Below are 223,483 nucleotides of genomic sequence, written 5' to 3'. Positions count from 1 at the left end.
ATCAAGGCAAGAGCCGAGACGAAGTGAGCGCAGCGAACGCAGTCGCACCGGACGCCGCGGGCCTACCGGCAAACCTTTCCGGTCACAGCACTAGAGAGGGATGTTGCCGTGCTTCTTCGGGGGCAGGGACTCCCGCTTGGTGCGCAGCTGGCGCAGCCCCTTGACCACGTGCGCGCGGGTCCCGGACGGCATGATCACCGCGTCGACGTAACCGCGCTCGGCGGCCGTGTACGGGTTGAGCAGGGCGTCCTCGTACTCGGCGATCAGCCGGGCCCGGGTCGCCTCGCCGTCCCCGGTGGACTCCGCCTCGGCGAGCGTCCGGCGGTGCAGGATGTTCACCGCGCCCTGCGCGCCCATGACGGCGATCTGCGCGGTCGGCCAGGCCAGGTTGAGGTCCGCGCCGAGGTGCTTGGAGCCCATCACGTCGTAGGCCCCGCCGAACGCCTTGCGGGTGATGACGGTGATCAGCGGGACGGTGGCCTCCGCGTACGCGTAGATCAGCTTCGCGCCGCGCCGGATGATCCCGTTGTACTCCTGGTCGGTGCCCGGCAGGAAGCCCGGTACGTCCACGAACGTCAGCACCGGGATGTTGAAGGCGTCGCAGGTCCGGACGAACCGGGCCGCCTTCTCGGAGGCGTTGATGTCCAGGCAGCCGGCGAACTGCATCGGCTGGTTGGCGACGACGCCCACCGGGTGGCCCTCGACGCGGCCGAAGCCGGTGAGGATGTTCGGGGCGAAGAGCGACTGGGTCTCCAGGAACTCCGCGTCGTCCAGCACGTGCTCGATCACGGTGTGCATGTCGTACGGCTGGTTGGCGCTGTCCGGGATCAGGACGTCGAGTTCGAGGTCGGCGCCGGACACCCCGGTGTCCGCCTCCTCCGGGAAGGCGGGCGGCTCGGAGAGGTTGTTCGACGGCAGGTACGACAGCAGGGACTTGACGTACTCGACGGCGTCCTTCTCGTCCCCGGCCATGTGGTGGGCCACGCCGGAGGTGGAGTTGTGGGTGCGGGCGCCGCCCAGCTCCTCGAAGCCGACGTCCTCGCCGGTGACCGTCTTGATGACGTCGGGGCCGGTGATGAACATGTGCGAGGTCCGGTCGACCATCACGGTGAAGTCGGTGATGGCGGGCGAGTAGACGGCGCCGCCCGCGCAGGGGCCGACGACCAGGCTGATCTGCGGGATCACCCCGGACGCGTGCACGTTGCGGCGGAAGATCTCCCCGTACATGCCCAGGGCGCTGACGCCCTCCTGGATGCGGGCGCCGCCGGAGTCGTTGATGCCGACGACGGGGCAGCCGGTCTTCAGCGCGAAGTCCATCACCTTGCTGATCTTCTGGCCGTAGACCTCGCCGAGGGCGCCGCCGAAGACGGTGAAGTCCTGGGAGAAGACGGCGACCGGGCGGCCGTCGACCGTGCCGTAGCCGGTGACGACGCCGTCGCCGTACGGGCGGGTGTGCTCCAGCCCGAAGCTGGTCGAGCGGTGCCGGGCGAACTCGTCCAGCTCGACGAAGGACCCCTCGTCCAGCAGCAGGGCCACCCGCTCGCGCGCGGTCAGCTTGCCCTTGGCGTGCTGCTTCTCCACGGCCCGGGCGGAGCCCGCGTGGCCGGCCTCGTCGGTACGGCGCCGCAGATCCGCGATCTTGCCTGCCGTGGTGTGCGTGTCGATCGGCTCTGACGGTGGTGACATCGGGGTCGCGGCTCCCTGCGTGGTGTCAACTGTCTGGTCAATTCACTGACTGCTGCTGGCTACTGGTGCGTAGCGTATCGGCGGGCATGGCGCCCGGCGGTGCGGTGTTTGCCACACCTACTGTGGGTTGCATGACGTCATCAGATCCGTTCGCCGACGGCCCGGCCGCAGCCTCCGCCCGCACCCCGGCCGGAACCTCCTCCGGCCGCTGGTCCCGCCTGGACCGGCCGCCGCTGAACGCCGCCGGGCTGCGGCGGGCCCTGGTCACCGAGGGCGGGCTGTGGAGCTCGCTGGAGGTGGTGGCCGCGACCGGGTCCACCAACACCGATCTCGCCGCCCGGGCCGCCCGGGCCGGGGGGCTCGCCGAGGGGGCCGTGCTCGTCGCCGAGGAGCAGACCGCCGGGCGCGGTCGGCTGGACCGGAGCTGGGTCGCGCCGGCCCGCTCGGGCCTCTTCTTCTCCGTCCTGCTCCGGCCGGGCGACGCGGTGCCGCAGGAGCGGTGGGGGTGGCTGACCCTGCTGGCCGGGGTGGCCACCGCGACCGGGCTCTCCCGGGCGGCGGGCGTGGACACCGCCCTCAAATGGCCCAACGACCTGCTGGTCACCGTGGACGGGGAGGAGCGCAAGGCCGGGGGCATCCTCGCCGAGCGGGTCGCGGGCGACGGCCCCGGCGGCGCCGGGGTGGTGATCGGGATCGGGCTCAACGTGACCCTGACCGAGGACGAGCTGCCGGTGGAGTCCGCCGGGTCGCTGGCGCTGGCCAAGGCCACGGTGACCGACCGGGACCCGCTGCTGCGGGCCGTCCTGCGTTCACTGGAACAGGGGTACGGGAACTGGCGCGCGGCCGGGGGCGACCCTGCGGCCAGCGGTCTCCAGGAGGCGTACGCGGCGGGCTGCGCGAGCCTGGGCCGGCACGTCCGGGCGGAGCTGCCGGGGGGCCGTGTCCTCACCGGAACGGCCGAAGCCGTCGACGCGGACGGCCGCCTGGTGATCCGTACGGCCGCCGGGGAGCGCGAGGCGGTGGGCGCGGGCGACGTGATCCACCTGCGCTCGGTGCACTGAGCCCCCCCGCACCCCCTGTTCTGAGGGTTCCCACCCGGGTCCCCGCCCCGCCTCCGGGCGAGTGAACCGAAGGGGCGCGCCTGGGCGGGGGTCCCCCGGACGGAGTCCGGGGACAGGTGCGAGCGCGCGGAGGAAACCCGAGGTACGAGGGTTTCTGAGCACGTACGGACCGGTGAGTCAGGCTCCGAGCGCCCCGGAGGTGAACCGAGCCCCCGATAAAAAACCCCCAGGCGAGTGAGCTACGGCACACCTGCCGTATGGTTTAGGCGATCCCGTCCCTGCGGTGATCAACCGGTTCGGCAGGCAGTGCGCGTGGAATGGACAGGAGGCGGGCCTTGACCGTCGACGACTCTGCGTCCAGTGCGTCCCACGGGGCCGGTGGCTCCGGGTCCGGGCCGGTCACCCCGATCGGGCGCGATCAGCATTCGCCCCACCACGAGGTCGACCACACGGCGCAGCCGACGGCGGACCCTCTCGCGATCCGGCTGGAGCAGCTGATCCTCGGCGCCGAGCGCCGTTACACCCCGTTCCAGGCCGCCCGTAGCGCCGGGGTCTCGATGGAGCTGGCCTCGCGTTTCTGGCGGGCCATGGGCTTCGCCGACATCGGCCAGGCCAAGGCGCTGACGGAGGCGGACGTGCTGGCGTTGCGCCGGCTCGCGGGTCTGGTGGAGGCGGGGCTGCTGAGCGAGCCGATGGCGGTGCAGGTGGCCCGGTCCACCGGGCAGACCACGGCCCGGCTGGCGGAGTGGCAGATCGACTCGTTCCTGGAGGGGCTGACGGAGCCGCCGGAACCGGGGATGACCCGTACGGAGGTCACGTACCCGCTGGTGGAGCTGTTGCTGCCGGAGCTGGAGGAGTTCCTCGTCTACGTGTGGCGGCGTCAGCTCGCGGCGGCCACCGGGCGGGTGGTGCAGGTGGCGGACGACGAGGAGATGGTCGACCGGCGGCTCGCGGTGGGTTTCGCGGACCTGGTGGGCTTCACCCGGCTGACCCGGCGGCTGGAGGAGGAGGAGCTCGGCGAGCTGGTCGAGGCGTTCGAGACGACGGCGGCGGACCTGGTGGCCGCGCACGGCGGCCGGCTGATCAAGACGCTGGGTGACGAGGTGCTGTACTGCGCGGACGACGCGGCGACGGCGGCCGAGATCGCGTTGCGGCTCATCGAGACGATGGAGGCGGACGCGCAGATGCCGGAGCTGCGGGTCGGGATCGCCTTCGGCACGGTGACGACGCGGATGGGCGATGTCTTCGGGACCACGGTGAACCTCGCGAGCCGGCTGACCTCGATAGCGCCGAAGGACGCGGTGCTGGTGGACGGGGCGATGGCCGAGGAGCTGGGCCGGACCCGGGCGGCGCCGGTCTCCGAGAAGGAGGCCAAGGAGGCGGAGGTCGCGGCCCAGGCGGCCCACGCGGCTTCGGGGAAGGGCCCGGGGACGTCCCGGGTGTCCGCGCCGCCGTACCGGTTCGCCCTCCAGCCGATGTGGCAGCGGCCGGTGCGCGGGCTGGGTGTGGTGGAGCCCTGGCTGCTGACGCGGCGGGCCCCTAAGATCCCCGGGTAACGTTCGTTAACCGGGAGGGTCCTGTGTCGCTGCCTGAGGAGTCGTCGGTGCCGGGGGAAGCCGGGGCCGTGCCGGAGCTCGTCTCGGAGTCCGCTCCGGCCTTCACGTCGGAGTTCGTCACGGTGCGCGGGCCCGGTGCGGACGGGGTCGCGGAGCTGGTCCTGGACCGCCCGAAGGCGATGAACGCGGTCTCGACGGCGATGGCCCGCGCGATCGGGGCGGCCTGCGCGCACCTGACGGCGGACGAATCCGTACGGGTCGTCGTCCTCTCCTCCTCCGCCGGGCGGGCCTTCTGCGTCGGGGCCGACCTCAAGGAGCGCAACGCGCTGTCGGACGCCGACCTGGTGCGGCAGCGGCCGACCTCGCGGGCCGCGTACGGGGGTGTCCTGGAGCTGCCGATGCCGACGGTCGCCGCCGTGCACGGCTTCGCCCTGGGCGGCGGCTTCGAACTGGCCCTGGCCTGCGATGTGATCGTGGCGGACGCGACGGCGGTGGTCGGCCTGCCGGAGGTGTCGGTGGGCGTGATCCCGGGCGGCGGCGGTACGCAACTGCTGCCGCGCCGGGTCGGCGCCGCGCGGGCGGCCGAGCTGATCTTCACGGCGCGCCGGGTGGAGGCGGCCGAGGCGCTGGCGCTGGGCCTGGTCGACGCGCTGGTCCCGGCGGGCGAGGCCCGTACGGAGGCGCTGGCGCTGGCCGGGCGGATGGCGGCGAACTCCCCGGTGGGGCTGCGGGCGGCCAAGCGCGCGCTGCGGCTGGGGCACGGCATGGACCTGACGGCGGGCCTGGAGATCGAGGACGCGGCGTGGCGGACGGTGGCCTTCTCCGGCGACCGGGCGGAGGGCGTGGCGGCGTTCAACGAGAAGCGCCGCCCGCAGTGGCCGGGGCGGTAGCGGCAGCCGCCGGGGCGGCCGGGCGTCCGGGCGGGTGTGAGGGCGGGCGGGTCCGGGCCGGGGCGGTCCGGCGGGACGGCCACGGCCCGGGGTGGCCCGGAGCGGTCCGGCCCGCGCGTGAGCGGGTATCGCGTCGCGGGTGCTCGCCGTTCCCACCCTGCCCACCCTGCCCACCCTGCCCACCGTGCTTGCTGTGCTTGCCGTGCCCACGTGCTCGCTGTGCTCACCATCCCAAATCCGGCGAAACTCCCTAACCTGGGGTGATGGGAGTCGACGGGCGGCTGCGGGCCGTGGTGGGTCTGGCCCAGGCCATGGCGGCGGCGTGCACACCGCGTGACAGTGTGCGGGCGGCCGCGCGGGGCGCGCGGGTGGCCATGGACGGGTCGTTCGCCGCGATCTCCGCGTGGGAGCGGGAGCGGGGTCGTCTGCGGGTCCTCGTCAACGAGGGCGGGCTGCGGCCCGGGGAGGAGGAGTTCCCCGGGGACGAGTCGTACCCCGTGCACGACTTCCCCGAGATCACCGAGTTCCTGCACGAGCGGTGGGCGGGCGGCGGCGGCCCGCACGCCTGGGTCGAGAGCGTCTCGGACGCCCGCCCCGGGCGGCGCGGCGAGGCCCTGCGCGGGCGGGGGCGCGGGAGCTGCGTGGTCGCGCCCGTCGTCCTCAGCGGGCGGGCCTGGGGGGAGCTGTACGTGGCCCGGGACGCGGGGTTGCCCGGCTTCGACGCGGACGACGCCGAGTTCGCGGCCGTCCTCGCCGCCGTGATCGCGGCGGGGCTCGCGCAGAACGAGCGGCTGGAGGAGGCCCGGCGGCTCGCCTTCACCGATCCGCTGACCGGACTGGCCAACCGGCGCGCCGTCGACATGCGGCTGGACGGGGCCCTGGAGGAGCACCGGCGGACCGGGACGGTCGTCAGTCTCGTCGTCTGTGACCTCAACGGCCTCAAGAAGGTCAACGACACCCTCGGGCACGCCATGGGGGACCGGCTGCTGGAACGGTTCGGCTCGGTGCTCAGCCGCTGCGGTGCCAGGCTGCCCGGCGCGCTGGTCGCGCGGCTCGGCGGTGACGAGTTCTGCCTGGTCGGGGTGGGCCCGTCGGCGGACGAGGTCGTCAAGGTCGCCGAGGAGCTGTGCGCGCGGGCCGCCGGGCTGGAGCTGGGGGAGGGGGTCGCCTGCGGGGTCGCCTCGACCGGGGACCCGATCGGGCCGGTCACCTCCTCCCGGCGGCTCTTCCGGCTGGCGGACGCGGCCCAGTACCAGGCCAAGGCCGCGCGCTCCGGGCACCCCGTCGTGGCCGGGCGGGACACGGCCGTGGTGCGGCTCGCCGATGCGGCGCCGCAGGTCGCGGGCGAGCGGCGGCGGTTCCGGGGGCGGGGCGAGGGCGGCCCGGGTGAGGTGCGGGAGCGGCCCGGCTGAGGTGCGGGAGCAGCCTGGATCAGGTACGGGTGAGGTGCGGCTGAGGTGCCGGGTGAGGCGGGTGAGACGTGCGGGAACTGGCTAGTGACATGAAGGGATTCAGTCCGTAGGGTGCTGAATATGGATATGCACACTGTCGTGGTGGGAACGTCCGGGACCACCGCCGAGGACGTCATCGCCGTCGCCCGTGGCAACGCGCGGGTCGAGCTGTCCGACGAGGCGCTGGCCGCCCTCGCCCGCGCCCGCGCGGTCGTCGACGCCCTCGCCGCCAAGCCCGAGCCCGTCTACGGGGTGTCCACCGGGTTCGGCGCCCTCGCCTCCCGGCACATCAGCCCCGAGCTGCGCGCGCAGCTCCAGCGCAACATCGTCCGCTCGCACGCCGCCGGCATGGGCCCGCGCGTGGAGCGCGAGGTGGTGCGCGCCCTGATGTTCCTGCGGCTGAAGACCGTGGCCTCCGGACACACCGGAGTGCGGCCCTCCGTCGCCCGGACGATGGCCGACGTCCTGAACGCCGGGATCACCCCCGTCGTCCACGAGTACGGCTCGCTCGGCTGCTCCGGCGACCTCGCACCGCTCTCCCACTGCGCGCTCACCCTCATGGGCGAGGGCGACGCGGAAGGCCCCGACGGCACCGTCCGGCCCGCCGGGGAACTGCTCGCCGAGGCGGGGATCGAGCCGGTCGAGCTGCGCGAGAAGGAGGGCCTGGCCCTCCTCAACGGCACCGACGGCATGCTCGGCATGCTGGTCATGGCCCTCGCCGACCTGGCCACGCTCTACACCTCGGCCGACATCACCGCCGCGCTGACCCTGGAGGCGCTGCTCGGCACCGAGAAGGTGCTCGCGCCCGAGCTGCACGCCATCCGCCCGCACCCCGGCCAGAGCGCCTCCGCCGCCAACATGGCCGCCGTGCTCCAGGGCTCCGGGCTCACCGGGCACTTCCAGGACGAGTCCGCCCCGCGCGTCCAGGACGCCTACTCGGTGCGCTGCGCCCCGCAGGTCGCGGGCGCGGGCCGCGACACCCTCGCGCACGCCGCCCTCGTCGCCTCCCGCGAGCTGGCCGCCGCCGTCGACAACCCGGTGGTCCTGGCCGACGGACGCGTGGAGTCCAACGGCAACTTCCACGGCGCCCCGGTCGCGTACGTCCTGGACTTCCTGGCCATCGCCGCCGCCGACCTCGGCTCCATCGCCGAGCGCCGCACCGACCGGCTGCTCGACAAGAACCGCAGCCACGGCCTGCCGCCGTTCCTCGCCGACGACGCGGGCGTGGACTCCGGCCTGATGATCGCCCAGTACACGCAGGCCGCCCTGGTCAGCGAGATGAAGCGGCTCGCGGTGCCGGCCTCCGCCGACTCGATCCCCTCCTCCGCCATGCAGGAGGACCACGTCTCCATGGGCTGGTCGGCCGCGCGCAAGCTCCGTACCTCCGTCGACAACCTGACCCGGATCGTCGCCATCGAGCTGTACGCGGCCACCCGCGCCATCGAGCTGCGCCACGGGCTCACCCCGGCCCCGGCCAGCCGGGCGGCCATCGCGGCGGTGCGGGCGGCGGGCGTCCAGGGCCCCGGCCCGGACCGGTTCCTCGCCCCCGACCTGGCCGCCGCCGACGCGTTCGTCCGCAGCGGCGCCCTCGTCGCGGCGGTGGAACCGGTGACGGGCCCGCTCGCCTGACCCCGCGGACCGTGCGCGGTCGCCGCCGTACGGGTGCGCGGACGCGGTGAGGGCCGCCCCCGGGATCGTCTCCCGGGGGCGGCCCTCGCTGGTTCCTGCGATGTCCTGTGATGTCCTGCCGTGTACTGCTCCGTGTGCCGCGATGTCCCGCTGTCGTGCTGTCGTGCGGCGCGGGGTTACGGGTCTACGGGTGGTCTACGGGGTGGGGGAGCGGCGTGCCGAGAAGGTCAGGAACCCGGCGCCGAGGCCCAGGAGGAGCGTGCCGCCCAGGAGGTAGGGGGTGGTGTCCAGACTGCCGGTGTCGGCGAGGGTGGGGGTGAGGGCGGTGCCGGTGGGTCGGGTGGTTCCCGTGGGCTGGGTGGCCTGTTCCGGCTGAGTGGTCTGTGTCGTCGTCTGTTCTGCCTGTTGCGGTTGTTCCGTCTGCTGTGTCTGTTCTATCTGTTCTATCTGTTCTGTCTGCTGTTGTGTCTGTGGTGCTTGCGGTGCCTGTTCTGTCCGAGTGGGCTGTTCCGCCGGCGAGGGTGGTGCGGGCGGTGTGGGCTGTGCGGCCTCGGTGGCCGGCCCGGCGATGGTCCGGGCGACGGTCCGTATGGACGTCCCGTCCATGTCTGCCCCCTCGATGCCCGTGCGGACGGTGTCCCTTCCGGCGGGCGCGGCGATGTGGTCCGCCGCGAGTTCCGGGGCGGTGGCATTGGCCGAGGGGACGAACCAGAGGGCGGTGAGGAGGCCGGTCGCTCCGAGAGCGGTGAGCAGCGGTCGACGTGCGGACACGGTGCGATCCCCCTTGTGGCAGCAGCGAATTGGCCGTGTGCGGTGATGCTACGGAAAGGGGCGGGTCGTGGGAAAGCCGGGGGTTCCGCGGGCTTACTCTCCGTTGTATGACCTCTTCTGACACATCACGTTACGTACGGCTTCGGGTGGATCTGGTACTGGAGGTACCTGATCCACAAGCACTCACCGGAGCCGCCCTCGCCCACATCAAGGCTGACGAGTTCATGCCGGACGAGGAGCGAGGGCACGCCGAGACCGCCGTCCGCGATGACCCCTCGGAGGCCCTGGCCTACCTGGTGGACCCCACGGACCTGGTCATCGAGGTCCCCGGCGTGGAGCTGGCGCAGGCCTCCTGGAGCAGCGAGCCCGTCGAATACGACCCCGAGTCCATGGAGTGGGACCTGGACGAGGAAGATGGGGGTTTCGACGAAGAGACCGGCAGCGCCTGACCCGGGGGCCGTCCGCACTCGAACGGAATGTGGAACCGAACCCGGGCGTTATCGCGTTGTCAGTACGAGGCAGGGGGCGCGTTCCCCTGCCCGGCCCAGTTCCAGTACGGCAGCCCCGGGGTTTCCGGCAACGATGGAGTGGCGTGTGAGGACGGACAGCAAGCGGCGGAAAAGGTCCCTGGTGGCCATATCCGCCGTGCTCGGCGGGGTACTGATGCTCTCGGCGTGCGGCGGTGGGGACGGCGCGGCCGGGGCGCCGCCGAAGGCGGGTGGCGAGGCCACCGGCGCCAAGTCCCAGGCGGACGTGGACGCGGCGGCGGCCAAGGACACGTCCAAGGCCCGAATAGCCATCACGCCGAAGGACGGCGCCACCAACGTCGGACTGAACGACGCGACCACCGTCGCCGTCAGCGACGGAACCCTCACCAAGGTCGAGCTGAAGAACCCCGAGGGCGTGGCCGTGGCCGGCAAGATCGCCGCGGACGGCAAGAGCTGGAAGCCGGACACCGCGCTGAAGCGCTCCACGAAGTACGCCCTGGCGGCGGTCGCGAAGGACGCGGACGGGCGCGAGGCGCACGAGAACGCCTCCTTCACGACCGTCTCCCCGGAGAACAGCTTCATCGGCTCGTTCATCCCGGACGAGGGCCAGACCGTCGGCGTGGGCATGCCGGTCTCGATCACCTTCAACAAGCCGATCAAGGACCGCAAGGCCGTCCAGGCCGCCATCTCGGTCTCCTCCACCAGCGGCCAGGAGATCGTCGGCCACTGGTTCGGCGCGCAGCGGCTGGACTTCCGCCCGGAGCAGTACTGGCAGGCGAACTCCACCGTCACGCTGAAGCTGGCGCTGGAAGGCGTGCAGGGCGGCCCCGGCATCCAGGGCGTCCAGAGCAAGACCGTCACGTTCAAGGTCGGCCGGAGCCAGGTCTCCACGGTCGACGTGAAGACGAAGAAGATGACGGTCACCCGGGACGGCGCGGTCCTCAAGACCATCCCGATCTCGGCGGGCTCCCCGGAGAACCCGACGTACAACGGGCAGATGGTGATCTCCGAGAAGTTCAAGGAGACCCGGATGAACGGCGCCACCGTCGGCTTCACGGACGACGACGGCAAGGGCGAGTACGACATCAAGGACGTCCCGCACGCGATGCGGCTGTCGACCTCCGGCACCTTCATCCACGGCAACTACTGGGGCTCCGACTCGATCTTCGGCAGTGCCAACACCAGCCACGGCTGTGTCGGCCTGAACGACGTCAAGGGCGCGAGCGACGCCAACCAGCCGGGCGCCTGGTTCTACGACAACACCCTCATCGGTGACGTGGTGACCGTGGTCAACTCCCCGGACAAGACCATCAAGCCGGACAACGGCCTCAACGGCTGGAACATGAACTGGGCGGAGTGGAAGGCCGGCGCCGCCGCCTGAGCGGCGCCGCCTCTTGACCGGACCGGCCGACCCCGGCCGGACCTGGTCTGATCCGGTCTGGTCCGGTCTGGTCTGGTCCGGTCTGACGGAACCCGACGGACGGCGGGGAGCCCTGGTGGCTCCCCGCCGTCCGTCTTTCTGTCTCCCGTTCTCCTTCTCCTTCTCCTTCTTCTCGCGCGTGTCACACGTTCTTCATGCCCCGTGCATGGCCCTGGCCCCGGCGCCCCGCGGATGATCGCCTCACCGTCCGCGCGCCGGGCCGCACCCCGGCCCGCGCGCCGGTCACGTGTGCCCGCCGTAGCCCAGGAGGCCGAGATGCCCAGCCGCCGTCACTTCCTCGCCGGTTCCGTGGCCGCGGCGGGGCTCGCCGCCCTCCCGCAGCTCCCGGCGGCGGCCCCGGCGGTCGCCGCCGCCACGGACGGACCCCCGAACCTGGTGGTGATCCTGGCCGACGACCTAGGCCACGGCGACCTGGGCGCGTACGGCCAGCAGCTGATCAGCACCCCGCGCACCGACCGGCTCGCCGCCGAGGGGCTCCGCTTCACCGACGCCTACTCCGCGGCGGCCGTCTGCGCGCCCTCCCGGGCCGCGCTGCTGACCGGCCTGCACACCGGCCACGCCGCCGTCCGCGCCAACCCGGCCGCCGGTGGCCAGGGCGGCCTGGGCCCGGGGGACACCACCTTCGCGGAGGTGCTGCGGGCGCGGGGGTACCGTACGGGCCTGTTCGGCAAGTGGGGCTTCGGACCGGAGGCCGGGGACCAGCCGAGCCATCCGGGCGCGCGGGGCTTCGAGGAGTTCTACGGGTACATCGACCACGGGCACGCCCACCAGTACTACCCGGCCCACCTGTGGCACAACGACGCCAGGGAGAACCTCCCGGCGGGCACCTACGCCCCCGACGCGATCGCCGGGCGCGCCCTCGACTTCATCGACACCCACGCGGCCGGACCGGACCCCTTCCTCCTCCTCCTGACCCCGAACCTCCCGCACGCGCCGAGCGACGTCCCCGACACGGGCGAGTACGCCACCCGCCCCTGGAGCGGGCCGAACAAGGGCCACGCCGCGCAGATCACCCGCTTCGACGCGCAGGTCGGCGCGGTGGTCGACCGGCTGCGGGCCCGGGGCATCGCCGACCGCACCGTCGTCCTGGTCACCTCCGACAACGGGCCGCACGAGGAGGGCGGCGTGGACCCGGACCTCTTCGACGCGGCCGGCCCGCTGCGCGGCTACAAGCGAAACCTCTACGAGGGCGGCGTCCGGGTCCCGCTGATCGCCTGGGCCCCGGGCCGGATCACGCCCGGCACCACCAGCGCCCGCCCCACCCCGCTCCACGACGTGCTGCCCACCCTCGCCGACCTGGCGGGCGCCCCGGCCCCCGCCGACATCGACGGCCTCTCGGCGGCCCCGGTCCTCCTCGGCCGGGCCGGGCAGGCCCCGCTCCACTCGCACCTGTACTGGTACCGGGACGAGCAGGGGGTCACCAGCCGGGCCAACGCCCAGGACGGGGGCCGGGCGCAGCGGGTCGCGGAGGCCATCCGCAAGGACCGGTGGAAGGCCGTACGGTTCGCCCCGGGCCGGGACCGCAACGCCCCGGACGCGCAGTGGCGGTTCGAGCTCTACGACCTGGCGGCCGACCCCGGCGAGCGGTACGACGTGGCGGCGGCCAACCCGTCGGTGGTCGCGTCGCTGACGGCCCTGCTCCGCGGCTCCTGGTCGGACACCTACCCGCGCCGCCCCTGGGGCCTGTCGGTGACGGCGGCCACCGGGGCGGATGCCCCGGCGGTGACGACGCGGCTGTCGAACGGGACCGGCCGCGCCTGGCCCGAGGCCCGGGTCGCCCTGCGGCTCCCGCCGGGCTGGACGGCCACCCCGGCGGGCCCGGCGGCCACACCCTCCCTGGCCCCGGGCGCGACGCTGACCACGACCTGGACACTGACCGCCCCGGAGAACCTGGAGGCCCCGGAGACCCCGGACGCCGTCGTTCCCGTGACTGGCCCGGTGCTCGTCGCGGCGGAGGCCACGACGTCCGCGTTCCGCTTCACGGCCGGTACGCGGCTCACCCCGCTCCCCGAACCGCCCACCCGGGACGGCTACCTGAGCGACCTTCCGTGGGTCTCGGCGGTCAACGGCTGGGGGCCGGTCGAGATCGACCGCTCCAACGGCCGCAAGGAGGCGGGCGACGGCACCCCGATCGCCTTCGGCGGCGTCACCTACGCAAAGGGCCTCGGCGTCCACGCCCCTTCGGAGATCGTCTACCACCTGGGCGGACGCGCGTCCCGCTTCACCGCGCTCGTCGGCATCGACGACTTCTCGAAGAAGCAGTCCCCGTCCGGCGCCACCCGCGCCGTCGTCCGCGCCGACGGCCGCACCCTGCTCACCACCCCCACCCTGACCGGAGCGTCCGGCCCCACCGCGATCGACCTCGACGTCCGCGGCGTCCGCCTCCTGCACCTCGTGGTCGAGGACGCCAACACCAACTCCGCCTTCGACCACACCTCCTGGGCCCGCCCCCACGTGACACTCGCCTGACAACGGGCGGGCGGGCGGGCAGGCGGGCAGGCAGGCGGGGAGGCGGGGAGGCGGGCCGGGCTCACCTCCCCCGGTGGGGCGGGAACTCGTCCCGGACGGCCTCGACCAGGGCTCTCATGGCATCGCCGTGAACCGCCACCGCGGCGAACCGTTCGAAGGTGTCGGCGTAGAGCCGCACGTCCCTCGGATCGCGGGTGGTGACCTCGGAGTGGAACGTTTCCACGATGACGAGCCGGTCGTCGTGCAGGCTGAAGCAGGTCATGGGGAAGTCGGGCATCGGCGGGCCGGCCGGTACGACACCCAGTGAGACGCCGGGCAGACGGGACACCGACACGAGGCGGTCCAGCTGAAGTGCCATGACCACGGGCTCACTGACGCGCCACCGGAGCACGTGCTCGCAGATCAGGAAGCGGAACGACCGGCCCGGCCCGTACAGGACCGATTGCCGTTCGAGGCGGGCGGCCACGGTCCTGGCCCTGGTCTCCTCCGGCAGGGCCGGAGACAGGGAGAGGACGGCGGACGCGTACTCGGGAGTCTGGAGGAGTCCGGGGACGAGCTGGCCCTGGAAGAGCCTGAGCGTGGTGGTGCCGGCCTCGATGGCCCGGATGGTCTTCTGGTGCTTCCCCGCGCCCGTACGGCGCAGCAGGCGCCACGCGGTGGCTTCGGTGGCTTCGGTGGCCTCGGCGCGGGCCGTCGCCAGGAACCCTTCCTTCACCTCCCCGCTCACGCCCATGGCGGTGAGGATCAGGCCCACGTCCTGGACGGTCGGCCGCACCGTGCCGCTCTCGATCTTCGAGAGCTTCCCGGCGGACATGGAAGCCCTGCGGGCCACCGATCCGCCGGTGAGCCCGGACGCGGCGCGCAGCGCCCGCAGGGCTCTGCCGATCGGGTCCGCGGTCAGTGGTGCCGCTCCTGGTACTCCGCGAAGGGCACCGCCGCGGCAAGGGCGTGGTCCCGGTAGCCCCGGTACTCGGCGAGCCGGTGGGCGGGGAGCGGTTCGGCGCCGGTGAACGCGCCCTCGGGCGTGTAGTGCATCCGGTACACGTCCCGGTCGTCGAACAGCCAGAAGTCGTGATCCGGCAGGCCGGTGACGGCCCGCTCCGCCAGGTCGAGCTGTGCCAGCCGCTCGGGGTCGGTGACGACGTGACCCTGCACCACGTAGTTCCTGGCGTCCTCGGTGCCCCACAGCGTCGGGCACGTTCCGTTCCTGCACTCCGGGTCACCGGACAGCTTCTTCAGCATCCCTGCCCCCACATGCCGGCGTAGACGTGTCGCGTCCGATGCTCCCGAGCCGGCCGTGGCGGGGTCAAGCGCCGATCCTTTCCAGAACGGGAAAGCCGCACACCTGACCGAAAGTGCGGCGCCGGACCCGCCCCGGGTGGCGCCGCACTCCGTAACGCGTTCTAACGCCTCGGGCCCGCGACGGCGTAGGCCGTGGTGCCGGCGGCGGCCAGGGCGAGGGCCGTCCAGGTGGCGGCCGTCGTGCCGGGCGGTTGCAGCATCCAGCCCAGCACCTGCGTCGCCACGTCCGCCGTGGGCGGGACGACGAAGGAGAGCGACAGCCACGCGAACGGCGGGAGCCACGCGTACTGCGCCCCGCCCCAGGCCGCCCCGATGGCGACGAGTCCCATCAGCCCCGCGCTGTTGCGCGCGGCGAAGGCGAGGGAGGCCGGCTGCCCGCTCAGCGCCTGCGCCGCGAGGAGCACCCCGCCGACGAGCACCCCGCAGAGCAGCACGTGCGCCGCCCTGCGGGGCAGCCAGCGGATCGCGGCCGTCCGCTCCAACGCCAGGTCCTGCCCGCCGAGTCCGGCCGAGACGGCCGTCACCCCCGTGACGAGGATGAGTGTGGACAGCCGCGGATCTGTCAGCTTCCCGCCGCCGATCCACGCCAGCGTCCACACCACCAGCGCGCTGATCACCACCGCGGCGAGCGAGGCGGGCGCCTGCCGCGAGCGCGCGTACAGCGCCTGCCCTCTCACCGGCCCCCTCACCACCCCTCTCACCGGCCCTCTCACCGGGACGCGCCGTCGGCCAGGATGGTGAGCGGGTCGCCCTCGCAGGAGACCGCGGCGGCGTGCGCGGCGCTCATCCGCTGCCGCTGTTCCGCCTGCGGCAGCGCGGCGAACTTCTCCCACACCGGACCGGCCATCTCGGCCTGGTCCTTCGCGGAGTGCATGGTCCCGTCGATCGGTCGCGGCTCCTCCCCGAAGACCCAGGCGATCGCGATGCCCTGGGCGACGGCATCCTCCTGCGTGCCGCTCTCGGTGGCGCTGCGGGGGCGGCACAGCGGGACCATGCCCTGGGCGACCAGCGCCCGGGTCAGCCGCTTGCCCTCGGCCTCGCCGATCGCCCTGTCGCGGAAGTCCATGAGCACGAACTCGCGCGACCGCTGCGACCTGGCGCTGAGCGCCCGCGGGACGGCGATCTCGTGGAAGGCGACGGGCGCCTGGTCGCCCAGGGCGCCGCGCAGCAGGCTCAGCGCCTCCTTGCCGGGACCCGCCAGGTCGTCGAGGCGCCCCTGCCGGGCCTTCGTCACGCACACCGGGCCGTCGCACACCAGCGCCGCCGCGGCCCGGTCGACGACGTACGTGTCGCGGGGGGCGGCCGGGAGCAGGAGCAGGGCGAGGGCCCCGCCCGCCAGAAGGGGGGTGAGGGCGAGCAGCCGGGCGCGCGGGCCGGCGGCGGCCAGCAGCGCGAGGCCCGTCGCGGCCATGCCGAGCAGCCAGAGCGTCTGCCCGAGGTGCACGGGGACGGAGAGCGTGAGGAGCGTTTCGCGGACCTCCGCCACCCCCGGCATCAACAGCGAGAGACGGTTCGGCACGGCGGAGGTCGGCACCACGTGCTCCGAGCTCTGGTGCTGCCGCAGGAAACTGGTGAGCAGCAGGGCGACGACGGCCAGCGCGGGCGGGGTGAGGACGGAGGGCAGGGCCCGCGCGACCCCCATGCCCAGGACGGCCCCCGCGCCCAGCGCGAGCGCCCCCACCAGCGAGATGGGCAGCCAGCCGAGGTGGGCGTACGAGGAGTCACCGGTGAGCACCAGCACCGCGCCCACCAGGACGAGCACCGCGAAGGCCGAGACCAGCGTGAACGCCGTCGTGCCCGCCAGGACGGCGGCGCGGTGCCGTGCGGGCCGCGGGGTGCTGGCCAGCAGCTCGGAGATCTTCGAGCGGTGGTCGCGCAGCCCCTGGAGCGCCCCGAGTCCCACGGCGAGCGGCCACAGGAAGAACAGCAGGTACCGGGTCCACATGGCCATGGAGGTCCACTGGGCCGTCCACAGCGCGGGGCCCTCCCACCACGGCCCGGAGATCAGGTGCAGGAACGCGAGCGCGGCCACCAGGACGACGGCGCCGGCCCACGGGGCGACGGACCGCTTCAGCTCGATGAGCGGGATGCGGAGGTTCGCGTGACGGAGGTTACGGAGGTTCACCAGGTGCCCTTCGGCTGTACGGGGTCGGCCAGCAGCGCCGAGTAGCCGCGCTCCAGGGGGCTGTCGCCCACGTGCTGGGGGCCGCCCGCCGCGGCCAGTTCGCCCGGGGTGCCCTGGAAGACCAGCCGGCCCTCGGCGAAGAGCACCACGTCGGTGCAGGCGGCGGCCACGTCCTCCACCAGATGGGTCGAGACGACCACGCAGGCGTCCTTCCCCAGTTCCTGGAGCAGCTCGCGAAAGCGCAGCCGCTGCGCCGGGTCCAGGCCGACCGTCGGCTCGTCCAGCAGCAGGACCGACGGATCGTTGACGATGGCCTGGGCGATGCCGGCCCGCCGCACCATCCCGCCCGACAGGGCCTTCATCCGCTCGTCGGCGCGGTCGGCCAGGCCGACCCGCTCCACGGCTCGCTGCACCGCCGCGGGGATGTCCGCCGTGGGCACCTCCTTCAGCCAGGCCATGTACTCGACGAACTCGCGCACGGTGAAGCGCTTGTAGTAGCCGAACTCCTGCGGCAGGTAGCCGATCCGGCGGCGCAGCGCACGGTACTCGCCCAGCCCGCCCACGGACTGCCCGAGCAGCACCAGTTCGCCCCCGGCGGGGCGCAGCACGGTGGCCAGCGCCCGGATGAGGGTGGTCTTGCCGGCCCCGTTGGGGCCGAGGAGGCCGTGCACGCCGGTGTTCAGCGACAGGTCGAGCCCGTCGACGGCCATCCGCTTCCTGCCGGCCCTGACCTTCAGCCCGGTCGCCCGGATCTCCCAGGCGTAGGCCGTGGGGGCGATGTCGGCCCTGCTCACTGCGGGCATCATGCGCTTCCTTCTCTCCCGGGGGCCTCCCGGGGTGCTCAGGGTTCCTGGGGTCATCGGGTTGCTCGTTGTTCTCGTTGTTCTCGTTGTTCTTGGGGTTCTTGTCGTTCTTGGGGTTTCCGGGCTTCCTGGGGTTCCTGGGGTTTCCGGTGCTCCCAGTGCCCCGGTGCTCCCGGGGGATTCACCGGTGGGTTCCCAGCACGCCGTACGCGCCCCTGCGGGCGATCACGACGCCCACGCCGAGCGCGAGGACCAGCCCCCACACCGGCAGGCTGTCCGCCCGCAGGACGACGGCCGTGTACGGGGCGACGGCCGTCCCGTACACGGCCAGGGTGGGCGCCACCACCACCGCGGCCCATACGGCGATCAGGGCGACGGCGGCGCGGGGCACGCCGATGAGCCCGCCGAGCGCCAGGGTCGTCGAGGTGAGGGCCAGGCAGGGCAGCAGCCACTGCGCGGCCGACACCCCCGTCGTCCATCCCCCGGCCAGCAGCGTGGGGATCACCACGGCGAGCACGGAGGCGGTGCGCCGCAGCACCAGTTGCAGCCCCGCCCTCGGCGTGGAGGCCGTCAGCTCGTACGCCGGGTCCAGGCCGCGCGACCACGAGGCCGCCACCGCGCACACGGGCAGGACGGGGGCGAGCAGCAGCACCAGGGACACCTGGCCGGAGCCGGGTCCCACCAGGTCCATCAGCAGGGCGAGCGCCGTCACGGCCAGGACCATGGCCAGCCACGGCGTCATGGCGGGCGTCGTCCACGCGGACAGCCGCGCCCGGCGGCGGCGCGGCGGCGCCGGGCTGGCCGCGGCCAGGTGGGGTCCGAGACCGGACCAGACGGCTTCGGTCAGCGCCACCACGGCGGGCGCCCCGGCCGTGACGGCGGCCGACAGCCGGTCACGGCAGACCCGGCACCCCTCCAGATGGGCCTCCAGGGCCCACACCTCGTCCGCGACGAGGTCCGTGTCGCCGCGTGCGTACCCGTCGATGAGCCGTGCCGACGCGTGTGACACGTGCGCTGTGTGTGACGTGCGTTCTGTGTGCGCTGTGTGCTCTGTGCGTTCAGGGTTCATGCCATCGCCTCCCGCATCACGATCCGGGCCCGGCGGGCGCGGGTCTTGACCGTTCCCTCGGGCAGTCCGAGCAGGACGGCGGTCTCCCGGACGGACAGTCCGTCGAGGACCATGGCCTGCAACACCTCTCTGAGTTCCGGTGCCAGGCGCCGCAGCGCGTCCCCGACGTCCCCGCCGACGGTGGCCATCAGGGCCTCTTCCTCGGCCGCGGGTGCCACGGGGTGCGCAGCGGCGGCGGGCGGCGGTTCCGCGTGGTGGGCCCTGCGCCGGAACGCGTCGACGAGGCGGCGGGCCGCGATCGTCCACAGCCAGCCGACGGCCGTTCCCCCGGTCCGGCTCCCGACGAAGGAACCCGCCGCCCGCCACACCGCCAGGTACGTCTCCTGCATGACCTCGGCGACGATCTGCTGGTCGGCGCAGCGGCGGCGCAACCGCACCGCCAGCCATGGCGACGTGCGCCGGTACAGCTCCTCGAAGGCGGCCCGGTCACCCCGGGCCACCCGTTGGAGGAGGCGCTCCTCGTCCAGTTCCTGCGGCGCTGCCGCCCCGACTCGTTTCACACCTGTCAGACGCTCACCCGGGGCGCGAGGTTTTCCCCGGCGGGTGATCCGGGTCACACCCGGGGCGTAAGGCGGGCCGGGCGGCGCTCGCCCGACGACCGGCGGGCTACAGGCAATCGGGGGGCGGGACGATCCGTACGACGACGATCAGCCGCGCGCGTGGCGCGGAGCGGTGTGGGCGGCGTCGAGGATTCTGCCGATCTCGGAGGCTGCCTGCCGGGCCTCGGAGGCGTCTCCTGCGGCGGCTACGTCCTCCCAGCGCCGCAGCTCCGAGGCGAGGTGCGGTTGCCGCTCGATGTGCACGTACGCCGACCACTGGGCGATGAACCGCTGCAAGGGGGCCAGGTCGCAGCCCTGGCGGGCCTGGTCCGCAGCCTGGTCCAGCTCACGGGTGAACGAGGGCAGGGCCGCGGGGCAGATCCGTGCGACGGCTTGGCGCAGCGCGGTCACGGTGGCCGGCGGCTGAGGGATGAGCGGCTGCCCGGCGGCGGCGGATGTGGTCATGGTTGCTCCCATGGGCAGGATTCTGGACCCTGGCGCCGGCGTACCCAGGCCACCACCGGCAGCCCCGCCCGAAAGGGTGACATCGCGCCGGGCCGTGACGGGCACGGCCCGGATGCGGTCGTCAAGCCGGGGTCATTCCGCCGGGGTCACGCCGATCGGGCAGCTCACGCCCGTGCCGCCGATGCCGCAGTAGCCCGCCGGGTTCTTGTCGAGGTACTGCTGGTGGGGCGGTTCCGCGGGCCAGAAGGGGCGGTCCGCCGCCGGGAGGACGGTGGTGGTGATCTCCCCGTACCCGGAGCCGGTGAGGACCTGCTGGTAGGCGGCGCGGGAGGCCTCGGCCGTCGCCTGCTGGGCCGGGGAGTGGGTGTAGACCGCCGAGCGGTACTGGGTGCCGACGTCGTTGCCCTGGCGGAAGCCCTGGGTGGGGTCGTGGGACTCCCAGAACAGCTTCAGCAGGGTCGCGTAGGAGACGAGCGACGGGTCGAAGACCACGCGGACGACCTCGGTGTGGCCGGTCCGGCCCGAGCACACCTCCTCGTACGTCGGGTTCTCGGTGGAGCCGCCCTGGTAGCCGACGAGGGTGGTCCACACTCCGGGGGTCTGCCAGAACTTCCGCTCCGCGCCCCAGAAACAGCCCAGCCCGAAGTCGGCCACTTCGAGGTGCGCGGGGTAGGGACCCGCCGGCGGGTTGCCCAGCACCGTGTGGCGGTCGGGCAGCGGGAAGAGCGGTTCCGCGCGGCCCTTCAGGGCCTCCTCGCGGGTGGGGAGCTCGGGGGTGCGGCGGTACGAGAACATGGAATTCCCTCCTTGGTAACCCGCATAACGGCCGGGGGCGGGCCGGGATTCCCCGGCCCGCCCCCATTGCCCGCCCCCATCGCCCGCCCCGCGCCGCCCGCACGGCCCCGCGCTGCGGGTCAGTCCTCCAGCAGGGTCACCCGTACCGCCCAGTCACGGGCGTACACGTACCGTGACGACTCCCGGTAGGACCAGGGCATCACGCCGATGTGGCCGTCGACGTGACGGAACTGCTCGACCGCCTGTGCGTCCCGGTCCTGCCAGAACAGCAGGTACGCCAGCGCGTGGCGCAGGTGGAGCGCCCGCGAGTCCCGGGGGTCGGCCGCGCCCAGGTCCTGGAGGGCCGCGTCCACGGCCGCCACGATCTGCGGCTCCTTGAAGAAGGTCTCGGCCGCGAGGTCCTCGTCGTGGAACTCCTGCTCGATGTAGGCCATCAGCGGCAGCAGCGTCAGCAGCTCGCCGGGCTCGGCCGCGTCCGCCGCCCGCTGGGCGAAGTCCAGGGCCAGCTCGTGCGAGCCGCGCCACTTGCGCGCCCAGTACTGGACGGCCCCGGTGTGCGCGCACAGCAGCTTCGGGGCGCGCCCGGTGATCCGCTCCCACAGCTGTTCGTACTGCGCGTGCGGGTAGCCGAGGCCCATGGCGATGGGCTGTTCCACCATGTACGGGACCGGGTCGGCCGGGTCGGCGACCCGCTGGGCCTCCTGGACCCGCTCGCGCGCCGTCAGCAGCAGGTCGTGGAAGAGCCGGAACTGCTCCTGGGTGGTGCGGCTGCCGGACTGGCTGCCGCGCACGTTCCACGCGACGAGGACCGCCGTGTCGGCGTCGACCACCGCGGCCGTCGCGTCCCCGGGCCGGGCCGCCTGCCAGGCCAGCAGCCAGGCGTCGTCCTGCGCGGCGGTCCTGGCGAGCGCCCGCACCCGGTGCCAGCGCTGTTCCCAGTCCGTGCCGGCCGCCTCGATGTAGGCGGCCGCGGCCTGCCAGTCGCCGGAGCGGGCCGCTTCCAGGGCGGCCGTCCGCCCGGGCGGGACCGGTCCCGGGTTCTCCGTGTCGAGCTCCGCCTCCGGGACGAAGCCCAGCGCGACGACCTCGGCCGCCGTCCGGGCCCGCGCCTCGGCCCTCTCCGCTTCGTCCTCGGCCTCCGCTTCGGCGTTCAGGGCCTCGGTGCTCGCGTTCAGGACCTCGATCTCGCTTTCGAGGGCGTCCACGTGGGCGTTCAGGGCCTTCGCCCTGCGGATCACGTAGAAGCCGCGCAGCACCTTCCACGCGACGAGGAGGAGCACGGCGCCCACGGCGCCGAGGAGGATCTGACCGATCACGGGACGAGCACCAGCTTTCGCAGCGGTTCGGTGTCGCCCTGGTCGGCGACGGCGGAGTTCAGGGCGGCGGTCAGGTCGTCCTCGAAGCCCCCGGCCGGGTAGCCCAGGGTGGCCGAGGCGGACCAGGACAGCTGCCAGCGGGCGGTGCCACGGGCCGTCAGCTCGGCGGTGACCAGCTGGTTCAGGACGCGACGGAGGGACCCGCGGCCGTACTCACGGGCCGTGCGGCCGGTGGCGGCGGCGGCCTCCTCGGACTTCGGGAGGCGGTCGGCGAGCCGCCCGCGCACGGCCGGGTCGGCGTCGATCGCGTCCAGCAGGGCGGCCAGGTCCGGGCCCGCGCCCTCGGCGGCGAGGGCCTCGCGCAGCTCGGGCGAGCCCTGGCCGGTGTAACGGGTCATGCTCCGGTGCACCAGCTCCTCCCAGTCGGCACGCTCCAGCGCGAGCGCCTCCGGGGTGAGGACGACCTGCTCCAGCGCGACCAGGGCCGCGTCCGCGTCGGACAGCAGCTCCAGCGCCGGGCGGGCGGCCTGGCCGGAGCGGCCGTCGTCCGGCAGCGCCTCGATGCGGGCCACGCGCTCGGCGAGCGCGGGGTGCGAGTCGTAGGGCGAGGCGGGCTCGGTGGACAGCTCGGCGCGCAACCCGTCCAGCTCGTCGGAGCGGGCGGCGAGGAGGTGACGGAAACCGCCGAAGACCTGCCCGGGGCGCGGCAGCAGCCCGGCGCCGACACCGAGGGTGGCGTACGAGTCCATGTAGAAGCCGTGGGCGGGGCCCAGGGCGTTCAGCTCGCGCATCGCGGAGGCGGCGGAGTCGCGTCCGGCGACGCGCACCGACGCCAGGTCGGCGGCCAGCTCCTGGCGCCGGGAGGCGGAGAGGGTGGCGCGCATGTAGAAGTCGCCGTACAGCGTGTACAGCTTGGCCATGGCGCGGTACATCGCGCCGTCGCCGGAGGTGTCGATCTCCTTGGCCTTCTTGCCCTTGGCGACGCGCTTCTCGGCGGCCTTCTCCTGCTTGGCGCGTTCCTTGGCGACCTTGTTGTCGGCGCGCTCGTGGAAGTGGGTGATGGTGCGGATGAGCTGGGCGCGGCCCCGGGCGATGAGCGGGGTGAGGCGGGTGTCCAGGTTGGCGTAGTGGCCCATCTCGTGGGCGAGCACGGCGCGCAGCTGCATCTCGTCCAGGCCCGCCATCAGGGGCAGGCCGACGTAGAGGCGGCGGGTGCCGGGCAGCAGGCCCAGGAGCCGGGCGTCCTCGCTGACGGCCGCGTTGACCTCGTCGACGAGCAGGATCTCGTCGGGGGCGCGGGTGCCGACCTGGTCGGCGGTCTCCCGTACGGCCCGCCACAGCGCGGGCTCCTGCGCCTCGGTGACGAGGACGCCGGGCATCGGCTCGCCCTTGGGGGTGCGGAGCATGAACATGCCGCGCACGATCGGGACGGCGAGGACGACGGAGACGATGACGACCTTGCCGGAGACGGCGCTGGTCAGCCAGGTGACGGCGGCCCAGTCGGCGGCGCCGAGGAGGGCGAGCAGGATCAGGCCGAGCAGATAGAAGCCGGCGAGCAGAACGAGCGCGCGCAGTGCGCGCAGAGAAGCGCCCATATGGACAGGTCCCCCCACGGGATGGAAACGGTGCTGGTGGTGATGTGAGCGATGCGGCTGCGGTGAGCAGTGCGGGTGAGGCGGGTGGTGTGCGGACGTGGCTCAGGTGTGGTTCGGGTGTGGTGCGGGCCCTGGTACCGCGACCGGCGCCGTGGCCAGGGCCGGGGCCGGTCCCGGCCCCGGTGGGTCAGCCGCGTGTGGCGCGCGCCGCGAGGCCGCGCGCCAGGTCGAAGGCGGCGGCCGGGCCCGCCGCGTCGGTGAGCCAGGGCGCGGCGCCGCAGTAGGGGCCGATCCGGCGGAACTCCTCCAGCGCCGCCGCGTGCAGCCCGGCCTCGCCGAGCCGGTGCGCGAGCAGGTGGCGCAGCCGGGGCAGCTCCTCGTGCCCGGCCGGTACGGTCTCCAGCCGCCGGGCCGCATCGGCCAGTACGGCCCGGTCCCGCGTGTTGCGGACACCGCTGCGGACACCGCGCCGGCCGCGCCGCTCGTTCAGCGCGTGCAGGTAGACCCCGGGCAGCAGGCTGCCCGCAGGGGCGGTGGAGACGGCCCGGTCGGCGAAGTCGTTCATCAGCTCCTCGGAGCCGTGCCACTTGGCGCACCAGTACTGGAGGGCCTGGTGGTGTGCGCCGGTGTGGTGCGGGGCGCGCCGGGTCAGGCCCCGCCACAGGTCGCCGAACTGGCTGTGGGAGTACGACATCGCCCGCGCGGCCGTGATCATCACGACCCAGGGCCCGGGGTTCTCGGGCGCCAGGTCGGCGGCGCGGTGCGCGGCGGCCATCGCGGCCGGGAGCTGTGCCTGGAACTGCCGCATGTCCGCGTCCGGGACGTCCCGCGCGTACGCCGCGCCGCGCACCGCCCAGGCCCGGTGCAGCAGCAGCCGTGCGTGGAGGGTCCCGGCGTCGCCGTCGGCGGGTTCCGCGGAGCGCCAGTCGGTGAGCCAGCGGTCGTCGGCCCCGGCGACCTGGGCGAGGTACTCCAGCCGGGTCCAGCGCTCGTCCCAGTCGCTCCCGGGGGCCCGGACGTAGTCGGCGGCGGGCCGCCACCGGCCCTCGTACGCCGCCTCGGCCACCGCGCGGCGCTCCGCCCGCCGGTCCGGCCCGGCGGCGGGGCCCGCGGCGGTGGCGTCGAGCCGGTCGCGCGGGGCCAGGCCGAAGGCGGCCGGATCGAAGCGGGTGCGGACCCAGCGGGCGGCGAGCAGACGGGAGGGGCGGGTGACGATCACCGCGTGATCATGCGGCCTCATCGTCACGTACGGCAACTTTATTGGCCCAAGCTTTCCGTCGCACGGGCGAGGGCGAGGGCGGGGGCCGGGCGGGTACCCGCCCTGGGCACCCGCCCCGGACATCGGACCCGACTTCCGGGCCCCGGACCCGACTTCCGGGCCCCGGACCCCGTTCAGCGCGGCAGGGTCGCCGGGGAGCCGCCGTTCGCCTCGTAGCCCGCCACCGCCAGCGCGCGGTAGACCGCGTACTGCGCCGCCGGGTCCGGCGCGGCCGACCACGGCAGGGCGCCCACGTACCCGTCCACGTGCCGGACCTGCTCCATCGCCTCCGCCCAGCGCTCCATGTTGACCAGGAACACCAGCAGCATGTGGCGGACGTGCGCCAGCATCGGGTCGTCCGCGCGCGCCGTGTGCACCGCGTACAGCGCGCCCTCCACCGCCCGCGTCACCACCGCGCTCTGGTAGAAGCCCTGCACGAGGATCACGTCGGGCAGGTGCTCGTACACCGCGAACAGCGGCAGCGCCGCCAGCAGCGAGCCGTGCGGGGCGCGGGCCGCCGCCGCGTGCGAGAACGCGTCGGCCTTCTCCCGCGAACCGTGCCACTTCTCGCACCAGTACTGCAGCGCCACCAGATGGGCGCCCATGTGCTGCGGCGCCCGGTCGATGACCTTCGCCCAGAGGGTGTCGAACTCCGTCTCCGAGTAGCCCAGCGCCCGCGCGACCGCCAGCTCCGTGATGTACGGGACCGGGTCGCCCGGCGACAGCGGCGCGGCCTTGCGGCACGCCTCCCGCGCCTCCTCCAGGATGATCCGGTGATCGTCGGCGCCGACCCCGCCCGAGTGCCGCCACGCCTGCTGGACCAGCAGCTCCGCGTGGACCTGGGCGCCGCCCGCGTCCTTCTCCGCCTCCAGCCGCCACGCCTTCAGCCACGGCGCGCCCAGCCCCGGCTGCCGCACCAGTTCCAGCGCCGCGGCCCCGCCGAACGCCTGGACGCGCTGCCACCGCTGCTCGCCCTCCTTGGGCGTCCCGGCCAGCAGCCCCGACGCGGCCTGCCACTGCCCGCTGCGCTGCACGCTGCCGAGGGCGTCCATCAGGTCCTGGTCGGGCCCGGGGACGCGGATGTCGAGCTGTTCCTGCCGGACGAATCCGTAGTTCCCCGGATCGGCGGCGTCGGGGCTGCCCGGCGCGACCTGACGGATGCCGCCGCGTCTGCGCCGTATGTACGGACCGGCGATGGCCACGAGCAGGCCGATCGCGAACAGGAACCACAGAATCTCCATGCTCCCAGCGAACCAGACGCACCCGGCACCTGGCCAATGCGTACCCCCGCCCCCCACCCGCGCCCGCCGCCCCGCCGGACCCGTCCGACCTGCGCGGGGACGTACGGACTCACGCGGTCCCAGTAGGCCCGGCGCCACTAGGCTCTGCCCATGACCCACGACAGCCATGAGCACCAGAGCTTCGAGACCCGCGCGATCCACGCGGGCAACACGGCGGACCCGCTGACCGGCGCGGTCGTGCCCCCGATCTACCAGGTCTCCACGTACAAGCAGGACGGCGTCGGCGGACTGCGCGGCGGCTACGAGTACAGCCGCAGCGGCAACCCGACCCGGACCGCGCTGGAGGAGAACCTCGCGGCGCTGGAGGGCGGCCGGCGCGGCCTCGCCTTCGCCTCCGGGCTCGCCGCCGAGGACTGCCTGCTGCGGACGCTGCTCTCCCCGGGCGACCACGTGGTCATCCCGGACGACGCCTACGGCGGCACCTTCCGGCTCTTCGCGAAGGTCGTCTCCCGCTGGGGCGTCCAGTGGTCGGTGGCCGACACCTCGGACCCGGCGGCCGTACGGGCCGCCGTCACCCCGAAGACCAAGGTCATCTGGGTCGAGACCCCCTCCAACCCGCTGCTCGGCATCACCGACATCGCCGTCGTCGCCGAGATCGCGCGGGAGGCGGGCGCCCGGCTGGTCGTGGACAACACCTTCGCCTCGCCCTACCTCCAGCAGCCCCTCGCGCTGGGCGCGGACGTGGTCGTGCACTCGCTGACCAAGTACATGGGCGGGCACTCGGACGTCGTCGGCGGCGCGCTGGTCAGCGCGGACGCGGCCCTGGGCGAGGAACTGGCCTACCACCAGAACGCGATGGGCGCGGTGGCCGGTCCCTTCGACTCCTGGCTCGTGCTGCGCGGCATCAAGACCCTGGCCGTCCGCATGGACCGGCACTCGGAGAACGCCACGAAGGTCGCCGAGCTGCTGACCCGTCACCCGAAGGTCACCAAGGTCCTCTACCCGGGGCTCCCGGACCACCCGGGCCACGAGGTCGCCGCGAAGCAGATGCGGTCCTTCGGCGGCATGATCTCCTTCCAGGTCGCCGGTGGCGAGGCGGCGGCGGTCGAGGTCTGCAACCGTACGGAACTCTTCACCCTGGGCGAGTCCCTGGGCGGCGTCGAGTCCCTCATCGAGCACCCGGGCCGGATGACGCACGCCTCGGTGGTGGGCTCGGCCCTGGAGGTCCCGGCGGACCTGGTCCGCCTCTCGGTCGGCATCGAGAACGTCGACGACCTGCTGGCGGACCTCACCCGGGCGCTGGGATAGCCTCTTCGGCCGTATCAACCCCCTTGCTGGACGCGCGATTTGTGTCCGGGGCCGGTTCAGCCGGTCCCGGGCGCGAGCGGCTCGCTGTCTACCAGCCCTCCAGCGGCGGGGAGATCCCGCCCGGCGGGGGCGTCCACGGCTGGGTCCGGGCGGCCCAGACCGCGAAGGCCGCGGCCGCCGCCAGGAGCAGCGCCCAGCCCAGCCGGCGCAGCGCCCGGCGGCGGCGCCGCATCCGGTCCCCGCGTACGGCCGCCGCCGCGGCCAGGCCCGCCGGCACCGCCGGGTACGGGCCTTCCAGCAGCCGCCCGACCTGGTGTTCCTTGTGGCTGGGGAGGCTCATGAGGCCCCCGGGAGCCGCCGCGAGGCACCTGACGGACCGGACGGGCCGGGCGCACCTGACGGGCCGTCCGTGGCGGGCGCCGCCGGGGCGGTGGGGCGCAGGACGGCCACGGCCCGGTGGTACCGGGTCCGTACGCGGTCGGGCGAGAGCCCGAGCCGGGCCGCCGTGACCTCCTCCGCGAGCCCCTCGTACGACCGCAGGACCAGGACCAGCCGTTCCGGCGGGCTCAGCGGGGCCAGGACGCCGACGCCGCCGTGGTGGCGGCGGCCGGTCCGGGCGAAGGCGGCGCACAGCTCCTGGCGGGTGGCGTCGTACGGGTCCTCGCCGCGCAGGCGCCGCCAGTCGGCGTACGTACGGGCCAGCGCGCCCGTCAGCAGTCGGCGCGCGGCGGCGTCCCCGGTCTCCGGCCCGGCCGTCAGCAGGGCCGCGACGCGCAGCAGCCGGCCCGCCGCGCTCGCGACGAAGGCTTCGAACTCCCGGTAGTGCCAGGGTGGTTGGTCCACGGCCCCATGGTGCGGCCCGCGGGGTCGCCCCGGTCAAGGGGCGGGAACGGGCCCGGTGCGCGCCCGTACGTCCTGCCGTGACGTTCCGTCCGCGCGCCGACGCGCCGTGATGCCGCGCCGGGCCGGGCCGTTGTGGGCTACGAGGCCGGGCCCGCCTCGGACACGGACGTCATCAGCTCCGACAGCGACAGGTTGAAGCGGGTCAGCAGCCCGGTGAAGGAGTCGCGTTCCTCCTCGCTCCAGCCCGCCGTCACCCGGGCCATCAGCTCGCGCCGCGAGGAGCGGACCTCCTCCAGCCGGGCCAGCCCGCGCGGCGAGAGCGCGAGGACCACGGCCCGGCCGTCCTCGGGGTGCGAGGTCCGCTTGACCAGGCCGCTGTCGACCAGCGGGGCGACCTGCCGGGTGACGGTGGAGGAGTCGATGCCCATCCCGCCGGCCAGCGCCTTGACGCCCATCGGGCCTTCCAGGTCGAGCCGGTTCAGCAGCAGGTACGCGGCGCGGTCCATCGAGTTGCGGGCCTGGCCGACCCCGCCCAGGCGGGTCTGTTCGGCACGGCGGGCGAAGACGGCCACCTGGTGCTGGAGCGCATCGAGGAGACCGGCTCCGGCGGGCGCTTCGGCCGCCAGGTGCAGGTCGGAACTGGCCGGGGTGGAGGGCATGGCCGTGGGCTCTCTTCGCTGGGGCCGACAGGGATTGGGGGACAGAGTACGCGGCCGTGGGGCAGCCCGTACGCCTCGTGCGAGAACTGGTCCCGACCCCGGCCGGGCGCCGTCCCACGGTGCTCCCCGATGGCCGGATTCCACCCCTCATCCCGGTGTAGCCGGGCGGCTGCCCCCTGTCATCACCGGCCCGGTGGCGGGCCTGCGGAGCCCCGCCGCCGGGCCCCTTCACCGGCTTCCTCCGGGCCCCGCCGGGCCTTCGCGGGGCCCCCGCGTGGGCCCCGTCGCGGGGGCCTCGCGTCCCGCGCCGGGCCCCGGGCCGGCTGCGAGACTGGCGCCATGAACTACCGCGTGCCCCAACCCCTTCCGCAGGTCATCCTCGACGACGTCCGGGGGGCCCAGAAGATGCTCTCCGGCGTCTCCCGGGTCACCGCGATGGAAGGGAGCCGGCACCTCTCCTCGCTCACCGGCTCCCCGGTCCACCTCAAGTGCGAGAACCTCCAGCGCACCGGCTCCTTCAAGCTGCGCGGGGCCTACGTCCGCATCGCGGGCCTGCGCCCCGAGCAGCGGGCCGCCGGGGTCGTGGCGGCCAGCGCGGGCAACCACGCGCAGGGCGTGGCGCTGGCCTCCTCCCTCCTCGGGGTCCGCTCGACGGTGTTCATGCCCGTCGGGGCGCCGCTGCCGAAGGTGGCCGCGACCCAGGAGTACGGCGCCGAGGTGCGGATGCACGGGCAGGTCGTCGACGAGACCCTCGCGGCGGCCCAGGAGTACGCGGAGCGCACCGGGGCGGTCTTCATCCACCCCTTCGACCACCGCGACATCATCGCGGGCCAGGGCACGGTGGGCCTGGAGATCCTGGAGCAGTGCCCGGAGGTGCGGACGATCCTCGTCGGCATCGGCGGCGGCGGTCTCGCGGCGGGCGTGGCGGTCGCGGTGAAGGCGCTGCGGCCGGACGTGCGGGTCGTCGGGGTCCAGGCGGCGGGCGCGGCGGCGTACCCGCCCTCGCTCCGGGCCGGGCACCCCGTCTCGATCGACCACCCGGACACGATGGCGGACGGGATCAAGGTCGGCCGCCCCGGCGACCTGCCCTTCAAAATCATTGGCGAACTCCTCGACGATGTCCGTACGGTTTCCGAGGACGCGCTCTCCAGCGCCCTGCTGCTCTGCCTGGAGCGGGCGAAGCTGGTGGTGGAGCCGGCCGGGTGCAGCCCGGTCGCCGCCCTGCTGAGCGAGCCGGAACTGTACGGCGGGGGGCCGGTGGTGGCCGTGTTGTCGGGCGGGAACATCGATCCGCTGCTGCTCCAGCGGATTCTGCGCCACGGCATGGCGGCGGCGGGCCGCTACCTGTCGCTGCGGCTGCGGGTGACCGACCTCCCGGGGGCGCTGGCCGGGCTCCTGGGCGTGCTGTCGGAGGTGGACGCGAACGTGCTGGACGTGAGTCACGTACGGACCGATCCGCGGCTCGGGCTCACCGAGGTCGAGGTGGAACTCCACCTGGAGACGAAGGGCCCGGAGCACTGCGCGCAGGTCGCGCGGTCGCTGCACGGCGCGGGGTACCGGGTCATGCGGTAGCGGGCCGTACAGGAGCGGGCCGTACAGGAGCGGGCCGTACAGGAGCGGGCCGTACGGGAGCCGGTCGCACGGCAACAGGCCGTGGGGCGGGGGGTCTTGGGCCGGTGGACCGTGCGGTGGCGGGTCGCGGGGCAGGGCGTCGAACGCGATATATAACGCGATAGTGTGCGTCCGGGCGGTGAGGGGCAGACTCTCCCGTCCGGCCGGGCAGAACTGCCCGGGTTCCATGGATTTGCACAGGAAACACCCGATTTAACACTGGGAGAATCCCTATGCCAGGCGCCATCTACGCCGAAGGCTTGGTCAAGACCTTCGGCGATGTCAGGGCTCTGGACGGCGTGGACCTCGACGTCCCCGAAGGAACCGTCCTGGGCCTGCTCGGCCCCAACGGTGCGGGCAAGACCACCACCGTCCGCGTCCTGACCACCCTCCTGCGACCCGACAGCGGCAAGGCGTCGGTCGCGGGGATCGACGTCCTCAAGCACCCGAACGAGGTCCGCCGCTCGATAGGCCTGTCCGGCCAGTTCGCCGCCGTGGACGAGTACCTGACCGGCCGCGAGAACCTCCGCATGGTCGCCCGGCTCTACCAGATGAACGGCAGGGCGGCCAAGGCGCGCGCCGCCGAGCTGCTCGAACGCTTCCACCTCGCCGACGCCGCCGACCGCCCCGCCAAGACGTACTCCGGCGGCATGCGCAGGCGCCTCGACCTCGCGGCGGCGCTCGTCGTGCGCCCGCCGGTGATGTTCATGGACGAGCCGACCACCGGCCTCGACCCGCGCAACCGCCAGCAGCTCTGGGACGTGATCCAGGAACTGGTGGCGGGCGGCACCACCCTGCTGCTCACCACCCAGTACCTGGAGGAGGCCGACCACCTCGCGCACCAGATCTGCGTGGTCGACCACGGCAAGGTCATCGCCCGCGGCACCTCCGACCAGCTCAAGGCCCGTACGGGCGGCGAGCGCGTGGAGGTCGTCGTCCGGGAACGGGGCCACATCACCACCGCGCGCGAGGTGCTCACCGGTTTCGGCCGGGGCGAGATCACGGTCGAGGAACACACCCGCAGGCTGACCGTGCCGGTGTCGGGCGGCGCCCGGCTGCTCGCCGAGATCATCCGCGAACTCGACGGCCGGGGCGTCGAGATCGACGACATCGGCCTGCGCCGCCCCACCCTCGACGACGTGTTCATCTCCCTCACCGGCCGCACGGCCGAACTCTCGGCGCGGGACACGGGCGACGGTACGGGCACGAGCGAGGGCGGCACGAGCGCGGGCGGCGCGGCCGAGAACGGCACGACCGTGGACAGCGCGGCGGACGGTACGACCACGGACGGTACGGCGGCGGGCAGGGCCAAGGGCCGTGCGGCACGGAAGGAAGTGGCGAAGTGACCATCCCCTCCCAGGCCCCGGGAACGACGGCCCCCCGGCCGCGCGGCGGCATCGCCCAGGGCGTCAGCGACTCCCTGGTGATCGCCCAGCGGAACCTGATCCGCATGTCCCGAATTCCCGAAATGATCATTTTCGGGATCATCCAGCCCGTCATGTTCGTCGTGCTCTTCAGCTACGTCTTCGGCGGCTCGATCAGCGTCGGCGGCAGCACCTCACCGGCCGCCTACCGCGAGTTCCTGATGGCCGGCATCTTCGCCCAGACCGTCACCTTCGCCACGGCCGGAGCGGGCGCGGGCATCGCCGACGACATGCACAAGGGCCTCATCGACCGCTTCCGCTCCCTGCCGATGGCGCGCGGCGCCGTCCTGACCGGCCGGACCCTGGCCGACCTGGTCCAGACGGCCCTGACCGTCGTCGTGCTGGCGGTCGTGGCCCTGCTCGTCGGCTGGCGCACCCACGAGAACCTCGGCAAGGTCCTCGCGGGCTTCGCCCTGCTGCTCCTGCTCGGGTACGCCTTCTCCTGGATCGGCGCCCTGATCGGCCTCTCGGTCCGCACCCCCGAGGCGGCCACCTCCGGCGGGCTGATCTGGCTCTTCCCGCTCACCTTCATCTCCAACGCCTTCGTCCCCTCCGACAACATGCCGACGTTCCTGCGGCACGTCGCGGAGTGGAACCCCTTCAGCGCGACCGTCCAGGCGGCCCGCGAACTCTTCGGGAACCTGCCGGAGGGCTACCCGGTGTCCGACGCCTGGCCGATGCAGAACCCGGTCCTGGCGTCCGTCCTCTGGTCGGTGCTGATCATCACGGTCTTCCGCACCCTGGCGGTCCGCAAGTACCGCTCCGCGACCGCGTAGCACCACCGGTACCGGTACCGGTACCGGTACCGCGCAGCACCCGCGAAACGCACGACGCCCGGCCGGAGGTCCCGGCCGGGCGTCGTGCGTGCAGAGGCGCAGAGGTGAAGAGATGAAGAAAGGGGTGTGGGCAAAGAAGGGAGGCGGGTGGGGATCAGCCGGTGAAGGGCCTGACGTCCAGGACCTTCACCTTCGCCTTCTTGCCGTTCGGCAGCTCGTACTCGGCGTCCTCGCCGATCGTCTTGCCGCTCACGCCGACGCCCAGCGGGGACTGCGGGGAGTACGTCTCGAAGGCCGAGGAGGCGTACTCGCGGGAGGCCAGCAGGAACTCCAGGGTGTCGTCCGGGTCGCCGTCGAACGCGATCGTCACGAGGGTTCCGGGCGCGACGACGCCGGCGGCGGCGGTCACCTCGCCCACCTTGGCGTTCTCCAGGAGCTGCGTCAGCTGACGGACGCGGAGCTCCTGCTTGCCCTGCTCCTCCTTGGCCGCGTGGTAACCGCCGTTCTCACGGAGGTCGCCCTCCTCGCGGGCCGCGGCGATCTTCGTGGCGATCTCCGTACGGGCGGGACCAGACAGGTACTCCAGCTCCGCCTTCAGCTGGTCGTACGCCTCCTGGGTCAGCCAGGTGACGTTGTCGCTCGTCTGGGTCACGGGTGCTCCTCGTCGGTACAGGGGACTACAAAGCCGCCAGCGGCGGACGAAACCACGAGCCTAACAATTCGGGAAGAAAAGGGGGAGGACCCCACGAGGGTCAGCGCGGCCGGACACCCGGGGCCCGCGGGCCGTCCGCACGGCCCGGCGATCCGGCCGGATGCGGCCGAAGGGCTGGTCAGACGGGTCGCGAGCGCTGCTCGCAGGCTACGGACGGGCTGTGGACGGGTTGCTCGGACGCGGTGGGCGAGGGCCTGCGCGGGCCGGTCCACGGCCTGCGGCCCACCCGGCCGGGGAGACTGGACCACCGCCGGGCCGGCCCGTCGTGCGCACGGCCCGCCGGGCGGGCCGCCCAGCCGTCAGCCGTCCCGCCGTCAGCCGTCCGGTCAGCCCGTCGACGCCGCGGCGGTCCGCGGCTGACAGCCGACCAGTTCGATCATCGTGGCGCGGCCGGTGGTCCTGAGGACGACCAGCTCGTCCACGCGCTCGGCGTCCTGGGGGAAGGTGAAGTCGGCGCGGCCGACCTCGCCGTGCTGCTCGTTCTGCGAGCTGAGGGTGCAGACCCCGGTGACCGCGGCCTCCTTGCGGACCTCCAGGTGGACCTTCACCTCGGAGTCCGAGACCACCTGGAACTTGATCACCTCGGCGCTGACGCTCTGACCGGCGATGTAGTCCCAGCCGATCCAGCCGACCAGGCCCAGCAGGGCGACGCCCAGCACCGAACCGACGACCTTGAGCTTGCGGTCCTGACGCTCGTCCGCCGACCGGCCGTAGCGGCCCTCGGGCAGATCCTCGCGCACCGTGCTCATCGATCGTTCCTTTCGAGAGGGCCGGACCGGACCTGGCCGGACCCACCCCCGGAATTTTCCGCGCCCCGATTCGGTCACTATAGAGCCGCCTACCCTGACGAATCACAGAGGATCTTGTCTTGACCGAGCAGCTTCGACTGATGGCCGTCCACGCCCACCCCGACGACGAGTCGAGCAAGGGCGCGGCCACCATGGCCAAGTACGTGTCCGAGGGCGTCCCGGTGCTGGTCGTGACCTGCACCGGCGGCGAGCGCGGCTCCGTCCTCAACCCCAAGCTCCAGGGCGACACGTACATCGAGGAGCACATCCACGAGGTCCGCGCCAAGGAGATGGACGAGGCGCGCGAGATCCTCGGCGTCGGACAGGAGTGGCTCGGCTACGTCGACTCCGGCCTCCCGGAGGGCGACCCGCTGCCCCCGCTCCCCGAGGGCTGCTTCGCCCTGGCGGACGTGGAGGAGGCGGCCGGGCGCCTGGTGAAGAAGATCCGCGCCTTCCGGCCGCAGGTCATCACCACGTACGACGAGAACGGCGGCTACCCGCACCCCGACCACATCATGACCCACAAGATCACGATGGTGGCCTTCGACAGCGCGGCCGACACCGAGAAGTTCCCGGAGGCCGAGTTCGGCCCGGCCTACCAGCCGCGGAAGCTCTACTACAACCAGGGCTTCAACAAGCCGCGCACCGTCGCCCTGCACGAGGCGCTGCTCGCCCGTGGCATGGAGTCCCCCTACGGGGAGTGGCTGGAGCGGTGGAAGGAGTTCGAGCGCAAGGAGCGGACCCTGACCACGCACGTGCCCTGCGCCGAGTTCTTCGAGATCCGTGACAAGGCGCTCCTCGCGCACGCCACGCAGATCGACCCCGACGGCGGCTGGTTCCGCGTCCCGATGGACCTCCAGAAGGAGGTCTGGCCGACCGAGGAGTACGAGCTGGCGAAGTCGTTCGTCGACACTTCCCTCCCCGAGTCCGACCTCTTCGCGGGCATCCGGGAGAATGCGTAGCTATGAGCGCTACGCAGGCAGCACTGAACGAGCTCCTCCCGCTGGCGGCGGACACCTTCGACAAGGACAAGGTGACCCCCGGAGTCCTGGGCTTCATCGTGTTCGCGGCCCTCGCCCTGGGCGTGTGGGGCCTGATGAAGTCGATGAGCCGCCACATGGACCGCGTGAACTTCAAGGAAGCCCCGGAGCGGACCCCGGCCGCCTCCCCGGCCCCGGCCCCGGACGCGCCCAAGGCCGCCCACTAGTGCTGTGACCGGAAAGGTTTGCCGGTAGGCCCGCGCCGTGCCGCTCCGCCGTCCGCCCGGGTCACCGGGCGGACGGCGGGCCGTGCGTGGTCCGGCCGGAGGGCGGCCGCCTCAGGTCGAGGGGGTTGTCAGGGGCACGCCCATGATTTCCTGGGCGTGCAGACCCGGCACCAGCCCCAGGCGCCACGCCTGCCACTCCCGCGCCTCGTCCACCCCCCGGCCGAGGATCACCTCGTACGCCTCCAGGCACTCCGTCAGCCTTTCGTCCCGCGCCGGATGCGGTGCGCGGGCCAGCCGGGACAGCTCCTCCCGCGCCTCCTGCGGGGCGCCCGCGACCCCCGGGGTGGCGTACGGCAGCATCGTGCACCGCAGGAAACGGGCCCAGTCCTCCCCGCGCCGGTCCCCGTACGAGATGAACAGCCGGACCGCCTCCTCGCACAGGATCAGCGCCTGCGCCACCCGGCCGTTGCCCGCGTCCACCACCGCCAGCTCCAGGCAGGTCCACGCCTCGCCGTGCGCCAGCCCGATCCGCCGGAAGTCCGCCCGCGCGTCCACCAGCAGCTGACGGGCGAAGCCGGAGTTGCGCAGGCTCCCCGTCCGCGCCGCCCCCTGGTCCCGGCTGACCCGGCCCGAGTGGTGGCGGGCGTGGGCCAGCCCGTACACGTCCCGCATCCGCGAGAACATCGTCCGGGCCCGCTCCAGCTCCCGCAGCGCCCGGTCCCGGTCGCCCTCCTCCTCCAGCGCCTGGCCCAGGTAGTACAGCGTCCACGCCTCACCGCGCGCGTCCTCCGCCTGCCGGTGCCGGGCCAGGGCCTCCCGCAGCCGCTCCACCGCCCCGGCGGCGTCCCCCGCCACCACCCGGGCCCGGCCGAGCTGGGTCAGCGCCCACGCCTCGCCCCGGTCGTCGCGCGTGCGCCCGTACAGCTCCAGCGCCTCCCGCAGCGCCGCCTCGGCCGGCTCCACCTGGCCCAGGCGCAGCCGGACCTGGCCGAGCTGGAAGTGGGCCCACGCCTCCCCGTGCACCGACTCGCTCTCCCGGTGCAGCGCCAGCGAGAGGTCCAGCAGCCGCAGCGCCTCCGCCAGATGCGCCAGGTCCCGTTCGACCGCCGCCAGCGCGTGCAGCGCCCACGCCCGGTCGCCCGCCAGCTCCGGCGCCTCCTGGAGCGCCAGCGCCTCACGGATGCGGGCCGCCGCCTCCGGAAGGCTGCCCTGGTGGTGCAGGGTGATGCCGAGCGAGACCAGCGCCATCGCCGTCCCCGACTCCTGCCGGGCCTCCTTGTACTGGTCCACCACCGAGGTCAGCGTGGTCCGGGCCCGGTCCAGTTCACCGATCTGGCGGGCCGCGATCCCGGTCCGCCACCGCACCGACCGCACCAGCCGCCCCTGGTCCACCGCCCGCGCCAGCTCGTCGATCTCGCCGAGCCGGTACAGGTCCCCGCGCAGCAGGCAGAAGTCGCAGAGCGCGCCCAGCAGGTCCAGCACCGCCTGCCGGTCCACGCCCTCCGTCTGCCGCAGCGCCGCCGTGATGAAGCTCGACTCGTCGTCCAGCCAGCGCAGCGCCGCCTCCAGCGAGGCGAAGCCGTGCCCGCCGAACCGGTGGGCCCGCGTCGACGTCTTCCCGTCGACCATCCGGATCACCGAGTCCGCGAGCCGCGCGTACGTCCGGATCAGCCGCTCGTGCGCGGCCGAGGCCGCCGCCGGGTCCTCGTCCGCCACCAGCCGCGCCGCCGCGTACGCGCGCACCGCGTCGTGCATGCGGAACCGCTCCCCGCGCACGTGGTCCAGCAGCCCGGCCCCGGCCAGCTCGCGCAGCAGCAGCCCGGCCCCGGCCTCGTCCGTGTCGATCAGCGCCGCCGCCGCGGCGGCCCCGAGCGAGGCCCGCCCGGCCAGCGTCAGCCGCCGCAAGAGCCGCCGCCGTTCCTCGGGCAGGTGCCCGTAGGCCAGGTCCAGGGCGGGGTCCAGGGGAGGGGGGAGGGGGTGGCCGGTGGGGGCCGGGGTCTCCGTTCCCGGGGTCCCGGCCGCCGCCGCCGCGCCGAGCGGTGCCAGCACGCGCAGGGCCAGCGGCAGCCCGGCCCCGAGGCGGAGCAGCCGCGGCAGGGCCGTTCCGTCGTACGGGGCCACCTCCGCCGGGGTCGCGGTCGCCGGTCCGGGTCCGGGTCCGGCGGAGTCCAGGGGTTCCGAAGCCAGGAACTCCGAGGTCAGGAGTTCGGCGGCGGCCGTGTCCGGCAGCCGCCCCACCGGCAGCTGGTGCACCCGGGCGGCGAGCTCCGCGGGCAGCTCCAGGGGCTCCCGCGCCGTCACCAGCACCAGGCTCTCGGAACGCTCCGGGAGCAGCGCCCGTACCTGCTCCGCGTCCACCGCGTCGTCCAGCACCACCGTCACCGGCAGCCCCTGGAGGTGCTGGTGGTACAGCTCGCCGAGCCTGCGGACCTGCTGCTCCGCCGTGGCCCCCTCGCGGAACAGCAACTGCTCGCGCGGGGCGCCCAGCCGGTTCAGCAGGTGCAGCAACGCCTCCCGGGTCGACAGCGGCGCCTCCCCGGCCACCGGCGCCTCCGGGGACACAAGGGCCCCCTGGGTCTGCGGGGCCGCCTGGGTCGCCCGGGTTTCCGGGGCGGGCGCGCCGCCGCCCCGCAGGTCGACCACGCACGCGCCCCGGAACTGGTCCCGCAGCGTGTGGGCCGCCCGGAGCGCCAGGGCCGTGCGGCCCACCCCGGGCTCGCCGTGCAGGACCACGACCACCGGCCGGGTCCCGGTTCCGGCCCGCGCCTCCCGTACCCACCGGGCGATCCGCTCCAGCTCCTCCCGCCGCCCCACGAACCGCTCTCCCGGGTCGGGGAGCTGGCCGAACGACTGCTCCAGCGCCGTGCGCAGCCGGGCCTGCGCGCTGCGGTCCGTCCCGCGCAGCTGCGGGGCGCCGCGTTCCGGCCGGGCGGGACGCGGCACCCGGGCCGCCGTCGCCACCGCGCGCTGCTGCTCCAGGAACGGCCGGATTCCGCGCACCTCCAGCGCCGACAGCCACTGCAACCGCAACTGTTCCGCCCCGCCGGGCCGGCTCAGGGCCCCGGCCCGACGGCTCGCGGCGGGCAGGTGCGTGGCCGTCACCTTCGCGACCGTCGCCGCCGCCCCCGCGACGCCCACGACCGCCCCGGCCGTCAGCGAGGTGCCCGCCGCGACCCCGAGCGCCAGGTCCGCCCCGACCGCGGCCGCCGCGGCGACGGCCGTCACCAGGAAGGCGGCCGACGCGTTGCCCCGCCGGAACGCGTCGCCCAGCGACCGGTCCCCGGCCGCGGCCTCGTCCAGGGCCCGTACGTACGCCTCGTACTCGGTGGCCGCGCTCGCCGCGAGCGCGTCCAGCGACTCCCGGCCGCGCGCCAGCAGGGCCGCCCCGGCGACCTGCGCCCCCGGCGCCCCCGTCCCGGCCCCCCGCCGGATCTCCTCGTCCACGGCCCGCTTCAGTACCCGCTCGGCCTCGCCGCGATGGTTCTCCCGCATCGGCATCCCCTTCAGAGAGTCCCGGACGGGTCGATTCCCCCGCGCTGTGCGCGGGGAACGCGAACCGGGGTAAATCTGAGCGAGTTCAGAGGTTCGGAGGTTCAGCGCCGGGGCGGGACGAGATCCAGTGCGTAACGGACGCAGAGGTGGCCGTCGTCCACGAAGGTCTCGCCGGTGGGGAGGAAGCCCGTACGGGTCAGGACCGCGTGGGAGCCCGCGTTGTCCCGCGTCGTGACGGCGCGCAGGGTGCGCAGGCCGTACGCGGAGACGGCGAGGTCCAGCACCTGGCGTACGGCGGCGGTGGCCACCCCGCGGCCCGTGGCCTTCTCGGCGACGCGGTAGCCCAGCTCGGCGGCGCCGTCGGCGACGTCCACCAGATTGACCCGCCCGAGCACCTCGCCGTCGGCGCCCACCAGCACGTGGAAGTAGTCCTGCCCGGCCGCCTGCCCGGCGAGGATGCCGGCGTGGCGCGCGTCGAACTCCGCGAAGTACCCGTCCCCCCGGTCCGGCACGCAGGCGGCGAAGTAACCCCGGTTCTCCCGCTCGAAGGCGAGCAGGGCCGGCCCGTGCTCATGGCGCAGCAACTCGATCCCCAACATCCCAAGAGCGTACGCACCCCCCTCCCCGACACCCCGCCCTGCCCGTGTCCGGCCGCCCGGGAGCCCGTTGAGGGGAGGGAGACGGGCTCAGGAGAAGCAGGAAGACGCGGGAAGAAGAAGGAGGAAGACCATGAGCGACTACACCCGCTGGCAGGACATCCGCGCTGAGCACGTCGCCCGTGCCGGTGGCGAGGAGGCTGTGCGGACGGGGAAGGAACAACTCCTCACCGAGGCGACCGGTGCACGGCCCGGCGGAGCCGAGGCGAGCGCGGGGGACGACACAGCAGGAGGTGGCCGACCGCACGGCCGCGGCCGAAGTTGGCGTCCGCAGGGCATGCGCAGCCCGGCCAGAGCACGGAGTCCGGGTGCTGCGCGATCGTTCCGGCGGTCAGGCGAGGCGGTGCTGCCAGCGCAGCGCAGGCTTGTCGCCGATCCAGTGCGACGACGTACGGGTGACGATCTGCCGGCCGCCCACCCAGTAGGTGTGGGCCTTGTCGGTGATGTGGAGCCGTACGGCGGTGATGTCCGGGCTCCCCGCGTCCCGCCACACGGTGAGCGCCTGTTCGATGTCGTCCCACAGGGCCACGGGCCCGCCCTGGCGTACGGTCCAGTCGTCGCCGTCAGTGGTGAACTCGGCGAAGGACTCGCGATCCGGGTCGAAGACGTACAGGAGTCGGCCGCCGTCACTCGTCGCGGCGCGGACGAACTGCGCGCCGGGTGCGGCGAGCTGGGCCAGGAAGGCCGGCATCCATTCCTCCAGCACGAGGGGCGCCATCTTCGTCCCGCGCTCGCTGTCGGCATAGGCGGTACGGGCCGAGAGATCACCGGACACCGGCACAGCGGCCTGGGATCGTGCCTGCATGAAGGACGAGCGGCCGATGATCCGGCCCTCGGCGGTGCCGTCCTGCCCCACGGAGTCCGTCACCGGTCACGGTCCATGTCGAGAAGCCGGCCGTCTCCAGCGCGATGTCCGCTCGGGCCGCCACCTCCGGGTCCACCTCGACCGTTGTCACGTTGTCCTCGCCGAGGCGGTGACACAGCAGGGCGGAGGAGTACCCGGTGCCCGTGCCGATCTCCAGCACGTGATGCCCGTCCGCCACCTCCAAGTGCTCGATCATGGCGACCACGGTGACCGGAGTGGTGGACGACGAGGTGGGCACGCCCGTCACGGGACCACCGGTCCGGTCGGCGGTCAGGTGTCCGTCGAGCTGGGTGGTCAGGGACTCGTGGCTGTAGGCGATCTCCACCCACTCCGCCGGGTCGGCTCCCGCCGCAGTGAGCGGCGGTCGTGCTGCTTCCGCTCGCCCGCTGGTTTTGCGCGCTTGCGCCATGGTCGCTGCCGTCTCCCAGTTCGGCGTCATGAGGAAATGATCTTCCGGCGCTGTCAGACGGCTCCCAGGTCGACAGTGACGGAGAAGGGTGCGGCAGCCTTGATCGCGCCGGTGAACATCTCGCCGTCCCTGTATGCCTTGGTGGCGGGGTCGAGAACGTAGGTGTAGATGATCGGGACACCGGTGGCAGCCTGTTCGACCCGCCAGTAGAAGGGGATGCCGGCCTTGGCGTACTGGTCCACCTTCACGATCCGGTCAGTGGTCTCCGAGCCGGGCGACACGACCTCGACGACCAGGAGGAGGTGTTCGGGGCGGGTGGGCGTGAGGTCGATGGTCTCCGCCCGGTAGACGACGACGTCCGGACGGCGGTTGGTGAGCGGCACGTCCTGCAGGCGGACATCGAAGTCCGTATCGGCGTTCCAGTCCGGGCCTGCGGCGGCGTCCAGGGCATTGGCCAGGATTCGGGCCGGCCGGTTGTGCCGCTTGGACGCGCTCGGGCTCACGACGACCATCCCGTCCACGATCTCGATGCCGGCACACTGCTCCTCTGACCAGGAGTCGTACTGTTCCGCGCTGATCTGCGCATGCATCCACGCGGGCGCCACCATCTCGGCGGTCATCGTGTGCCTCCTCCGAGGAGCCTCGACAGTTCCTGCGCTGCTGCGCTCAGCCTACTGTCCTGTGATGCCGGGGTGCTCGATCAGGAAGAGCGCGATGGCGCCCCTCTCCGTTGCAGTTCGGCCGAGCGAGGCGGAGCCCGTGCGGTCTCCACGACAGGGTTGGGCATTGTGAGAGGCTGAGCCGCATGAACCGGTTGGCTGGTGTGACCTCGCCGTATCTGCTGCAGCATGCCGACAATCCCGTCGACTGGTGGCCCTGGTCCCCGGAGGCCTTCGAGGAGGCGCGGCGGCGCGACGTGCCCGTGTTCCTGAGCGTCGGGTACAGCGCCTGCCACTGGTGCCACGTCATGGCGCACGAGTCCTTCGAGGACGAGCGGGCCGCCGCCTACCTGAACGAGCACTTCGTCAGCGTCAAGGTGGACCGCGAGGAGCGTCCCGACGTGGACGCCGTCTACATGGAGGCCGTACAGGCCGCCACCGGGCAGGGCGGCTGGCCCATGACCGTGTTCCTCACCCCGGATGCCGAGCCCTTCTACTTCGGCACCTACTTCCCGCCCGAGCCCCGCCACGGGACGGCCTCCTTCACCCAGGTGCTCGAAGGGGTGCACACCGCCTGGACGGGGCGGCGCGACGAGGTCGGGGAGATGGCGCGGAAGATCACCCGGGACCTGGCCGGGCGCCGGCCGGACTACGGCAGGACCGCGCGCCCCGGGCCCGGCGAGCTGGCGCAGGCGCTGCTCGGACTGACCCGGGAGTACGACGCCGCGCACGGCGGCTTCGGTGGGGCGCCGAAGTTCCCGCCGTCGATGGTGCTGGAGTTCCTGCTGCGCCACCACGCGCGGACCGGGTCCGAGGGCGCCCTCCAGATGGCCGTGGACACCTGCGAGGCGATGGCGCGCGGCGGGATCTACGACCAGCTGGGCGGCGGCTTCGCCCGGTACTCCGTGGACCGGGAGTGGACCGTCCCCCACTTCGAGAAGATGCTCTACGACAACGCGCTGCTGTGCCGGGTGTACGCGCACGTGTGGCGGGCCACGGGCTCGGACCTCGCGCGGCGGGTCGCCCTGGAGACCGCCGACTTCATGGTCCGGGAGCTGCGTACGGAGCACGGTGGTTTCGCCTCCGCCCTCGACGCCGACAGCGACGACGGCTCCGGGCACCAGGTGGAGGGCGCGTACTACGCCTGGACCCCCGGCCGGCTCCGCGAGGTGCTGGGGGAGGCGGACGGGGCGCTCGCCGCCGCGTACTTCGGGGTGACCGAGGAGGGGACTTTCGAACACGGCGCCTCCGTCCTCCAACTGCCCCAGGACGGGCCCGCCGTGGAGGCCGGCCGGGTCGCGGACATCACGGCGCGGCTGCTGGCGGCGCGCTCGCTGCGCCCCGCGCCCGGCCGGGACGACAAGGTGGTGGCCGCCTGGAACGGGCTGGCCGTCGCCGCCCTCGCCGAGTGCGGGGCGTACTTCGACCGGCCCGACCTGGTGGAGCGGGCCACCGAGGCCGCGGACCTCCTCGTACGGGTCCACTTCGACGTGGCCGCCGGGCGGGCGCGGCTCGCCCGGACCAGCAAGGACGGCCGGGTCGGCGCCAACGCGGGGGTGCTGGAGGACTACGGCGACGTGGCGGAGGGGTTCCTCGCGCTGGCCGCCGTCACCGGGGAGGGGGTCTGGCTGGAGTTCGCCGGGTTCCTCCTCGACCTGGTCCTGGACCTGTTCACCGCCGAGGACGGGTCGCTGTACGACACCGCGCACGACGCCGAGAAGCTGATCAGGCGACCGCAGGACCCCACCGACACCGCCGCGCCCTCCGGCTGGACGGCCGCCGCCGGGGCCCTGCTCTCGTACGCCGCGCACACCGGCTCGGAGGCGCACCGCACGGCGGCCGAGCGGGCGCTCGGGGTGGTGCACGCGCTCGGTCCGCGCGTCCCGCGCTTCATCGGGCACGGGCTGGCGGTCGCGGAGGCGCTGCTCGACGGGCCGCGCGAGGTCGCGGTGGTCGGCCGTCCGCAGGACGAGGCGCGGGCGGTGCTGCACCGGACGGCGCTGCTGGGGACGGCTCCCGGCGCGGTGGTGGCGGTCGGACTCCCGCGCGCGGCGGACGGCAGCGGCGGCGAGTTCCCCCTCCTGGAGGGGCGCACGCTCGTCCACGACCTCCCCACGGCGTACGTCTGCCGCCACTTCGTCTGCGCGCGCCCCACGACGGACCCGGCCGCGCTGGCCGAACAGCTGGGCACGATCCATCCCTGAGCACATCCCCTTGAGTCCCCCCCCCTGAGTCCACCCCCGGGCCCGTCCGGAACGCCACCGGCACGGGCCCCGGCCCCGCCGCGGTGCGGGCCGGTGCGGGACCCAGGCCCAGGCCCAGACCCAGACCGGGAGCTGCGCAGCCACCATGAGCGACGACCTGTCGTCCCCCCGCGCCCTGGGCGATCCCCTGGGCGGTCCGGACCCGGCCGGGGGCGCGGCCCCCGGCAGCGTCACCCTCGTCATCCCGACCCGGGACGAGGCCGGGACCGTCGGCGAGCTGCTGCGCCGCATCGGCGAGGCGCTGCCCGTACTGCCGCCCTGCCGGGTGCTCTTCGTGGACGACTCCACCGACTCCACCCCGGAGGCGATCGCCAAGGCCGCCCCCGCCTGCCCCTTCCCGGTGACGGTCCTGCGCCGGGAGACGGCAGGGGGCGGCTCGGGCGGGGGCGGCTCGGGCGGGGCCGTCGCCGAGGGGATGGCGCGGGCGGTCACCGACTGGATCGTCGTCATGGACGACGCCTCCCGCCGCCACCTGCTCCACCTGGTGCCCGGCCTCGTCGGCACGGGCGAACGTACGGGCGCCGCCCTCGTCGTCGCCTCCCGCCACCCCGGCCCCGGCAGCAGCGGCGGCGGCCGGAGCGGTGGTGTTCCGCGGGGTGCGACCCGGCTCGTCAAAGCGCTCTTCCCGCGCGCCCTGCGCGGCATCGGCGACCCGATGAGCGGGTTCTTCGCCGTACGCCGCTCCGCCGTGGCCGGACGGACGCTGCGCCCGGTCACGGACCGGGTCCTGCTGGAGGTGGCGGTGCGCTGCCGGCCCGCCCCCGTCGCCGAGGTGCCCGTCGGCTGGGTGCCTGTCCCCGAGGCACCCGCTGCCCCAGACCGGAACCGGGACAGTCACCGGAACCGGGACCGGAACAGCCACCGGGGCCGGGGCCGCTACCCCGGTGGGTCAGGGGCTGCCCTCCGCGAAGGGCTGCGCTTCCTGACCCACCTCGCCGCGCTGCGCTCGGCCACCCCGCTGGCCCGGATGATCGGCTTCGGGCTGATCGGGCTCACCGGCTTCGTCCCGAACCTGGCCGCGCTCTGGCTGCTCACCCACGCCGGGATGCACTACCTCCCGGCCGGGGTGGTCGCCAACCAGGCCGGGGTCCTCTGGAACTTCCTGCTGATCGAGACGCTGCTCTTCCGCGACCGCCGCAGGCACCGGCACTGGGCGGACCGGGTGGGCCGTTTCGCACTGCTCGCCAATGCCGACCTGCTGCTGCGCATCCCGCTGATCGCCCTGCTCGTGACCACGTTCGGGATGGCGGTGCTGCCCGCCACCGCCCTCGCGCTGGTCACCACCTTCGTCCTGCGGTTCGCGGCCACCGAAGCCCTCGTCTACCTGCCGCGCCGCACCCGCTGAAACCCGTAGCCCACAGGGCCGCCGGACCGTACCCGTACCCGTACCCGTGTCCGTGTCCGCTCAGTGCGCGTAGGCGGCCAGCGAGATGCCCACGTAGTGGGCGACGAACGCGGCCAGGGTCAGTGAGTGGAAGACCTCGTGGAAACCGAAGAAGCGCGGGGAGGGGTTGGGGCGTTTGATGCCGTAGACGACCCCGCCCACGCTGTAGAGCAGGCCGCCGACGATCACCAGGACCAGGACGGCGATCCCGCCGGTCCGCAGGAAGTCGGGCAGGAAGAAGACGGCGGCCCAGCCCATCGCGATGTAGCACGGGGTGTAGAGCCAGCGCGGGGCGCCGACCCAGAAGACGCGGAAGGCTATGCCCGCCGCCGCCGCGATCCACACCGCCCACAGCAGTGTCCGCCCGGTCGAGGGCGGGAGCAGCAGGACCGTCAGCGGTGTGTACGTCCCCGCGATGATCAGGAAGATGTTGGCGTGGTCGAGCCGCCGCAGGATCGCCTCGCCGCGCGGGCCCCAGTTCCCCCGGTGGTAGATCGCGCTCACCCCGAAGAGCAGGCAGGCCGTGAGGATGTAGATCCCGCAGGCCACCCGTGCGCGCGTCGAGTCGGTGAACGTCATCAACGCCAGGCCCGCGACCAGCACGGCAGGGAACATGCCGGCGTGCAGCCAGCCGCGCATCAGCGGCTTGCCGATCGCCGGGGCTGCGGCTTCGGAAGTCATGGCGGACATGCTACCTACGGTTGCGTAGGTTTCCGTTAGTCCTCTTTACGGAAGATTGACACAAGTGGCGATGCTCACGTGAGGGGCCCCCTGGACATATGGGCGGACGCGCCCGATGATCAGATGAGTGCGGTCGGCACCGGATGAGCGGAGCGCGAAGCATCCGGGTCGCAGCCCCCACGGGGCATTCACCAAACAACCCTCAACAAGGAGCGATCGTGGCGCGCGACAACGCGGCTCCCACCCTTCTTCCCGTCCCGGCGACCCGCCCCACCGAGCACAAGGCGCTGCTCACCTGGGTCGACGAGATCGCGGCCCTCACCCAGCCCGACCGCGTCGTCTGGTGCGACGGTTCCCAGGCCGAGTACGAGCTCCTGTGCGGGGAACTCGTCGCCAAGGGGACCTTCAAGAAGCTCGACGAGGCCAAGCGCCCCCACTCGTACTACGCCGCCTCCGACCCCTCCGACGTCGCGCGTGTCGAGGACCGGACCTTCATCTGTTCCGAGAAGGAGGAGGACGCGGGCCCGACCAACCACTGGAAGGCCCCGGCCGAGATGAAGGCCCTCTTCACGGGCCAGGGCGGCGGCGAGGGCACGGGCCAGGGCGGCATCTTCCGCGGCTCGATGAAGGGCCGGACGATGTACGTCGTCCCCTTCTGCATGGGCCCGCTCGGCTCCGCGCTCTCCGCGATCGGCGTCGAGATCACCGACTCCGCCTACGTCGCGGTCGCCATGCGCACCATGACCCGCATGGGACAGGCCGTCCTGGACGAGCTCGGCACCGACGGCTTCTTCGTCAAGGCGGTCCACACCCTCGGCGCCCCGCTCGCCGAGGGCGAGGCCGACGTGCCGTGGCCCTGCAACACCACCAAGTACATCTCGCACTTCCCCGAGACCCGTGAGATCTGGTCCTACGGGTCCGGCTACGGCGGCAACGCCCTGCTCGGCAAGAAGTGTTACGCCCTGCGCATCGCCTCCGTCATGGCCCGCGACGAGGGCTGGCTGGCCGAGCACATGCTGATCCTCAAGCTCACCCCGCCGCAGGGCGAGGCGGCCGGCCCGACGTACGTCGCCGCCGCCTTCCCGTCCGCGTGCGGCAAGACCAACCTGGCCATGCTGGAGCCCACCATCCCCGGCTGGACCGTCGAGACCATCGGCGACGACATCGCCTGGATGCGCTTCGGCGAGGACGGCCGCCTCTACGCGATCAACCCCGAGGCGGGCTTCTTCGGCGTCGCGCCCGGCACCGGCGAGCACACCAACGCCAACGCCATGAAGACGATGCACGCCAACACCGTCTTCACCAACGTCGCGCTCACCGACGACGGAGACGTGTGGTGGGAGGGCATGACCGAGGAGGCGCCCGCCCACCTGACCGACTGGAAGGGCAACGACTGGACCCCGGAGAGCGGGACCCCGGCGGCCCACCCCAACGCCCGCTTCGCCGTACCGGCCTCGCAGTGCCCGACGATCGCGCCCGAGTGGGAGGACCCCAAGGGCGTCCCGATCTCCGCGATCCTCTTCGGTGGCCGCCGCGCCTCCGCCGTGCCGCTGGTCACCGAGTCCTTCGACTGGAACCACGGCGTCTTCATCGGCTCGAACATCGCCTCCGAGAAGACCGCCGCCGCCGAGGGCAAGGTCGGCGAGCTGCGCCGCGACCCCTTCGCCATGCTGCCGTTCTGCGGCTACAACATGGGCGACTACATGGCCCACTGGGTCAAGGTCGCCGCGGACAAGGACCAGTCGAAGCTCCCGAAGATCTACTACGTCAACTGGTTCCGCAAGAACGACGCGGGCACGTTCGTCTGGCCGGGCTTCGGCGAGAACAGCCGCGTCCTGAAGTGGATCGTCGAGCGGCTCGAAGGCCGGGCCGAAGGCGTGGAGACCCCGATCGGCATCCTGCCGACCGCCGCCTCCCTCGACACCGACGGCCTGGACATCCCGGCCGAGGACCTCGACTTCCTCCTCACCGTCGACAAGGAGGTCTGGCGCGAGGAGGCCGCCCTGGTCCCCGAGCACCTCAACACCTACGGCGACCACACTCCGAAGGAGCTGTGGGACGAGTACCGCGCCCTCGTCGCGCGCCTGGGCTGATCCTTCGGCCCGGAACCCCTGAACTGCCCGCTCCCCGACCAAGGTGCCGGCGGCTGTGAACGGCGGGTCTCCGTTTCCCGGAGACCCGCCGTTCCGCATTCCCCGCGCGCCGCCCCGCAGGCCGTCCCGTACGCCGTCCGCGTGCCGTCCCGCGCGCCCTCGGCCCGCCTCGGCCACGGCTCGTACGTACGTCGGGAGTCCGTGCGGTCCCCCTTCGAAAGGGTGTGTGGGCCCGTGGATGCTGGTGGGCGGGCCGGTGGCCGGGGAGGATCGGCGCATGGGCGTGAGCGCGTTGAAGTGGCGGTGGCTGTTGACCGGCCTGGTGGCCCTGTCGGGCCTGCTGGTCTTCGCCCCGCTGGGGTTGTACGTGTGGGCCAGCGGCGGCGAGCCGCCCGAGGAGCCGCCGCCGCCACCGGCGGTGGAGGACGTCCGGGTCACCGACTGCCGGACCGATCCGGCGAGCCGCCGGGTGCTGGCCTCGATCGAGGCGACGGGCCGGTCCGGACGTTCCGGTTCCTACGTCGTCACCGTGGAGTTCCGCGAGAAGGCGGAACCGGAACCGGGACAGCGGGCCGCCCAGGCCCTGGTGAAGATCCCGGGCGTGCTCCCGGGAGCGACCGAGCACGCGGAGGCCGTCGGCCCGCTCTGGCCGGTCGCGACCGTCCCGTGGTGCGGCGTGGCGGGCGCGGAGTTCACCCCCGCGCCCGAGACCCCGTAGAACACGGGCCGCGGTCGCGCGGACCGCGATCCCGGAGGTGTGTGGCGCCCGGTCCGGAGCCTCCGCGGCCCCGGACCGGGGCCGTCAGGGGGTTTCCCCGGCCCGGAGGGACGGGGGGCGGGTGCCGGCCGGGTCGAGGGTGCCGACGGCGGCGGCGTGCGCGTCCATGCGCTCGGCGGTGAGGATCGCGGCGGCGGTGTCGGCGCGGGACGCGGCGACGACCAGGGCGCGCGCGGCGAGGTCGTGCGCGCGCCGGTGCAGGGTGACGGCGTCCCCGGAGCGGACCCGCCGGGCGTGAACGGGCCGGTCCCCGCGCAACCGCGCGACCTGGGCGGCGATCCGCTCGGCGCTCTCGTCGAGCCCGAGCTCGTCGGTGACGGCGAGCAGCGCCGTCAGGTGCCCGGCGAGCTGGACGTCCAGCGCTTCGCCGCGGCTGCGGTGCGGGTAGTCGGTGGTGCGGTCGTCACCGACCGTACGGTGGGCGACCTGCTGGGCGCGGATCGGCTCGTACACGAGGGCCTCCTGCGTGGTCAGGAAACCATCTTACCTTGGATTGGTTCTAAGTTTGAGCTGAATCCTACTTCTGGCGGAGACGGGACGGACCCGACGGCCCGCCCCGTCCCGGCGCCCCGGCGGCGCTACGGCTGGCCGTACCCGTCGAGGAAGTTCCCGATGCGGGTCACGGCGTCCGCGAGGTCCTTGGCGTTCGGCAGCGTCACGATCCGGAAGTGGTCCGGCTCGGGCCAGTTGAAGCCCGTACCGTGCACCACCATGATCTTCTCGGCCCGGAGCAGGTCGAGGACCATCTGCCGGTCGTCCTTGATCTTGTAGACGGCCGGGTCCAGCTTCGGGAAGAGGTACAGGGCGCCCTTGGGCTTCACGCAGGTGATGCCGGGGATCTGCGTCAGCAGGTCGTACGCCGTGTCGCGCTGCTCCAGCAGCCTGCCCCCGGGCAGGACCAGGTCCACGATCGACTGCTTGCCGCCGAGGGCGGTGGCGACGGCGTGCTGCGAGGGCATGTTGGCGCACAGCCGCATGTTGGCGAGGATCGTCAGACCCTCGATGTACGACGACGCGTGCTTCTTGGGCCCGCAGACGGCCATCCAGCCCGCCCGGTACCCGGCGACGCGGTAGTTCTTGGACAGGCCGTTGAAGGTGAGCGTCAGCAGGTCCGGGGCGATGGCGGCGGTGTTGGTGTGGGTGGCGCCGTCGAAGAGGATGCGGTCGTAGATCTCGTCCGAGCAGACGATCAGGTCGTGGCGGCGCGCGATGTCGGTGAGCGCCCGCAGCATCGCGTCGTCGTAGACGGCGCCGGTCGGGTTGTTCGGGTTGATGATGACGATCGCGCGGGTGCGGTCGGTGATCTTGCGCTCGATGTCGGCGAGGTCCGGCATCCAGTCGGCCTGCTCGTCGCAGCGGTAGTGCACGGCGGTGCCGCCGGCGAGCGCGACCGAGGCGGTCCACAGCGGGTAGTCGGGCGCCGGTACGAGGACCTCGTCCCCGTCGTCGAGCAACGCCTGCATCGACATCTGGATCAGCTCGGAGACGCCGTTGCCGAGGTAGATGTCCTCGACGTCCAGCTCGATGCCCTTGGTCTGGTAGTGCTGCATGACGGCGCGCCGCGCCGAGAGCAGCCCCTTCGCGTCCCCGTACCCGTGGGCGTTGCCCAGGTTGCGGAGCATGTCCTCAAGGATCTCCGGCGGGCAGTCGAAGCCGAAGGCCGCGGGGTTGCCGGTGTTGAGCTTGAGGATGCGATGACCTGCCGCTTCGAGTCGCATGGCCTCTTCGAGCACGGGGCCGCGGATCTCGTAGCAGACATTGGCGAGTTTCGTTGACTGGATCACCTGCATGCCGGGAGCTTACGGGTCCGGGTGCGGCCGTGCCGAGCTATTCCGGCCGGAAGGGTGGTGTGCGATATGTCCCGATTCGTGCATTGGGTGGGTGGTGGCCCGGCCCGCCCTTGGAATCCGGGGACGCCCCCGCGCTCCGGCCTGCGGAATGCGTGGGTGCGGGGCGGCCGGAGCGGCGGTGTTGCGCTCGTCACCCTGGGGGGCGGGCGGGGCGTGCGAGGGGTGCGGGAGGTGGTGGGGGAGTGCGTACGGGTCCGGGGCGCGCCGGGCCGGGGTGTCCCGTGTCGGGATGCCTGTGCCGCGCGCGCCGGGCGCAGGCCCGGGGGCTGGGGCGCGTGACCGTTCGGTGGGCGCCTCGTTGGTGCAGTATGTGTCTTTTGTCCGACCGTAGGGGCCGGGCGCGGTACGGCGCGTACCCGGCACCGACGACAGGCGGAAGCGTGACATCTCCGGCAGTGCCCGTAGCTCCCGCGGTCCCTCATCCGGCCCATCCGGCCCACCCGGTGGTCCGTCCAGTGGTCCATCCGGCTCATCCGGCTCATCCGGAGCGCCGGGGGCGGTGGGGGCGCCGTGCGGCCCGCCCGGTTCCGGGGCCGGCCGGCGGCCGGTGCGGCGGGGCCGGGGTACGCGGGCCGCGGCGGCGGGTGTCCCCGTGACGCGGGCACTCTCCGACTGGCAGCGGGCCGAGGTCGTCGAGCACCAGCGGGCCGGGCTCACCGAACGTCAGGAGGACGCGCTCACCGAGGACCAGCGGGCCGGGCTGGCCTGCCTGGAGTGCCGGGCGGATCTGCGCACCGCCTACGACGCCGTGGTCGTCGGCCACTTCCGCACCGATCAGCTCTTCGCCTGCCGGGGCCGGTGCGCCCTGCGCCGCGCGGGCCGCTCCGAGGGCCTCGGCGAAGCCCCGATGCCCCTGGCCGTCCGCATCGGCAGGAACGACGGCTGGGCCTGGTGACGGCCCCCACCTGACCACGCCCGGCGCACGCCGGGGCGGGGCCGGGGCCGTGTCGCCCCGGGCCGGGCCGGGCCGGGCCGAAAATCCCTGGCAGGCCGGAGCCGGGCGGAGCTACCGTCCCGGACTGTCCGCCCCCGGGCTCCGGAGGGCGGCCCTCCGCGAGAACTGGCAAGGAGAGTCCGGCACATGAACGCGACCCCGCCCGAACACCCCCGCGACCGCGCGCTGACGGCGCCCACCGTCTCCTGCGTCTTCGTCTGTCACGACGGTGCGGGCCACGTGCTGCTGGCCCGGCGCAGTGCGGGTGCGCGGGACGAGCCGGGTACGTGGGACACCGGGGCCGGGGCCCTCGAACACGGCGAGTCGTTCGAGGAGGCCGTGGCGCGCGAGGTCCGCGAGGAGTACGGCGTGGACCCCCTGTCCGTCGAGGTCATCGGCGTCCGCAACGTCCTGCGCGGCACCCCGGTCTCCCACTGGGTCGCGGTGGTCTTCGCCGTACTGGTCGACCCCGCCCGGGTCGTCCTGGGCGAACCCCACAAGTTCGACGCCCTCGACTGGTTCACCCCGGACCGCCCACCCCACCCGCACCACTCCCAACTGCCACAAACCCTCGCCCTCTTCCCCTCCCCCCGCCCCACCCCCGACCCCGCCTGACCCCCGCCCGCCCGACGAGGCCCGGGGCAGCGCCGCACCGAACTCCGCGGCACATCCGTCTCCCTCGCCCGGGCGGCCTCCTCATGGCGCAGAAGGGCCCGTTCCAGCCGATGACGGCTCGGGACGGGCCCTTCGATGTGCGGCGATCGGCCGTGCGGTACCAGCGATCTTCAACTCCTGCGGTCGGCCGGCAGGAGGACAAGGAACATCCCCGCCGCCATCAGCCCCGCCGCCACTGCCCAGGCCGTTCCGTTCTCCACGCCCGCCCGAGGCCACTCCCACCATTGCGCTCTGGTTCCCTCGGCGCCCGGTGCTCCCAGAAGAAAGGCGGGGATCGTCTGTACGACGGGAAGGAGCCAGGAGAGCCTGAAACCCAGCAGGGCGGCGGAGACACCCGCCAAGCCGGTGAAGCCCAGCATGTTCCTGAAGGCCAGCGGGAGCGCATCCGGATCGCCTGACAGGAGAAGTGCGGCACACGACAGAACCACTGCGATCCCGAATGCGCCAGCCAGGTGGCGGGCCAGTACACGGCGGCGCGGGAGAGCTGCTGCCCTGGAGAAATCTGCCATCCCGTCGATGGTCGAGACCAGCACTCCGATTCCCAGCAACAACGGCATGAATGCTGCGCCGGATGCAGGAATCGGCCTGTCCCCACTCACGTTCGGGAAGAGAACAGCCTGTCCTCCCCACCAGGTGAGTGCCACTGCGCAGCCCGCCATGAAGGCCAGGGACCACGCGCCGCGGTGCGATCGGAGATGGGTCTTCAGCGGAGAGAACCCACGGTCGTCGGTCAGCATGCCGCTCGCATCCCATGAGCCCATTGCTTCGCCTGGGCTACTTGATCAGCGTTCGGCAGGCTGAGGACCCGGCGTACGTCGGACTGCCATCCGGTGTCCCCCGAGTACTCGTACGCGGGCAACTCCCGGGAACCCATGGCCCGCGCCTCCAGCCATGCCTCCAACCGGAGCCCTGCGTACATCCTCAGTTCGGTCCGGTCCGCCGACTCGCCTTCACACCAAGTCTTGTGCGGGGATGTCAGCTGCAGAAGAGCGGTGTGCAGAAGGTCCTTCTGTCCATGGTCGAGGGTGAAACCACCCGAGCCGTCCCGTTCCAGGCCCTCTTCTGTGTAGCGATCCGGGGCAGGAAGAACATCCTGTGCGGCGGCGGCGACCTTCTCCACCGCGTCAACAGCCTCGGGAAGCCGCTTCGCGTGTTCGGGCCATACGCACACGGTGCTTTCACCGCCGGGGGCGCAGACGGGCGTCTCGACCCGGCGGTTCTCCAGGAGGGCGCTGTCGTTGCCCGGCATGGCGACGATGCAGACCAGCGTGGCGGCGGAGAAGAATCCGCCCGCACTCGCGGCCCCCTTCAACCGTACGTCCCTGCTCATCAGCGCGCTCACCGTGCACATGGCCGCGACGGCGAACACGGTGACCGTGAGGCGCCACGCCATATGGGTGGCCGACAGGCGTACATCGATGGCGTGGTAGAAGACCACATTGGCGAGCGGGGACGACTGCGAGCCGAACACGAGGCTGAAAAGCATGAACCCCCCGACAGCCGCGATCGCGCCAGTGAAGCGACTGGGAAGAACCCGCCCGATGAAGTAACCGAGCGCCAGTGCGAAGACCACTCCGGAAACTCCGAAAAGGGCGTACTCGGGCCAGGGGCCGCCCGGCGCCCCGGTCGTGGCCGTGGCGATCCACGTAGATACGGTGCAGAGAAGGTAGACGGCGCTGAGCCAGATGGCATCAGCGGTCAGCCGGGTCAGTTCCACCTGATGAGGAGGGCGCGAGGCGAGGAGTGTTTCCGCGCCGCTGCGGCGGAGTTGAGAGGCCCGGTGAGCCGCCATTCCGACTGCGGCCACCATCAGGGGAATCGCTGCCCGGGTGGCGGCGGCGGAGGTCTCCGGCCAGGAGCCCCTCCACTGCCCTCCCACGAAGAAGACCATGGCGGCTGCGGCGATGAGCAAAGGCAGTGCCGCCCAGCGCAGGGGAGTCCGGCGGAGTTCGACAAGGAGCCCGGTCACGGCGCACCCGCCGGCTGAGAGGCTGAACTGCTCAGGGCTGAGGCATACCCTCGTTCCAACGGGGTGTCCCCAGGAGCGTCGACGGTGGCGAGTGCTTCCAGCTCTGCCGGAGTACCCGTGAACCGTAGAGTGCCCTCGTACAGGACACCGATCTGTGCGCAGGTGTGAGCGACGTCTTCGACGAGGTGCGTACTGAGCAGGACGCAGCTCTCCTGGGCCAGATCCCGGATGAGTTCCCTGAACCTGACCCTCTGGTGCGGATCGAGCCCCGTGGTCGGCTCGTCGAGGATCACCAGCCGTGGCCGCCCGGCGATCGCCTGGGCGATGCCTGCTCGACGCAGCATGCCACCTGACAGTCTCCGCAGCGGTGTACCGGCCTGATCGCCGAGCTCCACTCGCCCGATCGCTTCTGCGGCTGCTTCCGGAATGCGACTCCGGGGGATCTCGCGCAGCCAGGCGCAGTGCCGCACGAAATCGGTCACCGTGAAGTCCGCCGGGTAGGCAAAGCTTTGGGGAAGGAACCCGATTCCACGCCGAGCCGCTCGGAGTTCCTTCGCCGTGGCGACCTCCTGGCCGAACACGCGAATACTCCCCGAGGTGGGTCGACTTATCGTGGCCAGACTCCGAAGGAGCGTGCTCTTTCCCGCACCGTTGGGTCCCAGGAGTCCGAAAGCTCCTGCGTCAAGTTCAAGATTGAGCCCACGAACGACGGGTTTACGCCTGTATCCCTGGTGGAGGTCATTCACTTCGAGCAGCGGCATGTGTGATCCTATGGACAGCGCTGGGGCGTACTTTCACTACGCCCCAGCGCGTTCGTTCAGGCGGTGTCAGAAGAGCTCGACAACAACCTTCTCGATGCTGAAGGTGCAGTCCGGCACGTAGACCCGGACGGTACCGCTCTTCTGGTCGACGCGCTCAGAGTACTTGTCGGTCTCCCAGTCGCACACGGCCTTGCCACGCCACTTGCCGGAGCCGGTGCACTCAGCCCAGCCACCAGTGCTGCCCGCGCTGGTCTTACAGGACAGTGCCAGGGTTCCGGATGTACCGGCCGAAGCGGGCGTTGCTCCGAGCAGCAGGGTAGCGCTCGCCAGCACGGCGCCGATGGTGGCAGCTCTCTTACGCATGAAGAATTCCTCCCCTAAGTATGCACAAAGCCCCCCGAGAGGGGCTGAGCGCCGGGGTGCCCCCGGCGTCCGAGTGATCGTATTCAGCAAGCAGGGATCTGGGGCGACTGCGTAAGGATCTTGTCCGGAATTAATCCACTCACTTGTTCGATAAGGAGTCAATCTGCTTGGGAAATGCCTGTCATGGCACTTCGGGAAGGCTGGCCGTACCTCCCTCATAGGGACAAGGGTGGCTTGAATGACCCTCTATCAAATCGGTATACGGACATACCTCCTTCGGGTTCCGCGTCCTTGGAGGCGGCCGGGGCGGAGCCGTGGCTGTACGGGGCGCGGCCCAGGGGTGGAGGCCATGGCCCGCTCGAATGCTGCCCTGAGCGGGGCGTTCATCGCCTTGCGGGCCTCCTCGGCCTGGCCCGCGTGCGGGATGCGGTGGCTCACTGGGGGACGCAGGCCGTGAAGTCGCCGGACGCGAGGCGGGTGAACACCTCGTCGTCGGAGGCAAGTTCCTCGGGTGGGTAGGACCAGCGGAAGAGGAGCACGGCCAGTTCGTGGCCCGGGGTCCGGCCGGTCTCCTGGCGGAACTCGGCCAGCCGCTCCCCGGACAGCCCCGCCCGGATGGTGTCGATCGTCGCCGGGAACTCCACCGGCGGCCGGCCGGTGTGCTCGACCGACCACATGGCCGCCACCTCGTGGCCACCCGTGCCCGGCGGGGGGCCGCCGGGGTCGACCGGGTTGCCGTCCAGGTCCGTCACTCCGGTGAAGTCCCCGGCGCGCAGCCGGGCGACCGCCTCCGGGTCCGTCTCCGCGGCCGTTCGGGAAGTGCGAAGTCCACGAGGAGGTGGAGGAGGTGCTTCGCGGGGGTGCGGTCCACTGCCTCGTCGAACGCGCTCGCGCGCTCCCCGGACAGCCCCGCCCGGATGGTGTCGATCGTCGCCGGGAACTCCACCCGCCTCCCGGCCAGCACGATGCTCCACACCGGTCCTGCGTACGCGTTCATACCCGGTCCTCCCAGCGGTTCGGCGGTGGAACCGTCACGGTAGGGCCGGGCCCGGTACGGGTGGGGGCGCGGCGGGGGAGGGTGACGCGAACGGGTGATGCCGTGGGTCCGGGGCGGCCCGGGGTCATTCCGCCAGGGTGTGGGCGACCAGGGCGTTGGCGTGGCCGTGGCCCAGGCCGTGGTCGGTCTTGAGCCAGGCGACCAGCTCCATGTGCTTCGTCAGGGGAGAGGCCCGGATGAGGTCCTTCCACTCCGCGACCGGACGCCCGTACTTCTTCTCGATCGACGGGAAGTAGCTGGCGGGGCCGGGGCCGGGGCCCTTGCGTACGGTGTTCCCGCTCGTGGTGGTCTCGCTCATGGCGCTCTCTCCTCCGGTCAGGCGTTCGGGGTTCACGTCCGGAAGCCGTCCGGTCCGCGTTCGGACGGCTTTCCCTCTATGACCGTCCCGCCCGGCGGAACTCATCGGCCTCCGGGGGTGACCCGGGCCACAGTCGCGGAGGCCGACGAGGTGCTGGTGCGGGCCGGGTCAGTCGGTCCAGACGTCCCACCACTGCTGGGACTGGTAGTTCTTCTGCCAGAGCTGGACCTTGGCGCCGTTGCCCTTCACGTTCGCGTCACGGTCGAGGACGGTGTTGCCGTTGTTGTAGAAGCGCAGGTTGTACAGGGCACGGTCGCCCGCCGGGTGCGACCAGCGCTGCTGGGTGCTGCCGTTGCACTGCCACACCTGGACCTTGGTGCCGTTGGCACCACCACCGTTGGTGTCGGCGTCCAGGCACTTGCCGGGGAAACGGAAACTCTCGATCCGCCCGTCGTTCCAGACGTACCACCGCTGCTGGGTGCTGCCGTTGCACTGCCAGATCTGGACCTTGGTGCCGTTGCCGCCGCCGTTGGCGTCCACGTCGAGGCACTGGGTCGTGGGCCGGCCGGCGAAGTCGTTGGTGATGCGGACCGCCTGGTCGAAGAGTCGGTAGGGGCGGGCGTCCTTGGCGTCGGCGGAGGCGGTCCAGTGAACGGACTGGTCCTTGGGGGCTGCGGCGTCCGCGCCGGTGACGGACAGGACGGTCGCGAACGTGACGGCGGTGATCGCAGCCAGCCAGGGCATACGGGACATGGTGTCTCCAGTCGCTCGTGCGAGTTTTATGCGCCTATAGACGACCATGTGGGTGCAGAAGAGCGCTAGATGTCCCTTTCGGTCAGTTGGCTGGACTTTGCGCTGATACGTTTCCGCACGCCCGGCCGACGCGTACGCCGTTGCCGGGAGGGATCAGCGGGGCGGTTCCGGGCAGACGGTGGCGTGGGTGGTGCGGCAGGTGTCCGTGGGGGTCGGGGCGGAGCCGAGGAGGCGGACGGCGATGCCGTTGCCCGTGACGTGCCAGCGCTCGCCCGGCGGGACCGGTCCGCACGCCGTTTCGCCGGGCTCCAGCAGAACCCACGTGTGCTGGACGGTCGGGTACCAGACCGCGGCCCGGCCGCAGCCGTGGCAGACGGCGGGGGTGCCCTCGTGCACCTGGGGACGCTGGTCCCAGCCGAAGGTGACGAGGGCGTCCGCCAGGACGTTCGCGAGCAGGAACGGACCGGTGTCGTCGCCCCGGCCCTGCTCGTCCGTGCATGTGTTCACGTCCGTCCCCTTCCCCGCCACCTGTCTGGTTAGCGGATCAAGGGCCGGTCAGGCCAGCGGTAAGGGGATCAATGACCCGAACGGGTGGTGATCTCGGTGAGAAAGACCCCCCAGGCACCCGCCGGTACGGCGAACTGCGGGCTGCCGTCGCCCAGCTTGGAGTCCCGGACGTGCACGGTGTGGGCGCAGGAAGCCACCTCGACGCAGTTACTGCCCTGGCTGTCGCTGTACGTGGACTTGTGCCAGTCGAGAGCGACTTCGATGCAGGCGCCACCCTGACTGTCGCTGTAACTGGACGTGAACCACGTCAGACCGCTGCTCATAGTTCCTCCGCGAGCTTTCTGATGAACTCTGCCGACTCCGCCGCGCTGAGGGCGTTCATCCGGATCATGCCATGGGCCTGAGTGAGTGCGCCGACCTTGTGAGGGTCCGAGTACATCGCGCTGGTCTCCTGCCCTTCTGCCCAGGCCCACATCTGGTGCTCAGGGGTCTCCACGAGCACCAGAGGTCCGAGGAGGGCTACTCCGCATGCCCGGCCGATGGGTAGTACTTGGACGAAGACGTTGCGGAGTTCACTGATCCGCAGAAGGCGGTCCAACTGCCGGCGCATGAGCTCCTTGTCGCCGACTTCTGCCCGTAGAGCTGCCTCATGGATGATGAATCCGTAGACCGTCTTGATGCGACGGGCCATCACCTCTTGGCGTTCGAGACGCCCACGGACTCGTTCCTCGATGGTCTCTTCGTCCATTGGGGGGCAGGCGCCGCTCATCAGCGCCCGCATGTATTCCTCGCTCTGGAGCAGACCCGGGATGAGCATTGGTTCGTAGTTGCTGAAGGCGAAGCAGTCCGCCTCCGCTGCCATGAACTCTTCCGACCGTTTCGGGAACGGATTCGGCTTCATGAACTCCGAGATCGCGGCGAGCTTGCCGCCCGCGCCGAACATGTTGTCCGCTGTCTGGAGGAAGCGGAACGTGGGCCTGCGGCGGCCCTGTTCCATGGATTTGATCGTCTCCGGGTCGTAGCTGGCCTCGTCGCCGAGTTGTTCGCGGCTGACCCCGGCTTCCATGCGCCAGAGCTTGACCTGATTGCCGCCGTACCGCCATGCCTCGCTCATGGTGTCGAACCTCCTCTGGTACGCGCTGGTACAACAGCCTTCCGTGCCAGCGCTGTTACTTCCCCAGCCTCTACCCGAACCTTCAGGGTGTGGAGCATGGATCACCTCATCGAGTGGCGCTACTCCCGTACGCCCGTCAGCGTCCCCCGTGCCCGTGCACACTTCGCCGTTCAGTCGCGCGAGTGGAAGCTTCCCGCCGACACCGCAGAGACGGCCGTACTGCTCCTCAGTGAGCTGATGACCAACGCCTGCCGCCATGCCCGGGTGTCCGGGCGGGAGGTGTGGGTGAGGTGTGAGCGGGGGGACGGGGTGGTGCGGGTCGAGGTGGCCGATGCCGACGGGAAGCTGCCGGTGCCCGCTGTCGCGCGGGAGCTGGACGAGTCGGGGCGGGGGCTGGCCATCGTGGCGGAGCTGGCCAGCAGGTGGGGGGCGTACCCGAGGGAGTGCGGGATCGGGAAGGTGGTGTGGTTCGAGGTGGAGTGGCCGGCGGAGGAGTCCGGGCGGGGGTGACCGCGCCACGCGGGGGGATCGTAGAGGATCGTTTCCTCACCCGGGGCCCTCCTAAGGTCCCTTCTGAACTGCCCCACGGGTCCCGGCCGGGCGGCCCAGTGCTGCCCCCGGGCCCCTTTCGGAAGGGATGCACCTCCGTCATGAAGCTCCGTAACACCGCTGCCGCCACCTTCGCGGCCTTCGCGCTCGTCCTGTCGTTCCCCGGCTCCTCGCTGGCAGCCGAGGGTCAGTTCCACTACAAGTTCCGGGACGGGGGCGAGGTGCACCACGCCACGCTGCACGACCCGCGCAATGGCCGGTGTATCGACCTCTACGGCACCGACGCCGAGAACCCCGGCTTCGGCCCGCACAACGAGACCGACACCTACGTGACGCTCTACCTCGACAGCGACTGCGAGGGCTCGGAGTACCGGCTGAAGCCCCACGGCAAGCCCACGAAGGACACCCTGAAGGTGCGTTCGGTCCGCTTCGACGAGCCGAACGACAAGCGGAACGACAAGTAGGCGAGTAGTACGTAGCGAGTAGTACGTAGCAAGTAGTACGTAGAGCGGCGAGCAACCGGTGCTCCTGGCCGGGACGGGGTCGGCCCCGCCCCGGCCAGGGCCGTGTCCGGGACGGGGCGGGGTGGCCGCGTCACTTCCGGGGGGTGGCCAGGTGGGCGCGGACCGCGCCGGCCGCCGAGAGGGCGGTGGCCACCAGCAGGATCACCGTCAGCCGGGAGAGCCAGTCGGGGACGAGTTCCCGGACCGTGCCGCTGGCGTGGACGCAGGCCCGCTGCGGCGGGAACAGGCTCTCCTCCCTGGCCACCACCGGGCCCTCCAGGCCGGGCGGGCAGGAGGCCGGGCCCTGGGTGGCCAGGAGCCAGAGGCCGAGGAACAGCGTCCCCGTGACCACGGTGAGGACCAGGAACCGGCGGCGGGACTCCGGGCGGCCGGTCAGGGCGAACTCCAGGGTGTACGCGACGAGCACGAGGACCGCCAGCGCCACCAGGAAGGCCCACCACAGCCACTCCAGCGCGCCGAGGGCCGGGAGTTCCGTACCGTCCGGGTAGACGCAGGTGGCGTTGTAGGGGACGGACGTGCGCTCGACCCGGTGGTGGCCGCCCGGCCCGATCATGCCGTGGGCGCACTGCTCGACGTGTTCCGAGCCTTCGGTGACCAGGAAGGTCAGGGCCCACAGCGGCACCAGGGCGCCGGCCATGAGGCGGACGGCGAGCCAGAGCCGGTCGGCCGTCCGGAAAGGGCCGGGTCCGGGCGCAGGGGGCAGGAGGGTCGTCGGGGGCGGCGTGGAGGACATGGCGGGATGCTACGCGCCGCCCTTGTCGGCGCACGGTCAGACGGCCGTCAGGGAACCGTCAGACTGCCGTGAGAGCACCGCCAGAGCACCGTCAGGACGGTGCGAGGCCGCCGGCGGGGCCGGACAGGGTTTCGATGATCACCATCGGGATCTCGCGGGGCCACGCGGCGGCCTGGTAGTCGTCGTAGGCGGGCCAGAGGGCCGTCATGTACTCCCCGTACGTCTCGCGCTGGAGCGGGGTGGCCGTGTACGCCGTGGCGGGGAGGACGGCGGCGCGGACCTGGACGCGGACCTCCGGGTGGGCGGTGAGGTTCCCGTACCAGGCGGGGTGGTCCGGGCGGCCGTGGGCGGCGGCGAGGACGATGAGGCGGCCCGCGTCCTCGCCGTAGACCAGCGGGGTGCGGACGGGGCGGCCACTGCGGCGGCCGACCGTGGTGAGGAGGAGGGTGGGCAGGCCGTGCCAGAGGTGTCCGTCGGCGCCCGCGCTGCCCACGTAGGCGCGGACGTGGTCGAGGAGCGGACCGGGGCGGGGGTCGGCGGGGCGGGTCCAGTCGATGTCGAGCTGCTGCATGGTGCCTGTCCTCGTGCCTGTTCCTGCGGGTGACGCCCCCCTCGGGCGGCTAACGAGCCGTCCCCGCCGTGGATGCGCCCGTGCGACGGCCCGGAGCCGGGCCGTCGCACGGGGACACGCGGGTGTGCGCAGGCGCGCAGGCGCGCAGGCGCGCGGGTCAGGCCAGCCGTTCGGCCTTCTCGATGACGACCGGCTCGACGGGGACGTCGCCGTGGCCGCCCGCGCGGCCGGTGCGGACGGCGGCGATGGCGTCCACGACGTCACGGCCCTCGGTGACGGTGCCGAAGACGGCGTAGCCGAAGCCGCCCGGGGTCGGGGCGGTGTGGTCGAGGAACGCGTTGTCGGCGGTGTTGACGAAGAACTGCGCGGTCGCGGAGTGCGGGTCGCTCGTCCGGGCCATCGCGACCGTGTACGTCAGGTTCTTCAGGCCGTTGGCCGCCTCGTTCTTCACCGGGGTCCGGGTGGGCTTCTGGTTCATGTCGGCGGTGAAGCCGCCGCCCTGGTTCATGAAGCCCGGGATCACCCGGTGGAAGATCGTGCCCTCGTAGTGGCCGTTCGCCACGTAGGAGAGGAAGTTCGCGACGGTGGCCGGGGCCTTCTCCTCGTCGAGGTCGATCACGATGTCACCGAAGTTGGTGGTCAGCTTGGCCTGGGGCATGTGAGGGTCGGTCCCTTCTGGGGCTGAAAACGTGCCCTCAAGCTTTGCAGACAGGGACCCCCGGGCCCGGGACCGGGGCGGCACCGGGCCGTGGCGGGAGGTGTACGGGGGGTTGCAGGGGATTGCGGAAGGTCAGGAAGGTCAGGGAAGGTAGCGTTCCAGAGCCGCCGCGCCCTCCTTCTCGATCAGGTGGCGCGCTACTTCGAGCCTTTCCGGCGTCACGTCACGGCCGCTCGCCATCACCAGGTCCTCGGGGTCGAACGGACGCTCCCCGCCGCTGTAGAGCCGCGCCGGCCGTGTCTTCCCGGGCTGCTGCTCGTCCGGTGCACTCTTCATCGCGTACCTCCTCGGGGACCCACTGCCCCCTGGCCCCCCATCCTGCGGCGCCGTCCCCATGAACGCACCTCGGGGACGGGTCTCGGGGACCTGCCTCGGGGAGGCGTCTCGGGGAAGAGGGGCCGGGGTCAGAGGGTGAGGGCCAGGGCCGCCGTCAGGACGACGATCGCGCCGCAGATGCTCAGGTTGGCCGCCCGGTGCTCCCAGAACACCGCGACGAACTCGCGGATCGTCGCGCTCGGCCAGAAGTACTTGGCGGTGGGCGAGCCCAGGACCTGACCGTTCACCCCGGCCTTGCGGGCCATCATCGCGGCGCGGAAGGCGTGGAAGTTGTTGGTGACGACCACGCACCGGTAGGCCGGATCGCCCTCCTCCATGATCGCCCGGCTGAGGGCGAGGTTCTCCTCCGTGGTGCGGGACCGGTCCTCCAGGCGCAGGTGCTCCGCCGGGACCCCGTCCGCGATCAGCCAGTCGGCCATCGCGCGGGCCTCCGCGATCTTCTCGTCGCCGCCCTTGCCGCCCGAGGGGAGCAGGACCGGCACCCGGCCGCCCCGGGCGCGCTGGGCCTCGTAGATCTCCCGGCCCTTGCGGAGCCGCGAGGCCAGCAGCGGCGGGACCCGCTCGCCGCCGATCAGGCCGGAGCCCAGCATCACCACGTAGTCCACGTCCCCGCGCACCTTGATCCGGCCGTAGAGGAAGGCGTAGCCGAGGAAGCAGAAGAAGAGGAACGAGACGTACCCCACCAGCAGGATCAGACCTGCGGCGAGCGCGTTGACGGGGTGGGACTCGCTGTCGGCCAGGACGAGTACCAGCGCGATCAGGCCGAAGATCCCCAGACCCGCCACCAGGGAGAGCAGGTTGGCCGGGCGGCGGCCCTCCTTCTTCACCATCGTCATGCCGTTGGAGATCAGGAAGAGGGCGAGGGCGATCATGCCGACGGCCGGGAGCAGGAAGACGGCCAGGACGGCGAGCTGGCCCAGGATGCCGGGCAGGTGCCGGAACTGGGTCATCAGCCCGAGGGAGGCGGCGAGGAAGGTCAGCCCGAGCAGTACCGCGTTGCGAAATCGTCTGCGGTCCTTCCAGACACTCACGCAGAAGACGAGGAACAGCAGGGCCGCTGGGGCGAAGGCGAGCATGGCGTTCATCGTATGTGTCGCAGGTGGCGAGGGGGACGGGCCGATGATCGCCCTGCGCGGACAGCTCTTCGGTGCCGCTTCCGGTGCCGCTTCCGGTGCTGCTTCCGGTGGTTCGCGCGGGAGTTGTGGTGCGGGAACCACCGGAAGGGCCGGGGGCGAACGTTGCCTGACGCGGTACTAGAAGAAGGTGCGGACGTAGTCGGTGACGGTGCCGTCCGCCTCCACGAGGGGGATCAGCGGCCACTTCTCGAAGATCGTGCAGGGGTGGGACATGGAGAGCGCCACCCAGTCGCCGACCTGGAGTCCGGTGTCCGGGCCGGTCTCCAGCCAGGCGTGCTGGTCGGAGAGTTTGACGACGCGGACGCCGGTGGCGGGCCGTTCGGCGCCGTCGAGAGGGTCGCGGATCAGCTCCGCCCCGGGCAGGCCCAGGTCGTAGGCGATGTCGCGCTTGCCCGCGTTGACGAACGCCTGGGTGGGGGAGGGCCGGGAGACGACCTGGGTCCACAGCCGGAAGGCGGGCCGGAGCGCGCCCTCCTCGGGCCGGCGGTTGAAGGGGGTGAGGCGGGTGTACCAGCCGTGGTCGTGGGAGACGTACGCGCCCGAGCGCAGCAGCCGGAGCGTGGGCCGGGAGAGCGGGGGCAGCTCCGCGAAGACCTCGGCGACGGTGTCGAACCAGGCGGAGCCGCCCGCGCTGACGACGATCTCCGTCAGGCCGGGGGAGAAGAGCCCGGCCGCGTCGAGCCCGGCGGCGAGGGCGGTCAGCCGGCGCAGGTACGCCTGGACGGTGGCGGGGGAGGCGTCCGGGACCTCGGCCTCGTAGCCCGCGACCCCGGCCAGGCGCAGGGTGGTGGTGGCGGCGACGGCCTCGGCGACGGCGCGGCACTCCTCCTCGGTACGGGCCCCCGTGCGGGCGCCCTCCCCGGCGCCGAGCTCCACGACCACGTCGACGGCGGCGGGGGCGCCCCGCAGGGCCCGGTCCATGAGCCGGACCCCGCGCACGGAGTCCACGTAACAGACGAACCGGAAGCCGGGGTCGGCGGCGAGTTCGGCGGCGATCCAGCGCAGGGCGGCGGGGTCGACGAGCTGGTTGGCGAGGAAGACGCGCGGGACGCCGAAGGCGCGGCAGACACGGACCTGGTGGGGGACGGCGACGGTGATGCCCCAGGCGCCGTGGTCGAGCTGGCGGCGGAAGAGCTGGGGCGCCATACAGGTTTTGCCGTGGGGGGCGAAGGCGAGGCCGTGGCGGGACGCGTACGCGCCGAGGGCGGTGAGGTTGTGCTCCAGGGCGTCGGCGTCGAGGGTCAGTACGGGCGTGGTGAACCCGCCGTCGAAGAGGTCCCGGCGCTCGGCGGCCAGCTGTCCCACGGTGAGGCCGCGTTCCCCGGCGTCCGGCGGGAGGCCCTTGAACCGGTGGTCGACCGGTTCGTCGGCGAGGGCCTGGACAGGGTCGCTGGGCATGAGGGGACTCCCGGAAGGTTGCACCGCGCGCAACGGTCGTTGCGTATCACGCTGGCTGCTGTCTAACATCCCTGATGACGATGGTCAACGCCGTGCGGTGGCGGCGCGACGGTACGAGAGGGTACGGCGTGAGCCAGTCGGTGGAGCGGGCGCTGGGCATTCTGCCGCTGCTCGCGAAGGGTCCGGCGGGCCTCGGCGAGGTCGCCGTGGAGCTCGACGTGCACAAGAGCACGGCCCTGCGGCTGCTGCGGACCCTGCACGAGCACGGGTTCGTCTACCGGCAGCCGGACGGCCGCTACCGGCTCGGGGCGCAGCTCTTCGCGCTGGCCGCCGAGGCGGTGGAGAACCTGGACGTCCGGGCGGTCGCCCACCCGCACCTCGCCGAGCTGAACCGGGTCACCGGGCACACCGTCCACCTCGCCCTGCTCCAGGACGACGAGGTGGTCTACGTGGACAAGGTCGACAGCCGCTACCCGGTCCGCATGTACTCCCGGATCGGCAAGCCCGTCCCGCTGACCGTCGCCGCCGTCTCGAAGCTGCTCCTGGCCGACCTGCCCGAGGCGGAGCGGGTGGCGCTGGCCGGGCGGATCGAGTACCCGCGCTACACGGCCCGTTCGACCCCGGACGCCGCCGCGTTCCTGCGCGAGCTGGCGGCCGTGCGCGAGCAGGGCTGGGCCACCGACCTCGGCGGGCACGAGGAGTCCATCAACTGCGTGGGCGCGCCCGTGCGCGGGCCGGGCGGGCGGGTGGTCGCGGCGATGTCGCTCTCGGCCCCGACCGTGGTGGTCCCCGCCGAGGGACTGCTCGAACTGCTCCCCCTGGTCCTGCGGACCGCCGACACCATCAGCCGGGAGTACTCGGGCTCCGGCCCCGCCGCATGACGGCCCCGGCCGGGGCGCGGGCAGGGCGCGGGCCGGGCGACGACCGTGCCCGGACGACGACCGTGCCGAACGACGACCGTGCCCGGGCGACGACGCCCGGCGACGACTACGCATGAAGGACGACGCATGACCGAGCAGACCGCGCGGACCGAAGCCGCCGCCACCACCACCACCGTGACCGGCAAGACCGCGATCACCCCCGCCACGCACACCGTCCCGCCCGCGCGGTTCTCGCACGGGGTCCGCAAGGGGAACATCCTCCAGGTCGCCGGCCAGGTCGGGTTCCTGCCGCACGTGGACGGGCAGGCGCCGACGCCGGCCGGGCCGACGCTGCGGGAGCAGACCCTCCAGACGCTGGAGAACGTCCGCTCCGTGCTGGAGGCGGGCGGCGCGAGCTGGGACGACGTGATGATGATCCGCGTCTACCTCACGGACACCGGGCACTTCGCCGAGATGAACGGGATCTACAACACCTACTTCGAGGAGCAGGGCCTGAAGGAGGCCCCGGCCGCGCGCACCACCGTGTACGTGGGCCTGCCCGCCGGGCTGCTGGTCGAGATCGACGCGCTGGCCGTCCTGGGCTGACCGGGCGCGGGCCTGTGGAAGGCGGGTGCCCCGCACCCCCGGACCGACCGGGGGTGCGGGGCACCGTCATGGGCGCTCGGGCGCGGTGACCTCCGCCGCGCTCAGGCGCAGTACTGGGCTTCCTTGCCGATCGAGCGGTACATGCAGTCGGCGTTCTCCAGGAGCTGGAGGACCGCCTCGCGGTTGCGCGAGGTCTCGCGGTCGATCACCTCGTCGGGCGGGTAGAAGCCGCCGCCGCTGCCGGAGGAACCCGGGTACATCTCGAAGGTGTAGCCGAAGATCTTCTGGTCGCCCCAGAGCCAGTCGTCGATGGTGCCGTCGGTGATGTAGAGGTCGCTGGACTGCTCGGGCGTGTAGCCGTTGCTGGCCGCCATGTTCGTGCCGACCTTCTTGAAGGCGGCGAGGTCGTCGGCGGTCAGGCCGGGCGCGGTGTCGTTGTAGGTCCAGCCGTAGGGCCACAGGACGAGCTGGCTGTAGGTGTGGAAGTCGATCGCGGCGGTGATCTGCTGCTTTCCGCCCACGATCCGGCTGCGGACGAAGTCGGAGACGGCCTTCACCTCGGGCGCGGAGGTGGCGGCGGGGCCGCGGTAGGTCTCGGAGCCCTTGCTCGTGCTGGAGCCGCCGCAGCAGCCCCACTTGTAGTCCCAGTTGCGGTTCAGGTCGGTGCCGACGGAGGTGGAACCGGCGTTGGGCTGGCGGTTCTTGCGCCAGGACCGGTAGGAGCCGGTGGCGATGTCGTACTCGCCGCCGTCCGGGTTGAGGTCCGGCACGATCCAGATCTCGCGGTTGTTCACCAGGTTCGTCAGCCGGGTGTCGGTGCCGTACTGGGCGCCGAACTCCTTGAGCAGGTAGAGAGCCATCTCGACGGTCAGGTGCTCGCGGGCGTGCTGGTGGTGGGTGAAGAGCACCTCGGGCTCGGCCTCGTCGGCGGCGACGTTGTCGCTGATCTTGATGGCGACGAGGTCCCGGCCCTGGTAGGACGTGCCGATCACCCGCTTGCTCATGATCGCGGGGTACTGGGCCACCCGCTGGTCGATCTCGGCCGTCATCTCGGCGAAGTTGTGGTACTTCGAGTCCGCCGAGGGGAAGTCCAGCACGTCGGCCGCGATCCCGGGCTCCGAGCGGTCCGGGGGGCCGGGCAGGGCGGTCAGCCGGTAGCCGAGGGCGCGCAGGCTCTTGGCCTGCTGGGGGTCGGCGGTGACCACGACGGCGTGGTCGTCCACCTCGTCGATCGACACGCCCGTCCGGAGCAGGGCGGTCCGCTCGGCCGCCGTGGCGGGGCCGGGGACGCGGTACTGGACGACGGCCTCGTCCTGCGTGGCGGTGGAAGGGACGGGCGGTGGTGAGGCGGTGGCGCTCATGCCGTAGGCGGGTGCGCCGAGGGCGAGCGCCAGGAGGGCCGCCGTGACGGCGGCCCTCCGGCCGGTGTGGAGCCGCATGCGTTCTCCTGTGGGGGCGGGAGTGCGGGGGTAGCCGTGCGGACGCGCACAGCGTGCTCTTGTGGCATGTTCGGGTCAAGAGCACGTGGTGCTCGCCGAGCCGGTTCAGGCCACCCCCACACCTACCGCCTACGGGAGGCTGTGCACCTTCGGGCCCACCGCGTTCGACCAGGCGTTGCCCGCCTTGGCGTCCCAGTTCGTCGACCAGGTCATCGCGCCGCGCAGGCTCGGGTAGGTCTTCGCCGGCTTGAAGGTGCCGCAGCCGGTGCCGACGGTCAGGCAGTCCAGGGCGTTGTTGACGATGGCCGGGGAGACGTAGCCGCTGCCCGCGCCGCTCGGGGAGGCGGGGACCCCGATGCCGACCTGCGACGGGTCGAGGCCGCCCTCCAGCTGGATGCAGGCGAGTGCGGTGAGGAAGTCCACCGAGCCCTGGGAGTAGACCTTGCCGTCACAGCCGAGCATCGCGCCGCTGTTGTAGTACTGCATGTTGACGACGGTGAGGATGTCCTTGATGTTCAGCGCCGTCCGGAAGTAGCCGCCCTGCGTCGACTGCATGTCGATGGTCTGCGGGGCCATCGTGATGACGAGCGAGGGGCCCGCCTTCTGCGACAGCGCGCGCATGGCCTGCGTCATGTAGGTCGGGTTGATGCCGTTCTCCAGGTCGATGTCGACCCCGGTGAAGCCGTACTCCTGCATCAGCGCGTACGCCGAGTTCGCCAGGTTGTTCGCGGAGGCGGAGTCGTTGACCGAGATGGTGCCCTTCTCGCCGCCGATGGAGAGGATGACGGACTTGCCGGCCGCCTTCTTCGCCACGATGTCGGCCTTGAACTGCGGCACCGTGTAGCCGCCGAGGCCCACCGTGTCGAGGTTGAAGGTGATGGCGCCGGGCGTGGTCGTGGCGTCGGCGAAGGAGACGGCGATGATGTCGTACTGCGCCGGGACGTCGGAGAGCTTCTGGACCGTCGCCCCGTTGTTGAAGTTCTGCCAGTAGCCGGTCAGGGCGTGCCGGGGGACCGCCGGGTTCGGGTTCGGGCCGCCGCCCCCGGTCGTGGTGCCGGTCACCGTGGCGGACCTGGTGCCCTCGCCCGCCGCGTTGTACGCGCTGATCTGGAAGGCGTACGAGGTGGAGGCGGTGAGCCCGGAGATCTGGGCGGAGGGGTTGGTGACCGTCTGGACGCGGACGCCGTTCTGGTAGACGTAGTAGCCCGCCGCCCCGCTGACCGCGCTCCACGAAAGGGTGAGCGCGTTCGCGCTCTGGCCGGAAACGGCGGTGCCCGCCGGGGCGCCGGGGACGACCGGGCCGGGGTCGGAGCCGCCGCCGCCGTCCGGGCCGAAGACGCTGAACTCGTCGACGGTGTAGGGCGACTGGCCGTACCAGCCGTTCGTGTAGACGCTGACCTGGGTGGTGCTCGGGCCGGTGGAGAAGGTGGTGGACAGCTTCTGCCAGCCGCCGCCGGTGCCGGGGGTCCAGGTGGAGACGTCCTGGGTGCCGGTCCCGGTCGCGCCCAGGTAGACGTACGAGCCCTGCACCTGCGTGCTCAGCGTGTACGTCGAGTTCGGCTTGACCGTGACGGTCTGGCTGCACCGCGCGTTGTCGGAGCCCGCCGGGGTGGCCTTCAGGGCGCCTGCACCTGCGAAGACCGGCGAGGGGACGACGGCGCCGGACCCGCCGGAGCAGGACCAGTTGGAGAGGCCGGACTCGAAGCCGCCGTTACGGGCGACGTTGATGTCCGCGGCCTGGGCGGTCCCCGCGGCGAGGGCCGTCAGACCCCCGGCGGTGAGGGTGGCGGCGCCCAGCAGGGCGAGGGAACGTATGCGGTTCACGTGGGCTCCGGTGGGGGGAGGATGAGGAGGGCGGGGCCAAGTGGGGTGGCCCGGCGCCCAGTTGGTCCAGAGTTGGTCCAGACCAATCCTCGTGTCAAGGCTCTGCGCGATGTGGCTTGAAAAGGCCGGGCACCCGATCCCGGTTGTCCGGTTTTCTGGCCACCCGCGCACTGCGCCCGCCGTACGGGAATCACCAAGCCCCTGCCCTGCCGGGGGCGGCGCGGATAGGGTGCTGGGGCACGGGGGAAGAGCGTCGGGGGTTTGCGGTCGCGCAGTGCGCGCGGACGCGGGCGAACGCGCGACGCGCATGCGGGGAGCCGCTGCGCGCGGGGTGAACAGGGGGATTCGCGTGCCGACCGCCATCGCTGTCACCAGCGCCGACCTGGTGCTCCCGGCCCCCGACCGGCACACCCCCGGGGCCGCCCTGCTCCACCCGCCCGACCGGCTCGACCTGGCCGGCGCCCTCACCGAGACCAGCGCCCTGCTGGAGCGCCACGGCCACCTCGTGGCCGTCGTGCCGCCCTGGCTGCCCCCGGCCACCGTCCAGCGGCTGCACACCGTACGGGCCATCCTGGAAACCGACCGGATCGCGCTCCTCGACATCGATCTGCCCCCGCTGGCCACCGCCCTGCTCGTCCGTCAGCTCCGCCAGCTCAGCGTCTGCGACTTCAGCCCCGGAATCATCGCCTCCGCCGCCCGGCTGCTCTGCCACTACCTCCACGCGGGCGCCCTGCTCGGCTCCGTCGCCCGGCTCGACCGGGTCCCGGTCGGCCTCAAGGCGCACGCCCGGTCCTGGTCGCCGGGCGCGCAGTTCGCCGTCCTCGCCCACCCGGCGCCGCACCTGGCCCGCCTCGGCACCTCGGGCGCCCACGCGGGCGGCGCCCTGCCGCCCGGCCCCGCCTACGCCACCGAGCTGACCTTCGCCCGCGGCCGGCTCACCTCCGACTGGGTCGCCGCCACCCTGGCTCCCGCCTGGAAGGCGCAGGGCGTCATGGAGCACCCGCTGCCGGGCGCCTCGCCCACCTGGTGGGCCACCCCGAAGCTGGTCGAGTTCGCGGCCGGCATCCCCGACCTGTCCGTTCTCTACCAGCTCGTCGCCTCGGTCCGCCGCGAGGAGTGCCGCTGGTGCGGACTCGAACTCATCGGCGACCGCTGCGGCTTCTGCTCCGCACCGCTCACCGCACCGGCCACCGGCCCGGCCACCGCACCGCGCACCGGCCCGCGCACCGGCCCGGCCTCCGCACCGCTCGCCGCACCGGTCCGCCCGAGAACCTGACCGCCCGAGAACCTGACCGTCCCGAACGAACGAAGAACGGCGAGGTAGTACGGCCCATGAACTCACGCCAGCGCCGCGGCGTCATCCTGCTGCTCCTGTCGGTCCTGTGCGCGCTCGGCGCCTTCGCCGGGGTCCTGGTGCTGATCGGCGACGTCAACTCCAAGGTCGGGTCCCAGGTCGTCGCCTACCGCGCCAAGGGCGACATCGCACCGCACAGCCCGCTGACCGCGGACCAGTTCGAGGAGATCACCGTCCCCCGGCGCTGGCTCTCCGGGACCGCCGTCACCGACCTCGGCGCACTCGACCAGAAGATCGCCCTCACCACGCTGAAGAAGGGCTCGCTGCTCCAGGCGGACATGTTCGTCGACAAGCCGAAGCTCCAGCCCGGGGAGCAGGAGATCGCCATCATGATCGACGCGGCGACCGGCGTGGCCGGGAAGATCACCTCCGGCGCCAAGGTCAACATCATCGCCACCTTCAAGGGCGCCAAGGACACCGACCCGGCCCGCTCGGTGATCATCGTGGCCAACGCCCGCGTCATCAACGTCGGCAAGCTCACCTCCCTCGACAAGGAGGGCGACCGCAAGGGGCCCGCCGAGGCCGTCCCGATCACCTTCGCCCTCGTCACCAAGGACACCCAGCGCGTCGCGTACGCCGAGTCCTTCGCGGAACACGTCCGGCTGGCCCTGGTGGCCCCCGGCACCGACTCGACACCCGCCCCGAACGAGCGCACGTACACCCTCGACGGGGACAAGTGAGGCGCGCATGACCACCCGAATCCTCCCCGCGGTCGGCGACCCGGAAGCCGCCCGCGCCATGGTGACGCTGCTCAGCCAGCTCCCCGACGCCGAACCGGCCGGGCCCGTCACCGACTCCACCGCGCTGATCGACACCCTGGCCCGGCTCGCCGCCGAGTCGGTCGGCGAACTGCCCGAAGTAGTCCTCGTCCACGAGCGGATCGGCCCGCTGCCCGCCCTGGAACTCATCCGCGAAGTCGCCCTCCGCTTCCCGGCGGTGGGGGTCGTCCTGGTCTCCTCGGACGCCGGGCCCGCCCTCTTCTCCGCCGCCATGGACTCGGGCGCCCGCGGCCTGGCCGGACTCCCGCTCACCTACGACGAGCTGGCCGCCCGGGTCCAGGCCGCCGCCCAGTGGTCCACCGGCGTCCGCCGCCACCTGGGACGCGGCCCCGGGGAACCCACCGGGCCCGGGGGCACCGTCGTCACCGTCACCGGGGCCAAGGGCGGGGTCGGCGCCACCTTCACCGCCGTCCAGTTCGCGCTGGCCGCGACCGCCGCGGGACGGCGCACCGCACTGGTCGACCTGGACCTCCAGGCCGGTGACGTCGCCTCCTACCTCGACGTGCGGTTCCGCCGCTCCGTCGCCGACCTCGCCGGGATCGAGGACATCTCCCCGCGGGTCCTCCAGGACGCCGTCTACGAGGACCGCACCGGCCTGGCCCTGCTCCTCGCCCCGGCCGACGGCGAACGCGGCGAGGAGGTCGACGACCGGGCCGCCCGTCTGGTCATCGGCGCCCTGCGCGCCCGGTACGAGCTGGTCGTCATCGACTGCGGCACCCAGGTGACCGGCGCCAACGCCGCCGCCGTGGAGCTGGCGGACGTGGCGGTCCTGGTCACCACGCCCGACGTGGTCTCCGTCCGGGCCGCGAAACGGCTGGTCCGGATGTGGGAACGGCTCCAGGTCCGCAAGGCCGAGGACACCACCATGGTCGTCAACCGCTGGAGCAAGCACACCGAGATCCAGCCCTCCCTCATCGAGAGGATCACCCGGACCCGGGCCACCCGCACCCCGGTCCCGGCCGCCTTCAAGGAGCTCCAGGCGGTGGTGGACGCGGGCCGGGTCCAGGACCTGGACAACCGGTCCGTCGTCAAACAGGCGCTGTGGAGCCTGGCGGGCGAACTGGGCCTGCTGACCGGCCCGGAAGGACCGGCCGCCGCGCCCGGCGCCGCGCCCTCCTCCGCCGTCGCCGTCCGCCCGGCCGGCGCGGTGGCCCGGCTGCGCGCGGGCGACCGGGGCGCGTTCGGCCCGTGGCGGCGCCGCGGCCGGGAGGGCTGACCGGTGCCCGCGCGCACGCGCGCCCCCCGGCCCCCGGCCGCCCGGCCCGGCTCCCGGCCCCCGGCCGCCCGGCCCGGCTCCCGGCCCCGTACGACGCGGCTGCCGGCCGTGCGCCGGGGCGGGGACCGGGGCCAGGTGGCGGTGGAGTTCGCCGGGGCGATGCCGCTGATCCTGCTCCTCGTGGTCGCGGCCTGGCAGTGCGTCCTGATCGGCTACGGCTTCTCGCTGGCGGGCGACGCGGCCGACCAGGCGGCCCGCGCGGGCGCGGTCCGGGGCGACGCGGAGTGCCGGGAAGCGGGGGGCGAACACGTCACGGCCGCCTGGGCCCCGCAGGTCCGGTGCCTGGGCGCGGCGGACGGGGTCTACCGGGTCGAGGTCCGGCTGACGCTCCCGGTCCTCTACCCCGGGCTGCTCGACCTCGGCGTGACCATCCCGGGCGACGCGGGCGCCGCGATGGAGAGGGAGGCGCGCTGAGATGCGTACGGGGACACGCGCACCCGGTCCCGGCACCGGTGCCGGGACCGCACCCGGCGGGGACCGCACCCCTGCCCGCACCCGGTCTCGCCTCCGCACTCGCCTCCGGGACCGGGACCGGGACCGGGACCGGGACCGGGGCCAGGTCGCCCTGGAGTACATCGGCTTCGTCCCCGTCCTGCTGCTCGTCGGGCTCTGCGGCATCCAGCTCGGCTGGGTCGCGTACGTGCACGAGCAGGCCGACACCGCCGCGCGGACCGCCGCCCGCGTGGAGGCCCGTACCGGCGGGGGCGGCGAGGCGGCGGGCCGGGCCGCCGTCAGCGCCGGGCTCGACGCGCGGGTCGCGGTGGCCACGACGGCCGAGACCGTCACGGCGACCGTGACCATCGACATCAGGTCCCTCTTCCCCGGCGTCACCTTCCGGGCCGCCACCGCCCGGGCGGTCATGCCCAACGACGACCCGAACGGACCCTGACCGACATGAGCCTGCGTTCCCGGGTCACCACCCCCGACGACCGGCACAGCCCCCGCGAGGACAGCCGGCTGGTCTCCTCCTACCGCGCCAAGCTGCTGGAGGAGATCGACCTCGCCGAGATGTCCGCGCTCGCGCCCGCAGAGCGCCGGGCGCGGCTGGAGCGCGTCCTCGGCCACATCATCAGCCGTGAGGGCCCGGTCCTTTCCACCGTCGAGCGCGCGCAGCTGATCCGCCGCGTCGTCGACGAAGCCCTCGGCCTCGGCGTGCTCGAACCCCTGCTGGAGGACGCCACCATCTCCGAGATCATGGTCAACGGGCCGGACCAGATCTTCGTGGAGCGCGCCGGACGCGTCGAACAGCTCCCGCTGCGCTTCGCCTCGCACGAGCAGCTGATGCAGACCATCGAACGCATCGTCTCCACCGTCAACCGCCGCGTGGACGAGGCCAATCCGATGGTCGACGCCCGGCTCCCCAGCGGCGAGCGCGTCAACGTCATCATCCCGCCGCTCTCGCTGACCGGCGCCACCCTCACGATCCGCCGCTTCCCGCGCGCCTTCACCCTCCACGAGATGATCGCCCTCGGCTCGCTGGACGAACCGATGCTGCTGCTCCTGTCCGGCCTGGTGCAGGCGAAACTGAACGTGATCGTCTCCGGGGCCACCGGCACCGGCAAGACCACCCTCCTCAACGCCCTCTCCGGGCTGATCCCGGAGGGCGAACGCATCATCACCATCGAGGACTCCGCCGAACTCCAGCTCCAGCAGGCCCACGTCATCCGGCTCGAATCCCGCCCCCCGAACGTCGAGGGCAAGGGCCAGATCACCATCCGCGACCTCGTACGCAACTCCCTGCGCATGCGCCCCGACCGCATCATCGTCGGCGAGGTCCGGGGCGGCGAGACCCTGGACATGCTCCAGGCCATGTCCACCGGCCACGACGGCTCGCTGGCCACCGTCCACGCCAACAGCTCGCAGGACGCCCTGACCCGGCTCCAGACCCTCGCCTCCATGTCCGAGGTCGAGATCCCCTTCGAGGCGCTCCAGGACCAGATCAACAGCGCCGTCGACGTCATCGTCCAGCTCACCCGCTTCGGCGACGGCACGCGCCGCGTCACCGAGATCTCCCTCCTCGACTCCCACGGCCGCGAACCCTTCCGGACCACCACCGTCTGCCGGTACGCCGCCCGGCCCATGGGCGCCGACGGGCGCGTGCGGGGCCACTTCGCGTACGGCCCGCTGCCGCGCCGGATCGCGGAGCGCCTCTACATGAACAACCAGCCGGTCCCCCAGGCGTTCGGGGTCGAGACGGCCGACACCCACCACGACCCGCTCACCACCCACCACGACCCGCTCACCTCCCGGACCGCCCGGTGAACCCTCTGATCCTCCTCGCCCTCGGCGCCACCCTGCTGGCCTGCCTGTTCGTCGTCCTCGGCCTCCACGCCTACGCCGCCGGGCACGCCCAGCGCGCCGCCCTCGTCGAACGGCTCTCGTCGAGCGACGCCCCTGAGGGCGTCGGCCGCGGGCGCCGGTTCCGCGCCCTGGACCGGCGCCTGCGCCGCACCGCGTTCGGCCGCTGGATCGAGCGCCGGCTCGCCACCACCGGCCTGGCGGTCACCCCGGGCGAGTTCCTCGTCCACGTGCTCCTGGCCGTCGCCGGGGCCTGGCTCCTCGCCGCCGCCCTGCTGGCCCCCTTCTTCGGGCCGGTGGCGGGGCTGATCGGCCTGTGGTCGGCCAACGCCTTCCTCAGCTGGCAGCGGACCCGGCGCACCGAGCGGTTCATCTCCCAGCTCCCCGAGCTGGCCCGCATCCTGGCCAACGCCACCCAGGCCGGGCTGGCCCTGCGCACGGCCATCGGGATCGCCGCCGAGGAACTGGAGGCCCCGGCGGGCGAGGAACTCGCGCGCGTCGCGGACCGCCTGGCCGTCGGCCACTCCATCGACGAGGCCCTCGGCGAGATGGCCCAGCGCCTGCCCTCCCGCGAACTCGTCGTCCTGGTCTCCACGCTGGTGCTCTCGGCGCGGTCGGGCGGCGCCATCGTCGGCAGCCTGCGCAACCTGACGGTCACCCTGGAACAGCGCAAGGAGACCCGGCGCGAGATCCGTACGCAGCTCTCCCAGGTGATGGTGACCGCGTACCTGGTGCCCGCCATCGGGCTGGCCTCGCTGCTGCTCGTCAACACGATGCTGCCGGGCGCCCTCGACCGGATGACCGGCGCGTTCATCGGGCAGACGGCGGTCCTGGTGGCCCTCTCCCTCTTCACCCTGGGCTTCCTCCTCATCCGCCGCCTGTCCAAGATCGAAGTGTGAGGAGGGTCCGATGACCGCACTTCTGCTCGCCCTCGCCGCGGGCCTGTCCGTCCTCGGCGCCTTCCACGGCCTGCGCCTGTACCGCGCCGACGTCGAACTCCCCTCCGACCTGGCCCTGGCCCTGGAGGTCGGCGCCACCCGCACCACGGCGGTCGGCTCGCTCGTGGACCGGGCGGGCATCCGCTGGGCCCCCCTGGTCCTGCGCCTGATGGGCCCGGACCGGGTGGCGCGCAAACGCCGGCAGATCGACATGGCGGGCAACCCGGCCGGTCTGACGATCGACCGGTACGCGGCCCGCCGCGCGGTGTACGCGGCCCTCGGCGCCCTCGGCGCGGTCTCCCTCTTCCTCAACGGGCAGCTCGTCCCCGCCCTCCTGATGGTCGCGTTCGGGCTGTTCTGGATCGAGGCCGGGCTGTGGTCGGCGATCCGGGTCCGCCGCGACCACATCGAGCGGACCCTGCCGGACTTCCTGGACGTCCTCGCCGTGGTGGTCAGCGCGGGCCTCGGCTTCCGGCAGGCGCTGGAGCGGGTGGCGGCCAAGTACGAGGGCCCGTGGGCGGACGAGGTCCGCATCACCCTCCAGCAGATGGACATGGGCGTCAGCCGCCGCCAGGCCTTCGACGAGCTGCGCCGGCGCAACGACTCCGAACAGGTGGCCCAGTTCGTCACCGCCCTCCAGCAGGGCGAGGAGCTGGGATCGCCGATCGTGGAGACCCTCATCGCCATCGCCGAGGACATGCGCCGCACCGACGCGCAGAACGCCCGCCGCCGCGCGGCCCGCGCCGTCCCGAAGGCCACCTTCGCGGTCACCATGTTCATGCTGCCCGGCACCCTGATCCTGCTGGTCTGCGGGTTCGTGTACGGGGCGGACGTCGACTTCGGCGCGATCTTCGGGGGCGGCTGATCATGCCCGTACCGACCCTGCCGGTCCGTGTCCTGATCGCCGACGGCAACCCGGTCCTCCGGGCGGGCCTGGCCGCCCTGCTGGGCGCCGCCGGAGGATTCCACGTCGTCGCCCGGGCGGCCGACGGCCGCGAGGCCCTGGCGCTCACGCGCGCGCACGCCCCGGACGTGGTCCTGCTGGACGTCCGGATGCCGGGCGTCGACGGCATCTCGGCGCTCCCGCACCTGGTCCGGCTGGCCCCGGTGCTGATGCTGACGTACAGCAGGGAGGCGGACCTCGTCCGCGAGACCCTGCTCCTGGGCGCGGGCGGCTACCTGGTCCACGGCGAGTTCGGCGTGGACCAGCTGATCTCGGCGGTCCGCGACGTCCACGAGGGCCGGGCCCACTTCACGGCCACGGCGGCGACGGCGCTGCTCGCGGATGTCCGGGAGAGGTCTTCGCTGGAGCAACGCGCTGTGGCACAGTCGTCCCGGGGGATGCTCAACCAGGCCGGTTCCGGGCTGAGTTCACGGGAGGTGGAGATCATGGACCTGATCGCGTCCGGCATGAGCAATCAGCAGATCGCCGCGGCCTGCTTCATCAGCGAGAAGACGGTCAAGAACCACATCAACCGCATCTTCGCCAAGCTCCACAGCACCACCCGCAGCGAGGCGATCGCCCGCTGGCTGGGGACGGCCCGCCGGGGGGTGTCCGGCCATGGGTGACGGCCGTGCGCGAGGCGTGCAATGGGCCCGTAGGTGGGCCCCGGGGCCCTTGGCCGATCCCGCCCCCGGCCCGTACCGTCCGCGCATCGACAGCGGCACCCCATCGGGAGGAACCCCCCATGTCACACCACACGCTGCTGAAGGCCTTCGTCGCGGCACGCCTGCGCCTGACCTCCCCCCGGCCCCCGGCCAGGACCGGGACCAGGGCCGGGGACAGCGGTCAGACGGCCTTCGAGTACCTGGGCATCATCCTGGTGGTCGTCGTCATCATCGGTGCGATCGTCGGTCTGGGGATCGGCACCGCGATCACGAACCGGATCGCGCAGGCGGTGGAGAGCATCACCGCCGGGTGAAGGGACCGTGGCGGCGGGACCGGGGGCAGGTGTTCCCCCTCTACGTCGGGATGGTGGCGATCCTGATGTTCGCCGCCCTCGCCTTCTTCGTGGTCGGGCGGGCCTCCGTCATCCGCAGCGACGCGCAGGGCGCGGCCGACGCCGCGGCGCTGGCCGCGGCCCGTGACGCCAGGGACCACCTGGTTCCGGGGCTGGACCTCGCCCTGCTCACGCCGGAGGAGTGGAAGGACGTCCTCGCCGGGAACCGCCTGGACACGGCGGGTGCCTGCGCCGGAGCCCGGCGCCTCGCCGCCCTGAACGCCGCGACGGTGACCTGTACGGGGGCCGGGCTCCGGTTCCGGGTGGAGGCGGTGACCGAGGCGACGGTGGGGGACTCGGTGGTGCCCGGCACCGCCGGACTCCCCGGGCGGGCCCGCGCGAGCGCCCTGGTCGAGCCGCGCTGCGGCCTCGGCCCGGTGGCCGCCGAGCCGGGTCCGGCACCGTCCTCCGGCCCGACGCCGTCACCTGGTCCGGCGCCGTCACCCAGCGGCGGGGGCGCGGAGCCGGGCCCGTCCGTGGTGATCAGGTGCGAGGGCGCCGACGACATCTCCTTCGACCCGTCCAGGCCCAGGGCCTGGGAGAGCCTGGCCAGGACCCTCTTCCGGGTGCGGCTGGTCGAATGACATCGAACGAGACAGACAAGGGAGCGGCGCAGATGAGGGTTCGGCACCTGGTGAAGGTCCGCGGGGGAGCGGCCGTGGCGGGGGCGGCGGCTCTGGTTCTCACCCTGTCCGGATGCGGTGGCGGGGGCGGCGACGACGGGAAGGCCAAGCCGCCGGCCGGCCCCTCTCCGGCGCGGTCCGCGGGCGACCAGCCGCTGACGCCCGCGCCGGAAGGGAGTTCCGGCTCCACGCCCACCGAGGTCATCGCCACCTCGGCCGGACCGGCCGGCATCGTCTTGACGATCGACTCCGCCCTCCGCGACCAGGGCGGGTTCTTCACCGTCAGCGGCCGGCTCAAGAACGGCGGGACCGAAGCCTTCGTGCAGACCGCCGCCTGGCGCGGTGACGAGAAGGGCGCGAGCCCCGCGTCGGTGGCGGGGGCGGCCCTGACCGACAAGGCGGGCAAGAAGCGGTACTACGTGCTCCGCGACACGGAGGGCAGGTGCCTGTGCACCATCGGCATCACCCGTATCGCCGCGGGCGAGAGCATCCCGTTCTTCGCCCAGTTCCCGGCCCCGCCCACCGGCACCGCCGAGGTCGAGTTCAGCCTCCCCACCTTCGCTCCGGCCACCATCAAGATCTCAGGGTGATGCCATGACCACACGCCCCGCGATGCCCGCCCGCCCCACACCCGCCCGCCCCGCCATGACCGCCCACCACCTCATGACCGCCCGCCGTCGCGCCGCCGCGGTCACGGCGGTCTGCGCCCTCGTCGTCGCCGGGGCCCACCTCCTCGGCGCGGGCGCCGCCCACGCGGACGAGCCGCCCACCGCGCCCCCCGGCGCGGAGCCTTCGGCCTCCGCGCCCGTCTCCATCGACTCCACCTCGCCCGGCCTGAAGATCCCCCAGGGCGGGGTCCTCGCGCCGGCCAAGGTGCTCGACATCGCCGAGGTGGTCGAGGACCTCGGCGGGGAGCAGCGGCGGCAGGAGACCAACCGGACGGTCATGATGGCGCTCCAGTCCGAGGTGCTCTTCCCGGAGAACAGCGCCGTCTTCAACGCCCAGGCCGCGGCCCGCATCCAGGCCATCGCCAACGAGATCAACCAGCAGCGGGCGACCCGGGTGCGGGTCTTCGGGTTCACCGACGACCAGGGCAGCTACGAGCACGGCAAGCAACTGTCCAAGCAGCGGGCCGACGCGGTGCACGCGGAGCTGGCCAAGGTGGTGACCGGGCCGAACGTCGCCTTCGACGTCCGCGGGTACAGCGAGGACTACCCGATCGCCGACAACGGCACCGAGGAGGGCCGCAAGAAGAACCGCCGGGTCGAGATCACCTTCCCGCGCTCCACCGAGAAGTGACCCCGCCCCGGCGGACGGGGCCCTGAGGACACGGCCTACGGCTGGTGGTGGGCCTGGGTGATGAGGTCCACCGCCACCTCCAGGGCCGCCTGGCGGGTCTCCTCCGGGTCGCCCTCCACGTGCTGGAGGAACATCATCCCCGCGTGCAGCGTGAACAGGGCGCTGACGCAGCGGACCTGGTCCTTCAGCGGGCCGCCCTCCGTGCGCAGGAGCTCCACCAGGCGGAAGAGCCGCTTCTTGACCGTCTCGCCGATGCTCAGCTCCCGCATCGTCGCCTGGTTCTCCTGCATGAACCGGTACAGCGGCGCGCCCGCCGCCATCGCCTCGCTGTAGCGCCGCAGCACCTCCCGCTTGGTCTCCAGGGTGTGCGGCTGCTCCCGGGCCCAGGCGATCAGCTCGTCGATCGGTCTCGTCAGGTCCTCGAAGAGGCTGATGATGATGTCTTCCTTGGTCCTGAAGTGGTAGTACAGCGCCGCCTTCGTGACCTCCAGCCGCTCCGCGATCTCCCGGAGCGAGGTCTTCTCGTAGCCCTGTTCGGCGAAGAGCTCCATCGCGACGTCCTGGATGCGCTGGCGCGTGTTGCCGCGACGCGGCTGCGGACTGCTGCTGGACATGGCGCTCTCCCCAGTTACTTGCTTGACGCCCGGCTAGTGACGGGTCTACCTTCCCCAGTGTAGTGAACTAGCCGGTCGGCAAGTAAGTGCCAGGTGCGGGAAGAAGCACCGGGGGAGTGGACATGGTCGGGAAGACGGAGAAGGCGCGGACCTCGAAGGAGGCCCGGTCCCCGGAGGAGGCGCGAACCCCGGAGGGGGCCCGGTCCTCGGAGGGGGCCAAGCCGCGCAGCGTGCGCGTCGTGCTCATGGCGCTCATGATCGCGATGCTCCTGGCGATGCTGGACAACATGATCATAGGGACCGCGATGCCGACGATCGTCGGCGAGCTCGGCGGCCTGGCCCACCTCTCCTGGGTGGTCACCGCCTACACCCTGGCCACCGCGGCCTCCACCCCCATCTGGGGGAAGCTGGGCGACATGTACGGGCGCAAGGGCGTGTTCCTCACCGCGATCGTCATCTTCCTGATCGGCTCCGCGCTCAGCGGCATGGCCCAGGACATGGGCCAGCTCATCGGCTTCCGCGCGGTCCAGGGCCTCGGCGCCGGCGGTCTGATGGTCGGCGTCATGGCGATCATCGGCGACCTGATCCCGCCCCGCGAACGGGGCAAGTACCAGGGCATGATGGCCGGCGTGATGGCCCTCGCCATGATCGGCGGCCCGCTGGTCGGCGGCACCATCACCGACCACATGGGCTGGCGCTGGTCCTTCTACATCAACCTGCCGCTCGGCGCCGTGGCCCTCGCCATGGTCACCGCCGTCCTGCACCTGCCCAAGAAGACGGAACAGGGCAAGCGCCCGAGCATCGACTACCTCGGCGCGGCGCTGCTGACGATCGCCATCACCTCCACCGTCCTGCTCACCACGTGGGGCGGCACCGAGTACGCCTGGGGCTCCCCCGAGATCGTGGGGCTCATCGTCGTCGGCGTCCTCTCCACCGCCGCCTTCCTCCACGCCGAGACCAAGGCCGTCGACCCGGTCATGCCGCTGCACATCTTCCGCAGCCGCAACTTCGCCCTCATGTCCGTGATCGGCTTCCTCGTCGGCTTCGCGATGTTCGGCGGCGTGCTCTACCTGCCGCTGTTCCAGCAGTCGGTGCAGGGCGCCTCCGCCACCAACTCGGGCCTGCTGCTCCTGCCCATGCTGCTCTCGATGATGATCGTCTCGCTGGTCGCGGGCCGCGTCACCACCAACAGCGGCAGGTACAAGATCTTCCCGATCCTGGGCGGCGGGCTCATGGTCGTCGGCCTCTTCCTGCTCGCCCAGATGGACACCGGCACCTCGCGCCTGACGTCCGGCGTGTACATGGCCGTCCTCGGCGCCGGGCTCGGCTTCCTGATGCAGATCACCATGCTGGTCGCGCAGAACAGCGTCGAGATGAAGGACATGGGCGTCGCCTCCTCCGCGGCGACCCTCTTCCGCACCCTCGGCGGCTCCTTCGGCGTGGCCCTGATGGGCTCCCTCTTCACCACCCGGGTCACGGACAGCATGTCCGAGCGGCTGGGCCCGGAAGCCGCCGGAGCCGCCGGGTCCGCCCAGCTCGACGCGGCGAGCCTGGCCAAGCTCCCCGAGGCCGTCCGCGAGGCGTACCAGTACGCGGTCGCCGCCGGCACGCACTCCGCGTTCCTGCTCGGCGCGTTCATCGCGGTACTGGGCTTCGCCGCCGCCTGGTTCGTCAAGGAGGTCCCGCTGCGGGGCGCGGGCCCGGCCCCGGCCGACGGCTCCGGTGACGGCGACGGGAGGACGGCCCCCGCCGCGCAGGCGTCCGCCGCCCACTGAGGACGACCGGAGCACGGCGGCGCGAAGCCCGGGCCCGGTGGGCGGACATACCCGCCGGACCCGGGCTTCACGCCGTCCGGGCCCCGCCACCGGCCCGTCCGGGCCCGCGCCTACCGGGCGGCCCGGGCCGCCTTCAGGACCGCCGCCGTCAGCCGCTCGTTCTCCGGGGCCGCCCCGCCCGGGAGGCGGAACCGGCGGCGCGTGTACCCGTACGCGGTCCCGGTCACCGGGTCGGCGAAGCCCAGGCCGCCCGCCGCGCCGCTGTGGCCGAACGCCGCCGGGCCCACCGCCGGCCGGCGTTCGAAGCCCAGCCCGAAGTGGTCCAGGACCGGAGTCACCCGGTCCACGCCCGGGGTGTGCGGGCGCGCGAACTCGGCCGCCGTCTCCGGCGTCAGCAGCGGGGCCCGGCCGTCCACCTCGCCGACCGCCGCCGCGTACATGCCCGCGATCCCGCGCGCCGAGCCCACCCCGCCCGCCGAGGCCGGTCCCAGCGCCAGCACCTCCGGGTGGTTGGCGAACACGATCATGTCCGTCGGCTCCTCGCGGTGCGTGTTGAACGCCACCGCCATCAGCTCCGGCAGCTCCGGCGCCGCCACCCCGGCCGGGTCCGGGACCGGCTCCAGCACCGGCCGCCAGCGGTCCGCCGCCCCGGCCGGCAGCCCCAGGTACAGGTCCAGGCCGTACGGTGCGCGGACGCGCTCCTCGTACACCTCCTGGATCGAGCGGCCGGTGGCGCGCCGCACCACCTCGCCGGTCAGCGCGCCGATCACGTAGGCGTGGTACCCGTAGGCCGTCCCGGGTTCCCAGTACGGCTTCTGCCGGGCCAGCCGCGCCGCGACCAGCGCGTCGTCCGCGAGTTCCTCGTACGAGAAGCCCTCGGCGGCGTTGATCAGCCCGGCCCGGTGGGAGGCCAGCTCGCGCACGGTCAGCCGCTCCTTGCCGTCGCCGGTGAACTCCGGCCAGTACGCCGACACCGGCCGGTCCAGCTCCACCGCGCCGTCCTGGACGAGCAGCGCCAGCACCAGGTGGGCCGCGCCCTTGGTGATCGAGTAGACCCCGCTCAGGGTGTCCGCGCCGGTGTCCTCACCCGCCCACAGGTCGACCACGCGCCGCCCCTGGTGGACCACCGCCAGCTGTGCCTCGGGCGGGACCAGCTCGGCCGCCAGGAAGGCGGCGAACTCCGCCGCCACCGGCTCCCAGCCCGCCGCCACCGTCCCGCCCACACCCGCGGCCACACCCGCGTCCACGCTCGTCACCGTGTCGCCGGCCGTGCTCGTGTCCCCGTCCATGGCTTCCCCCGCTGCCGTCCCTTTCCGTCATCTCCGCACCGGACAACCGGAGTTGATCATCCGATATTCCGGCTTACCGCAGCTCCCGTACGGGTGAAAGCGCGCCCGGCGTCGTTCCGGCCCGCCGGAGCGGTCCGTTGAGCGGGCATGAAGCGCACCCGCACCGCCGCCCTCGCCCTCGCCACCGCCGTGGCGGCCCTCGCCCCGCTCCTCGGCCAGGCCGCCGTCGCCGCGCAGGGGACCTCGTACCTCCAGGACCCGGCAGGTGGCGAGAAGTCGATGAAGTCGCAGTGGACCAAGGACGAGATGCACAAGCTGGAAGCGCAGTTCCGCTTCCACCCCGGGGTCCAGTACAAGACGGTCACCCGCCCCGGCCCCGTGGGCGCCCAGGAGTGGGAGCGCGAGGTCGGCGACCCCAAGACCCTCGCCTGGCAGCCGTCGTACGAGTTCGCCTGGTCGGTGTCGGACTCGATGCTGGTGAAGAAGGCGGTGACGACCAAGGAGGGCAAGCACCCGATCGTCGTCCAGGCCGTGCTGCGCAACGCGAAGCGCGCCAAGGCCGGGGAGGTCCGCCAGGAACTGGCGAACAGGCCCGCGACCGGGCGGGCGAAGGTCGAGGGCGGCAAGCGGATCGCGTGCGACTCGGGCGAGTACACGGTGGACTGGTCGGTGACCCGCACGGGCTACACCACCCTCACGGGCACGCTGCGCTGGGACTCCAGCTGTGAGCAGTACCGGGTCGCCTTCGCCGCGGAGAACAGCTAGTGCTGTGACCGGAAAGGTTCACCGGCCCGCGACGCCCGGCACGGCACCTCGCGATGTTGTCGGGTCGCCCACGTACGTCCAGTACTACGGGCGCCCCTCCGCCTTGCGATGCACTCGGCATCGGAAGGATCAAGGCAAGAGCCGAGACGAAGTGAGCGCAGCGAACGCAGTCGCACCGGACGCCGCGGGCTCACCGGCAAACCTTTCCGGTCACCGCACTAGTGCTGTGATGCGGGTGCCGGGTGCCGGGTGCCGGGTGCCGGGTTCGGGGGCGCGGCCGGCGCGGGGATTTCCGCTCTTCCGCCGCGCGGGCGCATTCCGGCCGATTTCTCGGGCGATTGCGCCGCCGGGGACGCGGCAATCCGCGCCGGGCGTCTCACCTCGGCCCGGCGGCCGGAATCCGCACCCGGGAAAAGAAAAACGGAATGGCTGATTTCCGCCACATCCACATCCACATCCACATCTGCATCTGCGTCAGGAACAGCAGGGGGAGGGGGCGTCAGCGGTCCGGCCGTCGATTGTCCGCCGGGGCGCTCCGCACCGGACGGTGTCGCGCCCGTTCCTCTTCCTCTCCCTGGTCCCGTTTCTCCGCCGGGCCGGGTTCCGCGTCAGTCGGCGAACTCGCCCGCGTACGGGTCGGGCTCGCCCGTCTCCGGGTTGCGGCCCTCCTGCCAGCGCCGCTGGGCCTTGCGCCAGTGGACGAAGCTGAGGTGGCCGCCGTCCCAGAACGTGATGCCGACGGGGCTCATGTCGAACTCGTCGGAGCACAGGCGGTAGAGGAATTCGGCCATCCCGTACGGGTAGACCGCGAAGGGGTCGGCGGTGTGCCGTCCGACCACCAGGACCGGCCAGCGCTCCGGGTCGGGGTCGGTGGTGAGCCAGCACAGGATGTCGGAGCCGCCGGTGACGCCCCAGGCGACGATCGTCTCCGGGTCCACGTCGAAGGCCGCGCGGCCGCCCTGTGCCTCCCAGACCTGGCGGGCGTTCTCGGTCTCCTCGGCCATCTGGGCCGGGTCCCACTGGAGTCCGGGCTTGGGCAGCGGCAGCAGGATGCTGGCCTCGCCGTTGATGGAACCGGCACCGAAGCGGCCCATGAAAGCGACGAAATCGGCTGGAAACCCCTTCCCCCAGACGGCCTCGGCCGCCCGCCAGTCGATGTCCTCGTCGGCGCCGTGCGTCGCCGGCATGATCTGCTCCAGCGCCTTGATGTGCGCGTTCTCCGTCATGCCGCTCCCCTGCCACCCCAGCTCAACCGCCCCAACCTACCGCCGCGCGCGTGAGGCTCCTAGCCATGGGTGGGACACGGGGTCACCGGATCTCCACCCGGACGCCCCTCCGCAGCCCCCACCCGGCCATGGTGCCCGCCCCGGCCTCCAGGACGTGCCGGGAGCGGAGCCGGGGCCGCCCGAGCCGGCCCGGAGCCATCGTGACCACCGCCAGCACCACCAGATTCCGGTCCAGGTAGGCCACGTCGATCGCGAAGCGCATCCCGAAGGTGTGCACGCTGCCCGCCGGGGTGAGCAGCAGGGCCCCGCCGATCCCGTCCCGGCCGAGCAGCCCCCGGGTCCGGGCCCGGTAGGAGGCGGCGACCTCCAGCGGCACCACCGCCCCGCCCGGCCCGGCCCTGAGGGTGGCCGCGCCGTCCCGCCGGTCCCGCCGCTTCACCATGGCGCCACCTTAGGCGGCGCGACCGGAGCCCCCGCCGGCCGGACGGAACGTCGGCGACACGACCTTGGGTCCCCGGGCCCGTGCCCGGGGCGGCGGTGGGGCCTACGGTCGCCGGATGGGCGTGGTCGTGATCATCCTTGCCGCCGGGTACGGCGTGGCCGCCGGGCTGCTGTTGCCGCGTGCCGCGTACCGGCTCTCCGTGGGGCCCGAGGAGTCCTGGCGCGGGCACTGCCCCGCAGGGCACCCGCTGCGGGGCTGGCTCGGCCCGGCCCGCTGCCGCCCGCCCGGCCCCGCCCCGGGCGCCCCCGGCGCCCCCGGCCGGCGGCGGGGTCACCCGTACGGGCCCTGGGCCGGGTGGGCCGCCGGACTGGCCGGCGGGGTCTGCGGGGTGCTGGCCGCCGTGGGCGGGGCGCGCCCCGAGACCGCCGTGCACGTCCTGCTCGCGCCCGTGCTCGTCCTGCTCGCCCTCGTCGACCTCGCCGTGCACCGGCTGCCCGACGTCCTGACCCTGCCGCTCGCGGCGGCCGTCACCGCGCTCCTCGGGGCCGCCGCCCTGCTGCCGGGGGCGGCGGGGTCCTGGCGGCTCGCCGTCTCCGGCGGGGCCGCGCTCGGAGCCGCGTACCTGCTGCTGCACCTGATCAACCCGGCCGGGATGGGGCTCGGTGACGTCAAGCTGGCGCTCGCCCTGGGGGTCACTCTTGGGTGGTACGGGTGGGGGGTATGGGCCGCCGGGGCTTTCCTGGGGTTCCTCTACGGCTCCCTCTACGGCCTCGCCCTTGTGCTGCGCGGCCCCGGCGGCCGTAAGCAGGGTTTCGCCTTCGGCCCATTCATGGCCGCCGGGGCACTTACCGGAGTGCTGCTGGGCGCATTCGGAGCGTAATCGTGGCGCGCCGATGCACACATCACGCTTTACGAAGGGTTATGGTGGAACCCCCCCCTCGGGCCGGTCCGTATCCCCCCCACGGACCGGCCCGTTTTTCTTTCTTTCCGCACCCCGGGTGAAAGCGCAGGTCAGCCGCGCTGGGCCCAGATGTTGGTGCCGGGGGTGGAGACGGCGAAAGAGTCGATCTCCTTCACGTCCTCCGCCGACAGCGGCGCGCCCGACAGCGCGGCCACGTTCTCCTCCAGCTGGCGCACGCTCGACGCGCCGATCAGGGCCGAGGTCATCCGCTCGTCGCGCAGCACCCAGTTCAGGGCGAGCTGCGCCAGCGACTGCCCGCGCCGCGCGGCGATGTCGTTCAGCCCCCGCAGCCTGCGGCGCACCTCGTCCGAGAGCAGGTCCGGGCTGAGGGACTTGCCCTGCGAGGCGCGCGAGCCCGCCGGGATGTCCTTCAGGTACTTGCCGGTCAGCAGCCCCTGCGCGAGCGGCGCGAAGGAGATGCAGCCCATCCCGGCCTCCTCCAGGGTGTCGAGCAGGCCGTCCTCCTCCGTCCAGCGGTTGATCATGGAGTACGAGGGCTGGTGGATCAGCGGGCGCACGCCCATCCCGGTCAGGACGCGCACGGCCTCTGCCGTCTGCTCCGCGGTGTACGAGGAGACGCCGACGTACAGCGCCTTGCCCTGCTGGACCGCGGACGCCAGGGCGCCCATGGTCTCCTCCAGCGGCGTGTCGGGGTCGAAGCGGTGCGAGTAGAAGATGTCGACGTAGTCGACGCCCATCCGCTTCAGCGAGGCGTCGAGCGAGCCGAGCAGGTACTTGCGGCTGCCCCACTCGCCGTAGGGGCCGGGGTGCATCAGGTAGCCGGCCTTGGTGGAGAGCACCAGCTCCTCGCGGTGGGCCGCGAAGTCCTGCGCGAAGATCGTGCCGAAGTTCAGCTCGGCCGAGCCGGGCGGCGGGCCGTAGTTGTTCGCCAGGTCGAAGTGGGTGACACCGAGGTCGAAGGCCCGGCGCAGGATCGCCCGCTGGGACTCCAGGGACGCGTCGTCCCCGAAGTTGTGCCAGAGGCCGAGGGAGATCGCGGGGAGCTTGAGACCACTGCGGCCACTGCGTCGGTACTGCATGGAGTCGTAGCGCGAGGGCTCTGCCCGATAGAGATTGTTATCAGTCACGTTGTCCTCCCTATCACGGACGCGCGACCAGCCGAGTTGGGGACCGCATCCCGGCGCCAGTAATGTGGCGCACTCGGGGGGACCGCAATTCGCACGGGGGCATTGCACGGAGGGGCTGGAAGATCGTGAATCTGCGCGACCTGGTGTACAGGCTCTACGCACGCCGGGTGGAAGGCCGACTGGACCACGACGCGTCGCCCAAGCACATCGGCGTCATCCTGGACGGGAACAGGCGCTGGGCGAAGGCGTCCGGAGGGACGACGGTCCAGGGTCACCAGGCCGGAGCCGACAAGATCTCCGAGATGCTCGGCTGGTGCACCGAGACGGACGTCGAGGTCGTCACCCTGTGGATGCTCTCCACGGACAACCTGGACCGGCCGGAGAACGAGCTCCGCCCGCTGCTGAACATCATCGAGAACACCGTGCGCGGCCTCGCCGCGGACGGCCGCTGGCGGGTCCACCACGTCGGCAACCTCGACATCCTGCCCGGCGGGACCCAGCTGGTCCTCAAGGAGGCCGAGCAGGCCACCCTCGACGCCGGGGGCGCCGGGGGCGGGATACTGGTCAACGTCGCCGTCGGCTACGGGGGCCGCCAGGAGATCGCCGACGCGGTCCGCTCGCTGCTGCTGGAGCACGCGGGCAAGGGCACCTCCTTCGAGGAGCTCGCCGAGGTCCTGGACATCGACCACATCGCGGAGCACCTCTACACGCGCGGCCAGCCCGACCCGGACCTGGTGATCCGCACCAGCGGCGAGCAGCGGCTGTCCGGATTCATGCTGTGGCAGAGCGCACATTCCGAGTACTACTTCTGCGACGTCTTCTGGCCCGCCTTCCGCAAGGTCGACTTCCTGCGGGCGCTGCGCGACTACGCGGCCCGCCACCGGCGGTACGGGAGCTGAACCCGGGAGCCGGACGGGGAAGCCGGACCGGCCCCCTCCGGGACCGGGAACCCGGACCGGCCCCGCGACCGGCCTCCCGGGCCCCTGGCGTCCGGGACCCCTGTCCTTCCGGCCGCCTGGACCCGGCTCCCTCCCGGCTCCCCGGACCGGCCGCCTCCGGACCCGGCCCCCCGGGATCTGACGCCCCCTCCGGAACCGCCCCGCCGCCCCCCCGTACGGCCGTCACCAGGGGTTCACCAGGTGTGCGTCATATGCCGTGGCATGGCCGCGCGTGTTCGAGGGCATATCCCTAGCAGGTCGACGCCCGGTCCACGGGTGTCGAGTCTCAGCGGACGGCATGGGGCCGTCCGCCCGGGAGGCCCTTTGCACCAGGACGCACGTGCGGTTCGCACGGACGGAGTGGAGGGCCGGGAATCGGCCCTGGCATGGGTGCCGATGACCGGTCCGGTCTTCATGGCCCGACCTCTTCCGAGGGGGTACGTCCTTCCGTGGTGACCAGCACAAAGCGCCGCCTGCCCGACAGGCGGACCTACGTCCTCGACACCAGCGTCCTGCTGGCCGATCCCAACGCGATCTCCCGTTTCGAGGAGCACGAGGTCGTGCTCCCCATCGTGGTGATCACCGAGTTGGAGGCAAAGCGGCACCATCCCGAACTCGGCTACTTCGCGCGCCAGGCCCTGCGCCTGCTCGACGACTTCCGGGTCCGCTACGGTCGCCTCGACGCCCCCATCCCGCTGGGCGATCTGGGCGGCACCCTGCGTGTCGAGCTCAACCACTCCGATCAGAGCGTCCTGCCCGCCGGCTTCCGACAGGGGGACAACGACTCGCGGATCCTCGCGGTCGCACGCAACCTCCAGGCCGAGGGGTACGACGTCACGGTCGTGTCGAAGGACCTTCCCCTGCGCATCAAGGCCTCCTCCGTGGGCCTGATCGCCGAGGAGTACCGCGCCGAACTCGCCATCACCGACGCCGGCTGGACCGGGATGAGCGAACTCGCCCTCTCCGGGGAACAGGTGGACCTCCTCTACTCGGAGGAGCGGCTGTACGTCCCCGAGGCCGCCGCACTGCCCGTGCACACCGGGCTGGTCCTCCAGTCCGAGCGCGGCAAGGCGCTGGGCCGGGTCACGGCCGACGGCAACGTGAAGCTCGTCCGGGGCGACCGGGAGGCGTTCGGGCTGCACGGGCGCAGCGCCGAACAGCGCATCGCGCTGGACCTGCTGCTCGACCCGGAGATCGGCATCCTCTCCATGGGGGGCCGGGCGGGCACCGGGAAGTCGGCGCTGGCGCTGTGCGCGGGACTGGAGGCGGTCCTCGAACGCAGGCAGCACCAGAAGGTGATGGTCTTCCGGCCGCTGTACGCGGTGGGCGGCCAGGAACTCGGCTACCTGCCGGGCACCGAGGCCGAGAAGATGAGCCCGTGGGCGCAGGCGGTCTTCGACACGCTCTCCTCGGTGGCCGGGCGCGACGTCATCGAGGAGGTGCTCAACCGGGGGATGCTGGAGGTCCTGCCGCTCACGCACATCCGCGGGCGCTCGCTCCACGACGCCTTCGTGATCGTGGACGAGGCGCAGTCGCTGGAGCGCAACGTCCTGCTGACGGTGCTGTCCCGGATCGGGGCCAACTCGCGGGTCGTCCTGACCCACGACGTCGCCCAGCGGGACAACCTGCGGGTCGGCCGGTACGACGGAGTCGTCGCCGTGGTCGAGAAACTGAAGGGGCATCCGCTCTTCGCGCACATCACGCTGACCCGCTCCGAACGCTCCCCGATCGCCGCGCTGGTCACGGAGATGCTGGAGAACCTCTAGGAAGACCGGTGCAGACCAGGAGGACCAGGAGGACACGGCCCGGTGATGCCGGGAAGCCGCTGGTGGGGAGCGGGGGCGAAGCGCCCCTGAGGGGAAGGTGAGTTGCCGCCGCCGCCCGGTGAAGGCCCAGGAGCCTAGCCGGGCGGCGGCGCGTTGCACAGGTCTTCGGGAAAAGACACGGCGACATGCCAGGTGTGACCTTTCCCACGCAACGGGGAATTGCCTTGCGGCATCGCGTTCCGGCAAAGTCTGTTCTCCGTCAGGCCCCGCATACGGCACACCCGTACCTCCCGTGAGGTACGCGCAGCACCACAACTCCACAGCCGATCGCCGTATGCCGCCCGGATCTTCATGCGGCAGCCCCCGCGAGGGAGTTGCCCACGGGCCCGTGCCTCCAGTGACCGCAGTACCACGGAGGACAGTGTCGAGGGCACTCTCGCGCCCGCGTGGTCATTGCGGACGCTGCTGGAAGGACACCGTGTGAGCCGGATCTCGGTCCGGGGGTTCGCCGTGGCTTCGGCCACCGCGGTCACCACCGTCGGCGCAGTCGTCGGCGTCGCCACTGGCGACGCCTCCTCGAACGACATCGAAACGACCGCCTCCGGCGCGACGCTCCTCACCGACATCCCGGTCGGCGATCAGGCGCAGGTCCAGAGCGCGTCGTTGACGCAGCAGGCCGACACCATCTCCCACGCCGCCGAGACCGACGCCAAGCGCTCGGCCGAGGAGGCCGCCCGCATCCAGGCCGCCGAGGACGCCAAGGCCAAGAAGGCCGAAGCGGAGAAGGCGGACAAGGACGCGAAGGCCGCGGCCGAGGCCAAGGCGAAGAAGGAGCGGGAGGAGAAGGAGCAGGTCGCCAGCCGCTCGACGACCCGTGACGCCTCCGATTTCCAGGTGCAGGGCTCGTACACGGTCGCCCAGATCAAGGCCATCGCCCAGCAGCTCGTCCCGGCCGGTCAGTTCCAGTGCTTCTCCAAGATCGTCAACCAGGAATCCACCTGGAACCACCGGGCCGTCAACCAGACCACCGGCGCCTACGGTCTGGTCCAGGCCTACCCCGGCGGGAAGATGGCCTCGGCGGGCGCGGACTGGAGGACCAACCCGGCCACCCAGATCAAGTGGGGCCTGGGCTACATGAACGAGCGGTACGGCAGCCCGTGCAGCGCCTGGACCTTCCACCAGGCCAACGGCTGGTACTGAGGCGGCGGCCGGTCCGGCCCGGCGGTCCGGCAGTCCGGTCCGGCGGATGCCCTGGCGGGCATTCCCGGCCCCCGCACCGGACACAGTCGGCGCCCTTGCGCCGTCCGACCTCGAAGAGCCCCGCACCGTCCTACGGCGCGGGGCTCCTCGCGTGTACGGTCGTTGACGGGTACGACCGCTGACGGGGCGGGGGGAAGGGAACGACATGGCGAAGTGGGCAGGCCGGCTCGGCCGGCTCGGGACCAGGCTGCACCGGATGGAGGCCCGGCTCGACGAGCGGCGCGCCGAGGTCGAGGCCGAGTCCAGGCGTGACCTCCCGGACCTCCCCCGGTCCCCCCGGCCCCAGGAGTCCCCCGCCGGCGGACCGGGCGCGACGGCCACCACCGCGCCCGCACTCCCCGTACGCCCCGAACCGGTGGCCGTGGTCCCGTGGGGCCTGCGGGTCGCCGCCGAGGTGGGCTGGCGGCTGCTGCTGCTCGCCGGGATGCTCTGGGTGCTGATGAAGGTGATCAGCGAAGTCCGCCTGGTCGTCCTCGCCTTCGCCGCCGCCCTGCTGGTCACCGCGCTGCTCCAGCCCTTCGTGGTCCGGCTGCGCCGCCTGGGCCTGCCGCGCGGGCTGGCCACGGCCGTCACCGCGATCCTCGGCTTCGTGGTCATCGGGCTGGTCGGCTGGTTCGTGGTCTGGCAGGTCATGGAGAACCTGGACGACCTCTCCGACCGGGTCCGCGACGGCATCAACGAACTCAAACTCTGGGCACTGGACAGTCCGTTCCACGTGACCGAGAAGCAGATCAACGACATCGCGAAGAACCTCACCGACACCATCGGCACCAACACCCAGCAGATCACCTCCGCCGGGCTGCAAGGCGTGACGGTCCTGGTCGAGGTGCTCACGGGCATGCTGCTCGCGATGTTCTCGACGCTCTTCCTGCTCTACGACGGCAAGCGCATCTGGACCTGGATGCTGGGCCTGGTCCCGGCGGGGGCCCGGCCCGGGGTCGCGGGCGCCGGTCCGCGCGCCTGGCGCACGCTGACCGCGTACGTGCGCGGCACCGTGCTCGTCGCGCTCATCGACGCCACCTTCATCGGCCTCGGCATCTACTTCCTCAACGTGCCGATGGCGGTGCCCCTGGCCGTCTTCATCTTCCTGTTCGCCTTCATCCCGCTGGTCGGCGCGGTCGTCTCCGGCGCCCTCGCGGTGGTCGTGGCGCTGGTGACCCAGGGCGTGTTCAGCGCCCTGATGGTGCTGATAGTGGTCCTGGCCGTGCAGCAGATCGAGGGGCACGTGCTCCAGCCCTTCATCCTGGGCCGGGCCGTACGGGTCCACCCGCTCGCGGTGGTGCTCGCGGTGGCGGCCGGCGGAATGATCGCGGGCATCGGCGGCGCGGTGGTCGCCGTACCACTGGTCGCCGTCACCAACACGGCCGTCAGCTACCTGAAGGCGTACTCGCGCGAGCAGCTCTACCAGGGCGCGGCGCCGGTCGGGCCCGCACCGCACGGGGCGACGGCCCTGGCCGCGACGGAGCCCGGCGGGCCGGAACACCGGGGCTGAGCGCTGGGTACTGGGCACAGGGACAGGGGGGCGTGGGCATGAGGGGACAGGGCATACCGCCGGGAGACCGGGAGTGGGACCGGGCGGGAACGATCAGCGAGCCGGAGCTCGACGGGGCGTGGGACGTCGACGACCGGGCCCGGACGGCGGAGGCGGACGACCCGGCGGGGCCGGACGAGCCGCCCGCACCGTACGGGGTCGGGTACGGGGACGGGCCGGGCCGGCCGTGGCGGTGGGCGCTGGTCGCGGTGGTGGCCACCTCCGCCGTCTGGGCGGGCGGCCTCTTCGCGTACGGGGACCGGCTGACGGCCCCGGAGATCCGCTACCGGGCCTCGGACAACCTGTGCGAACAGGCGGAGATGACGGCGCTCGGCGCGGCCCTGGGCGACCTCGACGGCGCGGCGGAGCCGCACGCGGACCGGCATCCGGCCGTCGACTGGTCGATGTGCAGCCGTGCCATGGGGACGGACGGGACCCCGCACGGGTACTTCGTCTGGGCCGATGTCGAACTGCACAAGAAGACCGATCCGGCGGCCGAGTTCGAGGTCGCCGACAGTGGCTACCAGCGGTACCCGGGCGGGGCCGACCGCTGGGAGCGGGTTCCCGGCCTCGGCGAAGAAGCCCTGGTCAACACCCCCGGGACGGGGGACCTGCTCCATCTGCGGGTCCGCGACGGCGGAGCCGTCCTCAGCTTCCGGATGGGCTACACGAACCTTCGCGGACCGGAGGACGAGGCCGGCCAGGACGGCACGGGCGGTGCGGGTGGTGAGCCGGTGCTCCCGCCCCAGCCCGAACGGGAGGAGCTGAAGGCGGCGATGGTGGAGGACATGCGCGCCATGATGGCCCGGCTGCGGAAGTGACGTTTCGCCAGCGCCGGGGCCCTTGCGCCGCCCCGGCGCCGACGCCACGCACGGCAGGGCCCCCGCGGCCGGAGCGGCTGCGGGGGCCTGCGTGTCGTACGGGGTACGTACGGGGTCGTGCGGGGTGCTGCTAGACCTCGGCGGTGGCCTCGGCGAGCGTGGCCTCCGCGTCGACGGTGACGGCGACGGCCTGGATCACCGAAGCGATCTTGAACGCCTCCTGGACCGTCTCGCGGTCGACACCGGCGTTGCGGAGGACCTGCTCGTGCGAGTCCAGGCACATGCCGCAGCCGTTGACGGCGGAGACGGCGAGCGACCACAGCTCGAAGTCGACCTTCTCCACGCCCGGGTTGCCGATGACGTTCATCCGCAGGCCCGCGCGCAGCGTGCCGTACTCCGGGTCGGAGAGCAGGTGGCGGGTGCGGTAGAAGACGTTGTTCATCGCCATGATCGCGGCGGCGGCCTTCGCGGCGGTGTACGCCTCCGGCGACAGGTTCGCCTTCGCCTCCGGCTCCAGCTCACGCAGGACGCGCGGGGAGCGGGCGGCGATCGCGCAGGCCAGGACGGTGCCCCACAGCTGCTGCTGCGGAAGGTTGCTGTTGCCGATGACCGAGCCGAGGTTGAGCTTCAGGTCCTTGGCGTAGTCCGGTACGGCGGACTTCAGGGAGTCGAGGGACATCCGTCACTCACCGGCCAGCAGCGCGCCGGCGTCGAGGGTGGTCTCGCCCTTGGTCCAGTTGCAGGGGCACAGCTCGTCGGTCTGCAGGGCGTCGAGGACCCGCAGGACCTCCTTGGGGTTACGGCCCACGGAACCGGCGGTCACCATCGAGAACTGGATCTCGTTGTTCTGGTCGACGATGAAGACGGCGCGCTGGGCGAAGCCGTCCGCACCCTGGACGCCGCACTCCTGCATGAGCTCGTGCTTGGAGTCGGCCAGCATCGGGAAGGGCAGGTCACGCAGGTCGGCGTGGTCCTTGCGCCAGGCGTGGTGGACGAACTCGGAGTCGCCGGAGACACCGAGGATCTGGGCGTCACGGTCGAGGAACTCGTCGTTCAGCTTGCCGAAGGCGGCGATCTCGGTCGGGCAGACGAAGGTGAAGTCCTTCGGCCAGAAGAACACCACGCGCCACTTGCCCTCGTAGGTCTTGTGGTCGATCTGGGCGAACTCGCTGCCGGCTTCGAGCGAGACGCAAGCGGTCAGGTCGTAGCTGGGGAACTTGTCACCGACAGTGAGCACGTGCACTCCTAGCGAGAGGAAGGCGACCCTTTTGGGAGCCTTCCGAAGGGGTTGGACGGATCTCACATGCTGGCACGGTGTCATTGATTGGAGAAATTGACTCTGGTTTGATCGGCGATCGGAACTACCTATCAGTAGCTTGTCCGCCGGCCCGGCCCGCCCTTGGCGGCCCTTCCGGCTCCGTGGTCGTGTTCGTGGTCATGAGCGTGCCGGGAGCGGTGGCGGTAGCTCGATCGGGTGGCTTCGCCCCCGATTTCCGTGTCCGCCGCGCGGTGGGCGCGTAGGACGTACGGCCATGGGAATCGGTGACCGGCACCAGAAGAAGGATGTCGAGGCGGCGCTCAAGCGGGCGGAGGCGGCCGGGCTCAAGGTGATTCATGCAGGGAAGGGGCATCGATGGGGCCGCATCGTCTGCTGCCCCTGCAACCGCAGGCACACGGTCTCCTGCACCCCGCAGAATCAGGGGGAAGAGGCTCGGGACATCGATCGATTCACGCGGAGGCATGCGAACTGTGCGTAACTGGTACTTCAGCCTGGTCCTTCAGGACGCTCTCACCGAGGAGCAGGATGACACCCTGGTGGAGTTGGCCGGCTTCCACGACGGGCGCATCCACCTGGAGGAGGGGCCGGGCGATTCCCGGTTCATGTGCTCCTTCGAGGCCGAGACGCTGACTCAGGCCATCGCGGACGCGTTGGCGCGATTCGTCGACCTGCCCGGCGTTCTGGTCCGCAGCGTCGAGCTGGACGAGATCGCGCTGGAGGAGAACGGCATGGCCACCCCGGCCGTGGTGCGGTTGCCGCCGCTCGCGGACGTGTGCTGAGACTTCTGGACTCGAAGCCCCCAGCATTCCTGTCTGGGGTGCTGGGGGCCCTTCCGGCGATCGTGCCGGGAGCGGTGGCGGTAGCTCGATCGGGTGGCTTCGGCCTGGACTCCGCGTCTTCCTCGCGGTCGGCGCGTAGGACGTACGGCCATGGGAATCGGTGACCGGCACCAGAAGAAGGATGTCGAGGCGGCGCTCAAGCGGGCGGAGGCGGCGGGCCTGAAGGTGCCACGTAAGAAGAGCGGACACACCTGGGGCCTCCTCGTCTGCTGCCCTTGCACGAGGCACGTCGCCGTGTCATGCACCCCGCAGAGCCCGGGGGAGGAAGCAAAGATGATCGACCGATTCACCGAGAGGCGCCGGAACTGTGCGTAGCTGGCACTTCAACCTGGTACTTGATGCTCCGCTGACCCCGGAACAGTCCAACACGCTGGACCATCTCGACCGCTTCCACGAGGGGGGCATTGGGTGGGAAGAGGGGCCGGGATACTCAGGGTTCCTCTGCGTCGTCCGGGCCGAAACCCTCACTGCCGCCATCGCGGAGACCCTGGGGCGCTTCGAGGACTTCCCCGGGGTCCTGGTGCGCAGTGTGGTGCTGGACCACATCGACCTTGCCGCGAATGCGATGGCGACACCGGCCGTGGTGCGGTTGCCGCCGCTCGCTGACGCGTGCTGAGACCTGTCAACTCGAAGCCCCGGCATTCCCGTCTGCGGTGTCGACGGCCCTGGCCGACGTAACCCGGTCGTCAGATGGTGGTCTCGCAGGTGCGCACGGTGCACCAGGTGCGGGTGCCGGTTCTGCCCCAGGTGTGGGCGAGGGCGGTGACCAGGAGCAGGCCCCGGCCGTTCTCGTCGTCCGGTCCGGGGCTCCGGGGCTCCGGGGTTCCGGGGTTCCGGGGTTCCGGGGTGCCCGGCGAGTGGTCGTCGACCTCGATGCGGATTCCGGCGTCCGGACCGCAGGTGAGGATCAGCTTCAGCGTCGCGCTGTCGCCGTGGGTGACGGCGTTCGTGACGAGCTCGCTCACGAGGAGCTGAACCGTGTGGATCGTGTCCGGGGCGATCCGGTCGCGATGGCCGAGGTGTGCGGCGGCGAGTCGTCTCATCCGTGCGACCTGCCTGGGGCCGGGGAGGAACGACACCTCCACGCGGTCGGTGGCCGCCCGGTCCGCACCGGGCACCGGTGACACGCTGTTCTTCGAGATGGCCCGGGTGAGGAGTACCGCATGACCTCCACTGTTCGTACGGATGATCTCCGGGTGGAACCCGTCGACGGAGTGATCCGGCGGGTCCAGGCGGCCCTTCGGCTCCGCCTGGACCCTGGAACCCTGGTCCGGAAGCGCCGTACGGTCGGCGCGCGCTCGGACAGGGGTACCTGGGTGAGGATCGAGCGGCGCCGCCTGGACAGGATCGGCCAGGGCTGGAACGGTGCCGAAGCCGCAGCACTCCTCACCGGGATCAGCCGCCCCGAGTGGCATGAGTGCGTGGTCTGGCGCGAAGGAGTGAGGGGCGAGGTGATGTGGCGGGCGGACGAGACCGCGCTCCTGCCGGCGCCACCGATCGGCACGAGCGTCCTCACGGAGGACCCGAAGCTGCCGGACGAATGGTGGCGGGAGCTCAACGCCTCCATGAACGCCCTCGCGGCTCAGCACACGAGCCGTATCGCCACCCCGGACACCGTCACGATCACCCAGCGCGGTGTCACTGAGGCGATCCGCCGAGCCTTCCCCGCGGACTTCGACACGACAGTCAGCCAGTGGGTGTCGGCCCATGCGGATCTCAACTGGGCGAACATGACCGGGCCGGAGTTCTCCCTGTTCGACTGGGAGGACTGGGGCGCGGCACCTCGGGGGCTGGACGCGGCATCGCTGTGGGGCAATTCCCTCGCCGTTCCGGGCCTGGCCGAACGTGTGCGCAGTGAACGGCACGCCGACTTGCGGAGCCGGGACGGCAAGCTCATGACCCTGTTCGTCTGTGCGAAGATCCTCGCCCCGGACGCGCACCCCGAAGACCCTCGCCTCGCCCCTGCCCGGGAGACGGCGCACCAGATCGTCGGGGACCTTCAGGAGAGCTGAGAGGCCGCGCGTTCCCGGAGAAGCTTCCGGTACGCGTGGATCTTGGAATCGTCTGGCTCGCATTGCAGAGCTTCGACCAGCTCCCACAAGTGTGATGGATCGTCTGTGCCGACAGCGATCGTGCCCACCAGCGGAAGGCGGTAGGCCACCCGGAACGCAGCTTGGGGCTTTGAGACGTCAGCGGCCGGCTTGCGAAGGAACACGCGGGGATCGAGCAGTCCCCACACAGGATTCGTGGCACTCCCCCCGAAGGGGCTCATGCCCCAAAGGGCATTCGCGCCGAGACCCCACCGACTGGCCAAGTCTTCCGATGCCGCCAAGACATCCGTACCGGCCAGGAGGCCGGCGCGGATCATCAGCACGGCCGGCCTTGGAACCGTGCGGTCAATGAGCCCCGGCAACGAGCGTGGGTTCCACGAGGTCTCAACGATCGAGCAGCGAGTGGACACCCTCCGAACGCTTGATGACCAGCTGGGAGGCGCCCGTCTCCTGGCGCAGGCGCGCGGCGATCTCGCACTGATCTCGGGCCTCCTCGACGCAGGCCGCTACACCGACGAGGTCGGCGGTCGGCTGTACGGTCTGGCCGCCAGGGCTTCCCACTTGACCGGGTGGATGGCCTACGACGCAGGGCTCCGGTCCGCCGGGCAGCAGTACTACGTGGGTGCACTGCGTAGTGCCCGTACGGCTGGGGACGACGCCTTCGGGGCTTTCGTTCTGGCAGAGATGGGTGTCCATGTGTCCGAAGCCGGCCGTACTGCCGAGCGCGTCGACCTCATCTCCACGGCCATTGGCCATGCCCCTCGCGCGCTCTCCCCGAGCACTCGGACCTTCTTGCACCTGCACAAGGCCGAGGCACTCTCTCGCGCCGGGAAGCATGCCGATGCCGGTACCGCTCTGAACCGTGCCTTCACGCTGTGGGACCGCCGAGTCGGCGAGGAGGCGCTTCCTGACTGGCTCGGATGGTTCGGTGAGGCACAGCTGAGTTCGACCGAGGGCAAGGTGATGCTCCGCTCCGGGCAGGTGGAGCGGGCGACCAGTTCCCTGGCGGCATCGGTCGAGAAGGCGGCCCCCCCGGGACAAGGCCGTGCGGTCGAGCCGTCTGGCAGAAGCTCGCCTCTCCAGCAATGATCTTGATGGTGCTCTTGATGCCGCGAACCACGGTGCCGAGCTTCTGGAGGGCGGAGTCAGCTCGATGCGCGCGCTCGGTAGGCTCAAGGAGTTCTCAGAACAGCTCACGCCGCATCGTGCCGTGCCAGCAGTCCGTGAGTTCAGGGAGCGACTCCAGGCGCTTCCCGCTGTGGCCTGAGACTCCCGCGCGCCGGGCCTCGTCATGGCTTCCACCGCACCCACCCGCCCCCACCAGCCACATCCGCCCCATCCTCACCGAGTGGCTAGGCTGGCCGGTGGGAGAGGTGAGGTGGTCGGTCGTGGTGGTCGGTGGTGGTGCCGGTGGTGGGGGGCGGGGGGTGAAGCAGCCGACCTTCGCGCAGTTGCGGGCCTTCACGGCGGTCGCCGGGCACCTGCACTTCCGGGATGCCGCCGCGGCCATCGGGATGAGCCAGCCCGCGCTCTCCGGCGCCGTCTCCGCCCTGGAGGAGACCCTCGGGGTGCAGCTGCTGGAGCGCACCACCCGCAAGGTGCTGCTCTCCCCGGCGGGGGAGCGGCTCGCCGTCCGGGCGCGGGTCGTGCTCGACGCCATGGGCGGGCTGCTGGAGGAGGCCGAGGCGGTACGGGCCCCCTTCACCGGGGTGCTGCGGCTCGGGGTGATCCCCACGGTGGCCCCGTACCTGCTGCCGACCGTGCTCGGGCTCTTCCACCGGAGCTACCCCCGGATGGACCTCCAGGTGCACGAGGAGCAGACGGCCACCCTGCTGGAGGGGCTGGCGGCCGGGCGGCTGGACCTGCTGCTGCTCGCGGTGCCGCTCGGGATGGCCTCGGTCACCGAGCTGCCCCTCTTCGACGAGGACTTCGTCCTGCTCACGCCGCGCGGGCACCCGCTGTCCGGGCGAGAGGACATCCCGCGCGAGGAGCTGCGCGGCCTCCAGCTGCTGCTGCTGGACGAGGGCCACTGCCTGCGGGACCAGGCCCTCGACGTCTGCCGTGACGCGGGCCGCACGACCGGGGCCGACGTCACCACCACCGCCGCCGGGCTCTCCACCCTCGTCCAGCTCGTCGCCGGGGGGCTGGGCGTCACCCTGCTGCCGCGGACCGCGCTGCGGCTGGAGACCGCCCGCAACGACTCCCTGGCCACCGGCCGCTTCGCCGACCCGGCGCCCTCCCGCCGGATCGCCCTGGCCATGCGCACCGGGACCGCCCGGCAGGAGGAGTTCCGGGCCGTCGCCGCGGCCCTGCGCGAAGCCGTCCGCCCGCTCCCGGTCTCGCCCGCCGCGTAGAGCCCGCGGCGTAGAACCTGCGGCGCAGCCCCGTCGCCGGGCACGCCCGGCCCGCACGAGTGGACGTACGGGCGGGACGTACGGGCGGACGCGCCGGGCCGGGCGTGACGGGCCGGGCGTGACGGGCGGCCGGGCCCCCGCGCCGCCGTCACTCCGCCGTCACTCCGTGCGCAGGCCGTCCGGGCGCATCAGGCGCAGCAGGAGCGGCAGGCTGAGCAGGGTCACCGCGGCGACCACGCCCGCGCCGGCCCCGGTCATCGTCAGGACCGAGGTCCAGTCGACGGCGACCGGGTTGCCGGTCATCCGCAGCAGTACGGAACCCAGGCCCAGGCCGACGATCATGGCCAGGCCCAGGCCCAGGCCGATCGGCAGGGCCGTCTGCCAGAGCACCGACAGGCTCAGCGTGGAGCGGCGGGTACCGAAGGCGACCAGGGCCGCTATCAGCCTCCGGCGCTCGCGCAACTGCTCCAGCTGCGAGACCAGCAGGCTCGACCCGATCAGGACCAGCACCGCGACGGAGGCGAAGGACAGGCCGACGCGGATCGCCGCGTAGGTGCTGTCCAGCCGGGTGGGCGTCAGCGTCATCGCGGTGGCGTACGGGTCGGCCGCGAAGGCGGCGTTGCGGGCCCGGTCCAGGGCGTCCGGCACGGCCGGGTCGATCTGCACGAGCACGTTGGCGAACCCGGAACGGCCGATCCCCTTCGGCGCGGCCGAGGGCGTCGCCAGCAGACCGCCCTCCAGGTTGCCGTTCGGGTCCTTGCGGGGGGAGACCTTGCGGGCGTCGGCCGGCAGGGTCCACGGCACCGGCCGGTCCTGCGGGTCGTCGCTGGAGAGGGTGCCCGCGAACAGTCTGTCGCCCGGCGCGGCGGAACCGGGCCCCGACGATTCCTTGTTGCCCGGCACCCGGTTCAGGACGAACGCGTCGCCGTCCTCGCAGGAGTCCAGTACGGCGATCTCCCGCAGGGCCTCGCAGCCCCCGATCGTCAGCGGAATGCTCTGGCCCGTCTCCACGGGCCGGGGCGCCACGTCGGTGTGGAGCAGCGGGACGGCCTTGGTGACGCCCTTCGCCGAGGCGATCTTCCGGCCGAGCCGTTCCATCGCGGCCGGGTCGCCCTCGATGTCCTGCCGCAGCGCGATGATCGAGAGGGCCGCCCGGTCCGGGTCCTGGCCGGTCTCCTCGGTGTAGTTCGCCTCGACGCCCGCGAACATCATCTGGAGGGCGATGGCCCCGGCGACGGCGACCGCGATGCCGTTGACCAGGCGGGCGGCGCCGCCGCTGTCGACCTGGAGCCGGCGCACGGCCAGCTGCCAGGAGACCGGGCCGCCGGAGAGCCCGCTCACGATCCGCTCCAGCAGCCAGGGCAGCAGCGCGGTGATCCCGACGAGCAGCAGCACCACACCGGCACTGACCTGCACCTGGTTGAAGGCGCCCCCCTCGTTGCCGCGTCCCGCCAGCGGGGCGAGCAGGCCGAGCCCGGCCACCGGCATCACCAGCCGCCACCAGCCGCGCCGCCTGACCGGCCGGGTCGTCCGCACCACCCCCAGCGGCTCGATGATCACGCCGCGCAGCGTGAACAGGGTCACCGCGACGGCCGCGGCGGGCACCCCGACGGCGACGAGCACGGCCAGCCAGGGCGCCGGGTTGAGGTCTGCGGGGAAGACACTGCGCTGCTGGAGGACGAAGTCGGTGACCAGCCCGCGGCAGACCAGGAAGAACCCGGCACCCAGCACCAGCCCGGCCACGGCCCCGGCCGCCGCCTCGCCGGCCGCGATCCGGCGGACCGTCCGGCCGTCGGCGCCGATCAGCCGCAGCGCGGCGAGCCGGCGGTCGCGGCGCTCGCCGCCGAAGCGGACGGCGGCGGCGATGAAGACGGCGACGGGCGTCAGCAGCGCGACGAAGGTCAGCAGCACCAGGAGCATCAGGACCGGGTCGAGCGCGTCGGCCTCCTCGGTGTCGGCGAAGCCGGTCACCCGGCGGACGCGGTGGTCGTCCCCGCTCAGCTGCCGGAGGTCGCCCTTGCCGTAGTAGAAGAGCAGGTCGCCGGGGCCGACGAGCCCCGTGTCACCGATGACCTGGGTGATCCTGCCGTCGAGTCGTTCGCGCAGCAGCGCGCCCTCGGGGGAGCCGAGGAGGGTGCGCAGGGCGGGGGAGACGGCCATCTCGCCCGGGGCGGGGATCGAGGTCAGTCCCGGCGGGAGCGGCGCGTCCGGGCCCTCGGCCCGCACGAAGCTGCCGTCGACGCCCCGGTCGCGGTAGGTCTGGTCGACGGGCGCGATCAGCAGGGTGTCGCGGCCGGGCGCCTCGGCGGTCGGCGAGTGCGCCGTGGAGCGGGCGTCGCGGCGGTCGGCGCGGGCGCCCAGGGCGCCCGGCAGCGAGGTGGTGATCAGCAGCAGGGCGACGCCGAGGCCGACGCCCACGCCGGTCAGGAGGGTACGGGTCCATCCCTCGCGCCCGCCGCCGCAGGCGAACCGGACGCCCATGCCGAGGTCGCGGGCCCAGATCCGGAGCGTGCTCCGCTCGCCGTGACTCATGCGTAACGCTCCATGTCACGGGACTTGCCGTCGCGCACGACGATCTCCCGGTCGGAGTAGGCGGCGACGCGGGTCTCGTGCGTGACGAGGACGACGGCGGCGTTGGTGGAGCGCGCGGCCTCGGTGAGGAGCTGCATCACCAGCTCGCCGTTGAGGGAGTCGAGGGCGCCGGTGGGCTCGTCCGCGAAGATCACGCGGGGGCCGGTGACCAGGGCGCGGGCGACGGCCACGCGCTGGCCCTGGCCGCCGCTGACCTCGCCGGGCCGCTTGGCGCCGAGGTCGTCGACCTTGAGCCGTTCCATCCAGTGCAGGGCGGTCCGTTCGGCCTCCTTGCGCCTGACGCCGGTCAGGCGCAGCGGCAGGGCGACGTTCTCCACGCAGGTCAGTTCGGGGACGAGCCGGCCGAACTGGAAGACGAAGCCGAACTCGCCGCGGCGCAGGGCGCTGCGCTCGGTGTCGCTCATCGTGCCCAGCTCGCGCCCGGCGTACGTGATGCTGCCGGAGTCGGGGGTGACGATCCCGGCGAGGCAGTGCAGGAGGGTGGACTTGCCCGAGCCGGAGGGGCCCATGACGGCCACGACCTCGCCGGGGTGGATGGAGAACTCCGCGCCGTCCAGGGCGGGGGTGCTCCCGTACGCCTTGCGGAGGTCCGTGGCGGCGAGCAGGGTTCCGGCCGGGGTCATCGGCGTACCTCCTGGGCGAGCTGGTCGAGGCGGGCGGCGGTGAGTTCCAGCCACCGCAGGTCCGCCTCCAGGTGGAACAGGGCGTGGTCGCAGACGAGCTGGTCGGCGAGGTCGCCCTTGCGCTTGCGCCGGGTCAGGGCGCGCATGAGGCGCAGGTGCTCGGCGCGCTGGGTGTCCAGCAGCCCGGTGGCGCTGCGGCCGGTGAGCAGGGCGAGGACGACCTTGGTGTAGAGGGTCGAGTGGAGGTACGGCTCGGGCTTCTCGGGCTGGGCGAGCCAGCTCTCGACGTCGGTGACGCCGGCCCCGGTGATGGCGTACCGCTTGCGGTCGGGGCCGCCCGCGCTCTCGATGCCGTCGACCTCGACGAGGCCGTTCTTCAGGAGGCGGGACATGGTCGAGTAGACCTGCCCGTAGGCGAGGGGGCGGTCGTGGCCGAACTTTTCGTCGAAGGCGCGCTTGAGGTCGTAGCCGTGGCGCGGGCCGGCCTCCAGGAGACCGAGCAGAGTGTGACCGATGGACATGGCGGCGACTGTACACGGCAGGTATACACACGTTGTATACCCGGGGTGTACAGCCGCCGCCGGAGTGGCTGTTCTCGCAGGTCAGCGGGGTATGTCACGGTTCTGTACGGGGCCCCGCGCGGCGGGGGCGGGGGCGGTCCCCCGGCCCGCCGCCCCCCCCGGCCCCCGGCCCCGGCCCGGCCCGCCCCGGACGCGCGGGCGGGGCCGGGCCGCTGTGCGCGGTCCGGCCCCGCCGGGGTCCTCCTGGGCCGGTCGCCTCCGCTCCCGCTCCCGGCGCCTGTCCTCAGTCCTGCGGCCCCTGTCCTCGGTCCGCCGACTTCGGGGGCCGGCCCCGGCGGGGCAGCGGGCCCGGGGCGGAGGGGAGGCGGCCACTCTCGGCCAGGGCGCGCCGCAGCAGGAACTCGATCTGGGCGTTCGCGCTGCGCAGCTCGTCGCCCGCCCAGCGCGCGAGCGCCTCGTACACCTGCGGGTCCAGCCGCAGCAGCACCTGTTTGCGCTGCTGGCGACCCGCCCCCTGGCCGCCGGGGGCGGGGGAGGAGGCGGGGTCGGGGCCCGGACCGGCGGGGGTCACTGGTACAGGGTGCCCGTGTTGAGCACCGGCTGGGCGGCGCGGTCCCCGCAGAGGACCACCATCAGGTTCGAGACCATGGCGGCCTTGCGTTCCGGGTCCAGGTCCACGATCTCCTTCTCCGCCAGCCGGGTCAGGGCCAGCTCGACCATGCCCACGGCACCCTCCACGATCAGCTTGCGGGCCGCCACGACCGCTCCGGCCTGCTGGCGCTGGAGCATCGCGGAGGCGATCTCCGGAGCGTACGCGAGGTGGGTGAAGCGGGACTCGATGATCTCGACCCCGGCCGCCTCCACCCGGGCGTGCAGCTCGACCGCCAGCTTCTCGGTGATCTCCTCGGCGTTCCCGCGCAGCGACAGGCCGCCCTCCTCGTGCGCGTCGTAGGGGTACTCGATCGCGATGTGCCGGACCGCGGCCTCGGTCTGGGTCTCGACGAACTCCATGAAGTCGTCGACCTCGAAGGTGGCCCGCGCGGTGTCCCGCACCCGCCACACCACGACCGCCGCCAGTTCGATCGGGTTGCCGTAGGCGTCGTTGACCTTCAGGACGGCCGTCTCGTGGTTGCGGACCCGGGTGGAGATCTTCTCCCGGGTGGTCAGCGGGTTGACCCAGCGGAGCCCGTCCTTGCGCAGGGTCCCCCGGTAGCGGCCGAAGAGCTGGACCACGCGGGCCTCGCCCGGGGCCACCATGTTCAGCCCGCCCATCGCGATGCCGGAGGCGACGGTGAGCAGGACGCCGCCCGCTATCAGCGATCCCTTGACGAGGGCCGACGCCGACAGGGCGCCGAACACGATCAGGCCCGCCCCCGCCACCACGCCCACCAGCCCCAGGATCAGGGCCAGTCCACCGCTCACGCTCTGTGCGGCGAACTCCCGTACCCCGTCCGGTGTGACCACTGCGTTCGTCATCGTTTGCCCCGTTTCCCTCGGTGACGGCCGGTCGGACCGTCTATCAAAGTGATATCACTTTTTTGATTTCCCGCAACCCTTCTGTATTCATGGGCGTCGGTTCCCTTGGCGTGGGTGCTGATTCTCACGTCCGAATTGACCGGCATTGAGCACAATTGACCGACCTTTGTCAGAACCTGCGGTGTTAGCTTTCTGAGCTGACGTCGGGGGGGTAATCGAGCGGAGCGGGAGCGATGGGCCGAGCAGAAGCGCGAAAGGCGCAGCAACGGCGCGGTGCGCGGCGTGCGCCGAGCGGGCGCGCCAAGGACAAGGGCAAGGGGAGCGCCGGCAAACCGGCCGGCATACGCCGCTTCTTCACCTGGAAGAAGATCCTGGGGGCGTCCTTGGGGATGGTCCTGCTCGGCATGGCCGCCCTGCTGGGGCTCTACTTCTACGTCGAAAAGCCCGACGCCAACGCCGAAGCGACGCTCCAGAGCAACGTCTACAAGTACGCCGACGGCTCCATCCTGGCCCGCACCGGCAAGATGAACCGCGAGATCCTGCCGATCGAGAAGATCCCGGTGGACGTCCAGGAGGCGTTCATCGCGATCGAGAACAAGTCCTTCCGCACCGACCAGGGCATCGACTTCAAGGGTCTGGCCCGGGGCGTGTGGGCCACGGTCTCCGGCAAGGGCAAGGCCGGCGGTTCGACGATCACCCAGCAGTACGTCAAGAACTTCTACCTCTCCCAGGAGCAGACGGTCACCCGCAAGCTCAAGGAGATGGTCATCTCCATCAAGGTCGACCAGGACATGTCCAAGGACGACATCCTGGCCGGCTACATGAACACCAGCTACTACGGCCGCAGCGCCTACGGCATCCAGGCCGCGGCCCAGGCGTACTACGGCATCGACGCCGAGAAGCTGACGGTCGAGCAGGGCGCCTACCTCGTCACCCTCCTCCAGGCCCCCAGCGACTACGACTGGGCGGTGGCCAGCGAGAAGACCAAGGGCCTGATCGGGGTCCGGTTCAACGGCACCCTGGACAACATGGTCGACATGGGCAAGCTGGACGCGGCCAAGCGCAAGACGCTGGTCTTCCCGGAGCCCATCAAGCCCAAGCCCGCCCCGGGCCAGGAGGGCCAGAACGGCTACCTGATCCAGGCCGCCGACGCCGAGCTGAAGCGGCAGGGCATCACCGACGCCCAGATCAAGGCCGGCGGCTGGACGATCACCCTCAACATCGACAAGAAGAAGCAGGCGGCGCTGGAGAAGGCCGTCCTGGACGAGCTGGAGTCCAAGCTCGACCGCAAGGACACCAAGAGCCGCCCGGTCGACCAGAACGTGCAGGCCGGAGCCACTTCGGTGGACCCCAAGACCGGTGCGATCGTCGCGATGTACGGCGGTACCGGCCTCGCGGAACACTGGTCGAGCAACGCCCTGCGCTCCGACTACCAGCCCGGCTCCACCTTCAAGCCGGTCGTCCTCGCCTCCGCCCTGGAGAACAAGGCGACCACCCAGGACAGCAAGCCGATCACCCCCAACGCCCTCTACGACGGCACCAGCAAGCGCCCCGTGGTCGGCAGCAACATCCCGTTCAACCCGCAGAACCAGGACGACATCAACTACGGCGACCCGATGATCACCGTCCAGGAGGCCACCAACTCCTCGGTGAACTCCGTCTACGCGCAGATGATCGTGGACGCCAAGCCGGTGAACGTGAAGAAGACGGCCCTCGCCCTCGGCATGAAGAGCCGCGACGGCTGGCCCGAGGACCGGCCCGCCATGTCGCTCGGCACCATGAACGCGAACACCGTGGAGATGGCCGCGGTCTACGCCACCCTGGGCAACCACGGCAAGAAGGTCACCCCGACCGTCATCAAGTCCGCCGAGCACAAGGACCGCACGTTCACCCCGGTCGAGGCCGTCGGCGCCCAGGCCATCAGCCGCGAGAGCGCCGACACCGTCACCAAGGTCCTCACCGGCGTCGTCAACGACGGCTCGGCCAAGGCCGTGCGCAGCTCCGCCTACGAGGCCGCCGGCAAGACCGGTACCACCGAGTCCAACATGTCCGGCTGGTTCACCGGGTACACCCCGGAGCTGGTCACCGTCGTCGCGATGTTCGGCGAGGAGCCCGTCACCGCCAGGCAGGTCACCCTGACCGGTACCGCGGGCGGTGGCCGCGCGGGCGGTTCCTCCTTCCCGGCCGAGATCTGGAAGGCGTACACGCTGGCCGCGCTCAAGGGCCAGACCGCCGGGAGGTTCGACCTGTCCGAGGCCGAGATGGGCACCCCGGCCGCCCCGAGCCGCACCACCTCGTCCACGCCGACCTCCACGGCCACGTCGACCCAGTCCTCCAGCACGACGCCGACCGGCAGTAGCAGCAGCAGCGGCAGCACCGGCCGGCCGCAGTCGCACACCCCGACCAACGGCCAGACCCCGAACAGTCCGAACCCGGGCCAGAGCTCGAACAAGCCCGACCCGACCGGGAACACGACGAAGCCCCCGACGCCTCCCCCGACGAAGACCCTGGACCCGCCGGTCACGGAGTGACCGGCCCCCACGACCGGGCCCCGGCGCCTCACCGGCCCCGCGCACCCCGCAGGGCCCTCAGGGCCTCGCGGACCGCCGCCCCGCCGCGTTCCCACGCGGCGGGGCGGCGGTCTGCCGTGGCGGCTCCTGCCGGGCCCTCAGCGGGCCCAGCAGGCAGGGCCCAGGAGACAGGGCTCAGGAGACAGGGCTCGGCGGACGACGCGGGGCGCGGCGGGCGCGGCGCTCAGCCGCTCACCGCCGCCGCGATCCGGTCACCGGTGGCCTTGTCGATGTTGCGCCAGTACTGGAAGGCGCGCTCCAGGACCGGGCCGCTGACCCCGTCCTTCAGGTGCCCGCTGACGTTCGCCACCAGCCGGTCGCGCGCCGCGTCGTCGAAGACCTGCCGCACCAGCGTGCCCGCCTGCCCCCAGTCGTCGTCCTGGCTGTGCGGGGAGTACGCCTCGCGGACCATCTCGCCCGCCGAGGCCCAGCCCGCGGGCTTGCCGAACCGCGCGGTGTCCGCCGCCGGACCCCCGTACGAGTTGGGCGCGTACGGGCGCGCCGCGCTCGACGGCTCGAAGCGCATCGCCCCGTCCTTCGCGTACGAGGAGACCCGCGACCGGGGCCGGTTCGGCGGCAGCTGCGCGTAGTTCGTCCCGATCCGGTAGCGGTGCGCGTCCGGGTACGAGAACAGCCGCCCCAGCAGCATCTTGTCGGGCGACGGCCCGATCCCCGGCACCATGTTCGAGGGCTCGAACGCGGCCTGCTCGATGTGGACGAAGTAGTCCTCCGGGTTCCGGTCCAGGGTCATCCGGCCGACCTCGATCAGCGGGTAGTCGCCGTGCGGCCACACCTTGGTCAGGTCGAACGGGTTGAAGCGGTACCCCGCCGCGTCCTCGAACGGCATCACCTGGACCCGCAGCGTCCAGCTCGGCGGCTCACCGCCCGCGATGGCCTCGAAGAGGTCGTGCCGGTGGTGGTCGGGGTCCTCGCCCGCGAGCCGGTCGGCGTCCGCCTGCGTCAGGAACTCGGCGCCCTGGTCCGTCTTGAAGTGGTACTTCACCCAGAACCGCTCACCGCCGCCGTTGACCCACAGGTAGGTGTGCGAGCCGTAGCCGTTCATGTGCCGGTAGCCGCGCGGGATGCCCCGGTCACCCATCAGCCACGCCACCTGGTGCGCGGTCTCGGGGGAGAGCGTCCAGAAGTCCCACTGCATGTCGTGGTCGCGCAGCCCGTTGTCGGGGCGGCGCTTCTGGGAGTGGATGAAGTCCTGGAACTTGGTCGGGTCCCGGACGAAGAAGACCGGGGTGTTGTTGCCGACCAGGTCGTAGACGCCGTGCTCGGTGTAGAACTTCAGGGCGAAACCGCGCGGGTCCCGCCAGGTGTCGGGGGAGCCCTGCTCCCCGGCGACCGTCGAGAACCGGGCCAGCATCTCGGTGCGCCGGCCCGGCTGGAAAAGATCGGCCTTGGTGAACTGGCTGATGTCGTTCGTCACCTGGAACGAGCCGTACGCGCCCGCGCCCTTGGCATGGACCACCCGTTCGGGAACCCGTTCCCGGTTGAACTGGGCCATCTTCTCGATCACGTAGTGGTCGTGGAGCAGGATCGGACCGTCACGGCCCACGGTGAGGGAGTGCTCGTCACTCTCCACCGGGATGCCGACGTTGTCGGTCGTGTACGGAATGCTCTGCGCGTCCTGGGTCACGAGCGTCCTCCCGTGGCGGGGTCGGGCGGGTCACCGCCTCCCGGCCGGTCGCCGGGAGGCACCCCCGCCCGCCAGTCAACGCCGCTCCGGGGACCCCGGCAACGCGAGCTCGAACCAGACCACCTTCCCGCTGCTCAGCCGGGTGGCACCCCAGCGGCGGGCCATCCGGTTGACGAGGAACAGGCCCCGCCCGCCCTCGTCGGTGTCCCGGGCCCGGCGCTGGCGGGGCAGCTGCGGGGAGTCGTCGCCGACCTCGCAGCGCAGCACGTCCGTCCGCAGCAGCCGCAGGGTGACCGGCCGCTCGGCGTACCGGACGGCATTGGTGACCACCTCGCTGACCAGCAGCTCCAGCGAGTCGCTCAGCTCCTCCTCCAGCCCCCAGCGGGCCAGCGCGCGCCGCGCGAACCGGCGGGCCCGGCCCGGAGCCGTCTCCTCCGGGTCCAGGGACCAGTACGCGACGTCGTTGGGCGCGATCCCCACGAAACGCGCCGCGAGCAGCGCGATGTCGTCGTCCCGGTCACCGGGGCCGAGCATGTCCAGGACGTCGTCGCACAGCGCCTCCAGCGGCGGCGGGTGGTCCAGACCCGTCAGCTGGGCGGTGGTGGCCAGCCGCTCGCGCAACTGCTCGATGCCCGTCCACACGTCCCGCATCCGGGACTCCACCAGCCCGTCGGTGTACAGCAGCAGGGTGGCCCCGGCCGGGGCGTCCAGCTCCACGGCCTCGAAATCCACCCCGCCTACGCCGATCGGGGCACCGGAGGGCACCTTGAGCACCTCCGCCAGGCCGCCCAGGTGCAGCAGGACCGGCGGCGGATGGCCCGCGTTGGCGATGGTGATCCGGTGCGAGACCGGGTCGTAGACCGCGTACAGGCAGGTGGCCATCCGGTCGGAGCCGAGCCGCTGCGCCTGCTCGTCCAGATGGTGCAGGACCTCGGCCGGCGGCAGGTCGAGCTGGGCCAGGGTCTGCGCGGTGGTGCGCAGCTGCCCCATGATCGCGGCGGAGGTCATGGAGTGGCCCATGACGTCGCCGACGACGAGCGCGACCCGGCTGCCGGGCAGCGGTATGGCGTCGTACCAGTCGCCGCCCACCCGGGCCGTCTCGGCCGCGGGCAGGTACCGGGAGGCCAGCCGCACCCCGGTGGGCTGGGGGAGGCTGTCGGGGAGCATGGTGCGCTGGAGCTCGTCGGCGATGGACGCCTCACGGCCGTACAGGACGGCCTTGTCGATGCCGAGCGCGGTGTGGGTGGCCAGCTGGGCGGCGACCAGCAGGTCGTTCTGCTCGAAGGCGGGCCGCTCGGGGCTGCGCAGGAAGACGGCGGCCCCGATCACCCGGCGCCGGCCGCGCAGCGGGGCCAGGATCGCCCGCTGGCCGCCCGGCAGCGGATGCTCGGCCCCCAGCAGCTCGGGCAGGGCCGCCCGCGCCGCGGCGGAGGAACCGAAGACGGGCCGTACGCCGCGCAGCACCTCGGCGAGCGCGCCGCCGGCCCGGATCTCGCACAGCTCCGCCGCGGGCAGGTCACCCTGCGGGCCGACCAGCGGGAGCTGGCTGAAGTCCAGCTCGCCGGAGGCACCCGTGACCCCGGCCAGGTCGAGTCCCACGGCGAAGCCCACGGCGGCCTTGGTGCCGTCGATGAGGTCGTCGATCGGCCGGAGCCGGTCGGTGCGCCGCAGCCGCAGCACCATCGGGCCGACCGGACGCTCGTCCCCGACCGGGAGCGGGTCGCGGAGGTAGACCAGGATGGCGTCCGAGAAGGTCGGCACCGTGGCCCGGCACAGGCCGAGCACGATCTCGTCCAGGTCGATGCCGCGGGCGATGCGCCGCGTGGCGGCCCCGACGAAACGCAGCCGGTCCCCCTCGCGGCGGGCCACCCCGGTCTCCCCCGCCTGGCCTCCCGCTATCACCGCGCCCCCGCCGTGGCGTCCGGCACCCCCGCCACCGTCGCCGAAGGCGACGGACTCGGCCGGAGCCGTGGCCGGGCCGGGGTCCTCGCCGTGCCCCGCGTTGTGCGCTGCCTCGGTGTCCCGTGCGGGGACGCCCTCCGGGCCGGGGTCCGGGCGGCGGGCCGTCGGGATCTCCGGGCGGGTGGCCTCCGCCGGGACGGGCGCCTTGCCGTGGCCCAGGTCGTCGGCCACCACACCGGCGGCCGAGGGCACGGCGGAGCCGCCCGGGGCCGGGGTCGCGGCGGCCGTGGCAGGCTGCGGGCCCTCCTGAGAGGTGGGGTACTCCGTCACGCGTGCAATTCCGTCCGTTTGCGCTCGATGTGCGCTGCACTCAACTCGGTCAGTCGCGGTATACCCGCTCAGCGGCGGGGACACCATCGCCCCGCGGTACCTCTCCCCGGACTTCCTCCGGAGGCACCCCCGGAAACCCGTCCGGGGCATCCCCCGCCCGCTCGTCGCCTCTCGCTCGGTGATGACCCCCGGTCACCTCACGCGCACCGCACGGTGCTTGCGAGGGAGTGTCCCGCGCGCCGCCCGTGCGCACCGACGGTACGTGCACCGGTCGCCCGTGCCGACCGTACGTGCGGCGACGCGGACAACGATCCTACGTTCGGGCCCCGGGGGCGCATCAAGGGTCTCATGACGACATGTGCGCCGGGGTGCGGTCCCAGTCACCCGGCAGCTCCGGAACCTCCCAGGCCGGATCGGGCCGCCAGTCCTGCCAGCCGTCGCGGAACGGCGTCCCCCACTCCTTGATCAGGCCCATCGCCGCCCGGCCCGCCTCCCGCACCCGCCGCGCCTGCCCCGGACCCATCAGGCCGGACCGCTGCGCCTGCGCGAACTCGTCCTCGTCGCGCCACTTCCAACTCCGGTCCGGGTAGACGGAGATGTCGAGGAAGTGGTCCTCGGAGTCGACCCCGCCGGACCACCGCGACCGCGGCGCCTCCAGGTTCACGTACCAGCTCTTGAACCGCCAGCCGTGCTCCCAGAACAGCCACACCGACCACGGGTCCCCGGGCCGGGCCAGTTTCAGCACGCCCGTGCCGGCCCACCGCGAACGCGCCGTGGTCCGGGGCGCGGTGTACCGGGTGGCCAGCGGCTCCTCGTGGACGGGAGTGCCGTCGGCGAGCACCGGCTTGACGCACTCGGTGCCGGGCGCCATCCAGGCCGCCAGCAGCTCCGCGCTGTCCCGCACCACGGTCACCGGGCGGCAGATGTGCACCCGGCCCTTCGTCCCCGGGGAGTGGTCGCGGTAACGCCAGAGGATCTGCTCCCCGGGCTCCCAGTACGCGCCCCGCGCGCCGTCCCGCGCCGTCCCGCCCCCGGGCCTGGAGGTTCCTGTCATGCGCAGATCTTAGGACGGCCCCCCGCGCCCCCGCTGCGGTGCAGGTCACGGAGGTCTGCGGGGACGGGAATCGACCGAATCCGGCCCCTCCCGGGGCTCTTTCTCAGGGCCGGGTCATCCGCAGCACGTCCAACGCCTCGTCCAGCTGTTCCAGGGTGAGGGCGCCCCGCTCGACGTAGCCGGACTCCAGGACCGTCTCCCTGATCGTCTTCCGTTCGGCGAGGGCCTTCTTGGCGACCTTGGCGGCCTCCTCGTAGCCGAGGTACCGGTTCAGCGGGGTCACCACCGAGGGCGAGGACTCGGCGTACTCCCTGGCCCGGGCCGTGTCGGCGGTGATCCCGTCGATCGTGCGGTCGGCCAGCAGCCGGCTCGCGGAGCCGAGCAGCCGGATCGATTCGAGGAGGTTGCGGGCCATCACCGGGAGCATCACATTGAGTTCGAAGTTGCCCGACGCGCCCGCCACCGCGACCGTGGCGTCGTTCCCCATCACCTGCGCGGCGACCATCAGAACGGCCTCCGGGACCACCGGATTGACCTTTCCGGGCATGATCGAGGACCCCGGCTGGAGATCCGGCAGATGGATTTCGGCCAATCCGGTGCGCGGCCCGGAAGCCATCCAGCGGAGGTCGTTGCAGATCTTCGTGAGCGAGACGGCGACCGTACGGAGCATCCCCGAGGTCTCCACCAGCGCGTCCCGCGCCCCCTGGGCCTCGAAGTGGTCGCGCGCCTCGGTCAGCGGCAGCCCGGTGGCGGCGGCCACCTCGGTGATCACGGCGGCGGAGAACCCGGGCGGGGTGTTGATCCCCGTGCCCACCGCCGTCCCGCCCAGCGGCAGTTCGGCGAGCCGGGGCAGGGCGGAGCGCAGCCGTTCGACGCCGTAGCGGATCTGGGCCGCGTACCCGCCGAACTCCTGGCCGAGGGTGACCGGGGTGGCGTCCATCAGGTGGGTCCGCCCGGCCTTGACGACCCCCGCGAACGCGGCGGCCTTGCGCTCCAGCGCGGCGGCCAGGTGCTCCAGGGCCGGGATCAGCTCGCCGAGGACGGCGCCGGTCGCGGCGATGTGCACGGAGGAGGGGAAGACGTCGTTGGAGCTCTGCGAGGCGTTGACCTGGTCGTTGGGGTGGACCTCCCGCCCCAGCCGCTCGGCCGCCAGGGTGGCGATCACCTCGTTGGCATTCATGTTCGAGGAGGTCCCCGAACCGGTCTGGAAGACGTCCACCGGGAAGTGGTCGTCCCAGCGCCCCTCGGCGACCTCGTCGGCGGCGGAGCGGATCGCGGCGGCCGTCCGCGCGTCGATGACGCCGAGCCGCGCGTTGACGGTGGCCGCCGCCCCCTTGATCCGGGCCAGGGCCGCGATGTGGGCGCGCTCCAGCCGCTGGCCGGAGACGGGGAAGTTCTCCACCGCGCGCTGGGTCTGGGCCCGCCACTTGGCGTGCGCCGGGACCTGTACGTCACCCATGGAGTCGTGCTCGGTGCGGAACGCCCCGGGCGCCGCTCCCGCTCCCGGCTGTGCTCCGGACGGCGCTCCGGCCTGTTCCTCGGGCTGCTGAACCTCGGTCATTTTCCTCGCCTCCTGAAGAAGTTGAGCAATTGTCTTGTTCGAGGTGTTCCCAATTCGGCTACCGGCCAGTAAATACCGTGGGTAACACTGACATCGGGGAGGCGTTCATGGCACGTGCACGTACGAAGCCCAGGCTCAGGTCTACCGTCGCCGCCCTGGCGGCGGCCGTGGCCGCTCTCGGGGGCGTCACCGCCGTCACCCCCACGGCCCAGGCCGCCGCCCCGGCCGCACCGGCCCCCCGGGCTTCGGCCGTCACTCCGCTCTCACCCGAGCTGGAGGCGATCCGGGCCGCCGAGGCCACCCGGATCTACGGGAACCCCGCGATCCGCCCGCTCGCGGAGCGCAAGAGCGGTCTCATCTCACTGGGCGACAGCGAGATCTCGGGCGAGGGCGTCGGGAACTACGACCCGGCGACCAACACGCCCACCAACCAGTGCCACCGCTCGCCCGACGCGGCGATCCACCGCACCGGCATCCAGGCCGACCTGACCTTCAACGTCGCCTGCTCGGGCGCGTACACCGGCAACATCCGGATCGGCGGCGGGAAGCAGTACGCCGACGAGCTGGTGCAGAGCGACAGCCTCGCCGTCAAGGCCCGCAACACGAAGATCAAGATGGTGCTGCTGGTCGCCGGGGCCAACGACGACCTCCAGTTCGGCCCCGTGATGACCGACTGCGTCACCCGCTGGGTCCTCCCGCAGGGCCCCTGCGAGCCCAAGTACGCCCCGGGCTGGCAGGCCCGCGTCGACGGCCTGCGGCCCAAGGTCGAGGCCACCGTCGCGGACCTGCGGACGGTCATGCGCGGCGCCGGGTACGCGGACACCGACTACAAGATGGTCGTCATGGGCTACCCCAGCCCCATCGGCCCCGACTACAACGACAACCCCAACTTCCCCGGAAAGCTCCCCGGCGGCTGCGCCGGCTACGACTCCGACGCCGCCTGGGGCCGCAACTACGCCGTCCCCACCTTCGAGAAGGGCATCCGCGCGGCGGCCCTCGCCTCCGGAGCCACCTACCTCGACAACTCGCGCCTCTTCCACGGCCACGAGGTGTGCATGGAGGACACCTGGGCCCGCGGCCTCTACCTGGACCTCGCCGACCACTTCCCGTGGGACGAGAACACCGCCCGCCAGTCCTTCCACCCCAACTACCGGGGCCACGGCGCCTTCGCGTCCTGTCTGACCCAGCTCTACACCTCGGGCCTGCGCGAGGCGTCGTGCGCCGACCCGGTGAGCACCGGCACGCCCGTCCTCCAGGCCGGGGCCTGGGACGACCTCTTCAAGCCGCTGCGCGCCGAGGCGACCGGCACCTGTCTCGACGTCTTCGGCGGCTCCAGCGCCAACGACACGAAGGTGATGGGCTGGGACTGCCACGGCGGCCGTAACCAGGGCTGGTGGTACGACGCGGCCCGCAAGACCGTCCGTACCGAACTCACCCACGACCGCTGCCTGGACGTCCCCGGCGGCTACGGCTCCGGCACCGGCCTGATCATCTGGAACTGCCACGGTGGCGCCAACCAGCAGTTCGTCCGCGACGGCTCCACCCTCCGCCCGGCCGGCGCCCCGTCCCTGTGCCTGACCGTCGCCGCCGCCCGCGACCAGCTCCGCCTCCAGCCCTGCAACGGCTCCTCCGCCCAGCGCTTCGCGTAACCGCCCGCCGCCCGACAACCCCTGAACACCCCGACGCCCGGCCGGTTCACCGGCCGGGCGTCGTTCTCGGCGTAGGCCGGGTGGGTCCGGGTCAGCCCCTGACCCATCCGGTGAGGGCGGCCCAGCTCCCGGGCGCGAGGGTGAGCGTCGGCCCGTCCAGAACCTTGGAGTCCCGTACGTGCACCTGCCCGGCGCAGGAACAGGAGGCGACCTCGACGCAGTTGCCGCCGTCGCTACCGCTGTGGCTGGACTTGTGCCAGGCGGCAGTACCGACCTCGACGCACTGGCCGCCGTCGCTACCGCTGTAGCTCGACTTCCGCCAGTCGACGGCGACTTCGAGGCAGGCGCCGCCGTTGCTGCCGCTGTAGCTGGACTTGAACCACTTGAGTGCGATGCTCATCGTTCTCCTAGTAGCTGATCCAACAGGTCCCTGGTCGCATCGACGTTGAGGGCCTGGGATCGCAGCATGCCATACCTCTGAGTCAGGATGCCGACCTCGTTCGGATCGCTGACGAGGTGACTTCCTTGCTGTGTTTCGGAGTACCCGAGGACCTGACGTTCCGGGGTCTCCAGCAGGATGAACGGGCCGTCGAGGCCCGCATGGGTGTCGCGGCTGAGCGGCAGGATCTGGATAGACATGGTGGGCCGGTCCATGCAGGTGCGCAGGTGCTGCATCTGCTTCCAGTAGACCTCGTCCCCGCTGATCCTGGTCCGGATGATGGGTTCCCACAGGATGAAGCTGAGCACCGGCGGGATCGGCCTGGTCAGTATCTGCTGCCGTTGCATCCGGTTCGTGATCTGGAGGTCGATCTCCACTTCTCCCATGGCCGGGATGCGGCAGCCGAAGACGGCTCGGGCGTAGTCGTCCGTCTGGAGCAGGCCCGGGACGACCAGGGTGTCGTACCAGGACAGGGCGAGGGCGCGGAACTCCAGATCGAGGTACTCCTCCACCCAGGGCGGGGTGACGTCGACCTGGGGCATCTGGGTCGCGGCGACGGTCAGTACCCCCGGCAGCCCCAGGGCCCGGTCCATCAGCTCGGCGACGTCGGGCATCAGCACCCGGCGGCCCTGCTCGATGGAGGCGACGGTCTCGGAGTGCAGCCCGATGAGGTCGCCGAGCTGCTTCTGTGTCAGATGTTTCGCTACGCGGCAGACGGCCACCTGGGCGCCGACCATCTTCATGGTCGTCGCGTTGGGCCGTGGACGTTTCTTTGGTGCCATGACGGTGAACTCCCCACCTGTGCATGAGAATGAGCCCGCGCGGATGCGTACCGGAACCGCGTACGGAACTGCGTACGGGACGACGTACGGATCGGCGCTGGACCACACGCTAGTCACTTCACGCGACGGGTTTCAGGCGAATCTCCATACTCAGCCGATTCTCCTCGGGAACCAACTGAACTCCTGTTCCCGCTGGTCAGTTGGCCATCAGTGCCACTTCACACGTGATGTATTGACTTCGTATGTGACATTTCGCCACTCCCGGCAAGTGACCCAACGTGACAAGTGCATGCAGTCCTCACAGCCCGGTCGCAGCGCGGTCGCAGCCAGGTCGCAGCCTTTAGGGTTCGGGCATGACTTCGCAGACCTACCTCTCCGAACTGTTCTCGCTGGATGGACGGGTCGCCGTGGTGACCGGCGGCAGTTCCGGCATCGGCCGCGCCATCGCCGGGGCCCTCGCGCGCGCGGGAGCGAGCGTCGTGGTCGTGGCGCGCAAGGAGGCGGAGCTGGTCGCGACGGTCGGCGAGCTGGCGGCCGACGGCTGCCGGGCGGCCTGGGTGAGCGCCGACCTGAGCACGCGCGAAGGCATGCGCGCGGCGGCCGAGGAGGCGGCGGAGGCGTTCGGGGAACCCGACGTCCTCGTCAACTCCGCCGGGGTCAACCTGCGGCCCCCGATGGGCGAGCTGGGCGAGGAGGTGTGGAACACCACGATGGCGGTGAACCTGGAGGCGCCCTACCTGCTGGGGCAGCGCTTCGGGCCCGGCATGGCCGAACGGGGCTTCGGGCGGATCATCCACATCTCCTCCCAGCAGGCACACCGGGCGTTCGTCCAGAGCGGCGCCTACGGCGTCTCCAAAGGGGCGTTGGAGTCACTGGCCCGTTCGCAGGCCGAAGCGTGGTCGCCGTACGGCGTCACCTGCAACACCCTGGTGCCGGGGTTCGTCATGACGCCGCTCAACGCGCGGCTGTCGTCCGACCCGGAGAAGGTGGCGGCGCTCGCCGCTCGCACGCTGGCCGGGCGCAACGGCCTGCCCGAGGACTTCGCGGGCGCGGCGGTGTTCCTGGCGAGCCGCGCCTCCGCCTATGTCACAGGGCAGGCGATCTTCGTCGACGGCGGGTTCTCCGTCCACTGAGCCGCCACGGGGGCACCGGGCGCGCCGCCACCACCATCACCACGGGCTCCGGCGTCAGAGGGGCCTCTGTCCGGGGCGGGGCTGCCGGGCGGGGCAGGGGAGTTCCGGCTCGGTGTGGTTCGGGGAGCAGGTGACCAGGGCGATGGAGTGGAAGACGGTGCCTTTCAGGTAGTGGCCGAGGGAGACGTCCCCGCCCCGTGCCAGCCGTTCGACGGCGGCTTTCACCAGCACCACGAGGCGCGTCACGTCCCGCTCGGTTTCCACGGCGAACCGGGGGGCGAACTCCGCGAGCTGCGATCCCAGCCATTCCCCGGCCTCCTTGGGTTCCCGCCAGGTCCCCCGGATCATCGAGGGCGGTTTCATCAGCCAGTGCGCGGTCTGGACCGGGGGCAGGTCGGAGGCCGGGAACACGGCCAGGGCCTCCCGATACCGGTCGATGACCTCCTGCGCACTGGTCGCGGTCGGGGCCTGGCCGGGCGGCCTGCGAAGGCTCTCCTTGTCGAAGGCCCTCTTCTCCCCGAGCCACGCGTAGCCGTGGTGGTGCACTGCCGCTCCATTCCAGGAGGTGGGGTGATGACGGCCCCGCACGTCGGTGAGAACGGCGGGACCGCCCCTTTCAAGGGAGTGCCGAGGGCTACGCGGAGAGGTCGAAGCGGGCGGGATCGATGCCCGCCGCGTCCAGCTCGGCGGTGGTGAAGCGCAACGGCTCGGCAGCCGGCCGCTTGCTGTCACCCAGGGCCCACACATCCGGCCCGACCCTCGCGAAGGTCACGCACGCCTCACCGTCCGGATGGGTGTTGCCCCCGCACGCCTTGCCGAACGCGGCTCCGGTGATGTCGAGGCTGTACAGATCGGTCATCGTCGTGCCTTCCTGATCTGCTGACGGCCCGTGTCCGGCCGTCCCCCGCCCTCGGTGGGCGGAAGTCTCCGTCCCCCTCACGGCCCCGGCCGCGCCGTCCGGGAGGACGCGGCGGCGCCGGGTCCGCCGGGTCCGCCGGGTCCGCCGGGTCCGCCGGGTCCGCCGGGTCCGCCGGGTCCGCCGGGTCCGCCGGTGGCGCCGGTGACCCGTGTCCGGCCGTCCCGCGATGCCTGCGGGTCCGTCACACCGCAGTCGCAGTCGCAGTCGCGGTCGCGGTCGCGGTCGCGGTCGCGTTCCGGGGCGGGGCATTCCCCCGCGTGCCGGTAGACCACCACCGGCGGACCCGGAACCCGCTCGACGGTTCCCCGGCGCACGGGGTCGAGGGGCTCGATATCCCGCAGACAGACCGAACACGCGTGCCCCGGGGGCGCGTAGGTCACGTACTCCCACCCGTCCGTCTCGGTCACCATTGCGCACTCCTTCGCCGCTGTCCTCGGGAATCGACAGGCCAATGGTGTCCGGGCGCGGGGGAGGGGCGCTAGCCAGTTTCCTGTTCGCGCAAGAACTCGTCCCGGATACGGCCGAGCATGGCGCGCATGTCGTCACCGGAAAGCGCCGTGGCGGCGAACCCTTCGAACTTGTGCACGTAGAGCGCAACATCGCGAGGGTCGGTGACCGCCGGTTCGGCATGGACGGTCTCCACCGTCACCAGCCTGTCATCCCTGATCACGAGCGAATGGTTCGGGAAGTCATGCTGAGCGGCCTCAAGGGGTACGACACGAAGGTCGACATTTGGCAGGCGGGATACTGAAAGAATCCGGTCCATCTGGCCGGCCATCATCGGAGCGGGAAGGATGCGCCACCGCAGGGCGGGTTCCGTAATGATGAACCGAAGGTCCTTTTTAGGATCGTACAGAACGCTTTGCCTGTCGATCCGAACGCTCATGGTGCGCGCCAGTTGTTCTGTGCCCAGGTCGTGCCGAGAGAGGACCGCTCGAATGTACTCAGGGGTCTGGAGCAGGCCGGGAACCAGGGCCGGTTGAAAGAGCCGCAGCAGATTCATCTGGGTTTCTAGGGCCTTGGTCTGCTGCTGCTTCTTGTAGTGGCCCATACGGCGCACCAGACGCCATGCCGTGGATTCGGTTGCCTCTGCTCTGGCTACGGCCATGTAGGTGGCCTTGACCTCATCCGATACGCCTATGGCCGTAAGGATGCGGTCGACATCCGTCACGCTGGGCGCGACCTTCGCCAGCTCGATCTTGCTCAGCTTGCTCGTAGACATGACAGCACTGCGGGCCACGGCTTTGGCCTCCCTGCCGGAAGCCTCCCGTAGTGCCCGCAGTGCTGCGCCGAGTTCTGCTCTGTTCACCCCGTGCCGTGCTCCGCCCACCACTCGGAGAACGGCACGGCCAAGGAGAGTGCCTTGTCCCTGTACGCGATGAACTCCGACGCGCGATCCTCCGGAAGGATCTCGGAGCCTGTGAACGCGGCAGATCCGTCGTAGTGCATGACGCTCACTGTCGCATTGTCGTAGAGCCAGAAGTCGGGTACTCCCTCAAGAGGGTTCTCCTGTCCGGTGGTGTCGAGGATGAAGAACTCCTCTCCCGCTTCGGCGTTGCGGTGGTAACCCCACCCGAGTTCATAGCGGAGATATTCCGTCAGGGGGCGGGACAGGACATGCACTCGGTACATGCGCTTGCCGCTTTCGGTGGCGTTGCGTACGGTCGTCACCCATGAGCTTTTCTTGAAGCTCTCGGGCTGCTCTTCTCCGGCGAGAAACGCCCGGAAGTATTCGGCGGAGCTGGGGATGTTATAGTTGTCCAGGGTTTCGAGGCGGAACGCCTCGCGCTCGAACTCGTTGAACGGATTCTTAGACGAGGCCATCACGGATAGCCTTCTTGACGAGTTCCTTCACGATCGAGGCAGGAACCTCCATGATTCCCTCACCAGCGGGAATGGACATGCCATGATCTGTCACCGCATCACCTTGGAAAAGGTAGCTTCCCCGGTCGGTGGTGAATGCGCCCGGGCATTCGTTCTCGTCACATTCACCGACATATTTCGTCGCCCGCATGGAGTTCTTCTCTCGTACCGCTCAGTGATGTGTCCGATACTCCCGACCCGACAGGGAGGGCGCAAGAGGTTCGAGTTTCCAGAACAGGAAACCGGCGAGGACGCTTCCCACCAGCTCCGCCCAGCAGGTCGTTGCGACGCGAACGGAACGGGAACGACCGAGAGCCCCGGCCGGTGCCGGGGCTCTCGGGGTGGGGGTGTCAGTGGTGACCGGCGTGCCGTTTCCACTCGTGATCAAGGATCGAGTAGGTGAGGGAGTCGCGCCACGCTCCACGCACGTGGACGTGCTCACGGATGTGCCCCTCCTCCGTCATTCCGGCACGGATCAAGGTCTTGTGCGATGCGGTGTTGAGGGGCGCCCGAGCGGCCCACACACGATGCAGGTCGAGGTGGTCGAAGGCGAGGCTCAGGAGGACGCGAACGGTCTCCGTCCCCAGACCCTGCCCCCACACTTCCGGGCGGAGGGCGAAACCCATGGTCCCGGCCCTCTGCTGGTGAGGGTCGAGGGCCAGCCTGGCGTACCCGATCAGCTCCGCCGTCTCCCGGGCCGTCACGGCGAGGCAGTACTCGTCCCTGGGGTGTGCGGCGGCGGAGGCGATGGAACGGCCGACGATGGCCGCCACCTGCTCCCTCGTACGCGGTTCGAACGAAAGGTGCCGGGTGGCCTCCTCGTTGCCGTAGACGGCATGGACTGCATCAACGTCGTCGGGAGCGATCTCGCGGAGGCCGAGACGCAGGACCGAGAGGGAGACGGGGTACATGGCCCGGACCTTATCGGGGCAGTGCCGCAGTGGTGGTTGCCGTGAAGAGTTCGAGGTGTCCGCGGAGTTCCCTGGCGCCGGCTGTGGTCCGTAACGAACTGTGCTCCCGCCGCCGCGAAAGCTGTCGGCCTCGTGGCGGTGGAGATGCCGGTCCCGTACCGGAAGGCTCTCAGCATCCTTTCCGCACGTGCCTGGCCGAACCCTTCCGGGCCCTGGGGCAAGGACCGCCGACGAGAGGAGCACCACCATGAGCGCAACCACCGTGGAACGGGTCGAACTGAGCAGGTTCCTGACCCTCACCGGCCGGCGTTTCGAGCGGGGCGACACCGCGCCGGAGATGTTCTCCGGCGCGGTCGACGCCGAGTGGCACCGCCTTCTGGACGACCCGGACTACCCGGCCTTCTGCGCGAAGACCGCCGGGCAGCTCGTCCTGCACGCCGCGATCAACGGTGCGGGCCCCGTCTCCTGGGTGAGCGAGTACGAGGCGGCTTTCGGGTGCGTCCTGCCCGACATCTGGTTCACCGATGCCGAGGGGAACCTGGACACCGTTGCCGTCGCACGCTACCGGGACACCGGCGAAGTGCTGGGGGAGTGGAACTGCAGCCCGACAGGGGGCGACGGCGACGACGTCGTCCCGTCCAGGAAGAGGAACCGGTGACCCTTCACCGCATCGGGGAAACGTCCCGGCCCTCGGCCGGGGCGCTTCGCCTCGTCGAGGCCCGCACCAGCCACCCGATCACCGTGGCGGCTGCCCCGTACGCGGAAGCCGTCACCGCGCACTGCCCCTACCTGCGGGCTTCGCTGGACGGCGGACTGAACGGCTGGACGGTGTACGAGATCGCCTCCGACGACACGGACGCGGTGGAGGCCGAAGTCTTCTGGGCCTGCGTCCAGGCCGCCGAATGGGTCCGGCCGCTGACCGCCCGTGGACGGGGTGCGTTCGTCTGCGAGAACGTCGTCATCACCGGCAGGATCAACGCGGTACCGCACCGGAGGCTCATGGGCTGGCCGCACTGGGCCCTCAAGCACCTGTACGGGGCGGTCGGTCTCATGATCGGAAAGTTCGGGGAGGGGGAGAGCACCGAGGACGGACAGGGCCGCCGCATCCCGGCTCCGCCGTTCTCCTTCTTACCGGTCCGGCCCGCCGTCCGCCCCGTCGACCCCCGGTTCCTCCACGCGACCCCCACGCTGGCCGGGACGGTCGCCACGTCCGCGGATGACGGCAGAGACGTGTTCGCCCCGTTCCCCGCACCTGACTGGAAGGCCGTGAAAGCATGGTCGAGTTCCCTGCCTGCCCCGTTGACGCCCACGCCGCGGCCGAGGAAGCCTGCGGAGGCGCCATCGAGTTGAGCGAGATCACCGACCGCCGCGGCTCCGCGGTGTGGAGGGCGACCGGACCCGCCGCGGTCGTGGCCGTGAAGGCCGGGTACGGCGAGGGAGCGGCTGCCACCGCGCGGGAGGCCGCTGTCCTGGACAGGCTCGACGGCTACGAGGTGACCCGCGGCCGGTACGAGGACGGCTACTGGCTCGTGACCCCGTGGTTCAAGGGCCCGTCGACCTGGGAGGTGTTCGCCCCGCTCCGGTCCTCCGCTGACTCTCCCGCTCCCGCTCCCGTGCCCGCCCACATCCGCACCCGCGCCCACGCGCAGAACCTGGCCGTCACCGGGGCGGCCGGCCTCGCCCGTGCCGTGGCCGATCTGCACGCCGCCGGATGGGTCCACGCCGACCTCCAGCCTGCCCACGGCATTCACACGGGCAGCGGGGTCCGCCTCCTCGATGTGTCCTGGGCCTGGACGAAGGGGTTCGAGCCCGGACCCGAGTTCCGTGGCGGCATCACCCACCTGCTCGCTCCCGAACTCGCCGCCTCCATCTCCGTCGGCATCCAGCCCGTCACCCCCGATCCGGCCGCCGAGGTCTACGCACTCGCCGCCACCTTGTGGACCTGCGTCACCGGCCGCTGGCCCCTGGACTACACGGCCGCCGGAGTCGACCCGAAGAACCTCTCTCCGGCACAGTTGCGCTCCCGCATCGCCAACCGCGAGGTCCCTCTGGACCGGGCCGCACCATGGCCCGCCCTGCAGGATCGGCTGCGGGACGTCCTCCTCGCGAAGCCGGCCGGGCGGCCGACGGCCGCCGAACTCGCGAAAACCCTGGCAGCCCTGTGACCGTCCTCCTGCGGCACCTGCGGGCCGACGACGCTCCTCACGTCCGGCGGGTGTACCGCGGTGGGTCCGTCCGCTACCTGGGGCGAGGGGAGATGACCCGGGCCGAGGCCGAGCGGTACGTCACCCAGGCCCACACCTGGGCCCACGCCGAGCCGGTGGTCCGGCACGTCCTCGGCATCGAGGCCGGACGGCACCTGGTCGGAGTGGCCAAACTCCGCCGCTACCCGTCCGGGGAGGGCCGCGTCGGGTACGTCCTGCGGGAGGACACCTGGGGCAACGGGTACGCGACGGAAGCCGTCCGCCGACTTGTCGCCTTCGCCTTCAGCCTGACCGGTACGGACCGGCTGACCGCCAGACACCTCACCGAGAACACGGCCTCCGGCCGCGTCCTGCTCAAGTCCGGATTCGAATGCGTCGGCCCTCAAGGTGACTACGTCCACTACCGGTGCCCGAACCCATGACGGCAGAGTCCGCACAGTCCCCCGCGCGCACCGAGGGAAACGGCGGAAACGGCGGAAACGGAACGGGAACGACCGAGAGCCCCGGCCGGTGCCGGGGCTCTCGGGGTGGGGCTCGTCAGCAGGGTCAGAGGCCAGGGCCAGGGCCAGGGCCAGGGCCAGGGCCAGGGCCAGGGCCAGGGCCAGGGGTCAGAGGCCCGGGCCGCGGACCGGGATGTGGGTGAAGGTGGGTTCCGGGGCGGGGTCGCGGAAGAAGTCGTTGCCCTTGTCGTCCACGACGATGAAGGCCGGGAAGTCCTCGACCTCGATCCGCCAGACCGCCTCCATGCCCAGCTCCTCGTACTCCAGGACCTCGACCTTCTTGATGCAGTCCTGGGCCAGCCGGGCCGCCGGGCCGCCGATCGAGCCGAGGTAGAAGCCGCCGTGCGCGCCGCAGGCGTCCGTCACCTGCTGCGAGCGGTTGCCCTTGGCCAGCATGACCTTGGAGCCGCCCGCCGCCTGGAACTGTTCCACGTACGAGTCCATCCGCCCGGCCGTGGTCGGGCCGAAGGAGCCGGAGGCGTAGCCCTCGGGGGTCTTGGCCGGTCCCGCGTAGTAGACCGGGTGGTCCTTGAGGTACTGCGGCATCTGCGCGCCCGAGTCCAGCAGCTCCTTGATCTTGGCGTGCGCGATGTCGCGCGCCACGACCAGCGGGCCGGTCAGGGAGAGGCGGGTCTTGACCGGGTGCGCGGTCAGCGTCGCGAGGATCGCCTCCATCGGCTGGTTCAGGTCGATGGAGACGACGTCCGCCGCCTCGCTCAGGTGCTCGTCCGTGGTCTCCGGGAGGAAGCGCGCCGGGTCCGTCTCCAGCTGCTCCAGGAAGACGCCCTCGGCGGTGATCTTCGCGGTGGCCTGGCGGTCCGCCGAGCAGGAGACGGCGATGGCGACGGGCAGCGAGGCGCCGTGGCGCGGCAGCCGCACGACCCGTACGTCGTGGCAGAAGTACTTGCCGCCGAACTGGGCGCCGATCCCGATCTTCTGGGTCAGCTCGAAGACCTGCTGCTCCAGTGCCTCGTCACGGAAGCCGTGGCCGAGCGGGGAACCCTCGCGCGGCAGCTCGTCCAGGTAGTGCGCGGAGGCGTACTTGGCGGTCTTGAGCGCGTGCTCGGCCGAGGTGCCGCCGACCACGATCGCCAGGTGGTAGGGCGGGCAGGCCGCCGTACCGAGCGAGCGGATCTTCTCCTCCAGGAACTTCATCATGGACGCCTCGTTGAGGACGGCCTTGGTCTCCTGGTAGAGGAAGGACTTGTTGGCCGAGCCGCCGCCCTTGGCCATGAAGAGGAACTTGTACGCGCCGCCGTCGGTCGCGTACAGCTCGATCTGCGCGGGCAGGTTCGAGCCGGTGTTCTTCTCCTCCCACATGGTGAGCGGGGCCATCTGCGAGTACCGCAGGTTCAGCCGGGTGTAGGCGTCGAAGATGCCGCGCGAGAGGGCCGCCTCGTCGCCGCCCTCGGTCAGGACGTTCTGGCCGCGCTTGCCCATCACGATCGCGGTGCCCGTGTCCTGGCACATCGGCAGGACGCCGGCCGCCGCGATGTTCGCGTTCTTCAGCAGGTCCAGCGCCACGAACTTGTCGTTCGCGCTGGCCTCCGGGTCGTCGATGATCCGGCGCAGCTGGGCGAGGTGGGCGGGGCGCAGGAAGTGCTGGATGTCGTGGATCGCCTCTTCGGCGAGCGTGCGCAGCGCCTCCGGCTCCACCTTGAGGAAGGTGCGCCCGTCCGCCTCGAAGGTGGAGACGCCCTCGGCGGTCACCAGCCGGTAGGGGGTGGTGTCCTCGCCCAGGGGCAGCAGATCGGTGTAGGCGAACGCCGGGCTGGACGGGCGGGGGCTAGCGGGCATCGGGGGCATTCCTCACTCGGCAGACAACACTGACGGCCTCTTGGCAGCGCGGTTCACCAGCGTAGGACCTCCCGTCCGGGGTGTGTCTGTGAGGTAAGGCTCACTCGGGAGTATCGCGATCTATCGTGTCTCGCTATGCTGGGTGGCGTGGACCTGGAAAAGCACCCTGCCGCCCCTGCCCCTGCCGCTGCCCCCGTGGCCGTCCCCGCGACCGCCCGTGTGGCCGTCCCCACCGGGATGCGCGCCTCCGACGCCGACCGGGACCGGTTCGCGAGCGTCCTCGCCGACGCCGTCGCCGAGGGCCGGCTCAACGCCGAGGAACACTCCGAGCGCCTGGACCTGCTCTACGCCGTCAAGACGGTCGGTGAGCTGGAAGCACTCGTACGGGACCTGCCCGTGCCCGGCGGCGCCCGCGCCGACGCGGCTCCCGCCCTCCCGGAGAACCGTTTCGGCGCGTACGGCGCCACCTCCGCGGACACCGTGCTCTCCGTGTGCAGCAGCGCCGTCCGCAAGGGCCACTGGCGCCCGGGCGCGCACACCCGCGCGATCTCGCTCATGGGCGACATCAGCATCGACCTCACCGAGGCGGTCTTCGAGCAGCAGGTCACCGAGATCGACGTGACCTGCATCCTCGGGAACGTCGAGATCAAAGTCCCGGAGAATGTCACACTCCGCGGCTACGGCAGCGGGGTCCTCGGCAACTTCGAGGTCCACGGCGACGGCCGCGCCGGCACCGACCCGCACGCGCCGGTGGTGATCGTCCGGGGCTTCTCCCTCCTCGGCAACATCGAGGCCCGCCCCAAGACGGGCTCCCGCCTGGTCGACCTGGCCCTGAAACTGCGCAAGCGCCTGGAAGGCTGACGCCCGGAACGGCTGGGCCGGCTCTTCCGGTTCCACTCCTTCCGGTTCTTCTTCCGGACCGTCGCGCCAGGGAGAGCAGGGCCGGGTGAAGGCGCCCGCGCGGAGCGGATACCGGACAACTTCCGCCGGGGAAGCGGGACATGGGGGTGTCCTCGGAACGGCGGGATATGGCCGAAGGCCGTTCGGGGCGCCGGAGTGCGCACGGGGGCGCGCGGGGCGCCGGGCCGGGGGGAACACGTCCGGGCCGGCGCGGCTCCCGGCCGTCCGAACGTACGGTTTCCCGCCGCCGGGGGCCGTGGGACCGGCCGGGCGGGGGCCCGTACGCGGTGGCTCATGACAGCGTCACATTTCAGTCGAACCTCCGGCGCCCGGCCGCCCGCAGTGCATAGGGCCCCGCACAGCGGGTAGGGACAGCTGCATCGTCTCTCGCTCGCGTCCCCGTCGTCAGGAGTAGACCGTGCCGCATCCGCCGCATCAGTCCCTGCAGCTCTCCGCCGTCCAGAGTCTTCAGGGGCGCTCGGCCACCGTGCCGCAGCCGCGGGTGCCTGCCAGGGAAGCGGACGGCCCGTGGCACGCGGAGGCGGTGTGCCGCCGGGACGAGGCGGGGCTCTTCTTCGCCCCCTCCAAGGAGCCCACCGCGGCCCGGCTCTCCCGCGAGGAGGCCGCCAAGCGCGTCTGCGCCCGCTGCCCGGTGATGGTCGCCTGCCGGGAGCACGCCCTCCTCCAGCCCGAGCCCTACGGGGTCTGGGGCGGGCTCACCGCGGCGGAGCGCCGGGTCGTACTGGGCCGCATGCGCCGCAGGTCCGCCGAGCTGCGCCAGGGCCCCGCGGCAGCGGGAACCGTCGCCGCCGCGGGCTGAGACCGTACGCGGCGCCCGCCGCACCTGGACACCCCGCACCCGGGCACCCCGTACCCGCCCCGGACACCCCCGCACCCACCGGGCGGGCCGGACGCGACGAGAGCGGGCACAGCGAGACCGGACGCGACGAGACCGGACGCGACGAGAGGGGTGGTCCCCCCGCACGGGGACCACCCCTCTCGTCGTGCCGGCCGTGCCCGGTCACCGCGCCCGCCGTACGCGGCGCGCGCTCTCCTGGGCTACTGGGCGCGGTCGAAGTCGATCGCGCTGTAGGCGCGGAGCTTCGACAGGCGGTGGGTCGAGTCGATCTGCCGGATCGTGCCCGACTTCGACCGCATGACCAGCGAGGACGTCGTCGCCGTCTCCGCGCGGTAGTGGACCCCGCGCAGCAGCTCGCCGTCGGTGATGCCGGTGGCGACGAAGAAGACGTTCTCGCCGGAGACCAGGTCGTTCGTGGTCAGGACGCGGTCCAGGTCGTGCCCGGCGTCGAGGGCGCGCCGGCGCTCGGCGTCGTCCTTCGGCCAGAGCTTGCCCTGGATCGTGCCGCCGAGGCACTTGATGGCACAGGCCGAGATGATGCCCTCGGGGGTGCCGCCGACGCCGAGGAGCAGGTCCACGCCGGTGCCCTCGCGCACCGCCATGACCGAGCCCGCGACGTCGCCGTCCGAGATGAACTTGATCCGGGCGCCGGTCTCGCGGATCTCCTTGACGATGCCCTCGTGGCGGGGGCGGTCGAGGATGACCACGGTGACGTCCTCGGGGGCCATCCGCTTGGCCTTGGCGACCCGGCGGATGTTCACCGAGACCGGGGCGTTGATGTCGACGAAGTCGGCGGCCTCGGGCCCCGTGACCAGCTTCTCCATGTAGAAGACGGCGGACGGGTCGAACATGGTGCCGCGGTCGGCGGCGGCCAGCACGGCGATCGCGTTCGGCATGCCCTTGGCGTTCAGGGTGGTGCCGTCGATCGGGTCGACGGCGATGTCGACCTCGGCGCCGGTGCCGTCACCGACCCGCTCGCCGTTGAAGAGCATGGGGGCTTCGTCCTTCTCCCCCTCGCCGATGACGACGACGCCGTTCATCGAGACGGTGGAGATCAGGGTCCGCATCGCGTTGACCGCCGCGCCGTCCGCGCCGATCTTGTCACCGCGGCCGACCCACCGGCCCGCGGCCATGGCGGCGGCTTCGGTGACCCGGACGAGTTCCAGGGCCAGGTTGCGGTCGGGGGCTTCGGGAGAGACTTCGAGCTGGGGCGGCAGGTTGTGCTCGGTCATCGGAGCGCACCTTTCTGGCGACGACGGCCGGGATGTGAGGGTGGGGAAACTCTATCGGTACGACGATAAAATGAGCAGAGGGGGGCACGTATGAGCGGCTAATCGGTCAGGTGGTCGCTCTGCGCAGTCACCCGACCCCTGTCCGACCCCTGTCCGACCCCGGTCCGGCCCGGTCCGATACCCGTCCGATCCCCGTCCGTCGCCGCCCCGGCGGACGGCCCCGGACGCCGCCCCCGGATGGACGACCCCCGGGGAACGCCCGCGCCCACCCATGCGGGACGATGGTGGCGTGGCAGGTATGAAAGGCAAGCAGACGGTCCTGGACATGGTCCGGTCGCTGGCGGTGATCGGCCTCGTGGTCGGGGGGATCTACGTGTTCATCCCGAAGGACGACAAGGCCGATCCGACGATCACGGTCGACTACCGGGTGGAGACGATCACCGCCCGGCGCGCGGCGCCGTACCCGGTGGCCGCGCCCGTGGGGCTCGCGAAGGAGTGGCGGGCGACCTCGGTGAAGTACGAACGCAAGGACACCGACGCCTGGCACCTGGGCTTCCTCGATCCGCAGCAGCAGTACGTGGCGGTCGAGCAGTCCGGCGACACCTCGGCCAAGTACCTCGGCAAGGTCACCCTGGGCGCGGCGCCCACCGGGCAGACGCAGCAGGCGGGCGAGACGACCTGGGAGCGCTGGGACGGCGAGAAGTACGACGCGCTCGTCCGGCAGGGGCAGGGCCACGTCACCGTGGTGACCGGAACGGCCTCCTTCGAGCAGCTCGGCGCGATGGCGGCGGCACTGGAGTTCAAGCAAGGCGCGTAGCGCCGGCCCGGCCGGAACGGTCGGTAGAGCGGGAACGTCAGGAACGTGACGTACGGAAGAGGCCGCGCACCCGGGACATCGGGTGTGCGGCCTCTTTCCGTGTGCCTGCCTGCCTGCCTGCCTACTACCTACCTACCTACCTGCTCGCGAAGGCGGCGGCGGCTGCCTGCCGCCGGGCGGCTCGCGCCGGGCCGGTGCGCTCTGGGGGCGCACGGCGGTCCGGGGGCGTGCCCTGGGTGGGCGGCGTGGGCGGCGTGGGCGGCGTCGGTCTCAGACGGTGGTGATGGTCTGGTCGAACTCCAGGCGCGGGGAGCGCGGGAACCAGGCGTCCTCACCCGGCTTGCCGATGTTGACGACCATCAGCGGGGTGTGGTCGGCGTCCAGGAACTCCTTCTGGATGCCGGCGAAGTCCATGCCGGTCATCGGGCCCGCGGCCAGACCGGCGGCGCGGATGCCGAGGATGAAGTACCCGGCCTGGAGGGAGGCGTTGACCACCGAGGCCTGCTCACGGACCGTGCGCTCGGAGAAGAAGGCGTCCTTCGCCTGCGGGAAGTGCGGCAGCAGCTGCGGCAGCTCCTCGTGGAACTCGTTGTCCGCGGAGAGGATCGCGACCAGCGGGGCGCTGGCGGTCTTGGCCTGGTTGCCCTCGGCCATGTGCTTGACGAGGCGCTCGCGGGCCTCGGGCGAGCGGACCAGGGTGATGCGCAGCGGGGTCGAGTTGAAGGAGGTGGGCCCGTACTTCACCAGGTCGTATATGGCCTGAACCTGCTCATCGGTCACCGGCTCGTCGGAGAACGTGTTGGCGGTGCGGGCCTCGCGGAACAGCAGGTCCTGAGCGGCGGAGTCAAGTACGAGAGACATCGGAAAGCCTTCTTTCATTTCCACGCGGGGAGGGGGCGATGGGCAGAACTCTACGAGATAGATGTTGAACTTTCAACTAAATCTCCAAGCCTGTGAGCATCGTCACCGTAGGTGACCCTCAAGGGCTCCTGCGGGCTCCTGCGGGCCGCCCTCGCCCCTCGGTCCCGCCGCTCCTCGGCCCGCCGTCCCTCAGTCCGCCGCGCCGCCGGGCTCCGCCTCACGGGCCGCCAGCGCCGAGTCCAGCCGGGCGCGAGCCCCCTCCAGCCAGTGCCGGCAGACCTTCGCCAGCTCCTCGCCCCGCTCCCAGAGCGCGAGGGACTCCTCCAGCGAGGTGCCCCCGGCCTCCAGCTTGCGGACGACCTCGATGAGCTCGTCCCGCGCCTGCTCGTACCCCAACGACGTATCGGTTCCAGCCATTCCCGTTTCCCCTCTTACCCCTCTTGTGCGTGCGGTTTATGTGTGTACACGCATTTCGTGCCCGTGTGTAGTTCGTTCCTGTACGTACGGTTCGTGTGCGCGCGGCGCGGTGAAGGTCACTCCGCCTCCGGACCGCTGTCCGGACGCGGAGTGCCTGGACCAGCGACTGGACCAGTGCCCGGACCGGCGTGTTCCGCCACCCGTACGGAGAACTCGCCCGCCGCCACCCGCGCGCGCAGCACCTCGCCCGCCGAGACCTCCTCCGGCGAGCGCACCACGTGCCCGTCGGCCCGTTGCAGCACGGCGTACCCCCGTTCCAGGGTCGCCGCCGGGGAGAGCGCCACCACACGGGCACGGGTGTGCGCGAGTTCGGAGTCGGCCCGGTCGAGCAGGTGCCCCAGCGTCCGGCGGGCGCGGGCCAGCAGCGCCTCCACCTCCGCCTCCCGGGTCTCCACCATCCGCCGCGGATGGACGAAGACCGGCCGCGCGAGGGCGTGCGCGAGCCCCCGCTCCTCCCGGTCGAGCAGCCCGCGCACCGCGCGCAGCCCCCGGCCCTGGAGCTGGCGTACCCGCTCCAGCTCCTCGCCGACGTCCGGGACCACCTTCTTCGCCGCGTCCGTGGGCGTCGAGGCGCGCAGGTCCGCGACCAGGTCGAGGAGCGGGGAGTCCGGCTCGTGGCCGATCGCCGAGACCACCGGGGTGCGGGCCGCCGCGACCGTGCGCACGACCTCCTCGTCGGAGAAGGGCAGCAGGTCCTCCACGCTGCCCCCGCCCCGCGCCACGATGATCACATCGACCTCGGGCAGCGCGTCGAGCTCCTTGACCGCCTCGATCACCTGGGGCACCGCGTGCACCCCCTGGACGGCGACGTTGCGCACCTCGAAACGGACCGCCGGCCAGCGCCGCCGGGCGTTCTCCAGCACGTCCCGCTCCGCCGCCGAGGCCCGCCCCACCACCAGCCCGATCAACTGCGGCAGGAAGGGCAGCGGCTTCTTGCGGTCCAGGGCGAACAGCCCCTCGGCGGCGAGCGAGCGCTTGAGCCGCTCCAGCCGCGCCAGCAGCTCCCCGACCCCGACCGGCCGTATCTCGGTGGCCCGCAAGGAGAGCTGCCCGCGCGGGGCGTACCACTCCGGCTTGGCCAGGACGACGACCCGCGCGCCCTCCGACACCACGTCCGCGACCTCGTCGTAGACCTGCCGGAAGCAGGTCACCCCGACCGAGATGTCGTGCGACGGGTCGCGCAGCGTCAGGAAGACCACCCCCGCGCCCGGCCGCCGGGACAACTGCGTGATCTGCCCCTCCACCCACACCTGACCCAGCCGGTCGATCCAGCCCCCGATGAGCCGGGACACCTGACCCACCGGCAGCGGCGCCTCGGCCGACGTGTTCAGACCCATGTCAGATCCATGTCGGACCCGTGTAAGACCGTGTGCTCAGACCCATGTACGCAGGCTAGCCGCCAGGACCGACGCCGTCTCCGGGGCCGGACGCCGTGATCCCCGCGCGTCGGCCCCGCTGGACCACCAGCAGTCCCAGACCCACCACCAGCCACACCGCCCCGACCAGTTGCGCCGTCCAGGCCGCCTCGGCGATCACCGCGAGGGTCACCGCCGCGCCCAGCACCGGGACCACCAGGTGTTTCCACCAGTTCGGCGGCCCCTCCTTCCGCTTGACCACGAACCAGCCGACCACCGAGGCGTGCAGCAGGGTGAAGGCGGCCAGCGCCCCGATGTCCACCACCGAGACCAGCTGGCCGAGCCCGTCCGGGCGCCGGGCCGCCCACACCGCGGCCACCAGGGTCACCGCCGCCGCCACCAGCAGGGCCGGGCGCGGGGTCCCCGCCGAGGTCCGCGCCAGCGCCCGGGGCAGCCGCCGCTCCCGGGCCATCGCGAAGAGCAGTCGGCCGGCCGCCGCCTGCCCGGCCAGCGCCGCGAAGGCCGCGCCGATCGCCTTGCTGACGGCGACCAGGTCGTGCAGCCAGTCGCCGACGGAGGACTCCACCGCGTCGTAGAAGGCCGGGCCCTGCGCCGCCGGGTCCGCCGCCAGCTCCGCCGAGGAGACGGGCATCAGCAGCGCCGCCAGATAGGTCTGGACGATGAACAGCACCCCGGTCAGGGCCAGACAGAACAGCACCGCCCGCGCCACCCGCTCCGATCCTCCCGTCACCTCCTCGGCGAAGGAGGCGATGGCGTCGAAGCCCAGGTAGGAGAGGACGGCGACCGACACCGCGCCCAGCACGGCCGCCGCCGAGAACCCCAGCGAGCCGTCACCGGTCAGCGGCGAGAGCCAGCCGCGCCGGGGCCCGTGCAGGACCAGCACGGTCACGGCGGCGACCAGGAAGACCAGCAGGACGAGCAGCTCCATGGCCAGCACGGCGAAGCCCACGCGCGCGGCGGCCCGTACGCCCCGCAGGTTGAGCGCCGTGGTGACCACCACGGCCAGGGCCGTCCACACCCACGCGGGGACCGCCGGGACCAGCGCGTGCATCGCGATCCCGGAGAAGAGGTAGGCCACGGCCGGGATGAGGAGGTAGTCCAGCATCGCCATCCACCCGGCGATCAGCCCCGGCCCCTCGCCGAGGCCCTTGCGGGCGTACGTGAAGACCGACCCGGCCTGCGGGGCGACGCGGACCATCTGGGCGTACGAGAACGCCGTGAAGGCCATGGCGACCGTCGCCACCAGGTAGACGAGGGCGACGGCGCCGTGCGACATGGCGTCCAGGGCGCCGAAGACCCCGACCGGGGCCATGGGGGCGATGAACAGCAGCCCGTAGACGACCAGGTCCCGGAAGCCGAGGCTGCGCCGCAGCGCCGAGGGCGCCGCCGCGCTGGAATCCGTACGGGACGCCATCCGTCCTCCGGGTGGTAGCTGGTGATGGCCGGTGGTTGCCGTGGTGGCCGCTGGCGGCCGGTGGCGGCCGGTGCGGGTGATCGTGGGTACGGGCTTTCGGTCCAGTCTCTGCCGAACGGGCGACAACCGGCTTGCTGGAGACCCCCGTACGATGGACGGTATGACTGCTCCCGCTTCCCGACGTGTCCTTCTCGCCGCGCCTCGCGGCTACTGCGCGGGCGTGGACCGAGCCGTGATCGCTGTCGAGAAGGCTCTCGAGCAGTACGGTGCGCCGGTCTATGTCCGCCACGAGATCGTCCACAACAAGTACGTCGTCCAGACGCTGGAGCGGAAGGGCGCCATCTTCGTCGAGAAGACGGATGAGGTCCCCGAGGGCTCCATCGTGATGTTCTCCGCGCACGGCGTGGCGCCCACGGTGCACGAGGAGGCGGCGCGCGGCAAGCTCGCGACGATCGACGCGACCTGCCCGCTGGTCACCAAGGTGCACAAGGAAGCGATCCGCTACGCGGGCGAGGACTTCGACATCCTCCTCATCGGCCACGAGGGCCACGAGGAGGTCATCGGCACCTCCGGCGAGGCCCCGGACCACATCACGATCGTCGACGGCCCGGACGACGTGGACAAGGTCGTCGTGCGGGACGAGTCGAAGATCGTCTGGCTCTCGCAGACCACCCTGTCGGTCGACGAGACGATGGAGACCGTCCACGCGCTGAAGACCAAGTTCCCCCTGCTGGTCTCCCCGCCGAGCGACGACATCTGCTACGCGACGCAGAACCGTCAGGTCGCCGTCAAGCAGATGGGCGCGGACGCCGATCTCGTCATCGTCGTCGGCTCCAAGAACTCCTCGAACTCCATCCGGCTGGTCGAGGTCGCCCTCGACGCGGGCGCCCGCGCCTCCTACCTGGTCGACTTCGCGAGCGAGATCGACGAGACCTGGCTGGAGGGCGTCACCACGGTCGGCCTGACCTCGGGCGCCTCGGTGCCGGAGGTGCTGGTCGAGGAGGTGCTGGAGTGGCTCGCGGAGCGCGGTTACGCGGACGTCGAGCTGGTCAAGACGGCCGAGGAGTCGATCGTCTTCTCGCTGCCGAAGGAGCTGCGCCGCGACCTGCGCGCGGAGGCGGCGGAGATGGTCTCCGGGAAGTAGCCGGGCACGCCGGTGACCGGTCGCCGGTCGCCGGTCGTCGGTGATCGGTGACCGGTCACTGATCACTGATCACTGTGATGCGGTCGGCGTGAACTGCTCGCCGAGAAGTAATGGTTTTCGTACCGTATGTCCATGCAGATCTTCGGCGTGGACATCGGCGGTTCCGGGATCAAGGGCGCTCCCGTGGACCTGGAACCGGACCGTGGCGAGCTGGCGCAGGAGCGCCACAAGGTAGCGACACCGCAGCCGGCCACCCCCGACGGGGTGGCCGGCCGCGTCGTCGAGGTGGTCCGCCACTTCGGCTGGGACGGCCCGGTGGGGGTCACGTTCCCGGGCGTCGTCACGGGCGGCATCACCCGTACGGCGGCCAATGTGGACAAAGGCTGGGTGGACCAGGACGCGGCGGGGCTGCTCTCGCGCGCGCTGGGCGGCCGTCCGGTGACGGTCCTCAACGACGCGGACGCGGCGGGGACCGCCGAGATGACCTACGGGGCCGGGCGCGGGCGCGGCGGCACCGTCATCCTGCTCACCCTGGGCACGGGCATCGGCAGCGCCCTGTTCACGGACGGCCGGCTCGTCCCCAACACGGAGCTGGGCCACCTGGAGCTCAAGGGCCACGACGCGGAGACGCGCGCCTCCGTCAAGGCCAAGGAGGACGGGGACCTCAGCTGGGAGCGGTGGGCGCACCGGCTGCAGAGGTACCTCGCCCACGTGGAGATGCTGTTCTCCCCGGACCTGTTCATCCTCGGGGGCGGCGTCAGCCGCAAGCCGGAGCGGTTCCTGCCGCTGATCGAGGGCATCCGGGCCGAGATCGTCCCGGCGAAGCTCCAGAACGGGGCGGGGATCGTCGGCGCGGCGATGGCGGCCCGGGACGCGGCGGCCGCCGTTTCCGGCGGGTCCGGGTCCGGGTCCGGGGGCGTCGGCGGCGGCGGCGGCGGGGCGGGCCGGGGGTAGCCGGGCGGCCCGGGGCGTCAGAGGGGCTTGCGGGCGCGGCGGCGTCCGCTGAGCACCGCCCGGCGGGCCAGCGCGATCAGGGCGGCGACCAGCGTCCCCGCGTACAGCCAGCCGGCGTGCAGGGACAGTGCGGAGACGAGCCCCATGAGCTGCCCGCCGAAACCGCCGGAGCCGCCCGAGACGGGCCACACCCCGACGGCGAAGGCGATCGGCGCGGAGACCGGTGCGGTGATCAGGTCGGCGGGCCGCACCCAGAGCGCGGTGACGGCCGCGACGACCAGGAAGAGCAGTCCGTAGCAGAAGAGCGAGGCGTCGAAGAGCAGCCAGTCGATCCCGGCGACGGGCAGCATGGCGGCGCAGGCGAACAGCCCGCCGCCGAGGCCCGTCAGCCGGGGCCGGGGCAGCTTGCGCGCCAGGGCGGGCCGCCGGGGCCCGCCGCCGCCCTGGGCGGGCACGGCGGCGGCGGGCGGCCGCCGCCGCTGGGCCGGGGGCCGCTGGGGTTCCTGCGGCTGCTGGGGTCGCTGCGGGTGAGGGGCCGGTCGCGTCCTGTATTGCTCCACCCGACAAAAGTAGGCGGGAAGACAGTCATATGGGCGGCTGGACACGCGTACAACGCCGGACGCTCATCGGAAAGTAAACTGTCCGATGGCCCGCCCCCGGGCCGCCGCCCCCTCCAGCTACGGGAAGTCGCCAACGTGTCGCTCACGATCGGAATCGTCGGCCTGCCGAATGTCGGCAAGTCGACCCTTTTCAACGCCCTGACCAAGAACGACGTGCTGGCGGCCAACTACCCGTTCGCCACCATCGAGCCGAACGTCGGCGTCGTCGGCGTCCCGGACCAGCGCCTCGCGGTCCTCGCGGGTATCTTCGGCTCCCAGAAGATCCTTCCGGCCACGGTCGACTTCGTCGACATCGCGGGCATCGTGCGCGGCGCCTCGGAGGGTGAGGGCCTGGGCAACAAGTTCCTCGCGAACATCCGCGAGTCGGACGCGATCTGCCAGGTCATCCGCGCCTTCAAGGACGAGAACGTCGTCCACGTCGACGGCAAGGTCTCGCCCAAGGACGACATCGAGACGATCAACACCGAGCTGATCCTCGCCGACCTCCAGTCCGTCGAGAAGGCGGTGCCGCGCCTGACGAAGGAGTCCCGTCTCCAGAAGGAGAAGGTCGCGGTCCTGGCGGCGGTCGAGAAGGCCCAGAAGATCCTGGAAGCGGGCGACACCCTCTTCTCCCACGGCATCACCAAGGGCACGGAGCAGGGCGACCTCCTCCACGAGCTGCACCTCCTCACCACCAAGCCCTTCCTCTACGTCTTCAACGTGGACGAGGACGAGCTGACGGACGACGCCTTCAAGGCGGAGCAGAGCGCACTCGTCGCCCCGGCCGAGGCGATCTTCCTCAACGCCAAGCTGGAGCAGGACCTGTCCGAGCTGGACGACGAGGAGGCCCTCGAACTCCTCCAGTCGGTCGGCCAGGAGGAGCCCGGCCTCGCCACCCTCGGCCGCGTCGGCTTCGCCACCCTGGGCCTCCAGACCTACCTGACGGCAGGCCCCAAGGAAACCCGCGCCTGGACCATCCCGCAGGGCGCCACCGCCCCCGAGGCCGCCGGCGTCATCCACACCGACTTCCAGCGCGGCTTCATCAAGGCCGAGGTCATCTCCTTCGCCGACCTGGTCACCTGCGGCTCGGTCGCCGAAGCCCGCGCCAAGGGCAAGGCCCGCATGGAGGGCAAGGACTACGTCATGCAGGACGGCGACGTGGTGGAGTTCCGCTTCAACGTGTAATCGCCTCGTTACTGCACGTTGGCTAGTTTCGTCAAACGTGCAGGTCAGAAGGGATCGGACTCTGGCGAGTCCGATCCCTTCTGCATTCCCGTGCCGACTTGGTGCTGACTTTTCAGCCGTGTCGGGGCGGCGTGAGCTTGTCGAGGTCCAGGCTGACCTCGAAGGGCACCGGGCGCTGGAGAGTGCCCCGGAAGATCCCGGCGGGCGCGTATGCGCCGGTGGGTTCGTCGAGCTCGTAGACGTGGACGACGGGTGCCCCGTCCTCGTCCTCGATGCACCAGTAGTGCGGGATGCCGGCCTCTGCGTACTTGCGAAGCTTCACGCTGCGATCGCGGTGGGCGGACTCGGGGGAGACGACCTCGATGACGAGCTGGACGTCCTCCGGTGCGAACCAGGTGCGGTCCCCGTCGAAGTCGGCCGTTGTCACCAGCAGGTCCGGTTCGGGACGGTTGCGCGGGTCGAGCTTGATGGTCATCTCGCGGCCGACTCTGGTGTCGGCGGGCACCTGCTCCATGAGTGCGACCGTGAGCATGGTGACGAGGTGGCCGTGCCACCACCTCTGCGGCGACATCATGAAGACGAGTGCTCCGTCGATCAGCTCGGTGTGGCGAGGCGCCTCGGGGAGGCGGTCGAGGTCCTCCGCGAACCAGCCTTCCGCGCGAGGCGGGCGCATCCAGTCGGGCAGTGCGGTCATGGCTTCACGGTAGCGGCTATAGCCACCTCGGGTGAGGTGCTCTTGAGCGTCTGGTTCTCACGCTCTGCCGACTGCCGCAAAAGCCGCTGACGCGGGACTGGAGCTCCGACTGGGTTCGCGTCATGGACGCTGTTGAGCAGGCCCGGCGTGAAGAGTTCTTGCGCCGAAACGTGTGAGCGGATGAAATAACACCACGTCGCTGACGTGGCAAACATGCAGGTCGGAAGGGGTCGGGCTCTATCGAGCCCGACCTCTTCGTCGTCACCGTGCTGGATGGGTGCTGGATATCCTGACGTGGGGTCAGTGGCAATCAGGTCTCATGAACGGTGGACCGGTGTCCCACATGAACGACCCAGACCACCAGCTCTCCGTTGTCGATCGTGTAGACGACGCGGTAGTCGCCGACGCGCAGACGGCGTCGCTCGGGCTGGGACACGAGTGCGGTGGTGTTGAAGCCGAGAGGGTCGGTCTCCAACTCGGTCAGCTTGGCCAGGATGCGCAGCGCCATGTCACGAGGGATCTTCCGAAGCTCGGCCTGCGCCCCAGGGCGGAAGACGGCTCGGTACTCACTCACCGCGCGCCAGCGTCTCCCTCATGATGTCCTCCCGTCGCTGTGTGCTGGTCAACCTGTCGGGCGTGCAGGTCGGGAGGGGGTCGACTCCTCCGGGAGTCGGCAAGCCCGAGCCGCTGAAATACCACTTGCCGGGGGCTTGGTCGCGGCGGATCGACGATGAACATCGCCTGGTCCATCTGGTCACGGACAAGGAGATCGTCATCCTCGCGGCCCGGTACCACTACTGACCGTTCATGCGGTGCGGGTGGCGCTGGGACGTTCTCCCCTGCGGGATCGTGGGCCCACTCCTCCGGGAGCGGGCCCCTTGTCTTCCCCGTGCTGGGCCGGCTGGGGGCAAAACGGCCCGGTGAGCAGACGAGCGGGTGGGTGGTGGAGGGTCGTGGAGGTTCTTCCGGCTCCGTGGTCATGAGCGCGCCGGGAGCGGGAGCGGGAGCTCGATCGGGTGGCTTCGGCCCGCACTCCGCGTCTTCCTCGTGGTCGGTGAGTAGGACGTACGGCTATGGGAATCGGCGACCGGCACCAGAAGAAGGATGTCGAAGCGGCGCTCAAGAGGGCGGAGGCGGCCGGGCTCAAGGTGACTCGTACAGGAGGCGGTCACAAGTGGGGCTACGTGCTGTGCTGTCCGTGCAACCAGCGGCGCACGGTGTCCTGTACGCCGCAGAACCCGAGCGAAGAAGCAAGGTATATCGATGGTTTCGTCAGGCAACACCGCGCTTGCGCGTAACTGGTACTTCAACCTGGTTTTGCAGGATGTCATTACCGAGGAACAGTCCGATGCGCTGGCACAGTTGGCCAGCTTTCACGACGGGAGAATCTCGCTGGTCGAGTCCCCTGAGCGCTCCTGGTTCACCTGCTCATTCGAGGCAGGGACGCTGACTCAGGCCATCGCCGATGCCCTGGCACGTTTCAAGGACTTCCCGGGTGTCCTGGTCCGTAGCGTCGAGCTGGACCCGATCGCTCTTGAGTACAACGAGATGGTGACACCGGCCGTGGTGAGACTGCCCGCGTAGGGGTCCAGCCGGCGCCTCGCACCCGTACCGTGCTGAACGTTCCGCTTCAACGTGTGCCGTGTTGTCGTTCTGCGTCAGGTCATCGGTCGAACGTGCAGGACAGAAGGGGTCGGGCTCCGGTGAGCTCGGCCCTTCCGTATTCCCGTGCTGACGTGGAATCGCGCCTCGTCCTTGACGCACCAGTAGTGCCGGATGCCGGCCTCGGCGTACTCGCGCAGCTCGACGGTCCGGTCGCGGCGGGCGCATCCGGTCGGGCAGTGCGGTCACGGCGTCACGGCAGCCCGGGTGCGTACTTCCGGGGTGGGGTGTGCGGGGGTTGAGATGTCGGTCATGTTTTTGCCGGGCTTTGGAACTGCGCGCGGCATTCGTACATCAGAGCTAGGGGATGCCCAGCCGTTCTGCCCCCCGGGGCAGTCATGACCGTTCGGAGCGAAGTTCGTGCACCAGTACCCGCAGCGCCCGCGGCCTGATGACCAGTCGCCGTACCAGGAGCACCCGGCCCGCGGTGGCCGGCCGCAGGTACAGCCGCAGGAGCAGGGCAGACCGCAGGGCCAGGGCCCGGGTCGGGGCAACGGGTACGAGGCCGGTTACGAAGCGGGGTACGAGGCCGGGTACCGGGAGGGCGGCCAGCAGACGTACGGGCAGACGTACGGGCAGTCGCCGGAGCAGGGGTTCCAGCCGTACCCGCCCCTGCGGCCGGAGGAGGAGGAAGAGCGGCCCGGGCGGTCCCGGCGGGCGATATGGATCAGCCTCGTCGTGGTCCTCGCGCTGCTCCTCGGCGGTGGCGGGTTCGCCGCCTGGAAACTCGACTGGTTCTCCGGCAACGGCGAGGCCGTGAGCTTCGGCAAGGGGGCCGGCGCCGAAGCAGAGAAGAAGACGCCGGGCGGGGCCCAGGCCGCCAAGCCCACCGCCGACCCGGACGTGCTCATGCCGACCGGGCCGGAGTCCGCCTTCAAGCAGACCACCAAGCTGGACGACGGCACGGTCATCGCCAAGACCCGGCTCGCGGGTGCCAAGTCCGGGTTCGAGGGTGACGTCTGGGTCTGGACGCCCAAGGAGTACGGCGACCCGAAGTACGCCAAGAGCGGCTTCCCGGTGCTCATCGCGCTCCCCGGCGGCAACGGGTTCCCGAGCAACTACTGGTCGGACCGGAGCCTCGGTCTCCAGAAGGCCATCAGCGAAGGCGTCCAGGCCGGTACCAGCCTGCCGTTCGTCGTGATCATGCCGGTGCTCAACCCGGACAACAAGTACTACTACGACGGCTCGGACATCCCCGGCCAGGCCAAGATGGGCACCTGGATCGCCGAGGACGTCCCGGCCTTCGCCAAGGCCAACTTCCGCACCTACAAGTCCCGCGACGGCTGGGCCTTCATGGGCTCCTCCTCGGGCGCCTTCGTCGGCATGAAGACGGTCCTCCAGCACCCGGACAAGTTCAAGGCCGTGATCGCCAGCGGCGGCGAGATCGTTCCGGACTCCCCGCTGTGGAAGGGGAACACGCAGGCCATGGACGCGAACAACCCCGAGAAGCTCGCCCAGAAGCTGATCGACACGGGCGGCCCCGAGGTCTACATCAACTTCCAGATCGGCACGAAGGAGAGCGGGAAGGAGCGGATGACGAAGTTCCAGCAGCAGTACGGCAAGGGACCGGTCAAGATGACCATCCGCGACATCCAGAACGGCGAGCACAACGGCTGGCACTACGTCCGGGGCATGAAGGAAGGCTCCCTGGAGTGGATCAGCAAGGTGCTCAAGGGTCCGAAGCCCGAAACGGGCTGACCGGACCCGAAACGGGCTGACCGGACCCGGAGCGGGCCGACGGACCCGGCGTCCGCCGCCGCCCGGAGCCTGAGCCGCCGGTGGACGGGACCCGCCGCCCCGCCCCCGCTCCGGCCGGTGCGCGCCCCCGGCCCCCGGCGGAGAGCGCCACGTCACCCCGGGCCCAGGCAACCCATCCGGCCGTTCGTGCCTCTGTTAAAGGTGTAAGGGGGACCGATCGGTCCGACCCGCGCTCCCGTGCGAGCGCCGGAGAAGGAACGGGACACATCCGTGCAGCATGACCAGCAACGCGACGGCGGCCTCACGACCACGGGCAGCGCCACGACCACCACGGCCGAACCGGTGAACACGGGCGGTCCCACGACGGGGGGCACCCCCGGGGCGAGGGGCGGGGCCATGACGGGGGAGACCACCACGGCCGGGGGGACCACCACGGCCCCGGGGACCGTCCCGGACGCGGGCCGCCGTCGGTCCCGTCGGCTGCGCCGGACCCTGATCGGGAGCGGGCTCGTCCTCGCCCTCGCGGGCGGGGGCGGCGCGGCGTACGCATTCGGACTCTTCTCCGACATAGGCGATCCGGTCTCCTTCGGCGAGGTCCAGAAGCCGACGGTGTCCACCACGTCCACCACGTCCACCACGGGCCCGGGCCCGGACACGGGTACGGGTACGGGTGCCGGTGCGCCTACGGGCACCGCCCCCGCGCCCGGCGGCGGGGGCGGCGGCGGGTCCGTCGTACGGATGCCCACCGGCCCGGCTGCCGCTTTCGTCCGTACCAGCCGGCTGCCGGACGGGACGGAGATCGCCATGACCACGCTCACCGGCAAGAAGTCCGGTTTCACGGGTGACGTGTGGGTCTGGACGCCCAAGGAGTACCGGGACCCGAAGTACGCCAAGAGCGCCTTCCCGGTCCTGATCTCCCTGCCCGGGGGCCGCGGCTACCCCAAGAACTACTGGGGGACCGGCCCCGGGCTCGGGCTCCAGCAGGCCGTGACCGACGGGGCGAAGTCGGGCAAGAGCCTGCCCTTCGTCCTCGTCATGCCGGTGATCAACGCCGACACCAAGAACCACTTCGACGGCTCGGACATCCCCGGCCAGGCCAGGATGGGCACCTGGATGGCCGATGACATCCCGGATTTCACGAAGGCCAATTTCCGGACCTTCACCTCCCGCGACGGCTGGGCCTTCATGGGCTCCTCCTCGGGCGGATTCGGCGCGTTCAAGCAGGTCCTGAAGTACCCCGACCGGTTCAAGGCGGTCATCGCCAGCGGGATCGACATCGTCCCCGATTCCCCGCTGTGGAAGGGGAACACGCAGGCCATGGACGCGGACAACCCCGAGAAGCTCGCCCAGAAGCTGATCGCCGCGGGCGGCCCCGAGGTCTACATCAACTTCCAGATCGGGACCGCGGAGACCGGCCGCGAGAAGCCCGAGAAGTTCATGAAGGAGTACGGGAAGGGTCCCGTGCACACCAGGCTCCAGGTGATCCAGGATGGTGAGCACAACGGAAAGTCGTACGTGCGAGGCATGAGGGAGGGCTCCCTGGAGTGGATCAGCAAGGTGATGCTGGCACCGACACCCGACCCCGGCGTGCGTTGAGCCCCGTGGTGAAGGGGGCGTCGGCGGCTGCCGCCGCCGGGATCGCGGCGGTCCTCGCCGTCGCCTTCTTCAAGGCGCCGGGCGACAGCGCGGCGGTCCACCCCTTCCCCACGGTCGGCGTACTCATGGCGAACGGGGAGCACTGGTGCACGGCGAGCGTCGTCGACAGCCCCAAGGGCAACGTCGTCGCCACCGCCGCGCACTGCGTGGCCCCGGCGGGCGAGGACGGGAACCCGGGCGAGGTCGCCCACGACGGGCTCGCCATCGGTGAGCTGTCCTTCGTCCCCGCCTTCTCCGGCGAGGGCTCGGGCGCCCGTCCCCTCGGGGCGTGGAAGGTCCGCTCGATCCACGTGGACGACCGCTGGACGAAGTGGGGCGAGGACACCGCCGACTTCGCCTTCCTCACCGTCGACCCGGACGCACGGGGGCGCACCGTCGAGGAGGTGGTGGGCCGGGGCGAGTCCCCGGCCCCCGCGTGGACCTCGGGGTACGAGCGGGACGTGACGGTTGTCGGCTACCCGGAGTCCGAGCGCAACCCGAAGAACAAGCCGGTCTCCTGCACCACCCAGACCCGCCACGACACGGACGAACCCGACATGCTGTACATCAGCTGCGCGGGTTTCTGGACGGGGACCAGCGGCAGCCCGTGGATCGCGGACCGCGGCGGCCCGGGGCGGCCCGGCCAGCTCATCGGGGTGCTGAGCGGCGGGAACACGGACGTGGACTCGACGGCCGCCCTCTTCGACGAGCACGCGAAGGCACTCTACGAACAGGCGACCCGGGGCTGACCCGCGGCCCGGCCGCGCGCCACCGCGCGCGAGGCGCCGGGCGCCACCGCACGCGGTGTCAGGGGGCCAGGCCCGTCTTCGCGCCCGCGCCGCAGAGGGGGAGGACCGCCGAGCGGCCCCGCAAGGGGTCCGACGGGGACCCGGGGCCCACCGCCGCCCAGCAGGCGGCGGCCGTCGGTTCGACGAAGAGGCCGCGCGCGGCCAGGTCCCGCTGGGCCCGGCGCAGGGCCGCGTCCGTGACCGTGACGAAGGTGCCGCCGGACGCGCGGACCGCGGCCAGGATCTGCCGGGCGCGCGGCGGGGCCGCGATCGCGATCCCCTCGGCCAGGGTCGGCCGCCGCTCCACCGGGTCGGCGTCCCGGGCGCCCGCCGCGAAGGCGCGGGCCAGCGGGGCCACCGCCTCCGCCTGGACCGCGATCAGGGACGGCGGCCGGACCCCGCGCGCGGCCAGCTCCGTCACCGCCAGCGCGGCCCCCAGCAGCAGGGTCCCGTTGCCCACCGGGACGACCAGGGTCCGGGGCAGCCGGCCGCCGAGCGCCTCCCACACTTCGTACACGTATGTCTTCGTCCCGTGAAGGAAGTACGGGTTGAAGACGTGGCTCGCGTAGAAGACCCCGGGGGTGTCCGCCGCGGCGCGGGCCGCCGCCGCGGCTGCCTCCCGGCCGCCCGGGACCACGCGTACGGCCGCCCCGTGCGCCCGCATCTGGTCCGTCTTCTTCTCCGAAGTGCCCTCGGGCACAAAAACTTCACAACTCAGCCCGGCCCGTGCGCAGTAGGCCGCCACGGAGGTTCCCGCGTTGCCGCTGCTGTCCGCCACGACCCGCCGCGGACCGAGCCGCCGGGCCACCTCGGCGAGCATCACCGCACCCCGGTCCTTGAAGGAGAGCGTCGGCATCAGGTAGTCGAGCTTGGCGTGAATCCGCTCTGCCAGCGGCACCAGTGGAGTGTTCCCCTCCGCCAGTGACACGGAGAACGCCCCCGGCAGCGGCAGCGCGGGCCCGTACCGCCACAGCGAGTTGGGTCCGGCCGCCGGTTCCAGCGCGCTGGCCGGATTCGGTGTGAAGTCGAGGTCCCAGGGCCCCGCGCAGACCGGGCAGCACCAGGGCGCGGTGCGGGCGTCCGCGCGGGTGGCGTCGTCGGGGCAGACGTAACCGGGAAGCGCGTGCGACATGTTCCGAGCACCTTTGCTCAATCATGGCCGTTGTATGGCGCGGATGTTACGCGTCCGTTGTCCTCTTGTGGGACACGGCAACGGTGGGTCAACCTTTCGGTGGCACCAGCCCGACCGTTCCTTCGGTTGTCATGAGCATGTCCTGTGTGCATGTCCCCATGCCCGCACGACGGCATGCCCGACGACCGGCCCGTCGGGTTCACCCCCCGCAACGCGCCACCTATGAGGAGGACCCCTCACATGTCCGTGATCCGCCACACCCGCCGGAAACTCGCCGGCATCAGCGCGACCGCCGTCGTGGCCCTCGCGCTCGGCACGGCTGCGGCGCTACCCGCCTCGGCAGCCGATCTCGGCGCGCAGGGCGTCATCCAGAACGCGGGCGTCTCCGGGTCGATCCCCGGCAGCTACATCGTGACCCTGAAGGACTCCGCCCCCCGCTCCACCACCGAGAGCGGCAAGGCCGTCGCCAAGCGGTACGGGGCGAAGATCGACCGGACCTACAGCGCGGCCCTCAACGGCTACTCCGTCGAGGTCTCCGAGGCGCAGGCCAAGAAGCTCGCCGCCGACCCGGCCGTCGCGTCGGTCGTGCAGAACCGCCTCTTCACCGTCGACGCCACCCAGGTCAACCCGCCCTCCTGGGGCCTGGACCGCATCGACCAGACCGCGCTCCCGCTGAACCAGAGCTACACCTACCCGGACCACGCGGGCGAGGGCGTCACGGCGTACGTCATCGACACCGGTGTCCGCATCACCCACCAGGACTTCGGCGGCCGTGCCTCCTACGGCTACGACGCCGTCGACAACGACAACACCGCCCAGGACGGCCACGGCCACGGCACGCACGTCGCCGGCACGGTCGGCGGCACCGCGTACGGCGTGGCCAAGAAGGCCAAGATCGTCGGCGTCCGGGTGCTCAACAACCAGGGCTCGGGCACCACGGCCCAGGTCGTCGCGGGCATCGACTGGGTGACGCAGAACGCCGTCAAGCCGGCCGTGGCCAACATGTCGCTCGGCGGCGGCGCGGACCCCGCGCTCGACGCGGCCGTCCGCAACTCCATAGCCTCCGGCATCACCTACGCCGTCGCGGCGGGCAACGAGTCCACCGACGCCTCCACCAAGTCCCCGGCGCGCGTCGGCGAGGCCATCACGGTCGGCGCCACCACCAACACGGACGCGAAGGCCACCTACTCCAACTTCGGCACCATCCTGGACCTCTTCGCGCCGGGCTCCGCCATCACCTCGACGTGGGGCACCGGGGACGCCGCCGTCAACACCATCTCCGGCACCTCGATGGCCTCGCCGCACGTCGCGGGTGCCGCCGCCCTCTACCTCGCGCAGAACCCGGGCAGCACCCCGGCCCAGGTCTCGGCGGGCCTCGTGGCCGCCGCCGTCCCGAACGTGGTGACCGGCCCCGGTACGGGCTCCCCGAACCGGCTGCTCAACGTCGGCGTCGGCACCCCGCCGAACCCCGGCGGCCCCCGCTTCGAGAACCTGAACGACTTCGCGGTCAACGACAACACCACCGTCGAGTCGCCCGTCACCGTCAGCGGGGTCGCCGGCAACGCCCCGGCCGCGCTGAGCGTTCCCGTCGACATCAAGCACACCTACATCGGTGACCTGCGCGTCGACCTCGTCGCCCCCGACGGCACCGTCTACAACCTGCACAACCGCACCGGCGGCGGCGCGGACAACCTCATCCAGACCTACACGGTCAACGCCTCCTCCGAGGTCGCCAACGGTGTCTGGAAGCTGCGCGTCGCGGACCTCGCGAGCGCGGACATCGGCAAGATCGACTCCTGGGCGCTCCAGTTCTGAACGGTCCGAACGGTCCGAACGGTTTGGACGGTTTGGACGGTCTGAACAGTTCGGACGGTCCGGACGGTTTGAACCGGGAGCCGTGTACGACCGGCGGGAACCGCGACGAGCGGCGTAGTGAGAAGGACAGCAGCAAGAACGGCACGTAAGGACAGCAAGAAGGACAGCAAGAAGGACAGCGGAACGTAAGGCAGCACCACAGGGCACCGCGTACGACCGCGCGTACGGGACTGCGCGCGGTCGCTCGTACGCCGCGATGAACAGGCAGGGGCGACCGTCAGGGCGGTCGCCCCTGCTGCGTACTATTCGCGCATTCGTTCGCGTCTTTTGTCGCATCTTCCGATGGAGCACCACGCCCCGTGAGCACGCCGCCGCCCTCGCCGCCGACTCCTCCCACCGGCCCCGGCCCCGGCTTCGGCCCCGGACCCGGAACCGGCCACTCCTGGCCCCCGCCCTCTCCGCTGCCCGTCTGGGGTCCGCCCCCCGCCGCGCGGCAGCCCTCGCTCAACGGCTTCGCGCTCGCCTCGGTCCTCGTCGGACTGCTCTGCTTTCCCCCGCTGGGCATCGTCTTCGCCGTCGTGGCCCTCGTCCAGACGGCGGGAGGGCGGCAGCGGGGACGGGCGCTCGCGGTCGTCGGCCTGGTGGTCTCGGTGGTGATGTCGGGCGTCCTCGCCCTCACCGCGGACCGGTTCTCGGCGGCGGTCCGCGACCGGCTGGCCCCGGCCGCGGAGATCCCCGACGTGCCGGGCGAGCTGACCGACATCGACGGGCTGCGGGCCGGCGACTGCTTCAACGTCCCGGGCGGGGACCTGATGACGGACCGGCCCCGGACGTACCGGGTGGACTGCGCGCAGGAGCACCACGGCGAGATCACCCTCTCCGAGGTGCTGGACGACGGGGGCGTCATGCCCGGTTCGAACCTGGCGGAGCGGGAGGCCGAGAGCAGCTGCTGGAAGGCGCAGGACGCCTACGCGATGGACACCTGGGCCCTGCCCGAGTCCGTGGAGATGTACTACTTCGCCCCCTCCCGCGAGTCCTGGCGCGAGGGCGACCGGCGACTGTTGTGCGTGATCGGCACGACGGCGGAGGAGCAGAAGGGCAGCCTGCACCAGGAGGCCGGGGCGCTGACGCCCGGACAGGCCGCCTTCCTCCGGGCGGCGAACGCCGTCGAGCAGGTCATCGGCGCCAGGTCGCCGATGGCGGACGTCGCGGACACGCTGTCCGAGCACCAGGCGTGGGCGCGCGAGGCGCAGGCGGCGCTGGCGTACGAGGCGGAGGTGCTGGGGGAGGCCAGGTCCGGGCCGGGGATGGAGAAGCCCGTCCGGGCGCGGCTGAAGGAGATCGAGACGGCCCGGCTGGCGTGGCAGCGGGCCTCCCAGGCGCGGACCGCCACGGAGTTCGACGTCCAGTGGGGCCGGGCCCTGCGGGCGATGTCCGTGGAGACGGAGAAGGCGCTGCGCGGCGCGTACGGGCTGTCGACGCAGGTCCCGTGGTGGGCGGAGGAGGGCGCGGCGGGCCCGGAGGGCGGTTGGGGCGGCGGGCCGCCCTCCCAGCAGGTGTGAGGGGCCGGGCCGGGGGCCCGGTTCCGGGTTTCCGGGGCCGCACTTCGGGGCCGCGTTCCTGGGGGTAACGCACGGTAAGGGGTTTGAGTGACCTGCCTTCATCACTTCGGGTGAAACTTTGGCCCTCGCTTGCGGTGTGCCACGTTCGGTTGCCAGGGTGTAGCTGTCTGTCAACCTGATGGGAGTGGCCAGTGACTTTCGGTGAGCAGCCGGCCTATCTGCGCGTGGCGGGGGACCTGCGGCGGAAGATCGTCGACGGCTCCCTCCCCCCGCACGCCCGGCTCCCCTCGCAGGCCCGTATCCGCGAGGAGTACGGGGTCTCCGACACCGTGGCGCTGGAAGCGCGCAAGGTCCTGATGGCGGAGGGGCTGGTCGAAGGCCGCTCCGGGTCCGGTACGTACGTACGGGAGCAGCCCGTGCCCCGGCGGGTCGCGCGCTCCGGCTACCGCACGGGCGGCACCTCGACGCCGTTCCGGCAGGAGCAGGCGGAGGCGGGCGCCCGGGGCACGTGGGAGTCGAACAGCGAGCAGACGGGCGCCCCGGCGGGGATCGCGGAGCGGCTCGGCATCGAGCCGGGCGAGCGGGTGATGCGGACGCGGTACGTCTTCCGGGACGCGGGCGAGGCGATGATGCTGTCGACGTCATGGGAACCGCTGGCCCTGACCGGCCGGACCCCGGTGATGCTCCCCGAGGAGGGCCCGCTGGGCGGCTCCGGGGTGGTCGACCGGATGGCCGCGATCGAGGTCGTCGTGGACAACGTGGTCGAGGATGTCGGCGCCCGGCCGGGGCTGGCGGAGGAACTCCTCCTCCTGGGCGGGGTCCCCGGGCACGTGGTGCTGGTGATCGGCCGCACCTACTTCGCCTCCGGGCGCGCGGTGGAGACGGCCGATGTGGTGGTCCCGGCGGACCGCTACCGCCTCTCCTACCACCTCCCGGTGCGGTGACCCTGCGGGACCGGACGGGTGGGGAGGGGCGGGGCGGCACGGGCGGGCGGTGCCGGCGGTCCGCGCGGGCTTCCGGTCCGTGTGGGCTTCCGATCCCGGTTTCCGGCTGAGGCGGCCGTGGCGGCGCGCCCGGCGGGGCCCGGCCGGACGGCGCGGTACCGGTCCGGCGGTCCCGCCGTCCCGCCGACTGCCGGGCGGTGCGGCCGACTGCCGTCCCGTAGGCCGCCGTCCGGCCCGGGCGGCCTACGCGGGCGGGTGGCGGGTGTGGGGTCCGTGTGACGCTGCGTTGCTCCCGGTGTTCGTGCGGCCGGGTGGTGCCTCCGGCCGACCGGCGGGTTTCGGCGCGATGGTGATCGGCCGTGCCGGGGCGGGCCCCGGACGCCCCGGCGGGGTCCGGCACGTGCGCCGGGTCCGGGTCCGGCCCTCCTCCGGTGCGGGTGGCCGCCCGGTCGGCGGCGGGGAAGTACGGCCAGCTCGGACCCGGTCCGGCCGGGGCGCGGGAGCGGTCCGGGTACGGAGGCGTGCGGGAGCGCAGTGCGGTGGACCTGCCCGGCGTGTGAGCCGGTGCGCGCGCCCCCGGCGCCACCGGCCGTGTGCCCCGCCGGGCCCGGACCGCTCCACCGGACCTTGCCCCGCCCGACCGGTGTGACCTGCGGCGACGGCTGCCGGGCGGGGGTGGGAGCGGAGAGGGGGCCGGTCGGCACCCCGGTGCGCCGGGTCCGGGCCGGAGCGCACGGCGCCCTCGTACGCGTGGCCGGATGCTTACGCCCGCGAGGTACCTCTTCGTGAAAAATCGTATCCGCTGAGTGAAGGTCGGGCGTAAGCTCCGGCATATGCGCAATGCGGTTTCCCGGTCAGGTGCCCCCGCGGAGGGTGAGAACGCGATGAACGACGGCGGTGCCCTGCTCCAGTGGCTGGTCATACGGCAGGACGACAACGGCAACCGCTACCGGGTGGGCCGGTACCCCACCCGGGCCGAGGCCCAGAAGGTCGCCGACGGCTTCGAGGACCGGGGGCACCGGCAGACCTACTGGGTCGAGAAGATCGGCCAGAGCGCCACGAAGAACTGAGTGTTCCGGCATTGACATAGGCTCCGCCCATGACGGTAAGAGTGGTCGTGGGCGGAGCCCTTTGTCATGAGGGGCGCCTGCTGGCCGCCCGCCGCAGCGCGCCGCCGGAGCTGGCCGGGCGCTGGGAGCTGCCGGGCGGGAAGACGGAACCGGGCGAGTCCGTGCCCGAGGCGCTGGTGCGCGAACTGCGCGAGGAACTCGGCGTGGAGACGGAGCCGCTGGAGCGGATTCCGGGGGAGTGGCCGCTCAAGCCCGGCCTGGTCCTGCACGTGTGGACCGCGCGACTGGTCTCCGGGGAGCCCGCACCGCTGGAGGACCACGACGAGCTGCGCTGGCTCGGGCCGCAGGAACTGGACTCGGTGGACTGGCTCGACCAGGACCGTCCGGCCGTCGCCGAGGCCGGGCGCCGGCTGAGCGAAGGCGCGTGACCCGCGCGGTCCTGTGACCCGCGCGGTCCGCAGCGGATGACGACCCCGGCCGGATGACGACCCCGCCCGCGTGACGGCCGGGGCCCGTACCGCCCGGCCCGGCCCCGTCCCCCGTCCCGGATGTCAGGTGCCGGATGGCCGGATGCCGGGTACCCGGGTTTCGGCAGGGTGGTGCCCCGGCCCGGTCCCGGGTTCCGGCCGTCGGGGGAGGGCGCGCGGGGGCGCGCGAGGAGGGTGGTCCGGGGCGCGTGGGGGCGCACGACGCACACCTTCGCGCCACACGGGGGCGCGTGGCGTTCGCCGTCCGGGCCGACTGGGCCGTCTGCGCCACCGTGCGCCGGTGTGTGAGAAGCGAGTGGTACGACGCCCTAAATATCGGGTATGTCGCTATTAATCCCCATCCCGCCCCCCTTTCGTCCCCGACGAACCGGACTGGGGTCACCGCTGGCCCGGGAAGTGATCGGCGTGATCGACACAGACGGTGAATGCGCCGAGTGGGCCTTCCCCGCCGAGCCCGGCGCGGTCCGCGCCGCCCGCCACGCCGTGCGCGCCGCCCTCCGGGACTGGGGGCTGGATTCCGTCGGCGACGTGACCGTCCTGCTGGTCAGCGAGTTGGTCACCAACTCCCTGCGGTATGCTTCCGGCCCCATCGGGGTCCGGCTGGTGCGGCGCAATCAGGCCAACGGGAGTCCGGAGGGGGGCGCCGCGCTGCTCGTGGAGGTTTCCGATCCGCTGCCCGATCCGCCCCGCGAACGGGTCGCGCGACCGGACGACGAGGGCGGCCGGGGCCTGCATCTCGTCGCGACCTCGTCGCGGCGCTGGGGAACGCGACACGGAAAGTCGGGCAAGACCGTGTGGTTCGAGTTGGCTATTCCTGGTGAGTAACAGGGTGAACGGTGGCAGGGGGCGTCCCCGGACGGACTCCGGGGAGATCACGTGACGTGGCTCGAAACGAACGAGACCGTGCTGTGATCGTGAACGCCGTGCCGTCAGGGGCCGTGGTGCTGAATACTTTCGGTCCAGGCCGGTCCGGTTGCGGTGAGCTGGAGGGGACGGTCGCGTGAGCGAGATACCTGCGCAGGCACATCAGGCCCACGTGCCTCGGGAGACATGGCACGACTCCTTGTGGCACAGCAGTCCGCCTGGCTCGATATACGACTACATAAAAGTGGCTTCGTTCTCGATCGGCCCCGACGGGCTCATCGACCAGTGGAGCCTGCGCGCCGAGGAACTGTTCGGCCTGCCGGCGGCCCAGGCGGTGGGCCGGGACCCGGTCGACGCCTTCATGCCGCCGGAACTGCGGGCCGGTGCGCACCGCCGGGTCGCCGAGATCCTCGACGGCAAGGAGTGGACGGGGCTGATCCCCTTCCGTGTCCCCGGGGGTGACGGTACGCACGGAGTGGCCGAGATCTATGTGATGCCGACCCAGACCGAGGCCGCCGAGCGGGCCGCCCTCTGTGTCGTCGTCGATGTGCGCGCACTGCGCCGGATCGAGTCCGACCTGGCGGCATCACAGGCGATTTTCGGCCAATCGCCCTTCGGTTTCCTGCTCTTCGGCACCGACCTCACCGTGCAGCGGGCCAACCGCCGCTTCGCCACCGTCTTCGGCGGCGCCGCGACCCGGCACCGGGGCCGGACCGTCCACGACTACCTGCCCCGCCACGAGGCCGACCGGATGACCGAGGCGCTGCGGCGGGTGCTGGAGACCGGCGACTCCGTCACCGACCTGCGGATCACCGGCGCCCCTCCGGGCAGCCGGGACGACCGCCACTGGTCCATCAACCTCTACCGGCTGCACGGCGGCACCGGCCGCCCCATCGGGGTCGCCGGGATCGGCACCGACGTGACCCGGCGTCACCTCGCCGCCCGTGAGGCCGCCGGGGTGCGGCGCAACCTCGCCCTCCTCAACGAGGCCGGACACCGGATCGGGAACTCCCTCGACCTGGAGACCACCGCCCGGGAACTGCTGGACGTGACCGTCCCCGGCTTCTGCGACCTGGCCTCCGTCGACCTGTACCAGGGGCTGCTGCTCGGCGACGAGGACCGGGCCGCCAAACTGCGCGGACCCGGGGTGCCCTCCCTGCCCGGACAGGGACCCGGACGGGCCCCCTCCGCGCCGCTGCGGCGGGTCGCCTTCGCCTCGGCCGTGTCGGACATCGCGCTGCCGGGCCAGGGCGCGCCCGTCGCCGTGGGCGAGGTCCACCGGTACCCGGCCGGATCGCCGGGCGCGCTGGCGCTGCGTACGGCGCGGCCCGGACTGATCGAGGGCGGCGGGCCCGAGGACCTGGTCCAGTCGACGCTGGTGGTCCCGCTGGTCGCCCACGACACGGTGGTCGGCCTCGCCCGGTTCTCCCGGACCAAGGGCAGCGAACCCTTCGGCGAGCGGGACCGGGCCGTCGCCGTGGAACTGGCCGCGCGGGCCGCCGTCTGCATCGACAACGCACGGCTGTACCGGCGCGAGCACGAGCGGGCCCTGATCCTCCAGCGCAGCCTGCTGCCGCCCGGCGACCCGGAGGCGGCCGGCCTGGACATCGCCTGCCGCTACCTGCCCGGCAACGCGGCCACCGAGGTCGGCGGGGACTGGTTCGACGTCATCGAACTGCCCGGGCACCGCACCGCCCTGGTCGTCGGCGACGTGATGGGCCGGGGCCTGCGGGCCGCCGTCGCCATGGGCGAACTGCGGACCGCCGTACGGACCCTGGCGCTGCTGGACCTCGAACCGGCGGAGGTGCTGACCGCGCTGGACGAGATCGCGCGCGGGCTCGGCGCGCCCGGCGGCTCCCAGCAGGCCTCCCGGGCCGCCCTGCACTCCCGCGACGCCGACCGCTCGGAGGTCTACCTCGCCACCTGCGTCTACGCGGTCTACGACCCGGTGACCCGGCGCTGCACGATCGCCAACGCGGGCCACATGCCCCCGGTCGTGGTGGAACCGGCGGGCGAGGACGGCGTGGCACGGCCCGCCGTCCTGCTGGAGGTGCCGCCCGGGATGCCGCTGGGCGTGGGCGGCGAGCCGTTCGAGGAGGTCGAGGTGGAGCTGGCGGAAGGCGCGCTGCTCGCCCTGTACACCGACGGGCTGGTGGAGTCCCGCGACCATCCGCTGGACGAGGGGCTACGGGGGCTGCGCGCGGCCCTCACCGACCCGGCGCGGCCCCTGGAGGAGGTCTGCGACCACGTGCTGAACACCCTGGACACCCGGCACGGGGAGGACGACATCGCCCTGCTGATGGCACGGGTGCAGGGGCTTCCGACGGACGCGGTCGGCGACTGGCAGCTCCCGAGGGAGGCCCGGTCGGTGGGCCGGGCGCGGGAACTGGCGCGGACGAAGCTGCCCGCCTGGGGCCTGGAAGGGCTGCTCGACACCACCGAACTGCTGGTGAGCGAGCTGGTCACCAACGCGCTGCGGTACGGGGAGGGCGAGATCCGGCTGCGGCTGCTGCTGGACCGGACGCTGGTCTGCGAGGTGTGGGACGGCAACCTGGCGCAGCCGAGGCGGCGGCGGGCGCGGGACACGGACGAGGGCGGGCGCGGGCTCCAGCTCGTCGGGCTGATGTCCGCCGGGTGGGGGACGCGGCGGACGCACCGGGGCAAGACGGTCTGGTTCGAGCTGCCGTTGCCGGGGGGTGGGGAGCGGGAGGCCGCCGGGCTCTCGGCGGAGCAACTGCTGGACATGTACGGCTGAGCCCCGCCGCCGCCGCGCCCCGGCGGTGCCCGGCCGTACCCCCCGGCCCGGCTGCGCCGGGGCTCACGGGGGCTCCGCCCCCGGACCCCCGCGCCTCAAACGCCGGCGGGGCTGGGTGAGGCGGGGCCGGGTCGGGCCCGCGCGGCCCCGGCCTTGCGCGCCTCAAACGCCGGCGAGGCTGGATGAGGCGGCGGGGGCTACGAGGTCCGGCCGGACTTGAGGGCGGCCAGGCGGGCTTCGATCTCCGAGGTTGCGCCGAGGTCGTCCAGGGACTCGAACTGGGCGTCCAGGGAGGAGGCCGCCAGTTCCTGCTTGCCCAGGGCCAGGGCCTCCTGGCGGCGGACCTTCTCCTCGAAGCGGTTCAGGTCGCCGGACGGGTCCATCACGTCGATGCTCTTGACCGCGTCCATCATCGTGTTCTGGGCGTGCGCCGTCCGGGACCGGGCCACCAGCTCGTCCCGTTTGGCCCGCAACTCGGTCAGCTTGTCCTTCATCGAGTCCAGCCCCGACCGCAGCCCGCCGACCACCTCCGTCTGGGAGGCGATCGTCGGCTCCGCCGTCCGCGCCTCCTTCTCCGACCGCAGCTGGCGGCCGAGGGCCACCTTCGCGAGGTTGTCGAAGGTGTCCGCCTGGGCCGTCTCCCCGGACGCCCGCAGCGCGTCCGCCCGCCGGCTCGCCGCGAGCGCCTTGCCGCCCCACTCGGCCGCCGCCTCCACGTCCTCCTTGTGGTCCGCCTCCAGCATCCGCAGGTTGCCGATCGTCGTCGCGACGGCCTGCTCCGCCTCCGCGATGTTGTCCGTGTAGTCGCGGATCAGCTGGTCCAGCATCTTCTGCGGGTCCTCGGCCTGGTCCAGCAGCGCGTTGATGTTGGCCTTGGCGAGCTGGGTGACACGGCCCAGGACGGTCTGCTTGCTCATGTGCGGTTCTCCTTCGATTCTCCTGGTGGGGTGGGTCCGCAGGCCGGTGGTGCGGTGGGTCTCAGAACCGGCCGCCACCGCCCATCCGGCCCCGGGTGCCCCCGCCGCCGAACGAGCCCGGCCCGCGCCCGCCGCCCCCGCCGCCGAAGCCGCCCCCGGCGCCGCGCAGGATCTCGCCGAGGAGGATTCCGCCGAGCACGGCCCCGCCGCGCCCGCCGCCCGCGCGCTGTCCGCCGTACGGGTCCTGGTAGCCCCGGACGTCCTGCTCGGCCAGTTGCTGGGCCTGCCGGGCCAGGGCGTCCGCCCGCTGGGCCTCCGCCAGCGCGCCCGGCGGGTCCGTCGGCGCCAGGGCGAGCGAGCGTTCCAGGTGCCGCTGGGCCTCCGCCAGCCGGGTGCGGGCCTGGCTGGCGACCGCGCCCCGGCTGGTGGTGACGTAGCCCGACGCCGCGCCGATCGCGCTGCGGGCCGACAGCAGCGCCTGGTCGAGCAGGGCCGCCGCCCGCTGCCGTCCCGTCTCCCGTTCGCGCTGGCCGGCCAGGGCCTCGTCCAGGGCCGCGTCCGCCTCCTCGACGCGCCGCAGGCAGCCGATCGGGTCGTACCGTCCGGCCTCGCGCTCCCGCCGCACGTCGGCCAGTACGGCCTCCACCCGGCCGATCCGGCCGCGCAGGTCCGCCGTGGAGACCCCGGGCGGGGTGCCCGTCAGCAGGCCGCGCGCGTCCGCGAGGTCCGTCTCCGTCGCGGTGAGGACCTCGGGCAGCCGCCCGGCCGCCTCCGCCAGCTCCCGCGCCCGGCCCTCGACGGCGTCCACCAGGGTCGCGGCCTGGGCCACCGCACCCTCGGCGGCCCGTACGTGCACGGCCGCCCGGCCGTTCTCGCCGTAGTCGACGGCCGCGTGGGCCTCGCCGAGGCCGGTGGTCGCGAAGAGCAGCCGGTCCTTGGCCTGTTCGGCGTTGGCGGCGACCGGCGCCGAAGCGGAGTCCGCGTACCGCCGGGCCAGCTCCGCCAGCGTCGCCTCCGCCGCGGTGGTGCGGCCGGTCAGCTCGCGGAAGCGGCCCTCCACGGCGGCCAGCGCCTGCGGGGCGTTCTTCTCCAGGTCCCGCAGCCGGTCGAAGCCGGCCGCCTCGTCGTCCAGCCGCCGGTTCGCCCCGGTGCAGCGGGCCACGATCTCCTCCAGCATCCGGCGCCGGGTGGCGTCGTCCTCCGGGTAGGCGTCGTCGAGCTGCTGGCGCAGCCGGAAGGCGTGGGTCAGCTCGTCCCGCGCGTACGCCAGGGCCTCGGTGAAGGTGCCCACCGCCGCCTCCCCGAACTGGGCGGAGGCGAAGCCGAGTTCCTCGGCGCTGGTGCGGACCGCGTCGTCGGTCTCCACCAGCAGCACCTTGGCCCGCGCGTCCAGCTCGGGCAGCGGGAGCGGCGCCGTGTCCTGCCCGCCCCACCCGGGGCTGTTCGTCGTACCGCGCCCGCCGTCGCCCCGGCGCCTGCGGCGGCTGTACGCGAAGACCCCGAGCGCCCCGGCCGCGCCGACCGCCACCACCGGGAGCACGTAGTCCCCGGCCCCGTTCCCGGCCCCGTCGTCCGCCGGGGCGCCGCCCGGGTCCGCCGGGCCGGGGGTGAGGGAGGGGGCGGGGACGGGCAGCCCGCCGAGGACGGCGTCGTAGCCGTCGGCGGCGCCGACCGCCGCGCCCGCCCAGTCGTTCACCCGCAGCGCGGGCTCGACGGCGGTCCGGGCCACGTCCGCGAGCTGCGGTCCGGTGAGACCGGAGCCGGGGTCGGCCGAGTAGGCGTAGTTCCGGGCCCCGGTCGCCACCGCCAGCAGGAGGTCCTCCTGGCCCAGGCCGTTGCGCTGCGCGGTGGCGTCGGCCCAGCTCTGGGCGGAGCGGCCGGAGAAGTCCCGGACGTAGACGACGAAGAGCTGGAGCCCGCGGTCCGCGTAGAGCCGGTCCAGGGCGGCGGTCACCTCCCCCGTGCGGTCGCCGAGGGCCCCGACGCGGTCGGTGATCTGGCCCTGCCGGGACAGGGTGACGGGGTCGTCGGCGCGGGCGGGCGGCGCGTGGGCGGCCTGGAGGCCGCAGGCCGCCAGCAGCGCGGCGGCCAGGGCCAGCGCGACGCGTACGGGCGCGGGTACGCGTACGGGTGTCCTCCCGGTGGTGGCGCGTCTCTTCGGCGGGGTCACACCTGGGAGCGTATGGGCGGTTTGTGCCTCCCGCACCCGGAGGGCGGGCCGGTGACCGAGGCCGGGACCGAGGCCGGGACCGGGCCCGCCGGGACCCCTGGTCCGGGCCCTGGTCCGGGCCCTGGGCCCCGGCTCCGCGCCACCGGGCCGGGCCCGCCGGGACCCTCCGGCCCCGGGTCCCGGCTCCGCGCCACCGGGCCGGGCCCGCCGGGACCCTCCGGCCCCGGGTCCCGGTCCCGCCCTCCGGGGGTTCAGTTCCGGCGGCGGCCGATCCGGGAGCCCAGCCAGACCAGCGGGTCGTACCGCCGGTCCGCCACCCGCTCCTTCAGCGGGATCAGCGCGTTGTCGGTGATCCGGATGGACTCCGGGCAGACCTCCGTGCAGCACTTGGTGATGTTGCAGAGGCCGAGCCCGTGCTCCTCCCGCGCCGTCGCCCTGCGGTCCAGGCCCGCCTCCGCCGCCGCGTCCAGCGGGTGCATGTCCAGCTCCGCCACCCGCATCAGGAAGCGGGGACCGGCGAAGGCGCCCTTGTTCTCCTCGTGGTCACGCACCACATGGCAGGTGTCCTGGCACAGGAAGCACTCGATGCACTTGCGGAACTCCTGCGAGCGCTCCACGTCCACCTGCCGCATCCGGTACTCGCCCGGCCCCACCCCGCGCGGCGGCACGAAGGCCGGGATCTCCCGGGCCTTGGCGTAGTTGAACGACACGTCCGTGACCAGGTCCCGGACGACGGGGAAGGCCCGCAACGGCGTGACCGTCACCGTCTCCTCCCGGCCGAAGACCGACATGCGCGTCATGCACATCAGCCGGGGCCGCCCGTTGACCTCCGCGCTGCACGAGCCGCACTTGCCCGCCTTGCAGTTCCAGCGCACCGCCAGGTCCGTGGCCTGCGTCGCCTGGATGCGGTGGACGATGTCCAGGACCACCTCGCCGTCGTGCACCGGGGCGGTGAAGTCCCTGAGCGCCCCGCCTTCCGCGTCGCCCCGCCAGATCCGGAAGCGTGCCTGGTACTCCGTCACGCGGGGAACTCCTCTTCGTCGAGGTACTTGACCAGCTCTTCCTTCTCGAACAGCGCGAGCAGGTCCGGGCGGATGGGGTCGGTACGGGCCCGTACGAGCGTGATCCGGTCCTTCGCCGGATCGGCCGGGGGCGGGTCCACCGGCCGGCAGAGCAGGTTCACCCGCCGCCAGGCCCGGTCCATCGCCGGCCGGTCCTCCCGGGTGTGGCCGCCCCGGCTCTCGGTGCGCTCCAGCGCCGCGCGGGCCACGCACTCGCTGACCAGCAGCATGTTCCGCAGGTCCAGCGCCAGGTGCCAGCCCGGGTTGAACTGCCGGTGCCCCTCGACCCCCGCCCGGGCGGCCCGCACCCGCAGCCCCGCCAGCCGCTCCAGGGCCTCGGCCATCTCGCCCTCCCGGCGGATGATGCCGACCAGGTCGTTCATGGCCGTCTGGAGCTCCTGGTGGAGGGTGTACGGGTTCTCCGCGCCCCCGGCGGCCCGGAACGGGGCCAGCGCCTCCGTCACCGCCGCGTCCACCTGCTCCTGGGGGACCACCGGCCGCCCGCCGGCGCCCGTGGCGGCCCCGGCGCCGTGTCCCGCCGCGTACCCGGCCGCGTGCAGCCCCGCCCGGCGGCCGAAGACCAGCAGGTCGGAGAGGGAGTTCCCGCCCAGCCGGTTCGAGCCGTGCATCCCGCCCGCGACCTCGCCCGCCGCGAACAGCCCCGGCACCCCGGCCGCGGCGGCCGTGTCCGAGTCGACCGAGATCCCGCCCATCACGTAGTGGCAGGTCGGGCCGACCTCCATCGCCTCCGCCGTGATGTCCACGTCCGCCAGCTCCTTGAACTGGTGGTACATCGAAGGCAGCCGCCGCCTGATCCGCTCCGCGGGCATCCGGGTGGACACGTCCAGGAAGACCCCGCCGTGCGGGGAGCCGCGCCCCGCCTTCACCTCGGAGTTGATGGCCCGCGCCACCTCGTCGCGCGGGAGCAGCTCGGGCGGGCGCCGGTTGTGGTCCGGGTCCTCGTACCAGCGGTCGCCCTCCGCCTCCGACTCGGCGTACTTCTCCTTGAAGACGTCCGGGACGTAGTCGAACATGAACCGCTCGCCCTCGCTGTTGCGCAGCACCCCGCCGTCACCGCGCACCGACTCGGTGACGAGGATGCCCTTGACCGAGGGCGGCCAGACCATGCCGGTCGGGTGGAACTGCACGAACTCCATGTTCACCAGGGGCGCGCCCGCGAGCAGCGCCAGCGCGTGGCCGTCGCCCGTGTACTCCCAGGAGTTCGAGGTCGTCCTGAAGGACTTGCCGATCCCGCCCGTGGCCAGCACCACCGCCGGGGCCTCCAGCACGAAGAACCGCCCGGACTCGCGGGCGTAGCAGAAGGTGCCCGAGACCCGGTCGCCGTCCTTCATGACCCTGGTGACCGTGCACTCCTGGAAGACCTTCAGCCGGGCCTCGTACTCCCCGTGCTCCCGGAAGTCCTCCTGCTGGAGGGCGACGACCCGCTGCTGGAGGGTGCGGATCAGCTCCAGGCCGGTGCGGTCGCCGACGTGGGCGAGGCGCGGGTACTCGTGGCCGCCGAAGTTGCGCTGCGAGATCCGCCCGTCCGGGGTGCGGTCGAAGAGCGCGCCCCAGCTCTCCAGCTCCCAGACCCGGTCCGGGGCCTCCTTGGCGTGCAGCTCGGCCATCCGCCACTGGTTGAGGAACTTGCCGCCGCGCATGGTGTCGCGGAAGTGCACCCGCCAGTCGTCGCGCCCGTTGACGTTGCCCAGGGAGGCGGCGATCCCGCCCTCGGCCATCACCGTGTGGGCCTTGCCGAAGAGGGACTTGCAGATCACGGCCGTACGGGCGCCCCGCTCGCGGGCCTCGATCGCGGCCCGCAGCCCGGCGCCACCCGCCCCGACCACGACCACGTCCCACTGCTGCCGGTCGACTTGAGCCATGTCAGAAGATCCTCGGGTCGGTGAAGGCGCCGCTGGCCAGCAGGTACACGTAGAAGTCGCACACGGCGACACTGACCAGGGAGGCCCAGGCGAGCTGCATGTGACGGGAGTTGAGGCGGGTGACCCAGCCCCACAGCCGGTAGCGCACCGGATGCCGGGAGAAGTGCCGGAGCCGGCCGCCCATGACGTGCCGGCAGGAGTGGCAGGACAGGGTGTAGGCCCAGATCAGCACGGAGTTGGCGAGGAACAGCACGGTGCCCAGGCCCATGTGGCCCCAGGCGTAGTGCGCGTCGCGGAAGGCCAGCACGGTGTCGTACGTGAGGATGCCCGCGACCGGGACCGCCGCGTAGAAGAAGTACCGGTGCAGGTTCTGCAGGACCAGCGGGAAGCGGGTCTCGCCGGTGTACCGGGAGTGCGGCTCGGCGACGGCGCAGGCGGGTGGCGAGGCCCAGAAGCCCCGGTAGTACGCCTTGCGGTAGTAGTAGCAGGTCAGCCGGAAACCGAGCGGGAAGACCAGGATCAGCAGGGCGGGGGAGAGGCCCCACCACTCCCCGAAGAGCGCCCAGTTGGGGCCGCCGCGCATCTCCTGGCAGCGCTGCGCCAGGCACGGGGAGTAGAACGGGGAGACGTACGGGGCGGCGTAGTAGAAGGTGTCGGCGAAGGCCCGCCAGGTCGAGTAGACGACGAAGGCGAGCAGCCCGGCCGCGGTGCCGGCGGGCGAGAGCCACCACCGGTCGGTCCGCAGGTGCCGGGCCGCGATCGCCGCCCGGGAGGCGCCGTGGACGCCCGTGGGCCGCTGCTGGGATGGTTCCGTGCCTGTGGCCAAAGGGGACTCCGGGGGGAGTGGGAGGGGCGGCACAGGGCCCGGCCGGGGTACGGCCGGGCGTGGGACGGGGTGGCCGAGGGGGCGGGGGCCGGTCGTCAGGGGGCGCGGCGGCCCCGGGAGCCGAGGCCCTCGTCGTCGGAGTCCGTCCACAGCGTGCTGTCGTACGGGGTGTCGGGGACCGGCACCATCCGCGACGGGTCCGTCTCCTGGGCCGGTCTGCGCCGGGCGGCCCGCCGCTCCAGCCGCTCGACCGTGCGGGTCAGCTCGTCCAGGCTGCGCCGTACCGCGCTCAGATCGTCGTACAAGGACATGACGTGTCCTCACTTCCGCAGGGGTGCGGTGGCAACGTTCCTGTGCGCCTGAGAGTGTCGCGCCTCCCGTCCCCCGTTGTGAAGGGACGTGCGGCGATTGCGGGCGCGCGGGCCGAAACCGTGCGCCGTTCCCGGCCGTCTCCCCGGCCACTCCGGCCTTCCTCCCCGGTCCTTTCCGGCCTTCTTCCGGCGCGGGGCGCAAACCGTATTGGTCCGCACGAGTGGGGTTCGCGGCGTGGCGCGGGGCCGCTGCGAAGGCTCCGGCGGGCGGTCGCTTTCAGTGGGACCCGGTAACCGGTGTGATCAGCTCCATATACCGCCAAACGTGATCGAACACGCCCACGTCGTCCCGTCCCGGAGGTACCACCCATGTCCCAGAGAAGGCGCAGGTCCTTGGCGCTCCTGACCTCGGGAGTCCTCGCACTGCCGCTGCTCACGGGCTGCGGCGCGGGTGATGACGAGGGCGGCCCGGCCGTCGCGGGGCCGGACATCGCCACCACGACCCGCGACAAGGTCGCCGACGGAGGGGTGCTCCGCTGGGCCGTGGACGCCCTCCCGGAGACCCTGAACACCTTCCAGGCCGACGCGGACGGCGCCACCGCCCGGATCACCGGGGCGGTGCTGCCACAGCTCTTCGTCCTGGACGCCAAGGGGCGGCCCGTGGCCAACCCGGACTACCTGGAGAAGGCCGAGATCGTCGAGCGGCAGCCCAAGCAGGTCGTCCTGTACAAGCTGAACCAGCAGGCGGTGTGGAGCGACGGCCGGGAGATCGGCGCCGCCGACTTCCTCTCCCAGTGGCGGGCCCTGAACGGCAAGAACACGGCGTACTGGACGGCGCGCAACGCGGGCTACGAACGGATCGAGAAGATCGAGCGCGGCAAGACCGACCTGGAGGTCAAGGTCACCTTCGCCAAGCCGTACACCGACTGGCGCTCCCTGTTCACCCCGCTCTACCCCAAGCAGGTCACCGGCACCCCGGACGCCTTCAACGAGGGGGCCCGCAGCGGACTGAAGGTCACCGCCGGGCCCTTCTCCCTCGGCCCGGTCGACAAGACGGCCGGGACGGTCTCCCTGACCCGCAACCCGCGCTGGTGGGGCCCGCCGGCCAAGCTGAACTCGCTGGTCCTGACCGCCGTGCCCAGGGCCCAGCGCCCTGCCGCGCTGGCCGCGGGCAGGATCGACCTCGGGGAGGTCGACCGCACCGGCGTGGACCGGATCGCGCTGGCCCACCGGGACGCCGCGCCCCAGGGCGGCGCGGCGGGCGGCTCCCCGGCCCACGGCCCCGGCGCCTCGGTGACACCCGCCCAGGCCACGCTCTCGTGGGCGATCGCCTTCGGCGCGGACGAGGGCAGCGCCGAGGAGGAACGCGAGACCCGGGAGAAGAACGCGGAGGCGGTCAAGCGGTACGCCGCCGAGCAGCGGGCCCTGCGGAGCTTCGCCGTGCGCAAGTCCCTGGAGCCGGTCTACACGCAGCTGGCGTTCAACGGCAGCTCCGGCCCGCTGACCGACGAGCGGGTCCGCCGGGCCCTGGCCCGCGCCCTGGACCGCAAGGAACTGGCCGAGATCGTCCTGAAGCCCCTGGGCCTGCCCGCGAAGCCGGTCGGCAGCCACCTGGCGCTGGCCGGGCAGCAGGCGTACACGGACAACAGCGACGCCCTCGGCGGCCTGGACACCCGGGCGGCGCAGGCGCTGCTCGCGGACGCGGGCTGGCACCGGGGCGGCAAGCTGACCGTGCCCCCGCCGGCCAAGGCGGGCCCGGAGGGCGAGGAGGACGACGGGAAGACCCCGTCGGGGCCGGGCACCGGCAACGACGGCCTCTACATCGTGGGCCAGGACGGCAAGAACGGCGGCGGCGACGGGCCCGCGGTCCCCGCGCCGACGGTGCCGGCCACACCCGCCGCGCCTGCCGTGCCCCCGGGGCCCGCCGCGCCTGCCGTGCCCCCGGGGCCCGCCGCGCCTGCCGTGCCCCCGGGGCCCGCCGAGCCTGCCGGGCCCGGGGAGCCCGGTGAGGCCGAGCCCGCCGAGCCCGGTGAGGTCGGTGAGCCGGGTGAGGCCGAGCCTCCGGAGCCCGCCGGGCCGGGGGAGCCCGCGCGCGCCGCCGCGCCCGCAAAGCCCGCCGCGCCCGCCGCCGAGGGCGGGCCCGCCCTCGGCACCGCCGCGCAGAACCGTCTCTCCCCGGTGCTGGCACCGGCCCCGCTCGCCGCCGGGCAGCGGACCGCGCTCCTCGCCCAGGCCGCCGTGGCGACCAGGGCGGCCCGGGTCCAGGCCGCCGCCCGCGCCGCCGAGGCAGCCGCCGAGGCGGGGGAGACCGGGTCCGGGGCCGCCACCGAGCCCGCCACCGGGGAGGCCGGAGCCGCCGCACCGGCGCAGGCGCCGGCCCGTACCGCGACCGGCGCCGCCGCGACCACCGCCGACGGCAAGGGCCTCCCGGCCCGCGACGGCGACGCGGCCGGCCCCGCCAAGGCGTCCCAGGCCCCGGCCAAGCAGGCGGGCCGGACCTCCGGCGCCATGCTGGCCAAGGACGGCAAGGCGCTCACCCTCCGCTTCGTCCTCCCGTCGGGCCCCGGCTCGGAGTCCCTGCGCGCGGTCGGCGAGCGGATCACGCAGATGCTCCAGAAGATCGGCGTGGCCACCCAGGTGACCAAGGTGGCCGACGAGAGCTTCTTCAAGGACCACATCGCCTCGGGCCAGTACGACCTGGCCCTCTACTCCTGGCCCGCGACCGCCTACCCGGCCACCGACGGCCGGCCCATCTTCGTCAAGCCGGAACCGGCCGCCGACGGCTCGCTCCTCGTCGAACAGAACTACACCCGGGTCGGCACCGACCACATCGACCAGCTCTTCGACCAGGCCGCCGGGGAACTGGACGACGCGAAGTCCCGCGAGCTGATCCGCAAGGCGGACGCCCGGATCTGGGCCGCCGCCGGGTCCGTCCCCCTCTACCAGCGCCCCGAGCTGGTGGCCGCCAAGCCGGGCCTGGCCAACGCGGGCGCCTTCGGCCTCGGCGCCCCCCGCTACCAGGACATCGGCTGGAAGAAGCCGCCGACCGCCAAGGACGCGAAGAAGGACGGCAAGAAGGGCTGACCCCGGCCCGGCCACCGCCGCGACCCCCGGGGCCACCGGTACGGCCACCGGCGGCGACCCCCGCCGGTGGCCCCGGCCGGTCACCGCCCGGACCGCCCGCCCCGGGGGCCCGGTCCCGCCCGAGGGGGCCCGTAGGCCCAGAACCTCAGATGTGACTCAAGTCCCTTGCCCGCCGGAGCTCCGGCGGGCAAGGTCGTGGATACCCGTTGACCCGCAGGAATACCGGCAGTGCGAACGGCCGTCGTTCCCCACCCCCGACGCGGCCCTCCATCAGCCTGACGGCCTCTTGACAGCCCCCCGGCGGGCAGTTCCCGCCACGCGACGTACGATGGGGTAAGGCCGTGGCAGGTTTTCAGCCCGGTCGAGGCGCGCGTGCCAGGCCGTACGCGACGCCATCCACGATCCCGGGAGAAGCGCCGAAGTGCCCACGCGCCACGACATCCGTAACGTCGCCATCGTCGCCCACGTCGACCATGGCAAGACGACCATCGTCGATGCCATGCTCAAGCAGGCCGGTGCCTTCGCCGCCCACCAGCACCTCGACGACCGCATGATGGACTCGAACGACCTGGAGCGTGAGAAGGGCATCACGATCCTCGCCAAGAACACGGCGGTGAAGTACCACCCCAAGGACGGCGGGGCGCCCATCACGATCAACATCATCGACACCCCCGGCCACGCCGACTTCGGTGGTGAGGTCGAGCGCGGTCTGTCGATGGTGGACGCCGTCGTCCTGCTGGTGGACGCCTCCGAGGGTCCGCTGCCCCAGACCCGTTTCGTCCTGCGCAAGGCGCTGCAGGCGAAGATGCCGGTCATCCTCTGCATCAACAAGACCGACCGCCCGGACTCCCGGATCGACGAGGTCGTCAACGAGACGTACGACCTCTTCCTGGACCTGGACGCGGACGAGGACCAGATCGAGTTCCCGATCGTCTACGCCTGCGGCCGTGACGGCGTGGCCTCGCTGACCAAGCCGGAGGACGGCACCGTCCCCCCGGACAGCGACAGCCTGGAGCCGTTCTTCTCCACCATCCTGGAGCACGTCCCCGCCCCGGTGTACGACGAGGAGGCCCCCCTCCAGGCCCACGTCACCAACCTGGACGCCGACAACTTCCTCGGCCGCATCGCGCTCCTGCGCGTCGAGCAGGGCGAGCTGCGCAAGGGCCAGACCGTCGCGTGGATCAAGCGTGACGGCACCATGTCGAACGTCCGCATCACCGAGCTGATGATGACCGAGGCGCTCACCCGCAAGCCGGCCGAGGTCGCCGGCCCCGGTGACATCTGTGCCGTCGCCGGTATCCCGGACATCATGATCGGCGAGACCCTGGCCGACCCGGAGAACCCGATCGCGCTCCCGCTGATCTCGGTGGACGAGCCGGCCATCTCCATGACCATCGGTACGAACACCTCCCCGATGGTCGGCCGCGGCGGCAGCGGCAAGGGCGCGGAGGCCAAGTCCGCGGTCAAGGACCGCAAGGTCACCGCCCGCCAGGTCAAGGACCGCCTCGAACGCGAGCTGGTCGGCAACGTCTCGCTCCGCGTCCTGGAGACCGAGCGCCCGGACGCCTGGGAGGTCCAGGGCCGTGGTGAGCTGGCGCTCGCCATCCTGGTCGAGCAGATGCGCCGCGAGGGCTTCGAGCTGACCATCGGCAAGCCGCAGGTGGTCACGCAGGAGATCGACGGCAAGGTGCACGAGCCGGTCGAGCGCATGACCATCGACGTCCCCGAGGAGCACATGGGCGCGGTCACGCAGCTCATGGGCGTCCGCAAGGGCCGCATGGACAACATGTCGAACCACGGCTCCGGCTGGGTCCGCATGGAGTTCGTCGTCCCGTCGCGCGGTCTCATCGGCTTCCGTACGGAGTTCCTGACGGGCACGCGCGGTACCGGTATCGCCCACTCCATCCACGAGGGCCACGAGCCGTGGTTCGGCCCGCTGGTGACCCGTAACAACGGTTCGCTGGTCGCCGACCGCTCCGGTTCGGTCACGCCGTTCGCGATGATCAACCTCCAGGAGCGCGGTGTCCTGTTCACGGACCCGGGCACCGAGGTGTACGAGGGCATGATCGTCGGTGAGAACTCGCGCTCCGACGACATGGACGTGAACATCACCAAGGAGAAGAAGCTCACCAACATGCGTGCGGCTTCGGCGGACAACACCGAGAACGTGGTGCCGCCGCGCAAGCTCTCCCTGGAGCAGTCCCTGGAGTTCTGCCGCGACGACGAGTGCGTCGAGGTGACCCCGGAGGCCGTGCGCATCCGCAAGGTCGTCCTGGACCAGAAGGACCGCTCGCGCACCGCGTCGCGCGCCAAGTCTGCCAAGTAGTCCCCCTGCCGTTGCCCCCGCCCCCGCCTCCGCCCCTCACCGGGCGGCGTCGGGGCGATGGCTGAAACACCGCAGAACCACAGCAGCCCCTCTTGTCACGGAGCCCGTGACGGGAGGGGCTGTTTGGTGTCCGTCAACCAGATTGTTTCGTTCAAGTGTCCGGATACCGGTCGTGACGCTCCGGAAGATGAGCTAACAGTCCGTTTCGCACGTGTCTGTCTCCTATCCGTTTGTCCGGATTTCGGGTTTTGGTCATACGGTGATGTTGTGAAAACGAGACCACTTAAGTGTGGTTTACGGTCAACGCGTCGCCGAGGATGGCTCCATTGAGCTCGGGTCAATGGGTCAAGCGCTGTGGGGAGCGCCGACTCACGAGCACACTCGGGGCACAGGTCCCATCGCCGTCAGGGGTGTCGGCGAAACCACCCGTGCCCTTCACATCAGACAGTGGACTCATGAGGAGGAAACCCATGCGCGGTGCCAAGAGCGCCAAGTGGGTAGTGGGCGCGATTGTCGTCGCCCTGGCAGCGACCGCCTGTGGCGGTGGCGCCACCGGCGACACCGCCAAGGGTGAGGTTGACCCGAACGGCATCTTCTCGATCGAGGTGGGCGAGCCGGAGAAGCTCCTGCACCCGGCCGACACCATGGAGTCCAACGGCTCCATCGTCATGTCCGGGCTCTTCTCGCAGCTCGTCGACTACGACGCCGACGGCAAGCTGACCATGGTCAACGCCGAGTCGGTCGAGTCCAAGGACAGCAAGCTCTGGACCGTCAAGCTCAAGCCGGGCTGGACCTTCCACGACGGCACCAAGGTGACCGCCGAGTCCTACGTCAAGGCGTGGAACTGGGCCGCGAACACCAACAACAAGCAGGGCAACGCGTCCTGGTTCGCCGACGTCAAGGGCTTCGAGGTCGTCCACCCGGAGGGCAAGGACGCCAAGCCCACCGGTGAGACCATGGAGGGCCTGAAGGTCGTCGACGAGAACACCTTCACCATCGAGCTCGCCACCGCGATCCCGTACTTCGCGCACAAGCTCGGCTACGAGGTCTTCTCCCCGCTGCCCGAGGCGTTCTACAAGGACCCGAAGGCCGCCGGCGAGAAGCCGGTCGGCAACGGCCCCTACAAGTTCGACTCGTGGGAGCACAAGAAGCAGATCAAGATCCTGCGCTTCGACGACTACAAGGGTGCCGACAAGGCGAAGAACGGTGGTGTGATCTTCAAGAACTACACCACCGTCGAGACCGCCTACGAGGACCTGAAGTCCGGCAACGTCGACGTCCTGCGCACCATCGGCCCGAAGGACCTCCCGGTCTACCGCGCCGACCTCGGTGACCGCGCCGTGGACCAGGCGTACTCCGCCGTCCAGACCCTGGCCATCGCGTTCTACGCCGACCAGTGGAAGACCCCGAAGCCGGTCGACCCGAGGGTCATCCAGGGCCTGTCGATGGGGATCGACCGCGACACCATCACCAAGACCGTGCTCCAGGGCACCCGTGAGCCCGCCACCGGCTGGGTCGCCAAGGGCGTTCTCGGGTACACCCCGGACGCGGCCGGCGAGGTCACCAAGTTCGACCCCGCCAAGGCCAAGCAGCGGATCGAGGAAGGTGGCGGCGTTCCGAACAACGAGATCACGATCCAGTTCAACTCGGACGGCGGCCACAAGGAGTGGGTCGAGGCTGTCTGCAACAGCATCACCACGTCGACCGGTGTGAAGTGCACCGGTGACGCCAAGCCCGACTTCCAGGCGGACCTCCAGGCCCGCAAGGCCAAGCAGGTCAAGTCGATCTACCGGTCCGGCTGGGTCCTCGACTACCCGGTCAACTCCAACTTCGTCCGCGACCTGTTCGGTACGACCTCCTCGGGCAACCAGGGTGGCTTCTCCAACGCGGATCTCGACGCCAAGATCGCCGCGGCCGACGCCGCGCCGACCCTGGACGAGTCCGTGAAGGCGTACCAGGCCGTCGAGAAGGACCTGGTCAACTACATGCCGTCGATCCCGCTCTGGTACTACAAGGTCAACGCGGGCTACTCGGAGAAGGTCCAGAACGTGAAGTACGCCCAGGACGGCGACCCGATCATCGAAGGGGTCGAGGTCAAGAAGTAAGTCCCGCAGCGTCATTCTGTTCGACGGATGTGGGCCGGCGGGGAGCCGGCCCACATCCGGGCCTATACGCAGCGCCCGGGGGGCCCTTTCGCCACGTAGTGACGTTGTCACGCACGTGCGTGGCGAAGGGGCCCGTCCGGCTGCGCCTGCCGCATCTTCTACGGAGGCATGATGGGGCGCTATGTCGTACGACGACTGCTCCAGATGATCCCGGTCTTCTTCGGGACGACCCTGCTCATCTTCATGATGGTGTACAGCCTGCCCGGCGATCCCGTGGCCGGACTTTTCGGGGACAAGGGCGCCGACCCTGCGACACTGGCGGCACTCCGCCGTGAGCACGGTCTGGACCTGCCGATCCTTCAGCAGTACTGGAACTACATCTCGAACATCCTGTTCCACTTCGACTTCGGGCAGCAGATCCGCAGTGGACGTGAGATCACCGATGTTCTCGGCAGCGCGTTCCCGGTCACGCTCCGGCTGGCCCTGCTCGCGTTCGCCATCGAGATCGTGCTCGGTCTCAGCCTCGGCATCGTCGCCGGCCTCAAGGCCGGCAAGCTCGTGGACAACCTGATCCTGATCCTGACGCTGCTGATCATCTCGGTCCCGGTCTTCGTCCTCGGCTTCATCGTCAAGACGGTGTTCGCCTTCCAGCTCGGCTGGATCGCGCCCAACGTCAGCAACGCCGAGACCTGGGCGGAGCTCATCGCGCCGGCCCTGGTACTGGGCTCGCTGTCGCTCGCCTACGTGGCCCGTCTGACCCGTGCCTCCATGGCGGAGAACCTGCGCGCCGACTACGTGCGCACGGCCGTCGCCAAGGGCCTCCCGAAGCGTCGCGTCATCGGTGTGCACCTGATGCGCAACTCGATGATCCCCGTGGTCACCTTCCTGGGCACCGACATCGGCGCCCTCATGGGCGGCGCCGTCGTCACCGAGGGAATCTTCAACGTCAAGGGCGTCGGTGGCCTGATCTACGAATCACTCCTCCGCCGCGAGGGCCTGACCGTCGTCGGTGTCGTCACCGTCCTGGTGGTCATCTACCTCGCCGCCAGCCTGCTCGTCGATCTGCTCTACGCGGTCCTGGACCCGAGGATCCGATATGCCTGACATGACCAAGACCGACCCCGCGAAGGCCGAGGCCGCTCCGTCGCCCGCCGCCCCCGTGGGCGCGCAGCCGACCGAGAAGGCCCGCAGTCTGTGGGGCGACGCGTGGGCGGACCTGCGCCGCAACCCGTACTTCCTCGTGTCGTCGGTGCTGATCTTCTTCCTGCTGCTGGTCGCCACCGTCCCGTCCCTGTTCACCAGCGCCGACCCCACCAGGGGCGACCTGGTCAACCACTTCCTCGCCAAGCCCGAGCTGGGTGCCATCGGCACCCCCGGCTGGCTCGGTTACGACGGCCAGGGCCGCAGCGTCTACGCGCGTCTGATCTACGGCACCCGTGCCTCGATCATCGTCTCCGTCTGCGTCACGCTGCTCGTGACCGCCGTCGGCTCCTTCACCGGCATGATCGCCGGTTACTTCGGGGGCAAGACGGACGCGATCATCTCGCGCATCACCGACATCTTCTTCGGCGTCCCCTTCCTGCTCGGCGCGATGGTCATCCTGCAGGCGTTCGTCTCCCGCACCGTGTGGACCGTCGTCTTCGCCTTGGCCTTCCTCGGCTGGACCCAGATCACCCGCGTCATGCGCGGCGCGGTCATCACGGTCAAGCAGGCCGACTACGTGCACGCCGCGAAGGCGCTGGGCGCCGGGACCCCCCGCATCCTGCTCCGGCACATCCTCCCGAACGCCATGGCGCCGGTGATCGTTGTCGCGACGATCGCCCTCGGTGGCTACATCGCCGCCGAGGCGACCCTGTCCTACCTCGGTCTGGGCCTCGCGTCCCCGACCATCTCGTGGGGCGTGGACATCTCCGCCGGTGCCTCGCAGATCCGGGTGGCCGAACACATCCTGTTCTACCCCTCGATCATGCTCAGCATCACCGTCCTCGCCTTCATCATGCTCGGCGAAGCGGTCCGCAACGCCCTCGACCCGAAGCTGCGCTGAGGAGGGCGTACATGATCACCGTAGACAAGACCAGCAGCACCCCCTCCCCGCGTGACGGGGAGACGCAGACTCCGCTCCTTGAGGTGCGCGACCTGCACGTGGAGTTCCACACCCGGGACGGCGTGGCCAAGGCCGTCAACGGCGTCAACTACAGCGTGAGCGCCGGCGAGACCCTCGCCGTCCTCGGCGAGTCCGGCTCCGGCAAGTCCGTGACGGCGCAGGCCATCATGGGCATCCTGGACATGCCCCCGGGCAAGATCCCGCAGGGCGAGATCCTCTTCCGCGGCCAGGACATGCTGAAGATGAGCTTCGAGGAGCGCCGCCAGCTCCGCGGCCGGAAGATCGCCATGATCTTCCAGGACGCGCTCTCCTCCCTGAACCCGGTCCTCTCCGTCGGCTACCAGCTCGGCGAGATGTTCCGTGTCCACCAGGGCGCCACGAAGAAGGAAGCCCGGCTCAAGGCCATCGAGCTGATGGACCGGGTGAAGATCCCGGCGGCGAAGGAGCGGGTGGGGGACTACCCGCACCACTTCTCGGGCGGTATGCGCCAGCGCATCATGATCGCCATGGCGATCGCGCTGGAGCCCGACCTGATCATCGCGGACGAGCCCACCACGGCCCTCGACGTCACCGTCCAGGCCCAGGTCATGGACCTGCTCGCGGAGCTCCAGAGCGAGCTGAACATGGGCCTCATCCTGATCACCCACGACCTCGGCGTCGTCGCCGACGTCGCGGACAAGATCGCCGTCATGTACGGCGGCCGGATCGTCGAGACCGCCCCCGTCCACGAGATCTACAGCCGCCCCGCGCACCCGTACACGCGCGGCCTGCTGGACTCGATCCCGCGCCTGGACCAGAAGGGCCAGGAGCTCTACGCGATCAAGGGCCTGCCGCCCAACCTGCTGAACCTGGCACCCGGCTGCGCCTTCAGCCCGCGCTGCCCCAAGGTGCAGGACATCTGCCGTACCGACATTCCGGTACTGCAGCCGGTGACCGAGCAGGACGGCACCGAGCTGGCCGGCCGCGGCAGCGCCTGCCACTTCTGGAAGGAGCAGATCCATGGCTGAGCCCACCACGCGCGAGCCGATCCTCCAGGTCCGCAACCTGGTCAAGCACTTCCCGCTGACCCAGGGCATCCTGTTCAAGAAGCAGGTCGGTGCGGTCAAGGCGGTCGACGGGATCTCCTTCGACCTCTACCGGGGCGAGACCCTGGGCATCGTCGGCGAGTCCGGCTGTGGCAAGTCCACCGTCGCCAAGCTGCTGATGAGCCTGGAGAAGGCCACCGCCGGCGAGGTCTTCTACAAGGGCCAGGACATCACCAAGCTGTCCGGCCGCGCCCTGGGCGCCGTCCGCCGCAACATCCAGATGGTGTTCCAGGACCCGTACACCTCGCTGAACCCGCGCATGACGGTCGGCGACATCATCGGTGAGCCGTACGAGATCCATCCCGAGGTGGCTCCCAAGGGCGACCGGCGCCGCAAGGTCCAGGAGCTCCTGGACGTGGTGGGCCTGAACCCGGAGTACATCAACCGGTACCCGCACCAGTTCTCCGGCGGCCAGCGCCAGCGCATCGGCATCGCCCGCGGCCTCGCGCTCAACCCGGAGATCATCATCTGCGACGAGCCGGTCTCCGCGCTCGACGTGTCGGTGCAGGCCCAGGTCATCAACCTGATGGGCAAGCTCCAGGACGAGTTCAACCTCTCCTACCTCTTCATCGCGCACGACCTGTCGATCGTCCGGCACATCTCGGACCGCGTGGGCGTCATGTACCTCGGCAAGATGGCCGAGATCGGTACGGACACCGAGATCTACGAGCACCCGACGCACCCGTACACGCAGGCGCTGCTGTCGGCCGTGCCGGTGCCGGACCCGCAGGCGCGCGCCCACCGGGACCGGATCATCCTCACCGGAGACGTCCCCTCCCCGGCCAACCCGCCGTCGGGCTGCCGCTTCCGCACCCGCTGCTGGAAGGTCCAGGACAAGTGCTCCACCGAGGAGCCGCTGCTGGCGATCCCGGAGCGGTTCAAGGGCCAGGACACCCCCGCCGCGCACGAATCGTCGTGCCACTTCGCGGAGGAGCGGGCCGTACTGGCCGTCTGACCCGCCGCGGTCGTACGCAGTCGTACGTGGTCCCGGAGCGCCCGGTACCGGATCTCGATCCGGGCCCGGGCGCTCCGGCGCGTCCGGGCCGGGCCACCCGCGCCACGGCCCCGGCGGCGGGTCCCCGCAGTGGGTTCCGGGCGCGGGGTCCGGACACGCCCGTGCGGAAAAGCCGGTTGCGGGCCCGCGCCCGCGCGGCCGACAGTGGCCCGATGACCGACACCCTCACCGTCCGGCCCGCCGGGCCCGGCGACGCCTCCGACATCTGCGCCCTGCTCAACGCCGTCGACATGATCGAGATCGGCCGCCCCGAGACCGGCCTGGGCGCCGTCGAGGCCGATCTCCACCACCCCGACGTCGACCTCTCCACCGACTCCTGGCTCGCCTTCCGCGGCGGCCGGCTCCTCGCCTACTCCCTGGTCTGGGCCGACTCCGGGCCCGGCCGCGTCGACGGCGACCACTACGTGCTGCCCGGCCACCCCGAGGCTTCCCTGCGGCTGCTGGAGCGGATGGAGCACCGGGCCCGCCGGATGGCGGCGTCCGCGCCCGACGGCACGTTACGGCTCCAGTTCAACGTGAAACCCGTCCTCGACCTGGCCCTCCTCACCGGCCGCGGCTACCGCCCCGTCCGCCGCTACCAGGTGATGACCCGCGCCCTCTCCCCGGCCGCCGCCGTGGCACCCGACGAGCCCCCCGCCGGGCTCGTCCTGCGCCACTGCGGGACCGACGAGGCCGACCGCCGCCGCGTCCACGCCCTGGTGCAGGACGCCTTCGCCTCCCACTTCGGCCACGCGGAGCGCGCGTACGAGCCCTGGCTGGACCACATCGACGGCCGCGGCCTCGACTGGTCCCTGACCTGGATCGCGAGCCTGCCCGGCGAGGGCGACGCCGGCGTGCTCCTCACCCGGGACGACCGCACCAGCATGGGCTGGATCAGCCATCTCGGCGTACGGGAGGAACTGCGCGGCCGGGGCATCGGCGGCTTCCTCCTGCGCCACGCCTTCGCCGCCTACGCGGCGCGCGGCCGGGACACCGTGGGCCTCGGCGTGGACACCCACAACGAGACCGGGGCGCTCGCCCTCTACGAGGCGCACGGCATGGCCTTGCACTACGCGGTGGACACCTGGCAGCTGGCTTTGCACCCACAGGGGTGACAGGCGGGTGACGCGGGGGTGCAATCGGTCCAACCACACGTGCGGGGGGCCTCACCTGGGGTGACATTGGGCGCTAAGCGAGTCCGGTGACCAAGGAGGCACTCCCATGCGCGGAGCCACCCGTGCCCAGTGGGCCGCATGTGCGGCGGCCGTCGCCCTCGCGGCGACGGCCTGCGGCGGCGGGAGCGACAGCGGCGGGGGCAGTACGGCGGGAGTCGTCAGCTCCTCGTGGGGCGACCCGCAGAACCCGCTGGAGCCGGCCAACACCAACGAGGTCCAGGGCGGCAAGGTCCTCGACATGCTCTTCCGCGGTCTGAAGCGGTACGACCCCAAGACCGGCGCGGCGGACAACATGCTCGCCGAGAAGATCGAGACGAGCGACAGCCAGCACTTCACGGTCACCCTCAAGGACGGCTGGAAGTTCAGCAACGACGAGCCGGTCACCGCCCACTCCTTCGTGGACGCCTGGAACTACGCGGCGGACGTGCGCAACAAACAGAACAACGCGCCGTTCTTCTCCGACATCGTCGGCTATGCCGACGTCCACCCCACGTCGGGCGAGCCGAAGACCAAGACCATGTCCGGGCTGGTCGTCAAGAACGACAAGACCTTCACCGTGGCCCTGAAGTCCAAGTTCTCCACCTGGCCCGAGACCCTCGGCTACCAGGCGTTCTCCCCGCTCCCCAAGGTCTTCTTCACCGACCACGCCGCCTGGCTGGGCAAACCGGTCGGCAACGGCCCGTACACGGTGGACTCCTACACCCGGGGCACCGGGATGAAGCTCCGCACGTGGGACGGGTACCCGGGCACGGACAAGGCGCAGAACAACGGGGTGGACCTCAAGGTCTACACCGACAACAACACCGCCTACACCGACCTGATCTCCGGCAACCTCGACCTCGTCGACGACATCCCGGCGCAGCAGCTCAAGAACGTCAAGGACGACCTCGGCGACCGGTACATCAACCAGCCGGCCCTGATCATCCAGACCGTCGTCTTCCCGCTGTACGACCCGCAGTGGAGCAAGGAGGGCATGGAGAAGGTCCGCCGGGGCCTGTCCATGGCGATCAACCGCGACGAGATCACCAAGCAGATCTTCCAGGAGACCCGCACCCCGGCCAAGGACTGGACCTCCCCGGCCCTCGGCGCCAAGGGCGGCTTCAGCGCCACCCTCTGCGGCGAGGCCTGCGCCTTCGACCCGGTGGCGGCCAAGAAGATGATCCAGGAGGCCGGCGGCCTGCCCGGCGGCAAGGTCACGCTCACCTCCAACGTGGACACCGGCTCGCACCGCGAGTGGATGGACGCCGTCTGCAACAGCATCAACAACGCCATCGGCGAGGGCCCGGTCTGCACGGTCAACCCGATCGGCACCTTCGCCGACTTCAAGAACCAGCTGAGCGCCTACAAGATGTCCGGCCCCTTCCGCTCGGGCTGGCAGGCCGATTACCCGCTGATCCAGAACTTCCTGGAGCCGCTCTACTACACGGGCGCCTCCTCCAACTACGGCAAGTTCGACAACAAGGACTTCGACAAGCTCGTCGACGAGGCCAACCAGGAGAGCGACCCCGCCAAGGCGATCGCCACGTTCCAGGACGCCGAGAAGATCCTGGCCGAGCAGATGCCGGCGATCCCGCTCTGGTACCAGAACGGCAGCGCCGGGCACTCCGCGCGCCTCTCGGACGTGGCCCTCAACCAGTTCAGCGTCCCGGTCTACAACCAGATCAAGGTCGGCTGAACCGGGCGACCGCCCCCGCCGGACCGCGGCCCCACGGCGACCGCCGCCCCGCGGCGCTCCGTGACCGCGCCCCGCGCCCGGAGCCGGAGGGCCCACGGGCCGCGGCCGGTCCGGTCCGGCCCGGTCCCGCGCGGGACCGCAGGAACCCAGCACGTACCAGGGGAGTCTGATGGGACGTTATGTGATCCGGCGGCTGCTCCAGATGATCCCGGTGTTCATCGGCAGCACCTTCCTGATCTTCTTCATGGTGTACGCGCTCGGCGACCCCGTCGCGGCCCTCTTCGGCGACAAGGCCCCCGACCCCGCCACCGCCGCGCGCATCCGCAAGGACCTCTACCTCGACCAGCCGCTGTGGAAGCAGTACCTGCACTACATGGGCCAGATCTTCCAGGGCGACTTCGGCACCGCCTTCAACGGCCAGAAGGTCACCGAGCTGATGGCCTCGGCCTTCCCCGTCACCCTGCGCCTGACCATCGTGGCGATCCTCATCGAGATCGTCGTCGGCATCAGCCTCGGCGTCGTCAGCGGCCTGCGCCGGGGCAAGGCCGTGGACACGAGCCTGCTGGTCCTGACCCTCGTCGTCATCTCGGTGCCCACCTTCGTGACGGGCTACCTGCTCCAGTACCTCTTCGGCGTCAAATGGGGCTGGGTCCGGCCCACCGTCTCCCCGGACGCGCCCTTCAGCGAACTGATCCTGCCCGGCATCGTCCTCGCCCTGGTCTCCCTCGCGTACGTCACCCGGCTCTCCCGGACCTCGATCGCCGAGAACGTCAAGGCCGACTACGTCCGCACCGCCGTCGCCAAGGGGCTGCCGCGCCACCGGGTCGTCACCCGCCACCTGCTGCGCAACTCGCTGATCCCCGTGATCACCTTCATCGGCACCGACATCGGCGCCCTGATGGGCGGCGCCATCGTCACCGAGCGGATCTTCAACATCCACGGCGTGGGCTACCAGCTCTACCAGGGCATCCTGCGCAACAACGCCCCCACGGTGGTCGGCTTCGTGACCATCCTCGTCATCGTCTTCCTGCTGGCGAACCTGCTCGTCGATCTGCTCTACGCGGTCCTGGACCCGAGGATTCGTTATGCCTGAGCCCGAGCGTCCCGAGCGTCCCGAGCGTTTCGAGGGGCCGGAACTCTACGACCCGGTGGGACCCGGCCCGCACGAGGCGATCTCCCCGACCGGCCAGGGCGGAGGCATGGATCTCGCCATGGAGGAGGCCGAGAGCCTGGAGCAGCCCCCCGGACCCGCCGCCCCGGGAGCCCCCGCCCCCGCCGACAAGGCCCGCTCCCTGTGGTCCGACGCCTGGCACCAGCTGCGCCGCAACCCCGTCTTCGTGGTCTCCTCGCTGCTGATCCTCTTCCTCGTCGTCATCGCGATCTGGCCCCAGCTCATCGCGGACGGCGACCCCCTCCGGTGCGACCTCTCCAAGTCCCAGCAGGGCTCCGCCCCCGGCCACCCCTTCGGCTACGACACCCAGGGCTGCGACGTGTACACCCGTACCGTCCACGGCGCCCGCGCCTCCATCACCGTCGGCATCTGCGCCACCCTCGGCGCCGCCCTGCTCGGCTCCGCGCTCGGCGGGCTCGCCGGGTTCTTCGGCGGCTGGAGCGACGCGCTGCTCTCCCGGGTCGCCGACATCTTCTTCGGCATCCCCGTCGTCCTCGGCGGCCTGGTCTTCCTCTCGGTGGTCACCAGCACCACCGTCTGGCCGGTGGTCGGCTTCATCGTGCTCCTGGGCTGGCCGCAGATCGCCCGCATCGCCCGCGGTTCGGTGATCACCGCCAAACAGAACGACTACGTCCAGGCCGCCCGCGCCCTCGGCGCCGGCAACAGCCGGATGCTGCTGCGGCACGTGGCGCCCAACGCCGTCGCGCCCGTCATCGTCGTCGCCACCATCGCCCTGGGCACCTACATCGCGCTGGAGGCCACCCTGTCCTTCCTCGGCGTGGGCCTGCGCCCGCCCACCGTCTCCTGGGGCATCGACATCTCCAACGCGGCCTCGCAGATCCGCAACGCCCCGCACATGCTGCTCTACCCGGCGGGCGCGCTGAGCCTGACCGTGCTCGCCTTCATCATGCTCGGCGACGCGGTGCGCGACGCCCTCGACCCCAAGCTGCGCTGAGGAGCCCCGCACATGCTGCTCGAAGTCCGCGACCTGCACGTGGAATTCACGACGCGCGACGGAGTCGCGAAGGCGGTCAACGGCGTCAACTACTCGGTGGCCGAGGGCGAGACCCTCGCCGTGCTCGGCGAGTCCGGCTCCGGCAAGTCCGTGACCGCCCAGGCCGTCATGGGCATCCTCGACACCCCGCCGGGCCGGATCACGGGCGGCGAGATCCTCTTCAAGGGCCGCGACCTGCTGAAGATGAAGGAGGAGGAGCGGCGGAAGATCCGCGGCGCCGGAATGGCCATGATCTTCCAGGACGCGCTCTCCTCCCTGAACCCCGTCCTGAGCGTGGGCGCCCAGCTCGGCGAGATGTACGAGGTGCACCGCGGGATGTCCCGCAAGGACTCCAGGGCCAGGGCCGTCGAGCTGATGGACCGGGTGAAGATCCCGGCGGCGAAGGAGCGGGTGGGGGACTACCCGCACCAGTTCTCGGGCGGTATGCGCCAGCGCATCATGATCGCCATGGCGATGGCCCTGGAACCCTCGCTGATCATCGCGGACGAGCCGACGACGGCCCTCGACGTCACCGTCCAGGCCCAGGTCATGGACCTGCTCGCGGAGCTCCAGCGCGAGCTGAACATGGGCCTCGTCCTGATCACCCACGACCTCGGGGTCGTCGCCGACGTCGCGGACAAGATCGCGGTGATGTACGCGGGCCGCATCGTCGAGGAGGCCCCGGTCCACGCGATCTACCGGGCGCCCGCGCACCCGTACACGCGGGGTCTGCTGGACTCGATCCCGCGCCTGGACCAGAAGGGCCAGGAGCTCTACGCGATCAAGGGCCTGCCGCCCAACCTGCTGAACATCCCGCCGGGCTGCGCCTTCAACCCGCGCTGTCCGATGGCCCAGGCGGTCTGCCGGGCCGAGGTCCCGCCGCTGGCCCCGGTCGCCGAGGGCCGCCGCAGCGCCTGCTTCTTCTGGAAGGAGTGCCTCCATGGCTGAGGCCATTCTTGAGGTGAAGGACCTGGTCAAGTACTACCCGCTCACCCAGGGCATCCTCTTGCGGAGGCAGATCGGCGCGGTCAAGGCGGTCGACGGGGTCTCCTTCGGGCTGTGCGCGGGGGAGACCCTGGGCATCGTCGGGGAGTCCGGCTGCGGCAAGTCCACCGTCGCGAAGATGCTCGTCAACCTGGAACGGCCGACGGCGGGCGTGATCTCCTACAAGGGCGAGGACGTCACCCGGCTCTCCGGCAAGGCGCTCAAGGCGGTCCGCCGCAACATCCAGATGGTGTTCCAGGACCCGTACACCTCGCTGAACCCGCGGATGACGGTCGGCGACATCATCGGTGAGCCGTACGAGATCCACCCCGAGGTGGCTCCCAAGGGCGACCGGCGCCGCAAGGTCCAGGAGCTCCTGGACGTCGTCGGGCTCAACCCGGAGTACATCAACCGGTACCCGCACCAGTTCTCCGGCGGCCAGCGCCAGCGCATCGGCATCGCCCGCGGTCTCGCCCTGCGGCCCGAGATCATCGTCGCCGACGAGCCGGTCTCGGCGCTCGACGTGTCGGTGCAGGCCCAGGTCATCAACCTGATGGGCAGGCTCCAGGACGAGTTCAGCCTTTCCTACGTCTTCATCGCGCACGACCTGTCGATCGTCCGGCACATCTCCGACCGGGTCGGGGTGATGTACCTGGGCAAGATGGTCGAGATCGGGACCGACACCCAGATCTACGAGCACCCGACGCACCCGTACACGCAGGCGCTGCTGTCCGCGGTCCCGGTGCCGGACCCGCAGGCGCGCGCCCACCGGGACCGGATCATCCTCACCGGAGACGTCCCCTCCCCGGCCAACCCGCCGTCCGGCTGCTCCTTCCGCACCCGCTGCTGGAAGGCGCAGGCGCGGTGCACCGTGGAGGTCCCGCTGCTGGCGGTCCCGGAGGTCTTCCCCTCGGGCCCGGCGGCACATCCCTCGGCCTGTCACTTCGCGGCCGAGAAGCGGGTGCTCCCGTCCCAGGCCCCGCCGCCGGCACCGGCCGCGGACCCGCCGCAGCCACTGCCCGAGGACCCGCCGCAGCCGCCGGCGGCGGGCGGATAGCGTCGGGTCCGGCGGCCGGGACGGGCCCCGGCCCGGGAACTGCGTCAGGTCCGGACTGGAAGAACGGCGGAACCCACCCCCATGGACCGATGATTTTCGGCCACGCCGCGCACGCGCCCCCGAAGGCCCCACCGGTCCGACAACCTGGTCCGAGCGAGGGCGACTTGACCGTTTCTGCCCCGAGATCTACGCCGTGCAGCCTTGGCGGAATACGGCCATCCGGGTGCCGGAGGCCCGTCGGGACGGTGTACGGGGTGTCCGGTCACCCTCTCGTGTGCCCCCGCGCGTGCGCGGTGTGCGCCCCCTGTGCTGCCGGATTTCGATCGGTGCGCTGGCACGGATAGTTATGATCCGTAGCGCATGGTGGGTATGACTCTCGCCGAGCACGCATCTGCGTACCCGTTGTCCGCTCGACGTGGAGGTGAACCGCCGTGGCACTCTCGATCTCGGCCGTGGTGCTACTGGCGATCGTCGTCTTCCTGCTGATCCGGAGGTCGGGCCTGAAGGCGGGACACGCGGTCGTCTGTGTGCTGCTCGGCTTCTACCTGTCGAGCTCCACGATCGCCCCGACCCTCAGCCAGCTCACCTCCAACGTGGCCAGCATGATCAGCGGCCTCAAGTTCTAGTACCTGAGGGCCCACCTCGTAGGCTTGCCCCTATGAACGGTCTTCCCGCCCGTCGTCTGCTGTTCGTGCACGCGCATCCGGACGACGAGTCGATCAACAACGGCGTCACCATGGCCAAGTACGCGGCCGAGGGCGCCCATGTCGCGCTGGTGACCTGCACCCTCGGCGAGGAGGGTGAGGTCATCCCGTCCGGGCTCGCCCACCTGACGGCCGACCGCGAGGACGCGCTCGGCGCCCACCGGGTCGCCGAGCTCACCGCCGCCATGGCGGAACTCGGCGTCGCCGACCACCGGTTCCTGGGCGGCCCCGGCCGGTTCCGGGACTCCGGGATGATGGGCGCCCCGCAGAACACCCGCCCCGGGGCCTTCTGGGCCGCCGAGGTGGACGAGGCCGCCGCGCACCTGGTGGAGGTGGTCCGGGAGCTGCGCCCGCAGGTGCTCGTCACCTACGACCCGGACGGCGGCTACGGCCACCCCGACCACATCCAGGCCCACCGGGTCGCCACCCGCGCCGCCGAACTGGCCGCGTCGGCACCGTACCGGCCGGAGCTCGGCGCGCCGCACGCCGTCGAGAAGATCTACTGGAACCGCCTGCCGCTCTCGGCGGTCGAGGAGGGCTTCGCCCGGCTGCGCGCGGCCGGTACGCGGACGCCCTTCCCGGGGGTGGCCGCGCCGGGCGACCTGCCCGGGGTCGTCCCCGACGAGAAGATCACCGCCGAGATCGGGGGCGCGCCGGAGCACGTGGCGGCGAAGGCGGCGGCCATGCGGGCCCACGTCACCCAGATCGCCGTGGACGGGCCCTTCTTCGCCCTCTCCAACGACCTCGTCCAGCCGCTGTTCACCCACGAGTACTACGAACTGGTCGCGGGCGCGCCGGGAGCCCCGGCGGGCGAGCGGGAGCGCGACCTGTTCGCGGGGGTGCGGGCATGAGCGCCGCGCCGGCCCCGGGACGGATCGCCGCCGCGCTGGGCCTGCTGGCGGCGGGCGTACTGACCGGCGCGGCCGGCTGGCTGGTGGTGGACCTGTGGTTCCCCGGTGGCCTCGCGCTGGCGCTGCTGGCCCTCCTCGGACTCTTCCTCGGGGGCCGGACCGCCCTCGGGACCGGCCTGGGCGTCGGTGCTCCGGCGGCGGGCTGGTTCCTCTCGTACGTCCTGCTCAGCACACCGCGCCCGGAGGGGGATTTCCTCCTTGGTTCATCGGAAATCGGGGTGTATGTCTACCTTTTGGGTGGAGCCGTAGCCGCTGTGATGAGCGCCACGCTCCACGGCCCGGCGGACCGTCAGGCGCATGACGCACGGCCTGTCAGATGACAGTTGGCGGCGGTTTGCCGGAAGACAACAGGAATCGCTGATTCCCGGTGGTCGGCCGTGGACGGGCGGCGGACAGTATGGTGGACGCGCCGCCGAGCTGCCCGCGCACGCTATGACGGGCGGCGGAGCCAACCGGGAGAACCTGCCTTGAGTCGTGAAACCGACAGTCCTTCCTCCGGGCCCCAGGGGCACGGCGGAGCCGCCTACCCCTCGGGAACACCGCCGTACGGAACCGGCCTGTACCCGTCCACGGACGCCGCGGCGACCGCCCCGGAGGAGAACCCTGTGAACCCGAAGCCGTCCACGCCCGAATCCGACGGGCCGAAGACCGAGACCACCCTGACAACCCGTATCCGGATCAACATCCCGGGTTCGCGGCCGATCCCCCCGGTGGTCGTCCGCAAGCCGGTCGCCGCCGCCGAGCCGGAGCCGCCGCAGGCACCCGCCGGGGGCTACGCGCCGGAGCCGGTACCCGTGCCGCGGCCGACCCGGATCGAAGCCGCGCCGGAGCCCGCCCCGGCCGCCGGGGAGGGGGCGCCGCCGAACTGGTTCGCCCCCCGCAAGGCCGCGGCCCCGGAACCCGCGCCCGGCTACGCACCGCCGCCGCCCGCGCCCGGCTACGCCCAGGCGCCCGACCCCGGTTACGGCGGCCCCGCCCCCGTCCAGGACTTCCCGGCGTACGGCGCCCCCCAGGCCGACGGCGGGCCCGTCACCCAGCCCTTCCCCGTCTACGACGGCCAGGGCGCCCAGGCGGGCTGGCCCGGTTCCGTCGACGCCCAGGCCCCCGCACGGGCGGGCGCGGCCCCGGTGCCGACCCCCGTGCCCCGGCCCGTGGTGCCGGTGGCCGACGGACCCGCGCCCGCGCCCGCGAAGCAGGGCGCCGCCAAGGGCAAGGGGACGAAGGGGGCCAAGGGGTACACGTCCGTGAAGCCCGCCAAGCCCGCGAAGAAGGGCCGCTCCAAGCTGGTCCTCCTCGGCGGCGTCGCCGTCACCGTCGTGGCCGTGGCCTACGGCGCCGGGCTGCTCCTGAACCACTCCGACGTGCCCAAGGGCACCACCGTCCTCGGCGTCGACATCAGCGGCAGCCGCGACGAGGCCGTCACCAAGCTCCAGACGGCCTTCGGGACCCGCCTCGACGCCCCGCTCCAGCTCAGCGTCGCCGGCAAGCAGGTCGAACTGAAGCCGGAGAAGGCGGGGCTGACCCTGGACAGCCAGACCACCGTCCGCAACGCGGCGGGCAGCGACTACAACCCGGTCACGGTCATCGGCTCGCTCCTCGGTCAGCAGCGCGTCGCCGCCCCCGTGCTCCCCGTCGACGAGGAGAAGCTCCAGGTCGCCCTCCGGGAGCTCGCCGCGAGCGCCGGTTCCGCCTCCGAGTCCACGATCACCTTCGACACGGGCAAGGCCGTCGCCGTCCTCGGCAAGGCCGGTCCCTCCCTCGACGTGGAGGGCTCCACCGCCCAGGTCACCAAGGCGTTCCGCGACATGGTCGCCACCGGCAAGCCGGCCGTCGTCGAGCTGCCCGTGTCCACCAAGGCGCCCACGGTGGGCCAGGCCGAACTCGACCGGGCCATGAAGGAGTTCGCCGAGCCCGCGATGTCCGCCACCGTCACCGTCAAGGCGGGCACCAAGGCGTCCATCCCGTTCGGCAGCAGGTCCCTGCCCCGCATCCTCAGCATGCAGGTCGTGGACGGCCGCCTGGTCGAGAAGTACGACCTGGACGCGCTCAAGTCCGTCTACGGGAACACCTTCGACGGCGTCCTGATCACCCGCGGCACCGGCGAGAAGACCGCCGTCACCCCGCAGGACGTCGCGGGCGCCCTCGGCAAGGCCCTGCGCGGCAAGACCCCGGCCGAGCGGACCGTCGTCATCCAGAGCAACCCGAGCTGAATCCGGGGCAACCCGAGCTGACGCCCGGGGCCACCCGGACACCACCGGTGCCGTGACCGCGGCCGGAGCCCCTTCCCCGCGCATCCGTCGGCGGGGGAGGGGCTCCGTCATGTGTCCGGCCGGGGGCGGCGCCCGGGGACGAGTGCCCCCGGGCCGGGGTCAGTTCAGCAGGGCGCGGGCCGAGGACGCCTCGCCGCGGATACGGGCCGCCGCGGCCGGGTCCACCGCGTCCACCACCCCGGCGTACGCGTCCAGCTCCACCGCCCCCTGCGTGAAGCTGCCCCGCTCCACCAGCAGCCGCGCCCGCTCGTACCGCAGCGACGCCGGGTGCGAGGGCAGCAGCAGCGACAGGTCCAGCGCCCACAGCGCCGCCGCCGACTGCTCCGGACGGGTCGCCGCCCACGCCCGGACGTTGTTCAGCACGCGCAGCACGACGTCCAGCGTCCGGGCCGGGGTCCGGTCCCCGGCCGCCGGCTCCGCCGTCCCGGCGCCCGGCGAGGCGCCGCCCGCGAACGGGTCGGTCACCACCCCCTCCTCCGGATCGCCGAACCCGACCACGAAGTGCCCCGGCAGCCCCAGCCCGTACACCGGGGCCCCCGCCCGCCGGGCCACCTCCATCCAGACCACCGACAGCAGGATCGGCAGCCCCCGACGGCGCCGCAGCACCTCGTGCAGGAGCGAGGACGAGAGCCGGTCGTAATCCGCCGGGGTGCCGTGGAACCCCAGCCGCCCGCCCAGCAGTTCCGTCACCGCCGAGGCCCAGGCCCGCCCGGAGCGCCGCCCGTACGGCAGCATCCCGGCCAGCCGGTCCAGCTCGATCTGGGCCCGGTCCCTGCCCCGTTCGTCCAGCTCCGGATCGGCCTCGGCCGCCAGCAGCAGGCACAGCGCCGCCAGGTCCGGCCGCTCCGACCGGGCCTGCGCGGCGAACTCCTCGCGGGAGGCGGCGCTCACCGCGCCGCCCGGTAGTGGTGGTAGGTGTGGTGCGCCGCGAAGCCCAGCCCGTCGTACAGGCCCAGCGCTCCCGGGTTGTCCGTCTCCACCTGGAGCCACGCCGCCGACGCGCCCTCCTCCAGCGCACGCCGGGACAGCGCCGCCATCACCGCCGTGGCCAGCCCCTCGCGCCGGTGCGCGGGATCGACCGCCAGCGCCGCGAACCCGGCCCACCGCCCGTCCACCACGCACCGCCCGACGGCCCGGCCCCCGGGCAGCGCCGCGAACCACACCGAGGGGCCCGCCACCAGCATCCGCCGGGCCAGCGCCGGGTCGGTGACCTTCCCGTACCGGCCGAGCCACTCCTCGTCCGGGGTGCGGGTCAGCCGTACCGCCTCCGCCTCGGGCGCGTCCACGTCCGCCACCGGGGCCAGCGCCCCGATCCGCACCTGCGCCGACACCTCGGCCGCCCAGCCCCGCCGTTCCAGCTCCGCGCAGAGCAGCTCCTGGGTGCCCTCGGCGCCCGTCGCGGTCTGCACGTAGGCCGGAAGTCCCCGTTCCGTATACCAGGAGGTCACTCGCGCGAGTGCATCGTCCAGCGGGAGACCCGGGTCGCCGAGGGGCAGCACGGAGTTGGCCCGCCGGGTGAAACCGGCCGCCGCCCGCAGCGTCCACCCGCCCAACGCCTCGCTCTCCAGCGGCTGCCAGGAGCGCGCCGAGACCCGCGCGAGCTCCTCGAAGGAGGCCGCGGGACCGCGCCGCCGGGCCGGCGCCGGGGGCACCGTCTTGCCCGCCACCAGCGTCGATTCCGCTATACGGACGGCCTGGCCGTTTTTCCTTGTGATCAGGAGCACACCGTCGTCCCAGGATGTGAGCACACCCACGGTGTCCGTGAACCGGGGGCCCCCGCTCAGTCCAGCCTCCACCCGTCGTACAGAGACTCGTTTACCCACGTCAGCTGGGGTAATACGGACCTCCAGCAGCCCTCCGGCAGTGATTTCCACAGCTCTGTCCGCCCCTCCTGTTCGGATCGTGCCCGGGAACGGAGATACTAGATGCGGGCATCGACGACGCCGCGCTCCCGCGCGATATGGACAGCCCTACCGAGGAGGAACGAGAGCGTGACCTACGTCATCGCGGAGCCTTGTGTCGACGTCAAGGACAAGGCATGCATCGAAGAGTGCCCCGTCGACTGCATCTACGAGGGCAAGAGGTCCTTGTACATCCACCCGGACGAGTGCGTCGACTGTGGTGCGTGTGAGCCGGTCTGCCCGGTCGAGGCCATCTTCTACGAGGACGACACCCCGGAGGAGTGGAAGGACTACTACAAGGCGAACGTGGAGTTCTTCGACGAGCTCGGTTCGCCCGGCGGCGCGTCCAAGCTCGGCCTGATCGAGCGTGACCACCCCTTCATCGAGGCCCTCCCCGCCGGTATCAACCCCTCTCCCGAGCACTGAGGGCAGAGGTCCTGGCGTCCACGGTCCCGTCCGGCTCCCCGCCGCACGGGACCGTGGTGTTTTCCGCCCCGGGCGGACCTTCCCGGCCACCGCGCCGGCCGTTCCCGTACCGCCTCGTCGCGTACCGCCTCGTCCCGTACCGTCCTGTCCCGTAGAGCCCCGTCCCGTACCGCTCCGTCCCGTGCGCAGAGAGAGCAGAGACCACCGTGGCCGCAGTATCCGACCGTCTTCCCGCCTTCCCCTGGGACAAGCTGGAGCCGTACAAGGCCACGGCGGCGGCCCACGCCGACGGCATCGTCGACCTGTCGGTCGGCACCCCCGTGGACCCGGTGCCGGAGCTGATCCAGCGGGCCCTGGCCGGGGCCGCCGACTCCCCGGGCTACCCGACGGTCTGGGGCACGGCCGCCCTGCGCGACGCCATCACGGGCTGGGTGCGCGGACGGCTCGGCGCGAGCGCCGCCGGACACCGCAACGTCCTGCCGGTGGTCGGCTCCAAGGAACTCGTGGCATGGCTCCCGACCCAGCTGGGCCTCGGCCCCGGCGACAAGGTCGCCTACCCCCGGCTCGCCTACCCGACGTACGAGGTCGGCGCCCGGCTGTGCGGCGCGCAGGCGGTGGTCTACGACGACCCGACCGCGCTCGACCCGGCCGGTGTGAAGCTGCTGTGGCTCAACTCCCCCTCCAACCCCACCGGGGAGGTCCTCCCCCAGGAGGAGCTGACCCGGATCGTGGCCTGGGCGCGCGCCCACGGCATCCTCGTCTTCAGCGACGAGTGCTACCTGGAGCTGGGCTGGGAGGCCGAGCCCGTCTCCGTCCTCCACGACGAGGTCTGCGGCGGCTCCTACGAGGGCGTCGTCGCCGTCCACTCCCTCTCCAAGCGGTCCAACCTGGCCGGATACCGGGCGGCCTTCATCGCCGGTGACGCGGACGTCCTGCGCGAGCTGCTGGAGATCCGCAAGCACGGCGGCATGATGACCCCCGCCCCGGTCCAGGCCGCCACGGTGGCCGCGCTCGGCGACGACACGCACGTCGGGGAGCAGCGCGCCCGGTACGCGGCCCGCCGCGAGGCGCTGCGCACGGCGCTGGAGGCGTACGGCTTCCGGGTCGAGCACAGCGAGGCCAGCCTGTACCTGTGGGTGACCCGGGACGAGCCCTGCTGGGACACGGTCGCCCACCTCGCCGAACTCGGCATCCTGGTCGCCCCCGGCGACTTCTACGGCGAGGCGGGCGCCCGCTTCGTACGCGTCGCCTTCACGGCCACCGACGAACGGGTCGCGGCGGCGGTCAAGCGCCTCGGCTGACCACGGGGCCCCCGGCAGGGCCCGTGCACGCCCGAGGGGGCCGGGAGTTCGTGCTCCCGGCCCCCTCGGCGTTCCCGTGGCGCGTCAGCGGCCCAGCGGCAGGCCGCCGAGGCTGCCCAGCGGCGAGGACTGCGACCCGGTCAGGGTGTCGGTGGGCAGCCCGCCCTTGCCCAGCAGCCCGCTCGCGGTACCGGTCAGGTCGGCGGCGGGACCGGCGGCCGGGAGGGTCCGCGCCGCGGTGTCGGTGAGGGCGGCGGTGGGGTCACCGGCGGTGTCGGGCGCCGTGATCGGTGCGGTGAGAGTGCCGAGCTGCGGTACGGACTCCAGGCCCGCGGCACTGGCCACGCCGGCCGCACCGACCACGGGCGCGGTCCCGGCTGCGAGGAGCAGCGCGGCACGGGCGATCCGACGGGTCAGGGGGAGGGACATGATGCTCCTAAGCGGTAGCGGCTGAGTACGCCGTGTACAACCGCTCCCGGGGCCCGGGGAGTTGCGGAGCCGGTGGGTAAAAGATCGGCGCCGCATCGTTTCATCGGCTTCCGTGACAAGCCTATGGAATCCCCGCCGACCAGGGCTTCCGGCCCTCCGGGACACCGCCGCGCGGGCCTTCGCGGCTCCCCCGCACGGGTGGCGCCCCGTACGTCCGTTCGCACACCGGTCCCGGCCGTCCCGGCGGGTTTCGGACGCGGAGGTGGACACGGCCGTGGACGTGCGCGCGGCCGGTCCCACCCGTCGGCCCGGCCCGGCCCGGCCCGAACCGCCCGGCCCGGCTCAGCGCGCGACGAAGATCCGGACCTCGTCTCCGGACCCCTGCTCCGGCGTCCCCGGCCCGCCCTCACCGGGGACGACCACCCGGTCCGCGCGCCGCCACCGGCCCCAGTCCTGGCCACCGGTCCAGCCCGACTCCCCGTACGAGACCCGGGCGATGCCCAGCTCCCGCGCCCGCGCCACCGCCCAGGACGCCGCCACCCGGCCCCGGCGGACCTCGGCCGGCCCGCCGCCCCGCTTCGTCCGGACCGTCAGCTCGGTCTCCCCGGTCCGCGCGGCGTCGGGGGCCACGGCGTCGGAGGCCGCCGGGGAGTCCGGGGTTCCGGAGGCCGTCCCCGGTGCGTCGCCGCCCGCCGCCGGCTCCCCGCCGAAGACGCGGGCGAGCTCCGCCGCCACCCTCGCCGGGTCGCCGGGCGCGGGCGCGGGGCCGGAACAGGCCAGTGTGCCGTCCGCCCCGAACGCCGCCGTCAGGACCGCCGCGTCCGGCTCGTGCTTCGCGTAGGCGTCCGGGAAACCGCTGCGCTGCACCTTCTGCGCGGCCACCGTCAGCGGCAGCTCCGCGTACCCGGGCACCTCCGCCAGGCGGTCGTAGAAGATCCCGGCCGAGTAGACCGGGTCCATGATCTGCGCCGGGGTGCCCCAGCCCTGCGAGGGCCGCTGCTGGAAGAGACCGAGCGAATCCCGGTCGCCGTAGCGGATGTTGCGCAGCGCCGACTCCTGCATCACCGTCGCCAGCGCGATCGTCACGGCCCGGTCGGGCAGCCCCTTGACGATGCCGACGGCCGCCACCGTCGCCGCGTTCGACGCCTGCTCGGAGGTCATCTCGTAGGACCGCAGGACGCCGCCCCGCCCCGACGCGTCCGCTCCCGTGACCGCGGTGGCCGTGCAGTACGGGGCGCCGCCGCCGCTGGATTCGCGCTGCACCGCGACGTAACCGGCGAGCACGAGCAGGACGGACAGGCCGACGGCCGCGCGCGGCAACCGGCGGCGGGGGCGGGGAAGATCGGTCTGCGGCACGCCGCCCACCGTACTTGAGCCACCCCGCGGGTCCACCGACCGGACGGACCGGGCCGCGCCCGGTCCGGTGGGGTTAGGGTCGGTTCCATGCCCGAATCCGAGCTGGACCTCACCCTGGACGCCGCCGAGCTGACCGCCCGGCTCGTCGACATCCCTTCCGTGAGCGGCGACGAGAAGGTACTCGCCGACCTCGTGGAACACGCGCTGCGCCGCCTGCCCCACCTGACCGTGGACCGCCTCGGCAACAACGTCGTCGCCCGGACCCGCCTCGGCCGCGCCGAACGCGTCGTCCTCGCCGGCCACCTCGACACCGTGCCGATCGCCGGCAACGTCCCCTCCCGCCTCGACGAGGACGGCGTCCTCTGGGGCTGCGGCACGACCGACATGAAGTCCGGGGTCGCCGTACAGCTGCGCATCGCCGCGACCGTCCCCGAGCCCAACCGGGACCTCACCTTCGTCTTCTACGACCAGGAGGAGGTGGCCGCCGACCTCAACGGCCTCGGCAAGGTCGCCGAGGCCCACCCCGACTGGCTCACCGGCGACTTCGCCGTCCTCCTGGAACCCTCGAACGCCGAGGTCGAAGGCGGCTGCCAGGGCACCCTGCGCATCCTGCTGCGCACCTCCGGGGAGCGCGCCCACTCCGCGCGCAGCTGGATGGGGTCCAACGCCGTCCACACCGCCGGACCGATCCTGGCCCGGCTGGCCGCGTACGAGCCCCGCAGGCCGGTCATCGACGGGCTGGAGTACCACGAGGGCCTCAACGCCGTCCGCATCGAGGGCGGCGTCGCCAACAACGTCATCCCCGACTCCTGCACGGTGACGGTCAACTTCCGCTACGCCCCCGACCGCAGCGAGGCCGAGGCGGTGGCCCACGTGCGCGAGGTGTTCGCGGACTGCGACATCGCCGAGTTCACCGTCGCCGACTCCTCCGGCGGCGCCCTCCCCGGCCTCGGCCACCCGGCCGCCGCGGCCTTCATGGAGGCGGTCGGCGGCCGCGCCATGCCGAAGTTCGGCTGGACGGACGTCTCCCGCTTCAGCGGGCTCGGCGTCCCGGCGGTCAACTACGGCCCCGGGGACGCCCTGCTGGCCCACAAGGTGGACGAAAGGGTCGCGACGAAGGCGATCCTGCACTGCGAGGAACGACTCCGGGCCTGGCTGACCTCGTGAATTCCCCTTCCCGTCACCTCGGTGCGCCTACCCTGATCTGACGATCAGCAGGAGGGAGCACACCATGGGCAACCACGCCAGTCCCGACAGGGAGGCTCGCCACCGGCCCGAGGAACAGCAGCTCGGTCCGGTGTTGCGCAGGCGGAGCCAGGTTCAGGCGGGCAGTACGACGGACCAGCGGCTGCTGGACTCGGCCGGGCCCTCCGAGTGGGTGCACACCGATCCCTGGCGGGTCCTGCGCATCCAGTCGGAGTTCATCGAGGGCTTCGGCACGCTGGCGGAGCTGCCGCCGGCGATCAGCGTGTTCGGCTCGGCCCGCACCCCGGTGGACTCGCCGGAGTACGAGGCGGGCGTACGGATCGGACACGCCCTGGTCGAGGCCGGGTTCGCGGTCATCACCGGCGGCGGGCCCGGCGCGATGGAGGCGGCCAACAAGGGTGCCCGCGAGGCCGAGGGCATCTCGGTCGGCCTCGGCATCGAGCTCCCCTTCGAGCAGGGGCTCAACCAGCACGTCGACCTCGGGCTGAACTTCCGGTACTTCTTCGTCCGCAAGACGATGTTCGTGAAGTACAGCCAGGGCTTCGTGGTCCTGCCCGGCGGTCTCGGCACGCTGGACGAGCTGTTCGAGGCGCTGACCCTGGTCCAGACGCAGAAGATCACCCGCTTCCCGATCGTGCTGTTCGGCACGGAGTACTGGAGCGGGCTGACCGACTGGCTGAAGAACACGGTCGTCGCCCAGGGCAAGGCCTCGGAGAAGGACCTCTACCTCTTCCACGTCACGGACGACGTGGACGAGGCGATCGCGCTGGTGACCAAGGAGGTCGGCAAGTAGACCCGGCCCCGGCCGGGTACCGGAGCGCCGGTACCCGGCCGGGCGGGGCCCGGTGGCTCAGGCCAGCCCCCGGCGGGCGACCGCCGGGGGGCGGTGGCCCTGGACGGACGCCACCATGTCGAGGACCTGCCGGGTCTCGGCGACCTCGTGGACGCGGTACACCCGCGCCCCCAGCCAGGCCGAGACCGCCGTCGTGGCCAGGGTGCCGAGCAGGCGTTCCTTGACCGGCTTGTCGAGGGTCTCGCCGACGAAGTCCTTGTTGGACAGGGAGACCAGCACCGGCCAGCCCGTCGCCGCCATCTCGCCCAGGCGGCGGGTCGCCTCCAGCGAGTGCCGGGTGTTCTTCCCGAAGTCGTGGCCCGGGTCGATCATGATCGCGTCCCGGCGCACCCCGAGGGCGGCGGCCCGCTCGGCCAGCCCGACCGTGACGCGCAGGATGTCGGCCATCACGTCCTCGTACGCGGTCCGGTGCGGCCGGGTGCGCGGCTCCGCCCCGCCCGCGTGGGTGCAGACCAGGCCCGCGCCGTGGCGCGCGGCGACCTCGGCGAGCCGGGGGTCCACCCCGCCCCACGCGTCGTTGAGGAGGTCGGCCCCGGCCTCGCACACGGCCTCGCCGACCTCGTGCCGCCAGGTGTCCACGCTGATCACCACGTCCGGGTGCCGGCGCCGGACCTCGGCCACGAAACCGACCGTGCGCCGGGCCTCCTCGACCGCGTCCACGTGCTCGCCCGGCCCGGCCTTGACCCCGCCGATGTCGATGATCGCGGCGCCCTCGGCGACCGCCTGTTCGACCCGGTCCAGCGCGGGGGCGTCGCGGAAGGTCGCCCCCTGGTCGTAGAAGGAGTCCGGAGTCCGGTTCACGATGGCCATGATCACCGGCTCGTGGGTGTCGAACTCGCGCCTGCCCAGTCGCAGCATCCTGCTCTTTCCTCCTTCGGCGACCTTTGCGCCTCTCCCGCGACCTTAACCTGGTGGCCGGAGTCTCTCAGGGGAGTTGATCGTGTTCTGGTTCTTGATGATCGCGCTGGTCGTGGTCGTGGCCGCGGTCACCCTGGGGGTGATCGGCGGCGGCTCGGAGGCCGTCCTCCCGGAGGCGGAACCCGACCGCGTGGCCGACGGACTGCCGCAGACCCGCCCGGTCGTACGGGAGGACGTCGACGCCCTGCGGCTGCCGGTCGCGCCGCGCGGATACCGGATGGCCGAGGTGGACGACGTCCTGGAGCGGCTGGCGGCGGAGCTGGCGGAACGCGACGAACGGATCGCCGAACTGACCGGCTCGACCGGACCGGCGGCCCACGCCCACCCGGCGGCGGACGGCGCGCCCGCGACGACGGCCACGGCGACAACGGCAACGACGACGACGGTCACGGACGTGGTCACCGACGAGATCCCGGCCGCCGACGCGGCCACCCCGGCCACCCCGGACGACGCTCCTGCCGCCGCCGAGGCCGCCGAGGCCGCCGAGAGTGCCGACGACGCGCCCGACGACAAGGCCGATGCGCGCAAGGCAGACACCGACAAGGCAGAGGCCGACAAGGCCGACGGCGACGCGGACCGGACCGGCCGTGGCGAGCGGGGTGGACGATGACGGTGACCGGGCTGGTGGCGGGCGAGGACGGCGGGCCGCGCTGTCACTGGGCGCTGTCCGCGCCGGAGTACGTCGCCTACCACGACACGGAGTGGGGCCGGCCGGTCCGCGGCGACGACGCGCTGTACGAACGGCTCTGCCTGGAGGCGTTCCAGTCGGGGCTGTCCTGGCTGACGATCCTGCGCCGCCGCGAGGGCTTCCGCAGGGCCTTCGCCGGGTTCGAGATCGCCGCGGTCGCCCGGTTCGGCGAGGCGGACGAGCGGCGCCTGCTCGCCGACGAGGGGATCATCCGCAACCGGGCCAAGGTCGAGGCGACCCTCGCCAACGCCAAGGTCCTGGCCGGGTGGGAGCCGGGCGCGCTGGACGCCCTGATCTGGTCCCACGCCCCGGAACCCGGCCCGGCCCCGCGGAGCTTCGAGGAGGTCCCGGCGATCACCCCGCAGTCCACGGCCCTCGCCAAGGCCCTGAAGAAGGAGGGCATCCGCTTCGTCGGACCCACCACGGCCTACGCCCTGATGCAGGCGTGCGGCCTGGTCGACGACCACCTGGCCGGCTGCGTCGCCCGCACCCGTCCGGCCTGACCGGCCTGACCGGGACGGGTCAGCGGCCCAGGTACCGGGGCGGCTGCTTGGCGAGGAAGGCGCGGACCGCGATGGCGTGGTCCTCGGAGGCCCCCGCGCGGGTCTGGAGGGCCTCCTCGTGGTCCAGCGCCTCCGCCAGCGTCCGGGAGGCCCCGTACGCCAGGGACTCCTTGAGCGCCGCGTACGCGACCGTGGGCCCGGCGGCCAGCGCCCGGGCCACGGCCTCCGCCTCCGCGCGCAGGGACTCCGAGGGGACCAGCCGGTTGGCGATGCCGAGGTCGAACGCCTCCTGGGCCCTGACCGCGCGCGGGAAGAACAGCAGGTCCGCCGCGCGCGAGGCGCCGATCAGGCGGGGGAGGGTCCAGGAGACCCCGGAGTCGGCGGTCAGCGCCACCCCGGCGAAGGAGGTGTTGAAGGAGGCGTTCTCGGAGACGACGCGGAAGTCCGCCGCCAGCGCGAATCCGAAGCCCGCCCCGGCCGCGACCCCGTTCACCCCGGCCACCACCGGTTTCGGCATCTGCGTGAGCGCCCGCACGATCGGGTTGTAGTGCTCCGCGACCGTGGCCATCGTCAGGGCGGACCCGCGCTCGCGGTCGGCCGTCAGGTTCTCCACGTGCTCCTTGAGGTCCTGGCCCACGCAGAAGGCCCGGTCGCCCGCCGCGGTCAGCAGGACGGCCCGTACCGCCGGGTCCTCGGCCGCCTCCTGGACCGCGTCGCGCAGGGCGGCCTTGGCCTGCGTGTTCATGGCGTTCATCGCGTCGGGACGGTTGATCGTGACGGTCGCGAGTCCGTCGGTCACTTCGTAGAGCACGCTGTCGGCCATGGCAGGGGTTCCCCCTTCGTCGCGGGCTGGCTACCGGCCGGTACCGGCCGGTGCAAGGGTCAGCATGGCGGACCGGACCGACGCCGCACATGTGATGTGCGTCAAAGAAAGGGGACGCCGTTCACCGGGAGCGGCGGCGAAGTATCGCAGGCAGGTCCCCGAAATGAGTGGTTTTGGTCGAGCGCGTTGCCGAAGCGTTCCCGGGCGATGTTGGTCAGCGGGTCCTGACATGCGGGATAATGACCTGGAAGCAATGTGTTCGATGCCGGGTACTAGGCGCCTGAATGGAGCCGTCGGCTGACGATGAACTGGTTTCAGGAAGGGGAACGAGCATGGCGGCCATGAAGCCGCGGACGGGCGACGGCCCGCTCGAGGTCACCAAGGAGGGGCGGGGCATCGTCATGCGCGTACCGCTCGAGGGCGGCGGTCGGCTTGTCGTCGAACTGACCCCGGACGAGGCGGACGCCCTGGGTGACGCCCTGAAGAAGGTCGTCGGCTGAACCGTCGGCACCCTCTGAATTTCTCCGTATTCTCTGCACTGCCCCGGTCGCACAGCGCGGCCGGGGCAGTGTTGCGTCCGGGGCCGGACGGGGCGCCGACGGCCGGTGCCGGGGCGTGCGGCAGGCCGCCGGCGGCGAGGGCGGGACGGGCTCAGCGGCGCACGGCGCACAGCAGGCCGTCGCCCACCGGGAGCAGGGCCGCCTCCAGGGCCGGGCTCTCGCGGACGCTGCGCAGCAGCTCGCGGACGCGGAGCACCTCCACCGGCTGGGCGGCCGAGTCGACCGTGCGGCCGTCGGAGAAGACCCCCTCGAAGCAGACCAGCCCGCCGGGGCGCAGCAGGCGCAACGATTCGGCGAGATAGTCCAGGGACTCGGTCGGGTCCCCGTCGCAGAAGACGAGGTCGTACCCGCGGTCGGCGAGCCGGGGCAGGACGTCCAGGGCGCGGCCGGGGATGAAGCGGGCACGGTTGCCCGCGAAGCCGGCGGCACGGAACGCCTGACGGGCGAACGCCTGCCGGTCGGGCTCGGGGTCCACGGTGGTCAGCACGCCGTCGGCGCGCATCCCGTGGAGGAGGTGGATGCCGGAGACACCCGTTCCGGTGCCGATCTCGGCGACCGCCTTGGCGTCCGCGGTGGCGGCGAGCAGGCGCAGCGCGGCCCCGGTACCGGGGGAGACGGAGCGCAGGCCCGCCTCCCTCGCCCGGTCACGGGCCCATCGCAGAGCGTCGTCCTCGGCGACAAACGCGTCGGCGAACGCCCAGCTCGTCTGCCGGTTGCCGCTAATGACCCTCTCCTGTCCCCATAGTTGGCGCAACGGTGACTGTATCCGTTGGTGTCGGGAACCCGCAGATGGGACCGGGCGTTGGGAGGGGTGGAGGGAGGACGGGAAGGGACGCTGCCGGGCAGATCGGCGGTACGGACCGGACCGCGACCTTCGGCCTGTGCAAAGTTACTGCAAAAAAGCTTATCCAGAGCTGACGGAGGGGGTGGCTATGGTAGGGAGTCCACTGGACACCACCAGAGCCGACAGGGGAGGTGCGGCTGCGCCTGTGGATCGTGGGGGCGTATTCAGGCGCCTCTTCTGGTCGGCGGGTGAGCCGAAATCCGTGACCGACACCGCTGACCGTTTCCACACCGCCGCCACCGCAACCACTGCGACCTTTGCTTCCGATGCGGGCCCCCAGGCGTGGACCCCTCCCTCATGGGAGGAGATCGTCAGCACGCACAGTGTGCGGGTCTACCGTCTCGCCTACCGGCTGACGGGTAACCAGCACGATGCCGAGGACCTGACCCAAGAGGTCTTCGTCCGCGTCTTCCGCTCGCTGTCCACGTACACGCCCGGGACCTTCGAGGGCTGGCTCCACCGGATCACCACCAACCTCTTCCTGGACATGGTCCGCCGCAAGCAGCGGATTCGCTTCGACGCGCTCGCCGACGACGCCGCCGAGCGGCTGCCCAGCCGTGAGCCGTCCCCGCAGCAGGCGCTGCACGACACCCACTTCGACGCGGACGTGCAGCACGCGCTGGACACCCTCGCCCCCGAGTTCCGCGCGGCCGTGGTGCTGTGCGACATCGAGGGCCTGTCGTACGAGGAGATCGCCGCCACGCTCGGCGTGAAGCTCGGCACCGTGCGCAGCCGTATCCACCGGGGCCGTTCGCACCTGCGCAAGGCGCTCAAGCACCGGTCCCCCCAGGCGCGCGCGGAGCAGCGCGCGCTGGCCGGGGTGGCGGTGGGCGCGCCGGGCGCCGGGGGAGAGGGCGGACCCGAGTGAGCGGAGCCGGTCCGTCCCCCGCCGAACAGCACCTGGGCGACCGGCTCGCCGCCCTGGTGGACGGCGAGCTGGAGCACGACGCCCGTGAGCGGGTCCTCGCCCACCTGGCCACCTGCGCCCGGTGCAAGGCCGAGGCCGATGCGCAGCGGCGCCTGAAGACGATGTTCGTGGAGAGCGCGCCGCCGCCGCTCTCGGCGGGGCTGCTGGCCCGGCTGCAGGGGCTGCCGGGCGGAGATCCCGGGGGTCCCGGAGGTCCCGGCGATCCGCCCGTGCCGCCGGTGGCCGGTCCCTTCGCCTCGTTCGGGTACGTCGTCCCGGCCGCCACCGTCCGGCAGGAGGGCTTCCGGATACATGAGGTGGGCCGTCCCCGCCGCCGGTTCGCCTTCGTCGCCGCCGGGGCCGTCTCGGTGTCGCTGGCCGCCCTCGCGCTCGGCGGTTCGCTGCCGCTGGACCTGGTCGATCCCACCGTCCGCGGGGAGTCCCCCGCCCCGGCCTCCCGGCCGGGTCCCGCCGTGACGGTGGCCGACGCCGCCGTCCGCGACCGCCTCCCCACCCCCGGTACCGTCCCCAGCCCGCTGTCCACGCCCCTGCCCCCGCTCCACCCCTCGCCCGCGGTCACGGCCCGCCCGGTCTCGCTGCTCCGCTGACCCGCGGGACCTGGTTGAATCGTCGCCACATGCGCACAGGTACGCGGGGAGCGCCCATGGCCGACAGGCAGCAGACCGATCCGGCTCCGTCGTGGTGGAGCCGGCCCGAGGACGAGCCCGAGGACAGGGGCACGAGCGCGACCGGGGGCCGGGGCGCCGCCGTGGACCCCGGGGAGCCCGTGGCCGTGAGCCCGCCCGCAGACCGCCCCCCGGCCGGTGGAGACGCCCAGGACCGCTCCCAGGACGAGGCGAGGCCGCACGACCCGACGCCGCCGCACGGGGAGCCGTCCGGTCCGGACCCGGAGCCGTCCCCCGACGAGGCGCCGGCCGCCGGTGCGGGGCGCGAGCGCTACGACCCCTGGGGCGAGCAGCCCCTGCACGTCGTGGACCAGGGCGCCCGCCCGCGCGGCGTCCGGCTGTGGCGGGCGGTCTCCCTCGGCGCGGGGACGGCCCTGCTCGCCGGCGGGGTCGGCGGGTACCTCGGGGTGCTCGCCGAGCGGCAGAGCGCCACCCGGCTGGAGCTGCCCCAGGTGGCCGCCGAGGACCGGGACCGGGCCCCCACGAGCGTGGCCGGGATCGCCGCCACCGCCCTCCCCGGCGTGGTGACCCTGCACGTCAGGGGCGGTGAGGGCAGTGGCACGGGCACCGGGTTCGTCCTCGACCAGCAGGGCCACATCCTGACCAACAGTCACGTCGTCGCCGGTGCCGAGGAGATAGCGGTCACCTTCAGCACGGGCGAGAGCGTCACCGCCGAACTGGTGGGCCGGGACTCCGGCTACGACCTGGCCGTGGTCAAGGTCAGCGGGGTGCGCGGGCTCCGGCCGCTGAGCCTGGGCAACTCCGAGAACGTGCGCGTCGGCGACCCGGTGGTGGCCATCGGCGCCCCGTTCGACCTCTCCAACACCGTCACCGCGGGCATCATCAGCGCCACCGGCCGGCCCGTCACCGCGGGCGGCGACAAGGGGGACGGCAGCGACGTCAGCTACGTGGACGCCCTCCAGACCGACGCGCCCATCAACCCCGGCAACTCCGGCGGCCCCCTCCTCGACGCCAGGGCCCACGTCGTCGGCATCAACAGCGCGATCCGGGGAGCCGACAAGGACGACTCCGGCCGGCAGGGCGGCAGCATCGGGCTCGGCTTCGCCATCCCCGTCAACCAGGGCAAGCGCGTCGCCGAGGAACTCATCCGCACCGGCCGTGCCACGCACCCCGTCATCGGGGTCACCCTCGACATGCAGTACACGGGCGACGGAGCCCGGGTCGGGGACAAGGGGGCGGACGGCAAACCCTCCGTGGTCGCGGACGGGCCCGGCGCCCGTGCGGGGATACGGCCCGGCGACGTGATCACCAAGGTGGACGGACGGCGCGTACGCGGTGGTGACGAGCTGATCATCAAGATCCGCGCCCACCGGCCCGGCGACCCGCTCACCCTCACCGTGCTCCGCGAAGGCCGGGAACGGACGCTGGAGGTGGTCCTCGGTTCGGCGAACGGGTCCTGAGCGGGCGGTGACGGCCGGGTGAATCCCGTGCCGGGGCGGTACGCAGGTGCGGGCCCCCGGAGAAGGGCGGGTACCGTGTCTTCGGGCCCGACGTGAAGAGAGCCGAGGAGCGGCAAGGTGTTCAACGACATAGGCGCACTCGAACTGGTCACGATCGTGGTGCTCGCCATTCTCGTCTTCGGTCCGGACAAACTGCCCAAGGTCATCCAGGACGTCTCGGGCGTCATCCGGAAGATCCGCGCGTTCTCGGACAGCGCGAAGCAGGACATCCGCTCCGAGCTCGGCCCCGAGTTCAAGGACTTCGACTTCGAGGACCTGAACCCGAAGACCTTCCTCCGCAAGCAGCTGACCGAGAACGAGGACCTCAAGGAGATCCGCAGCAGCTTCGACCTCCGCAAGGAGCTGAACGACGTCACGGACGCCGTCAACAGCAAGGAGGCGGGTCCCGACACCTCCCCGGAAGCCGGTACCGGCCCCGACCTGCGGAAGAAGCCCACGGCCCCCGACCGGGACCGGCGCACCCCCTTCGACGCCGACGCCACCTGAGCCGCCGCCTGCCCGGCGATCCGGGGCCGGATGGCTATCCTCCATCTGTCCGGACGCAGGACGCCCGAGGGAGGGGGTCCCCCCAGCGAAGCGAGGGGGAGGGCTGCCGACGGACCCCACGGAACGAGAGGCCGCTCAGATGGAGACGACGAGCAGTAGCCGGGTAGGGGCGCAGCCCGCGGAGACGCCCGACACCGCCGCATCCCCGCAGACACCCCCCGCCCCGCCCCAGGACGCCGCCACGTCCCCGCCGGTGGCCCGCCGGACGGCCGACGGGTACCTGCGGGCCGATTTCCCCTGGTACGGGCTGGACGGGGCCTTCACCGGCCCCCGCTGGCTCATGCAGGTCGCCGCCGCCGCCGACGGCACCGTGGAGCACGGCTCCACCGGGCACGGCGACGAACCCTCCGTGCGCGGCGAGATCGCCACCGGGGAGAAGGAACGCTTCGCGGTGGTCGTCACCGTGGCGAGCAGTCCGGTCCGCCGCAGCGCCGACGGCACCGGGGTCCTGGAGGCCACCTCGGTCGCCTCGGCCGCCTGGCTGGCCGGCTCCGGCCTGCTGGCCTTCACCTGGCCCGGACAGATGGACCACGTCCTGCGCGACGACTGGCTCGGCCAGCAGACCGAGGCCGCCTGGGAACTCGCCGACGACCTCGACGGCGAGGACTGGTCCACCCTGTCCCTGCCGGTCGACGGGGAGCCGACCCCCTTCCACTACCGCGAGTCGGAGTTCGGCTGGGTACTGGCCGGCTCCACCCCCGGCGGCGTCCACCTGGGCGCGTACGGGCGCGGGATGAGCGCGTACGGCCTCGCCTTCTCGGTCGTCACCGACCTGGCGGCGTACGAGTAGGACCGTCGCGCACGCAAAAGTGGGGGGGGTGCCGCTCGACGAGCGGCACCCCCCACCTTGTGAACGTGCGCCGGCCCCCGGCGGTGCCGGGCCGTCAGAACTTGTTGCGCGGGGTGATCCCCAGCGACATGCCGGACAGGCCGCGGGCCCGGCCGCCCAGCTTGCCCGCGATCGCGCGCAGCGCCGCGCCCGCCGGGGAGTCCGGGTCGGAGAGCACGACCGGCGTGCCGTTGTCGCCGCCCTCGCGGAGCCGGACGTCGATCGGGATCGAGCCCAGCACCGGCACCGAGGCGCCGACCGTCTTCGTCAGCCCGTCGGCGACCCGCTGGCCACCGCCCGACCCGAACACGTCGACCATCTCGTCACAGTGCGGGCAGGGCAGCCCGGACATGTTCTCGACGACACCGACGATCTTCTGGTGGGTCTGCACGGCGATCGAACCGGCCCGCTCCGCGACCTCGGCCGCGGCCTGCTGCGGGGTGGTCACGACCAGGATCTCCGCGTTCGGCACCAGCTGGGCCACGGAGATCGCGATGTCGCCCGTCCCCGGCGGCAGGTCCAGCAGCAGCACGTCCAGGTCGCCCCAGAACACGTCGGCGAGGAACTGCTGGAGCGCCCGGTGCAGCATCGGGCCGCGCCACACCACGGGCGCGTTGCCCGGGGTGAACATGCCGATGGAGATGACCTTCACCCCGTGCGCGGACGGCGGCATGATCATGTTCTCGACCTGGGTGGGACGCCCCTCGACGCCCAGCATCCGCGGCACGCTGTGGCCGTAGATGTCCGCGTCGACCACGCCGACCTTCAGGCCGTCGGCCGCCATCGCCGCCGCCAGGTTGACCGTGACCGAGGACTTGCCGACGCCGCCCTTGCCGGACGCGACCGCGTAGACGCGGGTCAGGGAGCCCGGCCGGGCGAAGGGCACCTCGCGCTCGGCGGTGCCGCCGCGCAGCGTGGTCGCCAGCTCCTTGCGCTGCTCGTCGCTCATCACGTCGAGGGTGACGGCGACCGAGGTGACGCCCGGGACCCGCTCCACGGCCTCGGTGACGTTCTTGGTGATGGTCTCGCGCATGGGACAGCCGGACACGGTCAGGTACACCGTGACGGCGACCGCGCCACCATCGCCGATCTCCACCGATTTGACCATGCCGAGCTCGGTGATCGGCCGGTGGATCTCGGGGTCGTTCACCGTCGCCAGCGCGTCCAGGATCGCGTCCTGTCCAGGTGCCGCGGCGTCGTCGGCGGAGCGTGTGTCGGTAGCCATGCCCCGATGGTACGGCGCGGCGCGGCGGCGCAGGAAAGCCCGTCAGCGATCGTCTTCGTCACGTTCGGGAGCGAGCATCCGCCGGTCGTCCATCTCCTTCACCAGGTCCTGGAACTCGGACCTGATCCAGTCGCGCGTCGCGACCTCGCCCAGCCCCATCCGCAGGGCCGCGATCTCCCGGGTCAGGTACTCGGTGTCGGCGATGGAGCGCTCGTTCTGCTTGCGGTCCTGCTCCAGGTTGACCCGGTCGCGGTCGTCCTGCCGGTTCTGCGCGAGCAGGATCAGCGGGGCCGCGTAGGAGGCCTGGAGCGAGAGCATCAGCGTCAGGAAGATGAACGGGTACTCGTCGAACCGCACGTGGGCCGGGGCGAAGATGTTCCACAGCACCCACACGATGATGACCAGGGTCATCCAGACGATGAACCGGCCCGTGCCGAGGAACCGGGCCACCCGCTCCGACAGCCGCCCGAACGCCTCCGGGTCGTACTCGGGCAGCAGCGACCGCGAGGCCCGCGGCTGGTCCAGGCGGACCCGCGAACGCGTCAGCGCGCTCGACCCGGTGCCCGGCCCGCTCTTGGCGCCGCGCTCCCCGGGGCCCTCCGCGAGCCCGTGCTCGCGCGCCAGGAGCCGCGCCTGCTCGCGCCGCTCCCGGATCTGCTCCCGGCGCCGCTCGCGCGCCTGCTCGCCACGCCCCCGCTCAGTGGCCACGGACGGCCTCCTCGGAGTGGAAGTCGGTCTCCCGCCAGTCCTGCGGCAGCAGGTGGTCCAGTACGTCGTCCACGGTCACCGCGCCCAGCAGCGAACCGCTCTCGTCGACCACCGGCACCGCGACCATGTTGTACGCGGCGAGGTAGCTGGTCACCACGGGCAGCGAGGCGTCCGGCCGCAGCGGCGGCAAGTCGGTGTCCACGATCGAGCTGACCAGCGTGAACGGCGGGTCCCGCAGCAGCCGCTGGAAGTGGATCGTGCCCAGGTACTTGCCCGTCGGCGTCTCGTCCGGCGGCCGGCACACGTACACCTGCGCGGCCAGCGCCGGCGACAGGTCCGCCTGCCGTACGCGGGCCAGCGCGTCCGCGACCGTCGCGTCCGGCCGCAGCACGATCGGCTCGGTGGTCATCAGACCGCCCGCCGTCCGCTCCTCGTACGACAGCAGGCGCCGCACGTCGGCCGCGTCGTCGGGCCGCATCAGCGTCAGCAGCCGTTCCTTGTCGTCCTCGGGCAGCTCGGAGAGCAGGTCGGCCGCGTCGTCCGGGTCCATCGCCTCCAGGACGTCGGCCGCGCGCTCCTCCTTCAGCTTGCCGAGGATCTCCACCTGCTCGTCCTCGGGCAGCTCCTCCATGACGTCCGCGAGCCGGTCGTCGTCGAGGGCGTTGGCCACCTCGGCACGCCGCTTCGGCGTCAGGTGGTGCAGGACGTTGGCCACGTCGGCCGGGCGCATCTGCTCGAAGGTGGCCACCAGGTTCTCGGCGCCCTGCCCGTGCTCCTCCAGCGAGAAGCCCGTCACCGCCGACCATTCCACCGTCAGGGTCTCGCCGCGCCGGCGCAGCGCCCCGGCCTTGCCCTTGCGGACGAAGATCTTGTCGATCTCCCAGTCGCGGCGGGCCGGGAGCTGCTGGATGGCCACGTCCAGGACGGTGACCTCCTCGTCGTCCGCGACCAGCCGCACCCGCCGGTCCAGCAGCTCGCCCAGGACCAGCCGCTCGGTGGGGCGCTGCTCGAAGCGCCGCATGTTGACGACCCCGGTCGTGATGACCTGCCCGGACTCCACGCCCGTGACCCGGGTCATGGGCAGGAAGATCCGGCGCCGGCTGACCACCTCGACCACCAGGCCCAGCAGCCGCGGCGGACGGCCGCCGATGCGCAGCATCGCCACGAGGTCGCGGACGCGGCCGACCTGGTCGCCGTAGGGGTCGAAGACGGGCACACCCGACAGGTGCGACACGAAGATCCGCGAGGCGCCTGCAGCCATCCGAGCGCCTCCTGGAGCATCCGTCACCGTGTCCTGCCGTCCCTCAGGCTAGCCCGTGCCGCGCGCGAGCGTCCTGGTGGGGCCGTCCGCCCGGGGGTGTCCACGGCCGTACGGGGCGCGGTCGCGGGCGCCGGAGCACGGGCGGGTACGCTGCCTGCTGCCCGCAGAAGCACGACGAGAGGCACCCGCCCGTGACCGCCTACCTCCCTGCCGCGCGGCTGCGCCGGGCCGCCTTCGTCGGGGCGCTCTGCGCGAGCCTGGCCGTCACCGTGACGGGGTGCGGGGAGGACCCCGACGAGGGCACCAACGGGGTCGGCAAACTCTCCCCCGCCAAGATCGAGGCCAAGGCCCGCTCCGCCGCCACGGCGGCCGGCTCGGTCCGGCTCTCCGGCACCCTCGTCGTCGGCGGGAAGCCCTTCACCCTGGACATGCGGCTGAAGGCGGACGGCGGCTCCGGCGAGGTGAAGTCGCAGGCGGACACCTTCCAGCTGCTGCGGGTGGGGGAGCACCTCTACCTGAAGGCGAACGCGGCGTTCTGGGGGCAGTCCGAGGCGGCCGGCAAGCTCGGCGACAAGTACGTGAAGGTGCCCGAGGGCGACCCCTCCTACAAGCAGTTCCGGGGCTTCACCGACATGGGCGTCCTGCTGGACGGGCTGCTCGGGCTGGACGGCAAGCTCGCCAAGGGCGCCTACACCAAGGTCGGCCCGACCCGGGCGGTCCAGGTCACGGCGGACGCGGGCAAGGGCGGCAAGCTCTCGGTCGCGCTGGAGGGGACCCCGTACCCGCTGCTCATGGAACGGGCCGGCGGCGCCGGGCGGGTGGAGCTGGCGGAGTGGGGCCAGACCTTCCCGCTGACCCCGCCCACGCAGGAGCAGACGGTCGACTACGGCTCCCGGCTGCCGACGGGCAAGGACGCGGGCAAGGAGCCGGGCAAGGGCGGCGCGTCCCCCTCGGCCACCTCCAAGGGCTCCGGCCAGGGCGCGAACCCCACCACCCCCTGACCCGGCCGGTCCGGGTGGGTCCGTACGGCGGGTCCGGGTCCGGGCCTGGCGCCCCGGCGCCGCCCTACGCCTTCTTCCGGCCCTTGGTGCGGTCCTTCTTCTTCCGCTTCAGCAGCAGCCTCGGCAGCGCGTCCGGAGCCGGGTCGCGGGTGGTCGCCGGGGACGCCAGCGGGGCCGCCGCCAGCGAACCGGCCGGAAGCTCCTCCCGGACCGCCTCCGGCTCCAGCCGCAGCAGCCGGCACTCGCGCGCCCACCGCTCGGTCATCCGCTCCGAGTCGGGCGCGTTCAGCCGCTTGCCCTTCAGCTCGGCGACGGCCGCCAGCCACGGCTCGCCGCCGGGCGCGAGCTCCCGCACCGTCGCCGTCCAGGCCACCAGCCGGCCGCCCTTGTCCTTGCTGCGCACGGTCACCTCGGCCGCCGAACCGTCCGCCAGCCCGGGGAACGGCTGCTCGCCGGGGCCGTCGCCCAGTACATGGGCGGCGCCGTCGACCCAGGCGTGCCACAGCGCCCGGTCCGGCCCGGAGCCGCGCACCCAGATCAGGCCGGACTTCTTGGTGGCCTCCTCGACGAGGGCCAGGTCGAGCGTGCGCAGAGTCATGCGCACCAGGGTAAGGGGGCGCCGGGACAGAATCCCTGGAGCCCGGTGCTGTGATCGGGAAGCTCCACCGGCGGGCCGGTGGAGCTTCCCGATCACAGGGCTAGAGCCAGCCGTGGCGGCGCAGGGAGCGGTGGATGGTGAAGCAGATGGCGACGATCGAGGCCATCACCATCGGGTAGCCGTAGCGCCACTGGAGCTCCGGCATGTGCTCGAAGTTCATCCCGTACACCCCGCAGATCATGGTCGGCACGGCGATGATCGCCGCCCAGGAGGTGATCTTGCGCATGTCCTCGTTCTGGGCGACCGTCGCCTGCGCCAGATTGGCCTGGAGGATCGAGTTCAGCAGCTCGTCGAAGCCGACGACCTGCTCGTGCACGCGCGCCAGGTGGTCGGCGACGTCCCGGAAGTACTTCTGGATGTCCGGGTCGACCAGGCGCATGGGGCGCTCGCTCAGCAGCTCCATCGGGCGCAGCAGCGGGGAGACCGCCCGCTTGAACTCCAGCACCTCGCGCTTGAGCTGGTAGATGCGGCCCGCGTCACCGCCGCGGGTCGCGCCCTTGGCGGGGGCGGCGAAGACCGCGCTCTCCACCTCGTCGATGTCGTCCTGCACGGCCGCCGCGACCGCGATGTAGCCGTCCACGACGTGGTCGGCGATGGAGTGCAGGACGGCCGAGGGGCCCTTGGACAGCAGCTCGGGGTCGTCCTGGAGGCGGTGGCGCAGGCCCCTGAGGGAGCCCTGTCCGCCGTGCCGGACGGTGATGACGAAGTCGGGGCCGGTGAAGCACATCACCTCGCCGGTCTCCACCACCTCGCTGGTGGCGGTCAGTTCGGCGTGCTCGACGTAGTGGATCGTCTTGAAGACGGTGAAGAGGGTGTCGTCGTAGCGCTCCAGCTTCGGCCGCTGGTGCGCGTGGACCGCGTCCTCCACGGCGAGCGGGTGCAGTCCGAAGAGGGCGGCGATGCCCGCGAACTCGTCCTCGGTCGGCTCGTGCAGGCCGATCCAGGCGAATCCGCCCTCCTCCCGGACCCGGCGCATCGCCTCGCGCGGGTTCAGGCAGGTGGTTCCCCTGGTGCGGCGGCCGTCGCGGTAGACGGCGCAGTCGACCACCGCACTGCTCGCGGACGGGTCACGGGTGGTGTCGTACCCGGACTGGGCGGGGACGGACTTGCGCAGCGACGGACGGACGGCCGCACGCAGGTAGGGCAGCATCGACATGGCAGGCTCCTTCGCACGCACGGCCGCGGACCGTACGGGTGGGAGGGCCCCTCCGGTGGCACTGCCGCACGGGCGGGCAGGCCCGGGTGGACGGAGGGAAGCAGGACGGGAGGACAAAGTTCTGCCGTCGCTCTTCTACTGATCAGGAGATCACAGGGGGCGGGGTACGCCCGGCACAGAAGTGGAAGAGCGATTGGTACTGCACGATCGACTTCGATCCACCGCAGCCCCACCTCCTCCGGCCGGTCCCCCGTGGGGGAAGTCCTGTCCTCGGGGGAGCACCGAACCACCACCCCCGGCTACCGCCGGTCGGGGCCCTTGCTGCGTACGGACCCGACCAGCTGTCAACACTAACAGCCGACGGGTGGTCAAGACCCGCCCTTTACCCGCCTGATACGCGTTCTATGCTCGGTTCATGGCAGAAATTCTGGCACTTGTCGAGGCCCGGCTGCGCTCCGCGCTCGGCGAACCCGAGGCCCGCGCCGCCGTCACCTTCCTGGGCACCGACCGGATCGAGGTGCTCCGCTTCGCCGGGGACGGTCTCGTGCGGTACGCCACCCTCGGGATGTCCGCGCACCCCATGACCGATCCGACCTCCGTGACCGCCGACCCGGTGCGCGGGCCGCGCGCCGAGCTGGTGCTGACCGTCCGCGGGGGCCTGGCCCCCACCGACAAGCTGCTCCGGCCGCTCGCGGTCCTGGCCGCCTCCCCCCAGGTCGAGGGGCTGGTCGTGGCGCCCGGGGCCTCGCTGGAGGTGGGCGGACCGCTCTGGGACGGAGCACCCTTCAGCTCGGTGCTCGTCGCCGAGCCCGGCGGCCTGGTGGAGGACCTGGAGCTGGACGCGCCCCTGGACCCGGTGCGCTTCCTGCCCCTGCTGCCGATGACGGCGAACGAGGCCGCCTGGAAGCGGGCCCACGGCGCGGCGGCCCTCCAGGAACGCTGGCTCGCGCGCGGCACCGACCTGCGGGACCCGCTGCGCCGGGCCGTCGCGCTCGACTGAGACCCGGCGGGACCCCCGCGGGCCCCGGACGGGTGATCGCGTCTTGACGCGGCGCCGGGCGGGGAGGAGCGTGGCTTGGTATGAGGGGCGAACCGAGTTGCCCGAAGTGCGGTGGCCGGGTCAGGGCGCCCGGCCTCTTCGCCGACTCCTGGCAGTGCGCCGCGCACGGCGCCGTCCACCCCCTGCAACCCGTCCTGCCGCCCGGCGTCGAGGGCCTGAACGCGGTGGCCGCCCGGGCCCGGGTGCCCGTGTGGATGCCCTGGCCGCTCCCGGTGGGATGGCTGTTCACCGGGGTCGCCACCGCCGGTGACGACCGCAGCGGCGGCCGGGCCACCGCCGTGGCCTGCACGGGACCCGGGCCGGTGGGCGGCCTCGGCGAGCTGCTGCTCGTCGCGGAGGAACTCGGCGTCGGCCTCGGCGCCCGGTACGCGGGGATCGACGGCCCCGACCCCGGCCCCTACCTCGACGTCTCGGCCCCGCCCCACGCCAAGGTCGTCGCGGCGGGCCGTCCCACACCGCTGTGGCACGTCACCGGCGCCCCCGACGACCGGGCCGTCTTCGCGGGCGAGGCGCGGGGCCTGTGGCTCTGGGCGGTGGTCTGGCCCGGGCAGTCCGGCCTCCTGATGTACGACGAGCTGGTCCTCACCGACCTGCGGGACGCCGGGGCCGAGATCGAACTCCTGCCCTGCGGCGCCCTGAGCCCCCGCATCCTGGGCCCGGCCCGACCGTAGCCCGGCCGGGCCCCGGCCCCGGGCCGGCCGGCGCGGTCCCGCACGGGCCGCCCGGCGGCAGGGCTTGCCGGCCGGTCCCTCCACCCCGGTTATCCTGGAGCGTCCCCCGCCCGTACGAACCCTGGAGCCCGGCTGTGCGCATCGACCTGCACACCCACTCCACGGCTTCCGACGGTACGGACACCCCCGCCGAACTGGTGCGGGGCGGGGCCGCGGCCGGGCTGGACGTGGTCGCGCTGACCGACCACGACACCGTACGGGGACACGCCGAGGCGGTCGCCGCCCTTCCGGCCGGGCTGACGCTGGTCACCGGGGCCGAACTCTCCTGCCGGCTCGACGGGGTCGGGCTGCACCTGCTCGCGTACCTCTTCGATCCCGAGGAGCCCGAACTCTCCCGTGAGCGCGAGCTCGTCCGGGACGACCGGGTCCCGCGCGCCCGCGCCATGGTCGGCAAGCTCCAGGGGCTCGGTGTGGACATCACCTGGGAACAGGTGGCCCGGATCGCCGGTGCGGGCTCCGTGGGCCGGCCGCACATCGCCACCGCCCTGGTCGAGCTGGGTGTCGTGCCCACCGTCTCGGACGCCTTCACCGCCGACTGGCTCGCCGACGGCGGCCGGGCCCACGCGCAGAAGCACGAACTCGACCCCTTCGACGCGGTCCGCCTGGTCAAGGCGGCCGGCGGGGTCGCCGTCCTCGCGCACCCCGCCGCCGTCAAGCGCGGCCGGTGCGTGTCCGGGGAGACGGTCGCGGCGCTGGCCGCCGCCGGTCTGGACGGCATCGAGGTCGACCACATGGACCACGACACCGCCGCCCGCGCCCGGCTGCGCGCCCTGGCCGGGGAGCTGGACCTCCTGACCACCGGGTCCAGCGACTACCACGGCAGCCGCAAGACCTGCCGCCTCGGCGAGTACACGACCGACCCCGAGATCTACGGCGAGATCACGCGCCGTGCGACCGGCGCCTTCCCCGTGCCCGGCGCCGGTGGAGACACCCGCGCCTGAGCGCCCGCACGGCCTGCCCGCACGGCCCGGCCCGCCTCCGCGCGGCCGGGTCCCGTAGGGCCGGTCCCGTACGGAACGGCTCCCCGCGCGGCGGCCCCGGCCACCCCGCCCGGTCCGCCCGTGCGCCCACCTCCTTTGAGCCCGTCCTTCTCGTCACACCCTCTCCCGCAAGGCATCACTGTGTTCGACTTCGCCGTCTTCGGTTCCCTCTTCCTCACGCTTTTCGTGATCATGGACCCCCCGGGAATCACCCCGATCTTCCTCGCCCTGACCTCCGGCCGCCCCGCCAAGGTGCAGCGCCGGATGGCCTGGCAGGCCGTCTGCGTAGCCTTCGGCGTCATCGCCGTCTTCGGTCTCTGCGGCCAGCAGATCCTGGACTACCTGCACGTGTCCGTCCCGGCGCTGATGATCGCCGGTGGTCTGCTGCTCCTGCTGATCGCGCTCGACCTGCTCACCGGCAAGACCGACGAGCCGAAGCAGACCAAGGACGTGAACGTCGCGCTCGTCCCGCTGGGCATGCCGCTGCTGGCCGGGCCCGGTGCGATCGTCTCCGTCATCCTGGCCGTGCAGAAGGCCGACGGGCCCTCCGGTCAGCTCTCCGTCTGGTCCGCGATCATCGCCATGCACCTGGTGCTGTGGATCACCATGCGCTACTCGCTCGTGATCATCCGGGTCATCAAGGACGGCGGCGTCGTCCTCGTGACGCGCCTCGCCGGCATGATGCTCTCCGCGATCGCCGTCCAGCAGATCATCAACGGCGTGCTCCAGGTGGTGCGCGGGGCCTGAGCCCCGCCCCGCCCCCGCACACACGAACGCCCCCGCAACCGGTTCTCGGTGCGGGGGCGTCGACGTCTGTGCGGTGTGCCGCAGGTCAGGAGGCCGCCGTCGCGGCCGGGCGGATCAGGATGCGCTGGCCGACGGCCGCCGCCTGCTGCACGATCCGGTTGACGGAGGCCGCGTCCACGACGGTGCTGTCCACGGCAGATCCGTCGACGTCGTCCAGGCGCAGAATCTCGAAGCGCACGGGCTTCTCCCTTCGTCGTTGTTTTCCTCGTACCGGGTTCAACGAAGGACCGGAGGCAAACATTCCCTACGCTAAGGAAATTTTTTCACTGCCTAACTAGTCCTGGGTCCAAAGCCCTCGCAGCTATCCCAGAACGCGACCAGCGCACCAGCCGTGACCTGCGGATTCTCCGCGTTGGGGGAGTGTTCGGCAGCCGGGACCACGAACCGGTGGGCGCCCAGGCGCCGGGCCATGTCGTCGAGCTGCGGCACCGGCCAGGCGTAGTCGACCGTTCCCGAGAGGACCAGCTTCGGCAGCGCGACCGCGGCCAGCTCCGCCACCCGGTCCGGCTCCTGGATCAGCACCCGGCCCGTGACGATCAGCTGCTCGGGGACGGTCGCGAGCCACCGCTCGCGCAGGAACTCCGTCAGCGCGGCGGCGTCCGGCGTCGTGTCCCCGGGGTCGTGGGCGCGCATCGCGGCCCATACCGCGGGCATGTCCTCCCGAAGCTCCTCCACGGCGGCGACCAGCAGTTTCGTACGGGCCTGCTGGACCTCGTCGATCGCGGCGGGCCCGCTGCTCATCAGGGTCAGCGAGGCGAAGGGCGAGGCGTCGCGCAGCACGGCCGCGCGGGAGACCAGCCCGCCGAGCGAGTGGCCGACCAGGTGCACCGGGCCACCGCCGAGCGCGGCCGTCTGCGCGAGCACGTCCCGGGCCAGCTCCTCCAGGGCGTACGGGGCCTCCGCGCGCGGGCCGGGGCTCTGGTACTGGCCGCGCCCGTCGACGGCGACCACCCGGTACCCGGCGGCGGCCAGCGGCTCCAGGAGGGCGACGAAGTCCTCCTTGCTGCCGGTGTAGCCGGGGACCAGCAGGGCGGTGCCGCGGACGGGCCCGCCGGCCTCCTGCACGGCGAACTCGCCGCGGGCGGTGACCAGGCGGTACGCGCGGGCGACGGACGGCAGGGTGAGGCGCGGCGGCTTGCTCATGGGCCCGAGGCTACCGGCCCGTACGGCTCCGCACAGCCCGGCCGGGAGCGGATGTGCCGGTGGCCCCGGCCCCCTCGGAAAGGGGAACGGGGCCACCGGCGTACGGGCGGGAGTCTCAGGCCCCGGGGGCCTCGACCACGGCCACGGCGGCCTTGCGGGTCCGGGTGCGCTTCGGCTTGGCCGGAGCCTCCTCGGCCTCGGCGACCGGCGCGGCCTCGGGGGCCACGGCGGCGACGGCCTTGCGGGTCCGGGTCCGCTTGGGCTTGGCCGGGGCCTCCTCGGCGGCCGGAGCCTCGGCCACGACGGCCTCGGCCACGGGGGCTTCGGCGGCGACGGCGGCCTTGCGGGTCCGGGTGCGCTTCGGCTTGGCCGGAGCCTCCTCGGCGACCGGGGCCTCGACCGGGTCGGCCTCGACCGGGGTGACGGCCGCGGCCTTGCGGGTGCGCTTCGGCCTGGCGGGCGCCTCCGCGGCCACGACCTCGGCGACCGGGGTCACCGGGGCGGCCTTGGCCACCGTACGGGTGCGGCGGGCCCTGACCGGCTCGACGAGCGGCGCCATCTGGAAGTCCGGCTCCGGGGCGGTCTCCACCGCGCGGGGGCGGATGCGCCTCGCCCTGGCCGGAGCCTCCTCGACGACGGGGACCACGACCGGGGACGCCACGGGGGCCTCGGCCACGGCGGCCGGAGCGGCCTCCACGACCTCGGCGGCCGGAGCCACCACCGACGGGACCGACGCGCGGGTCCGGCGGCGACGCGGCCTGCGCGGCTCGTCGGCGGCCGGAGCCTCGGGGGCCTGCGCCACCGGGGTCACCGGAGCCGCCACGGCCACGGCCTCGGCGCCCAGCTCGCCCCCGCTCCGCGTACGGCGGCGCTGGCGCGGCGTACGGGTACGGGCCGGACGCTCCTCGGCCACCGGGGCGGCGGCGACGGCGGCAGCCGGGGCCCCGCGACCGCCACGGCCACCACGGCCGCCGGTCTCGCCCAGGTCCTCCAGGTTCTCGGCCTTCAGGCCGGCCCGGGTGCGCTCGGCGCGGGGCAGGATGCCCTTGGTGCCCGCCGGGATGTTCAGCTGCTCGAACAGGTGCGGGGAGGTGGAGTACGTCTCCACCGGGTTGTTGAAGTCCAGCTCCAGCGCCTTGTTGATCAGCTGCCAGCGCGGGATGTCGTCCCAGTCGACCAGGGTGACGGCGATGCCCTTGTTGCCCGCGCGGCCGGTGCGGCCCACCCGGTGCAGGAAGGTCTTCTCGTCCTCCGGCGTCTGGTAGTTGATGACGTGGGTCACACCCTCGACATCGATGCCGCGCGCGGCGACGTCGGTGCAGACCAGCACGTCGACCTTGCCGTTGCGGAACGCGCGCAGCGCCTGCTCGCGCGCGCCCTGGCCCAGGTCGCCGTGGACGGCGCCGGAGGCGAAGCCGCGCTTCTCCAGCTGCTCGGCGATGTCGGCCGCCGTGCGCTTGGTGCGGCAGAAGATCATGGCGAGCCCGCGGCCCTCGGCCTGCAGGATGCGGGAGACCAGCTCCGGCTTGTCCATGTTGTGCGCGCGGAAGACGTGCTGCGTGGTGTTGGCCACGGTCGCGCCTTCGCCGTCCTCGGAGACGGCGCGGATGTGCGTGGGCCGCGTCATGTACCGGCGGGCCAGTCCGATGACCGCACCCGGCATGGTGGCCGAGAACAGCATGGTCTGGCGCTTCGCGGGCAGGTAGCTCATGATCCGCTCGACGTCGGGCAGGAAGCCCAGGTCGAGCATCTCGTCGGCCTCGTCCAGGACGAGCGCCTTGACGTGCGACAGGTCGAGCTTGCGCTGGCCGGCCAGGTCGAGCAGGCGGCCCGGGGTGCCGACGATCACGTCGACGCCCTTCTTGAGCGCCTCGACCTGGGGCTCGTACGCCCGGCCGCCGTATATGGCGAGGACGCGGACGTTGCGGACCTTGCCCGCGGTCAGCAGGTCGTTGGTGACCTGGGTGCACAGCTCGCGGGTCGGAACCACCACGAGGGCCTGCGGGGCGTCGGTCAGCTGCTCGGGCGTGGCCCGGCCGGCCTCGACGTCCGCGGGGACGACGACCCGCTCCAGCAGGGGGAGGCCGAAGCCCAGCGTCTTGCCGGTGCCGGTCTTCGCCTGGCCGATGACGTCCGTGCCGGAAAGGGCGACGGGGAGGGTCATCTCCTGGATCGGGAAGGGGGACACGATGCCGACGGCCTCAAGGGCCTCGGCCGTCTCGGGAAAGATCCCGAGGTCTCGGAACGTAGTCAGGGTGCTGCCTCTTCTGTGAGACGCGGCGCGAGGCGGCGAGGGGGGTCGTACCGTGCGGTGCTTGCGGTACTGCTACGTACGAAGCCGCGCGGGACCACTAGCCTTCGCTCAAGCGCTTGTGCCGCTGAGGGGGCCCCTCGCGGGACGCGGTACGCACGAACGTACGCATCTCGCCGAGGGCGGTCGGGTTGGAGCCGATCGGGCCACCGACCGGGCATCCTCATTCGGATGGCCCGCCGAGTATTCGGCAGGCGCATTACCACTGTACCCCGGAATCGCGCAGCTGTGTCGGGCGAATTCACCGGGCAGCCACGTTTACCAGCCCTGACCAGGTGGTTCGGCCGACCTTTCGGCGAGCTATTGTGCGGAGCATGTCGACCGTAGAAAACGCCTCGCCCGCCGACGACAGCGCTCCCGACGACGCGGCCGGTATCGCCGCCCAGGACTGGACGACCGCTTCCGCCTCGCCGCAGTACCGGGCCGCCGTCGTGGACCTGCTCGGCGCGCTCGCGTACGGAGAGCTCGCGGCCTTCGAGCGCCTCGCCGAGGACGCGAAACTCGCGCCCTCGCTGGACGACAAGGCGGAGCTCGCGAAAATGGCCTCCGCCGAGTTCCACCACTTCGAGCGGCTGCGCGACCGGCTCGCGGCGATCGACGCCGATCCCACCGCCGCCATGGAGCCCTTCGCCAAGGGCGTGGACGACTTCCACCGCCAGACCGCGCCCTCGGACTGGCTGGAGGGCCTGGTCAAGGCGTACGTCGGCGACTCGATCGCCAGCGACTTCTACCGCGAGGTCGCCACCCACCTCGACACCGACACCCGCGCCCTCGTCCTGGGGGTGCTGGACGACACCGGTCACGGCAACTTCGCCGTCGGCAAGGTGCGCGCCGCCATCGAGGCGGACCCGCGCTGCGGCGGACGGCTCGCGCTGTGGGCGCGCCGGCTGATGGGCGAGGCGCTCTCGCAGGCGCAGCGCGTCGTCGCCGAGCGCGACGCCCTCTCGACCATGCTGGTCGGCGGTGTCGACGGGATGGCGGCGGGCTTCGACCTCGCGGCCGTCGGTGAGATGTTCACCCGCATCACCAAGGCGCACACCAAGCGGATGGCGGCCCTCGGCCTGGCCGCCTGAGCCGTCACGGGGACCCGGCACGGCGACCGGTCACGCGGACCGGTCACGGCGACCGGTCGCCCCGGTCCCTCCCGCGCCGCGCCCGCCGCTCAGCCCCGGGACGCGGCCGAGAGCGGCCTGCGGCGGGGGGACGGCCTCCGGGGCCGGGGCGCGGGCCGCAGCAGCAGCGACAGGACCACCGCCGACACCAGCACCGCGCCGGCGAGGGTCGCGGCCGGGGTGAGGTGCCCGGGGCCCAGGGCGAAGTGGGTCAGGTACGCGCCGAAGAGGGCGCCCAGCACCCCGCTGACCAGCACCACCCTGGGCGCCGGCAGCCGCCGCGCGAGCAGCCGCACGGCCGCTCCGGACAGGGCGAGGCCCAGCAGGGCGGAGCCGAGCGCTTCGATCATCAGCATGAGTTCCTTCCCTTGCTCCAGGGCAAACCGGATCACTGCCGTCCTACCCGGCGCGGAGGAAAGAGAAACGGCCCGGTGGGGTCAACCACCAGGCCGTTTCACTCAGTTGTCGGTATGTCAGGTCCCGGTCCTCGGGCCCCGACCCCGGCGGAACGCTCAGAGCGCGCCGAAACCGACCTTGCGCGCGCTCGGCTCGCCCAGGTCGACGTACGACAGGCGGTCGGACGGCACCAGGACCTTGCGGCCCTTGACGTCGGTGAGGCTCAGCAGCGGCGCCGTGCCGGACAGCGCGGCGGCGACGATGCTCTCCAGCTCCTCGGCGCTCAGGTCGCTCTCCAGCACGATCTCCCGGGGTGCGTGCTGCACGCCGATCTTGACCTCCACGGCTTTGTCCCTCCGACGGTCCGTTTCGCGCGATCCAGCCGCGCCGTACGCGGTCCACATTAGCCCGGTGAGGCGACGGAACCCGCTCGGGGCGGGCACGCTCGCAGCGAACAGCGGCCGTACCCGGCCGTACCCGCCGGGGCCCGCGTGCCCCGGCCGGGCGGGAGGTCCGGTCAGATGTCCGTGGCGTGCAGCGGGAAACCGGCGATGCCGCGCCAGGCCAGCGAGGTCAGCAGGCCGACCGCCGTGTCCCGGGGGACCGGGCTCCCGCTGGAGAGCCAGTACCGGGCGACGACCTGGGACACCCCGCCCAGACCCACGGCCAGCAGCATCGACTCGTCCTTCGACAGGCCGGTGTCCTCGGCGATGACCTCGCAGATGGCCTCGGCGCACTGGAGCGAGACCCGGTCGACGCGCTCGCGGACCGTCGGCTCGTTGGTGAGGTCGGACTCGAAGACCAGCCGGAAGGCGCCGCCCTCGTCCTCCACGTACGCGAAGTAGGCGTCCATCGTCGCGGCCACGCGCAGCTTGTTGTCGGTCGTGGACGCGAGCGCGGTGCGCACGGCCAGCAGCAGCGCCTCGCAGTGCTGGTCCAGCAGGGCCAGGTACAGGTCGAGCTTGCCGGGGAAGTGCTGGTAGAGCACCGGCTTGCTGACTCCGGCGCGCTCGGCGATGTCGTCCATCGCCGCCGAGTGGTAACCCTGGGCGACGAAGACCTCCTGGGCCGCGCCCAGCAGCTGGTTGCGCCGGGCCCGGCGCGGCAGTCGCGTGCCCCGGGGACGCGCTGCTTCGGTCTGCTCGATGGCTGTCACGCCGCCTCCCACTTTCTCCAAGAACACAGTGCGCTCTGCGCCGCGCCGCCATCGTACTTTTCGGTAACCGCATCTGGTGGGTTCAAGCCGAGTTTTCTCGCGGTACGGACCAGCCTGACGCGCTGGTCAGCGGTACTCCTCCTCGTCCAGGGGAACGACCCGGGCCTGTTCGGAGGCGTCCGCGTCGGTGGCCTCGCCCCGCTCCACGCCGGTGAGCGGATCGTCCTCGTGCGGGCGCAGCTCGGCCAGTTGCTCCGCCACGTCCGCCTCGGGGGCCTCGACGTCCGGGGGCTCCTGGAGCTGCTCCCGGAAGGTGTCCGGCTCCGCAGGGTCGACAGTCATCGCGCTCCCCTCGCTTCCTTGGCTCAGTACGAGCCTAGGAGGATCGGGGCCGCCCCGCTACGCGGGTGCCCGGGAGCCTGTGACGGCGAACACAAGAAGCCGGGCGTGATCGTCTCGTAACATTGCCCCCATGTCTTCGACCGAGCTGCCGGGTGTACTCTCCGCCGCCGCACCCTCCTCCCAGGTGGGAGCCGTCGGCCCGGGCGAGGGCGAGCGGCTGCGCACCGTGGCGCTGCCCGGCCTGGAACTGGCCGTCCGGGTGCGCCCCCCGCTCCGTGCGGGGCTGGAGCCCGCGCTCTTCGTGCACGGCCTCGGCGGTTCCTCGCAGAACTGGTCGGCGCTCATGGCGGAGCTGGCGGACACCGTCGACGGCGAGGCCCTGGACCTGCCCGGCTTCGGCTGGTCCCCGCCCCCCGCCGACCGGGACTACTCCGTCACCGCGCTCGCCCGCGCGGTCATCCGGCACCTCGACGCCGCCGGGCGCGGCCCGGTCCACCTCTTCGGCAACTCCCTCGGCGGCGCCGTCTGCACCCGGGTCGCCGCCGTCCGGCCCGACCTGGTGCGCACGCTGACGCTGGTCTCGCCCGCCCTGCCCGAGCTGCGCGTGCAGCGGTCGGCCCTGCCGACCGCGCTCCTCGCCCTGCCGGGGACGGTCGCCCTGCTGGGCCGGCTGACCCGGGACCTCACCGCCGAGCAGCGCACCCGCGGCGTGCTCGGCCTCTGTTACGGCGACCCCGGCCGGGTCACCCCCGAGGGCTACCGGCGGGCCGTCGAGGAGATGGAGCGGCGGATGGCCCTGCCGCACTTCTGGGAGGCGCTGGCCCGCTCCGCGCGCGGCATCGTCGACGCGTACACGCTCGGCGGGCAGCACGGGCTGTGGCGCCAGGCCCAGCGGGTCCTCGCCCCCGCCCTGCTCGTCTACGGCGGCCGGGACCGGCTCGTCTCGTACCGCATGGCGCACCGCGCCGCCGCGGCCTTCCGCGGGTCGCGGCTGCTGAGCCTGCCCGAGGCCGGGCACGTGGCGATGATGGAGTACCCCGAGCTGGTGGCCGCCGGCTTCCGGGAGCTGCGCCACGACGCCGGTACGGGCACACCCGGCCGGGCCGCCGAAGACGGCCGGGGCTGAGGACCGTGGGACGACATAGCCGCAAGGACCCGGCCCCCGCCCGTCCGGCGCCGCAGGAACCCACTGCCCCGGCCGGGGCGTACGGAGCCGGGGCCCACGAGGCCGGTCCGGACGAGGTCCGGCCCGGCCGGAGGCGGGCCGAACCGGCCGTCACGCACCAGGGGTACGCGCCCTCCGCCCGCCCCGGCCGGTGGACGCGGGAGGGGGGCCACCCCGAGCAGCGCGAGCCCGGCGGGGCCTGGGGGGCCGGTCCCGCTCCCGCCGACCCGGCCGCGATGCGGCCCGGCCGCCCCGTACCGGCGCCCGCCGCCGCGGCCCCGCACCGCCTCGCCGTCGACACCGACACCCCCGCCTTCGGGACCCCCGCACTGGGCTTCCCGCAGGTCCCACAGGTCGCGCAGGCCCCGGTGGGCCCGCAGGCTCCGGCGGGCGGCGATCCCGCCACCTCCACCGGCTCGCACCGCCGGATTCCCGGCCCGCGCAAGCCCGCCGACGCACCCGCCGAGGCGCCCGCCGCACCACCCCCCGGGGAGCGGCGCGGCCTGCGGGCCCGTACGTACACCGGCATCGCCGCCGCGGCCGTCACCGCCGTCCTCGCCGTCGTCGTGGCCGGTCAGGTGGCCTCCGAGGGCGAAGCCGACAGCGCCCGCGCGCTCTCCGCCGACGACGGGGGCGCGGCCGAGGCGCACTCCGCCCGCTCCGAGGGCCATCCGCCGCCGCAGACCCCGGTGGTCCCGCCGGCCGCGCCCGCGCCGGAGCCGACGTACGAGCAGAAGATGGCCCGGCAACTGCCCATCGACCCGAAACTCGCCGGACCGGGCACCTTCGACACCGTGCCCGGCATCGCCCCGGCGCCCGGCAAGGGCCGGGTCGTGCGTTACCGGGTCGACGTCGAACAGGACCTCGGCATGGACGGGCAGCTGTTCGCCGAGGCCGTCCACCGCACCCTCAACGACCCGCGCAGCTGGAGCCACGGCGGCGCCCGCACCTTCACCCGGGTCCCGGGCGGCGAGGCCGACTTCGTGATCACCCTGGCCAGCCCGGGGACCACCGGAGTCTGGTGCGCCAAGTCCGGGCTCAACACCACCATCGACAACGTCTCCTGCGACTCCGCGTCCACCGACCGCGTGATGATCAACGCGTTCCGCTGGGCGCAGGGCTCGCCGACCTACGGCGCGGACCAGATGTTCGCCTACCGGCAGATGCTCATCAACCACGAGGTCGGGCACCGGCTCGGCCACGACCACGTGAGCTGTGCCACGCCCGGCGCGCTCGCGCCGATCATGCAGCAGCAGACGAAGTCCCTCGACATCGGCGGGATTTCCTGCAAGCCCAACCCCTGGGTGTATCCCGGGAGTTGAGCCGGGCCGGTCGCGGGGCGGCAGGTCCGAGCGTTGACAACCCCTCCGGCCATCGGTAATTGTTCTCCGCATGTCGCACCGTCACACCCTCGCCGCGAGCGCCGCCATAGAGCTGGCGCTCCTCGGTGTGACCGCGCACAGCGTGGCCGACATCTTCTGTCGCTGACCTTCCTGGGCCTGGCGGCCCGGGAGGTTGTCCCGGCCCGACCGTGCCGTGACCTTCCCGCTTCTCCCCGCCGCGCCCGGGTGCACGTGTGCCCGCAGGCGCGGCTTCTTCCGGTCCCCCCGGTTCCCCTGGTTCCCCGGTTCCTCAGGTTCCCCCGAGTTCCTTGGTTCCCCGGCTTCTCGCCGACCCGGTTCCGTACCGACCGCTGCCCCTCGCGTGGCCTTTCTCCGCTCCCCCCTTCACGCCGAGAGGTCCCTTCCCCATGCTTTCCGCCGGTACAGCCCGTCAGTCCCCCATATCGCGCCGCGTCGCCGCGGTCGCCGTCAGCCTCGTACTGGCCGGGGGCGCCGCGGCCTGCGGGCCCAAGGACGGTACGGAGAAGGCGGGCGCCGGCGAGAAGCCGGGCGCCACCACCGGGGGCGCTCCGCAGAAGGGCGGCACCCTGACCGTCCTCAACGCCGAGCCGCACAACGACTTCGACCCGGCCCGCCTCTACACCTCGGGCGGCGGGAACGTCCCCTCGCTGGTCTTCCGCACGCTGACCACCCGCAACCGCGAGGACGGCGCGGCGGGCGCCAAGGTCGTGCCCGACCTGGCCACCGACCTCGGCAGGCCCAACGCCGACGCCACCGAGTGGACGTACACGCTCAAGGACGGGCTGAAGTACGAGGACGGCACCCCGATCACCACCGCCGACATCAAGTACGGCATCGAGCGCTCCTTCGCCGCCGAGCTGTCGGGCGGCGCCCCCTACCTGCGGGACTGGCTCGTCGGCGGAGAGACGTACGAGGGCCCCTACAAGGACGGCGGAAAGGGACTCGGCTCCATCGCCGTGCCCGACGCGAAGACCATCGTCTTCACGCTGCGCAAGCCCGAGGGCGAATTCCCCTTCGTCGCGACGCAGACGCAGTTCGCGCCCGTCCCCAAGGCCAAGGACACCGGCGCCACGTACGAGGAGCACCCCGTCTCCTCCGGCCCGTACAAGGTCGTCAAGAACGAGAACGACGGCGAGAACCTCGTCCTGGAGCGCAACGAGCACTGGGACGAGAAGACCGACGAGGAGCGCAAGGCGTACCCGGACCGGATCGACGTCCGCTCCGGCCTCGACGCGGCCGTCATCAACCAGCGGCTGTCCACCAGCTCCGGAGCCGACGCCGCGGCCGTCACCACCGACACCAACCTGGGCCCGGCCGAACTCGCCCAGATCAGCGGCAACACCGACGGCGCGCTCGCCGCCCGGGTCGGCACCGGCCACTTCGGCTACGTCAACTACCTCGCCTTCAACCCGAAGGTCGCCCCCTTCGACAACCCGAAGGTGCGCCAGGCCATCGCCCACGCCGTCAACCGCACCAGCGTGGTCAACGCGGCGGGCGGCTCGGCGCTGGCCGAGGCCGCCACCACCTTCCTGCCCGAGCGGGAGGCCTTCGGCTTCACGCCCTACGACCACTTCCCCGCCGGGAAGACCGGTGACCCGGCCAGGGCGAAGGAGGTCCTGAAGGAAGCGGGCTTCCCCGACGGCCTCACCATCACCCTCACCCACTCCACCGCGCAGAACCGCCAGACCAGCCCCGAGGTCGCCACCGCGATCCAGCAGGCCCTCGCCGCCGCCGGGATCACCGTCAAGCTGGAGGGGCTGGAGAACAACGCCTTCAACGAGCGGCGCTGGGACGTCAAGAACACCCCCGGCTTCTTCCTCTCCCGCTGGGGCGCCGACTGGCCGTCCGGCGGTCCCTTCCTCGCCCCGATCTTCGACGGCCGGCAGATCGTGACCAACGGTTCCAACTACAACCACGCCCAGCTCGACGACCCGGCCGTCAACGCCGAGATCGACGAGATCGCCAAGCTGACCGACCTCGCCGCGGCCGGCAAGCGCTGGGGCGCCCTCGACAAGAAGATCGGCGAACTGGCCCTGGACGTGCCGCTGTTCCACCCGGTCTACAAGCGGCTCGTCGGCAAGGACGTCAAGAACGTCGTCATCAGCGACTGGACCGGCGTCCTCGACATCTCGCAGGTCTCCGTCAAGTGACCTTCGCAACCGACCGTGGGGGGGGGGGGGGGCGGGGGGGGGGGGCCCCCGCGGGCCCCCCCCCCCCCGGGGGGGGGGGGGGGGGGGGGGGGGGGGCCGCGCGGGGGGGGGGCGCCCCCCGCCGGCGCCGGCGGCGG

220 protein-coding genes and 3 pseudogenes are annotated in these 223,483 nt (G+C 72.3%); 115 read left to right on the top strand and 108 right to left on the bottom strand.

What is annotated here, in order from left to right:
- Positions 1-90 precede the first annotated feature (90 nt).
- Positions 91-1,686, bottom strand: coding sequence for an acyl-CoA carboxylase subunit beta (locus tag ACIA5F_RS04180; RefSeq protein WP_399348868.1), 1,596 nt, complete (start codon positions 1,684-1,686; stop codon positions 91-93).
- 131 nt (positions 1,687-1,817) lie between these two features.
- Between ACIA5F_RS04180 and ACIA5F_RS04175 the strand changes: the two genes are divergently transcribed.
- From ACIA5F_RS04175 to hutH, 5 genes are all read left to right on the top strand, one after another.
- A complete protein-coding gene (locus ACIA5F_RS04175) occupies positions 1,818-2,747 on the top strand; it encodes a biotin--[acetyl-CoA-carboxylase] ligase (protein WP_399348866.1) in 930 nt (309 codons plus the stop codon).
- 335 nt (positions 2,748-3,082) lie between these two features.
- Positions 3,083-4,303: an adenylate/guanylate cyclase domain-containing protein gene (locus ACIA5F_RS04170; RefSeq protein ID WP_399348864.1), complete on the top strand. Its 1,221-nt coding sequence runs from the start codon at positions 3,083-3,085 to the stop codon at positions 4,301-4,303.
- A gap of 68 nt (positions 4,304-4,371) precedes the next feature.
- A complete protein-coding gene (locus tag ACIA5F_RS04165) occupies positions 4,372-5,193 on the top strand; it encodes an enoyl-CoA hydratase/isomerase family protein (protein ID WP_399348929.1) in 822 nt (273 codons plus the stop codon).
- 263 nt (positions 5,194-5,456) lie between these two features.
- Entirely contained in the window at positions 5,457-6,605 is a 1,149-nt protein-coding gene (locus ACIA5F_RS04160; RefSeq protein WP_399348862.1) for a diguanylate cyclase domain-containing protein, read from the top strand.
- A 126-nt stretch (positions 6,606-6,731) separates the two neighbouring features.
- Positions 6,732-8,273 carry a histidine ammonia-lyase gene (gene hutH, locus ACIA5F_RS04155; RefSeq protein ID WP_399348927.1) on the top strand — a complete coding sequence of 514 codons (1,542 nt, stop codon included), beginning with the start codon at positions 6,732-6,734 and terminating at the stop codon, positions 8,271-8,273.
- 195 nt (positions 8,274-8,468) lie between these two features.
- Here hutH and ACIA5F_RS04150 read toward each other — a convergent pair whose 3' ends face one another.
- The gene (locus ACIA5F_RS04150) at positions 8,469-9,044 is read right to left on the bottom strand and encodes a hypothetical protein (protein ID WP_399348860.1); all 576 of its coding nucleotides are present in this window, start codon (positions 9,042-9,044) and stop codon (positions 8,469-8,471) included.
- 107 nt (positions 9,045-9,151) lie between these two features.
- Between ACIA5F_RS04150 and ACIA5F_RS04145 the strand changes: the two genes are divergently transcribed.
- The 3 genes from ACIA5F_RS04145 (at position 9,152) to ACIA5F_RS04135 (ending at position 13,442) form a co-directional block, all read left to right on the top strand.
- Entirely contained in the window at positions 9,152-9,493 is a 342-nt protein-coding gene (locus ACIA5F_RS04145) for a hypothetical protein (protein WP_399348858.1), read from the top strand.
- Between the two features lie 133 nt (positions 9,494-9,626).
- Positions 9,627-10,913 carry an Ig-like domain-containing protein gene (locus ACIA5F_RS04140; protein WP_399348856.1) on the top strand — a complete coding sequence of 429 codons (1,287 nt, stop codon included), beginning with the start codon at positions 9,627-9,629 and terminating at the stop codon, positions 10,911-10,913.
- 315 nt (positions 10,914-11,228) lie between these two features.
- Positions 11,229-13,442 carry a sulfatase-like hydrolase/transferase gene (locus ACIA5F_RS04135; protein ID WP_399348854.1) on the top strand — a complete coding sequence of 738 codons (2,214 nt, stop codon included), beginning with the start codon at positions 11,229-11,231 and terminating at the stop codon, positions 13,440-13,442.
- A gap of 61 nt (positions 13,443-13,503) precedes the next feature.
- Here the strand turns inward: ACIA5F_RS04135 and ACIA5F_RS04130 are convergent, their stop codons facing one another.
- The 13 genes from ACIA5F_RS04130 to ACIA5F_RS04070 form a co-directional block, all read right to left on the bottom strand.
- A complete protein-coding gene (locus tag ACIA5F_RS04130; RefSeq protein ID WP_399348925.1) occupies positions 13,504-14,316 on the bottom strand; it encodes a helix-turn-helix domain-containing protein in 813 nt (270 codons plus the stop codon).
- A 23-nt stretch (positions 14,317-14,339) separates the two neighbouring features.
- Positions 14,340-14,684, bottom strand: a complete 345-nt coding sequence (locus ACIA5F_RS04125; RefSeq protein ID WP_399348852.1) for a DUF6879 family protein — start codon at positions 14,682-14,684, stop codon at positions 14,340-14,342.
- Positions 14,685-14,845: 161 nt separating this feature from the next.
- The gene (locus ACIA5F_RS04120; RefSeq protein ID WP_399348850.1) at positions 14,846-15,421 is read right to left on the bottom strand and encodes a hypothetical protein; all 576 of its coding nucleotides are present in this window, start codon (positions 15,419-15,421) and stop codon (positions 14,846-14,848) included.
- A 32-nt stretch (positions 15,422-15,453) separates the two neighbouring features.
- Positions 15,454-16,869, bottom strand: a complete 1,416-nt coding sequence (locus tag ACIA5F_RS04115) for a hypothetical protein (RefSeq protein WP_399348848.1) — start codon at positions 16,867-16,869, stop codon at positions 15,454-15,456.
- Positions 16,866-17,675, bottom strand: a complete 810-nt coding sequence (locus ACIA5F_RS04110; protein WP_399348846.1) for an ABC transporter ATP-binding protein — start codon at positions 17,673-17,675, stop codon at positions 16,866-16,868. The genes ACIA5F_RS04115 and ACIA5F_RS04110 overlap by 4 nt, the downstream gene beginning before the upstream one ends.
- 178 nt (positions 17,676-17,853) lie before the next feature.
- Positions 17,854-18,741: a zf-HC2 domain-containing protein gene (locus tag ACIA5F_RS04105; RefSeq protein WP_399348844.1), complete on the bottom strand. Its 888-nt coding sequence runs from the start codon at positions 18,739-18,741 to the stop codon at positions 17,854-17,856.
- Positions 18,738-19,301, bottom strand: coding sequence for an RNA polymerase sigma factor (locus tag ACIA5F_RS04100; protein ID WP_399348842.1), 564 nt, complete (start codon positions 19,299-19,301; stop codon positions 18,738-18,740). Before ACIA5F_RS04100 ends, ACIA5F_RS04105 begins: the two co-directional genes overlap by 4 nt.
- A gap of 147 nt (positions 19,302-19,448) precedes the next feature.
- Complete coding sequence (locus ACIA5F_RS04095; protein ID WP_399348840.1) at positions 19,449-19,817, bottom strand: DUF6247 family protein; 369 nt, start codon at positions 19,815-19,817, stop codon at positions 19,449-19,451.
- A gap of 120 nt (positions 19,818-19,937) precedes the next feature.
- Positions 19,938-20,600 carry a peptide-methionine (S)-S-oxide reductase MsrA gene (gene msrA, locus ACIA5F_RS04090; RefSeq protein ID WP_399348838.1) on the bottom strand — a complete coding sequence of 221 codons (663 nt, stop codon included), beginning with the start codon at positions 20,598-20,600 and terminating at the stop codon, positions 19,938-19,940.
- Between the two features lie 119 nt (positions 20,601-20,719).
- Positions 20,720-21,916, bottom strand: a complete 1,197-nt coding sequence (locus ACIA5F_RS04085) for a hypothetical protein (RefSeq protein WP_399348836.1) — start codon at positions 21,914-21,916, stop codon at positions 20,720-20,722.
- Positions 21,913-23,511, bottom strand: a complete 1,599-nt coding sequence (locus tag ACIA5F_RS04080; RefSeq protein ID WP_399348834.1) for a M48 family metalloprotease — start codon at positions 23,509-23,511, stop codon at positions 21,913-21,915. The genes ACIA5F_RS04085 and ACIA5F_RS04080 overlap by 4 nt, the downstream gene beginning before the upstream one ends.
- Before the next feature lie 187 nt (positions 23,512-23,698).
- Entirely contained in the window at positions 23,699-24,751 is a 1,053-nt protein-coding gene (locus tag ACIA5F_RS04075) for a hypothetical protein (RefSeq protein WP_399348923.1), read from the bottom strand.
- Positions 24,752-24,903: 152 nt separating this feature from the next.
- The gene (locus ACIA5F_RS04070) at positions 24,904-26,010 is read right to left on the bottom strand and encodes a hypothetical protein (protein ID WP_399348832.1); all 1,107 of its coding nucleotides are present in this window, start codon (positions 26,008-26,010) and stop codon (positions 24,904-24,906) included.
- A 150-nt stretch (positions 26,011-26,160) separates the two neighbouring features.
- Here ACIA5F_RS04070 and ACIA5F_RS04065 point away from each other — a divergent pair, with 150 nt between their 5' ends.
- Positions 26,161-27,318 (top strand): cystathionine gamma-synthase, encoded by a 1,158-nt coding sequence (locus ACIA5F_RS04065; RefSeq protein ID WP_399348830.1) that lies wholly within the window; start codon positions 26,161-26,163, stop codon positions 27,316-27,318.
- Between the two features lie 88 nt (positions 27,319-27,406).
- On the opposite strand, the gene ACIA5F_RS04060 is transcribed toward ACIA5F_RS04065, so the two are convergent.
- The 3 genes from ACIA5F_RS04060 to ACIA5F_RS04050 all read right to left on the bottom strand — a co-directional run bounded on the left by ACIA5F_RS04060 (position 27,407) and on the right by ACIA5F_RS04050 (position 28,820).
- A complete protein-coding gene (locus ACIA5F_RS04060; protein WP_399348828.1) occupies positions 27,407-27,658 on the bottom strand; it encodes a hypothetical protein in 252 nt (83 codons plus the stop codon).
- Positions 27,655-28,161, bottom strand: coding sequence for a sigma factor-like helix-turn-helix DNA-binding protein (locus ACIA5F_RS04055; protein ID WP_399348826.1), 507 nt, complete (start codon positions 28,159-28,161; stop codon positions 27,655-27,657). The genes ACIA5F_RS04060 and ACIA5F_RS04055 overlap by 4 nt, the downstream gene beginning before the upstream one ends.
- A 137-nt stretch (positions 28,162-28,298) precedes the next feature.
- Positions 28,299-28,820, bottom strand: coding sequence for a MarR family winged helix-turn-helix transcriptional regulator (locus tag ACIA5F_RS04050; protein WP_399348824.1), 522 nt, complete (start codon positions 28,818-28,820; stop codon positions 28,299-28,301).
- A 339-nt stretch (positions 28,821-29,159) separates the two neighbouring features.
- On the opposite strand from ACIA5F_RS04050, the gene ilvA reads away from it, so the two are divergent.
- The 3 genes from ilvA to ACIA5F_RS04035 all read left to right on the top strand — a co-directional run bounded on the left by ilvA (position 29,160) and on the right by ACIA5F_RS04035 (position 32,631).
- Positions 29,160-30,392 carry a threonine ammonia-lyase gene (gene ilvA, locus ACIA5F_RS04045; protein WP_399348822.1) on the top strand — a complete coding sequence of 411 codons (1,233 nt, stop codon included), beginning with the start codon at positions 29,160-29,162 and terminating at the stop codon, positions 30,390-30,392.
- A 272-nt stretch (positions 30,393-30,664) separates the two neighbouring features.
- The gene (locus ACIA5F_RS04040; protein WP_399348820.1) at positions 30,665-31,777 is read left to right on the top strand and encodes an ATP-binding cassette domain-containing protein; all 1,113 of its coding nucleotides are present in this window, start codon (positions 30,665-30,667) and stop codon (positions 31,775-31,777) included.
- A complete protein-coding gene (locus ACIA5F_RS04035) occupies positions 31,774-32,631 on the top strand; it encodes an ABC transporter permease (RefSeq protein WP_399348819.1) in 858 nt (285 codons plus the stop codon). Before ACIA5F_RS04040 ends, ACIA5F_RS04035 begins: the two co-directional genes overlap by 4 nt.
- Positions 32,632-32,785: 154 nt before the next feature.
- Here the strand turns inward: ACIA5F_RS04035 and greA are convergent, their stop codons facing one another.
- Both greA and ACIA5F_RS04025 read right to left on the bottom strand, forming a co-directional pair.
- Positions 32,786-33,283 carry a transcription elongation factor GreA gene (gene greA, locus ACIA5F_RS04030; protein ID WP_399348817.1) on the bottom strand — a complete coding sequence of 166 codons (498 nt, stop codon included), beginning with the start codon at positions 33,281-33,283 and terminating at the stop codon, positions 32,786-32,788.
- Between the two features lie 386 nt (positions 33,284-33,669).
- Complete coding sequence (locus ACIA5F_RS04025; RefSeq protein WP_399348815.1) at positions 33,670-34,092, bottom strand: DUF4307 domain-containing protein; 423 nt, start codon at positions 34,090-34,092, stop codon at positions 33,670-33,672.
- A gap of 119 nt (positions 34,093-34,211) precedes the next feature.
- On the opposite strand from ACIA5F_RS04025, the gene mca reads away from it, so the two are divergent.
- Both mca and ACIA5F_RS04015 read left to right on the top strand, forming a co-directional pair.
- A complete protein-coding gene (gene mca, locus ACIA5F_RS04020) occupies positions 34,212-35,093 on the top strand; it encodes a mycothiol conjugate amidase Mca (protein ID WP_399348813.1) in 882 nt (293 codons plus the stop codon).
- Between the two features lie 2 nt (positions 35,094-35,095).
- A complete protein-coding gene (locus ACIA5F_RS04015; RefSeq protein WP_399348811.1) occupies positions 35,096-35,338 on the top strand; it encodes a hypothetical protein in 243 nt (80 codons plus the stop codon).
- A 111-nt stretch (positions 35,339-35,449) separates the two neighbouring features.
- Here ACIA5F_RS04015 and ACIA5F_RS04010 read toward each other — a convergent pair whose 3' ends face one another.
- The 4 genes and pseudogenes from ACIA5F_RS04010 to ACIA5F_RS03995 all read right to left on the bottom strand — a co-directional run bounded on the left by ACIA5F_RS04010 (position 35,450) and on the right by ACIA5F_RS03995 (position 41,380).
- The gene (locus ACIA5F_RS04010; RefSeq protein WP_399348809.1) at positions 35,450-38,830 is read right to left on the bottom strand and encodes a tetratricopeptide repeat protein; all 3,381 of its coding nucleotides are present in this window, start codon (positions 38,828-38,830) and stop codon (positions 35,450-35,452) included.
- Positions 38,831-38,931: 101 nt separating this feature from the next.
- Positions 38,932-39,429 carry a GNAT family N-acetyltransferase gene (locus tag ACIA5F_RS04005; RefSeq protein WP_399348807.1) on the bottom strand — a complete coding sequence of 166 codons (498 nt, stop codon included), beginning with the start codon at positions 39,427-39,429 and terminating at the stop codon, positions 38,932-38,934.
- 388 nt (positions 39,430-39,817) lie between these two features.
- Positions 39,818-40,817 (bottom strand): annotated as a pseudogene (locus ACIA5F_RS04000) (methyltransferase).
- The gene (locus ACIA5F_RS03995; protein ID WP_399348805.1) at positions 40,814-41,380 is read right to left on the bottom strand and encodes a Uma2 family endonuclease; all 567 of its coding nucleotides are present in this window, start codon (positions 41,378-41,380) and stop codon (positions 40,814-40,816) included. The pseudogene ACIA5F_RS04000 and the gene ACIA5F_RS03995 overlap by 4 nt, the downstream one beginning before the upstream one ends.
- A gap of 185 nt (positions 41,381-41,565) precedes the next feature.
- On the opposite strand from ACIA5F_RS03995, the gene ACIA5F_RS03990 reads away from it, so the two are divergent.
- Positions 41,566-43,623, top strand: coding sequence for a thioredoxin domain-containing protein (locus ACIA5F_RS03990; RefSeq protein WP_399348803.1), 2,058 nt, complete (start codon positions 41,566-41,568; stop codon positions 43,621-43,623).
- A 145-nt stretch (positions 43,624-43,768) separates the two neighbouring features.
- Positions 43,769-45,028: a GtrA family protein gene (locus ACIA5F_RS03985; protein WP_399348801.1), complete on the top strand. Its 1,260-nt coding sequence runs from the start codon at positions 43,769-43,771 to the stop codon at positions 45,026-45,028.
- A 60-nt stretch (positions 45,029-45,088) separates the two neighbouring features.
- Here the strand turns inward: ACIA5F_RS03985 and ACIA5F_RS03980 are convergent, their stop codons facing one another.
- Positions 45,089-45,757, bottom strand: a complete 669-nt coding sequence (locus tag ACIA5F_RS03980) for a hemolysin III family protein (RefSeq protein WP_399348799.1) — start codon at positions 45,755-45,757, stop codon at positions 45,089-45,091.
- 209 nt (positions 45,758-45,966) lie between these two features.
- On the opposite strand from ACIA5F_RS03980, the gene ACIA5F_RS03975 reads away from it, so the two are divergent.
- Both ACIA5F_RS03975 and ACIA5F_RS03970 read left to right on the top strand, forming a co-directional pair.
- Complete coding sequence (locus tag ACIA5F_RS03975; RefSeq protein WP_399348797.1) at positions 45,967-47,841, top strand: phosphoenolpyruvate carboxykinase (GTP); 1,875 nt, start codon at positions 45,967-45,969, stop codon at positions 47,839-47,841.
- A gap of 283 nt (positions 47,842-48,124) precedes the next feature.
- Positions 48,125-48,559, top strand: a complete 435-nt coding sequence (locus ACIA5F_RS03970; RefSeq protein WP_399348795.1) for a hypothetical protein — start codon at positions 48,125-48,127, stop codon at positions 48,557-48,559.
- A gap of 84 nt (positions 48,560-48,643) precedes the next feature.
- Here ACIA5F_RS03970 and ACIA5F_RS03965 read toward each other — a convergent pair whose 3' ends face one another.
- Both ACIA5F_RS03965 and ACIA5F_RS03960 read right to left on the bottom strand, forming a co-directional pair.
- Positions 48,644-49,072: a hypothetical protein gene (locus tag ACIA5F_RS03965; protein ID WP_399348793.1), complete on the bottom strand. Its 429-nt coding sequence runs from the start codon at positions 49,070-49,072 to the stop codon at positions 48,644-48,646.
- Positions 49,073-49,197: 125 nt separating this feature from the next.
- Positions 49,198-50,409: a pyridoxal phosphate-dependent aminotransferase gene (locus ACIA5F_RS03960; RefSeq protein WP_399348791.1), complete on the bottom strand. Its 1,212-nt coding sequence runs from the start codon at positions 50,407-50,409 to the stop codon at positions 49,198-49,200.
- Between the two features lie 652 nt (positions 50,410-51,061).
- Between ACIA5F_RS03960 and ACIA5F_RS03955 the strand changes: the two genes are divergently transcribed.
- The gene (locus ACIA5F_RS03955; RefSeq protein ID WP_399348789.1) at positions 51,062-51,364 is read left to right on the top strand and encodes a hypothetical protein; all 303 of its coding nucleotides are present in this window, start codon (positions 51,062-51,064) and stop codon (positions 51,362-51,364) included.
- Positions 51,365-51,550: 186 nt separating this feature from the next.
- Entirely contained in the window at positions 51,551-52,018 is a 468-nt protein-coding gene (locus ACIA5F_RS03950) for an NUDIX domain-containing protein (protein WP_399348787.1), read from the top strand.
- Between the two features lie 170 nt (positions 52,019-52,188).
- Here the strand turns inward: ACIA5F_RS03950 and ACIA5F_RS03945 are convergent, their stop codons facing one another.
- The 11 genes from ACIA5F_RS03945 to ACIA5F_RS03895 form a co-directional block, all read right to left on the bottom strand.
- Positions 52,189-52,815, bottom strand: a complete 627-nt coding sequence (locus tag ACIA5F_RS03945) for a hypothetical protein (protein ID WP_399348785.1) — start codon at positions 52,813-52,815, stop codon at positions 52,189-52,191.
- Positions 52,809-53,795 (bottom strand): hypothetical protein, encoded by a 987-nt coding sequence (locus ACIA5F_RS03940; protein WP_399348783.1) that lies wholly within the window; start codon positions 53,793-53,795, stop codon positions 52,809-52,811. The genes ACIA5F_RS03945 and ACIA5F_RS03940 overlap by 7 nt, the downstream gene beginning before the upstream one ends.
- Positions 53,796-54,043: 248 nt before the next feature.
- Positions 54,044-54,808 carry an ATP-binding cassette domain-containing protein gene (locus ACIA5F_RS03935; RefSeq protein ID WP_399348781.1) on the bottom strand — a complete coding sequence of 255 codons (765 nt, stop codon included), beginning with the start codon at positions 54,806-54,808 and terminating at the stop codon, positions 54,044-54,046.
- Positions 54,809-54,874: 66 nt separating this feature from the next.
- Positions 54,875-55,171 carry a hypothetical protein gene (locus ACIA5F_RS03930; RefSeq protein WP_399348779.1) on the bottom strand — a complete coding sequence of 99 codons (297 nt, stop codon included), beginning with the start codon at positions 55,169-55,171 and terminating at the stop codon, positions 54,875-54,877.
- A 434-nt stretch (positions 55,172-55,605) separates the two neighbouring features.
- On the bottom strand, positions 55,606-55,923 hold the full coding sequence (locus ACIA5F_RS03925) for a hypothetical protein (RefSeq protein ID WP_399348777.1): 318 nt from the start codon (positions 55,921-55,923) through the stop codon (positions 55,606-55,608).
- Positions 55,920-56,168, bottom strand: a complete 249-nt coding sequence (locus ACIA5F_RS03920) for a hypothetical protein (RefSeq protein ID WP_399348775.1) — start codon at positions 56,166-56,168, stop codon at positions 55,920-55,922. Before ACIA5F_RS03920 ends, ACIA5F_RS03925 begins: the two co-directional genes overlap by 4 nt.
- Positions 56,169-56,292: 124 nt before the next feature.
- Complete coding sequence (locus ACIA5F_RS03915; RefSeq protein WP_399348773.1) at positions 56,293-56,526, bottom strand: DUF4287 domain-containing protein; 234 nt, start codon at positions 56,524-56,526, stop codon at positions 56,293-56,295.
- 168 nt (positions 56,527-56,694) lie between these two features.
- On the bottom strand, positions 56,695-57,270 hold the full coding sequence (locus ACIA5F_RS03910; protein WP_399348771.1) for an RICIN domain-containing protein: 576 nt from the start codon (positions 57,268-57,270) through the stop codon (positions 56,695-56,697).
- A gap of 162 nt (positions 57,271-57,432) precedes the next feature.
- A complete protein-coding gene (locus tag ACIA5F_RS03905) occupies positions 57,433-57,786 on the bottom strand; it encodes a DUF6083 domain-containing protein (RefSeq protein ID WP_399348769.1) in 354 nt (117 codons plus the stop codon).
- Positions 57,787-57,854: 68 nt separating this feature from the next.
- Positions 57,855-58,109, bottom strand: coding sequence for a DUF397 domain-containing protein (locus ACIA5F_RS03900; protein WP_399348767.1), 255 nt, complete (start codon positions 58,107-58,109; stop codon positions 57,855-57,857).
- Positions 58,106-58,900, bottom strand: coding sequence for a helix-turn-helix domain-containing protein (locus ACIA5F_RS03895; protein ID WP_399348765.1), 795 nt, complete (start codon positions 58,898-58,900; stop codon positions 58,106-58,108). The genes ACIA5F_RS03900 and ACIA5F_RS03895 overlap by 4 nt, the downstream gene beginning before the upstream one ends.
- A 96-nt stretch (positions 58,901-58,996) precedes the next feature.
- On the opposite strand from ACIA5F_RS03895, the gene ACIA5F_RS03890 reads away from it, so the two are divergent.
- Both ACIA5F_RS03890 and ACIA5F_RS03885 read left to right on the top strand, forming a co-directional pair.
- The gene (locus tag ACIA5F_RS03890; RefSeq protein ID WP_399348763.1) at positions 58,997-59,410 is read left to right on the top strand and encodes an ATP-binding protein; all 414 of its coding nucleotides are present in this window, start codon (positions 58,997-58,999) and stop codon (positions 59,408-59,410) included.
- 140 nt (positions 59,411-59,550) lie between these two features.
- Entirely contained in the window at positions 59,551-59,913 is a 363-nt protein-coding gene (locus ACIA5F_RS03885; protein ID WP_399348761.1) for a hypothetical protein, read from the top strand.
- A 130-nt stretch (positions 59,914-60,043) separates the two neighbouring features.
- Here ACIA5F_RS03885 and ACIA5F_RS03880 read toward each other — a convergent pair whose 3' ends face one another.
- From ACIA5F_RS03880 to ACIA5F_RS03855, 6 genes are all read right to left on the bottom strand, one after another.
- Complete coding sequence (locus ACIA5F_RS03880; protein WP_399348759.1) at positions 60,044-60,706, bottom strand: hypothetical protein; 663 nt, start codon at positions 60,704-60,706, stop codon at positions 60,044-60,046.
- Between the two features lie 91 nt (positions 60,707-60,797).
- Complete coding sequence (locus tag ACIA5F_RS03875) at positions 60,798-61,277, bottom strand: nitroreductase family deazaflavin-dependent oxidoreductase (protein ID WP_399348757.1); 480 nt, start codon at positions 61,275-61,277, stop codon at positions 60,798-60,800.
- 157 nt (positions 61,278-61,434) lie between these two features.
- Positions 61,435-61,935, bottom strand: a complete 501-nt coding sequence (locus tag ACIA5F_RS03870; RefSeq protein WP_399348755.1) for a peptidylprolyl isomerase — start codon at positions 61,933-61,935, stop codon at positions 61,435-61,437.
- A gap of 141 nt (positions 61,936-62,076) precedes the next feature.
- Positions 62,077-62,271 (bottom strand): hypothetical protein, encoded by a 195-nt coding sequence (locus ACIA5F_RS03865; protein ID WP_399348753.1) that lies wholly within the window; start codon positions 62,269-62,271, stop codon positions 62,077-62,079.
- A 128-nt stretch (positions 62,272-62,399) separates the two neighbouring features.
- Entirely contained in the window at positions 62,400-63,407 is a 1,008-nt protein-coding gene (locus ACIA5F_RS03860; protein WP_399348751.1) for a YdcF family protein, read from the bottom strand.
- Between the two features lie 177 nt (positions 63,408-63,584).
- Positions 63,585-64,865: an alanine racemase gene (locus ACIA5F_RS03855; RefSeq protein WP_399348749.1), complete on the bottom strand. Its 1,281-nt coding sequence runs from the start codon at positions 64,863-64,865 to the stop codon at positions 63,585-63,587.
- Between the two features lie 128 nt (positions 64,866-64,993).
- Between ACIA5F_RS03855 and ACIA5F_RS03850 the strand changes: the two genes are divergently transcribed.
- On the top strand, positions 64,994-65,746 hold the full coding sequence (locus tag ACIA5F_RS03850; RefSeq protein ID WP_399348921.1) for an IclR family transcriptional regulator: 753 nt from the start codon (positions 64,994-64,996) through the stop codon (positions 65,744-65,746).
- 174 nt (positions 65,747-65,920) lie between these two features.
- Entirely contained in the window at positions 65,921-66,331 is a 411-nt protein-coding gene (locus ACIA5F_RS03845) for a RidA family protein (RefSeq protein ID WP_399348918.1), read from the top strand.
- 101 nt (positions 66,332-66,432) lie between these two features.
- On the opposite strand, the gene ACIA5F_RS03840 is transcribed toward ACIA5F_RS03845, so the two are convergent.
- Together ACIA5F_RS03840 and ACIA5F_RS03835 are read right to left on the bottom strand one after the other, a co-directional pair.
- On the bottom strand, positions 66,433-67,770 hold the full coding sequence (locus ACIA5F_RS03840; RefSeq protein WP_399348747.1) for a M14 family metallopeptidase: 1,338 nt from the start codon (positions 67,768-67,770) through the stop codon (positions 66,433-66,435).
- A 129-nt stretch (positions 67,771-67,899) separates the two neighbouring features.
- On the bottom strand, positions 67,900-69,594 hold the full coding sequence (locus ACIA5F_RS03835; protein ID WP_399348745.1) for a chitinase: 1,695 nt from the start codon (positions 69,592-69,594) through the stop codon (positions 67,900-67,902).
- 349 nt (positions 69,595-69,943) lie between these two features.
- Here ACIA5F_RS03835 and ACIA5F_RS03830 point away from each other — a divergent pair, with 349 nt between their 5' ends.
- From ACIA5F_RS03830 to ACIA5F_RS03770, 13 genes are all read left to right on the top strand, one after another.
- Complete coding sequence (locus tag ACIA5F_RS03830) at positions 69,944-70,870, top strand: hypothetical protein (RefSeq protein ID WP_399348743.1); 927 nt, start codon at positions 69,944-69,946, stop codon at positions 70,868-70,870.
- Between the two features lie 56 nt (positions 70,871-70,926).
- Entirely contained in the window at positions 70,927-71,628 is a 702-nt protein-coding gene (gene cpaB, locus ACIA5F_RS03825; RefSeq protein ID WP_399348741.1) for a Flp pilus assembly protein CpaB, read from the top strand.
- A gap of 7 nt (positions 71,629-71,635) precedes the next feature.
- Positions 71,636-72,943, top strand: coding sequence for a CpaE family protein (locus tag ACIA5F_RS03820; protein WP_399348739.1), 1,308 nt, complete (start codon positions 71,636-71,638; stop codon positions 72,941-72,943).
- A 3-nt stretch (positions 72,944-72,946) separates the two neighbouring features.
- Positions 72,947-73,417 (top strand): TadE/TadG family type IV pilus assembly protein, encoded by a 471-nt coding sequence (locus ACIA5F_RS03815; RefSeq protein WP_399348737.1) that lies wholly within the window; start codon positions 72,947-72,949, stop codon positions 73,415-73,417.
- A gap of 1 nt (position 73,418) precedes the next feature.
- A complete protein-coding gene (locus ACIA5F_RS03810) occupies positions 73,419-73,892 on the top strand; it encodes a TadE/TadG family type IV pilus assembly protein (protein WP_399348735.1) in 474 nt (157 codons plus the stop codon).
- Positions 73,893-73,897: 5 nt separating this feature from the next.
- The gene (locus ACIA5F_RS03805; RefSeq protein WP_399348733.1) at positions 73,898-75,265 is read left to right on the top strand and encodes a CpaF family protein; all 1,368 of its coding nucleotides are present in this window, start codon (positions 73,898-73,900) and stop codon (positions 75,263-75,265) included.
- The gene (locus ACIA5F_RS03800; protein ID WP_399348731.1) at positions 75,262-76,200 is read left to right on the top strand and encodes a type II secretion system F family protein; all 939 of its coding nucleotides are present in this window, start codon (positions 75,262-75,264) and stop codon (positions 76,198-76,200) included. The genes ACIA5F_RS03805 and ACIA5F_RS03800 overlap by 4 nt, the downstream gene beginning before the upstream one ends.
- A 10-nt stretch (positions 76,201-76,210) precedes the next feature.
- The gene (locus ACIA5F_RS03795) at positions 76,211-77,104 is read left to right on the top strand and encodes a DUF5936 domain-containing protein (RefSeq protein WP_399348730.1); all 894 of its coding nucleotides are present in this window, start codon (positions 76,211-76,213) and stop codon (positions 77,102-77,104) included.
- Between the two features lie 2 nt (positions 77,105-77,106).
- The gene (locus tag ACIA5F_RS03790) at positions 77,107-77,808 is read left to right on the top strand and encodes a response regulator (protein WP_399348728.1); all 702 of its coding nucleotides are present in this window, start codon (positions 77,107-77,109) and stop codon (positions 77,806-77,808) included.
- A gap of 119 nt (positions 77,809-77,927) precedes the next feature.
- The gene (locus ACIA5F_RS03785; protein ID WP_399348726.1) at positions 77,928-78,161 is read left to right on the top strand and encodes a hypothetical protein; all 234 of its coding nucleotides are present in this window, start codon (positions 77,928-77,930) and stop codon (positions 78,159-78,161) included.
- Positions 78,158-78,823 (top strand): pilus assembly protein TadG-related protein, encoded by a 666-nt coding sequence (locus ACIA5F_RS03780; RefSeq protein ID WP_399348724.1) that lies wholly within the window; start codon positions 78,158-78,160, stop codon positions 78,821-78,823. Before ACIA5F_RS03785 ends, ACIA5F_RS03780 begins: the two co-directional genes overlap by 4 nt.
- Positions 78,824-78,855: 32 nt before the next feature.
- On the top strand, positions 78,856-79,452 hold the full coding sequence (locus tag ACIA5F_RS03775) for a hypothetical protein (protein ID WP_399348722.1): 597 nt from the start codon (positions 78,856-78,858) through the stop codon (positions 79,450-79,452).
- A 73-nt stretch (positions 79,453-79,525) separates the two neighbouring features.
- Positions 79,526-80,161, top strand: a complete 636-nt coding sequence (locus tag ACIA5F_RS03770) for an OmpA family protein (protein ID WP_399348916.1) — start codon at positions 79,526-79,528, stop codon at positions 80,159-80,161.
- A gap of 35 nt (positions 80,162-80,196) precedes the next feature.
- Here the strand turns inward: ACIA5F_RS03770 and ACIA5F_RS03765 are convergent, their stop codons facing one another.
- Complete coding sequence (locus tag ACIA5F_RS03765) at positions 80,197-80,775, bottom strand: TetR/AcrR family transcriptional regulator (protein WP_399348720.1); 579 nt, start codon at positions 80,773-80,775, stop codon at positions 80,197-80,199.
- Positions 80,776-81,020: 245 nt separating this feature from the next.
- Here ACIA5F_RS03765 and ACIA5F_RS03760 point away from each other — a divergent pair, with 245 nt between their 5' ends.
- On the top strand, positions 81,021-82,550 hold the full coding sequence (locus ACIA5F_RS03760; protein WP_399348914.1) for an MDR family MFS transporter: 1,530 nt from the start codon (positions 81,021-81,023) through the stop codon (positions 82,548-82,550).
- Between the two features lie 110 nt (positions 82,551-82,660).
- On the opposite strand, the gene ACIA5F_RS03755 is transcribed toward ACIA5F_RS03760, so the two are convergent.
- Complete coding sequence (locus tag ACIA5F_RS03755) at positions 82,661-83,839, bottom strand: serine hydrolase domain-containing protein (protein WP_399348718.1); 1,179 nt, start codon at positions 83,837-83,839, stop codon at positions 82,661-82,663.
- A gap of 147 nt (positions 83,840-83,986) precedes the next feature.
- On the opposite strand from ACIA5F_RS03755, the gene ACIA5F_RS03750 reads away from it, so the two are divergent.
- A complete protein-coding gene (locus ACIA5F_RS03750; RefSeq protein ID WP_399348716.1) occupies positions 83,987-84,604 on the top strand; it encodes a hypothetical protein in 618 nt (205 codons plus the stop codon).
- 608 nt (positions 84,605-85,212) lie between these two features.
- Here the strand turns inward: ACIA5F_RS03750 and ACIA5F_RS03745 are convergent.
- Both ACIA5F_RS03745 and ACIA5F_RS03740 read right to left on the bottom strand, forming a co-directional pair.
- Positions 85,213-85,830 carry an SMI1/KNR4 family protein gene (locus ACIA5F_RS03745; protein WP_399348714.1) on the bottom strand — a complete coding sequence of 206 codons (618 nt, stop codon included), beginning with the start codon at positions 85,828-85,830 and terminating at the stop codon, positions 85,213-85,215.
- An 82-nt stretch (positions 85,831-85,912) separates the two neighbouring features.
- Positions 85,913-86,272 carry a DUF192 domain-containing protein gene (locus tag ACIA5F_RS03740; protein WP_399348713.1) on the bottom strand — a complete coding sequence of 120 codons (360 nt, stop codon included), beginning with the start codon at positions 86,270-86,272 and terminating at the stop codon, positions 85,913-85,915.
- A gap of 115 nt (positions 86,273-86,387) precedes the next feature.
- On the opposite strand from ACIA5F_RS03740, the gene ACIA5F_RS03735 reads away from it, so the two are divergent.
- On the top strand, positions 86,388-87,152 hold the full coding sequence (locus ACIA5F_RS03735) for a prepilin peptidase (protein ID WP_399348711.1): 765 nt from the start codon (positions 86,388-86,390) through the stop codon (positions 87,150-87,152).
- 131 nt (positions 87,153-87,283) lie between these two features.
- Here ACIA5F_RS03735 and mgrA read toward each other — a convergent pair whose 3' ends face one another.
- Positions 87,284-88,321, bottom strand: coding sequence for an L-glyceraldehyde 3-phosphate reductase (mgrA, locus tag ACIA5F_RS03730; RefSeq protein WP_399348709.1), 1,038 nt, complete (start codon positions 88,319-88,321; stop codon positions 87,284-87,286).
- 125 nt (positions 88,322-88,446) lie between these two features.
- Between mgrA and ACIA5F_RS03725 the strand changes: the two genes are divergently transcribed.
- From ACIA5F_RS03725 to ACIA5F_RS03705, 5 genes are all read left to right on the top strand, one after another.
- Entirely contained in the window at positions 88,447-89,220 is a 774-nt protein-coding gene (locus ACIA5F_RS03725) for an isoprenyl transferase (RefSeq protein ID WP_399348707.1), read from the top strand.
- A gap of 488 nt (positions 89,221-89,708) precedes the next feature.
- Entirely contained in the window at positions 89,709-91,025 is a 1,317-nt protein-coding gene (locus tag ACIA5F_RS03720) for a PhoH family protein (protein ID WP_399348705.1), read from the top strand.
- A gap of 480 nt (positions 91,026-91,505) precedes the next feature.
- Positions 91,506-92,225, top strand: coding sequence for a transglycosylase SLT domain-containing protein (locus tag ACIA5F_RS03715; RefSeq protein ID WP_399348703.1), 720 nt, complete (start codon positions 91,506-91,508; stop codon positions 92,223-92,225).
- A gap of 205 nt (positions 92,226-92,430) precedes the next feature.
- Positions 92,431-93,777: an AI-2E family transporter gene (locus ACIA5F_RS03710; protein ID WP_399348701.1), complete on the top strand. Its 1,347-nt coding sequence runs from the start codon at positions 92,431-92,433 to the stop codon at positions 93,775-93,777.
- Positions 93,778-93,809: 32 nt separating this feature from the next.
- Positions 93,810-94,637, top strand: a complete 828-nt coding sequence (locus ACIA5F_RS03705; protein ID WP_399348698.1) for a hypothetical protein — start codon at positions 93,810-93,812, stop codon at positions 94,635-94,637.
- Positions 94,638-94,767: 130 nt separating this feature from the next.
- Here ACIA5F_RS03705 and ACIA5F_RS03700 read toward each other — a convergent pair whose 3' ends face one another.
- Complete coding sequence (locus ACIA5F_RS03700; RefSeq protein ID WP_399348696.1) at positions 94,768-95,316, bottom strand: alkyl hydroperoxide reductase; 549 nt, start codon at positions 95,314-95,316, stop codon at positions 94,768-94,770.
- Between the two features lie 3 nt (positions 95,317-95,319).
- A complete protein-coding gene (locus ACIA5F_RS03695) occupies positions 95,320-95,874 on the bottom strand; it encodes a peroxiredoxin (RefSeq protein WP_399348695.1) in 555 nt (184 codons plus the stop codon).
- 295 nt (positions 95,875-96,169) lie between these two features.
- Here ACIA5F_RS03695 and ACIA5F_RS03690 point away from each other — a divergent pair, with 295 nt between their 5' ends.
- From ACIA5F_RS03690 to ACIA5F_RS03680, 3 genes are all read left to right on the top strand, one after another.
- Entirely contained in the window at positions 96,170-96,394 is a 225-nt protein-coding gene (locus ACIA5F_RS03690; RefSeq protein WP_399348692.1) for a hypothetical protein, read from the top strand.
- Positions 96,378-96,695, top strand: a complete 318-nt coding sequence (locus tag ACIA5F_RS03685; protein ID WP_399348690.1) for a hypothetical protein — start codon at positions 96,378-96,380, stop codon at positions 96,693-96,695. The genes ACIA5F_RS03690 and ACIA5F_RS03685 overlap by 17 nt, the downstream gene beginning before the upstream one ends.
- Positions 96,696-97,062: 367 nt before the next feature.
- Complete coding sequence (locus ACIA5F_RS03680) at positions 97,063-97,371, top strand: hypothetical protein (RefSeq protein ID WP_399348688.1); 309 nt, start codon at positions 97,063-97,065, stop codon at positions 97,369-97,371.
- A gap of 70 nt (positions 97,372-97,441) precedes the next feature.
- Here the strand turns inward: ACIA5F_RS03680 and ACIA5F_RS03675 are convergent, their stop codons facing one another.
- The gene (locus ACIA5F_RS03675) at positions 97,442-97,834 is read right to left on the bottom strand and encodes an ATP-binding protein (RefSeq protein ID WP_399348912.1); all 393 of its coding nucleotides are present in this window, start codon (positions 97,832-97,834) and stop codon (positions 97,442-97,444) included.
- Between the two features lie 84 nt (positions 97,835-97,918).
- Here ACIA5F_RS03675 and ACIA5F_RS03670 point away from each other — a divergent pair, with 84 nt between their 5' ends.
- The 3 genes and pseudogenes from ACIA5F_RS03670 (at position 97,919) to ACIA5F_RS03660 (ending at position 101,160) form a co-directional block, all read left to right on the top strand.
- Positions 97,919-98,767: a hypothetical protein gene (locus tag ACIA5F_RS03670; protein WP_399348687.1), complete on the top strand. Its 849-nt coding sequence runs from the start codon at positions 97,919-97,921 to the stop codon at positions 98,765-98,767.
- Positions 98,768-99,187: 420 nt separating this feature from the next.
- Positions 99,188-100,073, top strand: a pseudogene (locus ACIA5F_RS03665) (transcriptional regulator); the annotation flags it as partial.
- 160 nt (positions 100,074-100,233) lie between these two features.
- Positions 100,234-101,160 carry a LysR substrate-binding domain-containing protein gene (locus ACIA5F_RS03660; protein ID WP_399348685.1) on the top strand — a complete coding sequence of 309 codons (927 nt, stop codon included), beginning with the start codon at positions 100,234-100,236 and terminating at the stop codon, positions 101,158-101,160.
- Between the two features lie 159 nt (positions 101,161-101,319).
- Here the strand turns inward: ACIA5F_RS03660 and ACIA5F_RS03655 are convergent, their stop codons facing one another.
- From ACIA5F_RS03655 to ACIA5F_RS03635, 5 genes are all read right to left on the bottom strand, one after another.
- Entirely contained in the window at positions 101,320-103,692 is a 2,373-nt protein-coding gene (locus tag ACIA5F_RS03655) for an ABC transporter permease (protein WP_399348683.1), read from the bottom strand.
- Positions 103,689-104,375, bottom strand: a complete 687-nt coding sequence (locus ACIA5F_RS03650) for an ABC transporter ATP-binding protein (RefSeq protein WP_399348681.1) — start codon at positions 104,373-104,375, stop codon at positions 103,689-103,691. Before ACIA5F_RS03650 ends, ACIA5F_RS03655 begins: the two co-directional genes overlap by 4 nt.
- Positions 104,372-104,896, bottom strand: coding sequence for a PadR family transcriptional regulator (locus ACIA5F_RS03645; RefSeq protein ID WP_399348679.1), 525 nt, complete (start codon positions 104,894-104,896; stop codon positions 104,372-104,374). The genes ACIA5F_RS03650 and ACIA5F_RS03645 overlap by 4 nt, the downstream gene beginning before the upstream one ends.
- A gap of 283 nt (positions 104,897-105,179) precedes the next feature.
- Positions 105,180-105,467 carry a hypothetical protein gene (locus ACIA5F_RS03640; protein ID WP_399348677.1) on the bottom strand — a complete coding sequence of 96 codons (288 nt, stop codon included), beginning with the start codon at positions 105,465-105,467 and terminating at the stop codon, positions 105,180-105,182.
- Positions 105,464-106,372, bottom strand: a complete 909-nt coding sequence (locus ACIA5F_RS03635) for an SPFH domain-containing protein (protein ID WP_399348675.1) — start codon at positions 106,370-106,372, stop codon at positions 105,464-105,466. The genes ACIA5F_RS03640 and ACIA5F_RS03635 overlap by 4 nt, the downstream gene beginning before the upstream one ends.
- 233 nt (positions 106,373-106,605) lie before the next feature.
- Here ACIA5F_RS03635 and ACIA5F_RS03630 point away from each other — a divergent pair, with 233 nt between their 5' ends.
- The gene (locus tag ACIA5F_RS03630) at positions 106,606-108,903 is read left to right on the top strand and encodes a transglycosylase domain-containing protein (protein WP_399348673.1); all 2,298 of its coding nucleotides are present in this window, start codon (positions 106,606-106,608) and stop codon (positions 108,901-108,903) included.
- A 223-nt stretch (positions 108,904-109,126) separates the two neighbouring features.
- On the opposite strand, the gene ACIA5F_RS03625 is transcribed toward ACIA5F_RS03630, so the two are convergent.
- The 4 genes from ACIA5F_RS03625 to ACIA5F_RS03610 form a co-directional block, all read right to left on the bottom strand.
- Positions 109,127-110,587, bottom strand: a complete 1,461-nt coding sequence (locus tag ACIA5F_RS03625; RefSeq protein ID WP_399348671.1) for a catalase — start codon at positions 110,585-110,587, stop codon at positions 109,127-109,129.
- A 75-nt stretch (positions 110,588-110,662) separates the two neighbouring features.
- Positions 110,663-112,819: a SpoIIE family protein phosphatase gene (locus tag ACIA5F_RS03620; RefSeq protein WP_399348669.1), complete on the bottom strand. Its 2,157-nt coding sequence runs from the start codon at positions 112,817-112,819 to the stop codon at positions 110,663-110,665.
- Positions 112,820-113,165: 346 nt separating this feature from the next.
- Entirely contained in the window at positions 113,166-113,873 is a 708-nt protein-coding gene (locus tag ACIA5F_RS03615) for a DUF402 domain-containing protein (protein WP_399348667.1), read from the bottom strand.
- Positions 113,874-113,976: 103 nt separating this feature from the next.
- Positions 113,977-115,332 (bottom strand): class II fumarate hydratase, encoded by a 1,356-nt coding sequence (locus ACIA5F_RS03610; RefSeq protein ID WP_399348910.1) that lies wholly within the window; start codon positions 115,330-115,332, stop codon positions 113,977-113,979.
- 209 nt (positions 115,333-115,541) lie between these two features.
- Between ACIA5F_RS03610 and ACIA5F_RS03605 the strand changes: the two genes are divergently transcribed.
- Positions 115,542-117,083, top strand: coding sequence for a ricin-type beta-trefoil lectin domain protein (locus ACIA5F_RS03605; RefSeq protein ID WP_399348665.1), 1,542 nt, complete (start codon positions 115,542-115,544; stop codon positions 117,081-117,083).
- Between the two features lie 91 nt (positions 117,084-117,174).
- On the opposite strand, the gene ACIA5F_RS03600 is transcribed toward ACIA5F_RS03605, so the two are convergent.
- Both ACIA5F_RS03600 and ACIA5F_RS03595 read right to left on the bottom strand, forming a co-directional pair.
- Entirely contained in the window at positions 117,175-117,483 is a 309-nt protein-coding gene (locus tag ACIA5F_RS03600) for a DUF397 domain-containing protein (protein WP_399348663.1), read from the bottom strand.
- Positions 117,480-118,304 carry a Scr1 family TA system antitoxin-like transcriptional regulator gene (locus tag ACIA5F_RS03595; RefSeq protein ID WP_399348661.1) on the bottom strand — a complete coding sequence of 275 codons (825 nt, stop codon included), beginning with the start codon at positions 118,302-118,304 and terminating at the stop codon, positions 117,480-117,482. The genes ACIA5F_RS03600 and ACIA5F_RS03595 overlap by 4 nt, the downstream gene beginning before the upstream one ends.
- Before the next feature lie 353 nt (positions 118,305-118,657).
- Here ACIA5F_RS03595 and ACIA5F_RS03590 point away from each other — a divergent pair, with 353 nt between their 5' ends.
- Positions 118,658-119,437, top strand: a complete 780-nt coding sequence (locus ACIA5F_RS03590) for an SDR family NAD(P)-dependent oxidoreductase (protein WP_399348659.1) — start codon at positions 118,658-118,660, stop codon at positions 119,435-119,437.
- Positions 119,438-119,491: 54 nt separating this feature from the next.
- Here ACIA5F_RS03590 and ACIA5F_RS03585 read toward each other — a convergent pair whose 3' ends face one another.
- The 7 genes from ACIA5F_RS03585 to ACIA5F_RS03555 all read right to left on the bottom strand — a co-directional run bounded on the left by ACIA5F_RS03585 (position 119,492) and on the right by ACIA5F_RS03555 (position 123,130).
- Positions 119,492-119,983, bottom strand: a complete 492-nt coding sequence (locus tag ACIA5F_RS03585; protein ID WP_399348657.1) for a hypothetical protein — start codon at positions 119,981-119,983, stop codon at positions 119,492-119,494.
- A gap of 88 nt (positions 119,984-120,071) precedes the next feature.
- Positions 120,072-120,296, bottom strand: a complete 225-nt coding sequence (locus ACIA5F_RS03580; protein WP_399348655.1) for a DUF397 domain-containing protein — start codon at positions 120,294-120,296, stop codon at positions 120,072-120,074.
- Positions 120,297-120,373: 77 nt separating this feature from the next.
- Entirely contained in the window at positions 120,374-120,766 is a 393-nt protein-coding gene (locus ACIA5F_RS03575) for a hypothetical protein (RefSeq protein ID WP_399348653.1), read from the bottom strand.
- Between the two features lie 68 nt (positions 120,767-120,834).
- Complete coding sequence (locus ACIA5F_RS03570; protein ID WP_399348651.1) at positions 120,835-121,665, bottom strand: helix-turn-helix domain-containing protein; 831 nt, start codon at positions 121,663-121,665, stop codon at positions 120,835-120,837.
- The gene (locus ACIA5F_RS03565) at positions 121,662-122,180 is read right to left on the bottom strand and encodes a DUF6879 family protein (RefSeq protein ID WP_399348649.1); all 519 of its coding nucleotides are present in this window, start codon (positions 122,178-122,180) and stop codon (positions 121,662-121,664) included. The genes ACIA5F_RS03570 and ACIA5F_RS03565 overlap by 4 nt, the downstream gene beginning before the upstream one ends.
- Positions 122,167-122,370 carry a hypothetical protein gene (locus tag ACIA5F_RS03560; RefSeq protein WP_399348647.1) on the bottom strand — a complete coding sequence of 68 codons (204 nt, stop codon included), beginning with the start codon at positions 122,368-122,370 and terminating at the stop codon, positions 122,167-122,169. The genes ACIA5F_RS03565 and ACIA5F_RS03560 overlap by 14 nt, the downstream gene beginning before the upstream one ends.
- A gap of 199 nt (positions 122,371-122,569) precedes the next feature.
- The gene (locus ACIA5F_RS03555; protein ID WP_399348645.1) at positions 122,570-123,130 is read right to left on the bottom strand and encodes a GNAT family N-acetyltransferase; all 561 of its coding nucleotides are present in this window, start codon (positions 123,128-123,130) and stop codon (positions 122,570-122,572) included.
- 247 nt (positions 123,131-123,377) lie between these two features.
- On the opposite strand from ACIA5F_RS03555, the gene ACIA5F_RS03550 reads away from it, so the two are divergent.
- The 4 genes from ACIA5F_RS03550 to ACIA5F_RS03535 are packed head-to-tail and all read left to right on the top strand — an operon-like array spanning position 123,378 to position 125,756.
- Complete coding sequence (locus tag ACIA5F_RS03550) at positions 123,378-123,788, top strand: hypothetical protein (protein ID WP_399348643.1); 411 nt, start codon at positions 123,378-123,380, stop codon at positions 123,786-123,788.
- The gene (locus ACIA5F_RS03545) at positions 123,785-124,480 is read left to right on the top strand and encodes a hypothetical protein (RefSeq protein WP_399348641.1); all 696 of its coding nucleotides are present in this window, start codon (positions 123,785-123,787) and stop codon (positions 124,478-124,480) included. Before ACIA5F_RS03550 ends, ACIA5F_RS03545 begins: the two co-directional genes overlap by 4 nt.
- On the top strand, positions 124,477-125,295 hold the full coding sequence (locus ACIA5F_RS03540; RefSeq protein ID WP_399348639.1) for a hypothetical protein: 819 nt from the start codon (positions 124,477-124,479) through the stop codon (positions 125,293-125,295). The genes ACIA5F_RS03545 and ACIA5F_RS03540 overlap by 4 nt, the downstream gene beginning before the upstream one ends.
- A complete protein-coding gene (locus ACIA5F_RS03535) occupies positions 125,292-125,756 on the top strand; it encodes a GNAT family N-acetyltransferase (protein WP_399348637.1) in 465 nt (154 codons plus the stop codon). The genes ACIA5F_RS03540 and ACIA5F_RS03535 overlap by 4 nt, the downstream gene beginning before the upstream one ends.
- 186 nt (positions 125,757-125,942) lie before the next feature.
- On the opposite strand, the gene ACIA5F_RS03530 is transcribed toward ACIA5F_RS03535, so the two are convergent.
- Positions 125,943-127,631 carry a fumarate hydratase gene (locus ACIA5F_RS03530; RefSeq protein ID WP_399348635.1) on the bottom strand — a complete coding sequence of 563 codons (1,689 nt, stop codon included), beginning with the start codon at positions 127,629-127,631 and terminating at the stop codon, positions 125,943-125,945.
- Between the two features lie 147 nt (positions 127,632-127,778).
- On the opposite strand from ACIA5F_RS03530, the gene ACIA5F_RS03525 reads away from it, so the two are divergent.
- Together ACIA5F_RS03525 and ACIA5F_RS03520 are read left to right on the top strand one after the other, a co-directional pair.
- Positions 127,779-128,492, top strand: a complete 714-nt coding sequence (locus ACIA5F_RS03525) for a DUF1707 domain-containing protein (protein WP_399348633.1) — start codon at positions 127,779-127,781, stop codon at positions 128,490-128,492.
- Positions 128,493-128,949: 457 nt separating this feature from the next.
- On the top strand, positions 128,950-129,351 hold the full coding sequence (locus tag ACIA5F_RS03520; protein WP_399348631.1) for a WhiB family transcriptional regulator: 402 nt from the start codon (positions 128,950-128,952) through the stop codon (positions 129,349-129,351).
- Between the two features lie 239 nt (positions 129,352-129,590).
- Here the strand turns inward: ACIA5F_RS03520 and glpX are convergent, their stop codons facing one another.
- The gene (glpX, locus tag ACIA5F_RS03515) at positions 129,591-130,622 is read right to left on the bottom strand and encodes a class II fructose-bisphosphatase (RefSeq protein WP_399348629.1); all 1,032 of its coding nucleotides are present in this window, start codon (positions 130,620-130,622) and stop codon (positions 129,591-129,593) included.
- Between the two features lie 298 nt (positions 130,623-130,920).
- On the opposite strand from glpX, the gene ACIA5F_RS03510 reads away from it, so the two are divergent.
- A complete protein-coding gene (locus ACIA5F_RS03510) occupies positions 130,921-131,439 on the top strand; it encodes a DUF4245 domain-containing protein (RefSeq protein WP_399348908.1) in 519 nt (172 codons plus the stop codon).
- A 270-nt stretch (positions 131,440-131,709) separates the two neighbouring features.
- On the opposite strand, the gene ACIA5F_RS03505 is transcribed toward ACIA5F_RS03510, so the two are convergent.
- The 4 genes from ACIA5F_RS03505 to ACIA5F_RS03490 all read right to left on the bottom strand — a co-directional run bounded on the left by ACIA5F_RS03505 (position 131,710) and on the right by ACIA5F_RS03490 (position 135,567).
- Positions 131,710-132,300 (bottom strand): malonic semialdehyde reductase, encoded by a 591-nt coding sequence (locus ACIA5F_RS03505; protein ID WP_399348627.1) that lies wholly within the window; start codon positions 132,298-132,300, stop codon positions 131,710-131,712.
- Positions 132,301-132,489: 189 nt separating this feature from the next.
- Positions 132,490-132,717, bottom strand: coding sequence for an exodeoxyribonuclease VII small subunit (locus tag ACIA5F_RS03500; protein ID WP_399348625.1), 228 nt, complete (start codon positions 132,715-132,717; stop codon positions 132,490-132,492).
- Positions 132,718-132,833: 116 nt separating this feature from the next.
- The gene (gene xseA, locus ACIA5F_RS03495; protein ID WP_399348623.1) at positions 132,834-134,114 is read right to left on the bottom strand and encodes an exodeoxyribonuclease VII large subunit; all 1,281 of its coding nucleotides are present in this window, start codon (positions 134,112-134,114) and stop codon (positions 132,834-132,836) included.
- Positions 134,115-134,169: 55 nt separating this feature from the next.
- On the bottom strand, positions 134,170-135,567 hold the full coding sequence (locus tag ACIA5F_RS03490) for an APC family permease (RefSeq protein ID WP_399348621.1): 1,398 nt from the start codon (positions 135,565-135,567) through the stop codon (positions 134,170-134,172).
- Positions 135,568-135,727: 160 nt separating this feature from the next.
- On the opposite strand from ACIA5F_RS03490, the gene ACIA5F_RS03485 reads away from it, so the two are divergent.
- Together ACIA5F_RS03485 and ppgK are read left to right on the top strand one after the other, a co-directional pair.
- The gene (locus ACIA5F_RS03485) at positions 135,728-136,711 is read left to right on the top strand and encodes a 4-hydroxy-3-methylbut-2-enyl diphosphate reductase (protein ID WP_399348619.1); all 984 of its coding nucleotides are present in this window, start codon (positions 135,728-135,730) and stop codon (positions 136,709-136,711) included.
- Positions 136,712-136,843: 132 nt separating this feature from the next.
- Positions 136,844-137,665, top strand: coding sequence for a polyphosphate--glucose phosphotransferase (ppgK, locus tag ACIA5F_RS03480; protein ID WP_399348617.1), 822 nt, complete (start codon positions 136,844-136,846; stop codon positions 137,663-137,665).
- Positions 137,666-137,682: 17 nt separating this feature from the next.
- Here ppgK and ACIA5F_RS03475 read toward each other — a convergent pair whose 3' ends face one another.
- Entirely contained in the window at positions 137,683-138,225 is a 543-nt protein-coding gene (locus ACIA5F_RS03475) for a DUF6542 domain-containing protein (RefSeq protein WP_399348615.1), read from the bottom strand.
- 135 nt (positions 138,226-138,360) lie between these two features.
- On the opposite strand from ACIA5F_RS03475, the gene ychF reads away from it, so the two are divergent.
- A complete protein-coding gene (ychF, locus tag ACIA5F_RS03470) occupies positions 138,361-139,449 on the top strand; it encodes a redox-regulated ATPase YchF (RefSeq protein ID WP_399348613.1) in 1,089 nt (362 codons plus the stop codon).
- A gap of 112 nt (positions 139,450-139,561) precedes the next feature.
- Here the strand turns inward: ychF and ACIA5F_RS03465 are convergent, their stop codons facing one another.
- Together ACIA5F_RS03465 and ACIA5F_RS03460 are read right to left on the bottom strand one after the other, a co-directional pair.
- Positions 139,562-140,143 carry a Uma2 family endonuclease gene (locus ACIA5F_RS03465; RefSeq protein ID WP_399348611.1) on the bottom strand — a complete coding sequence of 194 codons (582 nt, stop codon included), beginning with the start codon at positions 140,141-140,143 and terminating at the stop codon, positions 139,562-139,564.
- Positions 140,144-140,453: 310 nt separating this feature from the next.
- Entirely contained in the window at positions 140,454-140,717 is a 264-nt protein-coding gene (locus ACIA5F_RS03460; RefSeq protein ID WP_399348609.1) for a type II toxin-antitoxin system RelE/ParE family toxin, read from the bottom strand.
- A gap of 20 nt (positions 140,718-140,737) precedes the next feature.
- Here ACIA5F_RS03460 and ACIA5F_RS03455 point away from each other — a divergent pair, with 20 nt between their 5' ends.
- The gene (locus ACIA5F_RS03455; protein ID WP_399348607.1) at positions 140,738-140,944 is read left to right on the top strand and encodes a Txe/YoeB family addiction module toxin; all 207 of its coding nucleotides are present in this window, start codon (positions 140,738-140,740) and stop codon (positions 140,942-140,944) included.
- Between the two features lie 462 nt (positions 140,945-141,406).
- On the top strand, positions 141,407-141,727 hold the full coding sequence (locus ACIA5F_RS03450) for a hypothetical protein (protein ID WP_399348605.1): 321 nt from the start codon (positions 141,407-141,409) through the stop codon (positions 141,725-141,727).
- Between the two features lie 164 nt (positions 141,728-141,891).
- Here ACIA5F_RS03450 and ACIA5F_RS03445 read toward each other — a convergent pair.
- A pseudogene (locus tag ACIA5F_RS03445) lies at positions 141,892-141,969 on the bottom strand (Uma2 family endonuclease); the annotation flags it as partial.
- 448 nt (positions 141,970-142,417) lie between these two features.
- Here ACIA5F_RS03445 and ACIA5F_RS03440 point away from each other — a divergent pair.
- From ACIA5F_RS03440 to ACIA5F_RS03430, 3 genes are all read left to right on the top strand, one after another.
- Positions 142,418-143,503 carry an alpha/beta hydrolase gene (locus ACIA5F_RS03440; protein ID WP_399348906.1) on the top strand — a complete coding sequence of 362 codons (1,086 nt, stop codon included), beginning with the start codon at positions 142,418-142,420 and terminating at the stop codon, positions 143,501-143,503.
- Positions 143,504-143,773: 270 nt separating this feature from the next.
- Entirely contained in the window at positions 143,774-145,099 is a 1,326-nt protein-coding gene (locus ACIA5F_RS03435) for an alpha/beta hydrolase (protein WP_399348603.1), read from the top strand.
- 5 nt (positions 145,100-145,104) lie between these two features.
- A complete protein-coding gene (locus ACIA5F_RS03430; RefSeq protein ID WP_399348601.1) occupies positions 145,105-145,887 on the top strand; it encodes a trypsin-like serine peptidase in 783 nt (260 codons plus the stop codon).
- A gap of 58 nt (positions 145,888-145,945) precedes the next feature.
- On the opposite strand, the gene ACIA5F_RS03425 is transcribed toward ACIA5F_RS03430, so the two are convergent.
- Positions 145,946-147,058 carry a threonine synthase gene (locus ACIA5F_RS03425; RefSeq protein WP_399348599.1) on the bottom strand — a complete coding sequence of 371 codons (1,113 nt, stop codon included), beginning with the start codon at positions 147,056-147,058 and terminating at the stop codon, positions 145,946-145,948.
- 240 nt (positions 147,059-147,298) lie between these two features.
- On the opposite strand from ACIA5F_RS03425, the gene ACIA5F_RS03420 reads away from it, so the two are divergent.
- The 7 genes from ACIA5F_RS03420 (at position 147,299) to ACIA5F_RS03390 (ending at position 156,556) form a co-directional block, all read left to right on the top strand.
- Entirely contained in the window at positions 147,299-148,873 is a 1,575-nt protein-coding gene (locus tag ACIA5F_RS03420) for a S8 family peptidase (RefSeq protein WP_399348597.1), read from the top strand.
- Positions 148,874-149,232: 359 nt separating this feature from the next.
- Positions 149,233-150,435, top strand: a complete 1,203-nt coding sequence (locus ACIA5F_RS03415; protein WP_399348595.1) for a septum formation family protein — start codon at positions 149,233-149,235, stop codon at positions 150,433-150,435.
- Positions 150,436-150,626: 191 nt separating this feature from the next.
- Positions 150,627-151,379, top strand: coding sequence for a GntR family transcriptional regulator (locus tag ACIA5F_RS03410; RefSeq protein ID WP_399348593.1), 753 nt, complete (start codon positions 150,627-150,629; stop codon positions 151,377-151,379).
- Between the two features lie 884 nt (positions 151,380-152,263).
- Complete coding sequence (locus ACIA5F_RS03405) at positions 152,264-152,449, top strand: SPOR domain-containing protein (protein ID WP_399348591.1); 186 nt, start codon at positions 152,264-152,266, stop codon at positions 152,447-152,449.
- A 29-nt stretch (positions 152,450-152,478) separates the two neighbouring features.
- Positions 152,479-152,877 (top strand): (deoxy)nucleoside triphosphate pyrophosphohydrolase, encoded by a 399-nt coding sequence (locus ACIA5F_RS03400; RefSeq protein ID WP_399348589.1) that lies wholly within the window; start codon positions 152,479-152,481, stop codon positions 152,875-152,877.
- A 456-nt stretch (positions 152,878-153,333) separates the two neighbouring features.
- Complete coding sequence (locus ACIA5F_RS03395) at positions 153,334-153,762, top strand: ATP-binding protein (protein WP_399348587.1); 429 nt, start codon at positions 153,334-153,336, stop codon at positions 153,760-153,762.
- A gap of 211 nt (positions 153,763-153,973) precedes the next feature.
- A complete protein-coding gene (locus ACIA5F_RS03390) occupies positions 153,974-156,556 on the top strand; it encodes a SpoIIE family protein phosphatase (protein ID WP_399348904.1) in 2,583 nt (860 codons plus the stop codon).
- Between the two features lie 197 nt (positions 156,557-156,753).
- Here the strand turns inward: ACIA5F_RS03390 and ACIA5F_RS03385 are convergent, their stop codons facing one another.
- The 6 genes from ACIA5F_RS03385 to ACIA5F_RS03360 form a co-directional block, all read right to left on the bottom strand.
- Complete coding sequence (locus ACIA5F_RS03385) at positions 156,754-157,473, bottom strand: PspA/IM30 family protein (protein ID WP_399348585.1); 720 nt, start codon at positions 157,471-157,473, stop codon at positions 156,754-156,756.
- 61 nt (positions 157,474-157,534) lie between these two features.
- Complete coding sequence (locus ACIA5F_RS03380; protein ID WP_399348583.1) at positions 157,535-159,643, bottom strand: TPM domain-containing protein; 2,109 nt, start codon at positions 159,641-159,643, stop codon at positions 157,535-157,537.
- Positions 159,644-159,894: 251 nt separating this feature from the next.
- Positions 159,895-160,665: a succinate dehydrogenase/fumarate reductase iron-sulfur subunit gene (locus ACIA5F_RS03375; protein ID WP_399348581.1), complete on the bottom strand. Its 771-nt coding sequence runs from the start codon at positions 160,663-160,665 to the stop codon at positions 159,895-159,897.
- Entirely contained in the window at positions 160,662-162,587 is a 1,926-nt protein-coding gene (locus ACIA5F_RS03370; protein ID WP_399348579.1) for a fumarate reductase/succinate dehydrogenase flavoprotein subunit, read from the bottom strand. Before ACIA5F_RS03370 ends, ACIA5F_RS03375 begins: the two co-directional genes overlap by 4 nt.
- 1 nt (position 162,588) lies before the next feature.
- On the bottom strand, positions 162,589-163,413 hold the full coding sequence (locus ACIA5F_RS03365; RefSeq protein WP_399348577.1) for a hypothetical protein: 825 nt from the start codon (positions 163,411-163,413) through the stop codon (positions 162,589-162,591).
- A gap of 95 nt (positions 163,414-163,508) precedes the next feature.
- The gene (locus ACIA5F_RS03360) at positions 163,509-163,724 is read right to left on the bottom strand and encodes a hypothetical protein (protein WP_399348575.1); all 216 of its coding nucleotides are present in this window, start codon (positions 163,722-163,724) and stop codon (positions 163,509-163,511) included.
- A 369-nt stretch (positions 163,725-164,093) separates the two neighbouring features.
- Here ACIA5F_RS03360 and ACIA5F_RS03355 point away from each other — a divergent pair, with 369 nt between their 5' ends.
- From ACIA5F_RS03355 to ACIA5F_RS03275, 17 genes are all read left to right on the top strand, one after another.
- A complete protein-coding gene (locus ACIA5F_RS03355) occupies positions 164,094-166,808 on the top strand; it encodes an ABC transporter substrate-binding protein (protein ID WP_399348573.1) in 2,715 nt (904 codons plus the stop codon).
- 421 nt (positions 166,809-167,229) lie between these two features.
- Complete coding sequence (gene typA, locus ACIA5F_RS03350; protein WP_399348571.1) at positions 167,230-169,134, top strand: translational GTPase TypA; 1,905 nt, start codon at positions 167,230-167,232, stop codon at positions 169,132-169,134.
- 470 nt (positions 169,135-169,604) lie between these two features.
- Positions 169,605-171,239, top strand: a complete 1,635-nt coding sequence (locus ACIA5F_RS03345; protein WP_399348569.1) for an ABC transporter substrate-binding protein — start codon at positions 169,605-169,607, stop codon at positions 171,237-171,239.
- A 171-nt stretch (positions 171,240-171,410) separates the two neighbouring features.
- The gene (locus ACIA5F_RS03340) at positions 171,411-172,343 is read left to right on the top strand and encodes an ABC transporter permease (RefSeq protein WP_399348902.1); all 933 of its coding nucleotides are present in this window, start codon (positions 171,411-171,413) and stop codon (positions 172,341-172,343) included.
- Positions 172,336-173,283: an ABC transporter permease gene (locus ACIA5F_RS03335; RefSeq protein WP_399348567.1), complete on the top strand. Its 948-nt coding sequence runs from the start codon at positions 172,336-172,338 to the stop codon at positions 173,281-173,283. Before ACIA5F_RS03340 ends, ACIA5F_RS03335 begins: the two co-directional genes overlap by 8 nt.
- Before the next feature lie 11 nt (positions 173,284-173,294).
- On the top strand, positions 173,295-174,350 hold the full coding sequence (locus ACIA5F_RS03330; RefSeq protein ID WP_399348565.1) for an ABC transporter ATP-binding protein: 1,056 nt from the start codon (positions 173,295-173,297) through the stop codon (positions 174,348-174,350).
- The gene (locus ACIA5F_RS03325; RefSeq protein ID WP_399348563.1) at positions 174,343-175,383 is read left to right on the top strand and encodes an ABC transporter ATP-binding protein; all 1,041 of its coding nucleotides are present in this window, start codon (positions 174,343-174,345) and stop codon (positions 175,381-175,383) included. The genes ACIA5F_RS03330 and ACIA5F_RS03325 overlap by 8 nt, the downstream gene beginning before the upstream one ends.
- A 212-nt stretch (positions 175,384-175,595) precedes the next feature.
- Positions 175,596-176,537 (top strand): GNAT family N-acetyltransferase, encoded by a 942-nt coding sequence (locus ACIA5F_RS03320; RefSeq protein ID WP_399348561.1) that lies wholly within the window; start codon positions 175,596-175,598, stop codon positions 176,535-176,537.
- Positions 176,538-176,643: 106 nt separating this feature from the next.
- Positions 176,644-178,272: an ABC transporter substrate-binding protein gene (locus ACIA5F_RS03315; RefSeq protein ID WP_399348559.1), complete on the top strand. Its 1,629-nt coding sequence runs from the start codon at positions 176,644-176,646 to the stop codon at positions 178,270-178,272.
- A gap of 169 nt (positions 178,273-178,441) precedes the next feature.
- Positions 178,442-179,365, top strand: coding sequence for an ABC transporter permease (locus ACIA5F_RS03310; RefSeq protein ID WP_399348557.1), 924 nt, complete (start codon positions 178,442-178,444; stop codon positions 179,363-179,365).
- Positions 179,358-180,398 (top strand): ABC transporter permease, encoded by a 1,041-nt coding sequence (locus ACIA5F_RS03305; RefSeq protein WP_399348555.1) that lies wholly within the window; start codon positions 179,358-179,360, stop codon positions 180,396-180,398. Before ACIA5F_RS03310 ends, ACIA5F_RS03305 begins: the two co-directional genes overlap by 8 nt.
- A 12-nt stretch (positions 180,399-180,410) precedes the next feature.
- Complete coding sequence (locus tag ACIA5F_RS03300) at positions 180,411-181,385, top strand: ABC transporter ATP-binding protein (RefSeq protein ID WP_399348553.1); 975 nt, start codon at positions 180,411-180,413, stop codon at positions 181,383-181,385.
- Positions 181,378-182,478, top strand: a complete 1,101-nt coding sequence (locus tag ACIA5F_RS03295) for an ABC transporter ATP-binding protein (RefSeq protein WP_399348551.1) — start codon at positions 181,378-181,380, stop codon at positions 182,476-182,478. The genes ACIA5F_RS03300 and ACIA5F_RS03295 overlap by 8 nt, the downstream gene beginning before the upstream one ends.
- A gap of 431 nt (positions 182,479-182,909) precedes the next feature.
- Positions 182,910-183,104, top strand: a complete 195-nt coding sequence (locus ACIA5F_RS03290) for a hypothetical protein (protein ID WP_399348549.1) — start codon at positions 182,910-182,912, stop codon at positions 183,102-183,104.
- 32 nt (positions 183,105-183,136) lie between these two features.
- The gene (gene mshB / locus ACIA5F_RS03285; RefSeq protein WP_399348547.1) at positions 183,137-184,033 is read left to right on the top strand and encodes an N-acetyl-1-D-myo-inositol-2-amino-2-deoxy-alpha-D-glucopyranoside deacetylase; all 897 of its coding nucleotides are present in this window, start codon (positions 183,137-183,139) and stop codon (positions 184,031-184,033) included.
- On the top strand, positions 184,030-184,413 hold the full coding sequence (locus ACIA5F_RS03280) for a DUF6113 family protein (RefSeq protein ID WP_399348545.1): 384 nt from the start codon (positions 184,030-184,032) through the stop codon (positions 184,411-184,413). The genes mshB and ACIA5F_RS03280 overlap by 4 nt, the downstream gene beginning before the upstream one ends.
- 285 nt (positions 184,414-184,698) lie before the next feature.
- A complete protein-coding gene (locus ACIA5F_RS03275) occupies positions 184,699-186,303 on the top strand; it encodes a hypothetical protein (protein WP_399348543.1) in 1,605 nt (534 codons plus the stop codon).
- Between the two features lie 159 nt (positions 186,304-186,462).
- Here ACIA5F_RS03275 and ACIA5F_RS03270 read toward each other — a convergent pair whose 3' ends face one another.
- Positions 186,463-187,254 carry a transglutaminase-like domain-containing protein gene (locus ACIA5F_RS03270; protein WP_399348541.1) on the bottom strand — a complete coding sequence of 264 codons (792 nt, stop codon included), beginning with the start codon at positions 187,252-187,254 and terminating at the stop codon, positions 186,463-186,465.
- Complete coding sequence (locus ACIA5F_RS03265; RefSeq protein WP_399348539.1) at positions 187,251-188,237, bottom strand: GNAT family N-acetyltransferase; 987 nt, start codon at positions 188,235-188,237, stop codon at positions 187,251-187,253. The genes ACIA5F_RS03270 and ACIA5F_RS03265 overlap by 4 nt, the downstream gene beginning before the upstream one ends.
- A gap of 117 nt (positions 188,238-188,354) precedes the next feature.
- Between ACIA5F_RS03265 and fdxA the strand changes: the two genes are divergently transcribed.
- The gene (gene fdxA, locus ACIA5F_RS03260; protein ID WP_399348537.1) at positions 188,355-188,690 is read left to right on the top strand and encodes a ferredoxin; all 336 of its coding nucleotides are present in this window, start codon (positions 188,355-188,357) and stop codon (positions 188,688-188,690) included.
- A 206-nt stretch (positions 188,691-188,896) separates the two neighbouring features.
- Complete coding sequence (gene dapC / locus ACIA5F_RS03255) at positions 188,897-189,991, top strand: succinyldiaminopimelate transaminase (RefSeq protein ID WP_399348535.1); 1,095 nt, start codon at positions 188,897-188,899, stop codon at positions 189,989-189,991.
- An 84-nt stretch (positions 189,992-190,075) separates the two neighbouring features.
- Here the strand turns inward: dapC and ACIA5F_RS03250 are convergent, their stop codons facing one another.
- Together ACIA5F_RS03250 and ACIA5F_RS03245 are read right to left on the bottom strand one after the other, a co-directional pair.
- Positions 190,076-190,420 carry an ATP-binding protein gene (locus ACIA5F_RS03250; RefSeq protein ID WP_399348533.1) on the bottom strand — a complete coding sequence of 115 codons (345 nt, stop codon included), beginning with the start codon at positions 190,418-190,420 and terminating at the stop codon, positions 190,076-190,078.
- Positions 190,421-190,762: 342 nt separating this feature from the next.
- A complete protein-coding gene (locus tag ACIA5F_RS03245) occupies positions 190,763-191,776 on the bottom strand; it encodes a hypothetical protein (RefSeq protein WP_399348531.1) in 1,014 nt (337 codons plus the stop codon).
- An 87-nt stretch (positions 191,777-191,863) separates the two neighbouring features.
- Between ACIA5F_RS03245 and dapE the strand changes: the two genes are divergently transcribed.
- Positions 191,864-192,943, top strand: coding sequence for a succinyl-diaminopimelate desuccinylase (gene dapE, locus ACIA5F_RS03240; protein WP_399348529.1), 1,080 nt, complete (start codon positions 191,864-191,866; stop codon positions 192,941-192,943).
- A 64-nt stretch (positions 192,944-193,007) separates the two neighbouring features.
- A complete protein-coding gene (locus ACIA5F_RS03235; protein ID WP_399348527.1) occupies positions 193,008-193,775 on the top strand; it encodes a TIGR00730 family Rossman fold protein in 768 nt (255 codons plus the stop codon).
- A 57-nt stretch (positions 193,776-193,832) separates the two neighbouring features.
- On the opposite strand, the gene folP is transcribed toward ACIA5F_RS03235, so the two are convergent.
- Positions 193,833-194,693 carry a dihydropteroate synthase gene (folP, locus tag ACIA5F_RS03230; RefSeq protein WP_399348525.1) on the bottom strand — a complete coding sequence of 287 codons (861 nt, stop codon included), beginning with the start codon at positions 194,691-194,693 and terminating at the stop codon, positions 193,833-193,835.
- An 82-nt stretch (positions 194,694-194,775) separates the two neighbouring features.
- On the opposite strand from folP, the gene ACIA5F_RS03225 reads away from it, so the two are divergent.
- Together ACIA5F_RS03225 and ACIA5F_RS03220 are read left to right on the top strand one after the other, a co-directional pair.
- Entirely contained in the window at positions 194,776-195,363 is a 588-nt protein-coding gene (locus ACIA5F_RS03225; RefSeq protein WP_399348523.1) for a DivIVA domain-containing protein, read from the top strand.
- Entirely contained in the window at positions 195,360-195,944 is a 585-nt protein-coding gene (locus tag ACIA5F_RS03220) for a DNA-3-methyladenine glycosylase I (RefSeq protein ID WP_399348521.1), read from the top strand. The genes ACIA5F_RS03225 and ACIA5F_RS03220 overlap by 4 nt, the downstream gene beginning before the upstream one ends.
- Before the next feature lie 19 nt (positions 195,945-195,963).
- Here the strand turns inward: ACIA5F_RS03220 and ACIA5F_RS03215 are convergent, their stop codons facing one another.
- A complete protein-coding gene (locus ACIA5F_RS03215; protein ID WP_399348519.1) occupies positions 195,964-196,767 on the bottom strand; it encodes an enoyl-CoA hydratase/isomerase family protein in 804 nt (267 codons plus the stop codon).
- A gap of 332 nt (positions 196,768-197,099) precedes the next feature.
- Between ACIA5F_RS03215 and ACIA5F_RS03210 the strand changes: the two genes are divergently transcribed.
- Entirely contained in the window at positions 197,100-197,267 is a 168-nt protein-coding gene (locus ACIA5F_RS03210) for a DUF3117 domain-containing protein (RefSeq protein ID WP_003966491.1), read from the top strand.
- Between the two features lie 151 nt (positions 197,268-197,418).
- Here the strand turns inward: ACIA5F_RS03210 and ACIA5F_RS03205 are convergent, their stop codons facing one another.
- On the bottom strand, positions 197,419-198,081 hold the full coding sequence (locus ACIA5F_RS03205; protein WP_399348517.1) for an O-methyltransferase: 663 nt from the start codon (positions 198,079-198,081) through the stop codon (positions 197,419-197,421).
- Between the two features lie 178 nt (positions 198,082-198,259).
- On the opposite strand from ACIA5F_RS03205, the gene sigE reads away from it, so the two are divergent.
- The 5 genes from sigE (at position 198,260) to ACIA5F_RS03180 (ending at position 202,581) form a co-directional block, all read left to right on the top strand.
- The gene (gene sigE / locus ACIA5F_RS03200; protein ID WP_399348515.1) at positions 198,260-199,039 is read left to right on the top strand and encodes an RNA polymerase sigma factor SigE; all 780 of its coding nucleotides are present in this window, start codon (positions 198,260-198,262) and stop codon (positions 199,037-199,039) included.
- Positions 199,036-199,686: a zf-HC2 domain-containing protein gene (locus ACIA5F_RS03195; protein ID WP_399348513.1), complete on the top strand. Its 651-nt coding sequence runs from the start codon at positions 199,036-199,038 to the stop codon at positions 199,684-199,686. Before sigE ends, ACIA5F_RS03195 begins: the two co-directional genes overlap by 4 nt.
- Positions 199,687-199,742: 56 nt before the next feature.
- Positions 199,743-201,185, top strand: coding sequence for a trypsin-like peptidase domain-containing protein (locus ACIA5F_RS03190; protein WP_399348511.1), 1,443 nt, complete (start codon positions 199,743-199,745; stop codon positions 201,183-201,185).
- 117 nt (positions 201,186-201,302) lie between these two features.
- Positions 201,303-201,731 (top strand): sec-independent translocase, encoded by a 429-nt coding sequence (locus ACIA5F_RS03185; RefSeq protein ID WP_399348509.1) that lies wholly within the window; start codon positions 201,303-201,305, stop codon positions 201,729-201,731.
- Between the two features lie 139 nt (positions 201,732-201,870).
- On the top strand, positions 201,871-202,581 hold the full coding sequence (locus tag ACIA5F_RS03180) for a hypothetical protein (RefSeq protein WP_399348507.1): 711 nt from the start codon (positions 201,871-201,873) through the stop codon (positions 202,579-202,581).
- Positions 202,582-202,675: 94 nt separating this feature from the next.
- On the opposite strand, the gene ACIA5F_RS03175 is transcribed toward ACIA5F_RS03180, so the two are convergent.
- The 3 genes from ACIA5F_RS03175 to ACIA5F_RS03165 all read right to left on the bottom strand — a co-directional run bounded on the left by ACIA5F_RS03175 (position 202,676) and on the right by ACIA5F_RS03165 (position 205,814).
- Positions 202,676-203,791 (bottom strand): Mrp/NBP35 family ATP-binding protein, encoded by a 1,116-nt coding sequence (locus ACIA5F_RS03175; RefSeq protein WP_399348900.1) that lies wholly within the window; start codon positions 203,789-203,791, stop codon positions 202,676-202,678.
- Between the two features lie 96 nt (positions 203,792-203,887).
- On the bottom strand, positions 203,888-204,391 hold the full coding sequence (locus ACIA5F_RS03170) for a DUF1003 domain-containing protein (RefSeq protein ID WP_399348898.1): 504 nt from the start codon (positions 204,389-204,391) through the stop codon (positions 203,888-203,890).
- A gap of 151 nt (positions 204,392-204,542) precedes the next feature.
- The gene (locus ACIA5F_RS03165; protein ID WP_399348505.1) at positions 204,543-205,814 is read right to left on the bottom strand and encodes a magnesium transporter MgtE N-terminal domain-containing protein; all 1,272 of its coding nucleotides are present in this window, start codon (positions 205,812-205,814) and stop codon (positions 204,543-204,545) included.
- A 191-nt stretch (positions 205,815-206,005) separates the two neighbouring features.
- Here ACIA5F_RS03165 and ACIA5F_RS03160 point away from each other — a divergent pair, with 191 nt between their 5' ends.
- Positions 206,006-206,815: a hypothetical protein gene (locus ACIA5F_RS03160; RefSeq protein WP_399348503.1), complete on the top strand. Its 810-nt coding sequence runs from the start codon at positions 206,006-206,008 to the stop codon at positions 206,813-206,815.
- A 64-nt stretch (positions 206,816-206,879) separates the two neighbouring features.
- Here the strand turns inward: ACIA5F_RS03160 and ACIA5F_RS03155 are convergent, their stop codons facing one another.
- Both ACIA5F_RS03155 and ACIA5F_RS03150 read right to left on the bottom strand, forming a co-directional pair.
- On the bottom strand, positions 206,880-207,413 hold the full coding sequence (locus ACIA5F_RS03155; protein ID WP_399348501.1) for a hypothetical protein: 534 nt from the start codon (positions 207,411-207,413) through the stop codon (positions 206,880-206,882).
- 100 nt (positions 207,414-207,513) lie between these two features.
- Positions 207,514-208,629 carry a magnesium and cobalt transport protein CorA gene (locus ACIA5F_RS03150; protein ID WP_399348500.1) on the bottom strand — a complete coding sequence of 372 codons (1,116 nt, stop codon included), beginning with the start codon at positions 208,627-208,629 and terminating at the stop codon, positions 207,514-207,516.
- A gap of 415 nt (positions 208,630-209,044) precedes the next feature.
- Between ACIA5F_RS03150 and ACIA5F_RS03145 the strand changes: the two genes are divergently transcribed.
- The 4 genes from ACIA5F_RS03145 (at position 209,045) to ACIA5F_RS03130 (ending at position 212,147) form a co-directional block, all read left to right on the top strand.
- Positions 209,045-209,629, top strand: a complete 585-nt coding sequence (locus ACIA5F_RS03145; protein ID WP_399348498.1) for a suppressor of fused domain protein — start codon at positions 209,045-209,047, stop codon at positions 209,627-209,629.
- Between the two features lie 80 nt (positions 209,630-209,709).
- The gene (locus ACIA5F_RS03140; protein ID WP_399348496.1) at positions 209,710-210,360 is read left to right on the top strand and encodes a DUF6758 family protein; all 651 of its coding nucleotides are present in this window, start codon (positions 209,710-209,712) and stop codon (positions 210,358-210,360) included.
- 134 nt (positions 210,361-210,494) lie between these two features.
- A complete protein-coding gene (locus ACIA5F_RS03135) occupies positions 210,495-211,361 on the top strand; it encodes a PHP domain-containing protein (RefSeq protein ID WP_399348494.1) in 867 nt (288 codons plus the stop codon).
- Positions 211,362-211,541: 180 nt separating this feature from the next.
- Positions 211,542-212,147 (top strand): MarC family protein, encoded by a 606-nt coding sequence (locus ACIA5F_RS03130; protein ID WP_399348492.1) that lies wholly within the window; start codon positions 211,542-211,544, stop codon positions 212,145-212,147.
- Positions 212,148-212,232: 85 nt separating this feature from the next.
- Here ACIA5F_RS03130 and ACIA5F_RS03125 read toward each other — a convergent pair whose 3' ends face one another.
- The 3 genes from ACIA5F_RS03125 to ACIA5F_RS03115 form a co-directional block, all read right to left on the bottom strand.
- Positions 212,233-212,385 (bottom strand): hypothetical protein, encoded by a 153-nt coding sequence (locus ACIA5F_RS03125; protein ID WP_399348490.1) that lies wholly within the window; start codon positions 212,383-212,385, stop codon positions 212,233-212,235.
- 92 nt (positions 212,386-212,477) lie between these two features.
- Positions 212,478-213,350 (bottom strand): alpha/beta fold hydrolase, encoded by an 873-nt coding sequence (locus ACIA5F_RS03120; protein WP_399348488.1) that lies wholly within the window; start codon positions 213,348-213,350, stop codon positions 212,478-212,480.
- Between the two features lie 115 nt (positions 213,351-213,465).
- On the bottom strand, positions 213,466-215,538 hold the full coding sequence (locus ACIA5F_RS03115) for a DEAD/DEAH box helicase (RefSeq protein WP_399348486.1): 2,073 nt from the start codon (positions 215,536-215,538) through the stop codon (positions 213,466-213,468).
- 437 nt (positions 215,539-215,975) lie between these two features.
- Between ACIA5F_RS03115 and ACIA5F_RS03110 the strand changes: the two genes are divergently transcribed.
- Complete coding sequence (locus ACIA5F_RS03110; RefSeq protein ID WP_399348484.1) at positions 215,976-216,734, top strand: ferritin-like fold-containing protein; 759 nt, start codon at positions 215,976-215,978, stop codon at positions 216,732-216,734.
- Between the two features lie 89 nt (positions 216,735-216,823).
- Here the strand turns inward: ACIA5F_RS03110 and ACIA5F_RS03105 are convergent, their stop codons facing one another.
- The 4 genes from ACIA5F_RS03105 to ACIA5F_RS03090 all read right to left on the bottom strand — a co-directional run bounded on the left by ACIA5F_RS03105 (position 216,824) and on the right by ACIA5F_RS03090 (position 218,667).
- Positions 216,824-217,129, bottom strand: a complete 306-nt coding sequence (locus tag ACIA5F_RS03105; protein WP_399348482.1) for a hypothetical protein — start codon at positions 217,127-217,129, stop codon at positions 216,824-216,826.
- Between the two features lie 156 nt (positions 217,130-217,285).
- Positions 217,286-217,513, bottom strand: a complete 228-nt coding sequence (locus ACIA5F_RS03100) for a DUF3107 domain-containing protein (protein ID WP_399348479.1) — start codon at positions 217,511-217,513, stop codon at positions 217,286-217,288.
- Positions 217,514-217,686: 173 nt separating this feature from the next.
- Positions 217,687-218,325, bottom strand: coding sequence for a TetR/AcrR family transcriptional regulator (locus ACIA5F_RS03095; RefSeq protein WP_399348477.1), 639 nt, complete (start codon positions 218,323-218,325; stop codon positions 217,687-217,689).
- 126 nt (positions 218,326-218,451) lie between these two features.
- Positions 218,452-218,667: a hypothetical protein gene (locus ACIA5F_RS03090; RefSeq protein ID WP_399348475.1), complete on the bottom strand. Its 216-nt coding sequence runs from the start codon at positions 218,665-218,667 to the stop codon at positions 218,452-218,454.
- A 130-nt stretch (positions 218,668-218,797) separates the two neighbouring features.
- Between ACIA5F_RS03090 and ACIA5F_RS03085 the strand changes: the two genes are divergently transcribed.
- From ACIA5F_RS03085 to ACIA5F_RS03070, 4 genes are all read left to right on the top strand, one after another.
- Complete coding sequence (locus tag ACIA5F_RS03085) at positions 218,798-219,793, top strand: alpha/beta fold hydrolase (RefSeq protein ID WP_399348473.1); 996 nt, start codon at positions 218,798-218,800, stop codon at positions 219,791-219,793.
- Positions 219,794-219,798: 5 nt separating this feature from the next.
- The gene (locus tag ACIA5F_RS03080) at positions 219,799-221,154 is read left to right on the top strand and encodes a DUF3152 domain-containing protein (protein ID WP_399348471.1); all 1,356 of its coding nucleotides are present in this window, start codon (positions 219,799-219,801) and stop codon (positions 221,152-221,154) included.
- A gap of 70 nt (positions 221,155-221,224) precedes the next feature.
- Entirely contained in the window at positions 221,225-221,320 is a 96-nt protein-coding gene (locus ACIA5F_RS03075) for an Ms4533A family Cys-rich leader peptide (RefSeq protein WP_399348469.1), read from the top strand.
- Positions 221,321-221,582: 262 nt separating this feature from the next.
- Positions 221,583-223,346: an ABC transporter substrate-binding protein gene (locus tag ACIA5F_RS03070; RefSeq protein ID WP_399348467.1), complete on the top strand. Its 1,764-nt coding sequence runs from the start codon at positions 221,583-221,585 to the stop codon at positions 223,344-223,346.
- Positions 223,347-223,483: the final 137 nt, after the last annotated feature.

Source organism: Streptomyces sp. NPDC051567, from assembly GCF_044454165.1.
GTDB lineage: Bacteria > Actinomycetota > Actinomycetes > Streptomycetales > Streptomycetaceae > Streptomyces.
Note: the sequence above shows the minus strand (reverse complement) of the source record. Positions and strands in the feature narration are given on the sequence as shown.

Coding starts and splice junctions, on each gene's coding strand:
- ACIA5F_RS04180 (WP_399348868.1), bottom strand. CDS start 1,686: ATGTCACCACCGTCAGAGCCGATCGACACGCACACCACGGCAGGCAAG.
- ACIA5F_RS04175 (WP_399348866.1), top strand. CDS start 1,818: ATGACGTCATCAGATCCGTTCGCCGACGGCCCGGCCGCAGCCTCCGCC.
- ACIA5F_RS04160 (WP_399348862.1), top strand. CDS start 5,457: ATGGGAGTCGACGGGCGGCTGCGGGCCGTGGTGGGTCTGGCCCAGGCC.
- hutH (WP_399348927.1), top strand. CDS start 6,732: ATGCACACTGTCGTGGTGGGAACGTCCGGGACCACCGCCGAGGACGTC.
- ACIA5F_RS04145 (WP_399348858.1), top strand. CDS start 9,152: ATGACCTCTTCTGACACATCACGTTACGTACGGCTTCGGGTGGATCTG.
- ACIA5F_RS04140 (WP_399348856.1), top strand. CDS start 9,627: ATGGAGTGGCGTGTGAGGACGGACAGCAAGCGGCGGAAAAGGTCCCTG.
- ACIA5F_RS04135 (WP_399348854.1), top strand. CDS start 11,229: ATGCCCAGCCGCCGTCACTTCCTCGCCGGTTCCGTGGCCGCGGCGGGG.
- ACIA5F_RS04125 (WP_399348852.1), bottom strand. CDS start 14,684: ATGCTGAAGAAGCTGTCCGGTGACCCGGAGTGCAGGAACGGAACGTGC.
- ACIA5F_RS04110 (WP_399348846.1), bottom strand. CDS start 17,675: ATGATGCCCGCAGTGAGCAGGGCCGACATCGCCCCCACGGCCTACGCC.
- ACIA5F_RS04105 (WP_399348844.1), bottom strand. CDS start 18,741: ATGAACCCTGAACGCACAGAGCACACAGCGCACACAGAACGCACGTCA.
- ACIA5F_RS04095 (WP_399348840.1), bottom strand. CDS start 19,817: ATGGGAGCAACCATGACCACATCCGCCGCCGCCGGGCAGCCGCTCATC.
- msrA (WP_399348838.1), bottom strand. CDS start 20,600: ATGTTCTCGTACCGCCGCACCCCCGAGCTCCCCACCCGCGAGGAGGCC.
- ACIA5F_RS04080 (WP_399348834.1), bottom strand. CDS start 23,511: ATGGGCGCTTCTCTGCGCGCACTGCGCGCGCTCGTTCTGCTCGCCGGC.
- ACIA5F_RS04075 (WP_399348923.1), bottom strand. CDS start 24,751: ATGAGGCCGCATGATCACGCGGTGATCGTCACCCGCCCCTCCCGTCTG.
- ACIA5F_RS04070 (WP_399348832.1), bottom strand. CDS start 26,010: ATGGAGATTCTGTGGTTCCTGTTCGCGATCGGCCTGCTCGTGGCCATC.
- ACIA5F_RS04065 (WP_399348830.1), top strand. CDS start 26,161: ATGACCCACGACAGCCATGAGCACCAGAGCTTCGAGACCCGCGCGATC.
- ACIA5F_RS04060 (WP_399348828.1), bottom strand. CDS start 27,658: ATGAGCCTCCCCAGCCACAAGGAACACCAGGTCGGGCGGCTGCTGGAA.
- ACIA5F_RS04050 (WP_399348824.1), bottom strand. CDS start 28,820: ATGCCCTCCACCCCGGCCAGTTCCGACCTGCACCTGGCGGCCGAAGCG.
- ilvA (WP_399348822.1), top strand. CDS start 29,160: ATGAACTACCGCGTGCCCCAACCCCTTCCGCAGGTCATCCTCGACGAC.
- ACIA5F_RS04040 (WP_399348820.1), top strand. CDS start 30,665: ATGCCAGGCGCCATCTACGCCGAAGGCTTGGTCAAGACCTTCGGCGAT.
- ACIA5F_RS04025 (WP_399348815.1), bottom strand. CDS start 34,092: ATGAGCACGGTGCGCGAGGATCTGCCCGAGGGCCGCTACGGCCGGTCG.
- ACIA5F_RS04015 (WP_399348811.1), top strand. CDS start 35,096: ATGAGCGCTACGCAGGCAGCACTGAACGAGCTCCTCCCGCTGGCGGCG.
- ACIA5F_RS04010 (WP_399348809.1), bottom strand. CDS start 38,830: ATGCGGGAGAACCATCGCGGCGAGGCCGAGCGGGTACTGAAGCGGGCC.
- ACIA5F_RS04005 (WP_399348807.1), bottom strand. CDS start 39,429: ATGTTGGGGATCGAGTTGCTGCGCCATGAGCACGGGCCGGCCCTGCTC.
- ACIA5F_RS03995 (WP_399348805.1), bottom strand. CDS start 41,380: ATGACCGCCGAGATGGTGGCGCCCGCGTGGATGCATGCGCAGATCAGC.
- ACIA5F_RS03990 (WP_399348803.1), top strand. CDS start 41,566: ATGAACCGGTTGGCTGGTGTGACCTCGCCGTATCTGCTGCAGCATGCC.
- ACIA5F_RS03985 (WP_399348801.1), top strand. CDS start 43,769: ATGAGCGACGACCTGTCGTCCCCCCGCGCCCTGGGCGATCCCCTGGGC.
- ACIA5F_RS03980 (WP_399348799.1), bottom strand. CDS start 45,757: ATGTCCGCCATGACTTCCGAAGCCGCAGCCCCGGCGATCGGCAAGCCG.
- ACIA5F_RS03960 (WP_399348791.1), bottom strand. CDS start 50,409: ATGCAGGTGATCCAGTCAACGAAACTCGCCAATGTCTGCTACGAGATC.
- ACIA5F_RS03950 (WP_399348787.1), top strand. CDS start 51,551: ATGAACGCGACCCCGCCCGAACACCCCCGCGACCGCGCGCTGACGGCG.
- ACIA5F_RS03945 (WP_399348785.1), bottom strand. CDS start 52,815: ATGCTGACCGACGACCGTGGGTTCTCTCCGCTGAAGACCCATCTCCGA.
- ACIA5F_RS03935 (WP_399348781.1), bottom strand. CDS start 54,808: ATGCCGCTGCTCGAAGTGAATGACCTCCACCAGGGATACAGGCGTAAA.
- ACIA5F_RS03930 (WP_399348779.1), bottom strand. CDS start 55,171: ATGCGTAAGAGAGCTGCCACCATCGGCGCCGTGCTGGCGAGCGCTACC.
- ACIA5F_RS03920 (WP_399348775.1), bottom strand. CDS start 56,168: ATGAACGCGTACGCAGGACCGGTGTGGAGCATCGTGCTGGCCGGGAGG.
- ACIA5F_RS03915 (WP_399348773.1), bottom strand. CDS start 56,526: ATGAGCGAGACCACCACGAGCGGGAACACCGTACGCAAGGGCCCCGGC.
- ACIA5F_RS03910 (WP_399348771.1), bottom strand. CDS start 57,270: ATGCCCTGGCTGGCTGCGATCACCGCCGTCACGTTCGCGACCGTCCTG.
- ACIA5F_RS03900 (WP_399348767.1), bottom strand. CDS start 58,109: ATGAGCAGCGGTCTGACGTGGTTCACGTCCAGTTACAGCGACAGTCAG.
- ACIA5F_RS03895 (WP_399348765.1), bottom strand. CDS start 58,900: ATGAGCGAGGCATGGCGGTACGGCGGCAATCAGGTCAAGCTCTGGCGC.
- ACIA5F_RS03890 (WP_399348763.1), top strand. CDS start 58,997: ATGGATCACCTCATCGAGTGGCGCTACTCCCGTACGCCCGTCAGCGTC.
- ACIA5F_RS03885 (WP_399348761.1), top strand. CDS start 59,551: ATGAAGCTCCGTAACACCGCTGCCGCCACCTTCGCGGCCTTCGCGCTC.
- ACIA5F_RS03880 (WP_399348759.1), bottom strand. CDS start 60,706: ATGTCCTCCACGCCGCCCCCGACGACCCTCCTGCCCCCTGCGCCCGGA.
- ACIA5F_RS03875 (WP_399348757.1), bottom strand. CDS start 61,277: ATGCAGCAGCTCGACATCGACTGGACCCGCCCCGCCGACCCCCGCCCC.
- ACIA5F_RS03870 (WP_399348755.1), bottom strand. CDS start 61,935: ATGCCCCAGGCCAAGCTGACCACCAACTTCGGTGACATCGTGATCGAC.
- ACIA5F_RS03865 (WP_399348753.1), bottom strand. CDS start 62,271: ATGAAGAGTGCACCGGACGAGCAGCAGCCCGGGAAGACACGGCCGGCG.
- ACIA5F_RS03860 (WP_399348751.1), bottom strand. CDS start 63,407: ATGCTCGCCTTCGCCCCAGCGGCCCTGCTGTTCCTCGTCTTCTGCGTG.
- ACIA5F_RS03855 (WP_399348749.1), bottom strand. CDS start 64,865: ATGCCCAGCGACCCTGTCCAGGCCCTCGCCGACGAACCGGTCGACCAC.
- ACIA5F_RS03840 (WP_399348747.1), bottom strand. CDS start 67,770: ATGCGGCTCCACACCGGCCGGAGGGCCGCCGTCACGGCGGCCCTCCTG.
- cpaB (WP_399348741.1), top strand. CDS start 70,927: ATGAACTCACGCCAGCGCCGCGGCGTCATCCTGCTGCTCCTGTCGGTC.
- ACIA5F_RS03820 (WP_399348739.1), top strand. CDS start 71,636: ATGACCACCCGAATCCTCCCCGCGGTCGGCGACCCGGAAGCCGCCCGC.
- ACIA5F_RS03810 (WP_399348735.1), top strand. CDS start 73,419: ATGCGTACGGGGACACGCGCACCCGGTCCCGGCACCGGTGCCGGGACC.
- ACIA5F_RS03805 (WP_399348733.1), top strand. CDS start 73,898: ATGAGCCTGCGTTCCCGGGTCACCACCCCCGACGACCGGCACAGCCCC.
- ACIA5F_RS03795 (WP_399348730.1), top strand. CDS start 76,211: ATGACCGCACTTCTGCTCGCCCTCGCCGCGGGCCTGTCCGTCCTCGGC.
- ACIA5F_RS03790 (WP_399348728.1), top strand. CDS start 77,107: ATGCCCGTACCGACCCTGCCGGTCCGTGTCCTGATCGCCGACGGCAAC.
- ACIA5F_RS03785 (WP_399348726.1), top strand. CDS start 77,928: ATGTCACACCACACGCTGCTGAAGGCCTTCGTCGCGGCACGCCTGCGC.
- ACIA5F_RS03775 (WP_399348722.1), top strand. CDS start 78,856: ATGAGGGTTCGGCACCTGGTGAAGGTCCGCGGGGGAGCGGCCGTGGCG.
- ACIA5F_RS03770 (WP_399348916.1), top strand. CDS start 79,526: ATGACCGCCCGCCGTCGCGCCGCCGCGGTCACGGCGGTCTGCGCCCTC.
- ACIA5F_RS03765 (WP_399348720.1), bottom strand. CDS start 80,775: ATGTCCAGCAGCAGTCCGCAGCCGCGTCGCGGCAACACGCGCCAGCGC.
- ACIA5F_RS03760 (WP_399348914.1), top strand. CDS start 81,021: ATGGCGCTCATGATCGCGATGCTCCTGGCGATGCTGGACAACATGATC.
- ACIA5F_RS03755 (WP_399348718.1), bottom strand. CDS start 83,839: ATGGACGGGGACACGAGCACGGCCGGCGACACGGTGACGAGCGTGGAC.
- ACIA5F_RS03750 (WP_399348716.1), top strand. CDS start 83,987: ATGAAGCGCACCCGCACCGCCGCCCTCGCCCTCGCCACCGCCGTGGCG.
- ACIA5F_RS03745 (WP_399348714.1), bottom strand. CDS start 85,830: ATGACGGAGAACGCGCACATCAAGGCGCTGGAGCAGATCATGCCGGCG.
- ACIA5F_RS03740 (WP_399348713.1), bottom strand. CDS start 86,272: ATGGTGAAGCGGCGGGACCGGCGGGACGGCGCGGCCACCCTCAGGGCC.
- ACIA5F_RS03735 (WP_399348711.1), top strand. CDS start 86,388: ATGGGCGTGGTCGTGATCATCCTTGCCGCCGGGTACGGCGTGGCCGCC.
- ACIA5F_RS03710 (WP_399348701.1), top strand. CDS start 92,431: ATGGCGAAGTGGGCAGGCCGGCTCGGCCGGCTCGGGACCAGGCTGCAC.
- ACIA5F_RS03700 (WP_399348696.1), bottom strand. CDS start 95,316: ATGTCCCTCGACTCCCTGAAGTCCGCCGTACCGGACTACGCCAAGGAC.
- ACIA5F_RS03690 (WP_399348692.1), top strand. CDS start 96,170: ATGGGAATCGGTGACCGGCACCAGAAGAAGGATGTCGAGGCGGCGCTC.
- ACIA5F_RS03685 (WP_399348690.1), top strand. CDS start 96,378: ATGCGAACTGTGCGTAACTGGTACTTCAGCCTGGTCCTTCAGGACGCT.
- ACIA5F_RS03670 (WP_399348687.1), top strand. CDS start 97,919: ATGACCTCCACTGTTCGTACGGATGATCTCCGGGTGGAACCCGTCGAC.
- ACIA5F_RS03655 (WP_399348683.1), bottom strand. CDS start 103,692: ATGAGTCACGGCGAGCGGAGCACGCTCCGGATCTGGGCCCGCGACCTC.
- ACIA5F_RS03650 (WP_399348681.1), bottom strand. CDS start 104,375: ATGACCCCGGCCGGAACCCTGCTCGCCGCCACGGACCTCCGCAAGGCG.
- ACIA5F_RS03645 (WP_399348679.1), bottom strand. CDS start 104,896: ATGTCCATCGGTCACACTCTGCTCGGTCTCCTGGAGGCCGGCCCGCGC.
- ACIA5F_RS03635 (WP_399348675.1), bottom strand. CDS start 106,372: ATGACGAACGCAGTGGTCACACCGGACGGGGTACGGGAGTTCGCCGCA.
- ACIA5F_RS03630 (WP_399348673.1), top strand. CDS start 106,606: ATGGGCCGAGCAGAAGCGCGAAAGGCGCAGCAACGGCGCGGTGCGCGG.
- ACIA5F_RS03615 (WP_399348667.1), bottom strand. CDS start 113,873: ATGACAGGAACCTCCAGGCCCGGGGGCGGGACGGCGCGGGACGGCGCG.
- ACIA5F_RS03610 (WP_399348910.1), bottom strand. CDS start 115,332: ATGGGTGACGTACAGGTCCCGGCGCACGCCAAGTGGCGGGCCCAGACC.
- ACIA5F_RS03605 (WP_399348665.1), top strand. CDS start 115,542: ATGGCACGTGCACGTACGAAGCCCAGGCTCAGGTCTACCGTCGCCGCC.
- ACIA5F_RS03600 (WP_399348663.1), bottom strand. CDS start 117,483: ATGAGCATCGCACTCAAGTGGTTCAAGTCCAGCTACAGCGGCAGCAAC.
- ACIA5F_RS03595 (WP_399348661.1), bottom strand. CDS start 118,304: ATGGCACCAAAGAAACGTCCACGGCCCAACGCGACGACCATGAAGATG.
- ACIA5F_RS03590 (WP_399348659.1), top strand. CDS start 118,658: ATGACTTCGCAGACCTACCTCTCCGAACTGTTCTCGCTGGATGGACGG.
- ACIA5F_RS03580 (WP_399348655.1), bottom strand. CDS start 120,296: ATGACCGATCTGTACAGCCTCGACATCACCGGAGCCGCGTTCGGCAAG.
- ACIA5F_RS03575 (WP_399348653.1), bottom strand. CDS start 120,766: ATGGTGACCGAGACGGACGGGTGGGAGTACGTGACCTACGCGCCCCCG.
- ACIA5F_RS03565 (WP_399348649.1), bottom strand. CDS start 122,180: ATGGCCTCGTCTAAGAATCCGTTCAACGAGTTCGAGCGCGAGGCGTTC.
- ACIA5F_RS03560 (WP_399348647.1), bottom strand. CDS start 122,370: ATGCGGGCGACGAAATATGTCGGTGAATGTGACGAGAACGAATGCCCG.
- ACIA5F_RS03555 (WP_399348645.1), bottom strand. CDS start 123,130: ATGTACCCCGTCTCCCTCTCGGTCCTGCGTCTCGGCCTCCGCGAGATC.
- ACIA5F_RS03550 (WP_399348643.1), top strand. CDS start 123,378: ATGAGCGCAACCACCGTGGAACGGGTCGAACTGAGCAGGTTCCTGACC.
- ACIA5F_RS03530 (WP_399348635.1), bottom strand. CDS start 127,631: ATGCCCGCTAGCCCCCGCCCGTCCAGCCCGGCGTTCGCCTACACCGAT.
- glpX (WP_399348629.1), bottom strand. CDS start 130,622: ATGACCGAGCACAACCTGCCGCCCCAGCTCGAAGTCTCTCCCGAAGCC.
- ACIA5F_RS03510 (WP_399348908.1), top strand. CDS start 130,921: ATGAAAGGCAAGCAGACGGTCCTGGACATGGTCCGGTCGCTGGCGGTG.
- ACIA5F_RS03505 (WP_399348627.1), bottom strand. CDS start 132,300: ATGTCTCTCGTACTTGACTCCGCCGCTCAGGACCTGCTGTTCCGCGAG.
- ACIA5F_RS03500 (WP_399348625.1), bottom strand. CDS start 132,717: ATGGCTGGAACCGATACGTCGTTGGGGTACGAGCAGGCGCGGGACGAG.
- xseA (WP_399348623.1), bottom strand. CDS start 134,114: ATGGGTCTGAACACGTCGGCCGAGGCGCCGCTGCCGGTGGGTCAGGTG.
- ACIA5F_RS03490 (WP_399348621.1), bottom strand. CDS start 135,567: ATGGCGTCCCGTACGGATTCCAGCGCGGCGGCGCCCTCGGCGCTGCGG.
- ACIA5F_RS03485 (WP_399348619.1), top strand. CDS start 135,728: ATGACTGCTCCCGCTTCCCGACGTGTCCTTCTCGCCGCGCCTCGCGGC.
- ppgK (WP_399348617.1), top strand. CDS start 136,844: ATGCAGATCTTCGGCGTGGACATCGGCGGTTCCGGGATCAAGGGCGCT.
- ACIA5F_RS03465 (WP_399348611.1), bottom strand. CDS start 140,143: ATGACCGCACTGCCCGACTGGATGCGCCCGCCTCGCGCGGAAGGCTGG.
- ACIA5F_RS03455 (WP_399348607.1), top strand. CDS start 140,738: ATGATGTCCTCCCGTCGCTGTGTGCTGGTCAACCTGTCGGGCGTGCAG.
- ACIA5F_RS03450 (WP_399348605.1), top strand. CDS start 141,407: ATGGTTTCGTCAGGCAACACCGCGCTTGCGCGTAACTGGTACTTCAAC.
- ACIA5F_RS03425 (WP_399348599.1), bottom strand. CDS start 147,058: ATGTCGCACGCGCTTCCCGGTTACGTCTGCCCCGACGACGCCACCCGC.
- ACIA5F_RS03420 (WP_399348597.1), top strand. CDS start 147,299: ATGTCCGTGATCCGCCACACCCGCCGGAAACTCGCCGGCATCAGCGCG.
- ACIA5F_RS03405 (WP_399348591.1), top strand. CDS start 152,264: ATGAACGACGGCGGTGCCCTGCTCCAGTGGCTGGTCATACGGCAGGAC.
- ACIA5F_RS03400 (WP_399348589.1), top strand. CDS start 152,479: ATGACGGTAAGAGTGGTCGTGGGCGGAGCCCTTTGTCATGAGGGGCGC.
- ACIA5F_RS03385 (WP_399348585.1), bottom strand. CDS start 157,473: ATGAGCAAGCAGACCGTCCTGGGCCGTGTCACCCAGCTCGCCAAGGCC.
- ACIA5F_RS03370 (WP_399348579.1), bottom strand. CDS start 162,587: ATGGCTCAAGTCGACCGGCAGCAGTGGGACGTGGTCGTGGTCGGGGCG.
- ACIA5F_RS03360 (WP_399348575.1), bottom strand. CDS start 163,724: ATGTCCTTGTACGACGATCTGAGCGCGGTACGGCGCAGCCTGGACGAG.
- ACIA5F_RS03355 (WP_399348573.1), top strand. CDS start 164,094: ATGTCCCAGAGAAGGCGCAGGTCCTTGGCGCTCCTGACCTCGGGAGTC.
- ACIA5F_RS03345 (WP_399348569.1), top strand. CDS start 169,605: ATGCGCGGTGCCAAGAGCGCCAAGTGGGTAGTGGGCGCGATTGTCGTC.
- ACIA5F_RS03340 (WP_399348902.1), top strand. CDS start 171,411: ATGGGGCGCTATGTCGTACGACGACTGCTCCAGATGATCCCGGTCTTC.
- ACIA5F_RS03335 (WP_399348567.1), top strand. CDS start 172,336: ATGCCTGACATGACCAAGACCGACCCCGCGAAGGCCGAGGCCGCTCCG.
- ACIA5F_RS03330 (WP_399348565.1), top strand. CDS start 173,295: ATGATCACCGTAGACAAGACCAGCAGCACCCCCTCCCCGCGTGACGGG.
- ACIA5F_RS03325 (WP_399348563.1), top strand. CDS start 174,343: ATGGCTGAGCCCACCACGCGCGAGCCGATCCTCCAGGTCCGCAACCTG.
- ACIA5F_RS03320 (WP_399348561.1), top strand. CDS start 175,596: ATGACCGACACCCTCACCGTCCGGCCCGCCGGGCCCGGCGACGCCTCC.
- ACIA5F_RS03315 (WP_399348559.1), top strand. CDS start 176,644: ATGCGCGGAGCCACCCGTGCCCAGTGGGCCGCATGTGCGGCGGCCGTC.
- ACIA5F_RS03310 (WP_399348557.1), top strand. CDS start 178,442: ATGGGACGTTATGTGATCCGGCGGCTGCTCCAGATGATCCCGGTGTTC.
- ACIA5F_RS03305 (WP_399348555.1), top strand. CDS start 179,358: ATGCCTGAGCCCGAGCGTCCCGAGCGTCCCGAGCGTTTCGAGGGGCCG.
- ACIA5F_RS03300 (WP_399348553.1), top strand. CDS start 180,411: ATGCTGCTCGAAGTCCGCGACCTGCACGTGGAATTCACGACGCGCGAC.
- ACIA5F_RS03295 (WP_399348551.1), top strand. CDS start 181,378: ATGGCTGAGGCCATTCTTGAGGTGAAGGACCTGGTCAAGTACTACCCG.
- mshB (WP_399348547.1), top strand. CDS start 183,137: ATGAACGGTCTTCCCGCCCGTCGTCTGCTGTTCGTGCACGCGCATCCG.
- ACIA5F_RS03280 (WP_399348545.1), top strand. CDS start 184,030: ATGAGCGCCGCGCCGGCCCCGGGACGGATCGCCGCCGCGCTGGGCCTG.
- ACIA5F_RS03250 (WP_399348533.1), bottom strand. CDS start 190,420: ATGTCCCTCCCCCTGACCCGTCGGATCGCCCGTGCCGCGCTGCTCCTC.
- dapE (WP_399348529.1), top strand. CDS start 191,864: ATGCCCGAATCCGAGCTGGACCTCACCCTGGACGCCGCCGAGCTGACC.
- ACIA5F_RS03235 (WP_399348527.1), top strand. CDS start 193,008: ATGGGCAACCACGCCAGTCCCGACAGGGAGGCTCGCCACCGGCCCGAG.
- folP (WP_399348525.1), bottom strand. CDS start 194,693: ATGCTGCGACTGGGCAGGCGCGAGTTCGACACCCACGAGCCGGTGATC.
- ACIA5F_RS03220 (WP_399348521.1), top strand. CDS start 195,360: ATGACGGTGACCGGGCTGGTGGCGGGCGAGGACGGCGGGCCGCGCTGT.
- ACIA5F_RS03215 (WP_399348519.1), bottom strand. CDS start 196,767: ATGGCCGACAGCGTGCTCTACGAAGTGACCGACGGACTCGCGACCGTC.
- ACIA5F_RS03210 (WP_003966491.1), top strand. CDS start 197,100: ATGGCGGCCATGAAGCCGCGGACGGGCGACGGCCCGCTCGAGGTCACC.
- sigE (WP_399348515.1), top strand. CDS start 198,260: ATGGTAGGGAGTCCACTGGACACCACCAGAGCCGACAGGGGAGGTGCG.
- ACIA5F_RS03190 (WP_399348511.1), top strand. CDS start 199,743: ATGGCCGACAGGCAGCAGACCGATCCGGCTCCGTCGTGGTGGAGCCGG.
- ACIA5F_RS03180 (WP_399348507.1), top strand. CDS start 201,871: ATGGAGACGACGAGCAGTAGCCGGGTAGGGGCGCAGCCCGCGGAGACG.
- ACIA5F_RS03165 (WP_399348505.1), bottom strand. CDS start 205,814: ATGGCTGCAGGCGCCTCGCGGATCTTCGTGTCGCACCTGTCGGGTGTG.
- ACIA5F_RS03155 (WP_399348501.1), bottom strand. CDS start 207,413: ATGACTCTGCGCACGCTCGACCTGGCCCTCGTCGAGGAGGCCACCAAG.
- ACIA5F_RS03150 (WP_399348500.1), bottom strand. CDS start 208,629: ATGTCGATGCTGCCCTACCTGCGTGCGGCCGTCCGTCCGTCGCTGCGC.
- ACIA5F_RS03145 (WP_399348498.1), top strand. CDS start 209,045: ATGGCAGAAATTCTGGCACTTGTCGAGGCCCGGCTGCGCTCCGCGCTC.
- ACIA5F_RS03140 (WP_399348496.1), top strand. CDS start 209,710: ATGAGGGGCGAACCGAGTTGCCCGAAGTGCGGTGGCCGGGTCAGGGCG.
- ACIA5F_RS03120 (WP_399348488.1), bottom strand. CDS start 213,350: ATGAGCAAGCCGCCGCGCCTCACCCTGCCGTCCGTCGCCCGCGCGTAC.
- ACIA5F_RS03110 (WP_399348484.1), top strand. CDS start 215,976: ATGTCGACCGTAGAAAACGCCTCGCCCGCCGACGACAGCGCTCCCGAC.
- ACIA5F_RS03105 (WP_399348482.1), bottom strand. CDS start 217,129: ATGCTGATGATCGAAGCGCTCGGCTCCGCCCTGCTGGGCCTCGCCCTG.
- ACIA5F_RS03090 (WP_399348475.1), bottom strand. CDS start 218,667: ATGACTGTCGACCCTGCGGAGCCGGACACCTTCCGGGAGCAGCTCCAG.
- ACIA5F_RS03085 (WP_399348473.1), top strand. CDS start 218,798: ATGTCTTCGACCGAGCTGCCGGGTGTACTCTCCGCCGCCGCACCCTCC.
- ACIA5F_RS03075 (WP_399348469.1), top strand. CDS start 221,225: ATGTCGCACCGTCACACCCTCGCCGCGAGCGCCGCCATAGAGCTGGCG.
- ACIA5F_RS03070 (WP_399348467.1), top strand. CDS start 221,583: ATGCTTTCCGCCGGTACAGCCCGTCAGTCCCCCATATCGCGCCGCGTC.